General features: G+C 68.1%; 190 protein-coding genes and 11 pseudogenes (2 of these 201 only partly in view). 93 read left to right on the top strand and 108 right to left on the bottom strand.

Features of this window, described 5'->3' with window-relative positions; translation table 11 throughout:
- The 6 genes and pseudogenes from WT16_RS27820 to ptsP form a co-directional block, all read right to left on the bottom strand.
- Positions 1–1077 carry the 5' portion of an MFS transporter gene (locus WT16_RS27820; protein ID WP_063534702.1) on the bottom strand. The gene continues 348 nt to the left of window position 1, outside the view, so the window shows 1077 of its 1425 coding nt (coding positions 1–1077); the start codon lies at positions 1075–1077; its stop codon lies beyond the left edge, outside the window.
- 139 nt (positions 1078–1216) lie between these two features.
- A complete protein-coding gene (locus tag WT16_RS27815) occupies positions 1217–1870 on the bottom strand; it encodes a glutathione S-transferase (protein WP_015603486.1) in 654 nt (217 codons plus the stop codon).
- A gap of 53 nt (positions 1871–1923) precedes the next feature.
- A pseudogene (locus tag WT16_RS27810) lies at positions 1924–2740 on the bottom strand (GNAT family protein).
- Between the two features lie 314 nt (positions 2741–3054).
- Positions 3055–4824: a PTS fructose-like transporter subunit IIB gene (locus WT16_RS27805; RefSeq protein WP_063534701.1), complete on the bottom strand. Its 1770-nt coding sequence runs from the start codon at positions 4822–4824 to the stop codon at positions 3055–3057.
- Positions 4825–4846: 22 nt separating this feature from the next.
- A complete protein-coding gene (locus WT16_RS27800; RefSeq protein WP_015602773.1) occupies positions 4847–5884 on the bottom strand; it encodes a 1-phosphofructokinase family hexose kinase in 1038 nt (345 codons plus the stop codon).
- A complete protein-coding gene (gene ptsP, locus WT16_RS27795) occupies positions 5881–8436 on the bottom strand; it encodes a phosphoenolpyruvate--protein phosphotransferase (RefSeq protein ID WP_063534700.1) in 2556 nt (851 codons plus the stop codon). Before ptsP ends, WT16_RS27800 begins: the two co-directional genes overlap by 4 nt.
- Before the next feature lie 226 nt (positions 8437–8662).
- On the opposite strand from ptsP, the gene WT16_RS27790 reads away from it, so the two are divergent.
- Both WT16_RS27790 and WT16_RS27785 read left to right on the top strand, forming a co-directional pair.
- Complete coding sequence (locus WT16_RS27790) at positions 8663–9664, top strand: LacI family DNA-binding transcriptional regulator (protein WP_015603982.1); 1002 nt, start codon at positions 8663–8665, stop codon at positions 9662–9664.
- A 154-nt stretch (positions 9665–9818) separates the two neighbouring features.
- Positions 9819–10397 (top strand): hypothetical protein, encoded by a 579-nt coding sequence (locus WT16_RS27785; protein WP_009915346.1) that lies wholly within the window; start codon positions 9819–9821, stop codon positions 10395–10397.
- 339 nt (positions 10398–10736) lie between these two features.
- On the opposite strand, the pseudogene WT16_RS34620 reads toward WT16_RS27785, so the two are convergent.
- Positions 10737–10865: pseudogene (locus WT16_RS34620) on the bottom strand (sensor histidine kinase); the annotation flags it as partial.
- On the opposite strand from WT16_RS34620, the pseudogene WT16_RS33190 reads away from it, so the two are divergent.
- Positions 10854–10961 (top strand): annotated as a pseudogene (locus tag WT16_RS33190) (FAD:protein FMN transferase); the annotation flags it as partial. The pseudogenes WT16_RS34620 and WT16_RS33190 sit on opposite strands and share 12 nt — an antisense overlap.
- Here the strand turns inward: WT16_RS33190 and WT16_RS27780 are convergent.
- The 3 genes from WT16_RS27780 to WT16_RS27770 form a co-directional block, all read right to left on the bottom strand.
- Complete coding sequence (locus WT16_RS27780; protein ID WP_063534699.1) at positions 10960–12471, bottom strand: aldehyde dehydrogenase family protein; 1512 nt, start codon at positions 12469–12471, stop codon at positions 10960–10962. The pseudogene WT16_RS33190 and the gene WT16_RS27780 sit on opposite strands and share 2 nt — an antisense overlap.
- Before the next feature lie 114 nt (positions 12472–12585).
- A complete protein-coding gene (locus WT16_RS27775; RefSeq protein ID WP_063534698.1) occupies positions 12586–13806 on the bottom strand; it encodes a PLP-dependent aminotransferase family protein in 1221 nt (406 codons plus the stop codon).
- Between the two features lie 54 nt (positions 13807–13860).
- A complete protein-coding gene (locus WT16_RS27770) occupies positions 13861–14880 on the bottom strand; it encodes a DUF1338 domain-containing protein (RefSeq protein ID WP_015603052.1) in 1020 nt (339 codons plus the stop codon).
- 181 nt (positions 14881–15061) lie between these two features.
- Here WT16_RS27770 and WT16_RS27765 point away from each other — a divergent pair, with 181 nt between their 5' ends.
- The 4 genes from WT16_RS27765 to WT16_RS27750 all read left to right on the top strand — a co-directional run bounded on the left by WT16_RS27765 (position 15062) and on the right by WT16_RS27750 (position 18568).
- Positions 15062–15970 carry a LysR substrate-binding domain-containing protein gene (locus WT16_RS27765; protein ID WP_015602717.1) on the top strand — a complete coding sequence of 303 codons (909 nt, stop codon included), beginning with the start codon at positions 15062–15064 and terminating at the stop codon, positions 15968–15970.
- A gap of 60 nt (positions 15971–16030) precedes the next feature.
- Positions 16031–16360: a type II toxin-antitoxin system Phd/YefM family antitoxin gene (locus WT16_RS27760; RefSeq protein ID WP_015602900.1), complete on the top strand. Its 330-nt coding sequence runs from the start codon at positions 16031–16033 to the stop codon at positions 16358–16360.
- Between the two features lie 150 nt (positions 16361–16510).
- Complete coding sequence (locus tag WT16_RS27755) at positions 16511–17803, top strand: FAD-binding oxidoreductase (RefSeq protein WP_063534697.1); 1293 nt, start codon at positions 16511–16513, stop codon at positions 17801–17803.
- 90 nt (positions 17804–17893) lie between these two features.
- On the top strand, positions 17894–18568 hold the full coding sequence (locus WT16_RS27750; RefSeq protein ID WP_006028846.1) for a TetR family transcriptional regulator: 675 nt from the start codon (positions 17894–17896) through the stop codon (positions 18566–18568).
- A 156-nt stretch (positions 18569–18724) separates the two neighbouring features.
- Here the strand turns inward: WT16_RS27750 and WT16_RS27745 are convergent, their stop codons facing one another.
- Together WT16_RS27745 and WT16_RS27740 are read right to left on the bottom strand one after the other, a co-directional pair.
- Entirely contained in the window at positions 18725–20524 is a 1800-nt protein-coding gene (locus tag WT16_RS27745) for a phospholipase D-like domain-containing protein (protein WP_063534696.1), read from the bottom strand.
- Positions 20525–20753: 229 nt separating this feature from the next.
- Positions 20754–21512, bottom strand: coding sequence for a DeoR/GlpR family DNA-binding transcription regulator (locus WT16_RS27740; RefSeq protein ID WP_063534695.1), 759 nt, complete (start codon positions 21510–21512; stop codon positions 20754–20756).
- A 227-nt stretch (positions 21513–21739) separates the two neighbouring features.
- Here WT16_RS27740 and WT16_RS27735 point away from each other — a divergent pair, with 227 nt between their 5' ends.
- The 3 genes and pseudogenes from WT16_RS27735 to nadE all read left to right on the top strand — a co-directional run.
- Positions 21740–21925: a hypothetical protein gene (locus tag WT16_RS27735; RefSeq protein WP_006028849.1), complete on the top strand. Its 186-nt coding sequence runs from the start codon at positions 21740–21742 to the stop codon at positions 21923–21925.
- 90 nt (positions 21926–22015) lie between these two features.
- Positions 22016–22921: a DMT family transporter gene (locus WT16_RS27730; protein ID WP_059931765.1), complete on the top strand. Its 906-nt coding sequence runs from the start codon at positions 22016–22018 to the stop codon at positions 22919–22921.
- Between the two features lie 85 nt (positions 22922–23006).
- A pseudogene (gene nadE, locus WT16_RS27725) lies at positions 23007–23519 on the top strand (NAD(+) synthase); the annotation flags it as partial.
- Between the two features lie 128 nt (positions 23520–23647).
- Here nadE and WT16_RS27720 read toward each other — a convergent pair.
- Positions 23648–24589, bottom strand: a complete 942-nt coding sequence (locus tag WT16_RS27720) for a TetR/AcrR family transcriptional regulator (RefSeq protein ID WP_059931763.1) — start codon at positions 24587–24589, stop codon at positions 23648–23650.
- A gap of 111 nt (positions 24590–24700) precedes the next feature.
- Here WT16_RS27720 and WT16_RS27715 point away from each other — a divergent pair, with 111 nt between their 5' ends.
- The 10 genes from WT16_RS27715 (at position 24701) to bimD (ending at position 34851) form a co-directional block, all read left to right on the top strand.
- A complete protein-coding gene (locus WT16_RS27715; RefSeq protein WP_006028853.1) occupies positions 24701–25918 on the top strand; it encodes a Tm-1-like ATP-binding domain-containing protein in 1218 nt (405 codons plus the stop codon).
- A 2-nt stretch (positions 25919–25920) separates the two neighbouring features.
- Positions 25921–26763: a phosphoenolpyruvate hydrolase family protein gene (locus WT16_RS27710; RefSeq protein ID WP_015603318.1), complete on the top strand. Its 843-nt coding sequence runs from the start codon at positions 25921–25923 to the stop codon at positions 26761–26763.
- Positions 26764–26806: 43 nt separating this feature from the next.
- Positions 26807–27247, top strand: a complete 441-nt coding sequence (locus WT16_RS27705; protein WP_006028855.1) for an SRPBCC family protein — start codon at positions 26807–26809, stop codon at positions 27245–27247.
- Positions 27248–27655: 408 nt separating this feature from the next.
- Positions 27656–29221, top strand: a complete 1566-nt coding sequence (gene nirK / locus WT16_RS27700) for a copper-containing nitrite reductase (protein ID WP_063534694.1) — start codon at positions 27656–27658, stop codon at positions 29219–29221.
- 24 nt (positions 29222–29245) lie between these two features.
- On the top strand, positions 29246–30091 hold the full coding sequence (locus tag WT16_RS27695; RefSeq protein WP_063534693.1) for a formylglycine-generating enzyme family protein: 846 nt from the start codon (positions 29246–29248) through the stop codon (positions 30089–30091).
- On the top strand, positions 30088–30702 hold the full coding sequence (locus WT16_RS27690; protein WP_063534692.1) for an SCO family protein: 615 nt from the start codon (positions 30088–30090) through the stop codon (positions 30700–30702). Before WT16_RS27695 ends, WT16_RS27690 begins: the two co-directional genes overlap by 4 nt.
- A 251-nt stretch (positions 30703–30953) precedes the next feature.
- Positions 30954–31979: an N-acetylmuramoyl-L-alanine amidase gene (locus tag WT16_RS27685; RefSeq protein WP_059931751.1), complete on the top strand. Its 1026-nt coding sequence runs from the start codon at positions 30954–30956 to the stop codon at positions 31977–31979.
- 147 nt (positions 31980–32126) lie between these two features.
- Positions 32127–33410: an autotransporter strand-loop-strand O-heptosyltransferase gene (locus tag WT16_RS27680; protein WP_015604118.1), complete on the top strand. Its 1284-nt coding sequence runs from the start codon at positions 32127–32129 to the stop codon at positions 33408–33410.
- 48 nt (positions 33411–33458) lie between these two features.
- On the top strand, positions 33459–34445 hold the full coding sequence (locus WT16_RS33180; protein ID WP_082875033.1) for a YadA-like family protein: 987 nt from the start codon (positions 33459–33461) through the stop codon (positions 34443–34445).
- A gap of 49 nt (positions 34446–34494) precedes the next feature.
- On the top strand, positions 34495–34851 hold the full coding sequence (gene bimD, locus WT16_RS27670; protein ID WP_015603111.1) for a protein BimD: 357 nt from the start codon (positions 34495–34497) through the stop codon (positions 34849–34851).
- Positions 34852–35084: 233 nt separating this feature from the next.
- Here the strand turns inward: bimD and tssA are convergent, their stop codons facing one another.
- The 3 genes from tssA to WT16_RS27655 are packed head-to-tail and all read right to left on the bottom strand — an operon-like array spanning position 35085 to position 39336.
- A complete protein-coding gene (gene tssA, locus WT16_RS27665; protein WP_063534691.1) occupies positions 35085–36806 on the bottom strand; it encodes a type VI secretion system protein TssA in 1722 nt (573 codons plus the stop codon).
- Complete coding sequence (virG, locus tag WT16_RS27660) at positions 36797–37531, bottom strand: response regulator VirG (protein ID WP_009915376.1); 735 nt, start codon at positions 37529–37531, stop codon at positions 36797–36799. Before virG ends, tssA begins: the two co-directional genes overlap by 10 nt.
- Complete coding sequence (locus tag WT16_RS27655; RefSeq protein WP_063534690.1) at positions 37528–39336, bottom strand: ATP-binding protein; 1809 nt, start codon at positions 39334–39336, stop codon at positions 37528–37530. The genes virG and WT16_RS27655 overlap by 4 nt, the downstream gene beginning before the upstream one ends.
- 259 nt (positions 39337–39595) lie before the next feature.
- On the opposite strand from WT16_RS27655, the gene tssB reads away from it, so the two are divergent.
- The 17 genes from tssB (at position 39596) to WT16_RS27570 (ending at position 64381) form a co-directional block, all read left to right on the top strand.
- On the top strand, positions 39596–40090 hold the full coding sequence (gene tssB, locus WT16_RS27650) for a type VI secretion system contractile sheath small subunit (protein ID WP_063534689.1): 495 nt from the start codon (positions 39596–39598) through the stop codon (positions 40088–40090).
- Complete coding sequence (gene tssC / locus WT16_RS27645; protein WP_197486519.1) at positions 40087–41613, top strand: type VI secretion system contractile sheath large subunit; 1527 nt, start codon at positions 40087–40089, stop codon at positions 41611–41613. The genes tssB and tssC overlap by 4 nt, the downstream gene beginning before the upstream one ends.
- A gap of 184 nt (positions 41614–41797) precedes the next feature.
- Positions 41798–42286, top strand: coding sequence for an Hcp family type VI secretion system effector (locus WT16_RS27640; RefSeq protein ID WP_009915381.1), 489 nt, complete (start codon positions 41798–41800; stop codon positions 42284–42286).
- The gene (gene tssE / locus WT16_RS27635; RefSeq protein ID WP_063534688.1) at positions 42265–42735 is read left to right on the top strand and encodes a type VI secretion system baseplate subunit TssE; all 471 of its coding nucleotides are present in this window, start codon (positions 42265–42267) and stop codon (positions 42733–42735) included. The genes WT16_RS27640 and tssE overlap by 22 nt, the downstream gene beginning before the upstream one ends.
- A gap of 28 nt (positions 42736–42763) precedes the next feature.
- On the top strand, positions 42764–44524 hold the full coding sequence (gene tssF / locus WT16_RS27630) for a type VI secretion system baseplate subunit TssF (protein WP_063534687.1): 1761 nt from the start codon (positions 42764–42766) through the stop codon (positions 44522–44524).
- The gene (gene tssG, locus WT16_RS27625; protein ID WP_059930422.1) at positions 44512–45534 is read left to right on the top strand and encodes a type VI secretion system baseplate subunit TssG; all 1023 of its coding nucleotides are present in this window, start codon (positions 44512–44514) and stop codon (positions 45532–45534) included. The genes tssF and tssG overlap by 13 nt, the downstream gene beginning before the upstream one ends.
- A complete protein-coding gene (tssH, locus tag WT16_RS27620) occupies positions 45521–48340 on the top strand; it encodes a type VI secretion system ATPase TssH (RefSeq protein ID WP_063534686.1) in 2820 nt (939 codons plus the stop codon). The genes tssG and tssH overlap by 14 nt, the downstream gene beginning before the upstream one ends.
- 26 nt (positions 48341–48366) lie before the next feature.
- Positions 48367–51351 (top strand): type VI secretion system tip protein TssI/VgrG, encoded by a 2985-nt coding sequence (gene tssI, locus WT16_RS27615; RefSeq protein WP_063534685.1) that lies wholly within the window; start codon positions 48367–48369, stop codon positions 51349–51351.
- A gap of 25 nt (positions 51352–51376) precedes the next feature.
- Positions 51377–54028, top strand: a complete 2652-nt coding sequence (locus WT16_RS27610; protein ID WP_063534684.1) for a type VI secretion system accessory protein TagAB-5 — start codon at positions 51377–51379, stop codon at positions 54026–54028.
- A 17-nt stretch (positions 54029–54045) separates the two neighbouring features.
- Positions 54046–55110 carry a type VI secretion system accessory protein TagB-5 gene (gene tagB-5, locus WT16_RS27605; protein WP_063534683.1) on the top strand — a complete coding sequence of 355 codons (1065 nt, stop codon included), beginning with the start codon at positions 54046–54048 and terminating at the stop codon, positions 55108–55110.
- A complete protein-coding gene (locus tag WT16_RS27600; RefSeq protein ID WP_063534682.1) occupies positions 55107–55859 on the top strand; it encodes a DUF3540 domain-containing protein in 753 nt (250 codons plus the stop codon). Before tagB-5 ends, WT16_RS27600 begins: the two co-directional genes overlap by 4 nt.
- A 27-nt stretch (positions 55860–55886) precedes the next feature.
- Positions 55887–56279, top strand: a complete 393-nt coding sequence (locus WT16_RS27595; RefSeq protein WP_006028877.1) for a DUF4150 domain-containing protein — start codon at positions 55887–55889, stop codon at positions 56277–56279.
- A gap of 9 nt (positions 56280–56288) precedes the next feature.
- The gene (tssJ, locus tag WT16_RS27590) at positions 56289–57065 is read left to right on the top strand and encodes a type VI secretion system lipoprotein TssJ (protein ID WP_063534681.1); all 777 of its coding nucleotides are present in this window, start codon (positions 56289–56291) and stop codon (positions 57063–57065) included.
- Between the two features lie 32 nt (positions 57066–57097).
- The gene (tssK, locus tag WT16_RS27585; RefSeq protein WP_063534680.1) at positions 57098–58495 is read left to right on the top strand and encodes a type VI secretion system baseplate subunit TssK; all 1398 of its coding nucleotides are present in this window, start codon (positions 57098–57100) and stop codon (positions 58493–58495) included.
- Complete coding sequence (locus WT16_RS27580) at positions 58492–59178, top strand: DotU family type IV/VI secretion system protein (RefSeq protein ID WP_063534679.1); 687 nt, start codon at positions 58492–58494, stop codon at positions 59176–59178. Before tssK ends, WT16_RS27580 begins: the two co-directional genes overlap by 4 nt.
- The gene (locus WT16_RS27575) at positions 59175–63062 is read left to right on the top strand and encodes a type VI secretion protein IcmF/TssM N-terminal domain-containing protein (RefSeq protein ID WP_197486518.1); all 3888 of its coding nucleotides are present in this window, start codon (positions 59175–59177) and stop codon (positions 63060–63062) included. The genes WT16_RS27580 and WT16_RS27575 overlap by 4 nt, the downstream gene beginning before the upstream one ends.
- A 179-nt stretch (positions 63063–63241) precedes the next feature.
- Positions 63242–64381: an Ig-like domain-containing protein gene (locus WT16_RS27570; RefSeq protein WP_063534678.1), complete on the top strand. Its 1140-nt coding sequence runs from the start codon at positions 63242–63244 to the stop codon at positions 64379–64381.
- Here WT16_RS27570 and WT16_RS27565 read toward each other — a convergent pair.
- The 5 genes from WT16_RS27565 to bopA form a co-directional block, all read right to left on the bottom strand.
- Positions 64372–65427: an AraC family transcriptional regulator gene (locus tag WT16_RS27565; protein WP_063534677.1), complete on the bottom strand. Its 1056-nt coding sequence runs from the start codon at positions 65425–65427 to the stop codon at positions 64372–64374. The genes WT16_RS27570 and WT16_RS27565 overlap by 10 nt on opposite strands.
- 152 nt (positions 65428–65579) lie before the next feature.
- On the bottom strand, positions 65580–66023 hold the full coding sequence (locus tag WT16_RS27560; RefSeq protein ID WP_015604132.1) for a hypothetical protein: 444 nt from the start codon (positions 66021–66023) through the stop codon (positions 65580–65582).
- A gap of 117 nt (positions 66024–66140) precedes the next feature.
- The gene (bprB, locus tag WT16_RS27555) at positions 66141–66812 is read right to left on the bottom strand and encodes a two-component system response regulator BprB (protein ID WP_075645192.1); all 672 of its coding nucleotides are present in this window, start codon (positions 66810–66812) and stop codon (positions 66141–66143) included.
- A 255-nt stretch (positions 66813–67067) separates the two neighbouring features.
- Positions 67068–67520: a chaperone SicP gene (gene sicP, locus WT16_RS27550; RefSeq protein ID WP_006028886.1), complete on the bottom strand. Its 453-nt coding sequence runs from the start codon at positions 67518–67520 to the stop codon at positions 67068–67070.
- The gene (gene bopA / locus WT16_RS27545; RefSeq protein WP_063534676.1) at positions 67517–69070 is read right to left on the bottom strand and encodes an autophagy evasion T3SS effector BopA; all 1554 of its coding nucleotides are present in this window, start codon (positions 69068–69070) and stop codon (positions 67517–67519) included. Before bopA ends, sicP begins: the two co-directional genes overlap by 4 nt.
- 394 nt (positions 69071–69464) lie before the next feature.
- Between bopA and WT16_RS27540 the strand changes: the two genes are divergently transcribed.
- A complete protein-coding gene (locus WT16_RS27540; protein ID WP_063534675.1) occupies positions 69465–70250 on the top strand; it encodes a type III secretion protein BopE in 786 nt (261 codons plus the stop codon).
- A 373-nt stretch (positions 70251–70623) separates the two neighbouring features.
- On the opposite strand, the gene WT16_RS27535 is transcribed toward WT16_RS27540, so the two are convergent.
- The 21 genes from WT16_RS27535 to WT16_RS27435 form a co-directional block, all read right to left on the bottom strand.
- Positions 70624–71178: a lytic transglycosylase domain-containing protein gene (locus WT16_RS27535; RefSeq protein ID WP_063534674.1), complete on the bottom strand. Its 555-nt coding sequence runs from the start codon at positions 71176–71178 to the stop codon at positions 70624–70626.
- A complete protein-coding gene (bapB, locus tag WT16_RS27530; RefSeq protein WP_006028890.1) occupies positions 71175–71456 on the bottom strand; it encodes a T3SS-associated acyl carrier protein BapB in 282 nt (93 codons plus the stop codon). Before bapB ends, WT16_RS27535 begins: the two co-directional genes overlap by 4 nt.
- Complete coding sequence (locus WT16_RS27525) at positions 71453–73762, bottom strand: hypothetical protein (RefSeq protein ID WP_063534673.1); 2310 nt, start codon at positions 73760–73762, stop codon at positions 71453–71455. Before WT16_RS27525 ends, bapB begins: the two co-directional genes overlap by 4 nt.
- A gap of 113 nt (positions 73763–73875) precedes the next feature.
- Complete coding sequence (gene sctA / locus WT16_RS27520; protein ID WP_059930400.1) at positions 73876–74811, bottom strand: type III secretion system needle tip protein SctA; 936 nt, start codon at positions 74809–74811, stop codon at positions 73876–73878.
- Between the two features lie 61 nt (positions 74812–74872).
- Positions 74873–75163 carry a T3SS protein BprA gene (gene bprA, locus WT16_RS27515; protein WP_009915432.1) on the bottom strand — a complete coding sequence of 97 codons (291 nt, stop codon included), beginning with the start codon at positions 75161–75163 and terminating at the stop codon, positions 74873–74875.
- A gap of 134 nt (positions 75164–75297) precedes the next feature.
- A complete protein-coding gene (locus WT16_RS27510) occupies positions 75298–76548 on the bottom strand; it encodes an IpaC/SipC family type III secretion system effector (protein ID WP_063534672.1) in 1251 nt (416 codons plus the stop codon).
- Positions 76549–76589: 41 nt separating this feature from the next.
- On the bottom strand, positions 76590–78482 hold the full coding sequence (gene bipB, locus WT16_RS27505; RefSeq protein ID WP_063534671.1) for a type III secretion system translocon subunit BipB: 1893 nt from the start codon (positions 78480–78482) through the stop codon (positions 76590–76592).
- A gap of 70 nt (positions 78483–78552) precedes the next feature.
- Positions 78553–79068, bottom strand: coding sequence for a SycD/LcrH family type III secretion system chaperone BicA (gene bicA, locus WT16_RS27500; protein WP_059930394.1), 516 nt, complete (start codon positions 79066–79068; stop codon positions 78553–78555).
- A 125-nt stretch (positions 79069–79193) separates the two neighbouring features.
- Positions 79194–80294 carry an EscU/YscU/HrcU family type III secretion system export apparatus switch protein gene (locus tag WT16_RS27495; protein WP_063534670.1) on the bottom strand — a complete coding sequence of 367 codons (1101 nt, stop codon included), beginning with the start codon at positions 80292–80294 and terminating at the stop codon, positions 79194–79196.
- Between the two features lie 3 nt (positions 80295–80297).
- Positions 80298–81053: a SctT family type III secretion system export apparatus subunit BsaY gene (gene bsaY, locus WT16_RS27490; RefSeq protein ID WP_015602609.1), complete on the bottom strand. Its 756-nt coding sequence runs from the start codon at positions 81051–81053 to the stop codon at positions 80298–80300.
- 33 nt (positions 81054–81086) lie between these two features.
- Positions 81087–81341 carry a SctS family type III secretion system export apparatus subunit BsaX gene (bsaX, locus tag WT16_RS27485; protein ID WP_004187417.1) on the bottom strand — a complete coding sequence of 85 codons (255 nt, stop codon included), beginning with the start codon at positions 81339–81341 and terminating at the stop codon, positions 81087–81089.
- A gap of 33 nt (positions 81342–81374) precedes the next feature.
- The gene (gene spaP, locus WT16_RS27480; RefSeq protein WP_063534669.1) at positions 81375–82058 is read right to left on the bottom strand and encodes a SctR family type III secretion system export apparatus subunit SpaP; all 684 of its coding nucleotides are present in this window, start codon (positions 82056–82058) and stop codon (positions 81375–81377) included.
- Complete coding sequence (gene sctQ / locus WT16_RS27475; protein WP_063534988.1) at positions 82048–83022, bottom strand: type III secretion system cytoplasmic ring protein SctQ; 975 nt, start codon at positions 83020–83022, stop codon at positions 82048–82050. The genes spaP and sctQ (WT16_RS27475) overlap by 11 nt, the downstream gene beginning before the upstream one ends.
- Positions 83019–84260 carry a hypothetical protein gene (locus WT16_RS27470; RefSeq protein ID WP_063534668.1) on the bottom strand — a complete coding sequence of 414 codons (1242 nt, stop codon included), beginning with the start codon at positions 84258–84260 and terminating at the stop codon, positions 83019–83021. Before WT16_RS27470 ends, sctQ (WT16_RS27475) begins: the two co-directional genes overlap by 4 nt.
- On the bottom strand, positions 84238–84702 hold the full coding sequence (locus tag WT16_RS27465; RefSeq protein WP_063534667.1) for a hypothetical protein: 465 nt from the start codon (positions 84700–84702) through the stop codon (positions 84238–84240). Before WT16_RS27465 ends, WT16_RS27470 begins: the two co-directional genes overlap by 23 nt.
- On the bottom strand, positions 84699–86027 hold the full coding sequence (bsaS, locus tag WT16_RS27460; protein WP_063534666.1) for a SctN family type III secretion system ATPase BsaS: 1329 nt from the start codon (positions 86025–86027) through the stop codon (positions 84699–84701). The genes WT16_RS27465 and bsaS overlap by 4 nt, the downstream gene beginning before the upstream one ends.
- Positions 86024–86431, bottom strand: coding sequence for a type III secretion system protein BsaR (gene bsaR / locus WT16_RS27455; protein WP_009915457.1), 408 nt, complete (start codon positions 86429–86431; stop codon positions 86024–86026). The genes bsaS and bsaR overlap by 4 nt, the downstream gene beginning before the upstream one ends.
- Before the next feature lie 11 nt (positions 86432–86442).
- Positions 86443–88515 carry a SctV family type III secretion system export apparatus subunit BsaQ gene (bsaQ, locus tag WT16_RS27450; RefSeq protein ID WP_063534665.1) on the bottom strand — a complete coding sequence of 691 codons (2073 nt, stop codon included), beginning with the start codon at positions 88513–88515 and terminating at the stop codon, positions 86443–86445.
- Between the two features lie 2 nt (positions 88516–88517).
- Complete coding sequence (gene sctW, locus WT16_RS27445; protein WP_063534664.1) at positions 88518–89693, bottom strand: type III secretion system gatekeeper subunit SctW; 1176 nt, start codon at positions 89691–89693, stop codon at positions 88518–88520.
- A complete protein-coding gene (sctC, locus tag WT16_RS27440; protein WP_063534663.1) occupies positions 89690–91585 on the bottom strand; it encodes a type III secretion system outer membrane ring subunit SctC in 1896 nt (631 codons plus the stop codon). Before sctC (WT16_RS27440) ends, sctW begins: the two co-directional genes overlap by 4 nt.
- Before the next feature lie 13 nt (positions 91586–91598).
- On the bottom strand, positions 91599–92240 hold the full coding sequence (locus WT16_RS27435; protein ID WP_197486517.1) for a helix-turn-helix domain-containing protein: 642 nt from the start codon (positions 92238–92240) through the stop codon (positions 91599–91601).
- Here WT16_RS27435 and WT16_RS34615 point away from each other — a divergent pair.
- From WT16_RS34615 to WT16_RS27390, 10 genes are all read left to right on the top strand, one after another.
- A complete protein-coding gene (locus tag WT16_RS34615; RefSeq protein ID WP_231892118.1) occupies positions 92173–92472 on the top strand; it encodes a hypothetical protein in 300 nt (99 codons plus the stop codon). The genes WT16_RS27435 and WT16_RS34615 overlap by 68 nt on opposite strands.
- Positions 92473–92750: 278 nt before the next feature.
- Positions 92751–94028: a PrgH/EprH family type III secretion apparatus protein gene (locus WT16_RS27430; RefSeq protein ID WP_063534662.1), complete on the top strand. Its 1278-nt coding sequence runs from the start codon at positions 92751–92753 to the stop codon at positions 94026–94028.
- The gene (gene bsaL / locus WT16_RS27425; RefSeq protein WP_009915466.1) at positions 94025–94294 is read left to right on the top strand and encodes a type III secretion system needle filament protein BsaL; all 270 of its coding nucleotides are present in this window, start codon (positions 94025–94027) and stop codon (positions 94292–94294) included. Before WT16_RS27430 ends, bsaL begins: the two co-directional genes overlap by 4 nt.
- Before the next feature lie 59 nt (positions 94295–94353).
- Positions 94354–94656 (top strand): type III secretion system inner rod subunit SctI, encoded by a 303-nt coding sequence (sctI, locus tag WT16_RS27420; protein WP_015602803.1) that lies wholly within the window; start codon positions 94354–94356, stop codon positions 94654–94656.
- Between the two features lie 4 nt (positions 94657–94660).
- Positions 94661–95563 carry a type III secretion inner membrane ring lipoprotein SctJ gene (gene sctJ, locus WT16_RS27415; protein ID WP_015604133.1) on the top strand — a complete coding sequence of 301 codons (903 nt, stop codon included), beginning with the start codon at positions 94661–94663 and terminating at the stop codon, positions 95561–95563.
- Positions 95560–96147 carry a type III secretion apparatus protein OrgA/MxiK gene (locus WT16_RS27410; protein WP_015602783.1) on the top strand — a complete coding sequence of 196 codons (588 nt, stop codon included), beginning with the start codon at positions 95560–95562 and terminating at the stop codon, positions 96145–96147. The genes sctJ (WT16_RS27415) and WT16_RS27410 overlap by 4 nt, the downstream gene beginning before the upstream one ends.
- A complete protein-coding gene (gene sctL / locus WT16_RS27405; RefSeq protein WP_063534661.1) occupies positions 96116–96790 on the top strand; it encodes a type III secretion system stator protein SctL in 675 nt (224 codons plus the stop codon). The genes WT16_RS27410 and sctL (WT16_RS27405) overlap by 32 nt, the downstream gene beginning before the upstream one ends.
- Positions 96753–96953 (top strand): hypothetical protein, encoded by a 201-nt coding sequence (locus WT16_RS34610; RefSeq protein WP_043283163.1) that lies wholly within the window; start codon positions 96753–96755, stop codon positions 96951–96953. Before sctL (WT16_RS27405) ends, WT16_RS34610 begins: the two co-directional genes overlap by 38 nt.
- A 569-nt stretch (positions 96954–97522) precedes the next feature.
- Positions 97523–98440: a transcriptional regulator gene (locus WT16_RS27395; protein WP_063534660.1), complete on the top strand. Its 918-nt coding sequence runs from the start codon at positions 97523–97525 to the stop codon at positions 98438–98440.
- Positions 98441–98454: 14 nt separating this feature from the next.
- The gene (locus WT16_RS27390) at positions 98455–98892 is read left to right on the top strand and encodes a hypothetical protein (RefSeq protein WP_015602968.1); all 438 of its coding nucleotides are present in this window, start codon (positions 98455–98457) and stop codon (positions 98890–98892) included.
- Between the two features lie 256 nt (positions 98893–99148).
- Here the strand turns inward: WT16_RS27390 and WT16_RS34140 are convergent, their stop codons facing one another.
- The gene (locus tag WT16_RS34140) at positions 99149–99385 is read right to left on the bottom strand and encodes a hypothetical protein (protein ID WP_141667983.1); all 237 of its coding nucleotides are present in this window, start codon (positions 99383–99385) and stop codon (positions 99149–99151) included.
- A 192-nt stretch (positions 99386–99577) separates the two neighbouring features.
- Here WT16_RS34140 and WT16_RS27385 point away from each other — a divergent pair, with 192 nt between their 5' ends.
- Positions 99578–101275 (top strand): M4 family metallopeptidase, encoded by a 1698-nt coding sequence (locus tag WT16_RS27385; RefSeq protein ID WP_063534659.1) that lies wholly within the window; start codon positions 99578–99580, stop codon positions 101273–101275.
- A 263-nt stretch (positions 101276–101538) separates the two neighbouring features.
- Positions 101539–102858: an MFS transporter gene (locus tag WT16_RS27380; protein WP_063534658.1), complete on the top strand. Its 1320-nt coding sequence runs from the start codon at positions 101539–101541 to the stop codon at positions 102856–102858.
- Between the two features lie 106 nt (positions 102859–102964).
- Here WT16_RS27380 and WT16_RS27375 read toward each other — a convergent pair whose 3' ends face one another.
- Positions 102965–103852: a LysR family transcriptional regulator gene (locus WT16_RS27375; RefSeq protein ID WP_063534657.1), complete on the bottom strand. Its 888-nt coding sequence runs from the start codon at positions 103850–103852 to the stop codon at positions 102965–102967.
- Positions 103853–103951: 99 nt separating this feature from the next.
- Between WT16_RS27375 and WT16_RS27370 the strand changes: the two genes are divergently transcribed.
- Positions 103952–105175 (top strand): alpha-hydroxy acid oxidase, encoded by a 1224-nt coding sequence (locus tag WT16_RS27370; RefSeq protein WP_063534656.1) that lies wholly within the window; start codon positions 103952–103954, stop codon positions 105173–105175.
- Between the two features lie 121 nt (positions 105176–105296).
- Here the strand turns inward: WT16_RS27370 and WT16_RS27365 are convergent, their stop codons facing one another.
- The gene (locus WT16_RS27365) at positions 105297–106961 is read right to left on the bottom strand and encodes a serine carboxypeptidase (RefSeq protein ID WP_015602780.1); all 1665 of its coding nucleotides are present in this window, start codon (positions 106959–106961) and stop codon (positions 105297–105299) included.
- Here WT16_RS27365 and WT16_RS34135 point away from each other — a divergent pair.
- A complete protein-coding gene (locus WT16_RS34135; RefSeq protein WP_156521519.1) occupies positions 106917–107267 on the top strand; it encodes a hypothetical protein in 351 nt (116 codons plus the stop codon). The two genes, WT16_RS27365 and WT16_RS34135, sit on opposite strands and share 45 nt — an antisense overlap.
- 222 nt (positions 107268–107489) lie before the next feature.
- On the opposite strand, the gene WT16_RS27355 is transcribed toward WT16_RS34135, so the two are convergent.
- Positions 107490–109079: a S53 family peptidase gene (locus WT16_RS27355; RefSeq protein ID WP_063534654.1), complete on the bottom strand. Its 1590-nt coding sequence runs from the start codon at positions 109077–109079 to the stop codon at positions 107490–107492.
- A 368-nt stretch (positions 109080–109447) separates the two neighbouring features.
- Positions 109448–110068 (bottom strand): LysE family translocator, encoded by a 621-nt coding sequence (locus WT16_RS27350; protein WP_063534653.1) that lies wholly within the window; start codon positions 110066–110068, stop codon positions 109448–109450.
- A gap of 134 nt (positions 110069–110202) precedes the next feature.
- Here WT16_RS27350 and WT16_RS27345 point away from each other — a divergent pair, with 134 nt between their 5' ends.
- The 7 genes and pseudogenes from WT16_RS27345 (at position 110203) to WT16_RS27315 (ending at position 117969) form a co-directional block, all read left to right on the top strand.
- Positions 110203–110667: an Lrp/AsnC family transcriptional regulator gene (locus tag WT16_RS27345; protein WP_006028937.1), complete on the top strand. Its 465-nt coding sequence runs from the start codon at positions 110203–110205 to the stop codon at positions 110665–110667.
- 156 nt (positions 110668–110823) lie between these two features.
- Positions 110824–112410, top strand: coding sequence for an inorganic phosphate transporter (locus WT16_RS27340; RefSeq protein ID WP_063534652.1), 1587 nt, complete (start codon positions 110824–110826; stop codon positions 112408–112410).
- Positions 112411–112556: 146 nt separating this feature from the next.
- Positions 112557–113339 carry a 2OG-Fe(II) oxygenase gene (locus WT16_RS27335; protein ID WP_063534651.1) on the top strand — a complete coding sequence of 261 codons (783 nt, stop codon included), beginning with the start codon at positions 112557–112559 and terminating at the stop codon, positions 113337–113339.
- Positions 113340–113487: 148 nt separating this feature from the next.
- Positions 113488–114258: pseudogene (locus tag WT16_RS27330) on the top strand (AMP-binding protein); the annotation flags it as partial.
- A gap of 623 nt (positions 114259–114881) precedes the next feature.
- Positions 114882–115574 (top strand): N-acyl-homoserine lactone dependent regulator BpsR3, encoded by a 693-nt coding sequence (bpsR3, locus tag WT16_RS27325; RefSeq protein ID WP_006028942.1) that lies wholly within the window; start codon positions 114882–114884, stop codon positions 115572–115574.
- 173 nt (positions 115575–115747) lie between these two features.
- Entirely contained in the window at positions 115748–116356 is a 609-nt protein-coding gene (locus WT16_RS27320; RefSeq protein ID WP_006028943.1) for an acyl-homoserine-lactone synthase, read from the top strand.
- 287 nt (positions 116357–116643) lie between these two features.
- Positions 116644–117969 carry an NADH:flavin oxidoreductase/NADH oxidase family protein gene (locus WT16_RS27315; protein WP_063534650.1) on the top strand — a complete coding sequence of 442 codons (1326 nt, stop codon included), beginning with the start codon at positions 116644–116646 and terminating at the stop codon, positions 117967–117969.
- Between the two features lie 292 nt (positions 117970–118261).
- Here the strand turns inward: WT16_RS27315 and WT16_RS27310 are convergent, their stop codons facing one another.
- From WT16_RS27310 to tauA, 3 genes are read right to left on the bottom strand one after another with little or no spacing between them, the layout of a single operon-like run.
- Positions 118262–119116: an ABC transporter permease subunit gene (locus tag WT16_RS27310; RefSeq protein WP_063534649.1), complete on the bottom strand. Its 855-nt coding sequence runs from the start codon at positions 119114–119116 to the stop codon at positions 118262–118264.
- A 2-nt stretch (positions 119117–119118) separates the two neighbouring features.
- A complete protein-coding gene (locus WT16_RS27305; RefSeq protein ID WP_063534648.1) occupies positions 119119–119901 on the bottom strand; it encodes an ATP-binding cassette domain-containing protein in 783 nt (260 codons plus the stop codon).
- Positions 119902–119921: 20 nt separating this feature from the next.
- Positions 119922–120932 carry a taurine ABC transporter substrate-binding protein gene (tauA, locus tag WT16_RS27300; protein ID WP_006028947.1) on the bottom strand — a complete coding sequence of 337 codons (1011 nt, stop codon included), beginning with the start codon at positions 120930–120932 and terminating at the stop codon, positions 119922–119924.
- 289 nt (positions 120933–121221) lie between these two features.
- On the opposite strand from tauA, the gene tauD reads away from it, so the two are divergent.
- The gene (tauD, locus tag WT16_RS27295) at positions 121222–122055 is read left to right on the top strand and encodes a taurine dioxygenase (RefSeq protein ID WP_015603273.1); all 834 of its coding nucleotides are present in this window, start codon (positions 121222–121224) and stop codon (positions 122053–122055) included.
- A gap of 47 nt (positions 122056–122102) precedes the next feature.
- On the opposite strand, the gene WT16_RS27290 is transcribed toward tauD, so the two are convergent.
- From WT16_RS27290 to bcsB, 9 genes are read right to left on the bottom strand one after another with little or no spacing between them, the layout of a single operon-like run.
- Positions 122103–122300 carry a hypothetical protein gene (locus WT16_RS27290; protein ID WP_006028949.1) on the bottom strand — a complete coding sequence of 66 codons (198 nt, stop codon included), beginning with the start codon at positions 122298–122300 and terminating at the stop codon, positions 122103–122105.
- The gene (gene bcsG, locus WT16_RS27285; protein WP_015602566.1) at positions 122297–123862 is read right to left on the bottom strand and encodes a cellulose biosynthesis protein BcsG; all 1566 of its coding nucleotides are present in this window, start codon (positions 123860–123862) and stop codon (positions 122297–122299) included. The genes WT16_RS27290 and bcsG overlap by 4 nt, the downstream gene beginning before the upstream one ends.
- 33 nt (positions 123863–123895) lie before the next feature.
- Positions 123896–126436: a UDP-forming cellulose synthase catalytic subunit gene (gene bcsA, locus WT16_RS27280; RefSeq protein ID WP_063534986.1), complete on the bottom strand. Its 2541-nt coding sequence runs from the start codon at positions 126434–126436 to the stop codon at positions 123896–123898.
- Positions 126433–127218 carry a cellulose biosynthesis protein BcsQ gene (gene bcsQ, locus WT16_RS27275; RefSeq protein WP_063534647.1) on the bottom strand — a complete coding sequence of 262 codons (786 nt, stop codon included), beginning with the start codon at positions 127216–127218 and terminating at the stop codon, positions 126433–126435. Before bcsQ ends, bcsA begins: the two co-directional genes overlap by 4 nt.
- Positions 127215–127427, bottom strand: a complete 213-nt coding sequence (locus WT16_RS27270; protein WP_006028953.1) for a hypothetical protein — start codon at positions 127425–127427, stop codon at positions 127215–127217. Before WT16_RS27270 ends, bcsQ begins: the two co-directional genes overlap by 4 nt.
- A complete protein-coding gene (gene bcsE / locus WT16_RS27265; protein WP_063534646.1) occupies positions 127424–129538 on the bottom strand; it encodes a cellulose biosynthesis protein BcsE in 2115 nt (704 codons plus the stop codon). The genes WT16_RS27270 and bcsE overlap by 4 nt, the downstream gene beginning before the upstream one ends.
- Before the next feature lie 10 nt (positions 129539–129548).
- Complete coding sequence (locus WT16_RS27260; RefSeq protein ID WP_063534645.1) at positions 129549–133865, bottom strand: cellulose synthase subunit BcsC-related outer membrane protein; 4317 nt, start codon at positions 133863–133865, stop codon at positions 129549–129551.
- The gene (gene bcsZ / locus WT16_RS27255; protein WP_063534644.1) at positions 133832–135238 is read right to left on the bottom strand and encodes a cellulose synthase complex periplasmic endoglucanase BcsZ; all 1407 of its coding nucleotides are present in this window, start codon (positions 135236–135238) and stop codon (positions 133832–133834) included. The genes WT16_RS27260 and bcsZ overlap by 34 nt, the downstream gene beginning before the upstream one ends.
- 4 nt (positions 135239–135242) lie before the next feature.
- Positions 135243–137516, bottom strand: coding sequence for a cellulose biosynthesis cyclic di-GMP-binding regulatory protein BcsB (bcsB, locus tag WT16_RS27250; protein ID WP_063534643.1), 2274 nt, complete (start codon positions 137514–137516; stop codon positions 135243–135245).
- A 243-nt stretch (positions 137517–137759) separates the two neighbouring features.
- Here bcsB and WT16_RS35745 point away from each other — a divergent pair.
- The 3 genes and pseudogenes from WT16_RS35745 (at position 137760) to WT16_RS27240 (ending at position 140117) form a co-directional block, all read left to right on the top strand.
- Positions 137760–138048 (top strand): annotated as a pseudogene (locus WT16_RS35745) (hypothetical protein).
- Between the two features lie 333 nt (positions 138049–138381).
- A complete protein-coding gene (locus tag WT16_RS27245) occupies positions 138382–138771 on the top strand; it encodes a helix-turn-helix transcriptional regulator (protein WP_063534642.1) in 390 nt (129 codons plus the stop codon).
- Complete coding sequence (locus WT16_RS27240) at positions 138768–140117, top strand: type II toxin-antitoxin system HipA family toxin (RefSeq protein WP_063534641.1); 1350 nt, start codon at positions 138768–138770, stop codon at positions 140115–140117. The genes WT16_RS27245 and WT16_RS27240 overlap by 4 nt, the downstream gene beginning before the upstream one ends.
- A 27-nt stretch (positions 140118–140144) precedes the next feature.
- Here the strand turns inward: WT16_RS27240 and WT16_RS27235 are convergent, their stop codons facing one another.
- From WT16_RS27235 to WT16_RS27220, 4 genes are all read right to left on the bottom strand, one after another.
- A complete protein-coding gene (locus tag WT16_RS27235; protein ID WP_059932273.1) occupies positions 140145–140681 on the bottom strand; it encodes a hypothetical protein in 537 nt (178 codons plus the stop codon).
- A complete protein-coding gene (locus WT16_RS27230) occupies positions 140674–141696 on the bottom strand; it encodes a Lon-like protease helical domain-containing protein (protein WP_082875030.1) in 1023 nt (340 codons plus the stop codon). Before WT16_RS27230 ends, WT16_RS27235 begins: the two co-directional genes overlap by 8 nt.
- A gap of 140 nt (positions 141697–141836) precedes the next feature.
- Complete coding sequence (locus WT16_RS27225; RefSeq protein WP_063534985.1) at positions 141837–142286, bottom strand: hypothetical protein; 450 nt, start codon at positions 142284–142286, stop codon at positions 141837–141839.
- Positions 142287–142492: 206 nt separating this feature from the next.
- The gene (locus WT16_RS27220) at positions 142493–143407 is read right to left on the bottom strand and encodes a LysR family transcriptional regulator (protein WP_059932277.1); all 915 of its coding nucleotides are present in this window, start codon (positions 143405–143407) and stop codon (positions 142493–142495) included.
- A 151-nt stretch (positions 143408–143558) separates the two neighbouring features.
- On the opposite strand from WT16_RS27220, the gene speB reads away from it, so the two are divergent.
- The 6 genes from speB (at position 143559) to WT16_RS27195 (ending at position 152576) form a co-directional block, all read left to right on the top strand.
- Positions 143559–144542, top strand: coding sequence for an agmatinase (gene speB / locus WT16_RS27215; RefSeq protein ID WP_063534640.1), 984 nt, complete (start codon positions 143559–143561; stop codon positions 144540–144542).
- A gap of 338 nt (positions 144543–144880) precedes the next feature.
- Positions 144881–147661: a type VI secretion system tip protein TssI/VgrG gene (tssI, locus tag WT16_RS27210; RefSeq protein WP_063534639.1), complete on the top strand. Its 2781-nt coding sequence runs from the start codon at positions 144881–144883 to the stop codon at positions 147659–147661.
- Between the two features lie 37 nt (positions 147662–147698).
- Positions 147699–149651, top strand: coding sequence for a hypothetical protein (locus WT16_RS27205; protein ID WP_063534638.1), 1953 nt, complete (start codon positions 147699–147701; stop codon positions 149649–149651).
- A complete protein-coding gene (locus WT16_RS27200) occupies positions 149645–150688 on the top strand; it encodes a T6SS immunity protein Tli4 family protein (protein WP_231892117.1) in 1044 nt (347 codons plus the stop codon). The genes WT16_RS27205 and WT16_RS27200 overlap by 7 nt, the downstream gene beginning before the upstream one ends.
- A gap of 11 nt (positions 150689–150699) precedes the next feature.
- On the top strand, positions 150700–150987 hold the full coding sequence (locus WT16_RS33120) for a PAAR domain-containing protein (protein WP_080595205.1): 288 nt from the start codon (positions 150700–150702) through the stop codon (positions 150985–150987).
- A 179-nt stretch (positions 150988–151166) separates the two neighbouring features.
- Positions 151167–152576, top strand: a complete 1410-nt coding sequence (locus tag WT16_RS27195; protein WP_063534637.1) for a hypothetical protein — start codon at positions 151167–151169, stop codon at positions 152574–152576.
- Positions 152577–152741: 165 nt separating this feature from the next.
- On the opposite strand, the gene WT16_RS27190 is transcribed toward WT16_RS27195, so the two are convergent.
- Positions 152742–153083, bottom strand: coding sequence for a hypothetical protein (locus WT16_RS27190; RefSeq protein ID WP_063534636.1), 342 nt, complete (start codon positions 153081–153083; stop codon positions 152742–152744).
- 79 nt (positions 153084–153162) lie between these two features.
- On the opposite strand from WT16_RS27190, the gene WT16_RS27185 reads away from it, so the two are divergent.
- From WT16_RS27185 to WT16_RS27175, 3 genes are all read left to right on the top strand, one after another.
- The gene (locus WT16_RS27185) at positions 153163–153972 is read left to right on the top strand and encodes a hypothetical protein (protein WP_063534983.1); all 810 of its coding nucleotides are present in this window, start codon (positions 153163–153165) and stop codon (positions 153970–153972) included.
- Between the two features lie 198 nt (positions 153973–154170).
- Positions 154171–154401, top strand: coding sequence for a hypothetical protein (locus WT16_RS27180; protein ID WP_009915523.1), 231 nt, complete (start codon positions 154171–154173; stop codon positions 154399–154401).
- Positions 154402–154759: 358 nt separating this feature from the next.
- Positions 154760–155407, top strand: a complete 648-nt coding sequence (locus WT16_RS27175; RefSeq protein ID WP_015603335.1) for a hypothetical protein — start codon at positions 154760–154762, stop codon at positions 155405–155407.
- A 52-nt stretch (positions 155408–155459) separates the two neighbouring features.
- Here the strand turns inward: WT16_RS27175 and sctC (WT16_RS27170) are convergent, their stop codons facing one another.
- The 10 genes from sctC (WT16_RS27170) to WT16_RS27125 form a co-directional block, all read right to left on the bottom strand.
- Positions 155460–157271: a type III secretion system outer membrane ring subunit SctC gene (sctC, locus tag WT16_RS27170; RefSeq protein ID WP_006028742.1), complete on the bottom strand. Its 1812-nt coding sequence runs from the start codon at positions 157269–157271 to the stop codon at positions 155460–155462.
- Positions 157272–157386: 115 nt separating this feature from the next.
- Positions 157387–159069, bottom strand: a complete 1683-nt coding sequence (gene pilV, locus WT16_RS27165; RefSeq protein ID WP_063534635.1) for a shufflon system plasmid conjugative transfer pilus tip adhesin PilV — start codon at positions 159067–159069, stop codon at positions 157387–157389.
- Complete coding sequence (gene pilM, locus WT16_RS27160) at positions 159069–159548, bottom strand: type IV pilus biogenesis protein PilM (RefSeq protein ID WP_009915528.1); 480 nt, start codon at positions 159546–159548, stop codon at positions 159069–159071. Before pilM ends, pilV begins: the two co-directional genes overlap by 1 nt.
- Before the next feature lie 40 nt (positions 159549–159588).
- The gene (locus tag WT16_RS27155) at positions 159589–160143 is read right to left on the bottom strand and encodes a type 4 pilus major pilin (protein ID WP_063534634.1); all 555 of its coding nucleotides are present in this window, start codon (positions 160141–160143) and stop codon (positions 159589–159591) included.
- Between the two features lie 32 nt (positions 160144–160175).
- Positions 160176–161252: a type II secretion system F family protein gene (locus WT16_RS27150; protein WP_006028738.1), complete on the bottom strand. Its 1077-nt coding sequence runs from the start codon at positions 161250–161252 to the stop codon at positions 160176–160178.
- The gene (locus WT16_RS27145) at positions 161242–162885 is read right to left on the bottom strand and encodes an ATPase, T2SS/T4P/T4SS family (protein ID WP_063534633.1); all 1644 of its coding nucleotides are present in this window, start codon (positions 162883–162885) and stop codon (positions 161242–161244) included. Before WT16_RS27145 ends, WT16_RS27150 begins: the two co-directional genes overlap by 11 nt.
- Positions 162882–163376: a type IV pilus biogenesis protein PilP gene (gene pilP, locus WT16_RS27140; RefSeq protein WP_006028736.1), complete on the bottom strand. Its 495-nt coding sequence runs from the start codon at positions 163374–163376 to the stop codon at positions 162882–162884. The genes WT16_RS27145 and pilP overlap by 4 nt, the downstream gene beginning before the upstream one ends.
- A 13-nt stretch (positions 163377–163389) precedes the next feature.
- Positions 163390–164679 (bottom strand): type 4b pilus protein PilO2, encoded by a 1290-nt coding sequence (pilO2, locus tag WT16_RS27135; RefSeq protein WP_063534632.1) that lies wholly within the window; start codon positions 164677–164679, stop codon positions 163390–163392.
- An 11-nt stretch (positions 164680–164690) separates the two neighbouring features.
- Positions 164691–166490, bottom strand: coding sequence for a PilN family type IVB pilus formation outer membrane protein (locus WT16_RS27130; protein WP_063534631.1), 1800 nt, complete (start codon positions 166488–166490; stop codon positions 164691–164693).
- Positions 166490–166996: a toxin co-regulated pilus biosynthesis Q family protein gene (locus WT16_RS27125; protein WP_063534630.1), complete on the bottom strand. Its 507-nt coding sequence runs from the start codon at positions 166994–166996 to the stop codon at positions 166490–166492. The genes WT16_RS27130 and WT16_RS27125 overlap by 1 nt, the downstream gene beginning before the upstream one ends.
- Positions 166997–167320: 324 nt before the next feature.
- Between WT16_RS27125 and WT16_RS27120 the strand changes: the two genes are divergently transcribed.
- Entirely contained in the window at positions 167321–168424 is a 1104-nt protein-coding gene (locus tag WT16_RS27120) for an ATPase, T2SS/T4P/T4SS family (protein WP_015603958.1), read from the top strand.
- 173 nt (positions 168425–168597) lie between these two features.
- Here the strand turns inward: WT16_RS27120 and WT16_RS27115 are convergent, their stop codons facing one another.
- The 4 genes from WT16_RS27115 to WT16_RS27100 all read right to left on the bottom strand — a co-directional run bounded on the left by WT16_RS27115 (position 168598) and on the right by WT16_RS27100 (position 172735).
- The gene (locus WT16_RS27115) at positions 168598–170187 is read right to left on the bottom strand and encodes a secretin N-terminal domain-containing protein (protein WP_063534629.1); all 1590 of its coding nucleotides are present in this window, start codon (positions 170185–170187) and stop codon (positions 168598–168600) included.
- On the bottom strand, positions 170184–170933 hold the full coding sequence (locus WT16_RS27110) for a response regulator transcription factor (RefSeq protein ID WP_015602941.1): 750 nt from the start codon (positions 170931–170933) through the stop codon (positions 170184–170186). Before WT16_RS27110 ends, WT16_RS27115 begins: the two co-directional genes overlap by 4 nt.
- A 36-nt stretch (positions 170934–170969) precedes the next feature.
- Positions 170970–172058: a HAMP domain-containing sensor histidine kinase gene (locus WT16_RS27105; protein ID WP_015603414.1), complete on the bottom strand. Its 1089-nt coding sequence runs from the start codon at positions 172056–172058 to the stop codon at positions 170970–170972.
- Positions 172059–172186: 128 nt separating this feature from the next.
- Entirely contained in the window at positions 172187–172735 is a 549-nt protein-coding gene (locus tag WT16_RS27100; RefSeq protein ID WP_009915553.1) for a hypothetical protein, read from the bottom strand.
- Positions 172736–173025: 290 nt separating this feature from the next.
- Between WT16_RS27100 and WT16_RS27095 the strand changes: the two genes are divergently transcribed.
- On the top strand, positions 173026–173511 hold the full coding sequence (locus WT16_RS27095; RefSeq protein ID WP_006028727.1) for an HrpB1 family type III secretion system apparatus protein: 486 nt from the start codon (positions 173026–173028) through the stop codon (positions 173509–173511).
- A 129-nt stretch (positions 173512–173640) separates the two neighbouring features.
- Here the strand turns inward: WT16_RS27095 and WT16_RS27090 are convergent, their stop codons facing one another.
- From WT16_RS27090 to sctU, 13 genes are all read right to left on the bottom strand, one after another.
- Complete coding sequence (locus tag WT16_RS27090) at positions 173641–175092, bottom strand: helix-turn-helix transcriptional regulator (protein ID WP_063534628.1); 1452 nt, start codon at positions 175090–175092, stop codon at positions 173641–173643.
- A gap of 175 nt (positions 175093–175267) precedes the next feature.
- Positions 175268–175690 (bottom strand): hypothetical protein, encoded by a 423-nt coding sequence (locus WT16_RS27085; RefSeq protein WP_063534627.1) that lies wholly within the window; start codon positions 175688–175690, stop codon positions 175268–175270.
- A 382-nt stretch (positions 175691–176072) separates the two neighbouring features.
- Entirely contained in the window at positions 176073–176528 is a 456-nt protein-coding gene (locus WT16_RS27080) for a CesT family type III secretion system chaperone (protein WP_006028725.1), read from the bottom strand.
- 90 nt (positions 176529–176618) lie between these two features.
- A complete protein-coding gene (locus WT16_RS27075; protein ID WP_009915560.1) occupies positions 176619–176810 on the bottom strand; it encodes a hypothetical protein in 192 nt (63 codons plus the stop codon).
- A gap of 176 nt (positions 176811–176986) precedes the next feature.
- Complete coding sequence (locus WT16_RS27070; protein ID WP_063534626.1) at positions 176987–177238, bottom strand: hypothetical protein; 252 nt, start codon at positions 177236–177238, stop codon at positions 176987–176989.
- A 27-nt stretch (positions 177239–177265) separates the two neighbouring features.
- Positions 177266–178273: an HrpD5 family protein gene (hrpD5, locus tag WT16_RS27065; protein WP_063534625.1), complete on the bottom strand. Its 1008-nt coding sequence runs from the start codon at positions 178271–178273 to the stop codon at positions 177266–177268.
- A 210-nt stretch (positions 178274–178483) separates the two neighbouring features.
- Positions 178484–179365 (bottom strand): hypothetical protein, encoded by an 882-nt coding sequence (locus tag WT16_RS27060; RefSeq protein ID WP_015602920.1) that lies wholly within the window; start codon positions 179363–179365, stop codon positions 178484–178486.
- A complete protein-coding gene (sctS, locus tag WT16_RS27055) occupies positions 179362–179625 on the bottom strand; it encodes a type III secretion system export apparatus subunit SctS (RefSeq protein WP_006028721.1) in 264 nt (87 codons plus the stop codon). Before sctS ends, WT16_RS27060 begins: the two co-directional genes overlap by 4 nt.
- Positions 179626–179651: 26 nt before the next feature.
- The gene (gene sctR / locus WT16_RS27050; protein ID WP_006028720.1) at positions 179652–180302 is read right to left on the bottom strand and encodes a type III secretion system export apparatus subunit SctR; all 651 of its coding nucleotides are present in this window, start codon (positions 180300–180302) and stop codon (positions 179652–179654) included.
- On the bottom strand, positions 180289–181503 hold the full coding sequence (gene sctQ / locus WT16_RS27045) for a type III secretion system cytoplasmic ring protein SctQ (RefSeq protein ID WP_063534981.1): 1215 nt from the start codon (positions 181501–181503) through the stop codon (positions 180289–180291). The genes sctR and sctQ (WT16_RS27045) overlap by 14 nt, the downstream gene beginning before the upstream one ends.
- 34 nt (positions 181504–181537) lie before the next feature.
- Complete coding sequence (gene sctP, locus WT16_RS27040; protein WP_059932320.1) at positions 181538–182143, bottom strand: type III secretion system protein SctP; 606 nt, start codon at positions 182141–182143, stop codon at positions 181538–181540.
- Entirely contained in the window at positions 182140–184212 is a 2073-nt protein-coding gene (sctV, locus tag WT16_RS27035; protein ID WP_006028717.1) for a type III secretion system export apparatus subunit SctV, read from the bottom strand. The genes sctP and sctV overlap by 4 nt, the downstream gene beginning before the upstream one ends.
- On the bottom strand, positions 184209–185291 hold the full coding sequence (sctU, locus tag WT16_RS27030) for a type III secretion system export apparatus subunit SctU (RefSeq protein ID WP_015603656.1): 1083 nt from the start codon (positions 185289–185291) through the stop codon (positions 184209–184211). The genes sctV and sctU overlap by 4 nt, the downstream gene beginning before the upstream one ends.
- Positions 185292–185526: 235 nt before the next feature.
- Here sctU and WT16_RS27020 point away from each other — a divergent pair, with 235 nt between their 5' ends.
- The 9 genes from WT16_RS27020 to WT16_RS34130 are packed head-to-tail and all read left to right on the top strand — an operon-like array spanning position 185527 to position 191756.
- The gene (locus tag WT16_RS27020) at positions 185527–186102 is read left to right on the top strand and encodes an HrpB1 family type III secretion system apparatus protein (protein ID WP_063534624.1); all 576 of its coding nucleotides are present in this window, start codon (positions 185527–185529) and stop codon (positions 186100–186102) included.
- A 13-nt stretch (positions 186103–186115) separates the two neighbouring features.
- Entirely contained in the window at positions 186116–186532 is a 417-nt protein-coding gene (locus WT16_RS27015) for a type III secretion protein HrpB2 (RefSeq protein WP_015602697.1), read from the top strand.
- A 2-nt stretch (positions 186533–186534) separates the two neighbouring features.
- Positions 186535–187374, top strand: coding sequence for a type III secretion inner membrane ring lipoprotein SctJ (gene sctJ / locus WT16_RS27010; RefSeq protein WP_063534623.1), 840 nt, complete (start codon positions 186535–186537; stop codon positions 187372–187374).
- On the top strand, positions 187371–188054 hold the full coding sequence (locus WT16_RS27005) for a type III secretion protein HrpB4 (protein ID WP_063534622.1): 684 nt from the start codon (positions 187371–187373) through the stop codon (positions 188052–188054). Before sctJ (WT16_RS27010) ends, WT16_RS27005 begins: the two co-directional genes overlap by 4 nt.
- Positions 188039–188755: a type III secretion system stator protein SctL gene (gene sctL / locus WT16_RS27000; protein ID WP_063534621.1), complete on the top strand. Its 717-nt coding sequence runs from the start codon at positions 188039–188041 to the stop codon at positions 188753–188755. Before WT16_RS27005 ends, sctL (WT16_RS27000) begins: the two co-directional genes overlap by 16 nt.
- A complete protein-coding gene (gene sctN, locus WT16_RS26995) occupies positions 188752–190080 on the top strand; it encodes a type III secretion system ATPase SctN (RefSeq protein WP_006028710.1) in 1329 nt (442 codons plus the stop codon). Before sctL (WT16_RS27000) ends, sctN begins: the two co-directional genes overlap by 4 nt.
- Positions 190077–190595, top strand: a complete 519-nt coding sequence (locus WT16_RS26990) for a type III secretion protein HrpB7 (RefSeq protein WP_096746656.1) — start codon at positions 190077–190079, stop codon at positions 190593–190595. The genes sctN and WT16_RS26990 overlap by 4 nt, the downstream gene beginning before the upstream one ends.
- Complete coding sequence (sctT, locus tag WT16_RS26985) at positions 190592–191485, top strand: type III secretion system export apparatus subunit SctT (RefSeq protein WP_063534620.1); 894 nt, start codon at positions 190592–190594, stop codon at positions 191483–191485. The genes WT16_RS26990 and sctT overlap by 4 nt, the downstream gene beginning before the upstream one ends.
- Positions 191486–191510: 25 nt before the next feature.
- A complete protein-coding gene (locus WT16_RS34130) occupies positions 191511–191756 on the top strand; it encodes a hypothetical protein (RefSeq protein WP_156521518.1) in 246 nt (81 codons plus the stop codon).
- A 46-nt stretch (positions 191757–191802) separates the two neighbouring features.
- Here the strand turns inward: WT16_RS34130 and ripB are convergent, their stop codons facing one another.
- From ripB to WT16_RS26970, 3 genes and pseudogenes are all read right to left on the bottom strand, one after another.
- Positions 191803–192330 (bottom strand): (R)-specific enoyl-CoA hydratase RipB/Ich, encoded by a 528-nt coding sequence (ripB, locus tag WT16_RS26975; protein WP_063534980.1) that lies wholly within the window; start codon positions 192328–192330, stop codon positions 191803–191805.
- 39 nt (positions 192331–192369) lie between these two features.
- A pseudogene (locus tag WT16_RS33095) lies at positions 192370–192693 on the bottom strand (LysR family transcriptional regulator); the annotation flags it as partial.
- Between the two features lie 168 nt (positions 192694–192861).
- Positions 192862–193782 (bottom strand): LysR family transcriptional regulator, encoded by a 921-nt coding sequence (locus WT16_RS26970; RefSeq protein ID WP_009915589.1) that lies wholly within the window; start codon positions 193780–193782, stop codon positions 192862–192864.
- Between the two features lie 108 nt (positions 193783–193890).
- On the opposite strand from WT16_RS26970, the gene WT16_RS26965 reads away from it, so the two are divergent.
- Together WT16_RS26965 and WT16_RS26960 are read left to right on the top strand one after the other, a co-directional pair.
- Positions 193891–195288 carry an MFS transporter gene (locus tag WT16_RS26965; protein ID WP_059932332.1) on the top strand — a complete coding sequence of 466 codons (1398 nt, stop codon included), beginning with the start codon at positions 193891–193893 and terminating at the stop codon, positions 195286–195288.
- Positions 195285–195683 (top strand): hypothetical protein, encoded by a 399-nt coding sequence (locus tag WT16_RS26960; protein ID WP_063534618.1) that lies wholly within the window; start codon positions 195285–195287, stop codon positions 195681–195683. The genes WT16_RS26965 and WT16_RS26960 overlap by 4 nt, the downstream gene beginning before the upstream one ends.
- Before the next feature lie 103 nt (positions 195684–195786).
- Here the strand turns inward: WT16_RS26960 and WT16_RS26955 are convergent.
- From WT16_RS26955 to WT16_RS26935, 5 genes and pseudogenes are all read right to left on the bottom strand, one after another.
- Positions 195787–196281: pseudogene (locus tag WT16_RS26955) on the bottom strand (ATP-binding protein); the annotation flags it as partial.
- A gap of 207 nt (positions 196282–196488) precedes the next feature.
- Positions 196489–197919 (bottom strand): HD domain-containing phosphohydrolase, encoded by a 1431-nt coding sequence (locus WT16_RS26950; RefSeq protein ID WP_063534617.1) that lies wholly within the window; start codon positions 197917–197919, stop codon positions 196489–196491.
- A 280-nt stretch (positions 197920–198199) separates the two neighbouring features.
- Positions 198200–199201 carry a patatin-like phospholipase family protein gene (locus WT16_RS26945; RefSeq protein ID WP_063534616.1) on the bottom strand — a complete coding sequence of 334 codons (1002 nt, stop codon included), beginning with the start codon at positions 199199–199201 and terminating at the stop codon, positions 198200–198202.
- A gap of 427 nt (positions 199202–199628) precedes the next feature.
- Positions 199629–200107, bottom strand: a pseudogene (locus WT16_RS34125) (MFS transporter); the annotation flags it as partial.
- A 61-nt stretch (positions 200108–200168) separates the two neighbouring features.
- Complete coding sequence (locus WT16_RS26935; protein ID WP_063534615.1) at positions 200169–202520, bottom strand: cytochrome P450/oxidoreductase; 2352 nt, start codon at positions 202518–202520, stop codon at positions 200169–200171.
- A 115-nt stretch (positions 202521–202635) separates the two neighbouring features.
- Here WT16_RS26935 and WT16_RS26930 point away from each other — a divergent pair.
- From WT16_RS26930 to WT16_RS26905, 6 genes and pseudogenes are all read left to right on the top strand, one after another.
- Positions 202636–203279 (top strand): annotated as a pseudogene (locus WT16_RS26930) (helix-turn-helix domain-containing protein); the annotation flags it as partial.
- A 141-nt stretch (positions 203280–203420) separates the two neighbouring features.
- The gene (locus WT16_RS26925) at positions 203421–204674 is read left to right on the top strand and encodes an MFS transporter (RefSeq protein WP_063534614.1); all 1254 of its coding nucleotides are present in this window, start codon (positions 203421–203423) and stop codon (positions 204672–204674) included.
- A gap of 400 nt (positions 204675–205074) precedes the next feature.
- Positions 205075–207267 carry a glycoside hydrolase family 3 C-terminal domain-containing protein gene (locus WT16_RS26920; protein ID WP_006028696.1) on the top strand — a complete coding sequence of 731 codons (2193 nt, stop codon included), beginning with the start codon at positions 205075–205077 and terminating at the stop codon, positions 207265–207267.
- A 468-nt stretch (positions 207268–207735) separates the two neighbouring features.
- Positions 207736–208227: a DUF1842 domain-containing protein gene (locus WT16_RS26915; protein ID WP_063534613.1), complete on the top strand. Its 492-nt coding sequence runs from the start codon at positions 207736–207738 to the stop codon at positions 208225–208227.
- Between the two features lie 412 nt (positions 208228–208639).
- Positions 208640–210070 (top strand): amidase, encoded by a 1431-nt coding sequence (locus WT16_RS26910; RefSeq protein ID WP_063534612.1) that lies wholly within the window; start codon positions 208640–208642, stop codon positions 210068–210070.
- 251 nt (positions 210071–210321) lie between these two features.
- Positions 210322–211368, top strand: coding sequence for an ISL3 family transposase (locus WT16_RS26905; RefSeq protein ID WP_231892116.1), 1047 nt, complete (start codon positions 210322–210324; stop codon positions 211366–211368).
- On the opposite strand, the gene WT16_RS34120 is transcribed toward WT16_RS26905, so the two are convergent.
- Complete coding sequence (locus tag WT16_RS34120) at positions 211315–218616, bottom strand: M91 family zinc metallopeptidase (RefSeq protein ID WP_197486514.1); 7302 nt, start codon at positions 218614–218616, stop codon at positions 211315–211317. The two genes, WT16_RS26905 and WT16_RS34120, sit on opposite strands and share 54 nt — an antisense overlap.
- An 84-nt stretch (positions 218617–218700) precedes the next feature.
- Between WT16_RS34120 and WT16_RS33070 the strand changes: the two are divergent.
- Positions 218701–219433, top strand: a pseudogene (locus tag WT16_RS33070) (IS3 family transposase).
- Between the two features lie 196 nt (positions 219434–219629).
- On the opposite strand, the gene WT16_RS33065 reads toward WT16_RS33070, so the two are convergent.
- The 4 genes from WT16_RS33065 to WT16_RS33060 all read right to left on the bottom strand — a co-directional run bounded on the left by WT16_RS33065 (position 219630) and on the right by WT16_RS33060 (position 225095).
- A complete protein-coding gene (locus WT16_RS33065) occupies positions 219630–220550 on the bottom strand; it encodes a Pvc16 family protein (RefSeq protein WP_082875023.1) in 921 nt (306 codons plus the stop codon).
- Between the two features lie 17 nt (positions 220551–220567).
- The gene (locus WT16_RS26870; RefSeq protein WP_197486513.1) at positions 220568–222697 is read right to left on the bottom strand and encodes an ATP-binding protein; all 2130 of its coding nucleotides are present in this window, start codon (positions 222695–222697) and stop codon (positions 220568–220570) included.
- A 101-nt stretch (positions 222698–222798) separates the two neighbouring features.
- Positions 222799–224442 carry a contractile injection system tape measure protein gene (locus WT16_RS34115; RefSeq protein WP_141667978.1) on the bottom strand — a complete coding sequence of 548 codons (1644 nt, stop codon included), beginning with the start codon at positions 224440–224442 and terminating at the stop codon, positions 222799–222801.
- A gap of 50 nt (positions 224443–224492) precedes the next feature.
- A complete protein-coding gene (locus tag WT16_RS33060; protein ID WP_082875021.1) occupies positions 224493–225095 on the bottom strand; it encodes a transposase in 603 nt (200 codons plus the stop codon).
- 466 nt (positions 225096–225561) lie between these two features.
- Here WT16_RS33060 and WT16_RS26855 point away from each other — a divergent pair, with 466 nt between their 5' ends.
- Complete coding sequence (locus tag WT16_RS26855; protein WP_063534607.1) at positions 225562–226482, top strand: IS630 family transposase; 921 nt, start codon at positions 225562–225564, stop codon at positions 226480–226482.
- Between the two features lie 207 nt (positions 226483–226689).
- Here WT16_RS26855 and WT16_RS33055 read toward each other — a convergent pair whose 3' ends face one another.
- The 4 genes from WT16_RS33055 to WT16_RS33040 all read right to left on the bottom strand — a co-directional run.
- A complete protein-coding gene (locus tag WT16_RS33055) occupies positions 226690–228045 on the bottom strand; it encodes an anthrax toxin-like adenylyl cyclase domain-containing protein (RefSeq protein ID WP_141667977.1) in 1356 nt (451 codons plus the stop codon).
- A gap of 63 nt (positions 228046–228108) precedes the next feature.
- Complete coding sequence (locus WT16_RS33050) at positions 228109–228957, bottom strand: DDE-type integrase/transposase/recombinase (protein ID WP_141667976.1); 849 nt, start codon at positions 228955–228957, stop codon at positions 228109–228111.
- 133 nt (positions 228958–229090) lie between these two features.
- Positions 229091–230224, bottom strand: a complete 1134-nt coding sequence (locus WT16_RS33045; protein ID WP_156521516.1) for an Insecticial toxin — start codon at positions 230222–230224, stop codon at positions 229091–229093.
- Positions 230225–230490: 266 nt separating this feature from the next.
- Positions 230491–230686, bottom strand: partial view of a glycosyl hydrolase family 18 protein gene (locus tag WT16_RS33040; protein WP_082875020.1) — the 3' portion only. The gene runs 1205 nt beyond the window's last position; only the last 196 of its 1401 coding nucleotides appear in the window; its start codon lies off the right edge, out of view; the stop codon is at positions 230491–230493.

Here is a 230686-nt window from a genome sequence, read left to right as displayed (position 1 = left end):
GCCCGCCATCGCGACGATCACCGTCTTGCGTTCGAAGCGATCGGCGATCGCGAGGCCGATCAGCGGCCCGATCGGCGCCGCGAGCGCGATCACGCTCGAATACATGAGGCTCGTCGTGACGGTGATCCCCTGCTTGATGAGCAGCGTCGGCACCCAGTTCGCGAAGCCGTAGAAGCCGACCGTCTGGAACACGTTGAAGATCGTCATCATCACCGTGCGCTTGCGGTACGGCGGCGCCCACATGTCGCCGAACCGGCCGCGCGGCGGGACGGGCTCGGCGGGCGCGGGCGGCGGCAGCGGCCGGCCGTACTCCGCCTCGACCCTCGCCTCGAGCGCGGCGAGCACGCGCTCGGCTTCGTCGAGCCGGCCTTGCTGCGCGAGCCAGCGCGGGCTTTCCGGCAACTGGCGGCGAATCCACCAGACGAAGAGCGCGCTGTGCGCGCCGATCAGCACGACCCAGCGCCAGCCGTCGAGGCCGAACGGCGCGCGCGGCACGAGCAGGTACGCGAGCAGCGCGACGGCGGGCACCGCGGCGAAGCCGACCGCCTGCTCGCACGCGAACGCGCGGCCGCGGATCTGCTTCGGCACGAGCTCCGAGATGTACGTGCCGATCGTCACCATTTCGACGCCGAGCCCCAGCCCGACGACGAAGCGCCAGAAATTGAGGCCCGCGGCGGTGTCCTGGAACGCCATCACGACGTTCGCGGCCGTGTACCACAGGAGCGACCACGTGAACACCGCGCGGCGGCCGAAGCGGTCGGCGAGGAAGCCGCACGCGATCGTGCCGATGAAGAGCCCCGCGAACAGCGCGGCGATGAAGCTCGCGACGCCCGTCGTGCCGAACAGCCCGTGCGTCGTCGCGCTCAGGATGCCGCTCTTCACGAGGCCGGGCGCGACGTAGCCGCTGTACAGCAGATCGTAGAGCTCGAAGAAAAAGCCGAGACTCAGCAGCGCGACGAGTTTCCAGACGCTGCGGGTGGGCGGCAGGCGGTCGAGGCGCGCCGAGATGACGCCGGCGTCGATCGCCGATGCCGATGCCGACGCCGATGCGCGCGACGCGCTTTCCGTTGAAGCCATGACGGGAGTGTCTCCGAATGTCGTTGTCGTCTGACGGCGGCCGCGGGCCGCCGCCGGGGTTCGGGCATTTTACCGGCCGCCCGCCTCGGCGTCGAAATCGAGGCCAATCGATGCCGGAAGTCCGGAGGCGCCACGCGGATCAGAAGTCCAGACGCCCCTTCAGATGGCCGAAAGGCAGCATCACGTTGCGCCGATACGCGGGCCGCGCCTGCAGCCGCGCATACCAGCGCTCGACGTTCGGCAGCGACGGGCGCTCGATGTCAAGCCCGTAGTAGCGGTACAGCGATACGCCGATGCACACGTCCGCGAGCCCGAGGCGCTCGCCGCCGAGGAACGGGCGATCCGCGAGCTGCCGGTCGAGCACGCCGAAATGCCGCGCGCAGCGCGCGACGTCGCGGCGGATCGCGTCCCACCGCCGCCGCGGCTCCGGCGTGCGGTAGTAGCCCCAGAACACGCCCGTCAGGAAATCCGGTTGCAGCGTCGCGAGCATCCAGTCGATCCAGCGGTCGGCCTGCGAGCGCGCGAGCGGGTCCGGCGGCCAGAGCGCGTCGTCGCCGTAGGTGGCGGCGAGATAGCGAACGATCGCGTGCGATTCCCAGATCGCGTGCGCGCCGTCGCGCAGCACCGGAATGCGGCCGTGCGGATTCATCCGCAGGAATTCGGGATCGTCGAGGCCGCCGTACCCGCCGCCGGCGGGCCGCCAGTCGTAGCGCAGCGCGCGTTCGTCGAGCAGCCACAGCACCTTCTGCACGTTGAACGAATCGCGCCGCCCCCATATCGTCAGTTCGCCCATGCGGTCTCCCGAATTCGACGGCGGAATCGACGCTCGCGCTCGCCGCCCGTGCGTCACGCGCCGCCGCCGCGCGCCGCCGCGATCAGCGTGGACAGCGACTGCCGCTGACGCCCCTGCTCGTCGAAATTCCCGGCGGCGAGCCACTGCTCGAACGCCGGGCGCAGCACGGGCCATTCGCCGTCGACGATCGAATACCATGCGGTGTCGCGCGAGCGCCCCTTGTAGACGACGGCCTGCCGGAATAGCCCCTCATACGTGAAGCCATAGCGAAGCGCCGCCACGCGCGACGGCGCGTTGAGGCTGTCGCATTTCCATTCGAGGCGGCGATAGCCGAGCTCGTCGAACACGCGCCGCATCAGCAGGAACAGCGCCTCGGTGCCCGCGCAGGTCTTCTGCAGCAGCGGCGAATACGCGACGAACCCGACTTCGATCACGCCGTTCGCGCGATCGGCGCGCATCAGCGCGAAAGTGCCGACCGCCTTGCCCGTCGCCAGATCGACGATCGCGTGATGCAGCGGATCGTCGCTTGCGGTCGCCTTCTCCAGGTACGCGCGATAGCTCGCGGCGTCGGCGAACGGGCCGCCGCCCATGTACGTCCAGTCGCGACCGTCGGCGGCCGTTGCGTACGCCGCATACAGATCGTCCGCGTGCCGGCCCGGATCGACGGGCTCGATGCGGCAGAACCGGCCCTGCGCCGGCGTGCGCGGCGGCGCGGAACGCGGCTGCCAGCCGGGCACCGGCGCGCCGGTCGGCTGGCCGAATTCGTTGGTATAGGCGTTGTCACTCACGAAAAGGATTCCCGAAACGATGAACGGAGCGCCGGTCGGCGACGAAGCCCGCGCGACGATCCCGGATCGACCCGCCCGGCATCGCGGCGGCGCATCCGATTGTAAGAGACGTCGGTGGGATGCGCCGCTTCGGGGAGCGCGAACGGGGGGCGGCGGTCGGTGGATCGCGCGGATCGTTCACGCAATGTATCGTCCGTGCGTCCACGACGGAAGCGGACGTGCGGACAATCAACGGGCCGTTCCATTTGCCGGAATGCCGCGCCCCGATGCCGGACTCCGAAGCATCGCGGCGCGGCGCGCATGGCGTCGGTGCGGAACATCGCACGTCGCCGATGGCGACGCGCACAAGTGTGCAGCAGGCGACGGCCGCATCCGCGGCCGCGCGCCGCCCCGGCTTCAGGCCGCCGCCGGCTGCGCCGCCCGCTTCAGCATGCCGACCGCGAGCGCGGTCACGAGCGTGCCGGCGACGATCGCGAGCGCATACACGCCCAGATGCGTGACCGCGTTCGGAATCGGCAGCACGAAGATCCCGCCGTGCGGCACTTTCAGCTCGGCGCCCGCCGCCATCGAGATCGCGCCCGTCACCGCCGAGCCGGCGATGCACGCTGGAATCACGCGCATCGGATCGCGCGCGGCGAACGGAATCGCGCCTTCGGTGATGAACGCGATCCCGAGCACGGCCGCCGCCTTGCCCGCCTCGCGCTCCTCGGTCCCGAAGCGCTGCCGGAACAGCCACGTCGCGAGCGCGATGCCGAGGGGCGGCGTCATCCCGGCCGCCATCGTCGCCGCCATCGGCGTATAGACGTGGCTCGCGATCAGCCCCGCGCTGAACGCGTAAGCCGCCTTGTTCACCGGGCCGCCCATGTCGACCGCCATCATCCCGCCGAGGATCAGCCCGAGCACGACCGCGCTGCCCGCCTGCATCGAGCGCAGCCAGCCTTCGAGCGCGTGCAGCGCGGCCGCGACGGGCGAGCCGACGACGTAGAGCATCAACAGGCCGACGACGAGCGTCGACACGAGCGGAATGATCAGCACCGGCTTCAGCCCTTCGAGATTGCGGTGCAGCTTCAGATGGCGGTTGATGAGGAGCGCCGCGTAGCCCGCGAGGAAGCCCGACACGATGCCGCCGAGAAAGCCCGCGTTCAGGCTCGCGGCGAGCATCCCGCCGACCATGCCGGGCGTGACGCCCGGCCGGTCCGCGATCGAGTACGCGATGTAGCCGGACAGCACCGGCACGATCAGCGCGAACGCCGATTTCGCGCCGATCTGGAACAGCGACCACGCGAGCGTGCCCTTGTGCGCGTCGTCGAACGCGTAGATGCCGCCGAGCGCGAACGACAGCGCGATCAGCAGACCGCCCGCGACGACGAACGGCAGCATGTACGACACGCCCGTCATCAGGTGCCGGTACGGGCCGCCCGCCTTCGCGGCGCGCGCCTGCTTCGCGGCGGCGACCTGATCGGCAAGCGCCGCCGCGCCTGCCGCCGCGCCGCCTTCGACGCGCGCGTCGGCGATCGCCTTTTCGATCAGCGCCGCGCCCTTGCCGATCGCGCTCTTCGTGCCTGTCTCGTAGAGCCGCTTGCCGCCGAAGCGGCTTTTGTCGACTTGCGTGTCGGCGGCGATCACGACGAGGTCCGCTTCGGCGATCTGCGCGTCGGTCAGCCGGTTCTGCGCGCCGACCGAGCCCTGCGTCTCGACGTGAATCGCATGGCCGAGCGCCTGCGCGCCCTGCGCGAGCCCTTCGGCCGCCATGAACGTGTGCGCGATGCCGGTCGGGCACGACGTGATCGCGACGATCTTCAGCGGGCGCGAGCCGCTCGACGCGGCAGCGGCAGCCTGCGCGGCCGAAGCGACGGCGGCCTGCCCCGACGCGCGCGCGAGCACGGCGTGCGCGTCGCGAATCGCATCGTCGACCGACACGCGATGAATCGTCTTGCCGGCGAACGGCGCTTCGTCGATCGACGCCGGATCGTCCGCCGCGATCAGCACGGCGCTCGCCTCGCCGATCTGCTCGGCGGACAACGGCGTCTGCACGCCGAGCGCGCTGCGCGTCTCGAGCGCGAGCGCAACGCCGCGCGCTTGCGCGGCGCGGCCGAGCGCGTGCGCGGCGAAGGTCGGCGCGGCGGTCCGCGCCGGCGCCGCCACGAGTCCGATCAATTTTTCCATGACTGTCTCCGGCCTGCCCGGTTTATGAATGAACGGCGCCGCCCGCTTCGGCGGCCAGCGTGAAGGTGTCGACTTCGACCTGCGCGGCGAGCGCGTCGAGCGCCGCGCGCCCGGGCAGGTGCGGGCCGACGCGCGCGAGCTTCGCGGCCGCGAACGCGGTCGCGCGGCGGCCTGCGTCGCCCCAGGCGCGCGCTTCCGTCAGGCTCGCGACGAGCCCGGCGACGAACGCATCGCCCGCGCCGACCGTGCTCGCGACAGGCACGCGCGGCGGCGTCGCGCGGAAGATCCGGTAGGCGGTCGGCCGCGGCGCGGCGACGTTCGCATCGACATCCGCGCCGAATTCCGCCGCCACGCCGAGCGCGCCCTGCGCGCCGAGCGACACGACGACGTGCGCGATCCCCCGCGCGGCCAGCTCGCACGCGGCGCGCACGATCGCGTCGTCGCCGGCGAGCGCGCGGCCGAGCGCCGCCTCGAGCTCCGCGAGATTCGGCTTCACGAGGTCCGGCAGCTCGCGCGGGTCGCCCGCCGCGAGCGCGTCGGCGAGCGGCGCGCCGCTCGTGTCGAGCGCGACGCGCGCGCCCGCGTCGTGCAGCGCGCGCGTCGCGCGCCGGTAGAACGACGCATCGACGCCCGGCGGCAGGCTGCCCGCGAGCACGACCCAGCAGCCGGGCGCCGCGAGTTCCACGATCCGGCGCTCGAGCGCGGCGACATCGGCCGCCGTCGGCCGCGACGTCGCGAGATTGATGTCGGTCGTCTCGCCGCGCGCATCGTCGACGAGCTTCACGTTGATCCGCGTGCGCCCCGCGATCCGCACGAAGCGGTCCGCGATCTGCTTGTCGGCGAACATCGCGTCGAACGCCGCGCCGTCGTCCGCGCCGAGCAGCCCGGTCGCGATCGTCGCGATCCCGTAGTCGGCGAGGCACCCGGCGACGTTCACGCCCTTGCCGCCCGCGTTGAATTCGAGCGATTCCGCGCGGTTCACGTCGCCGAGCGCGAGGTTGCGCACGCGCACGGTCTGGTCGAGCGCCGGATTCGGCGTCACGGTCACGACGGTCGTCATGCGGCCGCCCGGATCTCGGCCGAATCGAGCGCGCGCACCGCATCGACGTCCGCGCAGTCGAGCGCGCGCAGCGCGAGCGCCTGCAGCGCGTCGAGCCGCGCGCCGCGCAGCCGCGTCTTCACCGCGGCGACGTCGCGCGCGCTCATCGACAGCTCGTCGACGCCTAGGCCCGCGAGAATCGACGCGCCGAGCGGATCGCCCGCGAGCCCGCCGCACACGCCGACCCACTTGCGATGACGGCGCGCGCCGTCGACCGTCTGCCTGATCATCCGCAGCACGGCCGGATGCAGGCTTTCGGCGAGCCGCGCGAGCTCCGGATGCTCGCGGTCGATCGCGAGCACATATTGCGTCAAGTCGTTCGTGCCGATCGAGAAGAAATCGACGACCTGCGCGAAGTGATCGGCGAGCGCCGCGGCCGACGGCGTCTCGACCATGATGCCGAGCGGCACCTTCGGCGCGTCGAGCTCGGCGCGCACGGTCTCGGCGAGCGCGAGCGCGTCGCGCGCCTCGTCGAGCGTCGACACCATCGGGAACATGATCCAGAGCGGCCCCGCCTTCGCCGCGCGATACAGCGCGCGCAGTTGCGGCACGAAGAGATCCGGCCGCCGCAGGCACAAGCGCAGCCCGCGCACGCCGAGGAACGGATTCGCTTCGTGCGGCAGGTTCAGATACGGCACCTGCTTGTCGCCGCCGATGTCGAGCGTGCGGATGATGAGCCGCCGGCCGCCGCTCGCGTCGACCATCTGCTTGTAGCACGCGTATTGCTCGTCCTCGTCGGGCGCGTCGCGGCGCTCGAGAAACAGGAACTCGGTGCGCATCAGGCCGACGCCGTCCGCGCCCTGCGCGAGCGCGTCCGCAACCTGCGCGGGCCGCGTGATGTTCGCGCCGATCTCGATCACGTGGCCGTCGAGCGTCGCCGCGGGCAGCGCGCGGTTCGCGCTCGCGCGCCGCCGCTCGTCGGCCAGGCGCTGCTCGACCTGCCGCGCGCGCTCGGCATCGCGCGCCGACACGCCGACGTAAAGCCGCCCCGCGTTGCCGTCGAGCACCGCGCACGCGCCGTCGGCGACGCCCATCAGCGTCGCGCCGCACGCAACCACCGCCGGCACGCCGAGCGTGCGCGCGAGGATCGCCGTGTGCGACGTCGGGCCGCCCGCGACCGTGCAGAAGCCGAGCGTCACGGCCGGGTCGAGCTGCGCGGTGTCGGACGGCGTCAGATCTTCGGCGATCAGGATCGACGGCGCGCCCGCGCCGCCCGCCGCCGCGCCGTCGCCCGTCTCGCCGAGATGCCGCAGCACGCGCCGCGCGACGTCGCGCAAATCGGTCGCGCGCGCGGCGAGGAGCGGATCGGAGAGCGCGGCGAGCCGCCCGGCCTGCGCTTCGGTCGCGCGATGCCACGCCCACGCGAGCCCGTGCCCGTCGACGATCAGCCGCACGACCTCGTCGAGCAGCCCGGCGTCGTTCAGCAGCTCGCGCTGCGCGACGAAGATCTCGCCCTCGGCCGCGCCGAGCCGCGACGCCGTCTCGCGCGCGAGCGCGTCGAGCTCGGCCGCCGTATTGGCGAGCGCGCGCTCGAACCGATGCGACGCGTCGAGCGTGTCGCCCGGCCGGTCCTCGACGTCGACGCGCGTCGCGCGCAGCACGCGCACCGGCCCCGTCACGAGGCCCGGCCCCGCGCCGATGCCCTCGAACGCGGTCGCCGGGTCCTCGGGCGTCCACAGCGCCGGCTGCGCGCTCTGCCGGCGCGCCTGCGCGGCCGCCGCGCGCGCATGCTCCTCGGCGGCGAGCGCTTCGATCGTGCGCGCGAGCGCGGCGAGCGCGTCGGCCGCGTCGACGCCCTGCGCGGACACGACGAGCCGCGCCTGCGCGGTCGCGCCGAGCTGCAACAGGCTGACGAGGTTCTTCGGATCGGCGGCGAACTCGCCGCAACGCACGCGCAGCGCCGCCTGATAGCGCTTCGCGGTCGCGACCCAAGCGCTCGCGGGCCGCGCGTGCAGGCCGTGCGGATAGTCGAGGATCAGTTCCCGCTGGTGCGCGTAGTCGGCGGGCGTCGCCGCGGCGACGGCGGCCGACGCGCCACCGGCCGCGCCCGTTACGCTTGCACTGCTTGCCGCGCGCGCCGGCTGCGCGCCGTTCAGCGCGTCGACAATTGCCTGCGGATCGCGCGCGGCGAGCAGCCGCTCGAGCTGCGCCGGATCGCCGATCAGCCGGGTCAGGCGCTGCAGCAGCGCGATGTGCTCGCCGGACTGCGCGGCGATCGCGACGACGAGCCGCGCGCGCTCGCCGCCCTGCCACTCGACGCCGTCCGGCAGTTGCAGCACCGCGACGCCCGTGCGGCGGATCAGGTGGCGATCCTCCTGCAGCCCGTGCGGGATCGCGACGCCGCTGCCGAGGTACGTGTTCGACACCTGCTCGCGGCCGTGCAGGCTGTCGACATAGCCGGGCTCGATGACGCCCGCCGCGACGAGCAGCGCGCCGGCCTGGCCGATCGCATCGTGTTTCGAGTCGGCCTTCGCGCCGAGCCGGACGAGTTCCGCGGTGAGCAACGGCGGCATCGCGTCTCCTGGGATGAGTCGTTGGAATGTGCGTATTGGAATCGATACCACTTTGACCGTCAAGCGTTCCCCGATTTTGGGAAACCGCGTGAAATGTGCGGCGAGCGCCGATAGAATAGGCAAACGGCCTGTCTGCGGGCGGCCCCGGCGCTTGCGCCGGGGGTTGCTTCCGTCGCCCAGATTCAGGGTAAATACCGATCCCGGAAAGAAATCGATTTCAGTCGTCATGGCGTTACGAATCAAGGATGTCGCGGAAGCGGCGGGCGTGTCGGTCACGACGGTCTCGCGCGTGCTGTCGAACAACGGCCCGGTGCGCGACACCGTGCGCCGCCGCGTGCTCGAAGTGATCGAGCGGCTCGACTACCGGCCGAACGCGGCCGCGCGCCGGCTGCGCTCGGGCGAAACCGCGACGATCGGCCTCATCGTGTCCGACGTGCGCAACCCGTTCTTCACCGAGGTAAGTCGCGCGGTCGAGGACGCCGCATACGCGCAAGGCATGCGCGTGATCCTCTGCAACACAGACGAGAACCCGGAAAAGGAAGCGATGTACCTGCGGCTGATGGAAAGCGAGCGCGTGACAGGCGTCATCTATTCGCCGACATACGACGCCGCGCGGCAATTCGACGCGCGCGCGCACGCGTTCCCGGTCGTGATGATCGACCGCGCGGGGCCGGCGGGCGCGGCCGACGCGGTCACGCTCGACAACCGCGACGCGGCGGCGCAGCTTGCCGAGCATCTGGTCGGGCGCGGCTACCGGCGCGTCGCGGGGCTGTTCGGCAACGCGAGCACGACGGGCCGCGAACGGCACGCGGCGTTCGTCGACGCGCTGCGCCGCCACGCGCTGCCCGTCGACGCGGAATTCGTCGATCCGCATCCGCAGGCGGCGCACGCGCGCGTGCATGCGTGGCTGTCGGGCGACGCGGCCGCGCGGCCCGACGCGATCGTCGCGAGCAACGGCCTGCTGCTGCTCGGCGCGTATCGGGCGCTGCGCGAGCGCGGTGCGCGCGTGCCGGACGACGTCGCGCTCGCGGGCTTCGACAACGACGCATGGACGGAGCTCGTCACGCCCGGCGTGACGGTGATCGCGCAGCCCGTCTACGAGATCGGCAAGAACGCGATGCAACTGCTTACGCAGCGGCTCGCCGATCCGGCGATGTCCGCGCGCACGCTGGTGCTGCCGGGGGAGTTGATCGTGCGGGGGTCGACGGCCGCGCGGAACGGCGCGTAAGCAGCCGGCCTCACAAAATACCCGCCCCTGAAAATTTCAAACTAACAAAAATGGTAGGTATTCACCGACGAATAAATCCTACTCTTTAGTCGAGAGACAATCGGCACGGCTCTCGCTTTCAAATTCAATCCGTGCTTTTCCGAGGAGCCACAAAATGAGCCAATTTACCGACGTTCTGGAGGAAATGCGCACGCATTACAAGTCGTCTCTTGATCAGGCATCGCCCCGCCGCTATGCCGCCTCGCAGCAGCTCGCCTCTTATTTCACCGCCGCGCAGGCGTCTTCCGCGAAGCTTTCAGCGCAGGACAACGACTTGCTGAAAGGGCTGCAAATCGACGCGCAATCGTCCGGACAGGAGGAAGCGAGCGGAATCGAGACCGGCATCGTCGGCGCAACCGAGGCGCTGAAGAGTTCAGGAGCGTCTCCCGCTTCCGTCGAAGAATTCAAGAAGAAGATGGAAGAACAGAGGAAAAAGGCGAAGGAGGATTCCAACGCGAGAATCGACAAGATTTTCGACACGGCGATCAAAATCGGACTGGAACACCCGGAACTTCAGCACCCGATCGTCGCCTTGATGGACAAGATCGGCAATTTCTTCAGCGAACTTTTCGACAAGATTACGAGCTTCATCGTGGGCGTCGTAAAGGATGTCGTCGCGTGGCTCAGCAATGCGTGGGACAGCATCAAGAGTACGTTCAAAGGCATCGCGGGATGGATATCCGGCTGGTTCTGACGCCGCGCGCCGGCCTCGACGAAATGCGGCACGCCGTCGGCGCCCGTTATCGCGCCGCGAATCGGGCCCCGCATCGGGCCCCGATCCCGGCAAGCGCCCGCCGAACGCACATGGCGAGCTGACGCGGGCGGCCGCGAACGCCGACGATCCGATCGGGCGCGGCGCCGGAATCGCGACAGGAAAAAGGGCTCGGAATGGTTCCCGGGCTTTTTTCGGGCGGTGCGCAAGCGAACCGCCGGTGCGCTCTTCCGGCCGGCCGCGCCCGCCGCTTGCCCGCCGAACTTCGCGCCCAGCGCGAACGGCAATCGGGAAGCGCGCCTCGCCAGGCGGGTTGCACGCTCACGGGCGCGTCGCACGATCGTCGCCGAGCGCGAGCCCGTCGACCACCGCCTGAACCCCGTCCGCCTCGCACGGCGCCGGCGAGCGCAGCGCGAACGACGCGCCCGCGCCCTTCGCGATCGCGTCGACGCGGCCGTCGCAACGTCCGGCGATTACCGGCATTGGGCCGACTTCGACGGCGAGCGCCTCTCGCACACGATGGACCCGCGCGCCGGCGCGCCGCTTACACGTCGAACTTCACGCCCTGCGCAAGCGGCAATTCGCGGCTGTAGTTGATCGTGTTCGTCGCGCGGCGCATGTAGCTCTTCCACGCGTCGGAGCCCGACTCGCGGCCGCCGCCCGTCTCCTTCTCGCCGCCGAACGCGCCGCCGATCTCCGCGCCGCTCGTGCCGATGTTCACGTTCACGATCCCGCAATCGCTGCCCGCCGCCGACATGAACTGCTCGGCCTCGCGCACGTCGTTCGTGAAGATCGCCGACGACAGCCCTTGCGGCACGCCGTTGTGGATCGCGAGCGCGTCTTCGAAATCGTCGTAGACGAGCACGTACAGAATCGGCGCGAACGTCTCGCGCGTGACGACGGCCGTCTGCTTCGGCATCCGTACGAGCGCGGGGCGCACGTAGTACGCGTGCGCATGACCGAGCTCGACGCGCTCGCCGCCCTTGACATCGCCGCCCTGCTCGCGCGCATCGGCGAGCGCCTTTTGCATCGCGTCGAACGATGCGCGATCGATCAGCGGGCCGACGAGCGTGCCCGCTTCGAGCGGATCGCCGACCTTCACCGATGCGAACGCCTTCTCGAGGCGCGGCAGCAATTGATCGGCGACGCCGCGATGCACGATCAGTCGGCGCAGCGTCGTGCAGCGCTGGCCCGCCGTGCCGACCGCGGCGAACGTGACCGCGCGCACGACGAGATCGAGATCCGCGCTCGGCGCGACGATCATCCCGTTGTTGCCGCCGAGCTCGAGAATGCTGCGCGCGAGCCGCCGGCTCAGCACCTGCGCGACCTCGATGCCCATCCGCACGCTGCCCGTCGCTGACACAAGCGGCACCTTCGGCGAAGCGCAAAGCGCCTCGCCGACGTCGCGGCCGCCGAGCACGAGCTGGTGCAGCCCCTCCGGCACGACGCCCGGATGGGTCTTGTCGAATTCGCGCACCGCCTTCGCGAACAGCGCGTGGCACGCGATCGCGGTGAGCGGCGTCTTCTCGGACGGCTTCCAGACGACCGGATCGCCGCACACGAACGCGAGCGCCGCATTCCATGACCATACGGCAACCGGGAAGTTGAACGCGGAGATCACGCCGCACACGCCGAGCGGATGCCAGGTCTCCATCATCCTGTGGCCGGGGCGCTCGGACGCGATCGTCAGGCCATAAAGCTGCCGCGACAGACCGACCGCGAAATCGCAGATGTCGATCATCTCCTGCACTTCGCCCAGGCCCTCGGATGCGATCTTGCCCGCCTCGAGCGTGACGAGCCGGCCGAGCGCCGCCTTGTGCTCGCGCAGCACGTTGCCGAACACACGCACGAGCTCGCCGCGCACGGGCGCGGGCACCGTGCGCCACTTGAGGAACGCTTGATGCGCGGCGTCGATCTTGCGCCCGGCGTCCGCCGGGCTGTCGGCGGCGAGCGTCGCGAGCGTCGCGCCGTCGACGGGCGACCGGGCGGTCAGCGCACTGCCTTGCCAGCGGGACAGATCGACGTCGAGCGCGGCGAGAAGGTCGTTGAATTGCATCGCTTCCTCTTCAGAACAGAATCGGGTTGATCGGTGCGGCGTCGCCGCCGCGAATGAATCGATTGGACCGCGTTCGCGCGCCGCATGCAAGCGCACTGGCCATTCGGCCTGGTCCTAACGGCGCGCCGCGAGCGCCGCGCGCAACCGGCGCACGCCCTCGAAGATCTCCGCTTCGCCCGGCGCGGCGAACGACAGCCGCAGGCTGCCCGCATCCGCGTCGCGCGCGTAGAACGCCGCGCCGGGCACGTACATCACGTTGTGCTCGAGCGCGCGCCTGAGCACCTCGGCCGCGTCGCGGCCGCCGCTCAAGCGCGCCCACACGAACATGCCGCCCGACGGCTCGCGCCATTCGACCTCGTCCGGCACGAATTGCGCGAGCGCGCCGACGAGCGCGCGGCAGCGGCTGCCGTAAGTCTGCGCGATCGTGCGCAAATGCGCGGCGAGCCGGCCGCTTTCCAGATAGCGGCGGATCGCCTCCTGCGCGATCGGTGCGGTGCACAAATCGCTCGTCTGCTTCGCCACGGTCATCCGCCGCAGGATCGCGGCGGGCGCGACCGCCCAGCCGATCCGCAGGCCCGGCGCGACGATCTTCGACAGGCTGCCGAGATAGACCGTCCAGTCCGATGCGCCGTCGTGCGCGAGCACGGGCTTCACCGGCTCGCCGGAAAAACGCAGGTCCGCGTAAGGATCGTCCTCGACGAGCACGAACCGCGCGTCGGCCGCGAGCGCCGCGAGCCGCGCGCGGCGCGCCGGCGGCAGCGTCGCGCCCGTCGGGTTCGCGAACGTCGGCACCGTGTACAGCAGCTTCGGGCAGCGCTCGGCCGCGGGCCACGCGGCGAGCTGCGCGGCGAGCGCGTCCGGATCGACGCCGTCGGCATCGGTGCGCACCGGCACGAGCCTCGCGCCCGCGAGCCGCAGCGCCTGCAGCGCGGCCGGATACGCGGGCGCCTCGACGAGCGCGACGTCGCCCGGCTCGATCAGCGCGCGCACGAGCAAATCGAAGCCCTGCTGCGAGCCCGTCGTGACGAGCACCTGCGCGGCGTCGCACGCCACGCCGCGCGCGCGCGTCATCCAGTCGGCGAGCGCGGCGCGCAGGCCGGGCTGGCCCGCGGTGTCGCCGTATTGCAGGCAGGCCACCGGATCGTCGCGGGTCGCGTCGGTGAACGCCGCCGCGATACCTTCGCGGTCGAACAGCTCGGCGGACGGATAGCCGCCCGCGAACGAGATCATCCCCGGCTTGCCGACGTGCTTGAACAGCTCGCGGATCGGCGAGCCCTGCGGATCAGCGAACGGCGCGGCGAACGGATAGTCGACAGCGGCGGCGGCGAGCGTCATGGCGGCTCCGGTGCGGGAGAAGTCAGGCGAAAGGCGGATCGGACGCCGGGCGGATCAGGCGGCGGCCGTCATCTTGAAGATGCCGGTTGCGTTGCCCGCGTCGAAGCTCAGATCGAGCGCGCGGCGGCCCGTCTCCGCATCGGCGACCGTGTCGCGCGTGATGAATTCGTAGAACGAGCCCGGCACCTCGCGCTCGACGAGCGCGCCCGACGCGTCGACGAACGCGCGCACGACCGGGTCCGCGCGGAACGCGGTCTGCCGCACGCGGCCCGAGCGCGACACCTCGACGGCCGGCTTGATCGGCCGCCCGAGCGCGCGTTGCGCGGCGGCGAGCGCATCGACGTCGGGCACCCGGTCGGTCACGTGGTTGAACGCGTTGCCTTCGGTCGCGATCCACGCCATCTCCGCCGATTCGGCGAGCAGCGTTTCGTAGTCGGCGAGCGCCGGGCTCGCATGCTGACGGCCGAAGCAGCGCACGAGCACGGGCAGGAGCGCGCATGCGTCGGCGAGCGGCAGCGATGCGTCGCGCTCGAGCTCGGCGAGCGTCGCGGCGGCCTGCGGCGTCAGCGGATCGGCCGAGGTACCGAGCACGTTCGTCGCGGCCGCCTGGAACGCGGCGCTGAAGCGCTCAGGATGGACCTCGCTCACGAAGAATTGCGCGATCTGGTGCGGCGCGTCGAGATGCGCGTAAGAGCGGCCCGTCATCCTGAGGCGCTCGAGCGGATACGTGCCGTTCAGCCGATAGCCGAGCGGGCGCAGGATTCGCGTGAACGCCGCCTCGCCGGGCGGCAGCGCGCCGCACGACGGCCAGCGCACGGTGCGCAGCGCGCCGTGATCGAAGGTCACGCGGCCGCCGCCGAGCGCGACGTCGCGCGTATAGGCGCGGCCCGTCGGCACCCGTTCGAGCAGATCCGCGAACAGCGCCATGTTCAGCGCCTGCGCGAGCTCGGCGCGCGTGACGACACCCGGCTCGCAGCGCTCGAAGCACGTCGGAACATGCATGAACCGCATCAACTCGTCGAGGGTCGGCTGATCGGAAACGGTGGCGAGCAAGGCGGCGAGATTCGGGTTCATCGGGTTGTTCCGTGGGTTTGCGTCGTTGCGGTGGCGCGGCACTTATCGAGCGGCGACGCGGCGCGCCTGAAATGTCCGGGGTCGATTTTCGGTGCGCGAAATCCGCCCGGCAATTGATATAAACTCACCAGATCATTCCTGAAATTCACCAACTCGCGATTTTCCGATCGCTCGACAGCCGATGCGAAAAGGCATTCCGAACCTCGCGGCGCTGCAGGTCTTCGAAGCGGCGGCCCGCCACGAAAGCTTCACCCGCGCGGCCGACGAGCTGGCGCTCACGCAAAGCGCGGTCAGCCGCCAGATCACGTCGCTCGAGGCGCGGCTCGGCGTTGCGTTGTTCCTGCGGATCAAGAAGCGGGTGGTGCTGACGCCGCACGGCCGCCACTACGCGGCGCTCGTGCGGCGCAACCTCGAGCGCATCGAGCGCGACACGCTCGAGCTGATGGCGCAGCGCGGAATCGGCGCGACGCTCGAGCTCGCGGTCGTGCCGACGTTCGCGAGCCAATGGCTGATTCCGCGCCTGCCGCAATTCCGCGCGCTGCGGCCCGACATCACGGTGAACCTGTCGGTGCGCACCGAGCCGTTCCTGTTCAGCGATTCGACGTTCGACGCCGCGATCTACTTCGGCCATGCGCTGTGGCCCGGCACGCAAGGGCGGCTGCTGTTCCTCGAAGGCGACATGCTGCCCGTCTGCAGTCCGGCGCTGCTGAACGCGAACGGGCGGCGGATCACGCGCGACGCGCTGCTCGACTTGCCGCTGCTGCACCTGTCGACGCGCGCGGACGCGTGGCGCGACTGGTTTCGCGCGCACGGCCTCGACAACGATCTGCGCGCGGTGCGCGGGCCGCGCTACGAGCTGTTCACGATGCTGACGGCGGCCGCACACGCGGGCATGGGCGTCGCGCTGATGCCGGAGCTGCTCGTCGCCGACGAACTCGCGTCGGGGCGCCTTTGCGCGCCGCTCGACTGGCGGCTGCCGAGCGACGCCGGCTACTACCTCGTCGCGCCGGACGCCGCCGCCGGCAGCGAGCCGTTCGTCGCGTTGGCCGAATGGCTGGGTTCCGTCGCGCCGGCGCGGCCGATAAGCTGACGCGACCCTCCTGCTCATTCGTTCATCGGCCGGCGGCAGGCCGGCCACGCGAGACCGATCATGACCATTCGCATCGTCGACATCGTGCCGCTGTCCATCGCGCGCGCCCGCTTTTCCGAGCTGGCGGACGACGCGCGGGGCGGCGGCGAGAAGATCATCACGAAGAACGGCGCGGCGTACGTCGCGCTGATCGACGCGAGACGGCTCGATCACTATCACCGGCTCGAGCGCGAGCAGGCGAAGCGGCCCGGTGCGGCGCCGATGCGCGATGGCGGCGCTCCCGGCGCCGACGGCGCGGCCGAACGCGCGCCGCCCGCGACGGACGATGCCGCCGCCGATGCCCGCGGCTCCGATCCGCCGCCGGCCGTGACTCGCGCCGGCATCGATTGACGCAGGGACGATCCGCGCTTCGGCGGCGGAAGGCGTCCGATGCGCCTGCGTCCATCCGTGCAGACGCTGCTTCATCGCGCGCAAGACAACCGATACGATAGTGGGATCATTCGCTCTTAACCGGCCACGAACGGCCCGAACGACAACCGCATGCAGAACTACTACGAAGCCACGGTGACGCGCACGCCCTACCCCGCGCTCGCCGAACGCATCGACGTCGACGTGTGCATCGTCGGCGGCGGCCTGGCGGGCCTGTCGACGGCCCTCGGGCTCGTCGAGCGCGGCGTGCGCGACATCGCGGTGCTCGACGCGCAAACGGTCGGCTTCGGCGCATCGGGCCGCAACGGCGGCTTCGTGTTCGGCGGCTACAGCCTCGACAACGCGGACTTGCTGCGCACGCTCGGCCCCGCGTCCGCCCGCGCGCTCTATCGCCTGACGATCGACGCGGTCGGCCTGATCCGCGCGCGCGCCGCGCACTACGGCATCGACTGCGAGCTAGTGGACGGCGGCGTGATCCTCGCGAACTGGTTCGACGATCCGGCGCGTCTTTGCGCGCCGCGCGAGCTGATGAAGGAGGCGTTCGGCGTCGACTGGGAACCGCTCGACGATCGCGAGCTGCGCACGCGGCTGAAGACCGAGCGCTATCACGGCGGCCTCTTCGAACGCAACGCGTTCCACTTCCATCCGCTGAAGTACGTGCTCGGTATCGCGGCAGCGGCCGCGCGAGGCGGCGCGCGGATTCACGAGCATTCGGCCGCGCGCGCGATCCGCCGCGACGGCGCGGGCTTCGTCGTCGCGACCGACGGCGGCGCGGTGCGCGCGCGTCGTGTCGTGTTTGCGGGCGGCGGCTACGCGCGCGGCGTGTATCCGCGCATCGAGCGCGCGGTGCTGCCGATCGCGACCTACGTGATCGCGACCGAGCCGCTCGGCGCGCGGCTCGCCGATGCGATCGCATGCGAATCGGCCGTCTACGACACCCGCTTCGCGTTCGACTACTACCGGCCGCTCGCCGACACCCGGATTCTGTGGGGCGGCCGCATCTCCGTGCTCGAACGCGGGCCGCAAGCCATCGCGCGGCTGCTCAGGCGCGATCTGCTGCGTGTGTATCCGCAATTGCGCGACGTCGCCGTGCAGTTCGCGTGGGGCGGGCTCATGAGCTACGCACGCCACAAGATGCCGCAGATCGGCCGGGACGCGGACGGCGTCTGGCACGCGGTCGGCTTCGGCGGCCACGGCATGGCGCCGACGACAGTCGCGGGCGAAGTGCTCGCGGCGGCGCTCGCCGAAGGGCGCCCCGTGCCCGACGGCTTCGCGAGGTTCGGCCTCGTGCGCACGTTCGGCCTCGCGGGGCTCGCCGCTGCGCAGCTCACGTACAGCGCGTGCGAGGCCCGCGACGCGCTCGCCGCGCGCCGCTGCGCACGCTCCGGCAAACCCGTCGTTTAGAGCCAGGAGTCGGGCGAAAGCCGCTTGGGGTGCGTGCTAGAATGCGCCGACCATGCCGCCGTCCGATCACCGCCGTCCGATCACGCCAAAATGAAACAAGGAAGCAAGGCCGCAGCGCCCGACGCCGAAGCGAGGCGAGACGAGGCGCGCCGCAAATACGACCCCGAGCAGACGAAGCGCAACATCCTCGACGTCGCCACGCAGGAGTTCTCGGCGATGGGGCTGTCGGGCGCGCGCGTCGATGCGATCGCCGAACGCACGAACACGACGAAGCGGATGCTCTATTACTACTTCGACAGCAAGGAAGGGCTGTACGAAGCGGTGCTGGAGAAGGTCTACGGCGACATCCGCACGCTCGAGCTCGAACTGAACGTCGGCGAGCTGGAGCCGCGCGAAGGGCTGCGCCGGCTCGTCGAATTCACGTTCGACTATCACGACAAGCATCGCGATTTCGTGCGCCTCGTGACGATCGAGAACATTCACGGCGCGAAATACATCGAGCAACTGAAGTCGTTCAAGAACCGCAACGTCAGCATCATCAAGACGCTCGAGGAACTGCTCGCGCGCGGCGTCGAAAGCGGCGTGTTCCGCGACGACGTCGACCCGTTCGATCTGCATCTGCTCATCAGCTCGTTCTGCTTTCATCGCGTCGCGAACCGCTATACGTTCGGCACCGCGTTCGGCCGCGATCCGTCGTCGCCGCGGCTGCGTGCGCGGCATCGCGCGATGATCGCCGATACCGTGTTGCGCTACGTTGCCCGCTGATCGCCGGCCGATCGTCCGCCGGCGCCGGCGCGCCGCCGAGCGAGGCGATCGTCATGCGGTTCGTTCCCGGACCGCGACCGCGAATCGGGCCGCAGGCCGCACATCGACGATGCGGCACGACGCGCACGCAAATGCCGACGCCGGCGCCCGATCCGGTCAATGCGCCGCCACCGGCGCCGCAAGCGCGATCCGCGCCTTCTCCTCCGGGCTTCCGTCGACGAAATACTTCTTCGCCCATCGCGAATCGGGCTGCAGCGCGAGGCCGCCGCGCGCACCCGCCGCCCCGGCGCTCGAGCCGTTGCCGCGACGCAAAGCGATCGCCAGCGCGCGCGCACGATAGTGCTCGTAAAGCCGCAGGAATTCCGCGAGATAGATCCCCGCGACGCGCGCATCGCGAATCTCGAGCAGGTTCTCGTCGTTGTAGTGCTCGGAGTTCGCGCTCATGTTCGCCGAGCCGCTGTAGACGATCGGGTTCGCGCCTTCCGCATCGATCACGATGAACTTGTGGTGAACGACCACGGGCGGATACGGCGGCGGCGTCTCGCCCGGAAAGAGCCGCAGCTCCGGCTCGAAGCCGTCGGGCACCGTCGCGGGCGAGAAGTAGGCGGCGTCGATCACGTCGCGATTCGAGCGGCTGCGGTGATACAGCTCCAGGTTCGCGAGACGCGCGGCGTCGAGCGTCTTGCCGTCGCGCTGGTCCGCATCCGCCTGCTGCGCGCCGCGCGCGCTGATCGCGTTGACGAGCCCGAACATCATCAGCCCGCGGTCGCCCGCCGCGAAGCACGCGTCGCGCAGCGCGGCGTCGGTCGGCATGAACAGGCAAAACGCGACCGAATGCTGCGCGCCGCGAACCGCGTCGACGATCGTATCGATCTGCGTGCGCACGCCGCGCGGCTCCGGCGAAAACGACACGCGCACGCGCGCCGAGCCGACCTCGACCGGCTCCGTCCAGCCGGGCGCGAGACGCGCGGTCTCGGCGATGCCCGGATTCGACGCGAGCGCGCGCGCCCGGGCGTTGTACAGCTCGGCGAGCGCCGCCGATTCGAACGTGTGCAGCACGTTCGCCTGCTCGGTGATGCCCTCGGTCGTGAAGTTCGCCGAGCCGGTCAGCACGCGCGCGGGCCCGGTCTCGTCGCCCGCGACGATGAACTTGTCGTGCATGATTCGCGTCTTGTCGCGCGGCGCGAGCATCGCGACGCCCGTCAGTTGCTCGACGGCCGGCTGGTTCGGCGACGGCAGCGGCGGCTCGCCCGAGCCGCGCTTCGTCTCGTGCGCGTCGTAGACGATCGCGAGCGCATCCGCGCCGTGCGCGCGGCCGAACGCGTCGAATGCGGGAATCGCCCACAGCGGATCGGTCAGGTGATAGACGGCCGATGCCGCACGCCGCGCGTCGGCGCCGAGCATCAGCCCGAAGGTCTCCTGCAGATCGTTCGCGAGCCACGTGCGCAGGCGCAGCGCCGCGTCGGGCGACGGTGCGGCGCCGTCGGCCAGATGCAGCGCGCGGGCCTGCTTCGCGAACGCCTGCGAGCTCACCACCGCGCGGTTGAACCACGTGCCGACACCGCCCTCGACGTGCGCGGGCAGCGTGATCGCGCACACGCCCGCGTCGGCTTCGAGCACCTGCAGCGACGCGGGCGTGCCGACGACCGGATAGACGTCGTAGCGAAACGTCTGACCGCGATCGGGCGGATCGATCCGTGCGTCCCACCACATGAATTTCTGGATCGGCGCCTGGTCGGTCGGCGCATCGCCCTGCGTGTGGGCCGCGGGGCCGTCGAAGGTCAGCCGGTTCGGCAGCCAGCTCGTCGCGGCGCGGGTCTTGCCGTCCGCCGACCAGAAGCCGGGCGTGCGCTTGATCGCGAAGCCGAGAAAATCGTCGCGCCGCTGCGCGTCGGGCCAGTCGAAGGCCAGCAGGACCAACGTCGGGGAAAGATAGCTGCGCACGCTGACGGACATCGCCGCCCTCCTCGGCTCATCGCCTTCCCAAGTGAAAGCGTCGAGTGTTCAACGCGAGCTTGCCGCGCGTGTGACATTCGGATGAAGTTTCCGTGTCGCGCGGGCTTCGGCGCGGCCGCCCGCCGCGCCGCATCGCGCTACCCTGCCGGTTTCAGGAAAATAGAGTGCCTGGTACGCCGGAACATCTTGCGCATCGCACGCTCGCCGCACCCGGCCGGCGAACCGGCGCTCATCCGCAGACGACGAGCTCGAGCCCCCGCGACGTCAGCGCCCGCCGCATCGTCTTGTCCGGCGCGCGCTCGGTCACGAGAAAGCGCGCTGCGTCCGAGCCGTTGATCCGCACGGGCGTCACGCGTCCGAACTTCGAGTGGTCGGCGACGACGATCGGCGCGGCCGCCGCCGCGAGCATTCGCCCGCGCACCTCGGCGACGACGCGCGAGTAGTCGGTCAGCGTGCCGTCCGGCGTGATCCCGCCCGCGCCGACGAACGCGAAATCGACGTGGTATTGCGCGAGCTGCTGGATCGTGTCGAGGCCGAACGTCGCGTCCTCGTCGTCGGACAGCTCGCCGCCGAGCAGCGTCACGCAGTTGCCGTTGCGGCGGCCGAGCACGCCGGCGATCCGCCAGTCGTTCGTGTAGACGGTCAGCCGATGGCGGTCGACGAGCGCGAGCGCGACCGCGTGGACCGTGCTGCCCGAGTCGAGCAGCACCGACGCGCCGTCGGGCACGAACTCGGCCGCGCGCCGGCCGATCGCGCGTTTCGCCTCCGCGTGCGACGCGTCGCGCTCGGACACGCTCGGCTCCTGCCGGTCGGCCGCGAGCGCGCCGCCATGCGTCGTGATCACGAGGCCGCGCGCGGCGAGCGCGTTCAGATCGCGGCGGATCGTCTCGCGCGACACGTTGAGCGCGTTCACGAGCTGCGCGACCGACAACGCGCCCGCACGGCCGAGTTCGGTCAGGATGTAGCGATGACGTTGTTCTGCAAGCATGGCGCGCGGCGCGGCCGGGCCGCGGGTCGGAGCGTGGATGGCGAATGGCGGGCTATTGTAGTACGGCGCGGGCGCTTCGCGCCGGCTGCCCTGCCCGGCCGGCCTTCGCCTGCAACCTGCAACCTGCAACCTGCAAGCAATTCAGTGTTTCGCCCCGTGCGGCAATCGGATTCGCCGCGCATTGCTAAACTCGCCGCTCGCCCCAACCAACCGACAGAGGTGAACCGATGTATCGCAAAGGCGCTGTTCTCGAAATCCAGTTTCCGCCGGAGCGGCTCAACGACGCGGCAGGAGACCCGTACTGGATCGATCTCACGCTCGAAGAGGCGCGCCGGCTGCACCGGCAATTGAGCGCGCGCTTCGCGACCGAACCCAGCGCGAACCAGCCGCTCGACACGTTCTCGCTCGACTGAACTGAACCGCGTTCGGCCCAAGCCGCCCGCAGTGCAGATTTCGACAAGACGGCGGCGCGCCGGCGCGCGATACTCGGCCGCTTCGTCGTCATGCCGGCGTCGTCCGGCCCGTTTCGCATGCCTGCTTTCGCTTCCGCCGCCACCGCCGCCGCGTTCGTCGCGCTGTGGTCCACGGGCTTCATCGTCGCGCGCGCGATCAAGCCGTATGCCGATCCGAGCCTGTATCTGCTCGCGCGCTTCTCGGGCACCGCGCTCCTCTATGCGTGCATCGCGCTCGCTACGCGCGCGCCGTGGCCCGCGCGGCGCGAATGGGGCCGCCATCTGCTCGCGGGCGCGCTGCTGCAAGGCGTCTATCTGAGCGCGAGCTACTGGGCCGTCGCGCAAGGGCTCAACGCCGGCGTGATGGCGCTGCTCGGCGCGCTGCAGCCGCTCGCGACCGCCGCGCTCGCCGCGCCGCTCTTCGGCGAGCGGCTCACCGCACGCGGCTGGCTCGGCATGGCGCTCGGCGTCGCGGGCGTCGCGCTCGTGCTCGCGCCGAAGCTCGGCGCCGCGCCGGCGGCGGCAGGCGGCGCGCCCGCGTGGGCCGTCGTCGCGATCGCGCTCGCCGCAGTCGGATCGATCACGGCCGGCTCGCTCTATCAGAAGACCTCGCTCGCGCAAGCGGACTTGCGCACCGCGGTCGCGCTGCAGAATCTCGGCGCGGCGATGGTCGCCGGCGCGGCGGCCGTCGCGCTCGGCGAAACCCGCTGGCACGGCGCGCCCGCGCTGTGGCTCTCGCTCGCATGGGGCATCGGGATGCTGTCCGGCGTCGCGGTGATGCTGCTGATGGCGATGCTGCGCCGAGGCGAAGCGGCGCGCGCGACGTCGCTGCTGTTCCTCGCGCCGCCCCTCGCCGCGCTGCAGGGCTACGCGCTCTTCGGCGAAACGCTCGTGCCGCTGCAGATCGCCGGCTTCGCGGTCGCGCTCGCCGGCGTCACGCTCGCGCGCCGCAACTGAGACGGCCCCCAGTCGACGGCCGCAACTGACGCCCGCGACTCGCGCCCACAACCGGCAACCGCGACCGGCCGCCAGATCGACGGCCGAACCGGCCGCCGACGCGATGCCCGCCACGCTCGCGGCAGGCGGCCTCGCGCATCTCGACCACGCACATCAGGACTTCGTGCTCGGCAACATCAAGGCGCGCGAGCGGATGATCGCGCAATACGCGGTTGCGGGCGCGCGGCGCGGCGTCGTGATCGGCACCGATCACGCGGCGGAACCGGTGATGGGCTTCTTCACGAAATTCGGCGACGGCGGCGCGGACGTGCTGCCGCTCACGGGCCTGACGAAGCGCCGCGTGCGCGAACTCGCGCGCACGCTGGGCGCCGACGAGCCGCTCGTGATGAAGACGCCTACCGCCGATCTGGAAACGTTGCGTCCGCAACTTCCCGACGAGCACGCGTGCGGGCTCACGTGCGAGCAGATCGACGATTTTCTCGAAGGCAAGCCGGCCGACGACGCGGTCGCCAAGACGGTGCTTCGGTTCTACGACGCGACGCGCCACAAGCGCGCGCTGCCTTATACGATGTTCGACTGGCCGGACCGCCCGGCGTGAGCGCTCACGGAATCGGCGTCGGCTCGGCGCCGTCCCGTCGCTTCGCTCCGGAGCGTGATCGGACGCGCGCCCCGCACCGCCGCGGCGTAGCTCGCAGCGGCGCATGCGCCGCCGGCCGAGTCGCCTATTCAGGCATCGCGCTTGTCATCGTCGGAAGCGGGCGATGTGAGCGGGCGACCCTCGATGTTTGCGCCGGAGGCGTCGCGGTTCTGATCCGCGCCGCCCGCGGAGCCGGTGCCGCCCTGCACGGTGGCGGCTCCCCCCGGAGATGTGCTGCCCGAAGATGTGCTGCCCGAAGAGGCGCGGTCGCCGCCTTGCGGCGAAGCGTCTGCCGTCGCGCCGGCATCGCGCGCGGCTTGCGCGCTCTCCGCGCTTCCCGCCCCTGCCGCCGCGCCGGCGCCGCTCGCCACCGCATCCGCCACCGCGCCCGCGGCTCCCGCCGCCGCACCGCTCGCTTGCGCGAGCGTCGCCCGCACGAGCGCCGAGCTCATCCATTTGATGACGTTCATGAACTGCCGGAAGTCGAGCCCCCAGATATCCTTCAGCACGACCATCGCCTCGGTGCCGTAAAGCAACGACAGTGCCTGCGCGAGCCGCGCGGCCACCGCCGGATCGACGCCCGCCTGCACCATCGGCTCGACGGCGAGCGTGAGCAGCCGCCGGCGATTGCCGCGCCGGTACTTCGGCTCGTCCTGCGCGCGCCGCGCACGCTCGTTCGCCCACTGATGCAGCGCGACCTGCAGTGCGGCGCGCAACGCGCCCTCATGCTGCTCCATGCGCGGATACGCGAAGTCGAGCAGTTCGTTCACGCGCGCCTCGACCGACGTCGACGTCGGCTGCCATTGCAGCACCGGCCCGAGGCTCTCGTCGACGACAGTGCTGACGAGCGCCGCCTGCGACGGGAAATAGCGGTAAGCGGTGGCGCGCGACACGCCGGATGCGTTCGCGAGCTCGGTGATCGACGGAAACCAGCCTTGTTCGAGCATCGACAGCGCGGTCTGCAGCAACAGCTCGCGGGTCTGCGCGCGCGTTTCGGACAGCGTTTCCGGTGCGGATACGGGAGTTGGCATGTGTTGTGTGAGGACGACCGCTGAGACGGCCGTCTCATCTGTGTTAAAGTTATCGCGGAATCGAATCGCGGTACATCGTGCGACAAACGAACGATCGGCGAAGGAGACCAAATGGTACCCCACCGTAAACAGATCTACGTTGCGGCAACCGTTGATACAAAGGGCGCGGAAGCGCATTTCGTCAAGGACCGGATCGCCGACGCGGGGCTCTCGGCGGTCGTGGTCGACCTGTCGACCCGCGCGCCGGGGCTCGCGGCCGACATCGGCGCGGACGCCGTCGCCGCGCACCACCCCGACGGCGCGGCCGCCGTGTTCTGCGGCGACCGCGGCCGCGCGATCGCCGCGATGGCGGTTGCGTTCGAACACTACATCAGGAGCCGCGACGACGTCGCCGCGCTGATCGGCCTCGGCGGCTCCGGCGGCACGGCGCTCGTCACGCCGGCGATGCAGGCGCTGCCGATCGGCGTGCCGAAGCTGATGATCTCGACGATGGCGTCGGGCGACGTGTCCGCGTACATCGGCTCGTCGGACATCGCGATGCTCTATTCGGTGGCGGACATCGCCGGCCTGAACCGGATCTCGCGCCAGGTGCTCGCGAACGGCGCGCACATGATCGCGGGCGCGGTGCGCGACATGCGGCCGCTGCCCGCCGACCTGAAGCCCGCGCTCGGCCTCACGATGTTCGGCGTGACGACGCCGTGCATCCAGGCGGTCACGTCGCGGCTCGACGCGCGCTTCGACTGCATCGTGTTCCATGCGACCGGCAAAGGCGGCCCCGCGATGGAAAAGCTCGCCGACAGCGGCCTGCTCGACGGCGTGCTCGATCTCACCACCACCGAAGTCTGCGACCTGCTGATGGGCGGCGTGCTCGCGTGCGGCGAAGATCGTTTCGACGCGATCGCGCGCAGCAAGGTGCCGTACGTCGGCTCGTGCGGCGCGCTCGACATGGTGAACTTCGGCCACATCGACACGGTGCCGCCCCGCTACGCGCAGCGGCTGCTCTACAAGCACAACCCGCAGGTCACGCTGATGCGCACGACGCCCGACGAGAATCGCCGGATCGGCGAATGGATCGGCGCGAAGCTCAACGCGTGCGACGGCCCCGTGCATTTCCTGATTCCCGAGGGCGGCGTCTCGGCGCTCGACGCACCGGGCCAGGCGTTCTGGAACCCGGAAGCCGACGCGGCGCTCCACGCCGCGCTCGAAGCCACCGTCGTGCAGACGGAGAACCGCCGCCTCGTGCGCGTGCCCGCGCACATCAACGATCCGCAGTTCGCCGACATCGCCGTCGAACACTTCTTGTCGCTTTACGCAGCACACCGGAATTGAAGATGAAGAGACTTTCACGCGCCGACATCCTCGAAAAACTGCGCGCGACCATCGCGCGCGGCGAGCCGATCGTCGGCGGCGGCGCGGGGACGGGCCTGTCCGCGAAATGCGAGGAAGCGGGCGGCATCGACCTCATCGTGATCTACAACTCGGGCCGCTACCGGATGGCCGGGCGCGGCTCGCTCGCGGGGCTGCTCGCGTACGGCAACGCGAACGAGATCGTCGTCGACATGGCGCGCGAGGTGCTGCCCGTCGTCAAGTCGACGCCCGTGCTCGCCGGCGTGAACGGCACCGATCCATTCTGCAACTTCGACGCGTTCCTCGACGAGCTGGCGCGGCTCGGATTTTCAGGCGTGCAGAACTTCCCGACCGTCGGCCTCATCGACGGCAATTTCCGCGCGAATCTCGAGGAAACCGGCATGGGCTACGCGCTCGAAGTCGACATGATCCGACTCGCGCACCGCAAGGGCCTGCTGACGACGCCGTACGTGTTCAGCGAGGCCGACGCGATCGCGATGACCGAGGCGGGCGCGGACATCGTCGTCGCGCATCTGGGCCTCACGACGGGCGGCACGATCGGCGCGAACACCGCGCGCACGCTCGCCGATTGCGCGCCGCTCGTGCGCAGTTGGGCGGATGCGGCAAGATCGGTGCGCGACGACGTGATCGTGCTCTGCCACGGCGGGCCGATCGCTTCGCCCGAGGACGCCGCATACATCCTGCGCGCGTGTCCGCAGTGCCACGGTTTCTACGGCGCGAGCTCGATGGAGCGGCTGCCGGCCGAAACCGCGTTGACCGACATGACGCGCCGCTTCAAGGAGATCGACAGGCGCATCGCGTCATGACGCCCGCGCGCGACGCGCGCGCCTCCACGAGGAACCGAACGACATGAGCTACACCTCCTTCGCCAGCAGTGTCATCGATGCGCCGATCGAGCGCGTCTGGGCGTTCTTGCGCGATTTCGACGGCCTCGCCGCGTTTCATCCGGCGATCGTCGAGAGCCGCCTCGAGCCGGGCCCGGACGCCTACACGGTCGGCGCGATCCGCTACCTCACGCTTGCAGACGGCTACGTGCGCGAGAAGCTGCTGAAGCTCGACGAGCCGAATCACGCGCTCGAATACTCGATCGTCGAATCGACGATGCCGGTGCGCAACTATGTCGCGGGCGTGCAGCTCGTCCCCGTCACCGATTCGGGCAAGACGTTCGCGCAGTGGTGGGCGAACTTCACGACGGAAGGCGTCGAGCTGCAGCCGGTTGCCGCGTCGATCAGCGAGCACGTGTTCGCGGCGGGCTTTCGCTCGCTCGCGGACAAGCTGCAGGCGCGCTGACGTGCCGCAGCCGCGATGTTTCGCCGCGCCGGCGCCCGTTGCGGGCATCGCGCGCGGCTTGCCGGCGGTTCGCGCCGCCGGCCGTTTCTCGGGTTCTGGCAATGGCCCTCGGATAAAGCCGGAACCTTTTTGGCCGACCGTGACCGGTCGGCCACTTTTTATCCGCAATCGCGCCGCGCATGACGGCGCCTCCCCACGCAGACGGCGAACGGTTCGCGCATAGCGCGCGAACCGTTCGCACCCCGCACGACTTGCGGCAAGCGGGCGCAGCCGCGCCGCCCGGAATTCATCTGGATTAAGTAATTTCCCGACCTTGCCGCACCCTTAAAGATGCACTTGCTGCGTATCAATACTCGACCACCCCGCGATCGATAGCTTGGAGAAAACGAAGCCAGCGAGGGGCTGATCATGAAAGACCTGCAATCGATCCGTGGCCAACTGCGCGCCACGTTCCTGTCCGTCCTGCTCGGCGCGATGGTCGCGGCGAGCGCGCAGGCGGCCACCACCACGGGCAAGGTGCCCGGCGATTTCGGCCCGCCGCAGGGCAAGCCGATTCACGCGACGCTCGTGAGCCCGCCGAACGTGCCGCCGCCCATCACGCGCCGCTATCCGGCGAAGGTCATCGTCGATCTCGAAGTGGTCGAGAAAGTGATGCCGATCGCCGACGGCGTGAACTACACGTTCTGGACCTTCGGCGGCGCGGTGCCCGGCAACTTCATCCGCGTGCGGCAAGGCGACACGGTCGAGTTCCATCTCAAGAATCGTCCGGACAGCAAAATGCCGCACAACATCGACCTGCACGCGGTGACGGGCCCGGGCGGCGGCGCGACGTCGAGCTTCACCGCGCCTGGCCACGAATCGCGCTTCACCTTCAAGGCGCTCAACGAAGGACTCTTCGTCTATCACTGCGCGACCGCGCCCGTCGGCATGCACGTCGCGAACGGGATGTACGGCCTGATTCTCGTCGAGCCGCCCGAAGGACTGGCGAAGGTCGACCACGAGTACTACGTGATGCAGGGCGATTTCTACACGAACGGCAAGTATCGCGAGAAGGGGCTGCAGTCGTTCGACATGGACAAGGCGATCGACGAGCGCCCGACCTACGTCGTCTTCAACGGCGCCGAAGGCGCGCTGACGGGCGACAAGGCGATGCGCGCGCGCACCGACGAGACGGTGCGCCTGTTCGTCGGCAACGGCGGGCCGAATCTCGTGTCGAGCTTTCACGTGATCGGCGCGGTGTTCGACAAGGTGCGCGCGGACGGCTCGAGCGTCACGCAGAACGACGTGCAGACGACGCTGATTCCGGCGGGCGGCGCGGCGACGATCGAATTCCACACGCGCGTGCCGGGCAACTACACGTTCGTCGATCACTCGATCTTCCGCGCGTTCAACAAGGGCGCGCTCGCGATCCTGAAGGTCGACGGTCCGGACGACAAGGCGATCTATTCGGGCAAGGAGCTCGACGCGCCGTATAGCGGCGACAGCGTCACCGCCGCGGCGGGATCGGGCCCGACCGGATCGCCCGCCGCCGCCGCGGCCGGCGCGAAGGCCGACGCAAAGGGCGGCGCCTCGCTCGTGAAGACGGGCGCCGCCGCGAGCGCCGCGCCGCCGTCGCTGCCGGCGCAGGTGAAAGCGGGCGGCGCGGTGTTCGCGAGCACCTGCGCGGTGTGCCATCAAAGCGCCGGCAGCGGCTTGCCGGGCGTGTTCCCGCCGCTCGCCGGCTCCGACTTCCTCGCCGCGAATCCGAAGCGCGCGGTCGGCATCCTGCTGCACGGCCTGAACGGCAAGGTGACGGTCAACGGCCGCGACTACGATTCGGCGATGCCGCCGATGGCGCAACTGACCGACGACGAAGTCGCGAACGTGCTGACCTACGTGCTGAACAACTGGAACAATCCGGGCGGCCGAATCAGCGCGGACGAAGTCGCGAAGGCCCGCGCGAAAGCGCCGGCCGTCGCCGAGGCGGCGCACTGAGCGCCGGCGTCACGGAGAACCGCCATGCGCGCGTCGACACCACGCCATGCCGGCCGTGCGGCGAGCGCCGCGCGGCTCGCCGGCCTCGCGATCGTCGCGCTGGCGCTCGCGTTCGGCGTGACGATCGCGCACGCCGCGCACGCCGCGCGCTTCGTGCGGCTGCCGGGCGGCGATTTCGAGAGCGCGCTGCCGCAGGATGTGCCGGGCCGCTCGACGCCCGTTCACATCGACGCGTTCGAGCTGCAGGATACGCCGGTGACGGTTCGCGCGTTCGCCGCGTTCGTCAGCACGCATCCCGAATGGCGGCGCGACCGCGTCGCGCGCGTGTTCGCCGGCCCCGCGTATCTCGTCGACTGGGCCGATCCGCTGCAGCCGGCTTCCGCGACGCCGCCCGACGCGCCCATCACGGGCGTGAGCTGGTTCGCCGCGCGCGCGTATTGCGCGAGCGAAGGCGCGCGGCTGCCGACGTGGCTCGAATGGGAGCACGCGGCGGCCGCCGACGCGACGCGCACCGACGCGCGCAACGATCCGCTGTGGCGCCGGCAGATCCTGTCGTGGTATGAGCAGCCGGCGGCGCGCGTGCCGCCGAGCGTCGGCGGCGCGCCGAACGTCTATGGCGTGCGCGACCTGCACGGGCTGATCTGGGAATGGGTCGACGACTTCAACGCCCTTTTCATCAGCGGCGACAGCCGCACGCAAGGCGACCCGGACCAGCAGCGCTTCTGCGGCGCAGGCGCGATCAGCATCGTGCGCCGCGACAGCTACGCGGTGCTGATGCGCGTCGCGCTGCTGTCTTCCCTCACCGGCGCGGATTCGACCGGAAGCCTCGGCTTTCGCTGCGCCCGTTCCATTTCAGGAGACCAACCATGAAGCTCGACTCTCTCGGGCCGCGCGGCGCGCTCGCGCTGATCGCCGCCGCGTGCGTCGCGACGGCGGCTCACGGCGCGGGCCTTCCCGCCGCCGCAACCACTGCGGCCGCCGCGTCGGCAAGCGATTCGCTGTATCAGGCGAACGCAACGCTGACCGATCAGGATGGCAAAACATTTGGCCTTGCCGATCTGCGCGGCACGCCGACGCTCGTCAGCATGTTCTACACGTCGTGCAAGATGGTATGCCCGATGCTGTTCGAGACGATCGGCCTCACGCTCGACGCGGGCGGCGAGCCCGCACGCAAGCGTATCAAGGTCGTCGCGGTGACGATCGATCCCGATCGCGATTCGGTTGCGGTGCTGCGCAAGACCGCGAACGCGCACGGCCTCGACGCGCGCTGGCGGCTCGCGCGCACCGACCGCAACAGCACGCGGACCGTCGCCGCGCTGCTTGGCGTTCAGTACCGCAAGCTCGCGAGCGGCGAATTCAACCATTCGAGCACGATCGTGCTGCTCGATGCCGACGGCCGCATCGTTGCGCATACGAACACGCTCGGCGAGACGGACCCCGCGTTCGTCGACGCGATGCGCAAGCAGCTCGCCGCGCAATGAAAGGACGGCGGCGTCCGGAACGGCGCCGCTTCGAGCGCTTCAATAATCGACGTGACCGAATCGCCCGATATCGGTTGTTTCCCCGACGCCCGAACGCCCGCTGCTTGAAATAATCGCGCTGCTGAATGATCGGCCGAACGATCGGCGCTACCGCTGCCGAAGCCGTTCTGTCGGCGCATGCATCGCGATGCGGATCGCGATCGTCCCGCTACCGGGATCGCGCCGGACACTCGCCCAAGAGGAACCACTGAATGAGCCAACCACGTCAAACGCGACGCGACGACATCGCGAACGCGAAACGCCGCCGATTCATTGCGCGCGCCTCGCTATGCACCGCAGGCGTGCTCGCATCGCCGTACGCCACGCATGCCGCCGGCGGCAACCCGCGCAGCGCAAGCGACGCACGCCGTGCGCATGACTTGGCGATCGACCCGTCGATCTCGTCGCCGAACCAGGACTCGCGCGTGCGCACGCTCGTGCTGCACTACACCGCGCAACCGCTCGCGCGCTCCGTCGCCCTGCTGACCGATCCGACGCGGCCCGTCAGCGCGCACTATCTCGTGCCCGATGCGGCCGACGAAGGCAAGCGCTTTCGCGTGTTCGCGCTCGTGCCGGAATCGAGGCGCGCGTGGCACGCGGGCGTCAGCTACTGGCAAGGCGAGCGCCTGCTCAACGCGGGCTCGATCGGCATCGAGATCGTCAACGCCGGCTTTCCCGATGCGGACGAAGACGCGCCGCTGATGCAGCGCCGATGGTCGCCGTTCCCGGACGAGCAGATGGCGGCCGTCGGCCGACTCGCGGCCGACATCGTCGCGCGTCACGCGATCCCGCCGCAGAAGGTCGTCGGGCATTCCGACATCGCGCCCGGCCGCAAGCTCGATCCCGGCCCGCTCTTTCCGTGGCGAACGCTGTACGAGCAATACGGCGTCGGCGCGTGGCCGGACGCGATCGCCGTCGCGTACTACCGCGCTTGCCGGCCGTTTCGCGGAGAGGTCGCCGAACTCCAGGCGAAGCTCCTCGCATACGGCTACGACACGCCGCAAACCGGCGCGCTCGATTTGCGGACGACGGACGCGATCGCGGCATTCCAGATGCATTTCCGCCCAGCACGATACGACGGCGTGCCCGACGTCGAAACCGTCGCGATACTCGATGCGCTGCTGGACAAGTACATCGCGCGCGACGAGCAGCCGTTGCGCGACGAGAAAGCCTCCACGCCTGAAAAAAACGATCAGGCGCCGGCATTGGGCTTCGCCGATGCGAATCCGCTCGCTTAGTCGAACGTAACGACCTCCCTGCGCGTTGCGTCGCAAGCGGAAAAGCGTCGCCGTGCAACGGCCATCGCCGCGCGCGCGGTTCCGCACCAAGACGCACGCGCCTTTTTCGCCCGCATTGCGGCGCGCCACCGAACAACGATTGTCATCATGCACTCCTCTCTTTCGTATTCCGATGCGAACGCCAGACGAAGCGCGTACGACGTGCCGAAGGTCACGTTCTCAGGATCACATCCGTGCGCACCGCAGCCGATAGCCGCGCCGAACGGAACGCACGCGCGAGGCTTCACGCCGCCCGCCGACATGCCGACGTGGTCCGGCACCGAAGGCGTGCGCTTCGACTTCAACGACGGCTGCCGCGTGCTGCTGCCGGATGGAGACTGGACGGTCCGCCTGCGCGACGCGCACACCGACATGCCGCTGTTCGACACGCAGATCGGCGCGGGCGTCGTGACGAGCACGCGGAAGCACTTCGTGCCGTTCCTGATCGAGATCGACGCGGGCGGCAAGCGCGTCTTCAAGCATCAGTTCGACGCGCACGGCAAGCCCGTGCTGATTCAGTTCGAAGCGGGGCGGCTTGGCGAGGCGCTCGGCTGGTTCGGCTATGCCGTGAAATTCCAGCGGAAACATCGCTGCAGGCTGACGTGCTCGATGCCGGCGCCGCTGATCTCGCTGCTCAAACCGGGCCACCCGGACATCGAGTTCGTGACGCCCGAGCTCGTCAAGCCCGAGTGCTACTACGCGACGTACCGGCTCGGGCGCTTTTCCGGCGACGAAGCGCGCGCGTACCAGCCAAGCGCGCCGCAACTCGTCGGCGCGCACCGCAGCGCCGCGTACATGCTCGGCGTCGATCCGCGCGAGGCGCCGCCGCGCATCGAGCTAGCCGACGACAGCCGGCCGCTCGCGGGCCGCTATGTCTGCATCGCCGCGCAAAGCGCGCTGCGCTGCGCGCGCTGGGAGCGGCCCGGCGGCTGGCGGGATTTGCAGCGGTTTCTGACGGCGGCCGGCTATCGGATCGTCTGCGTCGATTCGCCTTCGCCGGACGTCGTCGACGAAAGCAGCGCGCTCGCGCAGGCCGCGCACGTTCTTCCACCCGACACGCCGTGGACCGAGCGCGCGCGGTGGCTGCGGCATGCGGCGTGCCTGATTGGCGTGCCCGGCGATCTCGCGTGGCTCGCATGGGCGGCCGGCGCGCCCGTCGTGCTCATCAGCGGATTCACGCATCCCGTCAGCGAATTCGACACGCCGTATCGCGTGATCAATTTCCATGCGTGCAATAGCTGCTGGAACGACGCAAGCGCGAACTTCGACGATGCCGATGCGTCGGCGTGCCCGCGTCATGCGGGGACGTTGCGGCAGTTCGAATGTGCGCGGCTCGTGAGCGTCGAGCAAATCAAGCACACGATTCGATCGATTCCTGCTATCGCCAGTTGATTCCCCCACCCGACAATCCGCCTCATTGGTTCTATACATCCTCACCGTATGAAATATCACCGTCTTCCCCGCTCTCATGCTCAACAAGACACCGGGCGAGCCGCATCGACCGTTCAATTTCAGCGCTTCGCGCATCTGCTATGTTCGTCCATCGCTCCGCTGGCCCTCGGCTTTTCCACGGATGCGCTCGCTATCGAACAGGCTGAAAGTACGGCGTTTAACGCGGTGATCGAGCAGATAAAAAAAGGTGGAATTAAATTGAAACCAGTTGGGAACCGCACGCTACCAAACAAAGTCCCGCCGCCGCCGCCGCCGCCGCCGCCGCCGCCGACGCAGCCGACGCAGCCGACGCAGCCGACGCAGCCGACACAACTGCCGTCGATTCCTATCGCGACACCAACTTCAGGACCCGCGACAAACGTCACCATCAACTTCAATTCGGCCGGTGCCTCAGCAATGGGCACGAACTCTATTGCTCTTGACCTCCCTGCACGCGCTAAGGACAGCGATTCGCTTGCGAGCGGATGGCTCGCTCAAGCGAGCGGTAGCCGGTCAACCGCGATCGGCGCCGAAGCAAATGCGTCCGGTCAAAATACTGTCGCGCTCGGCGCTGGCTCCATAGCGGATCGTAACAACACGGTATCCGTCGGTCGTCACGGTGACGAACGACAAATCGTGCACGTCGCAGCCGGCACGCAAGCCACCGATGCCGTGAATGTCGGTCAGTTGAACCTCGCGATGTCGAATGCGAACGCCTACACGAACCAGCGCATCGGCGACCTTCAGCAGAGCATCTCCGACACCGCGCGCGACGCGTATTCCGGCGTCGCCGCAGCAACCGCGCTGACGATGATTCCCGATGTCGACCGCGACAAGACCTTGTCGATCGGCGTCGGCGGCGCGGTCTACAAGGGCCATCGCGCCGTCGCGCTCGGCGGCACCGCGCGCATCAGCGAAAACCTCAAGGTGCGCGCGGGCGTCGCGATGAGCGCAGGCGGCAATGCGGTCGGCGTCGGCATGAGCTGGCAATGGTGAGCGCCCGCAAGCGCGCATCGCACACATCGTCAAGGAAGCAAACGGCACGATGAAATTTCCGATCCTTCTATCAACCCTCCCGGCGCTCGCGTTGTCGATCGCGAGCCTCGGCGGCTGCACTCGCGACGCCGAACCCGCGCCCGTCACGCATGTCGACGCCGGCGCGTCGGCCTCGCAAGGCAGGCCCTCCTACATGGAAGAGTTCAACGAGAGCATCCGGTCGATGAGCGGCGAGCACGAGACCGGCGTGTACATCAATCGCGGCTGGGGCATCTTCAACACGATCAAGGCGGCGCCGTCCGCCGACCCGGCCACGTCGGCATGCGCCGCGCCGAGCGGCGCGCGCCATGCGCCCGCACAGGCGCTACGGCCGGGTCCGGCCGCCGCCGATTCCCGGATGTCCTGATCCGCTCGCGCCGCGACGTGCCCGACCGCTTACGGGCGGCGGCACGTCGCGGCGCGCTCTTCGCTCTTCGCGCGCCGCACGCCACGCGCTGCATGCGCGCCAACGACAACCCCGCCCCCTCTCGCGCGATCGCCGCGCCCCCGTTACGCGAGCGAACGACACAGCTTCGCATCGGCACGCTCGGCGCATGCACGGGCAAGCGCCCTGCCGCGCCGCGTCCCGCGCGTTTCCCTTCACATCGACAAACGCATCGCCCGCGCCGCGTCGACGCCCGCGATCTCGTCGAGCACCGTCCGCGCATGCGCCGAATCTCGATCGCGCCGAATCAGCAGCGCATACGCGACCGACAAGCCGTCGAGCGCCAGTTCGGAGTCCCATGCGAGCAAGTCGTGCCGGCGGATCGGCTCGATCACGCCGCGCGCGAACGCGTCGGGAATCTCATGCGCCCAATGATCGCGCGCGAGCTCGCACAACCGGATGCGCGCCCTCAACCGGCGTTCGGCGCCCGGCGCGCGATCGATCGCTTGCTGAATCGCTTGTAGCGCGAGATCGATCCGGCCGCTTGCGGCGAGCGCGCTCGCACGATCGATGGCGTCGTCGGCGGCCGCTTCGCGCGCATCGCCCTGCGCACGATCCGGGTCGCCCGTCATCGGCAAGGACGGCGAAGACGAAAGCGGCGCCGCCGCATTCCGCGCGCCGCCCTGCACGGAAAGCCCGGCGAGCCACGCGCGCGTCGCGTCGTCGGCGAACGGCGTGCCGTCCGCGAATTTCAGCGCATCGAGACCCGGCAGCCGCGCGAGCAGCGCACGAACCGCCGCCTCCACCTCGCGTTGCGCGTCGGCGCAGTCGCCGCGCGCGAGCGCGCGCGCGGCGATCCGCTGTAGATCCAGCCAGAGCGGGAACGCCTGCGCGTGCTCTTCGGCGAAGCGGACGGCATCCGCGGGCTCGCCTTGCACGTCGATGCCTTTCGCCACGTCGACGATCTGCGCATTCGGCGCGGCGATCCGCGTCCGTCCGCTGTCCGCTTCCGTGTCCGGCAGCGTGTGCACGCTCGACCAGCACGCGAAGCGGCGCAGCCGGACGCCGCGCACGTCCGTCCAGTCCGCTTGCGCGAACGCCGCTGCGATGCGATGCAGTTGCGCGAGCGCATCGGCGAGCGCGCGCTCGCGGCCGGCCGCATCGGCGAGCGACGCCGGTTGCCGGGCGGCGTCGGCGTTCGCGCGCAGCGCCGTGCGATCGGCCGGCTCGACTGATGCCTGCCCGGTGGAGCGGGCCGCGAGGCTCGCGGAAGTCTCGCCCACCTCGACGGGCGCATCCATCGCGTTCGACTCGACCGACTCGACTGGCTCGACCGGCAGCCGGTCCGCGAACGCATTCACCGCGCGCATCGTCGGCGCGTCGTCGTCGCGCTCCGCCAGCAGCGCATCGATCCGCCGCGCGGCCGCGCGCAATTGCCCGACCAGTTCGGCCGGACAAGCGCGGCCGCATGCGGCCGCGCCGGCGTCCCGCGTCGCGTCGACGCGATCGAGCAGCCATTGCAGCGCCCCGCGCCGCGCCCGCATCCGCGCCACCGGCGGCGACATCGCGTCCCAATGACGCTCGACGAGATCGCCGACGACTTCGAGCCCGCAGCGCAGCCCCGCCGCGCCGCCGATCTGCAGCAGCGCGCCCGCCAGATAACAGCCGACGAGCAGATCCTTGCCTCGATCGCGCAGCAGCCCGGCGGCGAGATTCATCGCCGAGCGCCAGTCGACGTGCCCGCTCGCGCCCGGCGATGCGAGCTTCGCGAGTTCCGCGTGCAGCGCATCGAACCGCGCGTCGGCGCGCACGTCGGCCCCCGCGGGCGCGGCTGGATCGATGTCCGTGCGCCCCAGCGCGGCAAGCGCGTCGACATCCACGGGCGGGCGCGCAACCGGCGCCGCGCCGCCCGGCCGAGGCCGTTCGCTCATTCCCATAGCGTCTCCACGTTCGTCGCGGCGAAGTAGTAGCCGACGCCGCGCTCCGTTCGAATCAGTTCGGGATGCTTCGGATTCTTCTCGATCTTCTTGCGCAGCCGCCAGATCTGCACGTCGACCGCGCGATCGAACACGTCGTCGAACGCGCGCGTGCACTCGAGCAACTGCGCACGCGTGACGACGCGCGACGGCGAGCCGAGAAAAAACGCCAGCAGATTGAATTCGCCGACTGTCAGCGGAACGTCCTGCGCGTCGCGCGTCGACAGCCGGCGCGTGTTCATGTTCAGCGTCCAGCCGTCGAAACGGTATGCGCGCGGATGCCTGCCGCGCCGCACGGGCGTTGTCGACGGCTCGGCGCGCCGCCACAGCGCGCGCATCCGCGCGAGCACCTCGCGCAGCGAGTACGGCTTCACGACGTAATCGTCCGCGCCGAATTCGAGGCCCATGATGCGATCGGCCTCTTCGCTTCGGCCCGTCACGCAGATGAGCGGAAAGCGCTGCGAATCGCGCCAGCGCAGCAGCACGTCGATGCCGTCTCCATCCGGCAAACCGAGGTCGAGCAGCACCATTTCGTATTCGCGCCGCTCGACCGAATCGGCGGCCGCGGCTGCCGTCCCCACGCCGTCCACGGCCATGCCGTGGCCCGACAGGTAATTGCAGAGCACGCGCCGCAACGGCTCGTCGTCCTCGACGACGAGCACCGCCGGCGATCTTGTCGCATTCATCGTTTCTTCTCCTGTACTGCGCCGCGCGCGCCGGCGTCCGCTTCTCCCGGTGCGCCCGACGCGCCCGTCCCGTGCGCCGCGGGCAACGTGAGCCTGAAGCGGCTGCCCGCGCCGCGATCCGTCGCGACGGCGATCTGCCCGCGATGCGCGATCGCCGCGCCCGCGACGATCGCCAGGCCGAGCCCCGTGCCCGGCGCGCCGGACCGGTTTGAATAGAACGGCTCGAAGATGCGGTCGAGCGGCTCGACGCCGATGCCGTCGCCGTCGTCGCTCACCTCGATCCATACGCCGCCCGGCACCGACGGCTCGCCGATCGCGACATCGAATGCATCGGCGGCCGGCGCGCCGCCGTCGTTCGCGCCGACACGCACGACGACCGTCGCGCGCGCCGCGCGCACTGCGTTGCCGACGAGATTCATGACCGCGCGCGCGAGCTGGCTGCGATCGGCGAATACGACGTGACGAGCGTCGTCACGCCGCGCGTCGCCGCACGCGTCATCGCCGCAACGGACGATCTCGATGCCGCGCAGGGCGGCCGCGCGCATCGCGGCGAGCGCGTCGTCGACGACCTCGTCGACGCTCACCCGCGTCAGCACGGGTTCGCCGCGGCGCGCGGCGAGCAGGATCTGCGTCGTCAGATCGCGCCCCCGCTCGACCGCGCGATGAATTTCGTCGATCGACTCGTCCGCGCGCGCGCCGTCCGCCAGCCGATCGGAGGCATATTCGGCATGGCAATCGATCGTCGTCAGCACGTTGTTGAAGTCGTGAACGATCCCGCCCGCGAAGAAGCCGAGCGACTCGAACCTGCGCGATCGCTCGATCTGCCGCGCGAGCCGGCGTCGCTCGCCCGTCGCGATCGCGATGCACATCGACAGGATCGCGACGCCGATCAGATCGACCTGCAGCGCCCAGACGCCGTGACCGTCGTAATGCAATGCATACGGCCCGCGGCCGCCGAGCGTCATCGCGATCAGGGCGATCGCCGCGAGTGCGTTGAGCTGGGACGCGAGCACGAGACCGCCCTCGATCCCGGCCCAGCACAACGACAGCGCGAGCAACGCGCGCGCGACCTCGGCCTGGTCGCCCCATATCGATGCGAAGCACAGCGAACCGAAGGTCGCGAGCGCGGGCAACTGATTCCGGCTGCGCGACCACGCCGCGCGGCAAGCGCGCGCGTTCCACGTGAGAAGCGCCGGAAGCAACGCGAGCAATGCGAGCGCGTTTGCCGCATACGCACGCGACCATTCGTTCAGCCACTCGCGATCGTTCAGCCACACGGACAGGATCGCCGCCGCGAGCGTCGCATGCATCGCCGCCATGCCGAGCGGCAACAGCAGCACGAACATCGCGAAGCCGCGCAGCGTGTCCACGCCGCCGCCCGGGCTCACGTAGCGCCGCGCGAGCCACGCGCCCGCGATCGCCTCGATTGCGTTGACGGCCGCGAACAGCGCGTCGACGCGCCACGGCACCCAGTCGAGCGAACCCGCGGCGAGCAGCGTGACGAACAGCGAAACCACGCCGAGCCCCCACGCGAGCGGCCGCCGGCAATGCAGCAGCAACGCGATGCCCAGTACCGGGGCGGGCCACACGACGGCCGACAGCGTGTGATTGAGCGACGTGCATGCGCCCGGCCGCGTCAGCAGATGATTCGCGTAGAACAGCAGCAGCAGCAGCCCCGCCGCGTTCAGCGCGCCGCCCGGCGCGAATGCGCGATCGCCGCGGCGCGGCGCGCGGCGCGACGCCTGCTTGATGCGTGCGGGCCGGGCGCGCGCGGGCGGGCCGGCATCGATGGAATTTTCGTGCATAGGTCTCAGCGGTCGGCGAATACTAAACCGTCTTTGTTTCGGACATCAATCGATCTTGGCGATGCGTCGCGCCGTTCTTTTCATCCGCAACGAAGGCGGCACGCGGCGACCAAAAATTGGAACCCGGCGGCTAACGCCGGTTCCGTCTTTCCTTCGATACTGGCCCCGCCGGTGCGGCTTTTGAGCGTTTCATGCAAAACGCCGCGCGCATCCGGACACGACCGTCGCCCGCGAGCGACAACGAAGAGGAGAACCCAACATGACAACGAACGGATCCGTCGCGCCGAAAGAGCGGGTCAACATCGTCTATCGCCCGGCCACGGGCGGCGCGAAAGCGGAAGTCGAGCTGCCGCTCAAGGTGCTCGTGCTCGGCGAATTCTCGACGGCCGACGACAAGCCGCCGCTCGAGGAGCTCGCGCCCGTGAACGTCGACAAGGACGACTTCAACGATGTGATGAAGGCGCAGCGCCTTCGGCTCGCGCTGAGCGTGCCGAACCTGCTCGACGATCAGGCGGGCGAAGACGAACGCCTGGCCGTCGCGCTCGGCTTCGAATCGATCGACGATTTCTCGCCCGACGCGATCGTCGAGACGGTGCCCGAACTGAAGCAGCTCGTCGCGCTGCGCGACGCGCTGAAGGCGCTGAAGGGCCCGCTCGGCAACATCCCGGGCTTTCGCAGGCGCATCCAGGAGATCGTCGCCGACAAGGGCGCGCGCAAGCAACTGCTCACCGAACTCGGCCTCGACGACCAATGAACCGCGACACGGAACAGACGACCATGGAAGGCGAACACCTGCAATCCCCGAAGAACGACGACGCGCCGCACGCGGCGGCGCCCGACTCCCCCGCGTCGCTGCTCGACGAGCTGATCGAGGCCGCGCGCGTGAAGCGCGACGAGGACGCGTATCCGATCACGCGCCAAGGCATCCAGGCATTCGTCGCGCATCTGGCGAAACCGAAGCGCCCGATCGAGACCGTGAGCCAGGCGACGATCGACGACATGATCGCCGAGATCGACCGCAAGCTGTGCCGGCAAGTCGACGCGATCCTCCACGATCCGGATTTTCAGCAGCTCGAATCGACGTGGCGCTCGCTGAAGTTCCTCGTCCAGCGCACGGATTTCCGCGAGAACATCAGGATCCAGTTCCTCGACGTCGGCAAGGCGGCGCTCCTCGACGATTTCGACGATTCGCCCGACATCACGAAATCCGGCCTGTACCAGAAGGTCTACACGGCCGAGTACGGCCAGTTCGGCGGCCAGCCGATCGGCGCGATCGTCGCGAACTACACGTTCGGGCCGGGCGCGCAGGACGTCAAGCTGCTGCAATACGCCGCGAGCACGGCGGCGATGGCGCACACGCCGTTCGTCGCGGCGGCGGGCCCCGCGTTCTTCGGCATCGATTCGTTCGGCAAGCTGCCGAACGTGAAGGATCTGGCGTCGCTGTTCGAGGGGCCGCAATTCGCGAAGTGGAACGCGTTTCGCGAAAGCGAGGACGCGCGCTACGTCGGCCTCACGCTGCCGCGCTTCCTGCTGCGGCTGCCGTACGGCGCGAACACGACGCCCGTCAAGCGCTTCAACTACGACGAGCGCGTCGATGGCGGCGACGCGGATTTCCTGTGGGGCAACGCGGCGTTCGCGTTCGCGACGCGGCTCACCGCGAGCTTCGCCGACTACCGCTGGTGCGCGAACGTGATCGGCCCGAAGGGCGGCGGCACGGTCGCCGATCTGCCGCTCTATGCATACGAGGCGATGGGCGAGATCCAGAACAAGATCCCGACCGACGTGCTGATTTCCGAGCGTCGCGAGTTCGAGCTCGCCGAGCAGGGCTTCATCGCGCTCACGATGCGCAAGCACAGCGACAACGCCGCGTTCTTCTCCGCCAATTCGACGCAAAAGCCGAAATTCTTCGGCATCGGCAAGGAAGTCAAGGAAGCCGAACTGAATTACCGGCTCGGCACGCAACTGCCGTACATCTTCGTCGTCAACCGGCTCGCGCATTACATCAAGGTGATCCAGCGCGAGAACATCGGCACGTGGAAGGAGCGCGGCGATCTCGAGCAGGAGCTCAACCAGTGGATCCGCCAGTACGTCGCGGACATGGACAACCCCACCGAGGGCGTGCGCAGCCGCCGGCCGCTGCGCCAGGCGGAGATCTTCGTGTCGGACGTCGAGGGCGAGCCGGGCTGGTACCGCGTCGACATGAAGGTGCGGCCGCATTTCAAGTACATGGGCGCGTCGTTCACGCTGTCGCTCGTCGGCAAGCTCGAAAAGCGCTGACGGCGCGCGGACCTCGGCGCTTGCGCGCCGAATGTTTCATCCGTGACGTTCGGGCGCTGCGCCGAAACGAAAAACCAATCCGCGCCGCCAATAATCGTTTCACGTCAGCGGCCCCGCGTCGGGCTGCGGCGTTCGTCAATCCGGCGCGCCGCGCGGCGCGCCGCCACATCAGGAGGAATTCACCATGCCGATGCCGTGCTATCTCACGCTCGAAGGGGAAACCCAGGGCAACATCGAGGGCTCCTGCGCCATCGCGGGCCACGAGAACAAGATTCTCGTCCAGGGCGTCGAGCACAAGATCGAGATCCCGAAGAACCTGCAGACCGGCCTGCCGACCGGCCCGCGAATTCACGGGCCGATGATGCTGACGAAGGAGATCGACAAGTCGTCGCCGAAGCTGGCGCAGGCGCTCACGTCCGGCGAGCACATGAAGTCGGTCGTGCTCGAGTACTGGCGGATCAATAAGGATGGCAAACAAGAGCATTACTACACGGTCAAGCTCGAGAACGCGATCCTGATGGAAATCCGCTCGTGGACACCGAACTGCCTCGTGCTCGACAACAAGGAGCTCAGTCACATGGAAGACGTGTCGTTCACCTACGAGAAGATCACGTGGACCTACGTGCTGGACGGCATCGAGGCCGAAGACTCATGGCTCACACCGAAGAAGTGAGCGCGCGCCCGCCGGCGCGCCGGCCGACGGGCGGGCGTCGCCTGCTCGAACGCATCGCGGACTGGGAGGCGGGCGGCGAGCATGCTCGCCTGCCTCGCGCCGACGCGCTCACGCGCTCGATCATCGATCACCTGCGCCGCATCCTGAACACGCGGCAAGGCCACGTGCCGATCGATCCGGCCTTCGGCGTGCCGGACTTCACGAATCTCGCGGGCGGCTTCGCACAAGGGTCCGCCCGCGAGATCGAGGCGCAGATCGAGCGCGTGATCGCGTGCTACGAGCCGCGGCTGAAATCGCCGCGCATCGCGCTCGCCGAGCGCGCGCCCGGCGCGACGACGCTGCACTTCAGTCTCGACGCGCAGCTCGTGATCGACGCGCGCGAAGTGCCGGCGCGCTTTCTGACGACCGTCGGCGGCAACGGAAAGATCGATATCCGAACCATTTGCTGAGCGCGCGCGATTTCGCCGCGCGTCCATCATGACCACCACCACGCTGAATCGCTATTACGAGGACGAGCTCGTCCGCCTGCGCGAGCTCGCCGCCGAGTTCGGCCGCGCGTACCCGCTGCTCGCGCCGATGCTCGGCGCGCCGTCGGGCGACCCGGACGTCGAGCGGCTGCTCGAAGGCGTCGCGTTTCTGACGGGGCTCGCGCGGCAAAAGCTCGACGACGGCCTGCCGGAGCTCGTGCAGGCGCTCGCGAACCTGTTGTTTCCGCACTCGCTCTGCCCGGTTCCGGCCGCGACGCTGATCGCGTTCGAGCCGCGCGGCGCGCTGCGCGAGCGCGCGGTGATCGCGGCCGGCACCGAGATCGAATCGACGCCCGTCGACGGCACGGCCTGCCGGTTCCGCACGTGCGGCAGCCTCGATGTCGAGCCGGTCGCGCTCGCCGGCTGCCGGTTCGTGCCGCCCGCGGAAGGCGGGCCCGCGCTGCGGCTCGATTTCGAGATGCTCGGCATCGACGCGAGCGAATGGGATGCGGCGCGCATTCGCCTGTTCGTCGCCGGCGAGCGGCTGCACGCGAGCCGGCTGTTCGCGCTCCTGATGCGGCACGTCGCATCGGTCGACATCGCATGCGGCCCGCCGGATCGGCCCGGCCCGCGCTGCGCGCTCGGCAGCCGCGCGCTGCGGCCGGCGGGCTTCGACGACGCGCTGCTGCCCTGCCCCGAGCGCGCGTTCCCCGGCTTCAGGCTGCTGCACGAGTATTTCGCGTTCGCCGAGAAATTCCTGTTCGTCGAGCTGAGCGGCCTCGAGCGCTGGCGCGCCGCGCGCTCGGGCGCGCAGTTCAGCGTGTGGCTCGCGCTCGATTGCGCCCCCGACTGGCTGGCGGGCATCGATCGCGACAGCTTCCGGCTGAACGTCGCCCCCGCGCTGAACCTGTTCGCGCACGAGGCTGTGCCGATCCAGCACGAGCATCGCGCGACCGACTACCGGCTGCAACCCGAAGGCGACGCGCACGGCCATTGCCGGATACACTCGGTCGATCGCGTGGTCGGCTATCGTCCCGGCCATCCTGTTGACCGGCATTACGTTCCGTTCGGCGTCGCGGGCGACGCGGGCGACGCGGGTGTCGCGGGCGACGCCGCGAGCTACCGGCTGATTCGCCGCGCGGCGCTCGACGGACGCGGGCACGACGTCCATCTGGCGCTCGCGTATCCGCCCGGCGAGGCGCTCGCGACGGAAACGCTGTCGATCGGCCTGTCGTGCACGAACGGCGCGCTGCCCGCGCGCCTGAAGATCGGCGACGTGTGCCGTTCGACCGACAGCTCGCCCGAGCGCTTCGCGTTCGCGAACATCGCGCCGGTGAGCCCGCCGCTCGATCCGCCGCTCGGCGAGCCGCTGCTGTGGCGGACCATCGGCCATCTCGCGCTGAATTTCCTGTCACTCGGCAACGTCGACAACCTGAAGCAGATGCTCGCGCTCCACGCGTTCGGCGAGCACGGCGACGATGCGCGCGCGCAAGCCGACCGCCGCCGCATCGACGGCATCGAATCGGTCGACGTGCGCGCCGAGACGCGGATCGTCGGCGAGCGGATGCTGAGCGGGCAGCACGTCGCGCTGCGCTGCCGCGCGCACGCGTTCGGCGGCGCGGGCGAGCTGTATCTGTTCGGCTGCGTGCTCGAGCGCTTTCTGGCCGAATACGCGGCGCTCAACACGTACACGCGCGTCGAGATCGACGCGTCGCCCGACGGCGGGCGCTTCGCGTGGCCGCCGAGGATGGGGGCGCAATGCCTGCTCTAGAACCCGTGCTGCTCGGCGAGGCGAAGCACTTCGCGTATTTCCAGGCGATCCGGCTGCTGCGGCGCATCGTCCGCGAACGGCGCGACGCGGCCGCGTGCAGGCCCGACGCGCGGATGCCGATCCACACGCGGCCGAATCTCGCGCTGTCGTTTCCGGACACCGACATCGAGCGCATCGACAAGGCGGAGGACGGCGGCTACCGGGTCGTCGCGAACTTCTTCGGGCTGTACGGCGTGTCGTCGCCGCTGCCGACGTTCTATACCGAAGACCTGATCGACGAAGCGTTCAAGGGCCGCCACGCGGCGCGCAGCTTCCTCGACGTGCTGCATCGCGCGCTCTATCCGCTGCTGTTCGATGCCTGGCTCAAGCATCGGCTGTCGCTGCGGATCGTCGAGGAGCGCGACGAGAACGCGCTGCGCCCGCTCTACGCGCTCGCGGGCGTCGATGCGCGCGTCGCGCGCGACGCGGGCCTGCACGCGCACGCGCTGCTGCGCTACGTCGGGCTGCTGAGCCAGCGGCCGCGCTCGGCGTCCGGGCTGCGCGCGCTGCTCGCCGATGCGTTCGCGCCCGCGACGGTCGACATCGAGCCGTGCGTGCCGCAGTGGCTGCCGATTCCCGGCGATCAGCGCACCCGCGTCGGCGCGCGCGCGCATCGGCTCGGCGTCGACGCGCGCGTCGGCACGCACATGCGCGACGACGGCGCCCGGTTGCGGATCGTGCTCGGCGACGTGCCCGGCCCGCTGTTCCGCGCGCTGATGCCGGGCGGCGAAGCGTTCCGCCGGCTCCGGTTCCTCGCGCGTCTCTATCTGACGCAGCCGTTCACAGTCGACGTCGTGGTCCGCGTGCGCGCGCGCGACGCGCTGCCCGCGCGCTGCGGCGGCCGCGCATGGTCGCGCGTCGGGCTCGACGCGTGGCTGGGCGGGCCGGCGCCCCAACGCGCGGCGTCGCCCGAATTCCGTCTTCCGCCCTCCCTCTTTGATCAAGCGAGACCCCATCATGCTGCTGGTTGACCTGAAACCGTTGATCGAACAGCTCAACCCCTATTGCCGGACGGCGCTCGAAAACGCCGTCGGCGCCTGCGTCGCGCGCCGGCACGACGACGTCGCCGTCGAGCACCTGCTCGCGCGGCTGTGCGACGAGCCGTCGGCCGACGTCGCGCTGCTGCTGCGCGCGAGCGGCGCCGACGCGGCGCGCCTGCGCCGGCAGGCCGACGCGGCGCTCGATGCGCGGCCGGCGGGCGGCGGCGCACGCCCCGCCTTCGCGCCGTCGCTGCTCGCGCTGCTGCAGGACGCGTGGCTGATCGCGTCGCTCGAGCTCGGCGAGACGCACATCCGCTCGGCGGCCGTGCTCGCCGCCGCGGTCGCGCGCGCGGCGCGGCAGCCGTCGCCCGGCGGCGAGGACGTGCTGCAGTCGCTGCGCAAGGACGCGCTCGTCGCGCGCTTTGCGAGCGGCGCATGCGCGCAATCGATCGAATCGAGCCGGCCCGCCGCGCGCGACGCCGCGCCGGGCGATGCGAACGACGCGCACGATGCGCCGAGCGCGATCGCCCGCTATTGCGAGGACTTCACCGCGAAAGCGCGCGCCGGCCGGATCGACCCGGTGTTCGGCCGCGACGCGGAGATCCGCCAGATCGTCGACATCCTCGCGCGGCGGCGCAAGAACAATCCGGTGTGCGTCGGCGAGCCGGGCGTCGGCAAGACGGCCGTCGTCGAGGGGCTCGCGCTGCGGATCGCCGAAGGCGACGTGCCGGCGACGCTGCGCGGCGCGACGCTGCTCGGCCTCGATCTCGGGCTGCTGCAGGCGGGCGCGAGCGTGAAGGGCGAATTCGAGCAGCGGCTCAAGCGCGTGATCGCCGAGATCCGCGCGTCGCAGACGCCCGTCGTGCTGTTCGTCGACGAGGCGCACACGCTGATCGGCGCGGGCGGCCCGGCGGGCGCGTCCGACGCGGCGAACCTGCTGAAGCCCGCGCTCGCGCGCGGCGAGCTGCGCACGATCGCGGCCACCACGTGGAGCGAATACAAGAAGCACTTCGAGAAGGACGCGGCGCTCGCGCGGCGCTTCCAGCCGGTGAAGCTCGACAGCCCGGACGTCGCGACGTCGGTGATGATCCTGCGCGGCCTGAAGGACCGCTATCAGGACGCGCACGGCGTGACGATCCGCGACGACGCGCTCGTCGCCGCGGCCGAGCTGTCGGCGCGCTACATCACCGGCCGGCAGTTGCCGGACAAGGCGATCGACCTGCTCGACACCGCGTGCGCGCGCGTGAAGGTGCGCCAGCAGACGAAGCCCGCCGCGCTCGAGGACGCGCAGCGCGCGATCCAGGCGTTGGAGCGCGAGCGGCGCGCACTGCGGCAGGAACTGGCCGAGCGCTGCGCGCCGGACACGCCGCGCGTCGCCGACATCGATCGCGAGCATGCCGCGCTGTCCGCGCGCGCCGACGCGTTGCGCGACGCATGGGCGGCGCAGCGCGACGCGGCGCAGGCGCTCGTCGGCGCGCGCCGCGCGTGCCGGGCTGCAGCGGATGCCGCTGAAGCGGCCGACGCCGTCGATGTCGCCGACGTTGCCGACATCGCCGATGTCGATGCGAGTGCCGGGGCCGCCGCGGCCGCCTCTCGCGCGCATGCCGAGCCGGCCTCGCACGCCGACGCGCGCGAGCGCGCGGCACGCGCGCACGCCGACGCGACCCGCCGTTTCGAGCACGCGCAACGCGACGCGCGGCTCGTGCGAATCGACGTCGATCCGGACGCGATCGCCGACGTCGTGGCCGACTGGACCGGCATCGCGGCCGGCAAGCTGCGCCGCGACCGCGCGAACGTGATGCTGCGGCTCGCCGATACGCTCAGGCGCCGCATCCGCGGCCAGGATCACGCGATCGGGCAGATCGCGCAGGCCGTGAAGACGGGCGCGGCTGGCGTCCGCGATCCGCGCCGGCCGCTCGGCGTGTTCCTGCTCGCGGGGCCGTCGGGGACCGGCAAGACCGAGACCGCGCTCGCCGTCGCCGACGCGCTGTTCGGCGACGAGCGCTCGATCGTCGTCGTCAACATGAGCGAATTCCAGGAGCGGCACGACGTGAGCCGGCTGATCGGCTCGCCGCCCGGCTACGTCGGCTACGGCGAAGGCGGGATGCTGACCGAGGCGGTGCGCCAGCGGCCCTATTCGGTCGTGCTGCTCGACGAAGTCGAGAAGGCTCACCCGGACGTGCTGAACCTGTTCTATCAGGTGTTCGACAAAGGCACGCTGTCCGACGGCGAAGGCAAGGAAGTCGACTTCGCGAACACGGTGATCTTCCTCACGTCGAATCTCGGCGCGGATGCCGTCGCCGATCTCGCGGCGCACGGCGCCCGCCCCGATCCGGACGCGATGCGCGCGGCGATCCGGCCCGCGCTGTCGCGCCATTTCAAGCCCGCGCTGCTCGCGCGGATGACCGAGATTCCGTATGCGACGCTCGCGCCCGACGCGCTCGCCGACATCGCGCGGCTGAAGCTCGAACGCATCGCGGCGCGCGTCGCCGCGCAGCACGCGACGCGCGTGGTCTACGACGACGCCGTCGTCGCGCACGTCGCCGCGCGCTGCACCGAAGTCGAATCGGGCGCGCGCAACGTCGACTTCATCCTGCAACGGCACGTGTTGCCCGCGCTCGCGCAGCACGTGCTCGTCTGCGCGGCGGACGCGACGCAGGTGGCCGCGATCCGCGTCGCGGTGGACGCCGGCGGCCGCTTCGCCGTGTCGGCCGACGGGCCGGCCGGGGGCGATGCGCGGGGTGCATCCGATGCGCTCGATGCATCTGATGAGCCCAACGCGCCCAACGCGCGCTGACGTCCCCTGCCGCCCAGGAGTTCCCGATGTTGCCATCCCACCGACACGATGCCGCCGCGCCGCCCGCGAACGCGCGGCGCTTCACGTTCGCGAGCGAAGCGTACGACGACGCCGCGTTCGAGGTCGTCGACCTGACCGGCCGCGACGCGATCTCGCAGCCGTACCGGTTCGAGCTGACGCTCGTGAGCGAGCAGCCGCGAATCGACTTCGCGAAGATGCTGAGCCGCGCGGCCACGCTCACGATCCTGCCGCCGTACGGCGACGCCGGCACGACCCGCTATGCCGGCGTGCTCGCCGAATTCGAGCAGTTGAACGGCTTTCGCAACCTCACCGTCTATCGCGCGACGCTCGTGCCGCGCCTCTGGCGGCTGTCGCTGTACAAGGCATCCGACGTCTATCTGAACGAGCAGACGATTCCCGACATCGTGAAGCAGGTGCTGCGCGGCGCGTCGTTCGGCAGCCGCGACTACCGCCTGCGGCACGGCGGCGGCTATCGCAAGCGCAGCTTCGTCTGCCAGTACGACGAGAGCCATCTCGATTTCGTGTCGCGCTGGATGGAAAAGGAAGGCCTCTACTACTACTTCGAGCACGACGGCAAGCGCGAGACGCTCGCGATCGTCGACGACCGCCGCCATCAGCCGGGCCCCGCCGACGATCTCGCGCTGCGCTACCTGCCCGCGGCCGACTTCGACACGGGCATCGAATCGAACCGCGTGCAGGCGTTCGCGTGCCGCGCGACGCCGCTGCCGCGCGAAGTCGTGCTGCGCGATTTCAATCACCGCAAGGCGGAACTGCCGCTCGAAGTGCGCGAGCGCGTGTCGCGCGACGGCATCGGCGAGCGGGTGTCGAGCGACGAGCATTTCCACACGAAGGACGAAGGCCGGCGCTACGCGAAGCTGCGCGCCGAGGCGCTCGTCTGCGAAGGCCGCCGGTTCTCGGGCGAGGCGACCGCGGCCGGCCTGCGCGCCGGCCGCTTCGTCGCGCTCGCGGGCCACTATCGCGCGGATTTCGACGGCCGCTATCTGGTGACGGCGGTCACGCATCGCGGCTCGCAGGCGGGCCTGCTGTTTCCCGATCTCGACACGCCGTTCGGCGCGACGCCGGGCGCGCCCGTCTATCGCGCCGAATTCGACGCGATTGCCGCCGACGTCCAGTACCGGCCGCCGCGCGCGACGCCGAAGCCGCGCGCGGCGGGCGTCATCAGCGCGATCGTCGACGGCGAGGGCGGTGGCAAGCTCGCCGAGCTCGACGAATACGGGCAGTACAAGGTGCGCTTTCCGTTCGCGCACACCGCGCATCCCGCGAACCAGGGCTCCGCGCGAATCCGGATGGCCACGCCCTATGCGGGCGCCGACCGCGGCATGCACCTTCCGCTGCTGAAGCGCACCGAAGTGAAGATCGCCTTCGACGGCGGCGACCCCGACCGCCCCGTGATCGTCGGCGCGGTGCCCAACTCGTCGCACCGCAGCGTCGTCACGCGCCGCAACCCCGCCGCGCACCGGATTCTGACCGAGCACAACCAGCTCTACATGAAGGACGGCAGCGGCGCGGCGACGTGGCTGCACGCGCCGAACAACCACATCGGCATCGGCGCGGTCGGGCCCGGCGGCGGCCTCGCGCTCCTCACGTCCGGCAACAAGTTCGATTTCTCGCTCGGCAACGCGTACAGCTTCTCGGGCGGGCTCAAGTGCTCGGTGTCGATGGGCGGCAACACCGACGTCTACGTCGGCGTGCGCAACAGCCTCGACGTCAGCGCGAACTTCCTGACCACGCTGCAGGGCAACCTGCGCTGGATGCTGCCCGGCAGCCGGACATTCGAGATCAACGACAGCGCGTCGACGCTGCTGCAGACGCTGCACAAGCAGTCCGCGACGGGCGCGATCCGGCTGTCCGCCGGGCAGGACGCATCCGCGCTGCTGCAAAAGCAGCTCGACAAGCTCAAGGGCACGGTGCGCAAGTTCATGATCGTGTCGGGCCTCGCGAACGCCGGGTCCGCGGCCGCCGCCGCGGGGCTCATCAAGGGCGGCGGCGCGGTTGCCGATCTGCCGTGGGCGGGCTTCGGCATATCCGCCGCGCAGTTCGCCGGCGCGAGCGCCGTCAGCACGGCGCTGATGGCGACGGCGCGCACACTGCTCGCGAACGTCGCGAAGCTGCAGGAGGCGCTGCCGCTCGTCGCCGACCTGTCGCTCGGCAAGCACGGCATCGCCCTCGCCGCGAAGAACCTCACGCACGCGACGCGGATGTCGCTCGCCGTCGACGGGCTCACATGGTCGACGCACGCGAAGGGGCCGGGCGCGGCGGGCGTCGCGATGAGCGCCGGCAAGGGCCGCTGGGGCGTCGAATCGGCGAAGCACGCGCACGTCCACGCGAGCGACACGCTGCTGTTCGCGGTGCCGGCCGATCCGGCCACCAGGCTCGACCTGAAGGACCTGATCGGGCTGCGCCGCGATCTCGATGCCTGCGTGAAGGACATCGCCGATCTCGAAGCCGACATTTCGGAAAACGAAGTGCTGTCGACCCGTCAGAACGCGTTCGGCGTCAGCGCGCTCGTGCCCACGCCGCCGTCGCCCGCCGATGCGGTCGCGGCGGTCGCGATCAAGGCGAAGGAAGCGAAGCTCGCCGGGCTGAACGCGAAGCACAGGCTCGTCACGCTGAAGATCGACAACCTCCAGCAAAAGCTCGAGAAACACGTGAATAACCTGAGCGCCGTGCGGATGAGCGCATCCGGCGCCCAGCTCGGCTTCAAGGGCAACCGGCTTGTCGCGACGGCCGACGGCGTCACGCTCGCGCATGCGCAGGGCAAGGCGAAGCTCGACGTGCGCGAGGCGAAGATCGGCGTCGTGGCGGGCAAATCGAGCGTCGAGCTCGACGAAGGCAAGATCGCGGCCGGTTGCGGCAGCGCATCGCTCAAGCTCGGCAGCGACGGCGCGATCGACGTGCGCGCGACCAACGTCAAGCTGAACGGCAGCGCGTCGCTGAAATTCGACGGCCAGTTGATCCAGCTCGGCTGACGGGCGCATTCGTTCGGATTCCATCATGAAAATCGTCAAACCCGAGTCGCTCGCGCTGCTGTGCCGGACACTGCGCTTCGAAGGCGTCGACCGGCTGTCGATCGGCGCGCTCGCCTGCTTTCCGCTGCGCGCCGGCGCGCCCGCCGGCCCCGGCGATCTCGCGACGGAGGCCGCGCTCTGGCAAGTCGCGCAGCAGTGGCTCGACGGGCCGCTCGACGAGGGCCTGCCGAAGCCGGCGGGCGAATTTCTCGTCTACGGCGACGCGTATGCGCCGCCGGGCCGCGAACGCGGCGCGCGCGCGCCGGTCGCGGTGCGCGCGCGCATCGGCGCGGCGTGCAAGGAGCGGCTCGTCGACGCGCGAGCGTCAGCACCGCTCGCCGAATTTCACGCGCTGCCGCCGTCGGCCCCCGAGCGCGCGCGCGATCTCGGGCCATTCGACGAACGCTGGCTGGCCGCGCGCTGGCCCCACCTGCCCGCCGGCACGCGCGCCGAGCATTTCCACACCGCGCCGCGCGACCAGCGGATCGCCGGATTCTGGCGCGGCGGCGAGGACATCGAGCTCGTCAACCTGCATGCGGACCGGCCGGTCATCGCCGGCGCGCTGCCGCGCGTTCGGGCGCGCTGCTTCGTCGAGCGCGCGATCGATGGCGCCGCGCGCATCGACGCGTGCCCGATGCGCGCGGAAACCGTCTGGCTGTTCCCCGGCGCGGCGTGCGGCATCGTCCTGTATCGCGCGCTCGCCGCGATCGACGATGAAGACGGCGACGACGTCGTGCGCGTGATCGCCGGCTGGGAAAGCGCCGACGCGCCGCCGTTGCCCGACGGCGCTTACGTCGGCCGGCCGGTGCCTGAAGACGACGGCTCTCGCCCGGCGCTCGCGCCCGCCGCCGCACCCGCGCCTGCGCCTGCGGCGATCGCCGGCGATGAAGCGCGCGCCGCTGCCGGCCGCGCGGCCGATCGAGCGCCGACCGGGCCGGCATCGGCTTCGCACGCGGAACAGCCGGCAGCGCCGGAATCGCCTGCGCCGCTGCCCGCGCCGGAACTGGCCGCGCTCGAACGGGACGCGGCGGCGCTCGCCGCGCAAACCGACGCGCTGCTCGCCGGACTGGGTATCGCCGAAGCGGACATCGCGCGTCTGCTGCCGGCGCGCGAAGCGCCCGCCGACATGAACCTGGACGAGCTCGCCGCGCTCGCGGCGGAACTCGATGCGCAGACCGCGCAATGGCAAGCGCAGTACGACGCGGCGGCGGCCGGCGGGCAACGCGATGTTTCGCCGCCCGCTTCGCCGCCCGCTTCGCCGAATTCGCAGGCGCCGGGCGACGCATCGTCGCTCGCCGACCTGCTTCGGCAAGCCGACACGCAGATCCGCACGCTCGTCGAGCAGCACGGCCTGTCGCGCGCGCAGATGGAGGCGGCCGCGCGGGACCGGCCTGAGCTCGCAGCCCTCGCGGACGCGCTCGATGCGCTCGATGCGCTCGACGCACCGCTCGACGTCGACGCGCTGACGGCCGGGCTCGCCGCGCCCGCCAGCGGCGAAGCGATCGTCGAACCGGATACGCCGGCGGAGCCGGACCGGCCACCGCCCGCGAACGGGCTCGCCGACGCCGCCCCCGCCCTCGCGGCGACGCGCCCCGCCGCGCCGCCGGCCGACGACGCGCTGCTCGCGGAACCGCTCACGCGCGAGCAGGTGATCGAGCGCCACGCGCGCGGGCTCGGCTTCGCCGGCCTCGACCTGAGCGGCCTGGATCTGTCGTCGGCCGCGCTCGAACGCGCGGACTTCCGCGATGCGCGCCTTGAACGCACCGGCTTCTCCGGCTGCCGGCTGGCCGGCGCGTCGTTCGAGCGCGCGCTGCTGTCGCGCGCCGATTTCTCGAACGCGGACCTGCGCGACGCGACCTTCGTCGATACGTCCGCCCCCGGCGCATCGTTTCGCGGCGCCGCGCTCGATCGCGCGCGCCTCGATCGCGCCGATTTCACCGGCGGCGACTTCACGCGCGCGTCGCTCGCCGACAGCCATTGCGCTCACGCGCAATTCGACGCGAGCGCGATGACCGGGCTCGCGGCCGCGCGGCTCGACGGCGCGCATGCGAGCTTCGCGGGCTGCGCGCTCGACGCCGCCGATTTCACGTCGGCGCGCGTGCCGCGCGCGAACTTCCAGCACGCGACGCTCGCGGATGCGGTGTTCGCATCCGCGCAGTGCGACGGCGCCGAATGGTACGGCGCGCGGGCGTCGCGCGCGCAGCTTCGCTCGGCATCGCTGCGCGGCTCGCGCGCAGACGCATCGACGTCGTTCCGGCACGCCGTCCTGAGCGGCGCGGCGCTCGACGGCGCGAACTGGGACGGCGTCGACCTGCGCGACGCGAATCTGCACGCCGCGACGCTCGACCGCGCGAGCCTCACGCGCGCGATCGCGAGCGGCGCGCAACTGACGCGCGCGCTCGCGCGGCACGCGGATCTGACGAAGGCCGATCTGACGCATGCGGACGCGCGCTTCTCGAACCTGCTCGGCGCGTCGCTGCGCCGCGCGCGGCTCGACGGCGCGCAACTGCAATCGAGCAACCTGTACGGCGCCGACTGCTACGGCGTCGCGCTCGGCCGATCGCAGCTCGACGGCGCGAACGTCGAGCGAACGCTCTTCACCGTGCCGGGCCGCCCCGAACTCGCCTCCCCCCGCTGATTCACTCGACGCCACCCATGTCCGACACCGTTCACGCGGCGCTCGCCGCCCTCGCCGACACCCGCACGCTATCCGGCATCGATCTTTCGGATGCCGATCTTTCCGGCCGCGATCTGTCCGGCTGCACGTTCGATCGCGTGATCCTGCGCGGCGCGAACCTGTCGGCCGCGCAGCTCGACGCGACGCGCTGGCGGCACTGCGATCTGACGGGCGCGCGCCTCGATGGCGCAACGCTCGGCGAATCGGGCTGGCACGCGGTCGCGCTGCGCGCCGCGAGCCTGCGCGCGACGACGGGCGACGCATTCGTGATGACGGACACCGACCTCGCCGGCGCGACGCTGACCGGCGCGCTGTGGGCGCGCGCGACGTTCGAGCGCGGCGATTTCTCCGCCGCGCGGTGCGCGCACGCGAAGCTGCTGCGTTGCGAAACCGTCGATTGCCGCTTCGAGCGCACCGATTTCGCGAGCGCCGAGCTCGAGCGCTTCGCGGCGATGCGCGCCGACCTGTCGACCGTGCGCTTCGACGCCACTCGCCTGACAAATGCGCTCTTCGCCGAAGCGAATCTGCGCGGGCAACGCTTCGACCGCTGCGATCTGACGATGACGCATTTCAGCGGCGCGACGCTCGCCGGCAGCGATTTCAGCAGCGCATCGCTCGTGCAGACGATGTTCTTCGACGCCGATCTCGAACGCGCGACGCTCGCCGGCGCGCGCGGTCGCCACACGCGTTTCGCGGGCGCGACGCTCGTCGGCGCGAACCTCGCCGAGGCCGCGTTCGACGAATCCGATTTCGCGCGCGCGCGCCTGTCGTCAGCGAACGCGCGCGGATTGCGCGCGCGGATGTCGCTGTTCGCGCGCGCCGATTGCGCAGGCGCGACGCTCGCGGGCGGCTGCTTCGCCTACTGCGATTTTTCGCACGCGACGCTGTCGCGCGCCGACTACGCCGGCGCCGATTTCTCGCACGCGAACCTGCACGGCGTGGACGACCGCGCCGCGCGCTGGGACGGCGCGCGCAAGACGGGCGCGCGCGCGACCGATCCCGCGCTCGCGCGGGCCGAACGATGGATCGCACCCGAACGATGACACACGACTCTCGCGCTTCGATGACGCCCCTGCCTGCTTCCTCCGCCTCCCCTGGCGCGGCCGCGCCGCTGCCGCCCGTCGACGCGCCGCGCGCATCCGGGGCCGATGCGTCGTTGCGCGCGTCTTGCGTGACGGGCCGCGCCGGCGACTGGCTATCGCTCGACGATCCCGTCGGCCGCGCGCGGCGCGCCGACGGCTGCCTGCTCGCGCCCGACGTCGGCGACCGCGTGCTGATCTGGGCGCCGGCCCGCGCCCGCGCGCACGGCGACGGCGATGCGTGCGGCGCGCCGCCCGCGTATGTGCTCGCCGTGCTCGCGCGCGCCGGCGCGCCGCACGCCGCGCTCGCGCTGCCGGGCGGCGTCGTGCTCGAGGCCGGCGCCGACGGGCTGCGCATCGACGCGCCGCGCATCGCGCTCGCGGCGCGCGACCGGATCGACGCGTGCGCGCCGCGCGTCGACGTGAGCGCGCATCGCGCACGCGTGCGTGCCGCGCATCTCGACGCGCACGCGCAGTCGATCGTCGGCCGCGCGCACGACGTGCGCCTCGTCGCGCGCCGCTTCACGTCGACGATCGGACGCGCGCTCCACACGCTCGGCGACTGCTTTCGCCGCGTGTGCGGCGTGGACGACTTGCGCGCCGCGCGCGCGCGCTGGCGGATCGACGAGCGCGCGCACCTGCACGCGCGCGACGTCACGCTACTTGCGGACCGCCACGTCGGCATCGACGGCGAGCGCATCGATCTCGGCTGACTGCTTCCTTCAATTCGGAGTTCCAACATGTTTGTCGTCACCACCGCGTCCGGCCTGTGCATGAGCCCCGCCGACGTCTGCAAGACCCCGACGCCGGGCGGCCCCGTGCCCGTCCCGTATCCGAACACCGGCCTGCCGATGATGGCCGCGTCGATCACGACGAAAGTGCTCGTCTGCGGGATGCCCGCGCTCACGAAAAAATCGACGATTCCGATGACGAACGGCGATCAGCCGGGCACCGCCGGCGGCGCGATGTCCGGAAAGATCATGGGCAAGGTCGAATTCACGGCCGGCAGCGCGAAAGTGAAGCTCGAAGGCAGCCCGGCCGTGCGGCTGACGACGCCGACGAAGCACAACGACGGCAATGCGACGGGCGCCGTGCTGCAGCCCAGCCAGCAAAAAGTGATGGTGATGAGCTGAGGCGCGGGCATGAACGAACGACACGTTTCGATGCCGTCGGCGGCGCATGCGCGCCGGCCGGTTCGGCCGCCGCAACCACGCCCCGCATGCGCCGCCGCGCTCGTTGCGCTCGCCGCGCTCACCGGCTGCGCGACGGGCGTCACCGAAGAGCAGGCGCGCGCCGACGTGCGATGGGACTACGCGCCCGATGCGCTGCGCATCGACATCGACGCATCGCCGCGGCTGAACGAATACCTGAACGCGCCGCACACGCTGCTGCTCGCAGTATTCCAAAGCGCGGACGCGCAGACGTTCCGCGAGCTCGCCGACGATCCGGACCGGCTGCGCGCGACGCTCGCGGCGGGCGGGCCCGCGGCGGACTTCATCCAGACGACGCGCTACGTCGTCGCGCCGGGCGCGCGCGTCGCGCTGTCGATCGATCGCGCGCAGCGGGCGCGCTACGTCGGCATCGTCGCCGGCTACTACGACGCCGACGGCCCCCGCGCGGCGCGCCTCTTCGACGTGCCGCTGCACATCGACAAGCGCGGCTGGTTCTCGTCCACCTATCGCGCCGCGCCGCGAACGCTCGGGCTGCGGCTCAGGCTCGGCGCGCAGAGCATCACCGACGCGCGCGAAGCGCAGTTGAACCTGCCGCCGCCCGGCGCGCGCGCATGGACGACGCTCGACAGCGGCGCGAAAACGCTGACGCTGCCGAGCGCTGACGAAAACGCGAACGCGAACGGCGGCGGCAACCGCGACAGCAACGAAAACGGCGAGGCCGCCGCCCGCGCGCCGCGCAAGCGATGACACGCGACGCATCACGAACCGGAACGAACGACATGGACAACATCTATTGGCATCAGGGGATGCTGCTGCAACCGCAACATTTTCAGTTGGCCGAACTGCATCAGCAGTTCCGCGTCGAGCCGTGGCTCGCGTCCGGCCCGCCGCATTTCTGGGGTGTCGGCGCGCTGTCGCTCGCGCAGGCCGCGATCGACCGCCGCGCGGTCGAGATCCGCTCGGCGCACCTGCTCTTTTCCGACCGCAGCTACGTCGAATATCCGGGCAACGCGGTCGTCGCCGCGCGCGCGTTCGATCCCGCGTGGCTCGACGACGGCCGCGCGCTCGTCGTGCACGTCGCGCTCAGGCGGCTCGCGCGCGGCGCGAACAACGTGACGGTGGCGTCCGCGCCCGACGCGCTGCCCGACGCCGCGACGCGCTACGCGACGCTGCCGTGCGCCGACGAGGTCGGCGACCTCTATTCGGACCAGCCGGGCGCGCCGGTGCGCACGCTCAAGCATGTGCTGAAGATCGTGTTCGGGCACGAGCTCGACGCGCTCGCCGGGCACGAGACGATCCCGATCGCGCGGATCGTGCGCGACGGCGAGCGCCTGCGGCTCGACGACGAGTTCGCGCCGCCGTGCTATGCGCTGACGGGCGCGCGCGCCTTGCTCGACCGGGTCCGCTGCATCCGCGACGAGCTCGCGGGCCGCGCGCGGCAGTTGCAGCAGTACAAGAATCCGCGCGAGATGCAGCGCGCCGAGTTCGACGCGGGCTACGCGGCGCTCCTGCTCGCGCTGCGCTCGCTGAACCGCTTCGGCCCGCTGCTGTTCCATCTCGCCGAATGCGACCGGCTGCATCCGTGGACGGTCTACGGCGTGCTGCGCCAGCTCGTCGGCGAGCTGAGCGCGTTCTCCGAGCGCTTCGACATGCTCGGCGAGACACCCGACGCGCGCGGCGGCCTGCCGCCGTATGACCACTGCGATCTCGGCGGCTGCTTCTCGCGCGCGCACGCGCTGATCGGCCATCTGCTCGACGAAATCGCGGTCGGCCCCGACTGCGTCGCGACGTTCGAGCCCGACGGCGAGCGGCAGCCCGCGCAACGGTCCGCGCGACTGCCGCCCGACGTGTTCGCGGATCGCCATCTGATCTATGTCGCGATCCGCAGCGCGCACGATCCGGACACGCTCGCGCAACGCTTCCTGCTGGGCGGCCGGATCGCGGCGACCGACGAGATGCCGCAGCTCACCGCGCTCGCGCTTCCCGGCGTCGAGCTGACCCGCCTGCCCGGCGCGCCGCCGCGGCTGCCGCGCCGCGGCGACGCGCGCTACTTCCGGATCGAGCAGGCCGGCCGGCCGTGGGACGCGATCCGGCGCGACGGCCGCATCTCGCTGCGCTGGGCCGATGCGCCGGACGACCTGCACGCGGAACTCATCGCAGTGAGGCACGCATCATGAAGCTGTCCGATTCGATGATGCCGCTCGTCGCGTATGCGCGGCAGCTCGCGCAATCGCCGCGCGGCGACGCCGCCGAAGTCGCGCTGCGGCTCGACATCCTGATCGAGCGCGCGCGCGATCACGCGGCCTGCGCGGGCGCGCCCGAAGCCGATGTCGACGACGCGCTGTTCGCGGTGTGCGCGTGGATCGACGAGGCGCTGCTGAACAGCGGCTGGGACGATGCCGACCGCTGGACGCTGCGGCTGCTGCAGAAGCGCCACTTCGACACGTCGCACGCGGGCGTCGTGTTCTTCGAGCGCCTCGACGCGCTCGACGGCGCGCGCGCGAACGTGCTCGCGGTCTATCTGCTGTGCCTGCAGCTCGGTTTTCGCGGCCGCTACGGCTACGACGGCGGCAGCCAGCCGCTCGACGCGATCCGGCGGCGCGCGCTCGACGCGTTGTCGGCGCATGCGTCACTGCCCGCCGAAGGCGAGCCGCCGTTCCCCGCCGCGTATCCGGACGACGGATATCCGGACGACGCCGGACATCCGCGCGCCGCCGCGGCCAACGCGCGCACGCGCCGCCGCATCGCGCTCGCGGGCCTGAACGTCGGGCTGCCGCTCGCGATCCTGCTGTCGCTCTATTTGATCTATCACGTCGTCATCGTGCGAATGGTCGACTCGGTGTTCCCGAGGCTGCAATGAAGACGCTCGGCATGATGATCGCGCGGATCGTCGCGCTGCTCGCGCTCGCCGCGCTCAGTTGGGCGACCTCGCTCTACTTCGACTGGCCGCTGTGGAGCGCGCCCGCCGTGTTCTGCGCGGCGCTCGCCGGATGGCTGCTGGGTGCCATCGCGCGCCGCGCGCTGCGCGCCGTTCGCGCGCGCAGGCAGCTCGCGCGGCTCGATGCGACTGAGCGCGCGCCCGCCGATCGCGACGCGCCGGAGCTGCGCGTCGCCGCGCGCTGGCGCGCGGCGCTCGACGCGCTCGAACGCGCCGCGCCCGCGCCGGGCCTGCGCGGCCGGCCGCGCGACGCGCTGCCCTGGTATCTCGTGATCGGCCGCACGGGCGCGGGCAAGACGACGGCGCTCGCGCGCGCGCGCATCGCGTCGCCGCTGCGGCGCGCGCGCCACGACGCGGCCATCGAGCCGACCGAGGACTGCGACTGGTGGTGCTTCGACGACGCGGTCGTGCTCGACCTCGCGGGCCGCTTCGCCGAGCCCGACGCGACCGACGGCGACCACCGCGCATGGAGCGCGCTCCTTGAGCAGCTCGGCCGCGCGCGTGCGCGCCGGGGCGTCAACGGCGTCGTCGTCGCGATCGACGCGCCGCGCCTCGTCGAAGCGGATCGCGACGCGCTGACGATCGACGGCTGCGCGGTCCGCGAGCGGCTCGAGCAACTGATCCGCCTGTTCGACCGGCGCTTTCCGGTCTACGTGCTCGTCACGCAATGCGACCGGCTCTACGGCTTCGACGAATGGGCCGCGCAGCTCGCGCCGGAACAACGCGATCGCGCGTTCGGCTATCTCGGCGATCACGACGCGGATGCGTTCGTCACACACGCGCTCGACAGCATCGACGCGCGGCTCGCCGCGCTGCGCGTCGCGCTGGCGGCGCGCGGCGAGCCGCCCTCGCCGCGCGCGCTGATGCTGCCGCACGAGCTCGCGCGCGTGCGGCCCGCGCTCGATGCGTTCGCGCGCGCGGCGTTCGGCTCGAACGTCTATCAGGAGACGCCGTATCTGCGCGGGCTGCTGTTCGCGAGCGGCCGGCAGGCGGGCGGCGCGCCGTCGCTGACGCTGCCCGACTGGCTCGACGCCGCGCCGGCGCGCGCGCCCGGCGACGCGGGCCTGTTCCTGCACGACGTGTTCGCGCGCGTGCTGCCGGGCGAGCGCGACGCATGGCGGCCCGTCGAGCGGCCGAGCCGCTCGCGGCTGACGCCGGCGCGCGTCGCGCTCGCCGCATGGCTCTTCGCGTGCGTCGCGGCCGGGCTGCTGATGAGCGCGTCGTTCGTCGGCGACATGCGGACCGTCGAGCTGATCCGCCGCGACTATCCCGCGCATCCGCGCTTCACGGGCGAGCTCATGCGCGATGCGGCGACGCTCGAGCGAATCGGCCGCGTGATCGCCGACGTCGAGCGGCGCGACGAGCGGCGGCTCGTGCGGCGGCTCGCGCCCCCGATTGCCGACGCGACGCCCGTCGGCCGGCTCGAAGCGGAACTGAAGCGCCGCTACGTCGCGCATTATCGGCGCTCGATCGAGCCCGCCGCCGATCGGCTGTTCTTCGGCGAGCCGGACGGCGCGAGCGACGCGCGCGCGGCTGACGACGGCGATGTCGCCGCGCGCATCCGCAATCTGGTCCGCTACGTGAACCTGATGCAGGCGCGCCTGCGCGGCGCGGATCGCGAGACGCTCGCGCGGATGCCCGCGCCGGCGGCCGTGCGCGCGCGGGATGACGACGGCGCAGGCGGCAAGCGGCGCACAAGCGACACGAGCGGCACAAGCGGCACGAGCGGCACGCGTGGCGTCGGCGGCACGAGCGACACCCGCGACACGAACGACGCAAGCGGCGCGCGCGATCGCGGCGACGGGCTGCCGCCGCGCATCGGCGCGCTCGCCGTCGGCCGGATCGCGTGGAGCGCGCCCGGCGACAGCGCGCTCGCCGCACGGCTCGCGGCCGCTCAGGCGCAGCTCGAACGGCTCGCGTACCGCGACCCGGACGGCGCGTGGCTGCTCGCGCTGCCCGACGCAACGATGCCGCGCGACGTGACGCTCGCCGACTTCTGGCCGGCCGCCGCGCCACCCGCGCCACCCGCGCTGCCTGCCGCTCAACCCGCCGCGCTGCGCGACGTGCGCGTGCCTGCCGCGCTGACGGCCGCGCATCGTCCGGCGATCGACGCGTTCCTCGACGAGATGGCGCAGGCGGTCGCGAACCGGCCGAAGTTCGCGTTCCATCGCGACGCGTTCGATGCGTGGTATCGCACGCGGCGCATCGACGCCTGGCGCGACTTCGTCGCGCGCTTCCCGCAGGGCGAGCAAGGGCTGACGACGCAAGCGCAATGGCGCGCGGTGATCGACCGGATTCCCGATCGCCGCGATCCGTTCTCGGCGTTGCTCGCACGCGTCGATCGCGAATTCGAATCCGTGCGCGACGACGCGCTGCCGCCGTGGCTGCGCTTCGTCCGGACGGCGTCGCACATGCTCGCGCCCGCGCGATTGCCCGCGGCGAGCGGCGGCCTCGGCGCGACGCTCGGCTCGATCTCGCGCAGCGGCGGCCGCGCGCTGCGCGAGGCGCTCGGCGGCGCGCCCGCGCAAGGCCGGCTCACGCTCGAGCGCGACGCCGCATTGCGCAACGCGCTCGTCGACTACGAGCGGCGCGTCGCCGCGCTCGCCGCCGACGCGCTCGCGGGGCCCGGCGCCGCCTACCGGCTCGCGGCCGACTTCCACGGCTTCGGCGTCGATCCGTCGGTGGAAGCATCCGCGATGCGCGCGGCCGACGATGCGCTGCGCGACGTCAAGCGGCTCGCGGGCGGTCGCGACGTCGGCGGCGACGTCGTCTGGAGCCTCGTCGGCGGCCCGCTGCACGCGGTGATCGCATATGTCGAGCGGCAGGCGTCGTGCGCGCTGCAAGACGACTGGGAGCGCGACGTGCTGTGGCCGCTCAGGCGCGCGGCGACGCACGACGACGCCAACGACCGGCTGTACGGCCCGCAAGGCGCGATCTGGGCGTTCGTCGACGGCCCGGCGAAGCCGTTCGTGCGCGTCGGCGCGGCGCGCGCGGCGGCGGCCGACACGCTCGGCTACCGGCTGCCGTTCACCGATGCGTTCCTGCCGCTCGTCGACGACGCGGCCGCCCGGCGCGTCGCGCAGGCGCGGCGCGAAGCCGAGCGGCGCGCGCAACAGCAGGCGGCGGCCGAGCTCGACGAGCGGATCGCGTCGCTCGGCAAGCAGATCGACGCGCTCAACGCGCAGACGGTGCGCATCGGGATCGTCGCGCAGCCGACCGACGTGAACCGCGAAGCGCAGGCCAAGCCGTTCGAGACCGTGCTGACGCTGCAATGCGCGCCGCAGGCGCGCACGCTGACGAACTACAACTTGCGCGTGTCCGAGCAGATCGACTGGCAGCCCGATCGATGCGGCGACGCGACGCTGCGCATCGCGCTCGGCGGCGTCACGCTCGTGCGCCGGTACGCGGGGCCGCTCGGCGTCGCGCGCTTCGTCCAGGACTTCCGCTACGGCGTGCGGCGCTTCGCGCCCGGCGATTTTCCGGACGCGAAAACGCAGCTCGAACGCCTCGGCGTGCGCTACGTCGACGTGCGTTACGACTTCTCGGGGCATGACGCGCTGCTCGCGCACGTCGAGCGGATCGACGCGCTCGAGCGCGAGCGCCGCGACGACATCGCGCGGCAGCGGCGCGCCGCGAGCCGGCAGGACGGCGGGGCGGGCGCGGGCGGCTCCGCGGCGAACGTTGCACGCGCGTCGTCTGCGTCGAGCACACCGGGCGCGGTGGACGCCGCGCTGCCCCGCCGCATCGGCGCGTGCTGGGGCGACCCGGCTCGCGACGGGCCCGGCGGCGGCGGCGCGCGTCCGTGATCCGCTCGTCGCCCAGTCAAGCCGCCGAATCCGCTGATGTTCACTTTCTGTTTCTGTTCACCTTCAGTCTTGCCATGATGAAACACACGTCGCCCCCCCTCGACCATCCCGACGCGCAGCCTTCGGCTCGACGCGCCGCATCTGACTCGCCCCGCGATTCGTCCCGGCTTGCCCGTGGCATGCGATCACCCCGACGCGCCGGCACGGCGCTCGCGCTGGCCGTCGCCTCCCTCGCCGGATGCGGCGGCGGCGACGATTCGAACGAATCCGCTCCGCGCGCGTTCGCGCCGCCGACCGTGCAGCTCGCGTATCCGGCGCAGCCGAACGCGCCCGTCGCGCACGGACCCAGCGGACACGCGCCGCCGGCCGCGACGCCGGCCATCCCGCCCGCCGCTGCGCCCACCGCTACGCCTGTCGCCACGCCCGCCGCTGCGCCCGGCGGCATATCCGCCGGCATCGCGCCAACGCACGCGGCGTTGCGCCGCCCGACGATCGAGCTCGAATTCGATCGCGCGATCGCGCCGCGCTCAGCAGGACGCATCGCGCTACACGGCGAAGATCGCGCGAGCGTCGCCGTCGGCGCGTTGTCGTGGCTGAGCGATCGCCGGCTCGCGTTCAGGCCGCTCGCGCCGCTCAAGTCGAACAGCCGCTACGAAATCGTGATGCCCGCCGGCATCGAGAGCGCGACGGGCGAACGGTCGGCCCATCCGCTGACGGCCAGCTTCGACACCGCGCCGACCACGCCGCCGCGCGGCCTGCGCAACCTCGGCGGCTCGTGCTTCATCAACACGGCGCTGCAGTTGGCCGTTCATTCGTCGGCGCTCGACGGCATCGTGTCGAACCAGGACGTCCCACCCGCCGTTCGCGCACTGCTCGAAGACTACGACGCCGCATCGGCCCAAGAGCTCGACGAGCAGTTGCAAGCCGCGGTCGCTGCGTTGCGCGCGACGACAAATATTCCGGACAGCGGGCCGGGATACCTGGCAGATGTGCTGATGGAACTGCGCATGCCGCTCAATGATGCGTTCGACGCATCCGACATACGCGACGCGCCTGCTGACGCCAAGGCGTTCAGGCTGAACAGCCTGTTCGACTTCGCGGCGCTGCCGAACCACGACCGGCTCGTCGCGTTCGGCTACAACACGCGCGGCCACTATGTCGCCTATGTGAAGCGGGATGGAGTCTGGTATTGCATCGACGACGTGCAGGTGAGCGTGGTCAGTGAGCAGCAGTTGCGCGATTTGCCTGCATCGTACCGTCATTCGGAGTCCAACCCGGATCTTGTTGGCGTGGCAATCGAAGTCGCAATCTATCGATGAAATGCTGATGCACGCGCCGCGTCTGCGCCTTCCGCGAAGTCGGGCGGCGCGGCTTCACCGCCGCCCCCCCGCGCGGCGCGGCGCACCTCGCCCGGCGTCCTGCCGAAGCGCCGGCGAAACAGCTTGCCGAACGTCGACTGATCGGGAAAACCGCACGCATGCGCGATCTCGCCGATGCTGAGCGTGCATTCGGGCTGCTCGAGGTAGCGCAGGCTGCGGTTCAGGCGCGCGTCGCGCAGCGCCGCCTGCACCGTCTGCGATTCGTGGCGAAACAGGCGATAGAGCTGCGTGCGCGAGCAATGGATCGCGTCGGCGATCCGCTCGGGCGTGAGCGTCGGCAGATGCAGATGCTGGTCGATGTAGCGGTACGCGGCCTGCAGCCGGTCGGCGCGCACGGGCGCGCCGCGCCGCATACGCGCCGACAGCGCCGCCTGAAGCAGCGCGCGGCCCAGTTCGGCCGCGCGCGCGAGCACGCAATCGAGCTCGTCGGACGACAACCCCGGGCCGCGATCGCCGATGAGCGCCAGCTCGGCCGCGAGAAACGGCGCGAGCCGCGCCGTCTGCAACGAAGCCGCGCTCGGCGACGCCTCCATCGCCGCCTGGCCGAGCGTGCGCCCCACCGACGCGCGCGGCAATCTGAGCGCGCTGAAACACGGCTCATCCCAGCGCACGCGCATCGGCCGGCCGCCGTCGAGCATGAACAGCTCGTTCGCGCGAAAGCGCGCATCCGGCAAGCCGGGCGCCTCGACCGTGCACTCGCCTGCGTGCAGCGCGCAGATCGTCACGTGCGCGTCGGCCGCCGCGGCGCTCAGCCATGTTTCGCTGATCCGCGCGTCGAGCGACGCGCCGCGGAAACGAACGAACCGGCCGCGCTCGCGCCGGCAGAGAAAGCCGTGCCCGTGAAACGCGCGCGCCTGCTCCGCGCGCACGTCCTCGCACTGGAACACGTGCGCACTCCAGAACGCCGTTGCGCGCGCGAGCGGCATGTCGTCAGTCGAAAAGAACTGCAGCAGCGTGCCGCTGCCGGGCGCATGCATCTTCGCCATCGTGAAGGCCGGTGAAATGTGCGACTGAAAGAGCGTCTGCCCGAGTGCGCATCGCGCGCATCATGCGTTGCGCGATGCGCAACGCATCGGTGGCCGGCGCCCGCCCGACGCAAGCCGGCGCTCCGGACGCGCGGCGCGGGCGCCGCGCGCGCTCACGGCGCCGGACGCCGCAGCCGCGTAGGCAAGACCTTGAACTTGCGATCCTCGGGCCGATCGCCGATGTGCCGGACGACCAACGCGTCGAGTTTTCTCAGCGCGCGCCGGTCGAAATACAGGCCGCGGTGCGCGACGCACTTGACTGCTTCGGCCATCTTGCCGAACAGCCCCTTCCTGTCGATCTTTTCGCTGACCCCACGAACGTTCGCGGCGATCCGGTTTTGCTTCGCGAGCAGCACCGGGGTGCTGACCGCACTGTGGAAGCGGATCGCCTTGAGCACGTCCATCCGGATCGCCTTGATCTCGCTTCTCATCGTCCGGCCGTCGCGTTCGCTCGCGACGCCGCATACGCGCCGGCCATCGCCAGTGCGTCGCGCCTGCCGTTCGACCGCGTCATGTCGATGATTCCATTGCGCGGCGATCATTCCATTCAGCTTCATGATGTCTTTCCTGTCGTGAACATTAGCGAGCGTTCATTCTCCGGCACGCTTCGGCGCGGTACTTTCACGAACCGCTCGCCGCCGCGCGCGATCGGGCGCTTGCCCGCGCGGGCCGCGCTACATGGCGGGCGCGCAGGCGTTCGCGTATCCGTATCGATACGCCCAGTGGATCACATTCGCGACGTTGCGCGCGCCGAGCTTCTGCATCAGCCGCTGCCGATGGCAATCCACCGTCTTCGGACTGATGTTCAGCAGCGATGCGATCTCGCGATTGCGCATCCCGTCGGCAATCAGCTTCAGCACCTGCTTCTCGCGCCGCGTGAGCTCGTCGACGGGGGACGGAGGCGTGCGGCCGCCGGCCGCCGACGCGATCCTTGCCCCGTCGAGCGACGGGTCGATGTGGACGCGCCCCGCCATCACGCGCCGGACCGCCTGCACGATGCCGTCCGGGCTGCACCACTTCAGCAGATAGCCCGACGCGCCGAGGCGGATCGCATCCGCCGCGCGCGCCTCCGATCCGAGCGCGGTGAAGACGACGAACCGCACGTCCGGATGCGCGCGCAGGATCTCGCTCATCGCCGGCAGCGGATCGTCGCCCGGCAGCATCACGTCCATCAGCACGAGATCCGGGCGGTCGCGCCCGCACCGGTCGCTCGCCTCGGCCATGTCGGCCGCCCCGCCCACGTCGATCCCCGCATACGCCTTGCCGAGCACGACCTCGATGCCGTCGCGCACGATCGGATGGCTGTCGACGACGAGCACCCTTTCACACTTTCTCTCTACGACCATAATCGATTCTTTGTTGCTCCAAAGCATCCTCTCCCGCGCGCCCGCTCACGTGACGCGTCGCCCGAACGGCGCGCAGCCCTTCCCGCCACGCCCACCCGCGCCCTTGAACGTAGCGCGCGCGCATCACCGGAAAATTTCAGATCCGTTTCATTCGCTCATTCGCTCATTCGCTCATTCGTTCGTCGTCCGGCGACCGCGGCGGCGCGTCAACGGACATCGCGCATCACAACCAGACACGGTCCGCTCCGCGTCGATTCAGCCGCGCAACGCGCGGGCCGCGCGCGAATCCGCCGGACGGTCCCGCGCGCCGGCGTCGTAGATGCCCACCTGCTCGAATGCGCCGATCAGGCTTTCGAGACGCGACGCGAACGCCTCGAATGCGTCGACGAATTCGCGCGCGCCGAGATTCGCCGTCGCGATGCGCTCGATCAGCATCACGGCTGCCGTGTCGCCGTCGAAGCCGAGACCGCCGCCGCCCGCCTCCGCCAAGTCGAGATTGATGGCGAGCATCCGCCTCCAGAGTTCCGCTGGCGCATGCGCCGGAAATTCGCCGACCATTCCATACAGCACGAGCGCATCGGGCCGTTCGCGAATCGAGATCATCAGTTGCGCGTCGAGCAGCAGGAAACACTGCCCGTTCTCGTCGAAATCGAGCGGCATGCCCGCCGCTTCGCCCAGCGCATTCAACCATTCGGTATGCGTATTCATCGTTCGGGTGCTCCGTCTGAAGTCTGAATCATGGGATTCGAATCGGCGTCGATCGCGATCGACATGAACGCCTCGATCTGCCCGACCATCGCGTGCGCGGCCAGTATTCGCAGCGCGCCCCGATCGTCCTGCGGCGGCGCGCCTAGATGCCGGCCGAGCGTTTCGACGAACACGCGCGCCTTGCGCGTCAGCGCCGCGACATCGTCGCGAGCCGACGGCGCGCAGCGCTTCATCGCATCGGCGAGATCCGCGTCCGCGCGATCGCGATGCTTGCCGGATCGCGCGGCAGACAGCTCGGCGAAGTACGCGCCGATCCGTTCGACTTCGCGCGCGTGATCGCCGAGCCGCGCTTGCCGCGGCGCGTGCGCGGCGCGGCCGGCCGATGTCGCGCCGGCCGTCGAAAACGCGCGCCACGCCTGCTGCACCGATGCGCTGCCGCCCAGCCGATCGCAGCAGCGCGCGACGTCCGCGCGCTGCTGGTTCAGCGTGTCGATCCTCGACTGCACGGCCTGCGCGTATGCATGCGCGCGATTCGGGTCCTCGGAGACCCATGCGGCCGCATACGGCACGAAGTGCTCGGCGCCGCCGGAGCGCAGCACGCGCAGCGCGATCGACGCGCAGTTTTCCTCCGTGCTGATCATCTGGTATCTGAGCTCACCCGTCGCCGCCGCTTCCTTCACGGTTCGCGCATCGCGCAACATCGCCGCTTCGTTCAGCCCGAACAGCACGAACGTGTCCCGGCCGGCCGCGTCGCGCTTGTCGCGGTTGAATCCGATCGCGGGGAAGTACACCTTGCGCGCGCTCAGCCCCCATTGCCGCTCCTTATCCAGTTTCTGCCCCGCTCTCGGGAAAAAACGCGCGGCGCGAAGCTCCGCGTCGCCAAGAGGATCGTAGGCTTCCTTCTGGATCTTTCCTCTCGCGATCTCGCCTCGCCACAGATTGCGCACGGTTTCCGCACCGATTTCCGATCGCTTGTCCCGGCGATATCCGTTCAGCGCTTCCGCTTCGACACGCCCGAATCCCTTACCATCGAAAGGTTCGAGCGGCCACCAACTGACGTGCTCGTAGACATGCCGGCCTGCATCGGCGTCCGCCTGATTCTTGATCGTCAGCGACGCGTGTCCCGGATGATCGAGACCTCGGCATTCCCACGACCGAAACACGATCTGGCGCGCCAGCGGTTTCGCATCGCCCGTGCCGTGAAAATGTTCGGCGATCGACACCATGTTGCGCACGAGCCGCCGATCGAGCGGCGCGCCGTCGCGCCGTGCGCCGTAGTCGAACGCGGCCCTGGCGCCTTCCGCGCCATATCGCTTCGACAGCGCGAGCACGAACACCTCGAGCGCGCGGCGGTTTTCAGTGCGGGCCTGCTCGGCATAGCGCCGCACCGCGTCGCAATGCTTGAGCAGCGGGACGTGCGCGAGGAACGCGAACAGCCGCTCCTTCATGCCCAGCCTCGCGACCGACGCGGTTGGCCCGCGCCCGCCGTCGCCGACCACGACGCGCGCGCCGGATCGTGCGCTTGCGACGAATGCATCGACATTGATCATCAAGTCCTCCCTTCGCTACGAGACATTCCGATACGGCGCGGCAGCCGCGCTGGCCGCCGCGCATGGCCGTCGAACGGATCGTCGCCCCGGCGCACGCCAACGCGTTGGGCGGACGGCACGTCAATCCCGCTCGACATCGAAATCGATGCTGAAGACATTCGTCCGGCGTCGCTTTCAGATTCCGCTCAGTCAGCGCGCACACGTCGGTTCGTCGCGGAAACGGACGCGCACGCACGCCGCCGCAAATGAGCAATTTATGGAATCGGACGAGGCGGCCCGCTCCATAAAATCGAATCGATCCGGACATCCGCTTTGCGCATGCGCCTTCGCCGAACGAAACGCGGCGCGGAAGCGGACGTGCCGGATTCCGTTTCCACTCAACCGAGAGCACGACATGACTTACAACCCGAGAATCGGCGGATTCACGCACGTCAGAAAGGCGTCGTTCGACGTTCACGTCAAGCGCTGCGAATCGCGGCCGCGCACGTCGTTCGCACAGCAGATCAAGCGCATCTTCAACAAGATCGGCGAGACGCTCGGGCAGTTGTTCCGCCGCAGCGCGCCGGACTGCGCGCCCGGGCGGGTCAAGCTGCAGGGCGTTCGCTACGTCGGCAGCCATCGCCCCGCCGGCGACCCGAAACAGGCGATCCGGCATTTCGTCGACGAGGCGGTCAAGCAGGTCGCCCACGCGCGCACCCCTGAAATCCGGCAAGACGCGAAGTTCGGCCGGCAGGTCTACGAAGCAACGCTCTGCGCGATCTTCAGCGAAGCGAAGGACCGGTTCTGCATGGACCCGGCCACGCGCGCGGGCAACGCGCGGCCGGCGTTCGTCAAGGCGCTCGGCGAAGCGGCGTGCGCAACCGGGCTGCCCGGCGCCGACAAGCAAGGCGTGTTCACGCCGAGCGGCGCCGGCACGAATCCGCTTTACGCCGAAATCCGGCAGCGCGCCGATACGCTGATGGGCGCCGAGCTGGCCGCGCGCCCGGAGTATCGCGAGCTTCAGCCGTATGCGCGGCAACAGGCGATCGACCTCGTCGCGAGCGCGTTGCCGGCCGAGCGTTCGGACGCGCTCGCCCGCTTCCGGCAGACGGTGCAGACGCTCGACGCCACGTACCGCCGAGCGGCGGAAGAGGCGCCGCGCGATGCGAAGGGGACAACGGACGCGCCGGGCGCCGCGTGACGATGTAGCGTGGTCCGGATCGTCCGGCGGGCCCGCCTGGATGATCCGGATCGCGGAGTTCGGCCAGTTCGCAGCATCCGCGGAATTCGATGGATTCGATGGATTCGGCCGACTCGGGAGCCGCAATCGATTCGCCGGCCCCGGCTCGATTCATGGCCCGGGCCGGCCCGCGTTTCAGCGCTCGATCGATCGCGGCTCGATCGCCATTCGATCACGGCCCATTCGTCGAATATCCGTCGGGCATCGGGCGATGCGCGACACCGCGGAGCGAGTCGCACGCCGACGCGGCACGCATCGGATTCCTGATCGCCAGCCGCCATCGAAGCGGCGACGCACGCTCATGGCGGCGCGGGCACCCGCCGCCGCCGCGATCTCACTGCACCGACGCTTCCTCGATGACGAGCCCCGGCTCACGCGCCGGCATCGCGCGCGCCGCGTCCCGCTGCGCCGTCGCTTTTCTTGCCCAGGGCCGCGCGACATAGACGTCGTGAACCGCGCGCGCGTAGCGGTCGCTCAAGCCCGGCGTGCGAGAGTGATACGCGCCGACTGCACGCCACGTGTCGCCGTATTGATCGATCTGCCGGCGCAGCAGCGCCGCGCCCACACGTGCGTTGACCGACGCGTCGTACAGACGGCGAAGGTCGATTCCCTGATCCCGCAGCGCCAGCAAATGCACCGAATTGATCTGCATCAGGCCGATGTCGGTCGAGCCGTCGTCGTTGCGATGCAGCGCGCGCGGATTCAGCCCCGACTCGTAATACGCGATCGAGCGCAGCAGATCGGCGTTGACGCGGTAGCGCCGCGCGGCGTCGTCGATGCAGTCCGCATGCGCGACGCCGCCCGCCCACACGATGCCGACCGCGAACGCCGCAGCCACGCGCGCGACGCGTGCGCGCATGCGCGCCGCCGCGGATCGGCGCGCGCTCATGTCCGGCTCGCGCCGTCCGGCTGCGCGGCCGCGCCGAGCAGCGCGGCGACGTCGGCAACCGTCGCGACGTCGGCAAGCCGCGCGCGATCGAGCCGGATGTTCCAGCGCTCGTCGAGCTCCATCGCGAGTTCGATCAATTCGAGCGAATCCATCGCCAGATCGTCGAGCAGCCGCTGCTCCGGCGCTATCCGCGCTTCCGGCACGCCCAGCATGCCGGCCAGCAGCGCTGCCGCCGCCGCGAGCGCGGCGGCGTCGTTCGGGCGCGAGCCGGCCGTCATCGCTTCGCGCCCTTGTCGATCGAATCGACCCAGCCGACGCGCGTCGCGCCTTCGGTCGTCACGATTCGGCCGGCCGGCTCGACGGGCGGATACGTCCTCGCCGGACGCGAGCCCGCGTCCGGCTTCGGCCAGCCGGCGCCGGGCCGCGATGCGCGCCGGGCAGCCGCATCGGCCACATCAGCCGGCGCGGACTGCGCCGACGACAATGCATCGTCGTCGACGAGCGGATAAAGGCCCGCGCGCTCCAACTGCGCACGGTTCATCTGCCGCGGATCGGCGCGGCGCGGCGCGAGCGCGGACGGACGCGGCCAGGGGCCGCCGTCGGGCGCGGCGATCGATGCGTCGCTCGACGTGACGCGCGATGCGACGGTAGGGGCGGCCGGCGTCAAAGCCGGCGCGAACGAAGACGACGATGAAGACGAAAGCGCGGGCGCGGATGCGGACATGGACGCGGACACATTGCGCCGCGAACCGGCAAACGGGTCGATCCGGCTGAAGCCTTCCGTCGACCGGAGCGGCGCGTCGCCGCCTGCGCGGACCCACTTGCCGCTTGCCGGATCGCGAGACCACGAACCGGTCGCGGGCGGCATGCCCGGCGCGGAATCGCCAGTACCGCCGCTACGCGCGTCCGCAGCATCCGCGGCAGCCGCCGCGCGTTCGTCAATGGGCTGCCCGCCCGAACGCCCATTCGAGTCATTCGACCGGGCGACTCGCGCACCGTCCGCGTCACGGCCCGCGCCTTGCGCGCGCACGTCCCCGATGCGCGGCTGCGCTGAGCCCGTCGCCCCGCCATGCGACGCACCGGCAGCGCCTGCTCCGGGCGTCACGCGCGCGCCGACGCGACTGAACGGATCGATCCGCGTCGCGCCTTCGGTGGTCCTGACGACCGGATCGGCCCGGTCCATTCGCCACTTGCCGTCGTCGCCGCGCCGCCACGCGCCCGTCGGCGGGGCGTCGGCGCCGACGCCCCGGTCAACGGTCGCCGGCGGCGGCATCCGCCGATCGACGGACGGCGCGCTCGCCACCGGCGCCGGCGCATCGCCGCGCGCGTCGGCCGGCGGCGAGCCCGGCGCGCCGTTCGACGCCCGCGCGAACGACACCGGCGCTTTCACGACGGTCGCGCGAGCGCTCACGCGCCCGCGCGCGGGACCGTTCGCATCATCGGCCGGACGCTGCGCGCGCGGCGGATCGCTGGCGTCCATCCGTGTCAGCAGCGCGCCGATCATCCTGCCGAGATCGCCGACGAGTTTCTCGAGCCCGTCGAGGTTTACGTTCACGTTGTTTTCGTTATGGTTGTTGACGACGACCGGCGCGACCGATTGCGGCGTCGCGTCCGGCGCGGGCCCGCCGTGCGGGGCCGTCGGCGCGCCGCCCGGATCAGCGCCCGGATCGGCGCCCGGCCGCTTCAGTGCAACGTCGTTCAGCAACTGATCAGTACGCCCGAGCAGATCGAGCGCGGTGCCGACCATGTCGACGAGATTCGTCGCGTGGCGCGCGCCGAGCGCGAAGCGCTGCGCGGCGTCGGCCATCCTGAGCTGCGCGTCGCCGCCGTGCCGGTTCACCATCCCGTTCGTGCGCACGTGCCCGTCCATCCGGCCGCCGAGCCGCTCGGACACGAGCGCGCCCGCCGCCGCGTCGCCGCGCTCGCGCGCACGGCCGAACATCGCGCTCGCGACGCCGTCGGCCCTCAGTAACGCGCCGACGCGCTCGCAGAGCTTCCGGTAGTCCTTGTTGCCCTCGACGCACAGATCGCGCGACGCCGAGCCGTTCCTCGCGCCCGCTCGCGCGGCGGCCGCGAGGAACGACGCGAGCGCGTCGCCGATTCCGGCGAACGTCGTCGCATGGCTCGCGTCGTCGACCGTCAGGTGCAGCGCGTGCACCGTCATCGCGAGATGGTCGAGCGCACGGCGATCGTGGCCGCCCAGTTGCGCGACGAGCGTCGTCAGCGCGCCGCGACGCTCGCCCGCGAGTTCGCCCAGATACGCACGCGCCTGTTCGAGCGACGTCGCGCCGTGCGGCTGGCCGGCCGTAGCGGCCGTCGCGCGCGGGTCGTCCTCGGGCGGCTGCATCGCGCACGACGACACGGTGTCGAGGCGCTGCCGGAACGATTCACGTAGCGCGGACGCGCTGCGATCGTTCTCGACGCCGCGCCGCGTGCCTATGACTGGCAACGTATGCCGGCGCGCGCTCGCCACGCGCGCCACGTCGGCCGGGAAGCCGCCGCGCCCGGACGAACGCGGAGCGCCGCCGGCGACCGCGGCCGGCGTGCTGTTGAGGGACGAAGATCGGTGAATGGACGGCGGCATGACGAATTTTTTTCCTCTTGTCGGTTGCTTCGGATCGGGGCAGGACCCGCGCGAGCGCGCGCCGTCGCCGCAATGGCGGCAGCGAGCGCGACGGCACGGGCGCGCGGCCTCGTTCAGATCTGCAGATAGCTTTTCGCGGTGTCCGTCAGCGTCGAGATCGCGCCGCTCAGCACCTTGACGAGATTGTCGAAGTTCGAGTTCTGGTGCGAGTATTTCTCGACGAGCGTCTGGACGTCGTTCTGGATGTTGTCCTTCTGGCCGGAGAACGCGGTGTTCCACGCCTGGTAGCGCGCGGTGTCCCAGGTCACGTCGCCGCTGTCCGGCAGCGAATCGCGCATCTTGATCAGCTTGTCCGGATTGATCGTCACGACGCCCGAATCGCTGATCGTCACCGCGTCGCCGAGCTCCTTGCGCCAGCGGGCGATGTCCGCGCCTTTCGGCAACTGCATCGTCGGCAGATGATCGATGACGTCCTGCAGCAGCTCGCGGATCGCATGGCCGTCGATCTTCATGTTCTTGTCGTCTTTCGCCGAGATGTAATCCTGCAGCTTGCTCATCACGTCGGCGACGCTCTGGAAATACTTCGTCAGCCCCTCGACGATCGTCGCGTACGCATCGACGTCCGACTTGCCCTGGGCGATCACGTCGATGAGCCCCTGAAGGATCGGGTCCGGCTCGATGCCGCCGTCGCTGCCCGCGGCGTCGAGCGTGCCGCCCAGGTGCCCGGTTTCCCATCGTTCGAGCAGGTTGCGCTGCGCGAGCGCGTGGCTGCGCACCGCGACGCGCGCGTCGTCGAACACCGTGAGGTCCGCGCGGCGGCCTTCGACGAGGCGGCCGTCGACCAGATCGGGCAGCCGGGCCGACGCGAATTCGTCGATCGCCGCGCCGAGCTTGTGCTCCGGCGCGCGGCGATCGACGCCCGCCGCGCGCAGATTGTCGCCGGTCATCGCCCGCGCGCCGGCATCGGCGGGCATCGTCTTCGCGAGCGCCGCGACCGCTTGCCAATCGCGCGCGGCCAGCGCGCGCCCCATGTCGGCCTGGATGTTCATCGTGTTTCACCTCCTTGCTATCGGATTCATCGAGGGCGCGCGCGATGCGCGGCGCCCGCCTTCACTCGATCAGGAATTCGTCCCGGTTGCGGCCGCGAATCCATTTCGGCTCGATGCCGCGCCCGCTCCAGGTCGCACCCGTCGCCGGATCGCGGTACTTCGGCCTGACCGCCTCGCGCTTGCGCTCGCCCGGTTTCTTCCGGTGTCCGAACACGTCGTATGCCGTCAGACCGTACTCGCGCACCTTCGCGCGCACGTCGTCGATCGCGGCCTGCAATTCGGCCTGCCGCGCCGCTTCGGCCTGCGCGCTCAACGCCTCGGCCCGGGCCTTCAGTTCCTTGTATGTCGCCATGCGCTCAACCATCGGAATTCCGATTCTGGAGACGGATGCCGGCGCAGGCTTTCACAAAAACGCCATCGCCCGCCCCCCGAAACGCGACGGCGCGCGGCGGGCGACGCCCCCCGCGTCCGCCGCGGCGCGAACCGTCAGGTCCGCAGATTGCCGGCTACCTGCGCGGCCACCGCGTTGTCGTTCGCGACCTGGCTCTTCGCCGCGTCGATCGCCTTCTGCGCGGCTTCGCGGCCGCGGTGCGCGGCTTCGTCGCGCGCGCTCGCCGCCGCCATCGCCGTCTGCTGCGCGCTCTCGTCCTCTTTCTGCTCCGCGCGATCCGCGCCCTGCTGCTGCGCCGACGCGCCGTCGATCTGGTTCTTGCCGATCTGGCCGCCCGACTGGATCAGGTCGCCCTTCATCTGCTGGCGGCTCGCCTTCACGAGGTTCTGCTCATGGCGCATGCCGTGCATGTCGATCCGGTGCTGCCGCGCGGGCGCCTCCTGCGCGAGCACGCTCGCGTGCTCGTCGCTCATCCGCTCGCCGCCCGGGTCGATCTCGTGGCGCGCGGCCTCCCCGGTGTCGCGCTTGACCTTCACGTGCGACACCGCGTCGTTCTGCAACACCGGCTTGTTGACGCCGCGCAGCTCGAGCGCCTGCTCGGCGTGGAACTGCTTGAGCTCCGCCTGCGGCTTCATCTCCTTTTCGATCGACATCGACTTCGTGCTCAAGCCCTTCATCTGCTGCGCCGCGCCGCCGAGCGAGGTCGCCGCCTGCAGCGCGCCGCCCGCGATCGCGGCCGTCATCTGCGCGGCGCCGATGCTGCGATCCTGCGCGGCCGCGCTCATCATCGCGTCGTGCGCGAGCGTCGTGAGCTTGCCCTGCATCACGAGATCCGACTGCACGTTCTTCTGCATCGCGATGCCGAGCGCGAGCATCGCGTCGAACGCCTTGTCCTCGGCGAACGAGAAGCGCTGCGGCTCGTTCGCCGTCGCGCGCGGCGCATCGTCGCCGACGCGCTTCGCGCCTTCGCCGCCCGCCTTCGCATCGGCGGGCGGCGCGTGGCGCTGAACGAGCGCGTCGAGCATGTTCCTCACGGCGGGCATCTGGCTCGCGGCGAGCCGCTTGTGCTCGCGCTCCATTCCCGAGACCGTCCTCCGGTCCGTCGCGCGCGTCTGCGCGGCGGGTTTCGGCTGGGCGAGCTCAACGCGCGGCTCGCCCGGCCCCGCGTCGCGCTGCTGCGACACGCGCTCGCCGACGGCGGCCGCGAGCGCCGCGTCCGCGCGCGCGACCGCGCGGCCGTCATCGCGAACCGCCTTCTCGCCCTGCCCGGGCAGCCCCGCGTCGGCGAGCCGGGACAGCTCCGGGTTGCTGATGTTGATGCCGCTGCTTTGCACACCGATTGACATACGCACCTCTTCGACTTCGAAAACAAACGTGATCGCCCGTATTACACTGCGCGGGCGTTACGCAGGATCAGCTTGCCCGTCGACGTCTGCATCTCGCCCGCGTCCGACATCTGCTGCATCAGTTGCGCGAGCACGCGGTTGTGCTCGGCGAACGAATCGACCGCCTGTTTCAGCAGATCGCCGAGCAGCCTGATGTCGTACATCGCCTCCTTGATGTCGGCGAGCAGGCCCATCGCCTTCGCGCGCTCGATGCCGACGACGATCCCGCCCGCCGCCTGCGACACCTGATTGCCGACGTCCATCACGGTGCCCGCCTTCTCGAACCGGTTCGCGAGCAGCATGCCGTCCTCCTTCGCCTCGACGCCGATCGCGCGGCGCATCCGCGTCATCGCGGTCGCGGTGCGCGAGCCGAGCGCCTGGAGCCCGGACTTTTCGGAGAACTTCTCGATCAGTTGCACGAGCATCTTGCCGATCGCCGAATCCATCAGCTTCGTCAGTTGGCCCGCGACCGCGTCGATCACCTTCGATGCGACCGCCTTCACCGCCGATGCGCCGACGAACGCGGCGGCGACGAGCGCGACGCCCGTCACCACCGCGCCGAGGATCGCGCCGGCGAGCTCGGCCTTCTGCTGATCGACGCCGCACGCGACGAGCGCCTTCGTGATCAGCGACGAGATCACCTCCATCAGCGGCTTGAGGATCGCGTCCATCACGGGCTGCATCAGCTTGTCCATGAACGACACGCCCGTCGTCGCGCGGCTGATCTCGTCGCCGACCGCGAGCGCGAGCCCCACGGCGGCGAGCGCGAGGCTCGCGCCGCCCGTGAACGCGGCCGCCGCGAAGCTGACCGCGGTGATCACCCAGCCGACGATCTTGCCGATGCAGCCCATCGTCTTCTGCATCTCCTCGGCTTTCTTCACCTGCGCCTGATATTCGTCGGACTTCTTCTGCAGCTCGGCCTCGCGCTTCGCCTGCATCTCGGTGAAGAGCTTCTGCTTCGATTCGAGCTCCTTCACGTTGCCCGACGAGATCAGCTCCTGCAGCTTGCCGAGCACGGCCGTGAGCTCGGCCGCGCCGCTCAGCTTCGGCGACGCCGCGCGCAGCGGCGCGCTCGCGCCGTATTGCTGCGCGGCCTGATTCACCGCGTCGTCGACTTGCTGCTCGCATTCGCGCGCCTGCGTCGCGAGCGCGGTCGCCGCATCGAGCTTCTGCGCCGCGTCGGCCCGCAACGCGTCCGCACGGCCATGCGCGTCGCTCGCCTGCTGCTTCGCCTGCTCGAGCGCCGCCTTCAGCGCCTTCAACTGATCGTCGGGCAGGCCCTGCTTCACCGCGTCGTCGTACTGCTTCTGCGCGGCGTCGACGGCCGCATCCGCGGCCTTCGCGTCGGCGGCGGCCTGCTTCGCCGCGGCGGCGGCCTGCGCGGCCGCGTCGGTCGCCGCCTTCGCGTCGTTGGTCGCCCGCTGGAACGCGTCGGACAGCCGGTTCAGGTTGTCCTGCGCGGCCTTCGACATCTGGTTCCAGATGTCCGAGCGCTGCTTGAGCTCGTCGAGGCTGCTCGCGCTGATGACGCTCATCAGCACGCCGAGCAGCTCGGTCAGCTTCGCCGCGCCGCTCGCGCGGCTGCCGCCGTCCTGCGGCTGCGCGTTCGCCGTGTCGGATTGCGGCGCTGCGCGTTCCTGCGGCGCGCGCAGCGCCGGCTTATCGTCAAGCCTGTCAAGCCTGTCGAGCCGCGCGTCGTCCGTCCCCGGCTGCGCGCCGCACTGCCCGGACGCGAGCTGCGACATTCGCTCGAGGAAATTGCGCTGCGCGGCCGACACCACGTCGACGTACGCCTGCGGCGACAGCGTGCCGAGCGCGCGCGCCGCGTCGCGCAGCGGATGGGTCTGGTAAGCGTTCGCGTTGGCGGCCGATCCGCCCTGCACTCCCGATGACATACGATCAGCTCCTGTTGGCTAGAGTCTGTTTACATACGGAGCGCATGTGCGTTCCGTATGTAAACAGATCCTAGAGGTCGTTTTCGACCGGTGCGGGCGCCGCATCGGCGCCCACTTCGTCGAGCCCGTCGAGATAGGACTGCGCCTTCTGCGCGAGGCGCTCGTCGCGCGAGCGCTCGGCGACGATGCCGAAGCAGCGCCGCGCGAGCGGCGCCTTGCCCATCAGCAGATGGCATTGGCCGGTGTGGAACATCGGCCGGCAGTCGTCCTTCGACAGCGAGTACGCGAGCGCATACAGATCGATCGCCCGCGCGTATTCCTTCTTCAACTGGCACACCGCCGCGAGCCCCATCGCGTATTCGGCGTTATAGAAGTCGTAGATGCACAGAAAACGGAAGAACACCTCCGCGTCGTCGATCCGCCCCTGCTGGTAGAAGCGGTACGCGAACGCGTAGATGCCGTCCATCAGGTCCTGCGGCACCCGATGCAGGTCCTTCAGCGTCGCGCCGTTCTGGACCGCGTCCAGCAGCGCCGCCGCCATCTCGTCGGCTTCGATGTCGTCTATGTTCACGTCGCGTTGCGTCATGCCGTCACCTCGTTCGGTTCTTTCAGTCACATGGATGTCGGCGCGTTGCGATGCCGTTCAATGACGGTTGCTACGTTACGCGCCTCTCGCTCAGGAAAATTTCACAAAGCAGTCTTTTCAGCTTGTCAAGCGTTTCGATCGCGCGGCTGCGGCGCGGGCGGCGTCTCGGGCGCCATCCCGGGCGGCGGTCCACCGCGATTCGCCGCCTCGACTTCCTTGAGCCAGATCAGCACGCGCATCACGCCGTCGACGTCGTCCTGGTTCACGAAGCTGTAGCGGCGCGGCGAGTTGCGATAGATCGAGCGCGCGAGCGCGACATTGCGCACGACCGTCACGCCGCACGCTTCGGCGTGCCGAATGACCGCGAGCGCGCGCGCGTTGGTCTCCCGCACCGACACGAACGGAATCGGCACGATGTCCGGGTTCACATAGATGCCGATCGCGATGTGAGTCGGATTCGCGACGATGAAATCGGATTGCTCGACGTTCGCCTTGATCTCCTCCGACAGCAGTTCCTGATGGATCTCGCGCCGCTTGCTCTTGATCTCGTGATTGCCCTCGCTCTCCTTGTATTCCTGCTTCACCTCGTGCTTGTCCATCTTCAGCTCGCGGTGGTACAGGTAGTATTCGACGGCGGCGTCGACGATCAGCACGGGCAGCGCGCACAGCAGGAACAGCAGCACGAGCCGGATCGTCAGCACGATCCACATGTGGCCGAGCAGCGCCGCTCGCGCGCGGAACAGCCCGAACACGTCGTGGTGGCAGAGATCGGCGAACACGCGCACCGTGACCGCGAACACGGCGACGTAGAGCAGCGCCTTCGCCGCGTCCTTCACCGAGCGCCAACTGAAGAGCCGCTTCATTCCCTTGACGGGATCGAGCGCCGTGAGATCGAAGCGGATCGATTCGACAGCGAGCGTGAAGCGGCTTTGCACGAGCGACGGCAGCGCGCCCGCGGCCGCGCAGAGCAGCACGAACGGCGCGGCGATCCGCAGGAACAGCTTCGCCCACGCGAACGCGTAGGCGCCTGGGTCCGGCTGCGCGCCCGACGACGCGATCCGCGCGAATTCGGCCGCGATACGCGTCAGATCGACGAGCGCGGGCGCGGCCAATGCGCCCGTGGCGATCACGACGAGCGCGACGATGTCCCTTGCCTTGAACGTCTGCCCTTTCTTCGCCGCGTCGCGCAGCTTCTTCGCGGTCGGCTTTTCGGTTTTCTCCGCCATCGCTCACTTCACCAGGCCGCTGAAAGGATGCGCGTGCAGCAGCGCTGTCAGCTCGTGCGGGGCCGCATAGAGGAAATACAGGTGGAACACGGCGAACGCGACGATGCTCTTGACCGTCAGCGACAGCGAGAACGCATTGACCTGCGGACAGAAGCGCGAGAAGAGCCCGAGCAGCGCATCGGTCAGGAACATCACGATCAGCACGGGCGCGGCGAGCGCGAGCCCGTGCGCGACGAGATCGGTCAGCAGCGCGCCGACGCGCGGCAGATCGACCGAAAACAGCGCGCCCGCCGGCACCGTCGCGTAGCTCGATTCGAGCGCGCCGACGATCGTCAGCATGCCGCCCTGCTGCAGGAACGCGGCCGCGTAGAACAGGCTCACGAACGGCGCGAGCGCCGACGCTTCGACGCCCGTGGCCGGATCGATCGAATCGCTGATCGTCGCGCCGCGCTGGTTGTCGATCAGCTCGCCCACCGCCGTCGCGACCCAGAACGGCAGCGACAGCGCGACGCCGAGCACGACGCCCGCCGCCGCCTCCGTCAGCGCGACGCCGGCGAGCGCGCCCCCTTGCAGATGCGGGTGCGCGAAGCTCGGCCACAACCCGAGAATGACCGCGAACACGATCGTGTTCTTCACGACCCCGTTGACGATCGTCCGGTCATTCAGGAACGGCAGCAGATAGAACACCGGCGCGACGCGCGCATACGCGATCGCGATCGCGCCGGCCTGCCGGTAGAACGCTTCCATCGAGACATCCATCGTGTCGCTCGGCATGACGTGACGTGAAGCGGCTCAGCGCAGCCCGATCGACAGCATCTCGGTCGCGAACGCGAGCAGCTTGCCGCCGAACCAGCCGGACAGCATCATCAGGCAACCGAACACCGCGAGCATCTTCAGGCCGAACGGCAGCGTCTGCTCCTGCAATTGCGTGACCGTCTGGAACAGGCCGATCGCGAGGCCCACGACGGTCGCGACCGCGACGGGCGCCGCGCACAGCAGGATCACGAGCAGGATCGCCTTGTCGCCTGCATAGGTGAGTTCAGCCATCGTTTGTCTTCCTAAAAATGCGCCTGGGCGCGGTCATTGCATCAGGTTCAGGTACTGCTCGATCAGGCCCTTGCAGATCAGCGTCCAGCCGTCCATCGCGACGAACAGGATCAGCTTGATCGGCACCGAGATCGTCACCGGGCTCATCATCATCATCCCGAGCGCGAGCAGCACGCTCGACACCACCATGTCGACGACGAGGAACGGCAGGTACAGGTAGAAGCCGATCTTGAACGCGCTCTTGATCTCGGTGAGCGCGTACGCGGGCAGCAGCGAGAACAGCGAGTTGTCGAGGCCGTCCGGCCCGTCGCCCGCGACGTCCGCATCGGCTGCGTCGTCGCTCTTCAGGCGCGCGGCCTGCGCGCGCTCGAAGAAGCGCACGAGCGCCGGGTCCGAGTAGCGCGTCAGATAGCGCTTGTAGCCGCCGAGGCCGCCGTCGATGAAATCGTTGACCGACGCGCCGTTCATCACGTCGAGCGGATGGTGCTGCAGATACCGGTACGCGCTCTGCGCGACGGGCATCATCACGAACAGCGACATGATGAGCGCGATGCTGTTGAGCGCGAGATTCGACGGCACCTGCTGGATGCCGAGCGCGTTACGCACGAGCACGAGCACGATCGAGAACTTGATGAAGCACGAGCCCGCCGCGACGACGAACGGCACGAGCGTCGCCGCCGCCAGCAGGACGATCAGCGCGATTTCGTTATTCGCCATCGCATGCCGCCGGCTTCGCGCGCCAGAGCGCCTTCACCTCGACCGCCAACTGCTCGCCGACCTGGATCAGCTCGCCGCGGCCGAACGGCAGGCCGTTCGCGCGAATCGTCACCTCGCCCGGCGCGCCGCGCAGCGGCAGCACCAGGCCCGGATGGCAGCCGGCGAGCTGCGCGACCGTCACGCGCTCGTCGTGCAGCACGAACTCCAGCGTGACGGGCAGCGCAGCGACGTCGAAAGCCTGCGGCGATGCGTCCGGCAGCGCGTCCGCCGTCGTCGGTTCGTCATGCAGATCGTCGTGCGGATCGTCGATCGCCGGTTCGGTCAGGGGTTCGTTCAGCATGATGTTTTCTCCTTCCCAGCAAAATTCACACAGCGCATACGCGCCGATCCTGACCATGTTGCGCGGCGCGCGGACGAGCAACACGTCGCCCGGCGCGACCGCGGGCAGGAGCGCGAGCGGCAGGCGCGCGACGCCGATCGCGAAGCGCATCGCGAGCGGCACGCCGCCGACGTCGGCAGCGGCGCGCGGCGCGGGCGCTTCGCTCGGAAACGCACGGAACAGCGCGCGCACGCGGCCCGGCGCGTCGAAGCACAGCAGCGGCTCGGCGGGCAGCTTGCGCTCGACGAGATCGACGAGCCTCACGTGCGCCCAGCCGCCCGGCGGCGCGGGCAGCTCGGCCGCCGCGTCCCGCCCGCTCAGCAGATCGAGCGCGTAGCGCCTGTCGAGCGCGCGCCACGCGAGCGCGCCGAGCGCCGGGTAGCGGCGGCGCATCAGATCGTCGACGTCGACCCAGCCGTCGTGCTCGACGCCCCGCCAGGTCGCGCGCAGCGCCGCATAGCCGCGCGGCGGCGCGATCGTGCGCAGCGCGACGTACTCCCCCCCCGCGCGCAGCGCCTGCGCGCTCCGGTACAGCGGCAGCTCCGCGGGCGCGACGCGCCGCAACAGCGTGTAGCGCGCGCTCATCGTTCGTCCGCCTCCGGCTCCTGCCGCGCGCGGCGCCACGGCGAACGGCCGCCGTCGTCATCCGCGCGCTGCCGATCGAATTCGACGGTCCATCCGGGCGTCAGCCGATCGACGCCATACTCCATCGCGCGCTGCACGCGCTCGTGGCTCGGCTGCGCGCTGACGACGCGCGGCGCGCAGCCGGGATCGAAGCGCAACTCGACCGCGGGCCGCCCGTCCCATGAGTTGAAGCGGTAGCGCACCTGGGTGCCTTGCGTGTCGCGAACGTCGCGCGCGTCCGTTTGCGCCGCGCCGGCCTGCGCGCGTTGGCGCGCGGCACGCGACGGATCGTGCGCGCGCGCGGCAGGCTCGGCCGCACGCATCGACGCCTGCGGTTGAAAGGCGCGCGGGAAACCGGCGAGCGATGCGTCGCCCGCGCGGTTCGAATCGTCGCCGTCGACGCGTTCGCGCGCGGCGCCCGGCGAAGCGGCGGCCGTCGGGCGTCGTGTCGACGATGCGGCCGAGACAGCCGACATAGCCGACATAGCCGATGCAGCGGCGATCGTCGCGGCCGGCAAGCGCGCGGCGGGCAGCGCCGGCGAGCGCGACGCCGCGGCGTCCGCCGCCATCGCGGAATGCCGCGAAGCTCCGGCCGCCGTGTCGCGCACGATGCCGTCCGGCGTGCGTTGCGCCGCGCGTTGCGCCTGCGTCGGCACGGACGGCGGCGCGACGTCGGCCGCCGCTTGCGGCGCGCGCGCGTCGGCCGTCGAAGCATCGGGCGCTCGCTCGCCCGTCGCGCGAACCGCGCCGAGCGCCGGCGCGTGGCCGCGCATCGTCGCGGCGCGGCGCGGCGCGATTTCGTCGCGCGGCTCGACGCGCGTGCGCGCGCCGTCAGCCACATGCGCTTCGACGCCCGCTTCGATGCCCGCGACACGCGCGTTCGCGCCGCCTCGCGCCCCGCCGAACCGCAGCGCGATCGCCCGGTCCCACGCCGAATGCGGCGCGGGCATCCCGACCGCCGCAACCTGCGGCTCGCCGTTGCGCTTTGCCCTTTTCCTCGCGTGGGCGCGCCCGGCTTCGGCGTCGTCGCCATCACGTCCGTCGTCGCACCCGTCGTCGCGCTTGTCGAGCACCTTGCCGCATTGCTCGCGATACGCGCGCTGCAAATCGGACGCCTGTCCGCCGCCCGGCGTCTGCGCGCGCGGGGCGGGCTCGACGCCCGCCGCGATCGGCGCGCTAATGCTGATGGTTGAACCCATGACCTGCTCCTTCCGTGATGTCCGCATCGGCGGCCGATTCGCGCAGCCGCTCGTTTTCGATCCTGCGCCGCGCGAGCCAGTCGCGATGCGCGTTCCGGCGCCGCTCGAGCGCGAGCGCGGCGGCCTGGCTGCCGCGCAACGCTTGCTCGGCCGCCTGCCGGCGCTCGCGCAGATCGCTGGCCTCGATCTCCCTGCATGCGATCTCGTAACGGATCACCGCCTGCTTGCCGCGCACGCGCATCAGCTCGCTGCGCGCATACGGCTTCGGCGGCGCGCTCGCCGCGAGCCGCTCGCGCAGGCGCGCGATCGTCGCGCATCGTTCGGCGATCTGCCTGTCGAGCGCCGCGAGCGCGTCGCGTTCGCGCGCCGCCTGCCGGCGCAGCGTATCGCCGCGCCGCTCGAGCACCGCGAGCAGCCGCCGCGCGCCGTCGAGCCGCTTCATGACGCGGCCTCGCGCATCCGTTCGAGCGTGTCGTCGAACGCCGACGCCTCGTCGATTGCCTGCTGCAGGAACGCATCGAGCGCGGGCCGCCTGTCGAGCGCCTCGTCGTTCTCCGGGTTCTCGCCGCGCCGGTACTCGCCGAGATCGAGAAACACCTGCATCTCGTCGATGCGCGCGAGGTGCCGCCGGAACTGCATCGCGGCCGCGCGATGCGGCGCGTGCGCGATCTCGTCGAACAGACGGCTCGTGCTCCTCAGCACGTCGATCGCCGGGAAATGCCCCTTTGCGCCGAGCTGCCGGCTCAGATACACGTGACCGTCGACGATCGAGCGGATCTCGTCGCCGATCGGATCGGGCTCCTCTTCGTTTTCGAGCAGCACCGTGTAGAACGCGGTGATGCTCCCCGCTTCCGTGCGCCCCGGCCGCTCGAGCAGGCGCGGCAACTGCTCGAACACCGACGCCGGATAGCCGCGCCGCGCGGGCGCTTCGCCCGTCGCGAGCGCGAGGTCGCGCAGCGCGCGCGCGTAGCGGGTCATCGAGTCGAGAAACAGCATCACGTCGCAGCCGAGATCGCGGAAATACTCGGCGATCGTCGTCGCGACAAGCGCCGCGTTGCAGCGGTCCACCGACGAGCGATCCGACGTCGCGTACACGACGACCGTCCGGTCCCGGCTGCCCGAGCGCCGCATCCGCTCGACGAACTCGGACACCTCGCGGCCGCGCTCGCCGATCAGCGCGACCACGTACACGTCGGCCGCCGCATGCTCGATCATCATGTTCATCAGCGAAGTCTTGCCGCAGCCCGCGGCCGCGAAAATGCCGATGCGCTGGCCGACGCCGCACGTGAGCAACCCGTCGATCGCGCGCACGCCCGTCGCGAGCCGCCGCTCGACCGGGCGCCGCGCCGCGTAATCGGGCGGCGCGGCGTCGATCGCGCGGCGGCGCGGCGCCGCGGCGCGCGCCGCCCCCTCCGCCCCCTCCTCCCGCTTCGCGCCGAACGTCTCGACGATGCCGCCCGTCGCGTCGACGACCGCGCCGAGCATCGCCGGCGCGACGTCGATCGTCATCCGCTCGCCCGTCGGCACGAGCGCGACCTGCCGCGACAGCCCGGCCGTGCTGCCGAGCGTGCTCAGGATCGCGGTGTCGCGCCCGAAGCCCACCACCTGCGCGCGGCCGATCACCGTGTCGCTGCCCGCCGCCGCGCGGATCGCGCACAGCTCGCCGATCGCGACGTCCGGCAGCGGCGCCTCGATGATCGGCCCCTGGATGCGGCGCGGATGCGCGCGCCGCGCGAGGAGCCGCAGCGGATCGCCGGCGGCCTTCATCGCGCGAGGATCTCGTTGATCGCGCACAGGTCCGCGTAGAACGTCTCGAGCGCCTCGGTGAAGCCGTCGGCGTCGGCGAGGCAGCGCGGCTCGACGCGGCCGTGCAGCATGAGCGCATCGTCGACGAGCGACAGCAGCGGCCGGCGCGACGCGAACGCGTCCGAGCCGCGCGGCAACTGATACGCGAGCAGATCGAACGCGCAGCGCGCGAGCTGGCTCTCGCCCGCGCAGTCGAGCCGGCTCCAGATCGTCACGTGCTCGCCGTCGCGCTCGACGAACATTTCGGGCATCGAATGAAAGGCAATGCAGATCGGCGCGTGCGCATCCAGCTCGCCCGCGATCGCGCTGCCGCAATCCATCTTCTCCATGCTTTCCTTGACGAGCATGACGACATCCACATTCATCGTTTCTCTCCTTAGACCGTCTTCAACACATCGATTGCGACGCTGTCGGCCACTTCACCGAACGACAGCACCTCCAGTTCCGGAAAGCGGCTCTCGATCAGCCGCTTGACGAAACGCCTGACTTCCATCGAAGCGAGCAGCACCATGTCGCGCTGCGAGAAGCCCGCGCGCGCGAGCTCGAGCGCGAGCCGGTCGAGCAGTTGCTCGCTCGTCGCGGGCTCCAGGTTCAGGTACGCGCCGCCCGACGTCTGCCGCACGCCCTGGCCCACCGCGTCCTCGAACTCGGCGGACAGCACGAGCGCGCGCAGCTTGCCGCCCGCCGCGAAGCGATTCGAGATGTAGCGCGCGAGCGCCGTGCGCACGTGCTCGACGAGCAGGATCGAGTCCTTCTCCTTCGGCCCCCATTGCGCGAGCGATTCGAGAATCAGCTTCATGTTGCGGATTGAGATCTTCTCGGCAAGCAGGCGCTGGAACACCTCGGCGATCCGCTGCACCGAAATGTGCCGATAGCTCTCCTTGATGAGCTCCGGATACTTCCGGTCCATGTCGTCGAGCAGGCGCTTCGCCTCCTGCACGCCGAAGAATTCCGACACGTTGCTCAGCATCACCGCGAGAAACTGCCCGTACAGGTCGTCGATCGCCGGGCGCGTGAGCACGTCGATCTTCGCGAGCGCATCGGTCTGCGAGTCCGGCACCCACCACGCGTCGCCGCCCGCGCCGTCCGGCAGCGTCACGACGTCGACGGGCAGCCCTTCGAGCGCGAGCGTCGAGCCGATCACGCGATGCCTGTCGAAGCAGATCGCGAACGTCGCGGCGCGGATCTCGTTGATCAGCACGATCGCCTCGCGCGGATGCACCTGCGGCGAATACACGACGCGGATGTCGGGCAGCCGCAGCCCCATGTCGACGAACGCGCGCCGCCTGAACGCGCCGATCACGCCGTCCCGCTCGAACATCGGCTGCGCCGCCTCGGGCACCATCAGCATCAGCGGCACCGTCTCGGGGATCAGCTTGTCGATGTCGACGTCGTCCACGGCGGCGGCGGCGGACTGCGTCGCGCCGCCGCCCGACAGCGCGCCCGCGACCTTGCCGACGAGCCCGCCCTCGCGCGCCGGCTCGCCCGGCTTGCGCCATTCGCGGCGCACGTACAGCGCGCCGAGCGCAAGCGCGATCAGCAGGAAGACGATGAGCGGAAAACCGGGCAGCAGGCCGATCGCGAGCGCGAGCACGGCCGTGACGGCGAGCACGAACGGGTTCGAGAACAGCTCGCCGACGATGTTCGCGCCGAGGTTGTTGCCCGAGCCGCTCACGCGGGTGACGACGAAGCCCGCGCCGATCGCGATCAAGAGCGCCGGGATCTGCGCGACGAGGCCGTCGCCGATCGACAGGATCGTGTAGGTCGTGAGCGCATCGGACACCGACATGCCGTGCTGCATCACGCCGACCGAGATGCCGCCGATCAGGTTCACGAAGATGACGACGATGCCGGCGATCGCATCGCCCTTGATGAACTTCATCGCGCCGTCGAACGAGCCGTAGAGCTGGCTCTCGCGCTCGAGCGCCGAGCGGCGCGCCTTCACGCCTTCGTTGTCGATGATGCCCGCGCGCAGGTCCGCGTCGATGCTCATCTGCTTGCCGGGCATCGCGTCGAGCGAGAAGCGCGCCGCGACCTCGGCGACGCGCTCCGAGCCCTTCGTGATCACGATGAACTGCGCGATCGTCACGATCACGAACACGACGAAGCCGACGACAAGGTTGTCGCCGATCACGAACTGCCCGAACGTCGTGATGATCTTGCCGCCCTCGGCCGTGAGCAGGATCATCCGGCTCGTGCTGATCGACAGCGCGAGCCGGAACAGCGTCGTGATCAGCAGGATCGACGGAAACGTCGAGAATTCGAGGATGTTGACGATGTAGAACGAGCCCATGAACACGAGCAGCGCCGTCACGATGTTCAGGCCGATCAGGAAATCGAGCACATAGGGCGGCAGCGGCACGATCAGCATCGCGATCACGAGCACCATCAGGCACAGGACGATCAGTTCGGGGCGCGCTTGGGCCTTGAGCAGGAGATTCTTCAGCATGGCTATCGACCGGATCGAATGAAAGGCGCCGCGCGCGAGCCGCCGTCCGCGCGCGCGCGCGCCTGCCGCCGCTCGCGCGCGTACGTCGCGCCGATCAGCTCCTCGAGCGCGCCGAGCGCCGCGCGGCGCGCGTCGGCGTCGCCGTAGAGCGCGATCGGCACGCCCGCGAACGCGCGCAGCGCGAGCTGCAGCAATTGCGAGCGGCGCTCGGCCGCGAGCGGCTCGAGCAGATCGCCGAGCGTGCGCAGCAGCACGTCGGCGACCGAGAACGGCCGCTGCAGGCCGCCCAGCATCGTCGCGAGCGCGCGCGCCTCGGTGAGCCCGCAATCGCGCGCGAGCGCATCGTCGAGCAGCCGGCCGACGAACAGCTCGTCGGCCGACGCGAGCAGCCGCGCGTGATGCAGCGTGCCGAGGAGCGGCCCGAACTCGGCCGCGCAGCCGCAGCTCGGGTCGTGCGACTGCATGTCGTACGACAGCGCGGCGCTCACGTAGTCGAGAATCCGCTTGCGCCGGCCCGCGCCGAACTGCTCGATCCAGTCTTCGTAGACGACGAGATACGAGCCGTCGAACTCGAGAAACTGCCGGTACAGCTCGCGCAGCCGGCGCGGATCGAGCTGCATGCGCGCGCCGAACACCTTCGCCTTCAGCGCCGCGTTGATGCCCGCCTTGATCCGCTTGTTGCCGTCGCCCGCGAGCAGTTCCTCGATCGCGCGCTCGACGACGTCGACGGATTCGCCGTCGAGCCGGCGCCGCCGGCGCAGCTCGCGCAGCGCGAGCAGCAGATCGCTCTCGTCGCGAAAGCGCTCACGCGCGTCGCGCAGCAGCGCCGCGAGGTCCGCGCGGCCGCGCGTCGCGCGGCCGTCGGGCAGGCTCTGGCGGCCGAGCAGCGCGGCAAGCTCGTCGAGCTTCTCGTCGGCGTCCGTGTCGAGTATCCGTTCGAGATCGTCGCTGCGGCGCCCCTTGCGCTCCGACGCGCGGAACCGGCCGAACTGCGCAGCGGCGTTCGCGGCTTCTCCGTCGAGCTCGGCGAGCTGCGCGTCGACGCCGGCCGCGCCCGCCGCCGGCGCCTGCGGCGCTTCGTCGAGCGACGGCTCAGCATCGAGCCGGTTCGCCGCGCCCGTGCCGTCGGCAGAAAAGCCGCGCCGCGCGGCCGATGCGCCGCCGATGATCGAGCTCATGATCTGTCGTCCATGTAGGGTTTGAGCATCTGCACGGTTGCGCGCAGCGTCGCGTTGTCCGATGGATCGCCGGATTCCCACGGCTGCCCGTCGGGCCAGGCCGCGCCCGCGCGCAGCAGCTTCGGCTGGATCAGGAACACGCGCACGACCTGCTCGTGCCGGTCCGAATGCCCGCGAAACAGCCCGCCGATCAACGGGATGCTCGCGAGCCCAGGAATCCTGAACGTGCGGCGCGTCACGTCGTCGCGCGTGTTGCCGCCGATGAGCAGGCTCATCTCGCGCGGCACGCGCGCGACCGTGTTGATCTCGGTGCGGTTGACTAGCGGCATCGCGTTGTTGTCGACGACGATCTGGCCGTCGCTCGTCGCGCCGTGGGTGTTGCCGTCCTCGATGTCGACGATCATTTCGACCTGCGACGCATCGCGCGTGAGCCGCGGCAATACGTTGACGAGCGTGCCGTAGGTCACGTGATCGAGTTGCACCGCGCGCTCGCCGATCAGCTTCGCGTAGAACGTCTGGTTGCTGTCGAACGTCGCCGGCACGTTCTCCTGCGTGAGCACGATCGGCCGCGAGATCACCGTTGCGTCGCCCGTCTGGCTGAGCGCCGCCACCGACGCGAGGAATTTCGTGCCGTCGAGCGTCGTCACGTTGCCGCCGCCGCGATTGTTGAAGCCCACGCCGATGCCGGGCGCATTGAGCGCGCCCTGCCAATCGATGCCCAGTTGGTCGAGCCGACTCTTGCGGATGTCGATGATCCACAGCGACAGCTCGATCTGCCGCTTCTCGACGTCGAGCGAGCGGATCAGCGCCTCCATGTCCTGCACCTTGTCGAGCCGGCCGACCAGGATCACGCTGTTCGTGTCCGGATACGCGACCGCGCGCACGCCGTCCGACGCAGGCACCGCGACACCGCCCGACGGGCCGCCCATCGGGCTCGCGGCGCTCGTCGGGTGCGCCGAATCCGGCGAGCCTGCGCCGCCCGGCGCGTTGCCGGCATCGAGCGGCGCGGGCAATGCGTCGGCGAGCGAGAACGCGGTCTTGCCGATTGCGCCCCCCGCGCCGCCGCGCGCCGCCGCATCGACCGACGCGACCGACGCGACCGACGCGGCGGATGACATCGCCGGCGCCCCCGGCCGCGCCGGGCCGAAGATCCGGCCGAGCACGGTCGCCATGCCCGGGATGTCGATCTCCTTGTCGCGCAGCGCGTACTGGCGATCGACGACGAAGCTGTTGTGAAGCTGCACGACGCGCACGACCTGTCTGTCGCTCGCCTCGTTCGAGCGCACCTCGTCGAGATAGCGCGCGGCGGCGGCGACGAGATTCACGTAGACGGGCGCGCCCGTCACGTAGAACGTGTTGCTCAGGTCGTCGCCGCGCACCGGAAAGCGCGGGTCGTAGAGCCGCGTCTGCCGGATGAAGTCGCGCATGTTGCGCACGGTCGCATGGCGCATCGATATGACCGCGTTCTTGATCTCCGAGTTGTCGTAGATGTAGATCGACGCGCCGTCGTCGTACCAGAGCAGCGACATCGATTCGCCCAGTTGCGCGAGGAGCGCGCGCCCACGCGCGAGGTCGAACTCGCCCGTCACGTGCTTGCGGCGCACCTTGTCGCTCGCGACGATCGGCTTGCGCAGCCGGCCGGACAGCGCGTTGAGCAGCACGCTGATGCTCGCGTCGTTCGCAACGAAATGGCGCTCGCCGTCTTGCGGCGCGACGCCCGCCGGCTGCGCAGCGGCGCGCGCGCCGCCGTCCGCCGCGTCGAGCCGCACGGGCGGCCCGCCCGAGTCGGCGGGCGGCGCCGCGTCGGTCGGCGCGGCGAGCGCCGCGCCCGTCATCAGCAGCGATGCGGCGAGCGCGGCTGCGTGTCGTCTGGCCGTGTCGGCATACATCATCGGTTCGGGCTCCTCATGTCCTGCGGCGGAACCGGCACGGCGAAATGCCGAACAAGTCCTTGATTTCCCTGGAGAAGTGGGACGACGACGCAAAGCCGTTGCTCATCGCGACCTCGGTCATGCTGTCGCGGCTCTCGACGACTTCGAGCACCGCCTGCGCGGCGCGCCATTGCCGAAGCTCGCGCTTCAGGCCGCGGCCGAGCGCCTGCCGGCACAGCCGCCGAAAGTGCGGCTCCGATACGCCGTAGCGCGCGGCGAGCACGGCGATCGGCTGTGGGCTCGCGCGCTCGCGCAACAGAAAGCGCACGAGTTCGTAGCTCTCCTGCGCGCGCAGGAACGCGAGCAGCGGATCGGCGGCGTGCGGCGCGCCCATCACGCGAGCGATCAGCCACCGGTCGAATTTCCAGATGCTCAGGTCGCCCGGCGCGTCGATCACCGCGCCGTCCGGCACGCCCGCGCGATATTCGCGTCCTGCGCCATTCGGCTTCGCGCAGCTTTCCAGAAAAGCGAGCAATTTCGCCGCCTCGAATAACGGCACGTCATGAAAACGCCATGCGCCTTCGCGCGACGCGATTTTGAATTGACCGGTGCCGGCGACCAGCGCCGATTTATCCTTGTCGATCGAAACGGCATGGGACGCCGCGCCGAACGACACGTCCAGTTTCGCGTTTTCCGTGATCGGCCTGATCAGCCTGATTGCCGGCCCCGTAAATAATCGGGATTTTCCTGGTGAAACCACCACGCAATCGAATTTATTGAATCGATTCGCCATCGCGCACTCCTCGATATTGCCCGTGAAATATCGCCCATGCATTTCGCGGCCTTTCCGGGAACGCAGATTAATCAGGTGTCACATTCCGATCAAGCAAAAATTCGGCGATTTATAAAATCTCACGAAAATCAGATGGATTCATCAGGCAATAATCTTCTTTCATATTTCCATTCAGAACTATTCAGGGCCATTCATGGTGCAGAAGTCCGCCCGGCGGTACATTCCGGTCATCGAGCCGGATTCCGGCGCGTCAGCCAAGATCCCGATCGATGCAGTCGCCCGATTCGAATCCGATTATCCGATTCACGATCGACGGCAACGAAATCGATCGAACGAACGGCATATCCATCATCGGGCCATTTGTCGTCCAGGCCGCCTTGAAAAATCACCGAGATGAATAAACCAGATCCCGGACATGAAAGCCTGCAGCTTCGAATCCTGTTCGGCCCGCTTTTCGGATCGGACATTGCGATTCCGTCAGGCGAACTATTTTTCTGTGTCGGCGAGCACGTGGTCGACGATCGTCCGGCCGGGAAACCGGAAAATCGCGCCGATCATTTTCTGGAGCATGCGGTCGATACGCTGTATATCCCGCATCGGGCCGGTTCGCCGAATTTTCGCCTGCGTTTTCCCCGCTTGCCGGGGCGGGCGACACAAATCGCGGAAACCGGCGACGCCGCACGCGGCGATTTCGAAGTCGATTTTCTGTCCGCGGACGGTTGCGTCACGCAATACGCGGCGTTCAATACCGTCTGCCGCGCCGGCGACGTCGCGTTCGCGGTCAAGCGCCAGGGCGACGGATGGAGCGACGCGGTCGTGCACTATGCACCGCAGCCCGAGCCGCACGCGCTGCGCCCGCGGGCGTCGGACGCCGCCGCCGAGCCCCCCGAGCGCATATCGCGCTTCGCGCTCAAGCTGGGCGCAGTGCTCGTCGCGGGGGGCGCGCTCGCGGCGCTGGCGTATTGGCAGGTGCAACGCTATGCGGGCGCGCAGAAGCTCGCGAGCGTGAACGGCGTGCTGGCGGGCGCGCCCGCGCGCAACGCGATCCTGCCAGGCGACGACGGCCGGATCTATGTGCTGAGCGCGTCGCAGGACGGCGCCGAATGGGACCGCGAGGCGCTGCTGAAGGCGGCGCTGCCGGAGCGGGTCGAGGTCGCCGTGATCGGCGCGGAGCGGCGGCGGATCGAGGGCCGGCTCGACGAAGCCGGCATCGATTTCGTGACCGTGCGGCTCGACGCGCCCGAGCGCCCCGAGCTGATCGTCACCGACCGCCTGCCCGCGGCCGCGCGCGAACGCGCGGTCCGCGAGCTGCGGCGCGCGGCGCCTTACGTGCAGGACGTCCGCGTGATCGACGCGAGCCTCGGCGCGATCGAGCAGGAAGCGCGCAACGCGCTCGACAAGGTGGGCGCGCGCTACCGGCTGCTCGCGCGGCAAGGCGGCGCGACGTTCGAGGTGGCGACGTCGTTCGGCGACGAGGAGCTCGCCGCGTTGCAAAACCTCATGCGCTCGTTCGGCCACAAGTGGGGCACGCGCCGCGTCGACTTCAAGATCGCGCTGCGCACCGACTGGCTGAAGGGCAAATCCTATCGGGAAGGCGGCGACGGCTACGTGCTGCTCGATCACGCGTCCTGGTATTTCCCGCAACCCCTGGAAGGAGCACATTTCCGATGAGCAATTCCCCGACTCCATTGCTGGCCGACTACGAGTGGTCAGGCTACCTGACCGGCATCGGCCGCGCGTTCGACACCGGCGTGAAGGATCTGAACCAGCAACTGCAGGACGCGCAGGCGAACCTCACGAAGAACCCGAGCGACCCGACGGCGCTCGCGAACTATCAGATGATCATGTCCGAATACAACCTGTACCGGAACGCGCAGAGCAGCGCGGTCAAATCGATGAAGGACATCGATTCGTCGATCGTCTCGAACTTCCGCTAACCCTCACTTCCTCTCCGGGGCGACGCGGCGCGAGCCGCGCCGCGCCGGTCCGAACGATCATGAACATCATGAATCCGCACGCCGTGTCCGCGCTGCCGCAGCTCAGCGAAATCGAATCGCCCGAGCGGCCGGCGACGCTCGACGCGATCCTGAAGCAAACGCTCGCCGATGCGAACGACAAGTCGAACGTCGCGAAGGCGAGCATCGAGTCGCGGCTCGCCGATCCGGTCGACTTCGCGCATCCGGAGAAGCTGATCGCGCTGCAGACCGAGCTGTCCGACTACAACATCTACATGTCGCTCGCGAGCACGCTCGCGCGCAAGGCCGTCTCGGCAGTGGAGACGCTCGTCAAGGCGCAATGACGCGATGAAGCGATTCGTCTCTTTCTCGCTGCTGCCGGCGCTGCTGCTGCTCGCCGCGTGCAACCAGCAGGAGTTGCTGAAGAACCTGACCGAGCAGCAGGCGAACGACGTCGTCGCGGTGCTCCAGGCGCACGATCTCGCCGTGCGCAAGGAGGACCTCGGCAAGACCGGCTATGCGGTCAGCGTCGAGCAGGCCGACTTTCCGACCGCCGTCGATCTGCTGCGGCAATACAACCTGCCGTCGCAGGCGCGCGTGCAGATCGCGCAGGCATTTCCGGCCGACGCGCTCGTCGCGTCGCCGCAGGCCGAGCAGGCGCGGCTGCTGTCGGCCGTCGAACAGCGCCTCGAGCAGAATCTCGCCGCGCTGCAGAACGTCGTCAGCGCGCGCGTGCAGGTGAGCTATCCGCTCAAGCCGTCCGACAGCGGCAAGCCCGACGCGCGGATGCACGTCGCCGCGCTCCTCACGTATCGCAACGACGTGAACGCGGACATCCTCGTGAGCGAAGTGAAGCGGTTCGTGAAGAACAGCTTCACGAACATCGACTACGACGACATCTCGGTCATCCTGTATCGCGCGCCGTCGCTGTTCCGCGGCGCGCCGACGCCGCCGGCGTCGCATGCGGGCGCCGCGTGGCTCTACTGGCTCGCCGCCATTCCGGTCGCGCTCGCGGCGGCGGCCGCTGGCAGGCTCGCCTGCCAGCGCCGCAGGCGCGCCGCCGCCGCGCGCGACGCGTCGGCGAGCACCGCGCCCGACGGGCCGGTCGGCGCGGCCGCGCCGGACATCACCGATGCGCCGGCCCCGATCGACGCACTCGACGCACCCGACACGGCCGCGCACTTCGACGCGGAGAACGCGCCGGATGCATCGCACGCGTCGCGCGGCGCCCCGCCGGAGCCGCGCCGATGAATCCGCACGCATTGATGCAGGTGATGTACGGCCCGCTCGGCTATGCGCATCCGGATCATCGGACGATCGCCGGCGTCGACCTCGCGCGCGTGCCCGCGGACGTCGCGAACCAGTGGCTGATCGATCATCATCGCCTCGACACCGCGATCGATTGCGATTGGCGCGGCGCGCCGCTCGCGGCGCCCTGCGTCGACCATTGGGCGCGGCTGCCGCGCATCGCGTTCCTGATCGGCGTGCAGCGGCTGCGCGCGGCGCTCGTCGAGCACGGGCGCTACGTGCGGCTCGATGCGTCGAGCCAGCGCTTTCTGTGCGTACCGCTCGCGGCCGTGCCTAAAGCCGCGTGCGCCGGCGCGCCCGACGACGACGCGATCGTCGCGGCCGGCGCCGCGTGCGTCGCGGCCGCGCTGCGCGACGCGCCGCGTGCGCTGCGCCAGCGGCTGCCGCTGCTGTTCCCGCGCGCGCATGCGACGCGGCTCGCCTCCGAACTGGGCGGCGCGCGCGACGATGCGTGCGGCGCCTCGTCTCCCACGCTCTTCTCCTTCGCGGTGAATCATGCGCTCCTCGACCCTGCGCCAGTTTCCTGACACGCTCGCGCCGCTGGCCGGCGTGCTGCTCAAGCGCGCGCCGCTGTCGCAGGCGGCCCGCGCCGAACGATTGCTCGACGAAGCGAGGCGCCGCGCACAACGGCTCGTGCGCGACGCCGAACGCGACGCCGATGCATGCCGCGCGCGCGCGGCGACGGCCGGCTACGAAGCCGGGTTCGCCCGCGCGATCGCGGAAGTCGCCGCTTGCATCGAGCGGATCGACGCGCAGCGGGCGACGTTGCTCGAACGCGTCGTCGACGATGTCCGCTGCTCGCTCGAACGCCTGCTCGACGATCCCGATCTGCTGCTGCGCATCGCCGGCGCGCTTGCGAGCCGGCGCGCGTGCGCGGCCGATCGCCCGCTGCGCGTGTCCGTGCCGGCGCACGCGAAGCGGATCGCGCCCGCGATACGCGAACGCCTGAACGACGCGTATCCGTCGGCGCAGGTCGTCGTCGCCGACACGCGAACGTTCGTCGTCGAATCGGACGAGGCCATTCTCGAATTCGATCCGCGCGACATCGCACACGAGCTTTGCGATGCGGCGCTCGCCGCGTGCCGCGCGGCAGCCGGGACCGCCGACACTTCAACCGAACAGGAGCCATGCCATGACGCCCTTGCAAACCGCGACACACGTGCAGACTGACGCCGTCGATCATTCGACGGAGCGCGACGCACCGAAGCCGTCCACCTCGCTCGACGAGATCATGAGGCGATGGCTGATCGACGGCTTCAAGCAGCAGGTGATGTTCCCCGACCCCGACGATCCGAGCGCCTGCCCGACGTTCGACGGCAACGGCAGTTGGTGATGGCGAGCGCCGCCTTCCCCCGCCGCTCCCCCATTCGCATTCGCACCGCGTGATTCGCGATGCCGCCCCCGGCATCGCTGCGCATCCCCCCTCGTCGCACACGCCGCACGAAAAAGACGACGTGACGCATCGACCACGAAACGCATGCGCCACATGCACCGGCGCACCTTCTCTCATCGATTCCCGCGGCGTCTCTTTTTTCTCGCCGGGCGCTTTTCAAGCGCAATTTCCCATTGAAATCGTGCAATTCGCACACCGAACTTCGGCATCATTCGAGCTGAATCGCCGAGACACACAATTGAGCACTATTCTTAAATAATTGCTTACGACAATTTCGTAAAAGATAATGCAGCATCTGTCTGTTGTCGAGGTCACAAGAAACGCTTTAGGACCATTCACTATCGGGGCGCCATACGCCGCTCGCTTTATCCGGATCTCCGCGACGGATTGACGCAGATGCCGCCCAACGGCGCGGCAGCGCGGCTTCCACACGCGCCGCCATTGGTCAGTACTCGAAAAGAAATACGCACGATGCGCAATTCGACGCGCACTCGCTCGAGTCGGCCCATATGAGGCGATTCACATCGCCTTCGAATGACTTTTCAAACAGTGAGAAACGCCATATTTTGAGCAAGTACCAGATCGACGGCAGTGTCATATTCGATAGTCAAGCGATGACGCTTTCTCGCGGCGACATCGTCACCACGCTTACCGCCAACGAAACCGAATTGCTTTGCATCTTGATGCAGGGCACGGCCAGCAAGCAGGCCGTGATCGAGCACATCTGGGAGAGCAAGGGGCTCTTCGTCACGGAAGGCAGTTATCACCAGCTCGTGCGCGCGCTGCGCGTCAAGCTCGACGAGCAAGGCATCCCGCCCACGCAAGTGAAGACGCTGCCGCGGCTCGGCCTTCGCTTCCTCGGATTCGCCGAGCCGCTCGACGAATCGCCGCCTGCTTCGGATGCGCATGCCGCGCCCGCTTCGTCCGAACCGGAGCCCGCCGCCGCGCCGGCCGACGCGCACGCAGCACACGCCCCGCTTGCCGCACCGATCGCACCGATCGCATCGAACGAGCCGGACGCACCGCATGCGCCGGATACATCGGCTACGCCGCGCGCGACTCCCGCGCCGCCGCCGCCGCCCGCCACGCGCGCGACGCATGCGCGATCGCCACGGCGCCGAGCGGCGTATCTCGCGATCTACGTAACGCTCGCGGCGTGGGCGAGCGTGCTCACGTGGCAGACGTTCCGGCATCGCGACAACACCTTCCGGTTCCGCTTCACGCGAACCATCGACGGCATCCACTACTTCTCCGACGGCCGCATGAACCAGCCCGATCTGCTGAAAGCCATCGACGTCAAGCCGCTCAAGGGCAGCTTCGTCTACGAGATCGAGCTGGGATCGAACGACTGGCTCGCGGTATGCCCGGAATCCATCTACGAAACGCCTGAACTGTGCCAAGCCTATTTCTTCGAAAAGAGCAACTGATCGCACTGTGCGTCGTGGTGCTGAGCGGATGGACGGCCTGGTACGTCACGGTCGGCGCGTATCGCGACCTGCCGCGCAGCAAATGCGTGATCCGCCAGCCGCGCTTCGTGCTGAGCAAGGACGGCGTGACGCGTCAGGCCACGCTGTCGACGTCGTTCTGGCTCGACGTGCACCGCGTGCACGTGTCGGGTTGCTTCGAGCACGAGAAAGTGAACCTGTCCATCGATCGCAGCGGCTCGCTGCAAACGCTCTTCAGAGGCGACGGCTCGCTGCTGTGCCGCGTCAACCACGTCGCCTATACGGCGCGCGACAGCGCGGCGTCGCAGCCGCTGCCGTCCGCGCTGCCTGACGTCGGCGACGAAATCGACCTGCGCTTTCGCAAGCTCGCGTCGAACGCGTGGATCGTCGAGACGGGCGACGATCGCGCCGGCATGTGCGTCGCGCAGCCCTGAGCGGCCGCTTCGCATCGCATCGCGTCGCCGCGACCGGCTTTCGATCCTCGCGCGGCCAATCGATCACCGCGCAAGCCCGTCGCGGCAATATCGCGCCGCCGTCCGCCGTGCCGGCGGCCATCGCATCATGCGGCGCGTCGTTTTTCCGCATCATCGGCCGCCGCGCCATTTCATCCTTCCGGACAAATATCGCCATTCGGCGCGCCACTCATTCGCCCGATCTTCGCTGACAAACTCAAAACTCAGGCAATCCGGGTTAACAATCAGATCCTCGCGAATCAATGGAATATTCACAAAAAATACCATCAACAATCCAATTGAATATCCAGAAAAACTGAATATGACCGCCGTTGGCGGCCCGCATGCGCGCCGCGCATTCCACCGAGCCGCCTCGCGAGCAGCGCCGCCCCGCCGCCCGCACCACGCGATTGCCGCCCGGCGCGCGCCGGCGGCTCGACATCGGCGGCGCGCCCGATGCGCCGCACAGGATCATTTCAGATTCCTCACCAACGCCTGACTCGATTCACACCGAAACAATGAAACATTAATTTTTTGGTAAATATCTTGTAAATATTGAATTGGCCTCCTAGCATGCCTCTGCAGTTCAAAGGTACCTCTCATGTTTAATGCTTGCAGTTAATGCATTTTGAATAATCACGCAATCATTCATTATCTGGGGGATTACATGAAGAAACTATCTTGCCTGCTGTCGATCACCGCGATTTCCCTCGCGTGTGTCAGCGCGTTTGCGCAAGCCGACGATCCGCAGGCCACGGCCGACCGCGCGCTGCAGTTGATCCAGCAGAACCCGTCCACCTTCAACCTCGCCGCCGGCAGCGCCGCGCGCACGCTGAAGTTCGCTGGCGTGCAGGCGAAAGCGCCGGCGGACGGCGACCAGTTCCAGGTGCGCGACGTGATCGTCGACCCCGACGGCACCGAGCACGTGCGCTTCGACCGCTTCTACGCGGGGCTGTCCGTGATCGGCGGCGACGTCGTCGTCCATTCGAGCCAGGGGCGGCTGAAGCAGGCGAGCCTCACGCAGCCCGCGCCGATCGATCTCGCGGGCAAGATCGGCAAGATCGGCGAGCGCTTCGTGGTGCGCAACGCGCCAGACGTGGGCGCGGACGCGGCGCTGCGCGTCGCGTCGAAGCGTTTCGGCGCGGACGTGCGCCGCGTCGACGGCGCGGCGCTCGTCGTGTTCGCGCGCGACGCCGCGCCCACGCTCGCCTATGCGGTGCGCGTGTACGGCAAGGCGACCGACGCGCACGGCGAAGCCGTGATCTACTACATCGACGCGCGCACGGGCAGCGTGCTCGACGCGCAGGACCTCATCAAGACCGCCTCCGTGACGGGCACCGGCCGTTCGCTGTACTACGGCAACCTGTCGCTGACGACCGACCAGACCGGCACGAACGCGTACCGGCTGCTCGATCCGACCCGCGGCGGCGGCTCGGTGTACGACGGCCGCGGCCTGAGCTCGGACGAAGTCGAGCAGTCCACCGATCTGCCGATCTTCACGAGCAGCACGAACGTGTGGGGCAACAACACGACGAGCGACCGGCAAACCGTCGCCGCCGACATCGACTACGGCCTCGCGCTGACCTGGGACTACTACAAGGCCACGCACAACCGCAACGGCATCTTCAACGACGGCCGCGGCGTGAAGAGCTACGCGCACGTCGTGTTCGACACCGGCAGCGGCACGACGGGCGCGAACGCCGCATGGCTGTCGTCGCGCGTGATGGCATACGGCGACGGCGAGCCGGGCACGCGCCTGCCGAAGCCCGTCGTGTCGATCGACGTGGCCGGGCACGAGATGAGCCACGGCGTGACCGAGGCCACCGCGAACCTGAATTACTCGGGCGACGCGGGCGGCCTCAACGAATCGACGTCCGACATCTTCGGCACGCTCGTCAAGTACTACGCGAACAATCCGAACGATCCGGGCAACTACGTGATCGGCGCGCGCATCACGAGCGGCGGCCTGCGCAAGATGTACAAGCAGGATCTCGACGGCCGGTCGTACAGTTGCTATCCGTCCGGCGGCTTCTCGTGGATGAATCCGCGCCACGACCCGCACTACACGTCGGGCGTCGGCAACCGGTTCTTCTATCTGCTGGCGGAAGGCCCGGTCACGCCGTCGACCGATACCGGGCTGTCGAAGAGCCAACTGGTCTGCAACGGCGACACCGGCTTCGGCGGCCTGGGCCGCGACAAAGCGGGCAAGATCTGGTATCGGACGCTGACCTTGTATCTGACCACCTACTCCAGCTACCCGAGCGCGCGTCGCGCGTCGATCCAGGCGGCGAACGACCTGTACGGCGCGAATTCGGTTGAAAGCGCAACGGTCGCGCGAGCGTGGAGCGCCGCCGGCGTGAACTGACGGCGCGTCGCGGGCCGCGCGGCAACAGTCGCGCGGCGCGTCCGGCCCGCGGCGCGATACGGGGCCCGGCCGATACGGGGCCCAGCCTCGCCGCCGGCTTGTCTCTTCGCGGAAGCTTCCACAAAAGCGAACAAACTTGTTCCGATTATTTCGCTTTCCGCCGATTGCCTCCTCCTCTTACCCTTGCTGCACCCGAACGCGCGCCGCCGTCCGGCGCCGGCATGCGCACGGGCAATGAAGACAATCGAAACCGGAGACATCACGTGTCGCAAGTCCGCCCTCTTGCTACTGCCCCCTATTCCCCGCCAGCCGGGACCCTCGCCCGCCTTCGCTCGATCTTCAGCGGATCGGTCGGCAATCTGATCGAGTACTACGACTGGTACGTGTACTCGGCGTTTTCGCTGTATTTCGCGAAGGTCTTCTTTCCGTCCGGCAGCCAGACCGTGCAGTTGCTCAACACCGCGGCGATCTTCGCCGTCGGCTTCGTGATGCGGCCGATCGGCGGCTGGCTGGTCGGCCTGTACGCGGATCGCAAGGGGCGCCGCGCCGCGCTCTTGATTTCGGTGCTCGCGATGTGCGCGGGTTCGTTGATCATCGGCCTCACGCCCGGCTACGCCAGCATCGGCATCGCGGCGCCCGTGCTGCTCGTCATCGCGCGGCTGCTGCAGGGCTTGAGCCTCGGCGGCGAGTATGCGAGCTCGGCCACCTATCTGAGCGAGATGGCCGACAAGACGAACCGCGGCTTCTATTCGAGCTTCCTGTTCGCGACGCTGTCGCTCGGCCAGTTGCTGGCGATGGCGGTGCTGGTCGCGCTGCAGCAGTTCTTCCTGAGCGCCGCGCAACTCGAAAGCTGGGGCTGGCGCATTCCGTTCCTGATCGGCTCGCTCGCGGCGGGCGTCGCGATCTTCCTGCGCCGGAACATGGAAGAAACGGAATCGTTCGAGCAGCACCGGCAGAGCCGGCGCAGCCGCGCGTCGGTCGCCGGATTGTTCCGGCACAAGCGCGCCTGCCTGATCGTCGCGGGCCTGACGCTCGGCGGCACGGTCGCGTTCTACGCGTACACGACGTACATGCAGAAATTCCTCGTCAACAGCGCGGGGATGAGCAAGGCGGACGCGTCGATGGTGTCCGTCATCAGCCTGATCGCGTTCGTGCTGATGCAGCCGGTGTTCGGCAGCCTGTCCGATCGCGTCGGCCGCCGCCCGCTGCTGATCGCGTTCGGGGTGCTCGGCACGCTGTGCACGGTGCCGATCTTCAGCGCGCTGACGACGGTGAAGACGATGGGCGGCGCGCTCGCGCTGATCTCGGCGGCGCTGCTGATCGTGAGCCTCTATTCGTCGGTCAGCGCGGTCGCGAAGGCCGAGCTGTTTCCGGTCGAGATCCGCGCGCTGGGCGTCGGCCTGCCCTATGCGATCACGGTGTCGCTGTTCGGCGGCACGGCCGAGTACATCGCGCTGTGGACGAAGAGCATCGGCCACGAGACCTGGTTCTTCTGGTACGTGTCCGCGTGCGTGCTGGTGTCGCTGCTGTGCTATCTGTGGATGCCCGATCCGAAGGCCGTGTCCTGCATCGACCGGGATTGAATCCGGTTCGTCGTCGTGCGTTGCGCCGATTCCCGCGCTGATTCCCGCACCGCTGCGCCGCGAAGCGACGGGACGCGACGTGTCCCGACGCAAACCGAACGCCGGCTCAGCGAAAATCCGCGTGCCGCCGCACGAGCGCCAGCATCGACGGAATCAGCCCGCGCATGTCGCCGCGCCGCCATTGGAACGCATAGTGGAGCGGCGACAGCGGCGGCTCGCTCGTCAGTTGCACGAGGCCGCCGCCCGTTCGCGCATCGGCCCAGCCGGTGGGCAGGAAACCGATGCCGACGCCTTCGCGCAGCATGCCCGCCACCGCGCTCCAGTTGTTGCACGCGATGCGTCGCGGATGATTGATTCCGCACGCGAGCAGCCATTCGTCGAGGATGCGCGTGACGCCCGAGCCCGAGGGCAGGATGACGAGCGCATGGCGCGCGAGCAACGCCGGCGTCAACGTGCGCTCGCCGCCCGCCAGTTTTTCCGCGGCCATCCACGCGAACCGGGCTTCCGTCACCGGCTGCGACTGGATGCTGCCGCGCGACGAACGGCCCGCGATCACCGCGAAATCCAGCTCGCCCGCATCCACCTTCTCTTCGAGCGCTGCGCCGACGTCGACGTACGGCTCGAGGCTCAACTGCGGATGCAGTTTCTGCACGGCCGCGACGAAGCGAGGCAGCCACGTCAGCGCCGACAGCTCGCCCACGCCGAAGCGCAGGCGGCCCGTCAATCCCTTGTCTTCCGCGAACGCGTCCTGCAGCGCCGCGACGGATTCCAGCACGCGAACGGCGGCCGGCAGCAGCGTTTCGCCGTCTTCGGTCAGCACCGCGCGATGGCCGCTGCGGTCGAACAGCGTGCGGCCCACGGCCTGCTCCAACTCGTTGATCCGCTTCGACAACGACGAGATCGACAGATGAAGCCGCTGCGCCGCGGTCGAGAAATTGGCGCAGGTCGCCGCCCAGTAGAAGGCGTCCAGTTGCTTGAGCGTCGGAGTTGCCATGATTCTTCGCTTTTATCGAACGATTTCGTTTGAAGATTATCGCTTTTTATCGATGCCGCGGCTGCATAGAATGGCTGCGTCGCGTCAGGAAAGCCCACTATGAGCACCGTTACCTCCCCGATCATCGAACAGAACCGGCCTGCGGCAAGCGCCGCCGCCAGGCCGCCGCGCGTCCTGCGGGACGTGCTGAGCCTGCACGACTTCGAGGCGAAGGCGCGCCGCGCGCTGCCGCGCCCGATCTTCGGCTACGTCAGCGGCGCGGCCGAAGACAACCGCACCCGCGACGACAACCGCGCGGCATTCGACGAATACGCCTTCGTGACACGCGTGCTGCGCGACGTTTCGCAGCGGCAGCAGGGCGTCGAACTGTTCGGCCGGCGCTACGCGTCGCCGTTCGGCATCGCGCCGATGGGCATCAATGCGCTGTCGGCGTATCGCGGCGACGTCGTGCTCGCGCGCGCGGCGCAGCGCGCGGGGATCGCGTCGATCATGAGCGGCTCGTCGCTGATTCCGCTCGAGGACGTGGCCGCCGCCGCGCCCGACACGTGGTTCCAGGCGTACCTTCCGGGCGACGCCGGCCGCATTCGCGCGCTCGTCGAGCGCATCGCGCGCGCCGGCTACCGGACACTCGTCGTCACCGTCGACATTCCTGTGTCCGCGAACCGCGAAAACAACGTGCGCACGGGTTTTTCGACGCCGCTGCGCCCAAGCCCGCGCCTTTTCTGGGACGGGCTGACGCGGCCGCGCTGGCTGCTGCGCACGTTCGCGCGCACGCTGCTCACGCACGGCATGCCGCATTTCGAGAATTCGTTTGCGACGCGCGGCGCGCCGATTCTTTCCGCCAACGTGCTGCGCGATTTCTCCGCGCGCGATCACCTCAACTGGGCGCACGTGCGGCAAATCCGCGAGCAATGGACGGGCGAGCTCGTGATCAAGGGCGTGCTCAGCGTCGACGATGCGCTGATCGCGCGCGAAGCGGGCGCCGACGGCATCATCCTGTCCAATCACGGCGGCCGCCAGTTGGACGGCGCCGTATCGCCGATGCGGGTCCTGCGCGACGTCGTGCAGGCTGTCGGCGACGGGTATCCGGTGATGATCGACAGCGGCTTTCGCCGCGGCTCGGACGTGCTGAAGGCGCTGGCGCTGGGCGCGCGGATGGTGTTCATCGGGCGGCCGTTCAACTATGCGGCGGCGGTGGCGGGCGAAGCCGGCGTCGCGCATGCGATTCGCCTGCTGCGGGAAGAAGTGGACCGGAACCTGGCGATGCTCGGCGTCAACGGCTGCGAGCAGTTGACGCCCGATGTGCTGATTCGCAAGCGTTGACGATGGCGGGCGATTCCGTCGCCAAACGCCGCCAGACGCTGCCGCAAATGACCACGAACGCCCGAAAACGCCCCGCTGCCAAGGCGTTTCGGGCGCTCGCCGCCGGCTTCGAAGCGCCGCGCTACGTGCGCTTTTTCTCCTGCAACGCGCGAATCCGCATCACCGCCGCGGTGTCGCGCACCGTCGATTCGTACATCTGCGCGAGATCGTGCTTGAGCGCGGTGCGCGAGCCGCCGTCGAGATACACCATGTGCCCCGACGGATAGAACCGCGCGGACAGGTTCTGCCGTACCGTCGGCGCCTCGAGCGGCATCTGCTGCAGATCGAGCACCGTCTGGTAGAACGGCGTGACGAAATCGTAGAGACCGTTCGCCGACAGCACCTTCAGGTCGACGTTCAGCGCCATCGTCGCGGCGAGATCGCCCGCCGTGTACAGGATCACGTTGCCCTTCGGATCGACGCCCTGCTGCGCGCCCGTCGGATCGATGTGGCCGAAGTCCCAGTACTTGAACGCCTGATCGTTCAGGTCGGTGAACGACGAGTTCGACGTGTACTTCAGTTGCTCGTTCAGATACGCGTTCCACATCGCCGTGTAGACGCCCGACACCGCCGTCATCGTCGGATCGTTGCCGCCCGAGTTCGGATCGATCTTGCCCGCGATCCCCGATTCGATCCCCGTCACGCGGCCGTCGTACGCGCCGAGCGCGAGGCCGCGCGCCTTGAGCAGCGTCGTGAGGAACAGCGAGTTGCCGCGCGTGTCGTAGCCCGCGATGTCGAGGCTCCACGACAGCAGCGTCGTCGTGTCGATGCCGGTGTAGTCGGACAGCTTCTTGACGACGGCCGCGTCGGCCTGCGGGAACTTGCGCAGCGCGCCGAGATAGTCGGTGCGCGCGAACTGCGCGACCTCCTCGACGAACGCGCCGAGATCGGCCGGCGCCGGCGCGACGCCGAGCCGCTTGTGATACCACGCGTCGGCCGCCGCGGTCGGCAGCGCGCCCACCGGATTGCCCGCCTGCCGGTAATCGAGGATCGACGACTGCAGCGTGATCCCGTTCAGGTCGACGCCGTCCTCGTGCAGCTTGTACGCGAGCACGCAACTGCGCGCGGTGCCGTACGATTCGCCGAACAGGTACTTCGGCGAGTTCCAGCGGTTGTTCTTCGTCAGATAGCGCTTGATGAACTGCTTGATCGAGTTCGCGTCCTGATCGACGCCCCAGAAATCGCGGTTCTTGCGCGGCGCGATCGCTGCCGAATAGCCGGTGCCGACCGGATTGATGAACACGAGGTCGCTCTTGTCGATCAGGCTGTCCGGATTGTCTTCCATCCGGTACGGCGCGGGCGGCGTGAAGCTCGGCATCGACGTGCGGATCCGCCGCGGCGCGAACGAGCCGAGCAGCACGAACACCGCCGACGAGCCCGGCCCGCCGTTGTAGAAGAACGTGACGGGGCGCGTTTCCTCCTGCTGGCCGTCCTGCGTGAACGCGACGTAGAAGATCTTCGCGGCCGGCTGCGAACTGCTCGCGTCGACGGTCACGAGGTGGCCCGCGGCTGCCGTGTACGCGATCGTGCGGCCGTCGATCTGGATCGTGTGGTGCGTGATCGCCGCGGCCTCGGTCGTGTCCGCCACCGAATCGTCGGGACCGTTGCCGTAGGCGAGCGGGTCGAAGAACGGCTGATCGCCGTCGTCCTTCGGCGTGACGACGATCGGCGGCGGCGCGTGAACCGAAGCCGAAGCGCCGTGATGCAGCGGCTGCACGCCGCCGGAAGAAGTCGAATCGATGCTCATCGTGCTGCTCCTTCTGTTCTATTGAGGGTGCATGAACGAATCGTCAATCGTGCCAAGCCGTTTGCCGCCGACGCCGGCCGCGTGCGCGCCGCGGAATGCGAATCACGCCGGGCCGGCTTCGGGCCGGCTTCGCGCAATGCGCTGCCGCCGCTGCCGCCGCTGCTTCGCTGCTGCTTCGCCGCAGCGGCGGCGACACGCCGTTGCGGCGCCGGCATCGCCGCAACGGCGAGCCGGGAATTCGAAATCATCGTCGCCGCGCCGGCCGCGCGGCGCTTATGGCGCGTCACGTCGCCGCCGGCGCGATGATCGCTTCGTCGGTGGTGCCGTGCATCGTGCGCCGTGCACCGGCACCGCCGAACCGCCGCGGCTGGGCCCAGCTCCGGCCGTCCCGCACCGCAAAAATCTCCGGCACCCCGCCTCCGGCGTCAAGCGCCGCAACGCCGCAGCCTGCGTGCCCGCGCGCCTGCGTGCCCGATGCGTCGGCGCGCCGGCATGCGCGACGCCGCGCACCGTCTCGCCCGCCGCCCGTCAGCCCGCCGCGCCGCTCTTCAGCGCCGCCGCGACCTTCGCGCCGTCCGGGCTGCCGAGCCCCGTGCACGCGTCCCAGCCCGGCGTCGCCGCATACGCGCCGTTGTCGCCCACCGAGACGTCGTGCAGCGCGCCCGCGTTCCGGTACAGCTTCGGGTTGATCCAGCCTGCGGGGCTGCCCGCCGCCGCGTTGATCCGCGCGACGAGCGCGGCCCACAGCGGCGCGACGGCGCTCGTGCCGCCCATCACCGTCGACGTGCCCGCGACGAGCACCTCGTAGCCCGTCGCGGGCGACGCGTCACCCGCGACGTCCGGCACGCCGCGCTTCGCGAGCGGCGACGCACTGCCGCCCTGCGCGAGCGTCGCGCTCAGGCCGCTCTGCCACTGCGGCGCGTCGAACACGGTGCTGACGCCGCCGCCCGTCGCGCCGCCGCCCGCCGCTTCGTCGTTCCACACGACCTCGCTGCGAATGCCCTGCCCCGGCAGCGCGTCGAGCCGCGTGCCACCGCACGCGAGCACGTACGGGCTCGACGCCGGGAAATCGACGTGATTCGCGCCGTCCTGCAAGCCGTCGTTCGAGCCGTCGTCGCCGGACGCCGCGCACACCGTCACGCCGAGCGCCGCGGCCGACTGCAGCACGCGGCCGAACGCCTGGATCGATTGCGACGTCCAGCTAGCCTCCGCCGCGCCCCAACTGATCGACACGACGGACGGCCGGTTCGTCGTGTCGTGCACGGCCTGGTTGACCGCCTGGATGAAGCCGGCGTCGCTGTTCTGCGCAAAATAGATGGCGAGCGTCGCGCCGGGCGCGATCGCGCCCGCGACCTCGATATCGAGCGCGACTTCGCCGTCCGGCCCGCTCGGATCGCCCGTCGGCGCGTTGCGGCCGGCGCCGACGTTCACGTCGACGAGCTTCGGCTGCCGCGCGAGCCCGAGGCCGCTGAAATACTGCTGGACCTCGGCCGGCCGATAGCCGCCGCCGAGCTCGACGATCGCGATGCACTGGCCCGCGCCGTCGCCGGGCGGGAAATCGTAGAGCGCCGCGATCTGCGGCGGCGTGAAGGTGATGGCCGTGCCGCGCGCGGGCTGGAAAGTCGGCCGCAGCCGGAAGTGCGGCCGGGCCTGCGGGCGATTGTCGAGCCCGAGCACCGCGGTGACGACGTCGTGCAGCTCGTCCGGCAGCGTGATGTCGCCCGTGCGGCCGCGATACTGGCCGATCGTCCGGTGCTCGAAGCGCTCGAGCTTCACGCCGAACGCCGCCTCGAACTGTGCGATCGTGCCCGTCAGCACGACGAGGCTCTCGACCGGATCGACGCGCGCGACCGCGAGGCCGTGCCGCTGCGCGAACGCCTCGACTTTCCCGACGTCGTCGGGATGGGCGCAGAAACGCTGGGCGAACGCTTCGCGCGAGACCGGCTTCGCGTTCGGATCGCCGCTCGCGAGGCCTTGCAACAGCGAATCGAGGTGCTGCTCTTCCTGCCGCCGCAACATCACCGCCACATGAATCGTCTCGGCCGGATCGCACGGGCCGATGCACGTGGATTCGGCGACGATCTGCGATTCGTTGCCGGCGTGAAGATGCCTTGCCATATTCGGATCCTCCAGAAGCCGTGATAACGGGTTGCCAGGATTCGGACACGGTCGCCCGATCGCAGTTCCGGGCGGTATGTCGGACGGCGCACACACGCCGCCACGGGGACCGTGCGACAGTACGGCAAAGCAAGTGTAAAGCACGCGCGGCGTTCCTGCGCACGCATCTCGAGCGCTCGCGACGGCCGTTCGCGACGTTCGACGCGCCGCGCGAGACGCGCTTGCGCACGGGCGGCGCGCGCGGCGCGCCGATTCGGGCGATTTCAGGCGATTCCGGGAAATTCGCGGTTAGTTGCCTCGCGTGCGTCGATCGCGTCGTGCATCGATGCCGATGCCGGCACTCGCGCGCGTCGCGTCAGCCGATCGAGTCAGTCGATCGACAGTCGCAGCGCGAAGCCGAACAGCACGGCGGAAAACGTCCAGCGCTGCGCGATCTGCGCAAGCGGATGCGCGCGCAACCATCCGGCGATGCGCGCCGCGCCGGCGACGCACGCGAGATCGAAGCATAAGCCCGCGAGCACGAGCACCGCGCCGAGCGCCGCCATCTGCGCGATCACCGGCGCGCCGCCCTGCTGGACGAACTGCGGCAGCAGCACCGAGCAGAACAGCAGCGCCTTCGGGTTGAGCAGGTTGGTGAGGAGGCCCTTGGCGAAGGTATGACGCAGCCGGGCAGCGGGCGCGCCGTCGTCGGGCAGCGCAAACGCCGGCGAGCGGAAGATCTGCACCGCGACGTAGGCGAGGTACAGCGCGCCGCCGTAGCGCACGGTCTCGTAGAGCCACGGCGCGCTCTTCAGGAGCGCGGCGATGCCGCACGCGGACAGCGTCACGTGCGCGGCGCGCGCGAACCCGAGCCCGGCGGCGGCGGCCGCGCCGTGCCGCGCGCCGCGGCCGATGCCCGTCTGCAGCACGAACGCCATGTCGGGGCCGGGCACGGCGTAGACAGCGACGACGGCAGCGACGTAGACGAGCAGCAGATGAGCGGAAAGCATGATCGAACCCGGGTGGAAAAGGGCTCCATATTGCACCTTCCCGGCAAGGATTTTTTGGCTAATTTGGCCGGCAGATGCACCAAATTTATTGGAATACACTACTGAAAACCGATTTTTTAGAGCATTCCCACACCATGATCGATCTCGACAAAACCGACCGCGCCATTCTCGCCGCAGTGCAGCTCGACGGCCGCATCCCGGTCGCCCGCCTCGCCGATTCGGTGGGCCTGAGCGAAACGCCGTGCGCGCGCCGGCTCAAGCGCCTCGAAAGCGACGGCTACATCGAGCGCTATCGCGCGCAGCTCTCGCGCAACGCGCTCGGCTTCGGCGTCGTCGCGTTCGTGCTGCTGCGCTGCTCGGTTCACGACCGCAGCGTCGCGAACCGCTTCGAGCGCGAGGTGCTCGGCATTCCGCGCATCCTGTCGTGCCACAACGTGTCGGGGTCCGCCGACTATCTGCTGCAAGTCGTCGCGCACGATCTCGACGACTACGGCACGTTCCTGCGCGAGACGCTGCGCGTGCTGCCGGGCGTCACGTCGATCGAGTCGGCGCTGTCGCTGCGCGAGGTGAAGCGCGAAGCCGAGCTGCCGATTCCGTGACGGCGCGCGGCTGCCAGTGCCGCGCCGCCGACGAACCGCACGCCCGAATCGCGCCTCCGAATCGCGCCCCCGAATCGCGCCTCCTTTGCGCGCTGTCATCAAACTGCCTGATCGCGACGGCTAGGATCGAAAGGTTCGTTCCAAACAAGGGCCGTCATGAACCACCCTCTGTCCGCTGCGGCGAGCGAAGAGCTCGGGCGCACCCGGCATCTGGGCGTCGCGCTCCTCGTCGCCCTCCTCGCAGCCGGCGTCGCGTATGTGTTCGTCCACCTGTTCGCGGATCTCGCCCCCGTCGGCAGACGCTCGGCGTTTCCGTATCTGCTGCTCGGCGTCGCGCTCGCGATCGCGCTCGGCTTCGAGTTCGTCAACGGCTTCCACGACACCGCGAACGCCGTCGCGACCGTCATCTACACGCATTCGCTGACGCCGAACGTCGCGGTCATCTGGTCAGGCATCTGGAATTTTCTCGGCGTGATGGCGTCCACGGGCGCGGTCGCGTTCGGCATCCTGCAACTGCTGCCCGTCGAGCTGATCCTGCAGGTCGGCCACGGCGCGGGCTTCGCGATGGTGTTCGCGCTGCTGATCGCGGCGATCGCATGGAATCTCGCGACCTGGTATTTCGGCCTGCCTTCGTCGAGCTCGCACACGCTGATCGGCTCGATCATCGGCGTCGGGCTCGCGAATCAACTGATGCACGGGCCGTCCGGCACGAGCGGCGTCGACTGGGCGCAGGCGGCGGGCGTCGGCAAGTCGCTGCTCTTCTCGCCGATCGCCGGGTTCCTGTGCGCGGGCCTGCTGCTCGTCGCGCTGAAGGCGCTCATGCGCGTGCCCGCGCTGTATCTCGAGCCGCAGACGAACGAGCCGCCGCCGTTCTGGGTCCGCGGCCTGCTGATCCTGACCTGCACCGGCGTGTCGTTCGCGCACGGCTCGAACGACGGGCAGAAAGGCATGGGGCTCATCATGCTGATCCTGATCGGCACCGTGCCGACCGCGTACGCGCTCAACAAGGCGGTCACGCCCGGCGAGACGCAGACGTTCATCGCCGTCGCGCATCGCGCGTCCGAGGCGCTCGCGCATTATGCGGGCGACGCGCCGCCGTCGCCGAACCCGCGCGCCGCAGTGCAGACGTACGTGCAGTCGCGCCGCCTGGGCGGCGCGACGCTGCCCGCGGTTCGTCAGTTGTCCGACGCGCTCGCGGCCGAAGTCGGCGCGACGGGCTCGATCGCGAAAGTGCCCGAGGGCCAGGCGGACAACGTTCGCAATACGATGTATCTGGTGTCCGAAGCGCTGCGCCTGATGGAGAAGACCGGCCAGCCGGCGTTCTCGCAGGCGGACCGCCGCGCGCTCGACGACTATCGCAAGCACCTCGATCACGCGACGAAGTTCATTCCGACCTGGGTCAAGGTCGCGGTCGCGATCGCGCTCGGCCTCGGCACGATGGTCGGCTGGCGGCGCATCGTCGTGACCGTCGGCGAGAAGATCGGCAAGCAGCATCTGACGTATGGGCAAGGCGCATCGGCGGAAGTCGTCGCGATGCTGACGATCGGCGCGGCCGATGCATACGGGCTGCCGGTGTCGACGACGCACGTGCTGTCGTCCGGCGTCGCGGGCACGATGGCCGCGAACGGTTCGGGGCTGCAATGGAGCACGGTGCGCAGCCTCGTGCTCGCGTGGGTGCTGACGCTGCCCGCGTCGATCGTGCTCGCGGGCGCGCTCTATTGGACCTTTCACGCGTTGCTCTGACGCGCGCGGCGGAATGACGGCGCGGCGTGCGGCGGCGGCGTGCAACGCGCGGCGCGAATTGCAGCGCAAGATCCGGTGTGCGTGGAATCGCCCGCCTCGCTAGACTGGCCGCATCGATCCCCCCACGATGCAGCGAGGAAGCGCCGATGAATACGATGTCCGAACCACCTGTGGCGGCCGCCCGCGCGCGCGACGAAACGGCGAGCGGCGCGGCGCGCGAAACGGCGCTCGCGCAACGGATCGACGCGCTGCCGTGGGCGTCGATCGAACGGGATCTCGACCGCGACGGTCACGCGATCGTCCGCGGGCTGCTCGCGCCGCGCACGTGCGAAGCGCTCGCCGCGCTCTACGCGCGCGACGCGCTGTTCCGCAGCCGCGTGACGATGGCGCGCCAGGGGTTCGGCCGCGGCGAATACCAGTATTTCGGCCACCCGCTGCCGCGCGCGATCCACGCGCTGCGCACGTCGCTCTATCCGCACCTCGCGCCGATCGCGAATCGCTGGCATGCGCGGATGCGCATCGACGCGCGCTTCCCCGCCGAGCACGAACGATTCATCGAACGTTGTCACGCGGCCGGGCAACGGCGTCCGACGCCGCTGTTGCTGCGCTATCGCGAAGACGACTACAACTGCCTGCATCAGGATCTGTACGGCGAACATGTATTCCCGCTGCAGGCGGCGATCCTGCTGTCGAAGCCGGGCGCCGATTTCACGGGCGGCGAATTCGTGATCACCGAGCAACGGCCGCGCATGCAATCGCGCGTCGACGTCGTGCCGCTCGAACAAGGCGACGCGGTCGTCTTCGCCGTTCATCATCGTCCGGTGCAAGGCGCGCGCGGCGCATATCGGGTGAATCTTCGGCATGGCGTGAGCCGCTTGCGCTCCGGGCAACGATACACGCTCGGGATCATCTTTCACGATGCGCTGTGACGCCGACGCTCACGCCGGCGCGGGCACGGACTGAACGAGCATCACGACGGCCGACGCGCGCAAATCGATGCGCATGCGCCGCGTTCCGCGCGCTCGACCACGCCGGGCCGAACGAATCCCAATGGTTGCGCATGCATTCATCTGTCGCGATGCGCGCACACGGCTGCGCTATTTCGCGAACACCGGCGGCCACATGCCGCAACCGGTGCTGCGTGCGCTGCGCGACCTGTTCCCGAACGCATCGCCGTATCTGATGTACGGGCTGACGGAAGCGTTCCGCTCGACCTAGCTCGACCCCGCCGAAGTCGACCGTCGCCCCGACTCGATCGGCAAGGCGATGCCGAACGCGCGGATTCTCGTCGTGCGCGAGGACGGCGCGCCATGCGCGCCGAACGAGGTCGGCGAACTGGTTCACGTCGGCGCTTGCGTGACGCCCGGCTACTGGAACGATGCGGCGCGCACCGCGCTTCGCTATCGGCCCTCGCCCGAGGCGAAGCCGGGCGGCGCGCCGCGTGAGACGGCCGTCTGGTCCGGCGATCTCGTGCGCCGCGACGACGACGGATTCCTCTATTTCGTCGCGCGCAACGATGCGCAGATCAAGCGCTCCGGCTACCGGATCAGCCCCGAGGAGATCGAGGATGTCGCGCACGCGAGCGGGCTCGTGGCCGAAGCGGTCGCGCTCGGCGTGCCCCACGACGAACTCGGCGAACTCGGCGAATCGATCACGCTCGTCGTCGTGCCGCTGTCCGCCGATTCGTTCGCGCACGACGCGCTGCGCGCATGGTGCGCGCAGCAGCTTCCGCCGTACATGGTGCCGCATACGATCGCAACCCGCGCGTCGCTGCCGCGCAATCCGAACGGAAAATTCGATCGCGTCGCGCTGCGCGCGGACGCGGCGAATCTCGTCGAAACGCTCTGAAGGCCGGCCGGATCGCCGCGCGAAATGCGGCGCCGGCTCGCGTTCCGCCACGAATATATTCGCTCGCCATTTTCCGACGAAAACAAGAATTTACCGCACATCTAATAAGCCCGAATCCGCCCGAATAATCATTCACCGCCACTCCCCGCTGGCAGCGATTTCCCGCGACGATTCCATGCTTACTCGCTCCCCGCATAAAAACTTGCCGACGCAAAAATGAAATGAACTTGCCTATTGCATCGCAGCATCGGTTTAAAATGCCGATCGCTGCGTCAATCTGCTCGCACCCCACCACCTCGTCATCCGGATCGTTTCAGGCAGCGAAAAATACCCGGCGCATCGAGATAAAAATATCGGACGCTCTCCCAATATGAACCGCCGATTATCCGAACGCCGCTCTTGCAATCGTTATTGCATTTGATATTATTTGCAGACAATTTCAACGTCATTGCGTTATCCGATTTTCATTGCCGACGCGTCCCCAACCCGGTACACGGCACTTTCGAAAGTCTTGATTTTCAATAACGGGGGCATGCAAATTGAGCAGGCTGCTTCAACGCGAATATCGAACAGGTGGAGACGACGGTGCGGGGTCGTCGTCCGGGGAAAGCGCTTCGACACCGATGCTCTCCGCCACCTTGCCGGAGTCGCGCGACGTCCGCACGCTGATCGAGACTTTCAGGCAGGCGGCGCTGCAGATCGGCTATCAGCACCATGCGATCGTCGAATTGTCGGGCGCGTCGCATCCGGCATCGATCGACGTCGTCTCGCTGCACTATCCGTCGGAGTGGGTCGAGCATTACACCCGCAGCGACTACTTCGCCATCGATCCCGTCCATCGCGCGGCATTCCAGTACAGCACGCCGTTCTCGTGGAACGACATCGCGACGTCGAATCTGCGCGAACGGCATCTGCTGATGGAAGCGGAGGACGCGGGACTCGACAACGGCATCAGCATTCCGCTGCATCAGCCGCTCGGACGCGTGCTGCTGGTCAGCCTGTCCGGCACCGCGCCGACGCACGACGCCGACGCGAAATGGCGCAACGCGTATCTGCTCGGCATGCAGTTCAATCTGCAGTTCCAGAGCATGCGCACGTGCAGCCCGATTCCGCCGTCCGTCCATCTGACGGACCGCGAACAGATGTGCCTCACGTGGGTCGCGCGCGGCAAGTCGTCGTGGGTCATCGCGAACATGCTCGACATCTCCAAATACACGGTCGACTTCCACATCGAGAACGCGATGGAGAAGCTCAACACGCGCAGCCGCACGTTCGCCGCCGTGAAGGCCACGCGACAGGGGCTCATCTTTCCATGAGCGCGCGGTCCATCCGGATTCGTTAGCGCCGCCCGTCTCATCCGCCGCCGCCATCGTCGCCCTGCCGCGGCGAGGCTGCGTCGCGCGCGAGCCTCTCGCCCCTCACCGCTCATACGCGATCGGACGCGCGCTGTCCTCACGCCAACGATCGATCCATCGGAGAACCAAGCGCCATGTCATACATCATCGCGGGCCGATTGAACGAACTGCCGCCGCACGTCCAGACCGATCTCGGCGCGTATCGCTACGACGTGTTCGTCCGCCGGCTCGGCTGGACGATCGCGGGTCGCGCGCATGACGATCATGCGGAATGGGACGAGTTCGACGGTCCGTCGACGGTTCACGTCGTCGCGCTCGACGACGCGCGCGAAGTCTGCGGCTATGCGCGCCTGCTGCCGACGACGGGCCCGTATCTGCTGCGCGACGTGTTTCCGCATCTGCTCGGCTCGTCGCCCGCGCCGCAATCGCCGGCCGTCTGGGAAATGTCGCGCTTCGCCGCGTCGCGCCGGCGCCGCCGCGCGACCGGGCGCGAGCCGCTCGGGATGGACTTCTTTCCGTCGGTGCTCACGGTGGCCGCGTCGCTCGGCGCGACGCGCGTGGTCGGCGTGATGACGCTGTCGATCGAGCGACTGTACCGCCGCTCGGGCATCGCGCTGCATCGCCTCGGCAACGCGATGGCGTCCGCGGACGGCAGCCTGTCCGCGTGCTCGGTCGACCTGCCGTGCCTCGCGTTCGCGCCGCTGGGCCGCAAGCAGTGCGCATCGTGTCTGTCGATGCATTGAGCGTCGGCGCGGGCGCCTCGGGCGAGACGCGCGTCTTGTCGTTTTTGCCGATTTCTTACCGATTGTTTTTTGGCGATTTCGCTGCGCGCCGCCGAATTGGGCGATCTCCTCTAACCGCATCGTCGGCGCGCCGCCCGGCTCGACCGCTCCGGAACCCGAATCGGCATCCGCGTCACCCCCGTCTTGACTCGGTTCCGATTTTGAACCTACGATTCCAACCAATACATCCGTTGATGTAACATTCATTGATGGATGCCTGACCGTCGACCCAACCGGAGCGTCACGCCATGTCCGATCCGAATCCCGCCGCGGGCGCGTTGCTCGCGCAGCCGCTCACGCTGCCGAACGGCGTCGTGCTGAAAAATCGCATCGTGAAATCGGCGCTGAGTGAAGCGCTATGCGGTCACGACGGCCGCGTGACGCCGCAGTTGATCGCGCTGTACCGGCGCTGGTCGAATTCGGGCGCGGGGCTGCTCGTCACCGGCAACGTGATGATCGACAGCAAGGCGCGCGGCGAGCCCGGCAACGCCGTGATCGAGGACGACCGCGACCTGCCGCGCCTGCGCGAATGGGCCGCGGCCGCGAAATCGCACGGCAGCGAGGTCTGGATGCAGATCAATCACCCGGGCAAGCAGGCAATACGCGGACTCAACGCGGAGACCGTCGCGCCGTCGGCGATCGGCTTCGGGCCGAAGCTGTCGCCGTATTTCGCGGTGCCGCGCGCGCTGACGAGCGCCGAGATCGACGATCTGATCCGGCGCTATGGGGCGACGGCCGCCATCGCGCAGCAGGCGGGCTTCACCGGTGTCCAGTTGCACGGCGCGCATGGCTATCTGATCAATCAGTTCCTGTCGCCGCAGCACAACCAGCGCACCGACGAATGGGGCGGCAGCGCCGAGAATCGCCGGCGCTTCGTGCTCGCGGTGTATGCGCAAGTGCGACGCCGGGTCGGCCCGGACTTTCCGATCGGCATCAAGCTCAATTCGGCCGATTTCCAGCACGGCGGCTTCACCGAGGAAGAATCGCGCGACGTGATCCGCGCGCTCGTCGATGCGGGCATCGATCTGGTCGAAATCTCCGGCGGCACCTACGAAGCGCCCGTGATGCAGCTTGGCGACCGCAAGGCGTCGACGATCGCGCGCGAAGCGTATTTCCTCGCGTTCGCCGAGAAGGTGCGCGCCGAAGTGACGGTGCCGCTGATGGTCACGGGCGGCTTCCGCAGCCTCGCCGGCATGCAGGCGCCGCTGCGCGACGGCGCGCTCGACCTGATCGGCCTCGGGCGCATCCTCGCGATCGAGCCCGACGCGCCCGCGCGGCTGTTGCGCGGCGAGGAAACGCGGCATCGCGTGAAGCCGCTCAGCACGGGCGTCAAATACCTCGACAGCCTCGGCTCGCTCGAGATCACGTGGTACACGCGGCAGCTCCATCGAATCGGCAAGGGGCGCAATCCGATCCCCGACGAGAACGCGCTGAAGTCGTTCCTGCTCGATCTGTCGTCGAAGGGCTGTGCGATCTTCAAGGCGAGGCGCCTGCGTGCTTCGTCATCCGAAGCGTCGGCCGCGCATGGATCGACGACGTCGATCGCCGGCGGGCAGCGGCACGACGCGCATTGAACAGACCCTAGGGTCTGTTTACATACGGAACGTGCATGCGTTGCCACGAGAACGGCCGCTCGCGAGGCGCGTGACGCGGCGAATACTGGACGTATTCGCAAGGAGCGCAACGCGGCGAGCGGCCGTTCTCGTGGCAACCCCAAACTTGGAATCCATTCCAGGGGAATGCCCGAAATCGCCCGTAGGGCGGCGTCGCTCGTCGCTTGTTTGGCTCGGCCAAACGGCACTCCTCACTTCTTGCCCTACGGGCGATTTCGGGCATTCGCATGCACGTTCCGTATGTAAACAGACCCTAATCCGCCCGCCACGGCGTCAATCGCCGCTGCAACGCGCGCAAGCCGATTTCCAGCGCGAGCGCAATCGCGCCGATCACGAGGATCCCCGCGATCACGACGTCCGTCACGAGGAACCGCGACGCCGAGTACACCATGAAGCCGAGCCCGCGCGTCGCCGCGATCAGCTCCGCCGCGACGAGCGTCGACCACCCCGCGCCCAGCGCGATGCGCACGCCGGTCAGGATGTCGGGCAGCGCGCTCGGCAGCACGACGTGGCGCAGCAGCTTGAAGCGCGTCGCGCCGAGCGAAGCGGCCGCGCGCAGGCGGCTTTCCGATACGCCGCTTGCGCCCGCGGCGGTCGCGATCGCGAGCGGCACGAACATCGTCAGATAGATCAGCAGGACTTTCGACGCATCGCCGATCCCGAACCAGACGACCATCAGCGGCAAGTACGCGAGCGGCGGAATCGGGCGGTAGAACTCGACGACCGGATCGACGACGCCGCGCACGATCCGGTTCGTCGCGATCAGGATGCCTACCGGAATCGCGGTGACGACCGCGAGCGCGAACGCCGTCGCGATCCGCGACAGGCTCGCGAGCAGATGCTGGCCTAGCGTCGCATCGTCGAAGCCCTCGGTGCTCAGCACGACGAGCTTGCGCAGCACGGCCTCGGGGCCCGGCAGCAGCGCGGCCGGCACCCATTCGAAGCGCGCCGCGAGCCACCATCCGGCGACGAGCGCGACCCACGTCGCGAGCGCGGCCGCGTGGCCCGCATGCACGCGCAACCCGCGGCGCACGCGCAACGCCGCGGCGGCCGCGTTCGTCGCCGAAAGCGGCAGGGCGAGATCGGAATTCGGTTCGGTCGCGGCCAACGTCAGACCTCCTCGGTTTCGCGCATCAACTGCTCGACGAGCGCGAGATGGATTTCGGTGAAGCGCGGATCGCTCTTGATCGAGCGCATCGATTCGCCGTGCGCGTAGCGCCGCGCGAAATCGAGCGAATGACGCGCGACGATCCGGCCCGGCCGCGGCGACAGGATCAGCAGCTCGGTCGCGAGCAACACCGCTTCCTCGACGCTGTGCGTGATCAGAAAGACGCCCTTGCCGGTCGCGCGCCACACGTCGAGCAGCAGCGTCTGCATGTGCTCGCGCGTCAGCGCGTCGAGCGCGCCGAGCGGCTCGTCCATCAGCAGGAACGACGGGTCCGCGGCGAGCGCGCGCGCGAGCCCGACGCGCTGACGCATGCCGCCCGAAATCTCGTCGATCCGGTGCTGCTCGAAGCCCGCGAGCTTCACGAGCCGCAGCACGTCGCGCGCCCGCGCGTTGCGTGCGTCGCGGCCGACGCCCTGTATCCGCAGCCCGAACGCGACGTTGTCGATCACGTTGAGCCACGGCATCAGCGCGTCGTCCTGGAACACGACGCCGCGATCGGCGCCGGGCCCCGTGACGGGCGCGCCGTCCACGCTCACGCGGCCCGACGTCGGCGGCTGGAAGCCGGCGAGCAGCGACAGCAGCGTGCTCTTGCCGCAGCCGGACGCGCCGAGCGCGACGACGATCTCGCCGCTGCCGACCGACATCGATACGTTCTCGAGCGCCGTCAGCGCGCCGCGGCGCGACGCGTAGACGACGGATACCTGTTGCGCGGAAAGCTTCGCCATGCCGGTGCCGCCGCGTCGGATCAGCGCGCGGCGACCGACGCGCGGACGAACCGGTCCGTCACCGTCGGCCGATAATCGGGCAGCACGCGGTCGATCTTGCGCTGCTCCTTCAGGAAGCGCGCGGTCGACGCGATCGCGGCGGCCGTCCCGCCGCCGAGCAGCTCGGGCGACGCCTGCTCGGCGGCCGTCGGATAGAGATTGCCCGCGAGCAGTTGCGGAATGTCGCCCGTCGTCGCGCCGCTCAGCCGCGAGATCGCGGCGACCTGCGGCGACGCGCTCGTCCACGCGCGGCCGTTCGCGCGATAGTCGGCGATCGCCTGCGTCGTCACGCTCACGAACTTCGACACGAAATCCGGATGCGCCTGCGCGAAATCGCTGCGCACCGCCCACAGGTCGAACGTCGGCGCGCCCCACTTGCCGACCTCGGCCGAATCGACGAGCACCTTGCCGCCGCTCGCCTTCGCGCGGCCGAGCGCCGGGTCCCACGTGTAAGCGGCGTCGATCACGCCGCGCTCCCACGCGGCGACGATCTCCGTCGGCCCGAGGTTCACGATCTTCACGCGCTGCGCATCGATGCCCCAGTGCTTGAGCGCGGCGAGCAGCGCATAGTGGCAGTTCGATGCGTAAGGCGTCGCGATCGTCTTGCCGACGAGATCGGCCGGCTTGTCGATATGCGCGCCGCCGCGCACGACGAGCGCTTCCGACACGCCGGTGAGCGCGTTCAGCACGACCGCCTGGATCGGCACGCCGCGCGACACCGCGGCGGTGAACGGGCTCTGCCCGACGTCGCCGATCTGGACATCGCCGGATGCGAGCGCCGCGACGACGTCCGCGCCCGAATCGAAGCGGCGCCAGTTGATCTTCCAGCCGGTGGCCTTCTCGTACGCGGCTCCCGCCTGCGCGAGCTTCGCCGGATCGGCGCCGTACTGATAGGCGACGTTCACCGTGTCCGCCCATGCGGACTGCGAACGAACCGCGGAAAAGACGGCCACGGCGAGCGTCGCGGCGACGAGGATGCGCTTGAGAATCATGAGGCCTTCCCTTCTTCTGGATGCGTTGAATTCGGATGGCCGTCGAGATTACCGGGATGCGCGCCGTCTGTTAAACAACGAAATCTGCGAAGGATATGAGACGGCGCATTCGGCGATTGCGCCGGGCCGGCTGCAATCCCGGCACAACGATAAGCAATGCGGATTTCGTTGGTTCACCGCACGCATGCGCTTTGCGAGACTCTCCGGCTTTCCGCCACGCGCGGCGCACGAGCGCCGGCTGCGCACGCAAGCCGCGCTCCGACGCCGACACACCGAATCCGGACCGACGATGACCCGACTGAAACTGACCCGACTGACACCCGCGATCGGCGCGATCGTCGACGACGTGGACCTCTCGAACGCGACCGACGACCTGCGCGACGACCTCCGCGCCGCGCTCGCGCGCCATCAGGTGCTGTTCTTTCGCGGCCAGCGCCTGAGCGCAGTCCAGCATCGCGACTTCGCGGCCGGTTTCGGCGATCTGCACGTTCATCCGATCTATCCGTCGCATCCGGATGCGCGCGAGATCATGGTGCTCGACAACGCCGTGTTCGACCTGAAGGACAACGCGATCTGGCATACGGACGTGACGTTCGTCGAAACGCCGCCGCGCGCGTCGATCCTCGCCGCGCGCACGCTGCCCGAGACGGGCGGCGACACGCTGTGGGGCAGCGGCTTCGCCGCTTACGACGCGCTGTCCGATCGCGTGAAGACACAGCTCGACGGCCTCACCGCGCAGCACGACTTCACGAAGTCGTTTCCGCTGAAGCGCTTCGGCCTCACAGCGGAGGATCGCGCGCGCTGGGAAGAAACGCGCGCGACGCATCCAGGCGTCACGCACCCCGTCGTGCGCACGCATCCGGAGAACGGCCGCCATGCGCTGTTCGTCAACGAGGGCTTCACGACCGAGATCAACGAGCTGCCCGACGAAGAAAGCGCGGCGCTGCTGCGCTTCCTGTTCGCGCATCAGTCGCGGCCCGAGTTCACGCTGCGCTGGCGCTGGCAGCCGGGCGACGTCGCGTTCTGGGACAACCGCTCGACGATCCACTACGCGGTGAACGACTATGGGAAAACGCACCGGGTGATGCATCGCGCGACGATCGTCGGCGACCGGCCGTATTGAGCCGGCGGCGCGGCGCCGCGCGCATCGCGCGACGAAGCCCGCCTGCGTCAATCCGCGAGCCCCATCAGCTTCGCAAGCAGCGGCCACCGGTCGAGCGCATCGTGGTACGCGAGCCGCGCCTGCTCGTCGAGATAGCGCGACGGATCGATCTCGCGCACGCGGCGCGCGAGCCCCGCAATGTCGTTCGACGGCAGCGGCTCACCGCCGCGCGCCATCGCCGCCGTGTCCGGATTCCCGTTCGTCATTTTTCCTCGATCCATACGCCGTCCGGCGTCTTCACCGCGTAGCCCGTCGGCGTCGTCATCGTCACCGTGCCTTCGTTCTCGCCGATCATGCGCGTCTGCGGCAGATCGGCCGCGTATTGCGACAGCGTCACGCCCGGCTTGAACGGGCTGTTCGACACGAGATTCGACAGCAGTTGCGCGACCGCGAGGAAGCTCGCCGGCGCGTCGATCACGGTCGTCGCGCCGTGGTCGCCCTTGAAGCCGACGAGCCGCACGCCGACCGGCCCGTGCACGATCCGCGGCGTCGGAATCTCGCGCAGCCCCGCCACCTGCTTCTCATCGCCGCGCAGCGCCGCGCCGTGCTCGGGCACGAACACGATCACCGCGCGGCGGCCCGATGCGGCGACCAGATCCGCGAAGCGGTCGAAATCGTCCATCAGCTTGCGCGCGCGCAGCGGATACGAGTCGAGGCTCGACATCCGGCCGCTCGTCAACTGATTGCCGTCGTGCAGGCTGATCGTGTTGTAGTACAGCGCGACGGGGCCCGGGGTCGCGCCGCGCTTCGCGTACCAGTTCGCGAGCGTCGCATAGTCGTCCTTGATCGCCGAGCCGTCGAACGCGTGCATCGCGACGGGCGCGTCCGCGTTCGGGATCATCGGCGCGTTCGGCACGCCGATGTTGTCGCGGATCAACTGCAGGAAATTGTCGAAGTGGCCGTCGTGGTTGAGCAGCGTCTGCGGCGCGAAGCCGGCGCCCGCGAGCTGCGCGAACAGATGGCACTGCGCGGGCGCGGGCTTGTACAGGTCCGCGTGCGCCTCCTGCCCGCAGCTCGCGCGCAGCACGCGGATCGCGGCCGGGCCGCTGTAGCTCGCCGCCGTGCTGAAGTGCGTGAACAGATAGTCGAAATGGCCCAGCAGCGGATGATTGCGCAGCTTCGCGACGTCGAGGTCGTCCCACGACAGCGAACAGACGTGCAGCACGATCACGTCGAACTGCGTCGCCGGATCGGCGCTCGGGCGGCCGAACGTCACCTGCCGCTGCGATTCCTGCGAGCGGAACGCGGCAAGCGCCGCGTTGTGATCCTGCGGCTGCGCGGCGCGCCCCGTTTCAGCCGGCCCGGACGCGGCCCCGGCGGCCACGGCCGCCGCGTCGAGGCGCGCGAGCGCCGCGCTGCCCGCCTGCCACACGGGCAGCGCGATCAGCGCGAGCAGCACGAACGTCGCGACGCGCAGCCAGCGATTGACGATCAGATAGCCGATCACGACGCCGAGCGCGATCAGCGCGAGCATCGGCGGCACGAAGCGCGGCACGAGCTCCATCCAGTAGCCGACGCTGAACGAGCGCAGGCTGCCGAGCGTTTCGACGAGCCGCGCGAACGGCGGCACGTCCGCTTCGTAGTACATCAGCGGCACGCCGATCACGAACGCGAGCGCGTGGCGCAGCAGCCGCAAGCCGCGCCGCCTCACCGGCGAGCTCAGTGCGAGCGCGAGCGCGAAACCGAGGTTCGCGATCCACAGCGGCTTCAGATGGCCCGCCGCGAACAGATAGAGCTTCAGAATGAAATACAGATTCCAGAACGTCATCGACGTGGCTCCGTCGTCAGTTGAATCGGCGCGTCAATGACGCGTCCGGTCGGCCGCGCGTCTTGCCCGCATCGCGCTCGTCGCGGCCCGCAGCATCCGCGCGTAGCCAGCGAACCCCATCGCGAGCACCTCCTTCAGCCCGCGCAGCGGCGCGTCGTCGGCGTCGCGGTTCGCGTCGCGCCAGTCGAGCCACGCGTCCGCGCGGCCGAACGTGCACTGCACGAGCTGGCGCTCCTGCTCGAGCGTCAGCCGCTCGAACTGCACGCCGAGATGCGTGGCGTCGACGCGGGTCACGCGCACCGGGAAATGGAACGGCCGGTCGCCTCGGCTCACGCAGACGTCGAGCGTGTCGCCGAGCGCGATGCGCGCACCCGGCACCGCATCGAGCCCGAGGCCGCCCGCCGAGTAGTCCTTCGTGTGGCACGCGGCCGTCGTGCCGTCGGCGAGAAGCAGCGTCGCCGGCACCCGCATCGCGATCCGGTGCGTGACGCGCACCTGCTTCGCCTCGCGCGCGACCGCGAGCGCCGCGCCGAGCATCGCGAGGTTGTACAGCGCCCACGCGACGTTCATCAGGATCGTCGACGCCTCGTCGCCGCCGCCCGCGGCAAGCCGCACGCCGCCCGCGAAGATCGCCGCGACGTTCAGCACGAAGAGCGCGAGATAGGGCCTGGACGTCGCCCAGTCGACGTAGCCTTCGTCGATCCGCCCGCCCTTCGCGGTCACGTTGAACTTGCCGTGCTTCGGGCTCAGGAACGCGATCGTCGTCGGCAGCGCGATATACCACGCGAGCACCGATTCGTACACCTCGGCCCAGAACGAATGCCTGAAGCGCCCCTGCATCCGCGCGTTCGCGACGTGCGCGAGCGCCATGTACGGCAGCACGTAGCTGGCGAGCGCGAGCGCCGACGCGTTGATGAAATACAGGTGGAAGAACAGGTACGCGATCGGCATCGTCAGGAACACGAGCCGCGGAATGCCGTAGAAGAAATGCAGCATCGCGTTGCCGTAGCACACGCGCTGGAAGAAGCCGAGGCCGCGGCCGACGAACGGATTGTCGATCCGGAAGATCTGCGCCATTCCGCGCGCCCAGCGCGCGCGCTGCCGGATGTGGCCCGCGAGGCTTTCGGTCGCGAGGCCCGCGGCCTGCACGGTCGGCAGATAGGCGCTCGTGTAGCCGCGGCGATGCAGCTTGAGCGCGGTGTGCGCGTCCTCGGTGACGGTCTCGACCGCGACGCCGCCGACCTCTTCGAGCGGGCCGCGCTTGAGCACCGCGCACGAGCCGCAGAAGAACGCGGCGTTCCACAGGTCGTTGCCCGCCTGCACGAGCCCGTAGAACAGGCTGCCCTCGTTCGGCACGCGGCGGAACGTGCCGAGGTTGCGCTCGAACGGGTCCGGCGAGAAGAAATGATGCGGCGTCTGCACGAGCGCACAGTTCGGATCGCGAAGGAATGCGCCCATCGTCGTCTGCAGGAACGAGCGCGTCGGCACGTGATCGCAGTCGAAGATCGCGACGTATTCGCCGTGCGTGCGCGCGAGCGCGCTGTTGATGTTGCCCGCCTTCGCGTGGCGATTGTCGTCGCGCGTCAGATAGCCGATGCCCGCATCGCGCGCGAACGCCTCGAACGCCGGGCGGCGGCCGTCGTCGAGCAGATAGACGTTGAGTCTGTCCGCGGGCCAGTCGAGGCTCTGCGCGGCGAATATCGCCGGCTTCACGACGGCGAGCGGCTCGTCGTATGTCGGAATGTAGACGTCCACGCTCGGCCAGCCGGCGGGATCGTCCGGCAGGCGCGCGACCGGACGCTCGAGCGGCCACGCGGTCTGCACGAAGCCGAGCACGAGGATGAGCCATGTGTACGCCTCGGCCGCGTACAGCAGATAGCCGACGCACGCTTCGAGCGGCGTGCGCAAGTCGAGCGTCTCGGTGCTGCGCCACCAGATGTAGCGCGCCATCGCGAGCAGCGCGAACGTCGCGAGCGCGAGCGTCGGCAGGCTGCCCGGCATGCGGCGCAGCGCGAGCGCGAGCGCGGCGAGCGTCGCGAAGAACGCGAACTGGCCCGCCGGCGCGAGCGGCGACGTGCCGGCCGCGAGCCACAGCGCGAGCCCCGCCGCGCCGCTCGCCGGCAGCAGCCAGCGATGCGCGCCGGCGCGCTGCGCGCCGCGCTCGACGCGCTCGCCCCAGCGATGCCACGGCAAGCGGGCGAGCCATCCGTCGATGCGTCGCTGCATGCGGCGCGCGAGCGTCAACGCCGGTACGAGCGTCGCGTCGATCCACGCGAACGGATCGCGCGCGCGCGACCGCCTTTCGTGCGGCGCACGCACGAACGCGCGCCAGAGCCAGTCGCGCGCGCGGCGCGGCCGCGTCACGCCCCATTGCGCGGCGGCCCAAAGAACCGCCGCGCGCAGCCAGTCGCGCGCGACGTCGCGCGTGCCCGGCGCGGGCGCATGGAAGAACACGCGCACGAGCCAGTCGAACGACGAACGCTCGTCGGATACGCCGAGGCCGCGCGCGACCCAGCCGCGCACGCGCGCGGCCGCGCCGCCGATCCGTCGACGAAATGCCGCGCGCGCCGTCATGCGGGCGCCCCCGTCGCGTCGCGCGCGGCCGGCGCGCCGAGCCATGCGTCGACCCAGCTCGCGACGCCGTGCAGATCGTGCGACGCCTGCGAATGCGGCGCGTCGTCGAAGAACCACGTACCGCGCGCGAGCGCCTCGGGCAATGCCGCATCGAGATGCACGCGCTGCTCGAGCACGACGCCCGGGCCTGCCGCCGCACGCAGCATCGCGAGCACGTCGCGCTGCATGTCGCGCGCCGGGTTCAGCCGGTTCACGACGATGCGCAGCGCGCCCGCGCTCGCCGCGCGCAGCTCCGGCAGACGTGCGGCGGCCGTCGCGCACGCGGCGGGATCGGGCGGCACGACGCACAGCGCGAGATCCGCGCAGCGCAACGCATGCGCCGCCTGCTGCGACGGGAAGCGCGCGGTGTCGATCAGCGTCACGCCTTCGGCCGGCAGCGCGACGTCGGCGAGCGAGCGCGCGAGCCAATCGGGATCGGCGGCGAGCCGCGCGTCGCACGCGAGCGCCTGCGCGGAATCGACATGGCCGTATGGCACGAACAGCACGCCATCCGCGCTGCGCCACGTGTGCGCGTGCCACGCGGCGCCCGCGCCCGCCAGCGCGCGCGCGACGCCCGCCGGCGTGAACGCGTCGAGCCCGAGCTGCACGCCGAGCAGGTTCTGCGGATCGAAATCGAGCGCGACGACCGGCCGGCCGCCGCGCGCGAGCAGCGCCGCGAGCGCCGCCGTCAGCATCGTGCGACCCGCGCCACCCGTCGTCGAAACGATCGCGATCGTCTTCATCGCCCGTCCCGCCGTTCGCGTTGCGCGGCCGACGGCAGCAACCGCGCGTGCAGCGCGACCGGTTCGATCGTGCAGTGGACCGCGTCGCGGCGATCGAAATCGCGCGGCAACGACAGCCCGCGGCCGGCGCCGCCGCGCGACGCGACGAGCCGGATCGCAACGGCGATCACGATGCCGGCGACGAAGCCGGCGACCATCAGCGAAATCATTCGGCCTCCCTGATGCGCAACGGCATCGCGTCGCGCGTGGCGGTGCGGGCGCGCGCGTGGGCGATCGCGCCGGCAGTGCGCGGCCGGTGCGGTCGCGGCGCGTGCGGCGTAACCGTCGGTGTAATCGGTGCGATCGGCGGCGGCACGACGATTTGCGCAGTTCCGGCCGATACGCGCGGCGCGCGTTCGGCCGACGAACCATCGTTGCGCGCGGGGGGCCCGCCCGCCGCCGCCGAGAAGAGATCGCTGTAATCGGCGATCGGCGCGCGCCGGTTCGCCGCGTCGAGCGCGTTCAACTCGTGCTCGATGCTTTCTTCCGCGAGATGCACGACGCGATCCGCGATCCGCTCGACCGGCACGCCGAAGAGATGGCCGAGCACGTCGTGCGCATCGGCGAGTTCGCAGGCGAACAGGAACAGGTACAGGTGCTGCGCGTCGGCGGTCAGCACGTCGCCCGCGCGGCGCAGCGTGCACGCGCGCAGCGCGTGCGCATGCGCGACGCCTGGCAGCAGCGTCAGCTTCACGAGCGTATGCGACAGCGCGAGCACCGCACTGCGCTCGAGCACCGCGCGCGCATGCGAGCAGAACGCGCCGACGGGCAGATAGCCGAGCACCGTGTCGCCGAGCGACGCGGCGAGCGCGGCCCGATAGTCGGCCGCGACCGGGCGCGCATACAGTTGGCCCCGCAGCGAACGCAGCACCGCGAGCACGCGCGAGAACGGCAGGTTGCGCGCGACGACCTGGTTCGCGCCGAGGTTCAGCGCGAGCTGCTCGAACTGATGGCGCATCGCCTCGCCGCGCTCGACGACGATGATCTTCAGCGCGCCGCCGCACCGCAGGCGCAGCGCGTGGATCGTCGCGCACAGCGCCTCGAGCTGCGCGCGGCCGGTGAACGCGAGCACCGCGGTCGCCGCATGCGCGCCGTCGCAGGCGTCGAGCACCTCGGCGTTGTCGTCGACGATGTCCCAGTCGCCCGGCACCCACGATTCGCGCTCGACCACGCGGCGGCTTGCGACGACGCGCATCTCGTCGAACGCGAGCCGCGCGTCGCCGCGCGCCGCGTGCGCGCCGGCCGCCGGCACGGCCGTGAGCCGTCCGTCGCCCGTGAAGCGCAGCGCGCGCACCTCGCCTGTGGCGACCGCGCCGCGCGCGCGCCAGAAATCGACCCGCCAGCGCAGCTCGCCGTGCGTGCGCTGCAATTGCGCGACGCCTGCGCAGGCGCCGTGAAATCCGCCGCGCGCGGCGGGCGTGCGGTCGACGGCGAAGGGGGCGGCGCGATCGTCGATGCGATCTGCTGCGCGATCGTCGCCATGCGTGTTGTCACGCGCGGCGGGCGCGATGCGCGACGCTGCCGTGTGCGGCGTGCCGGCGCGGCTCGCGTCGGCCTCCGCCGCCTGCGGATCGATCAGCAGCACGAGCGCGATCCGATGCGAGCGGCACCAGCCGGCGAGCGCACGCCCTTCGTGCGTCAGCGCGGCGGGATCGTGCCAACTGAGCCAGCGCTCGGCGCCTTCGACGAAGTACAGCGCGTTCGCACGAAAGCGGTAGCGCTTCAGCGCGCGCAGGCCGCCGACGAGGCGCGCGAACGCGGGTGCGGGTGCGGCGTCTCGTTGCGAGGGTTGCGCCGGTTGCGGATTCAGTGCGTCCAGCTCGTCCGGCGTATCGAATGCGGCCGACGCGTCCCGCGTGTTCGTATCGCGCGGCGGCATCGCGAGCACGTTCAAGCGCCGCGGCCAACCCCGCGCGTGCACGCCGTCGACGAAGCCGATCTCGCGCAGCCGCGCCGCGACCTCCGCGCGCTCGCGCGCGAGCACGACCGTGACGTCGCGCGTGCGCGCATGCCGCACGCTGTCCCGGATCAGCGCATCGCACGCGCCCGTGCGCGCCGCCGCGTACACCAGGTACAGGCCGCCCGGCGCGAGCTCGGTCCACTCGTCGGGCAGCGCGTCGATCGCGAGCCGGTTCGTCGCGCTCGCGCGCTCGCGCAGCATCGCCGCGCGCGACCACGCGCGCCACAGCGCGCGCAGACGCCCGAGCGCGCCCGCGTCGGCTTCGCCGCTTGCGGACCGGATGGAAACGGGATCGGTGGATTTCAAGCGTGAGTCGTTCATGTCGCATCCGTCAGTAGCTCGAATAGAGTCGCACCGGCGACGGCGAGAAGCCGCCGCTGTCCTTGCGTGCGTCGAACGCGTAGCGCACGTACAGCAGCCCGGCGCTCGGCGCGTAATCGTGCGCGTGGTCGACATCGAATCGCGCGCCGATTGCGAGCCGCCCGTTCACGCGATACTCGGCAACGCCCGCGAACCCGTACCAGAACGACACGCCGCGCGTCGAGCCGCGCGAGAACACCGGGTTGCCGAGCGCCTGCGCGGACTTGACGAGCGCCGAATCCGGCAGCCCGTTCGGGAAATACGGCGAATCGCGCTCGAACGAGTTCGACACGCCGACCGTCGCGCTCACGTCCCACGTAAACGCGCCGCGCCGCCCCGCCCATTCGATCGGCATGCCGATCGACAGGTAGCGCTGCGGACTGTAGTAGCCGCCCTGCCCGTACGTGTAGTAGCGCAGGTTCTGCGCGTAGTGCCACGCGTTGCCGACGAGCCCCGCGCTCACGCGCGTGTCCGCGCGCCGATAGACGGGCGTCATGAATCCGGTGCGCAGCGTGACGGCCGCGTTGCTGGCGACGTTGCGCCCGGTCAGCCGCGCGGCGGCGAGATCGGCGAACAGGTTCACGCGGCCGATGTCGGCGGACGCATGCATGCCGACGCCGTCGCGCCGCACGCCGCCCCACGTCGCGCCCGTCCACGGATCGCGCAGCCCCGCGTACGACAGCACGCTGCCCGTCTCCGGCCGCCGCGACGCGCTGACGGAGAAGCTCGCCGGGCCCGCGTCGAACCGGTAACGCACGCCGCCGACGACGTAATGCACCGGAAAGCCGAGCGGCGTCGTGCCGACGTCGACGCGCCACGCGTCGTTGCGGTAGCCGATGCCGCCGCCGACGCCCGTCGCGCGCTGGCGCAGCGCACCGCCTGGCACGGCGGACGCGTCGGCGAGCGCCGGATGCGTCGCGAACGTGCCGAGCGCGTACGCTTTCGGATCGCTCGTGTCGAGCGTGCCCGCATCGAGCCGCACCGCGTCGAGATGAACGAACGCATGGCCGTCGTAGCGATACGGGATCTGCAGATAGACGGGCACCTGATGCGCGCGATACGCGGAGACGCCCTCGTCGCCGGACTTGTACGCGGGCAGCCAGCCCGCTTCGATCTCGGGATCGCGCCGCTGCTGCAGGTCGGCCCATGCGGCCTGCGCGGGCGTCGCGCCGTCGCGGCGCGGCGCGGCGCCCGCCGCGCGCTCCTGCGCGAGCGACTGCCGGTACAGCGACGCCGCGTCGTCGTAGCGGCCGAGCGCCTGCGCGACCCGCCCGGCCGCGACCGTCACGTCGGCGCGCGCCGGATACGCGGCGCGCAGCGTGTCGGCCAGCGCGGCCGCCTCCTGGGCGCGACGCAGCGCGGTCAGCCGGCGCAACGCCGACAGTTGCGTGTCGACGTCGTCGGGCGGCGTGCGCGCGAGCACGTCGCGCACGAGCGCGAGCGCGCGGGCGTGCTCGCCGTCGTCGTCGAGGATGCGCGCGAGCGCGAGCTGCGCGTCGGCATCGTCGGGCGCACGCGCGAGCACCGGCGCAAGCGCCGCGCGCGCGGCGTCGTAGCGGCCCTGCGCGCGCGCCAGCTCGGCCACCTCGAGCGCATAGCGGCGATCGGCCTTGCCCGCCGGGCTCGCGCGATCGAGCAGGCGCCCGGCGGCCTCATAGTCGTTGCGATCGAGCGCGTCGTCGGTTTCGCGCAGCACGAGCCGCAGCGACTGATCCTCGAGGCGCGCGGCGTGTGCGGCGTCGAGCGGCGCGCCGCTGTCGCGCAGCGCGCCGAGCCATGCGGCCAGCGCGTCGTCGCGCTGCGCGCCGCCGAGCAGATCGCCGTAGCGCAGCCGCACGCCGGCGTCCGCCTGCCTCGGATGCGCGGCGATCCAGTCGCGCAGCGGCGCGAGGCCACGCTCGACTTCGCCGAGGTCGATCCACTGCGCGCCGACGGCCGCGAGCAGGTCCGGATCGTCGGGCGCGGCGCGTTGCGCGCGGTCGAGCGCGGCGTCGGCCGCCGCGCGATCGTCGCGCGCGAGCGCGGCCCGCGCATCGGCGAGCGCCGCCTCGGCATCGAGCTTGCGCGCGAACGCGCGCATCCCGTCGGTGCGGCTCGCCTCCGGAATCGTCGCGAACACGGCCTGCGCGAGCGCGACGTCGTCGAGCGAGTTGCGATAGAGCGCAGCCGCATAGCGCATGTCGGCCGCGTCCGACGCCGCGAGCCCGTCGTCCATCACCGCGCGGCCGAGCTGCGGCAAACCCATGTCGCGATACAGGCTCGCGAGCGCGAAGCGGGCCCACGGCGCATCGGGCGCGATGCGCAGCGACGCCTCGTAGCGCTGCGCGGCCGGCCCGCGCTTTCCCGCCGCCGCGAGCGCGTCCGCCTGCTGCGCGAGCAGCTCGGCGCGCAGCCGTGCGAGCGCCGCGCGATCGTCGGCCGCGGCGAAACGGCTTTGCAGCGCGTCGACGAGCGGCCCGAACGCATCGGCGCGGCCGGTTTCCTCGTATAGCGTGCGCATGCTGCGCGCGGCCGACACGCTCGGCGCGCGCGCGGAAAGCAGCGCGCGCAGCAGCGGCTCCGCCGCGCGCCAGTCGCGTCGCGCGAGCAGCGAATCGGCGAGCAGCAGCTTCGCGTCGGCGTTGTCCGGCTCGAGCGCGAGCGCCGCGCGCGCGGCGCGCTCCGCGTCCTCCGGCCGCCCTTGCGCGGCGGCCGCGCGGCCCTGCGCGAGCGTGCCCCAGAAGCGCGCGGTGCCCGCGAGGCTCGTCCATTTCTCGCGATTGTCCGGTGCGAGCGCGGCCGCGCGCACGAACAGCGCGCGCGCTTCGTCGTGGCGGCCCTGCCGCAGACGCAGCAGCCCGAGGCCGCCGACCGCGTCCGGGTCGCCCGCGCGCGCGGCCGCGGCGCGCGCGAGAAGCGGCTCGGCGGCCGCGAGATCGCCGCGCGCGAGCGCCTGCAGGCCGCGCTGCTGCGCGATGTAGTCCGGATCGCGTTCGAGGCGAAGCCGCGCGTCGCGCTGCTGCTCGAGCGCGGCGGCGTCGCCGCGGAACTCGTCGTCGTCGGGCACGAACGTCAGATACGCGCGGAATGCGTCGAGATACGCGGGATCGCGCCCCGCCGACTGCAGCACGCTGCGCCACAGCGAGAGCGACGCGCGCCGGTCCGTGTCCGGCCGCGCGACGAGCGACCATGCGAGCCGGTTCGCCTGCGCGCGCGTGTCGCCGCGCTGGTTCAGCAGCTTCGCGAGCACCGTTGCCGCGTCGACGTCCGCCGGATCGGCGGCGACGGTCCGGCGCAGCGCGTCGATCGCGCGCGCGCGGCCGTCGGGCGCGCTCGCGACGATCTGGTAATACTCTGCGCCGAGCGAGCCCGCCGGCGCGCCGTGCGGAAACAGCGCGACGATGCGGCGAGCCGCTTCGTCGCCGCGCCCGCTGCGCGCGAGCAGGCGAATCTGCGCCATCTCCTCGCGGCCGCTCGTCGCGACGCGGTATTCGTCGTCGACCTGGCGCGTCACGAGCGCGCCGGGCGCCGCCTGCCTCAGGCGTTCGAGCGACGCGCGCGCGCCCTTCGCGTCACCGGCGCGCAGCAGGACCCGCGTCTGCCCGGCGAGCAGCGCCGGGTCGCGCGGCGCGATCAGCAACGCCTTGCGCAGCGCGTCGCGCGCGAGGTCGTCGCGGTGCTTGTTCGCCCACATGCGCGCGGTCGCGTACAGCTCGCGCGCGGCGTCGGCATCGGGCGCGTGCGGCGTCGCGACGGGCTGCGGCGTCGCCGACGCGCCGCGCGGCAAGGTGGGCACGAAGCGGATCGCCGGCGCTTGCGCAGCCGGCGTCGGATACGGCGGCGCGATCGATCGAAGCGCGGCCGGCTCGGGGCCGGCCAGCGCGAACGGCGACGACGCCGCGGCCGTGCGCGCGCGCATCGCGGCAAGCGGCGCGTGCCGATGCGGCGCGCTGGGCGGTGTCGATTCGGTCCGCACGGACATCGCGTCCGACGACGTGCGCGGGCCCGGCGAGAACCGCGGCGACAATGCCTTCGCCATCGAGACGGCTCGTCCGGATGCGCGCGGCTCCCCTCCTGCGGGAACGAAAACGGAAGCGAACGATTGCCCCGCCGCCGCCACGGCGAAACCATCCGTCGCCGCGCCAAACGCTAAGCGAGGCGCGGCGAACACGGCAATCGAAGCAACGCTCGCGAGTGCCGCGGCGGTCGCCATCCCGGCGAACCGCGCGCCGCATCGCGCGCGAGCCGCGAGCCGCTTCGCCTTCGGCGCCGCCTTCAACGAGCAGGCATCGAGCACGGCTCGCTCCATCGGACCCGCAGCGTGCCGTCCGCCGCGAACCGGTAACGCCCGTCGCGCCAGCCGAGCCCGAACAGCGTCAGCACGTTCGCGTAGTAGCCGCTCGCCGTCTCGCGTTCGAGCCGCGCGATGCGCGCGACCTGCGTGTCGGCGAGCGCGCGCTCGCCGCGCGCATCGAGAAACGGCACGGCCGCCGCGGAAAACCCGGCGTTGCCGTCGTGCGGGCCGGCTGCGCCCGTCGTCGCATCGACCGTCTCCGGCGGCGCGCCGTGCGCGGCGACGTGCGCGGCGAACGGCGCGAAATGCGCGGCGAGCGGCCGCGCGAGCGCGTCGTCCGCGTCGAGCATGCCCGCCCACAGATAGACGCGAATCGCGTTGTACGCGCTCGCCGCGTGCGTGTCGGCGTCCGGCTCGAAGCCGTGGTCCGGGCGGTACAGCGCCCAGTCCGGCGCGAAGCCGCGCGGCGCGCTGTCGATCAGCACGCGGCCGACGCTCGCCGCGAGCCGCGCCCAGCGCGCGTCGCCGGGCAGATGCGCGCCGAGCCCGCGAATCGCCTGCGGCGGCGAATAGCTCGGGTTCAGCCGCCATGCGTCGCGCGCCGGCCGAAAGCCCGTCGGGCCGGGCAGCAGCACGAGGCCGAGCCCCGGCAGCGTCGCGGTCTCGTCGTCGAGCACGCGCTTCGCGAGCAGCGCGCCGCGCGCGGTGTAGCTGCGCTCGCGCCACAGGCGCCCGGCTTCGAGCAGCGCGTACGCGATCCACAGATCGGCGTCGGATGCGGCGTTCGCGTCGAGCACGCGCAACGCGCCGTCCGCCGCTCGGCCCCACAGCCACGCGGGCAGATGCGCGGCCAGGTCGCCCTGCGCGAGGTGGTCCTCGGTCCAGCGGAGCAGCGCGTCGAACGCCGGCCGGTCGTTCGCGACGAGCGCGAAGAAAAGGCCGTACGCCTGCCCCTCGGACACGGTCCGCTCGTCGGCCGAGCCGACGTCGATCACGCGGCCGTCGGCTGACACGAAATCGCGCTTGAAGCGCGCCCAGCGCGGCCAGGACGGCGTGCAGGCGGCGGCGCCCGCGGACGCGCGGGCAGGCTCCGCCGGCGGCAATGCCGACATCGATGCCGATGCTGACGCCGCGATCGCACCCGCCGCGTCGCGCAATCCAGCGTCGAGCCGCTCGTCATCGCCCCGTGCCCGCTCCGCCGCCCACGCGACGCTTCCCGACATCGCCGCGAGCGCCGCCACCGCGACGCCCGCCGCCACGACGCACGCAGCCACGCGCCCAAGCATCCGCCGCCCGCGCGACGATCGCCGCTGCGCCGCGCCTGCCCGCGCCTGTCGCATCTCTCGCGCCTCCCCCGCCTCGCGCCCGCCGCGCCCCGGCCGCGCCATCGCGTCAGATCCCCCGCCGCCGCGCGGCGATCCGCTGCAGCGCGCCGAACGCGCCGAGCGCGAGCAGCAGCCCGGCCGCCGCGCCGACGAGGCCGAGCAGCGCCGGATGCTTCGCGACCGCCGTCCACACGCGTGCATACCACGGCACGTAGCCGACGAGATAGGGCTCGCCGACGCGCAGGCTCTCGACGGCGCCCGCCCGCACGAGCGCGACGTCGCCCTGCAACTGCGCGACGAGGCCGGGCTTTTCGAACACGTCGAGCAGATCGCCGAGATGCCGCGCATCGGTCGCCGTCAGCGCGACGACGCTGCGCCCGTCGCTGCCCGGCCGCTCGAAGCCGAACAGCGCGGCCAGCGTGCCGCTCTGCTCGAAGCGCGCGCCGCCGGACGGCGAGCGCGCGTCGTCGCGCCAGCGCTCCTTCACCGAGAACGCCGCGCGCGAAAAACCGCCGCCGGCCGCGCCGATCGCAACGGGCAGCGCGTCGCGCCAGTTCGCCAGTTGCGCGTAAGGCGGCGCGCCGTCGATCACGAGCAGATCCTTGTCCGCGATCCGCGGCGCATCGGCCGCCCGCGCGAGTTGCACGCGCAGCGCCGGAAAGCCGGTCCACTGCCCCATGTGGCCGAGCATCGTCAGATACGCCTCCTGCTCGGCGGGCGACGGCCGCTCCGGCAGCACGACCGCGGTCTGCGAAAGATCCGCGTAGCGCGTGAACGGAAAGCCGCTGTTCGCGAAGTACGCGAGGTTCGGCAGCATCGCGTAATGGATGAAGCGCGAGAAATCGATCGTCGAATCGGGATCGATCGCCGCGCGCTGCGGCTCGCTCGCGACGCCCGTGCAAAGCCCCGTCTTCTCCGAATCGAGCGTGAAGCGCAACTGCAACTGGTTCGCGCTGCCGACGCGAAACGCCGGGATGTCGACGTCGTTCGTCGCGCGGCTGTCCGCGCCGGACAGGAGCGGCAACTGCACGCGGCCGCGCGCGTCCTGGCTGCGCGGCGAGAGCCGGTACGACTGCACGAGCTGATCGTTGATCTCGACGGCGAGCATCGAATCGCTGCGCACGGTCGGCGCGGTGTAGCGATAGTGCAGCGCGAGCGGCACGCCCGAGCCGCCCCACGAATGCAGATCGGCGGGCACGCGCAGGTTCAGGCGGATCGGATCGGGCGCGCTGCCGCGCACTTGCAGGTCGGCCGGATTGTCGACGAGCTCGCGCAACGTCACCGGCCGGTTCACCGGCACCCAGCGCGGCGCATCGTAGGGCTTGCGCGGCGCGCCGATGTCGATGCGCGACACGCGCGCCCACGGGCCGGACAGCGCGGCGTTGCCGAGCACGAGCGCGTTCGTCGCGGCGTCGACGTCGGCCGCGCTGCGGCCCGTGACGACGAGCAGCTTCTTGTCGGGCGCGGCCGGATTGTCGGCGACGACGAGCATCGGCCCGTCGATCGGCGGCAGCGCGAGCGACGCCGGCAACCGGGCCGCCGTGCCGACGACCACCGCATGATCGCTCGCGGGCAGCGCCGACGACACCGGAAAGCGCGCGTGCCGGTAATCGGCGAGCGCGCCGAACCACGATGCGAGCACGCCCGCGCTGCGCAGCGTCGCGTCGTCGGGCGTCGCGGGCAGCACGAACGGCAGCCGCAGCCGGCTGTTGTCGCGGCGATCGAAGAACGGCGCGGGCAGCAGCGCGAGATCGTTCGGCAGCCGCACCGAAGCCTCGTCGAAGATCAATTCGCTCGTCGGGCTCACGTCGGCCCAAAGCGCCGAATGCTCCGGGTCCTCGCAATGATCGAGCGTGTAGTGCGCGATGAGGCGCAGCTCGATCTGGTTGAAATCGGCGAAGTAGCGCGGATCGAGCGGGATCTCCTGCGTGATCGCGCGGCCCGCGTGAGCGCTGTCGAACGGCAGCGTCGCGACCGCTTCGCCGTTGATCGACACCTTCAGATGCGACACCGGGAACACGAGCGACGGCGAATACGTATACGTGAGCCGCAGCCGCGCGGCCGTGACCATCCGGTCGAGCCGCACGCCGACGTTGACGGTTCGCGCGGTATCGCTGCCGCGCAGGCGCAGCGGCTCGTATGCGCCGAGCGTCGCGAACGGCACGCGGATCGCGGCGCCGGCGATGCCCGACGGCGCCGCCGCGGCGAGCGGCATGACGAGCGGCGCGGAGGCGGCAAGCGGCGCGGACGCGCCGGCCTGGCCGGCGGCGAGCGATGGAACAGGATGAACGAGCGCGGCGGCGATCGCGAATGCGCACGCAAACGTTGCAATCGGCTTCATCGGCGCCGCCGCGCCGAGGCGAAACCGGCCTCGATGCCGGACGACTGGCACTGCCGTGCGTCGATGTCCGTAGCTTCCCCGCGAAAAACCTGGCCTGTTGTCGGCGAACATTGGATTGGCCTGCTGACTGTCTCGAAATCGAGTCGCGCGCAATCGTCCGCGCAGGCGCGAGCGGCCTGCCGGCCGACAGACCGCTTACGGCCTGTGGCTGTCGATTGTTCGCGTGCGTGACCGCGCGCCGTCATCCCGCCCCGAACGGCAACGCCCCCGTCATGTCACGCTGCGGCCGGCGCGCGGAAATCCCCCGCGCGCGCCGCCCTGCCGGGAAATTCCTCCTGAGCGCGCGGCGCGAACGCAGGCACTGCGATCGCGCGGACGCGCCGGAACGGCATCGTCGGCTTGCCGTTTTTCGGTCTGACGATTTCGATCGCGCGATCGCCGCCCGCCGTGTCCGGCGTTGATGCGAGGCCCGAATGAAGCCGATCGTCAGACTGTCAAAAAGCTGCGAATTATACGGGACATCGCCGTTTAAAAGCGCATGGGCCGGCGCAATTTTTGACGGGAAACCGACGGCCGCGGCGCGGCCCGAACCGCCTGAAAACAGGGACGATGCGCGAATCGTCATACGCAAACGAAAAACCGCGCGCACGCAAACGTTGCCGCGCCGACGGCCGCTTCGGCACGCAAGCCACGCCGCGACAAATCGCCCCTCCCACGCCGTCGCGCGATCTGCTCACACCCGGCAAAATACAGGATATAAGCTGTTTTTATAAAAAACAGCCCAAACCTTGTAAATTCAATTTACAGCATATAAACTGTTTTCCTCGATTACAGGCAATCCCTTGTACTTCAATCAGGTGCGCGCATGGCCATCATCATCGAACACGAGATCAAGACGCTCGACCAATTGCAGCCCATCCTGCGAGGCTTCCGCAAGGTGGCCGGATTGACGCAAGCGATGCTCGCGAGCCGTCTCGGCGTCACGCAGCAGACGTATGCGCAATTCGAGGCGAACCCGGCGTCGGCGAGCGTCGAGCGGCTGTTCAAGGTGCTGCGCGTGCTCGACGTCGAGCTCACGCTGACCCACGTCCATACCACTTCCGCGAAGCAAGTCGCCAAGCAGGCCGTCAAGCAGGCCGCCGCTGCGCCCGCGCGCAAGGCCGCGAGCCGGCCGATGCCCGCCCCGCGCGCCGCCGAGCGCACGCCCCGCCCCGCGCGCAAGCGCGCCGCCCCGAAGCAGCGGGAGGACTGGTGAGCGCGCGCCGCGCGCGCACCGCGCGCCTGCACCTGTGGATGAACGGCCTGCCCGTCGGCTACTGGGAGCACGCGCGCGACGGCGAGCGCCTCGTCTACTTCGACGAATGGATCGCGGACCCGCAAGGCCGCCCGCTGTCGCTGTCGCTGCCGTTCACGCCGGGCAACCAGCCGTATCGCGGCCGGCTCGTCAGCGACTACTTCGACAACCTGCTGCCCGACAGCGAGCCGATCCGCCGGCGGATCGCGATGCGCTACAGGACGGGCGGCACGTCGCCGTTCGAGCTGCTCGCGACGCTCGGCCGCGATTGCGTCGGCGCGCTGCAGATGCTGCCGCCCGACGAGGCGCCGGACGATCTCGAACGCATCCGCGGCCACGCGCTCGCCGATGCGGACATCGCACGCCTGCTGCGCGACATCACGTCCGCGCCGCAAGCCGGCGAGCACGAGCCGCTCGACGACCTGCGCCTGTCGATCGCCGGCGCGCAGGAAAAGACCGCGCTGCTGCGCCATCGCGGCCGCTGGCTGCTGCCCGACGGCAGCACGCCGACCACGCACATCCTGAAGCTGCCGCTCGGGCTCGTCGGCAACCGGCGCGCCGACATGCGCACGTCGGTCGAGAACGAATGGCTGTGCTCGAAGATCGTCGCCGCATACGGATTGCCGGTCGCGCATTGCGACATCGCGCATTTCGACGGCCAGAAGGCGCTCGTCGTCGAGCGCTTCGACCGCAGGCCGTCGAGCGACGCGCGCTGGATTCTGCGCCTGCCGCAGGAAGACATGTGCCAGGCAACCGGCACGTCCGCGCTCGACAAATATCAGGCGGATGGCGGGCCGGGCATCGAGACGATCATGGGCGTGCTCGCCGGCTCCGAGCGCGCGGCCGACCGCTACGCGTTCTTCGCGGCGCAGATCGTGTTCTGGCTGCTCGCCGCGACCGACGGCCACGCGAAGAACTTCAGCATCGCGCATCTGCCGGGCAACCGCTATCGATCGACGCCGCTTTACGACGTGCTGTCCGCGCATCCGGTGATCGGCCGCGGGGCGAACCGGTTGCCGGCGCAGCGCGCGCGGCTCGCGATGGGCGTGCGCGGCAAGCACGTCCATTACCTGATCCACCAGATCCAGCGGCGGCACTGGATCGCGCAGGGCCAGCGCGTCGGCTTCGCGCCGGCCGAAGTCGACGACATCATCAGCGCGTTGACCGCGCGCACCGAGGGCGTCGCCGACGAAGTATCGGCCAGGCTGCCGCGAGATTTTCCGATGGACGTCGCCGATGCGATCTTCAACGGGATGCGTCGCCTGAGCGCGAAACTCGCGGCCGGCGCGGCCGCGCGAGCGTCGTGACGACGCGGCGCGGCCGCCGGCGCGCCGCTACGGCGCGAGCGCGTAATCGAGCGGCCAGCGCTGCCGCAAGCAGTCGACGATGTTCAGATCGAGCGACGGCGACGCATACGTCCACAGCGTCCCGCCGCGGTCGAGCCGATTGAGCCGCGCATGCCGGATGCCGGCGCCTTCGAGCGGCAGCCCCTGCGTCCGATACCATGCGGCCTCGGCCGCCGCGGCCGGATCGTCGCAATAGAACAGCCATTCGGCGGCGAATGCGTCCTGCATGCGCTCGAGCTCCGCGCACATCGCATCGGACACGGGCGGCAGCCGCCCCGCATCGATCTCGACGCTCGGCCACGCGAGCACCCACGGCCCGCGCGCGTCGTCGTCGACGCTGTGATAGAACGCCGTCTCGTGCGTCGAGTAGTAGTGCTCGAGCATGAAGAACGCCGCGACGAGGCCGCGCGCACTCGGCCCCGTGTACCAGCCGTAGACGTCCTCGTCGACGACGGCCATCGTCGTCGCGCACATCAGCCCCTTGCCCGCAGGCAGGAACGCCAGAAAATTCGCCGGTTCACTCATTGCGCCTCCCCTTCGTCGCGACGATCCGCACGTGTGCGTCGACCGCCGGCCGCCACCGGTGCCGCCCGCCTGCCGACGGCGACTGCGCGAACGTGCGCCACACATCGGCGAACGACGCGAGCTTCGCGCAGACCCGCCCGTTGACGCTGTCGCGCGGGAAATCGCCCTGCGCATCGGCGGCGCCCGCGCCGACGACATCCTCGCCCAGCATCAGATGCTTGACGTTCGCGCGCGGAATCACGACGCCCTGCTCGCCCGTCAGTCCGCGCGCGCGGCACAGATCGAAGAAGCCTTCGATCTTTTCGTTGACGCCGCCGATCGCCTGCACGTCGCCGTGCTGATCGATCGAGCCCGTCACCGCGAGCGACTGCCGCACGGGCGTGTCCGCGAGCGACACGCCGCCGCCGCGATCGCGCGGCAAGTCCTCCTCGAAATCCGCCGACACCTTGAACAGCTCGCAGAAATCCGGGGCGGGCTCGTGCAGCAGGTAGTGCAGCCAGCGATCGCCGAACAGGATCACCTTGACGTCGAGCGGCACGGGCTGCGGCGCGAGCGAAAAGCCGAGCGGCGTGCGGATCAGCGCGACGTTCTGCGCGGCCGCGTCGCTCTCGAACGTCGCGGGAATCACCGCGCGCAGTTCGTCGACGAGCTGCGCCATGTCGCGCTGCAACCGGCACGCGCGCCCGGGCGGCAGGCGCAGCGCGTGCGGCTTGTGCGGATGCGCGAAGTCGTGCACGCAGCACCAGCCGTCGAGGGCCGGCTCCGCTTTCGCGCGCGCGCTCAGGAGTTGGTCGAGCACCGTATGCTTGCCCGCGCCCGCGGGGCCCAGCATGAACAGGTTGTAGCCGCCGTGCGCGATCTCGATGCCGAAGCGGATCGCGTCGACGGCCCGCTGCTGCCCGACGATGCCGTCGGGGTCCGGCAGCTCGGCGGTCGTGGAAAAGTCGAGCTGCGCGGGGTCGCACACGCGGCGCAGCGCTTCGGGAGGCAGACGCAGGGACAGGAAATCGGACATGGCACACGAGCATTATTCGTATGGCGTAACGCTCATGCTGCTACGGTTCGGAGCGTGGCAATTGATCGTAGTCAACGACGCGGGTTTGCGTCGCGCGCCTCGCGGCCGCGCCCGCCCGGCGCGGGCCCGCGCGATTCGATTCAAGTGGGCGTCGACTTGTGGTGTCTCGTGTGCTGCTCGAACAGCCGCCGCACGACGAGGACGATGCCGACGACGACGCAGACGAACACGAACCACAGCGCGAGCACATAGCCGACGAGCTGCCAGAACTCGTCGACGCGCGCCCGCATCACGGCCGCCGAATAGCCGTCCGGGTTGCTCGCCGCGTCGACATACGCCGCCCGGTACAGAAAGAACGACTGGCAGACCGCGCTGTCCGGCTGCTGCGCCGACAGCAGCGAGCCCGCCGGCATCGCGCGCACCCTCGCGCATTCCGGCGCCGCCATCCCGTCGACGATCGCCTGCTCGACCGGATGATCGACGGCCGCGCCGATCCACATGATGCCGATTGCGAACAGCGCGCTCAGCCCGACTGCATGAATCCACCTGGCCAGCCTTCGCCGTCGACGATGCCCGTCCCCACGTTCCATTGCATTGCTCCGTTGCGATCCCGCCGACGCACGCGCGCCGGCGAAACTCCGTTCGCCCGAATGCATACTGCGTGCAGTCGAAGCCGGCCGACTTGACCTGGCTCAAATGGAACAGGTCCACCCGCGCGCGCCGCCGCGGAAAAAAACGGGGCGCGCACCGTCGGGCGTCATGCAGGAAATCGAGCGGATTTCGAGCGGATCGCCGCTCACGCGTGCGCCGCGTCGCCCCGGTGCGCGTGTGTCAGATCGTCGAGAAACGCCTGCACGATCGGATCGCGCCGGCCGCCGCGCCGCGTGACCACGTCGAACGTCACGTCGTAGCGCAGCGCGCCGGGATTCAGCGCCTTGAGCAGCCCCTGCTTCACGTACGGAGCCGCGAAATGCTGCGGCAGATAGCCGAGATGATGGCCGGACAGGATCAGCAGCGCGACGGCCTCCATGTTGTCGGCGTGCGCGGTGACTTTCGCGGGCGTCGTCGACAGCGTCACTTCCGGCGACGGATAGGTTCGCCACGCCCATTCGAAATCCGCGACGCCCGCCGCGGCGAGCCGCCCGGCCCGCCGGAAGAGCGGATGACCGCGCCCGCAGTACGCGACCTGACGCTCGATGAAGAGCGGCGCGTACTCGAGCGTCGGCACGCGATGCCAGAAATAGCCGATCGCGATCTGCACGTCGCCGCCCAGCAGCCGTTCCTCGAGATCGCCCGGCGGCCGCACCGAGATCACGAAGCGCACCGCCTCGTCGCGCTGCCGGAAGCGCGCGATCGCCTCGCTCACGCGCGCGTTCTCGCTGATCGGCGTGTGGCCGATGAGGCCGATCGAGAGCGTGCCGACGAGCGTCTTGTCCATGTGCCGCGCTTCGCTCGTGAATTCGTCGACGGCCGCGTACAGCTTCTTCGCGAGCGCGTAGAAGCGCTCGCCCTTCGCCGTCAGCCGAAAGCCGCTGCGCCCGCGCTCGCACAGCCGGAAGCCGAGGCGCGTCTCGAGCGTCGACAACTGCGTGCTGATCGTCGGCTGGCTGACGTTCAGCGTCGATTGCGCGACGCTCACGCCGCCCGCGTCGGCCACCGCGACGAACACGCGGATCAGCCGAAGGTCCAGGTCCGTCAGGGTGCCGAGCATGCGTTCTCCTTGGCGAGCGCCGCTGATGCATCGACATTCATCAATGTGAATGTTCGATCTTCATGATTCAAGCCGCCATTTTGGCGGCGTACAACGCCAATTGTCGTCGTATCCGCATGATACGGCGCATTCGATATGATGGAGGAAAACGATGCCGGCTCACGACTTTCAGCCGCAAAGCGGCAACGCGATGCCCCGCTTCGCGGGCATCGCGACGATGATGCGGCTGCCGCAGGCGGCGAGCGCCGCGGGGCTCGACGCGTGCTTCGTCGGCGTGCCGTTCGATCTCGGCACGTCGAACCGGACGGGCGCGCGGTTCGGCCCGCGCCAGATCCGCAGCGAATCGGTGCTGCTGCGCCCGTACAACATGGCGACGCGCGCGGCGCCGTTCGATTCGCTGCGCGTCGCCGACGTCGGCGACGTCGCGACGAACCCGTACAACCTCGCCGATTCGATCGCGCGGATCGAAACCGCGTACGACGAAATCCTCGCGCACGGCTGCCGCCCGGTCACGCTCGGCGGCGACCACACGATCACGCTGCCGATCCTGCGCGCGATGCATCGCAGGCATGGGCGCGTCGGCCTCATCCACGTCGACGCGCACGCGGACGTCAACGACACGATGTTCGGCGAAAAGATCGCGCATGGCACGCCGTTTCGCCGCGCGGTCGAGGAAGGCCTGCTCGACTGCGGGCGCGTCGTGCAGATCGGGCTGCGCGGCACCGGCTACGCGGCCGAGGATTTCGACTGGTGCCGCGACCAGGGCTTTCGCGTCGTCCAGGCCGAGGCGTGCTGGAACCGGTCGCTCGCGCCGCTGATGGAGGAGGTGCGCGCGCGCGTGCAAGGCGGCCCCGTCTATCTGAGCTTCGACATCGACGGCATCGATCCCGCGTACGCGCCGGGCACGGGCACGCCGGAGATCGCCGGCCTCACGGTGCCGCAGGGCCTCGAGATCGTGCGCGGCGCGTGGGGGCTCGACATCGTCGGCGCCGATCTCGTCGAGGTCGCGCCGCCGTACGATCCGTTCGGCACCACGGCGCTCGTCGGCGCGAATCTCGCTTACGAGATGCTCTGCGTGCTGCCCGGCGTGAAGCGGCGCGCGCAAGGCTCGCCTGAGCCGCGCATCAGCGCATGAAAGGGCGTCTCCGGCGCACGAATAGTCACGCGACAATAGATTGCGCCTGACCGCCTCCCGATACTGGATGGCGAAATACGGCGGCAATACGACGAGGCCGGCTCGTCATTGATATTGCGAGGGGGTTCTCCACGGCGTTCGCGACGATCATTCCGCGCGCATGCAATCCGGTTATTTGGGACATGAGCGGGCATCAGCGATTGTCAAATGATTCTGACGCCAATCCTTGGTTTCGTCTGACGTAAGCTACAATCGCGCGAGCGACCCTTGGTCGTCATGGCTGACCGTCCTCGTGTCACTTTCTTGACGGTCGAACCTGAGAGAAAGGATAACGAAAAATGGTACTCAGACCACCCAAGCTCGGGGAACTGAAATATCGCGACCTCTATGAGGCCGTCCACCGGGGAATGCTCCAGCGTGACCGGCTGTTGATGCTGGACACCCCGCTCGGCAAAAACGCATTGACGCCATTGCGGGCGCGCGGATCGTCCGGCATCGGCGGCGACTACCACTGGACGGTCGATGTGGCGTCGCTGAACGACGACACCGCGTTGCTTTCGTTGATGCACCAGCCCGTTACCCTTTGGATTCAGCAGCGGACTGTGCTGTATGCCGATCCGGTTTATCGTCCGGTGCACGGCTTTGTGCATCAGGTCGGCTATCTGGGCGGGGACGGCGGTCTGTCAACGTACCAGCTCGAATTTTCCTCCGCCCTGATTTTCCTGAGCCATTCCCGCAACGACGAAGGATGGCTCGAAAAAGATGCGCGCGAAATCATTTCAGAAATACTCAATCGGTATCCGCAGCTTCGGGGGCGGTTCCGCTTCGATCTGACGAACGAGCCGGTTGTGCGCTCGTGGTGTCGGCAAAGCGAGTCCGACCTGCATTTCGTCCACCGCCTTCTCGAAGAGGAAGGTTGGTACTTCTATTGGGTGCATGAGCCAACACGCGACGGCGAATCGCCAAAAACGACCCTTATCGTTCTAGATCGCGTGTCGACATTGCCGGCAGCGAAACCCGCTGAATACTATCGAGGCAACACCGACCACGAGGCCGACGGGTTCACGCAATGGGCGATCATGCAGACGATGCAGAGCCTGCAATTCATGTCCCGCTCGTTCGATTACAAACGGCCAACCTCACATTTTGAGGCGAGCAGTGCGCTGCAATCGACGACCTATGTCGAAGACGATGGACGACACCGGTACACACATGGTATTCCGCGCGCCCCGATGACGATCTACGAGCCGACGGCCTACGGTTATGCCGACATGGACAGCGGCGAGACGCGTGCGCATCGCCGCGTGCAAGTCTGGGAATCACGCGCGCGCCGGTATTTCGGCGTCGCTGGTCTACGGTGGCTCGATGCGGGATTGCGGTTCACCTTGAACAACCACCCGCGCCATGCGGACAGTGACCCGGCGAAGCGGGAATTCCTCGTGATCGAGGCGCGCTGGTTTATCGAAAACAACGTACCGATTGGTCAGCAGGTGACCGAATATCCGCGCAGTCTGCGTGCGACGCTGGCCGAGCAGCAGGCGGCACACGGGACACGCTTTTCGACACCGGGGCACGTCGTGGATGGAACGGCGGGATTCTTCGTGATGGAAGTCGAGGCACAGGAGGCGAGCGTCGAATATCGTAGCCCGCTTGTGCATCGGAAGCCGCAGATGACGATTGAGCACGCCATCGTCGTCACACAGAAAGGGATGGAGGCGTGGACGAATGAACGCAATCAGGTCCGCGTGCATTTCGCGTGGGACCGGAAGAATCCAGACGATGCGTTCGGATCGTCGCCGCTGCTGTCGACCATGCAGGCCGACACGGGTAACCGCTATGGTTCGGTTCATGTGCCCAGAGCCGGAGAATGGGTACTCGTCGCTTATTGGGGAAACGATTGCGACAAGCCATTCATTTTGGGGCGCGTCAACGGCGGCACGACCCCTTCGCAATGGCATTCGAACGTCCTGCTGTCGGGATTCCAGTCGCAAGGGTTTGGCGGCACGGGCGCATACAACGCATTTGTCCACGACGATGCCACGCATCAAAGCGGCACGCGGATCATCAGCTACACGGGCAAGAGCTATGCCGCCCTGATGCAGGGCTATCTGATTCAGCAGGACGGCAACACGCGCGGCCGATATCTGGGTTCGGGTTTCGCCCTGCACGCCGACGAGTTCGGTGCGGTTCGCGCGAGCAAGGGCTTGTCGATCAGTACGCATCCGAAGGGCTACGACGACGAGCAGATGAGCGTGGACGAGGCGCGAACCCAGTTGCAGCAGGCGGGCATGTTGGTCGAGTCCCTATCGAGCGCAAGCACGACCGCGCAGGCGGAAACCCTGCAAGCGGGCCAGGACGCGCTCAAGGGGTTATCGAAGGAGATTCAGCACGCGGTATCAGGCTCAACGTCAGGCGGCGTGACGGCGGGCGGCGGCACGGGCAGCGCGAACGGATTTGCGCAGCCCAACATTCTGGTATCGACGCCGAAAGACCTTGCGCTCGTAGCGGATCGATCGGCCCATATCGTTGCCGAGGGCGAGGCGAATATCGTCAGCAACGGCAATACCCATGTTGCGACGGGCAAAGCGATGATCGTGGCGGCAGCGGAAAAGGTCAGTTTCTTCGCGCAGAAACTTGGCGCGTTCTTTGTCACGGCGAAAGGCCCCATCAAAATGTCGGCCAACACCGACAACGTGAGCATCAACGCGGGCAAAGACGTGACGATGAAGGCCAAGCGCATCGTGCTCGATGCCGATGAAATCTGGATCAAGGCCGGTGGTTCGTACACCCGGTGGACGGCTGACGGCATCGAGGATGGCACGCAAGGCCCGCGCACGGTCAAGTCTGCATCCTTCAGCCGTCAGGGGCCGAGTTCCGTCGCGCAGCACCTGAACAGCTTGCCGCAGGCGAAATTCAATGACCCGTACGTACTGCGAAATCAAATCACGGGCGAAGTAATGAAAAACCATCCGTACGAGATTGTGCGCGGCGACGGCACGCGCATCAAAGGCATGACGAACGAATTGGGGCACATTGCCGAGCAGAAGAACGAGGATGTCGAGTCGCTGAAACTCCACGCTTTGCGCCCTACTCCGAGCACGGGCGACACGTCGGCATGACATCCCAATTCAAACAAGATGATTAGAGCAATCCACGATGAGCGATAACCCGACTGACAATCCGGGCGGCGGTGCGCCGTCCGATGGCGATGCGGCCGAGCAAGAGGTCGTGCAGGTGATGGGGCGCACTGCTCCGGATGGATCGTCGTACGGCCACTTTACGTTGACGCCAGCGAGCGACACGCGCAGCAAGGAATTGTTGTGCGACGTGCGGCCCATCATTCCGGTGATCTTCCTGCCGGGCGTCATGGGCTCGCTCTTGACGAACACCGATACCGGCGACGAGATGTTCTTCGCACCGAACACGGACGGGATGCTGGGGAACCTGGGCGGACTTCCCGCACTGCTTGGATTGTGGTTCAAGGGCGCGTCCACGCGCGAAACGCAGTTCGATCCGACCAAGGCGGCGGTGACGCCACATGGGCCGATCAATGTCGGCAAACATGGCGAGAACGATAGCCCGGAGCAGTACGTGGACGAGGCGGAAGCACGCCGCCGGGGGTGGGGGTCGATACACCGGACCAGCTATCACCCGGTTTTGGCTTGGCTGGAAGAACAACTCAATCGCCCTAAGTTTATGGGTAAGCCGCATGGGGTGTGGGTGACGCCCGATTCAACGGGTGAGAAGTGGGCGCTCAAGCCGCTGCTTGGAACCGAACCTGCCGACTATGGGGCGACCGACGCGGGGACGCAGGGCAAGGGTCAAGCGATTGACGAGAAATCGACTGCATTCAATCACTTCGCGAAGTTTCGATATCGGGTCTATGCGATTGGCTATAACTGGCTGCAATCGAACGAAAAATCCGGACTCGATGTAATAAACGGCTCGGATTACAAAGACCCGAAGACCAAGAAGATAACGCGCCTGATGGGCATCAAGGAAATCATCGCAGAGAACCATACCGACAAGGCGATCATTCTGACGCATTCGATGGGTGGACTGGTCGCACGGATGGCGATTGCGATGCACGGCGCGGGGAACCTGATGTATGGGGTGTTTCATAGCGTGCAGCCCGCAACCGGCGCCCCGGTTGCGGCGAAGCGGTTCAGGACCGGAGCCGGTAACGAGGGCGCGTTGAAGGGCTTCATCAACGGCAGCCTGGTCGGGAACAACGCGGCGGAGTTCACGGCGGTTGCAGCGAACGCACCGGGGCCGCTGGAGCTATTACCGATGCCGGACTATCACAAGGGTGAGCCGTGGTGGATATTTGCGCGGATCAATGGCCAACCGGTAATGCAGTTGCCGAAAGGTGGCAACGCGTACGGCGATATTTACGCAAATCCACAGTGGTACGGATTGGTGCCAGATGCATCATTGCTCGACCCGGCTGGAATTGTGAATGAACGTTTGAAAGCAAAGGGAAATAAAGAGACTATTTTTAGCGGCTTCAAAGATGTCATGCTAGATGTCGTAACCAGGCAAAGTAAGATCAAAGATGCTTACCACGGGAAGACGTATATTTCTTATGCGGGTGGCGGACTGGAGTCGAGAGAAAAATCTAGGCCGAGCGGGGAGAAAGGTAAACCCGCTATCGAGCCGGGCGAGAAGCTTGAAGATCTATTGGGATGGGGCACGGTGATTTGGACCGGAAACCTGCCGGCCGATGTGACGGAAGATGAACTGCGTGCCGCGACCTTCTTGCATGTCGATCCCAATTCGGATTCGGGCAAGGGAAACCTGCGAATCTATCTGGAATCGCGTAAGCTGGTCGTCGAATTCGAAGTGCAAAAGGTGGCAAAGCTTCCTCCCGGTAGCACCACAACCGACCCAAGCAAGAATGGCATCGTTCCAGGTGACGGCACAGTGCCCGTATGGTCGGCAGAAGCCCCCGCAAGCAGTGCAAGTGGCGGTGCGGCTCCGGGTGTACAGATGGTGTTCGATCAAGGTGGCTACGAACATCAGTTCAGCTACAACCATCCGTGGACCCGATGGGCGTTGCTCTATAGCATTGTACAAATTGCGCAAGAAGCGCGGGAGCCGTCATGCTGACTCGTATTTCACGAATTCTGATTGTGGTGGTGGGCGTGTGCGCCAGCTCGATAACCTACTCCGGGGAACCGACGATGACCAATCCTTTGTTGTCCAAGCCGCGTCCGTGGTGTGTCGGTCGCTTTGTATTCGACCGTCCCTCGACGAGTGAAATTTCTAATCAGCGGTATGAGTTCCGGGGCGAAAAACTCGAAACGCAGTACAAAACATCGCTTGAGATCTATCAATCAAAAGTTGGAGCTTTAGAAAAAGACTTGAAATCCAGGCAGCGCGTTAATCCGATAAATTTAGAAGAAAAAACGGGACTCTCATGGTTAGAAAAGATGATTGCACCGACGAAGGATTCTAAGGTCTTTGTTTTTCAGAAAGGCGTAGCAAAAGGCGTCAGCCTGCCATTTCACACCGAAGGCTACCTTTACGACGACCATATGTTATTTCATACGACCGGCAGCATTGGCGAAACAGCCCTTAATGACGCAGATGGAATCTACAGGGATGTTTATCGGCGCATAAAAGCACGCGATAACTGGTCGGTGCCGACGGAATCGGGTTTCTGTTTCGACGGTGGAATCGTGACAGGTTCGTCTACGTACCCGGAAGAATTGAGCCAGTCTATTGCGTTGATGCCGGGACGTCCGGCGCTGTTGGTGATCCAGATGCGGGAGTCCATCAGTCAGGATCAAGGGAAGCCACTAACCAAGACATTGCCCGACCTGCGTGCGCAGATGGATCGGGTCGCAGGCAGCGGGAGCTATCGCATCCTGCGTCAAGGCAAACGCACGGTGGGCGGAATGGACGGCGAAGAAGTGTTATTCGAACTAAAGGACGGCCCGATTACGTCGTATCGTTTCTACCTGCTGGCTCCGGGTGATCCAAGCACGCTCGCGAAGCCGCATACGGCAATCCAATTGTTGCTGGGTTCCCCCTCCCCTGATCTGCCGCCGGATCAAGCAACGTCGCCAGTGGACGAGACTGGCGCACTGCAAACATGGGACACGCTGCTGAATAGCTTGCGGTTGCGTCCGGGCGCGGTTTAAGAGAGCACGACATGCGACGATATGACATCGTGAAAGGCGACCTGACGACAGCCGGCGGCATCGTGCAAAGAGGCGATGGCGGCGACCTGCTGAATGGCCGCGAACAAGCATATGAGCACGATCCTGTGCTGTGCCCGGCGTGTAAAACAATCGGCAAGATTGCGTGTGATGGTCCCCGAATTTCGAGCACGGGGCCGGATGGGCGACAGGCGGCGTTAAGCGACGATCTTTGTATCTGCTTGTGTTCGCCGTCGCCGAAACTGGTGGCATCTCAGTCGGCGTCATATATCGAAGTCTGAATGCTCGACACTTCGAAGCTAGCAATGTGTATCGATTGTTGGCTAATACAGCTCATTGACGGTCCATCAGCGCATCCGCACACGCCCCCCAAACAATTCCGAAACTTTCCCGCCCTATTTCCCCGTGGCAAACGTATGATGATTGCCGCGCATCAAGCGCATCCACATACGGAGACCCTATGAAAAAACTGAAGTACGCGGCAGCGCTGCTGACCGCGGCGGCGATGAGCCCATCGTGGGCGCAAGCGCCAACCCTCGTCGCGCAATCGCACGTAGACGGCGTCAGCCGGGCCGAGCCGACGAAAATCGGCGAACAGCTCGCCGCGCGCCGCGCGTCGCTGCCGACCCTGCCGCGGCCGCTGCCGACGCTGTCCGCCAGCGCGATCCGGCAGGCCGGCACGCGCGCGCCGCTCGCGAAGCGCCAAGCGACGCTCGCCGCAACGACCACCGCAACCGCCGCAACCGTCGCGCCGCCCGTCGCGAACTGCACCGATGTCACGATCGGCGCCGCGTACAACGCGGTCACCGCGCCCGCCGGCCAGGCCGACTGCTTCCAGTTCGTCGCGCCGAGCGCGACGAAGATCGTCGCGTACGTCGTGAGCCTGCCCGCCAACGAGCAGCACGACGCGCATCTCGTGCAAGTCAACGAAGACGGCTCGTGGACAGTGCTCGACAGCCAGGCCGACCTGTCGCCGAACAAGATCGTCGAGGCGGTGCCGAACGGCCCGGTGCGCCTCTTGCTGCTCGTCAGCGCGCAGCAAGGCGCGGGCAACGCGCCGTTCCAGTTCCAGGTGTTCGGCACGACGGGCTATGACAGCTACGAGCCGAACGATTCGATCCTGCATCCGACGAAGCTGACCGGCAACCAGCAGATCAGCGCGAACCTCGATACGGTCGCGGATTTCGATTACTACGCGGTGCAGGTGCCGTCGACACAAACGGCGAACTACGTGACGTTCAAGGGCGCGGGCACGCAGACGGCCGAGCTCGAGACCGCGCCGAACACGTGGGCGACGCTCGCGTCGGGCACGTCGTACAACATCACGTCGCCCGCGGGCGCGACGCTGATGTTCCGCGTCTACGACAAGGGCACGACCGCGCCCGCCGCGCAAGCGTATACGCTGCGCGTGTCGGACGGCGCGGGCACTGCGGGCTTCTATCGCCTCCTCGACAACGAGAACATCACGCATCTCGTGCGCGGCAACGAGAACGTCGCGCGGGTCGTGTCCGCAGGCGCCATCGCGTGGGATTCGACAGGCAACGTCCGCCTGCCGCCCGGCGAGCGCATCTGGTTGCGCGCATACGACAGCGCGGGCCCGAACGGCCCCAACACGCTGCTGACGGAAACGTCGGGCTACACCGACGCGAACGGCAACCTGCTCGTCGATCTGAACGTCGGCGTGTGCCAGGGCGGCGGAACGGTGACGGGCGACTTCAACACGATGTCGGTGCCCTCGGATCGCTGGCGGATCACCTACAACCCGTATGCGTTCGCTGTCGCGTATCTCGACAACGCACAAATCCGGGAGCGGACGTCGATCATCCACTTCACGCACATCTGCACCGAACAGTATCTCGGCCGCAAGTAACAACCGTCAGCGCGAGAAATGCGGCCCGCCTTCGGCGGGCCGCATCGCATCGCGGGTAGGGCCGGCCTGCTGCGCCGACGCAACCGGCGGGCACGCGCGATCGCGACGCCCCGCACGGCGCACCGCGAATCCGCACGCGATCGAGCCCACGCATCGCGCAAGCCCTCATCCCGGCTTGCCGCTCAGTTCCTTCAACCCCTTGATCACGCCGAGCAGCGCGCGGCCGTGCTCTTCGGAGCCGTCCCACGCCTCGACGATCGCCTCGCGCAGCAAATCGTTGTACGGCGCCGACAACCGGCCCGATTGCCGCGTCTCGACACCGTAGAAACTGCATAGCTTATTGAATGATGCGCTCCTGCGCAGCCGACGCCCGCTCGACGACCTGAGTCGCGAGACGGTGGGCTGGCTGACGCCCGAAAGCCTCGCTATTTCACTGGACGAGCGGGTATCGGCCAATAATCGGCTCAACAGGTCCTGAACAGAAAAATGTCTCTTGGGGGCTTCCATAGCATGCATTATACATATACATTAACGCCTAATGAATTGATCGTCGAAGCTGACGGTCGGCCGCATTCCGAGAAAGTTGATGACACTGAAACACCTCCCCCCGACGTTTTGCTGGACCAAGATCGGTCACGAATCCGGCGAAGCGCTCCCGACGACCGTGCTGAGAAAGGAATGGGAGCGCCGGCTCGGAGGCGGGCGGTTTCTGTGGGGCATCGGCCAGCCGCTCGGCAACAGCGCGCAGATCGCCGCGCACCGCACGGGCTCGCTGATCGCGCTGTTCTCGCCGGCGTCGAGCAAGGCGAGGCAGCCGGAAAGAAAAACGGAAGACGTGCTGTTGTGGAACGCGTGGATCGATGCGAGCGGCCAGGTGCGTCAATTGCCGCTGCATACGTTCATCACGAGCCGCGCGACGCTGCCTTCCGGCCGGCGTCGCGAGCACTACTACGCGCTCGTGTGCGCGTCGCCGACCGAGCTCAGCATCGGCACGCGCCTGCGCGTGTATCCCGATCACCTGCGCAGCGTGAGCACGGGCAAGGTGCTCGGCGCCGCGCAGAGCGCGGCGGTCGTCGATTGCGTCGGCCGCGAGACGGAGCAGACGGGCAGGAGCTATCCGCTCGCGCTGTCGGTCGAGCTCGAGGCGCCGTACTTCGTGCGGCTCACGCAACCGAGCGTGCTGAAGGCGCGCGATCTCGCGAAAATCACGAAGGCGACGCGCGACGGCGATCTGGATACGTTCGTCGAGCAGGTCACGCGTCTGCGCAGCCAGCCCGCCGCCGCCGAGCAGGCGCGCGGGTTCACGCGGGATCTGTTCGACATGTCGCCTGTCGAATCCGCCGCGCCGTTCGGCCACGCCGCGCCCGCACATGCGCATGTGAACCATGCGTGGTGACGGGCCGCGCGTCTGACGTGCAGCCTGACGCGCGCCGCGCGACGACGCGCGAAGCGTTGCGTCGTCTGCGCACCATCGTTGCGCGCCGGTCATCTGTCGCCATCCGGTCACGGCGGCCCGATCGGGACAAAGCGAGCATCGCGCGATGCAAGCGCTTGCGATCGGCCTGTCATGTCTGGCAACGGAGGAGAAACGTCCATGTCGTCCATCCCGCATTCCCGGGAAGCCGAGGCCGCACAGCGTTTTTTCGAGGCGACGCGCAACGTCGATCGCGCATTCCGCGCCGTTCGCGGCGACGCCGGGGAGACAACGTCGAGCATCGAATACGCGGCCGCGGTGTCGCGCCTCGATCGCGCGCTCGACGAGCTCGCCCGTGCTCAGGCGCGATTCGATTCCGCGGTTCGGATGCGCTCGCGCAAGCGCAACTGAAGCGACTGCGCCTTCTCCGCGCCGCCCGCATCGACGATGCGCGATGCCGGGCTACGCCGGCGCGCGTCGAACCGGGGCGATCGCCGTGTCCCGTCTGCATGCAAAACGCGCAACGCAGCATGCGAACGCTCGCGCATGTCGGCGGCAATCGCGACAGCTCCGCACCGTCGGCACCGCGGCCGGGCCCGGACGCGGACGTTTTCGGCGATGATCCGATGCGCGCGCAAGCAAACCGGCTATCAAGTTTCGCCGCACGCTGCCGTCAACCTCGAATCATCCACCGTCACCGCGCGCCGTCACCCGCCGCCCCGCGACATGCATCGCGCGCGCGTCCGGCGCGCATGGCCCACGCTCGAACATGATCGCCGCTCCCGTCCTGCATACGCTGCTGCTTCGAACCCGTCACTGGCTCCGCCATCACACGCGCGACTTCGCGCGGTCGGATTTCTGGCCCGGCCGCACGCTTTTCGAAGCGTTCACGGTTCTCGCCGCGTGGGTGCTGCCCGCGATCGCGGGCGTCATCGTGACCGGCTGGCTCGGCAGCCACCGGTCGGTCACGTACCTTCAGGCGGCGATCCAGGAAGGCATCGGCCCGCACATCTGGAACGTGTTCGCCACGCTCGGCATGGTTCTCTTCGGCATGCTCGTCGCCGCGCCGCGGCAAAAGTGGCTCGCGCTCGCCGCGCACCAGGTGATGCTCAATACCTATTCGCTTGGCGCGCTGATGCTGGGCCTGCTGCTCGGACAGTGGATCGGCATCGGCGCGCCGCCGGCTTCCGGCCTCCTTCATGCGTTTCTGCGCACGGCCGGCATGGGCGTGCTGTTCTCGATCGCCTTCGGCCTGAATCTCGCCGTCTGGTACGTCGCGTTTCTCGCGTCGCCGAAGCGCCTGCATACCGGCTTCATGCTCAAGATCGCCCGATGCGCGCCGCAGTTCCGCCTGCCGCTCGCCGCGACGATCGTCACGGCGGCGCTCGCGTCGCTCTATCTCTACCTCGGCCGATGAGCGCGATGCGCGCGAGCACCCGGCCGGCGCGACGCGGCCGCATGCCGCCCGCTCAAGGCTCGATCACCCGCGGCGTCACGAGAAAGAGCCGCTCGCTATGGCTGTCCTGCTTGTCGGTCGAGCGGAACAGCGCGCCGAGCAACGGCAGCTTCGACAGCACCGGCACGCCCGATTGCGTGTTCGAGCGCGCGTCCACCTTGTAGCCCGCGATCAGGAGCGCCTGCCCCTGCTCGATGAACGCCTGCGTGTTGATCTCGTTCGACACGATGACCGGAATGTTGTCGACCGTCTGCTGCGACAGCTCGCCGTCGACGATCCGCACGTCGAGCTTGATCTGCGTGCGCCCGCCTTCCTCGACGACCATCGGCAGCACGCGCAGCGACACGCCCGTCGAGATGCTGTAAAGGTCGGCCGACGTGTAGCCCGCGACGCGCACGAAGAACTGCTTCTTGTTGTCCATCACCGCCTCGACGTTGTCGAGCGTCGTGACTTTCGGGCTTGCGTCGGTGCGCGCCTGGTTCGACGATTCGAGCGCGTTGATCCGCGCGAGCAGGTAGCGGCCGGCATCGCCGAGCACGGCCGTCAGCGACAGCCCGAGCGGGCTCGCCGGCACGCCGACCGAATCGTTGCCCGACAGCGAGATCGAGCCGAACGTCGGATTCAGCGAGCCGTTCGCATACGAATTCTGCGACGTGAGCCCCGTGCCCGTCTGCAGGTCGACATGGCTGTTGTGCGCGCGCCAGTCGACGCCGAGCTGCCTGAGCGCGCCGTCGTCGATCTCGATGATGCGCGCCTCAATCTCGATCAGGCGCGGCTTCACGTCGAGGAGCGCGATCAGGTCCGGGTACTGCGCCATGTGCTCGGGCACGTCGCGCACGAGGATCGAGTTCGTGCGCGGGTCGGCCTGGATCACCGGCAGGTCGGGCGCGTCGCCCGCGCCCGCTGCCACGCCGCTCGCGCCGCCGGGCAAGCCGTTCGCGTCGGGCATGCCGCCGCCGGGCGCGCGTGCCGCGCCCGGATTCGCGATCGCCGCGGCGAGCAGGCCGCCCGGGCGCGGATCGCCGCCCGCCGGCATGCCCGCGCCGTCGCCCGACTGCGCGGCCTGCATGTACGGCGGCAGCGGCGGCAACGGCGGCACGCCGCTGCGCCCGCCGCCGAGATCCGTCATCGGCGCGGCGCGGCTGATCGGCTGGCCGACCGTCGTCTGCGACGCGCGCTTGCCGTCGCCGGGGTGATACATCCGGTTCAGCAGCGATGCGACACCCGGCATCGTCACCGTCGTGCCGTCGACGTTCACGTCGCGATCGGCGGCCCACGCGTGCTTCAGCGAGAACACGCGGATCGCCGTGCCGCCCGTGCGCGCGGAATTCTCGTCGAGCCGCGCGGCGACGCTCGTCACGAGCTCGACGTAGCGCGGCGGCCCCGCGACGAGCGCGGTGCGCTGCCGCGCATTGTAGGTGACCGGATAGCGCGGATCGGCAACCTTCATCTGTTCGAGCAGATCGCGCAGGTCGCCCGTGTTCGCGTGGTCGAGCTTGACGAGCGTGCTCTTCATGTCGCTCGCGGGCGTCACGTACAGCACGGTGCCGTCGTAATACCAGACGAAGCCGAACGACGCGGCGAGCGTATCGAGAAAGCGCTGCGGCGACATCCTCATCTTGCCGCTGACGGCGCCGCTCACGCCGGGCGCAACGTTCGCCGCGATGTTCTGGCTCGCGGCGAGATCGCGCAGCACGTCCTTCACGTCCTTGCCTTCCGCCGCGTACTGGATTTCGGCGCTGCGCCAGCGGACGGGCGCGGCATCGGCGGAAAGGCTCGCGAGCGAGCACAGCAGGGACAGCAAAACGGGGATCTTGGCCTTCATGGGTCCGTCCGGTGGGAGCGCGCGCACCGTCGGTCGGATCGCGCGCCGCGAATGGGAGACCCCTGCAGTTAACCGCAGCGGCGCGCGGCGGCGCCCGCGCGCGGCGAAGGCCCGTTCAATAGAACGAATTGATCGTCCAGCCGGTCACGAGCGGCGTCTGGAGGAAGGTCTTGCCGCCGCTGCAATAGGTCGACGTCCACGGCGTTCCCGAGTAGCTGTCGTACGTCGCCCACTTGCTCGAAAGCCTGACCGTGTAGCCGCTGCGCGGCTCGGCGGCCTGATTCAGCGTGACGTTGATCGTCGCGGCGTCCTCGATCAGCTTCGTCGATTGCGCCTCGCCGTGCGCGATCACCCGGTCGCTTTGAACGTCGATCACGTCGACGACGAGACGCATCTGTCCTTCCCGCCCTTTCAGCGCGCACGTCGCGTAGCTCATGTGCATGTACGCGCTCACCGAAATGAGCCCGTTGTTGTCGAGCTTCACCGGCCGGTCGATCGTGTACGTATACGTGCCGTCCGATTCGTACGTGATGAGCGGCGGGTTCGGATAGGGGCCGCGATAGGTGTACCCGCACGAGAAATCGGTCGCGCCGGGCGTCTCCATCAGGATCTCGCACGCCGTCTCCGTGCCGCCGATCTTGATCCCCGATTGCGGCAGCCACTTGCCGTCCTGGCACGACAGCACCTGCCCGTCCTGGCCCATCGACACGAGCCCCGCGTTCGGCCGGCTCGGATCGGGCGCGCACGGCGTGTTGATGACGACGCGCCCGGTGATTTCGTACTGGTTCGCGGAGACGACGCCTGGCACGATCAGGTTGCCGTTCCGGTCCACGGCGAGCGCCTTCCAGGCGTAGCCCGTCCACGCATACGCGCGGAACGTGTCGAGCGTGAGGCGCACGTCGCCGGTTTCGTTCGATGCGTCGGTGGGCAGATCGTCGGCCGTGGCGACGGGGTCCTTCCAGTGGCCGCCCGCGCCGCGCCACACGCCGTTCTTGCAGCTCAGCAGATTGCCGGTCGCGTCGGCGCCGAGCTTGCCGTTCGCGTAACTGCCGGCCGCGCCGCAGTTCGCCGCGTCCGTGCTGCCTTCGACGAACGTGTGCGCGAGCCAGATCGGCACCTGCATCGCGTTCGCCTCCGGATGGCCGCCGACGCCGACGCGGTACAGGTAATCGCTGTTGATCTGCTGGCCCGGCCCGTTGAAGAAGATCTCGCTGGCGAGATGGCCGGCATTCGGCGGCGTGGCGTCGGCCGGATCGCATGTCGGCGAGCTGCCGCCGAGGTAGGTGCCGAGCGGCATGCGCCACGCGTCAAACGCGCCGCGCGCGAGCGCGGGCGCGCTCGTGGCGATCGAGCCGCCGCCCGGCCCCGCGCTCGCGGCGACGAGCCCGAGCTCCTTGTCGCCGATCGTCTCGCCGCCCGTCGTCACGACGAGCGCGTCGAGTCCGACGCCGCTCGCGGTGCGCTTGACGAGCACGCACGTGTGCTGACCATACGCGTTCCGCGTCTGCAGCGCGGCGGGCAAATCGTTCGTCGCCTGCAAATCGGCGAGCGTCATCACGACGGGCGCTTGCGCGTTCGCGCGCTGCAGCCACGCGTCGTAGTCGCGCTTCAACGCACGCGTCGCCGCGGCCGTCACCTGCGCCTGGTATTGCGCGGCCTGCTGCGCGCGCACGTCGTCGAGCGACGTGTCCAGCATCGCCGCGATGCCGGCGAGCAGCAGCGCGGCGATCGCGAGCGCGCCGAGCATCTCGATCAGCGCGAAGCCGCGCGCGCGGCGGCGGGAAGACATGAAATGCATCAGTACGCTTGCCCCATCCAGACCGGAAGGCCGTTCGCGATCGAAAGCCCCGCGGGCAGCGGCACGCCGTCCGCCGGCGCGTTCGGATTCGCGTAGCCGGGGCGCACGACCGCGCCGCGATACGCAACGCCCGCGAGCAGCGAGCCGTCGGCGAGCGCCGCGATCTCGCCCGCGATGTTCACGGGCGGCGGCGACGCCGCATACGCGACGACCGTGCCGCGCTCGACGTAGTTGCGCCAAAGCGGGTTCGCGCCCGGATACCACGTCGGAAACGGAAGCTGCGCGTTCGGCACCGCGCCGCGCGTGCCCGGATGCGTGCGCGCGTAGTCGAGCGCCGCCTGGCGGTAGACGGCGAGATTGTCCGCGAGCGCTTGCGCGGCGCGCGACGGTTGCAGCGCGGGAACGGCGGACGGGCCTTGCAGTGTCGCGTAGACGGCGGCGAGCGATGCGAAGGTCAGCGCGACGGCCAAGGCGTACATGAGCGGTGGCGTGGGCGATGGCGAAGGAGTCGATGAGGCGTCAGTTCGACGTCCAGACGATCGACGCGTTGTCCGCGCAGTTCGTCGTCGCGTTACCGGGGGAAACCGGATAGTCGATCGCGGCATTCCCGCCGATCGCAACCGTCCGCCAGTTGCCGCCCGCCGTCAGCGTATTGATGCAGACGTCGCGCGGGACGTTCGTGTACTGGACGGTGAAGGTCTGGCCGGCCCCCGTCACCGTGACCGCGCCGCCCCACGCGTTCGATACGTTGCCGTTGTTGTCGGTCGGCAGCGTGCTCGGAAACACCTTCGCCGCGATGAGGTTCGCATTCAGCGACGCGTTCCCGTAATTGTTCACCTGCCCCATATAAAGCTTCTTGGTCCCCGTCTGAATCGCGTTCAGCTCCTCGGCGAGCCGGTTCGTGTTCGCACTGGAAAACGCCGAGCCGAGCAGCGCGATCGCGCCGACGATCACGATCGCGGCGACGCCGAGATACGCGATGCTCTCGAGCAGCGACGCGCCGCGCTCGTGGCGGTGGCGCCGGCAGAACGCCGGCTCGTGGCGGTAGGCGGGATGGGCGGCGAGTGGTTTCATGTTGGTTTCTCCTGAATTGAAAATGCGCGACGTCAATGCATCGCGCGCGTCATCGCGGCGATTTCCTGCTGGATGCCGAAGAAGCCCGTCACGAGCCAGCCGATCAGCACCGCGAGCACGACGATCGCGACGCCGTTCAGCACGCGCATCTGCGCGGCGATCCGCGCGACGCCCTCTTCGAGCCATTCGTCGGCGAGCATCCTGAGCGCCGCGTCGAAGCCGCCGTACTCGGCGTAGATGCACAGATCCTCGACGATCTCGCGCGACGGAAACTGATAGCCGGTGTTGAGCAGCGCCTCGCCGGCGTTGAGGCCCGATTTCACGCCGACGAGCGTGTCGTCGATCCGCTCGCGCAGCCACGGCCCCGCGACCGCGCCGATCTTCAGCAGCGCCTTCTCGACCGTGACGCCCGACGCCTGCAGCGCCGAGAACGCGATCAGAAAGCCGCTGCCCGCGACGAGCCGGTAGATCGAATAAGGCGGCACGCGGTCCGCATAGATGCGCAGCGGCCCGCGCCAGCGCGGCAGCGACCATGCGAGCGCGACGAGCGCCGCAACGAGCGCCGCGACGACGACGAGCATCCAGCCCTGCACGAACAGCGACATCAGATACAGCGAGCGCGCGGCGCCGTGCCAGTGCGACGGATCGGCGATCAGTGCGAATTTCGGAATCACGTGCGTGCCGAACAGGTACAGATAGCCGATCACCATCACGACGAGCCCGACCGGATACGCGACGCCGCCCGTCACCGCGCGGCGGATCTTGCGGCTCGACTGCACGATGTCGGCGACCGACGCGAGCGCGTCCTCGATGCGCCCCGCCTGCTCGCCCGCCGCGACGATCATCTGCTCGGTCGCGGGCACCCACGCGTCCATCGCCTCGGACAGCATCCCGCCGTTCTGCACGGCGAGGCGCCAGTCGGACAGCACGATCGCGAGCGGCTCGCGCGGCTTGCGGCCCTCGCGCGACGCGCGCCATTCGAGCTCCTCGAGCACCTTGAGGAGCGGCAGCCCGTTGCCGAGCATCTTCGCGATCTTCCGGTACACGCGCAGCCGCTCGTCGGCATTCAGGCACAGCTTCGCCCAATGGCGATTCAGCTCAAGTGCCATAGCTGAACCCGACAAGCGACAGTTGCTGCCGCGCCTCGCCCGCCACCGGCGCGAGCGTGCCGACCACGCGCTCGACGCCGCGCGGATCGACGAGCCCCGCCGCGACCTTGCGCAGCGCGTGCTCGGCGAGCGTCATCCCGCCGAGCGTGCGGGTCCAGTACTCGAGCGCGCCGACCTTGTCGCCGTCGCGCAGGAACTCGAAGAGCCGCGCATCGGGCAGGATCACTTCGGCCACCACTGTGCGGCCGATCGTGCCGGCCGCGCCGCACTGCGCGCAGCCGTCGCCCGCGATGCATACGTCGTGCACCCGGGTGTCGAGGGCGAGCCGCAGCCGCGCGAAGAGGCCCGGCTCGATGCGCTCCGGATGATCGGCGAGCCGCAGCTTGCAATGCGGGCACAAGAGCTTCACGAGACGCTGGCTGATGAGCCCGGAGATCACCGTGTGATCGGTGATCATCCGCGCGTGCAGGCCGAGATCGATCAGGCGGTCGGCGATCGCGAGCGCGCTGTTCGCGTGCACCGTCGTCCACACCTGATGGCCCGTCATCGACGCGCGCAGCGCGGTCTGCCCGGACGCGCGGTCGCGGATCTCGCCGATCATGATCGTGTCGGGGTCGAGCCGCATCGCGTTCGTGATCGCCGCCGCGAACGCGAGCGCGCGCGCGTCCTCGGTGGGCGCGTTCGCCACCGGCGTCTGCACCGCGCCGTCGATCGGATATTCGATCGGGTCCTCGACCGTGATCACGTGCAGGCTGCCGTGCGATTCGTCGATCTGTGCGGCGAGCATCCGTTGCAGCGTCGTCGACTTGCCGGAGCCCGTCGGGCCGCTGATGATGTTCATTCCGTGCGGCTGCGCGCGCAGCGCGCGAAACGCGGCGACGTGCTCGGGCGCGAAGCCGAGCGCCGCGAGATCGGTCGCGTCGCCCGCATCGTTGTAGAGCAGCCGCAGCACCATCAGGCTGCCCTCGCTCGTCGGCGTCGTCGCGATCCGCACGCCGTACAGGTCGTCCGGCAGCTTGTCGCGGTCGCCGATGCTCGCGTCCTGCCGCTCGCTCGGCCGGTAGCTGTTGTCCGACACGGTCGTCATCGCGCCGTACAGCGTCGCGAGCAGGCGCTCGCCGTGCTCGCGCGTATGCTCGTTCACGCGCACGAGCTCGTTGTGGACGCGGAAGTAGACCTCGGTGCTGAAGCGGCGCACGCGGATGTGAACGTCGGACGCGCGCTCGCGGCACGCGCGGCCGATCAGCTCCTTCGCGAGCACCTGCATCACCGTGTGGTCGAGCCGCTCGCCGCCGCCCGCGACGTTCCGCCTGTACGCCTCGCGCACCTGCATCAGCGTCGCCGGCGTCGGCCGGTACGGCCGGCCCATCCGGTCGAGCCGCGCGCGATACGACAGCACGAACGGGTTCATCTCGTGGCCTTCGGCGATGAGCAGCCGCCCGTCGTCGAACAGGCAGACGAACTTGCGCTCCTCGACGCTCGCGGCGAAGTCGCCCGCTTCGCTGACGGCGCGCGGGCCGCGCGGCGGCGCGACGGCGGCGGTATCGGCAGTGTCGGCGGCAGTGTCGGCGGCGGCGGCGTGCGGCGTCGCGCGCGCGGCCGCCGGGTCGGGCCGTTGCGCGTCCCGGCTCATGATCCGCTCGCCGGCAAGGCGGGCAGCGTCGGCAGCGGCGCGGCCGCGTCGGCCGGCAGCGGCGGATAGCCCGCATAGGAAGGCGACGCCGTCGACAACCGGTACGTGCGCCCGCGATTCGACACGACGACCGCGCGCGGCTCGATCGCGGCGACGCGTCCGCCGTCCGGCAGCGCGTCGCCGCGCTGCACCTCGAATTCGGCGCCGCCGTTCATCCGCAGCGTCGCGAACGCGCGCTTGCCGACGCCTTCGATCGCCGTCACAGCGAACTGCCCGGCGGGCGCGCCGCCACCGCGCGCGCGCGCGAGCTGCGCGGTGCGCTCGGCGACCTGCTGCTCGGTCTCGAGCTTCTTCAACTGCGCCTGCAGCAGAACGGTCTCGCTTTGCAACCGTGTGAGCCGTTCGGCGGTCGCGCCGCCGTCGTCGTCGGACGGCGCGGGCCCCGCCGCGCGCGCGATGCCGGCGAAGAGCGCCGCGCCAAGCGCGCACATCGATCGGACGCGACTATTTCGCATAGAGCACTCCTTCGAGAGTCCACTGATTGTTCTGGTAAGCGATGCGCTCGACGCGCAGCCCCGGCACGTCGATCGCGCGCACGAACTCCGGCGGCGCGACGCCGCCGAGGCGCGCGTTCAGCCGGTACGCGCGCCACGCGGGCGCGGCGGCCGCCTGCTGCGCGAGGTTCGCGAGCGGCGCGCGCGACGCCTGATCGGGAAGCAGCCGGTCCAGTTTAGCGGCCGCGTCGAGCCATTGCAGACGCGACAGAAGTTGCGTCCTGACAACCGAATCGTCGACGAGCGGCGTGTCGTTCGCCGTCGGCGCGGTGAGCGGCACGTCGAGCGTCGCGCGCTCGCCGTCGGTGTCGACCGTCGCGGCGGGCTCGACGGCGATCAGGTAGCGCACGTTCGAGCCGTTGCGCGTCCACGCGTAATGCGCCGTGCCCGGCGTGCACTCGTAGCGCTCGAGCCGCCAGCCGCCCGGCGCGAGCCGCCCGAAGCGCGTCGCGCACGCGCGCGCGAACGCGACCGCATCGGGCAGCGTCGCCCACGGAGGCGCAACGGGGCCGCTTCTCGCCTGCCGCGCGGCAAGCTCCGCGCGCACCCGTTCGAGCGCCGCCTCGCGCTCCTGCGCTTCGACCTTCGCGCGATGATGCCAATACGCGAGCGCGCCGCCGAGCGCGACGCACGCCACCGTCGCGGCGATCAGCGCGGCGCGCGGCGACAGGCGCCGCTCGACGGGCTTGAGCGCCCACCAGCGCTCGGTGCGCGGCCGGCCGCCGCGGCGCGGCAGCAGATCGTCGAGCCGCTTCGGCTGGAAATTCTGGAAGCCCTGCTTCTCGAGCTCCGGCTCGCCGATCACGACGTTCCAGCCGCCCCACGCGTAATCGGTATGCAGCCGCTCGAGCGCTTCCTCGCGGCTGCCCACCCAGTCGCCGTTCGGCATGAACGCGTGGTCGCGCACCGCGAAGTACGCCCAGCGCCCGTCGGGCAGCGCGAACGCGCCGAGCCAGTTCGGCGCGGGCTGACGCCGCCCGTTGTAGAACGCGCCTTCGAGCGCGATCGCGCGCGACACCATCGCGCCGAGCGACAGATGCCCGGGCGCGAAGCCGTCGCGCGTGTTCGCGTAGCCCGCCGCCGCGACGCCGCGATCGATCCGCAGCACCATCAGGTCGAACTTCAGCTTCTTCGCGAGCTCGACCGCTTCGGCGCGCAGCTCGTTGCGCCTCGACAGCGATTGCCAGAACAGGCCGCCGACGAAGCGCTGGCGGCCGATTTGAATCACCTGCGCGCTCATCGCCGGCTCCGTTACGCGCCGCCGCGCTGCGTGACGGGCGTGATCAGGATCACGATCACCTCGCGCGCGCGCTGCGCCTCGTAGCCGCCGCCGAGCGCGATCATCTTCGGCGTGCCGACGCCGCGCTCGTCGAGCGAATCGTTCGTGCCTTCGTAGCCGCTGATGACGAGCGTCTCGCCCGACTTCATCGCGACGCGCTGCAGGAAGTTGCGCATGTCGACGTCGGGCGTCTGGATCCGCGCCTCGCCGCTGCCGCCGGTGCTGCTCGACACTTCCTTCAGCTCGAGCAGCGACGAGATGTTCGTCGAGAACTGCAGCATCACGGTGCCGTCGTCGAGCACGTGCGGCAGCAGCGTCATGTTGAAGCCCGTCGTCACGGTGCCCGGCGTGAGCGCCGTCGACGAGCCGACGTTCGCGGTGTTCGTCGTCGACACCGACGCGAGGTAGCCCGTCTGCGTCGCGACCTGCACGGGCACCGGCTGGTTGTTCAGCGTCGTGACCGACGCCGACGTCTTGCGCCGCACGGTGCCCTGCTGCGACAGCGCGCGAATCAGCAGCTTCGTGCCGTTGAAGCGGCTCGTCGGGCTGAGCACGGTTGCGGACAGATCGGCCGGATTCGTCAGCGACACCGGATTGAACGGATTCGTGATGTTGAATCCCGCCGACATCGTCTTGTAGACGAGGCTCCAGTCGATCCCGTATGCGTCGCCCGCCTTCAGCGACACGCTGAGCACGGTCACGTTGAGCAGCACCTGCCGCGACAGCGAGCGGTTCTGCTGCGCCATGAACGCGGCGACGCGCTCGAGCACGTCGGGCGTGTCGGTCACCGAGATCGAGCCCGTCGCGGGCGACGCGACCGAGCTGCCGTAGCGCGAGAGCATCGACTGGATCGCGCTCTGCAGGCCGTTGAACACCGATAGCTGCGAGTTCACCGCCGTGTTCGCCGTGTTGTTCGCGGTGAGGCCAGTCGTGCCGGAGCTCGCGCCGTTGAGGCCGCCGCTCGAGCCGCCCGACTGCGAGCCGCCCGACGTGCCGTCGCTCGTCGCGCCGCTCACGACCGACGCGTTCAGCGACGAATCGCCCGGAATTGCGTTGACCTGGAATGTGCGGGTATCGGTGAAGAAGAAGCGGATCGCGCCCTGCTCGTATTTCCAGAAGACGCCGAAGCGCGCGCACGCCGCGTCGAGCAGGCCGCTCAGCGTGCCGCCCGCGTACAGAATGCGCACCGGCGCGAACGACGTGCCGCCGCCGTCCGCTCCCGCTCCCGCTCCCGCTCCCGCTCCCGCGCCCGCGCCCGCGCCCGCGCCGCTGCCGCCCGCCTTGCCGCCGCCCGCCGACGCGCCGCCCGGCATGCCGGACGGCAGCGGCGGCACCGAACGCCCGCCCGCCGCGTCGAGAAACGCGGGCGCGCCGCGCGCGGCGCCCTCCGCGCCGCCGCCGCGCTGCGCACGCGCGGCCGCCTGCTGCGCGCTCGCGGCGACCTGCGTCGGCACCTGGGTCAGCCGCGAGATCTGCTCGGCGAATTCGGATAACGAAGAGACCGCGCGGTCGAACGACGCCGGCTCGTCGAACAGCGGCGGCAACTGCTCGCTGCTGCGCAGCTTGACGGCGCCCGCCGACACCCACAGCCCGTTGTCGACGACGACGGGCGCGAGCGCGTGCACGCTGTTGTCGCCGTCGGAGGCGCGCTTGAAGAGCGCGCCGGATTCGTTCGAATCGCGCCGCGCGTCACGCTCGATGCCGCCGCGAAGCCCGGTGCAGCCGGCGAGCCATGCGGCGGCCAGCAATGAAACGGCGAAAAAGACACGCATCAGCCCGCTCCTTGCGCGACGACGCGCAACACGTGATTGCCTCGATAGAGAATCGCCTGGATCGGCGTCGACGTACGGCCGAGGCTCGCGACGAGCGCTTGCAGCGCATCCTCGAACGAGCCGCGCAGCGTCGCCTGCGCATCGACGCTGAAATCGACGGGCGCATCCCAGACGAGCTGCCAGCCCGCCGTGCTCGCCCATCGGGACAGAACGCCGCGAATCGTGCCGTCGGAGGCGCGCACGTCCCACGTGGGCATGTCCTGAACGGACATGTCCGCAGTCGGCTGCGGCGCGGATGGCGCGGATGGCGCGGTCGACGCGGCCGGCGACGGCGCGCGAAACACATCGACGCGCGGCGCCGTCAGCGGTGCGTGATCGAAACGCTCGGCAAACGAGCCGCCCGATGCCGGATCGGTGCCGGCGGGCGGACCGCTCGCCGCGCAATCGGTTGCAAGAAGCGCGATCGCGATGAACGCGGCCGCGGCGACCGTGGCGCCGTGCATCATGATTTTCCTCGTTACTCGACTGCTGCCTTGCGCCGCTGGCCCTCGCGCTTGGCCGCCCGACGTTCCCGGATGCCGCGCCCGACGCGTCGGACTGCCCTCGCGGCCGGAAATGGCTTTCCGAACCCTGGATTACCTCGGCTTTACATAATAGGTCTGCGCACGCAGTCGCATTATTGAATTGATTATTGCGCGGCAAATATACCCCGAACAGTTTGACAAAAGCTAGTTGACGTGCAAAATTCAATAGACCATTCAATTTCCCAATCGCCGCGCGCAATGCTCCACCGCAATGCGCCGCCCATTCCATTCATTCGAATCGCCAAGATGAACCAGCATGCCGCCGCCCCGATGCGCGATCTCGCGAGCGAAGTGCTCGGCCTGATCGATCTGAAGCAGATGTTCACCGACATCCACATCGAGCAGGACCGCCCCGTCACGATCAAGACGCCGCGCGGCTGGGTCGAGACGAGCGAGGAACCGGTACTCCTCGACGACATGCGCCCGCTGCTCGACGCGATCGACGAGCACTGGGAGAGCGCGCTGCGTCAGGGCACGCTCGACCGCCCGTTCGTCCTCACGCGCTGCCGGCTGCGCTGCCACGTGTATCGCGCGGGCGGCGGCCGCAAGATCGTGATCTCGATGCGCCGGCTGCCGCTCAAGCCGCTGCCGCTCGAGGAACTCGGCCTGCCCGTGTACGTGCGCTCGATGCTCGACAACACGAAGGGCATCATCCTCGTCACGGGCCCGACGGGCTCGGGCAAGACGACGACGATCGCGTCGCTGCTCGAGCACGTCAACGCGACGCGCAACACGCATATCGTCACGATCGAGGAGCCGATCGAATACTATCTGGAGCGCCGCCAGTCGATCATTTCGCAACGCGAAGTGCCGACCGACACGCCGAATTTCCCGCACGGGCTGCGCGAGGCGCTGCGGCAGAAGCCGGACGTCGTGATGGTGGGCGAGGTGCGCGACGCGCAGACGGCCGACACGCTGCTGCAGGCGGGCGAATCCGGCCACCTCGTGCTCGCGACGATGCACACGGGCAGCGCGGTCAGCGCGCTCAACAAGCTGCTGTCGTTCTTTCCGGCCGGCGAGCGCGACCGGCACGCGGTCGCGCTCGCCGAATCGCTGATCGGCATCGTCTGCCAGAGCCTCGTGCCGAGCGCGGACGGCGAGAGCCTCGTGCTCGCGAGCGAGCTGCTGTTCAACAACAACAACCAGGTCGCGAAGCTGATCGCCGATCCGACGAAGCTGCACCTCGTCAACGAGTTCCTGCGGCGCCGGGAGGACAACATGTCGCGCTCGCTGAACGACGATCTCGCCGCGCTCGCGGCCCGCAACCGGATCACGACGAAAGACGCGTTACGGGCAACTTACAATCGGCTCGAACTGCATGAAATGATGCAGTCCATTGTCAATCGCTAGCCGTGCACGGAGCCGATCTGGCATTTTTATACGCCGGTCTAAAGTCGAAAAAAAATCATATAAACAAGCCGAATCGCCGTGTTAATCGACTGGCCACATTAATTTCAAAAGACGATTGCCATCGCGCACCTGAATCGTGCGCGATGGCCGTTTAATAATGGGCGGGATTCGCATCAATTGCCGAGCAGGCGTGTCTGCGTCCTGAGGCCGAGGCCGTCGAGCGGCGGCGAAAGCGGCGGCACCGGCGGATGCGTGCGTGACGCCGTGCGCGGGCGTGCCGCGGCCGGCGCGCTCGGCGATGCCGGCGGCGGCACGCGCGCCGGATCGGCCGGCATCGCGCGCGGCGTCACCAGCACGAGCCGCTGCTCGCCGCGCCCCGCGGCAAGCGGCAGCGCGATTGCCGCGCATTCCCCCGCCGCGAGCGTCACGCCGGACACGGTTTCACGCGACGACGCGCCGGCCGCGCGGCCGGCGCCGTCGGCCCAGCGCTCGACGATCCGCATGTCGAGCGCATAGCGGTCCGGCTGCGCGGTCTCGTGCGGCGTGACCCGCATCGCGAAACCGTTGCGCTGTGCATCGAGCGACCGCGCGTCGCCGTCGCCCGACGCGACGAATGCCAGCCGCAGCCGGCCGAAGTCCGCGCTGCCGTCGGGAAGCGTCAGCGTCGAGCCGTCGGCGTCGATCGACGCGTCGCCGTGCGCGGCGAGCGCGGCGATGCGCGCGCGCGTCGCCGCGCAGCCGTCCGGCGCGGACGCGATCGCGACGCGCGGCGCGGATGCGCTGGTGGATTCGGGCGATTCGGGCAATACAGGCAATACGGGCGCATCGCCCGCCGCGCGCGGCGCCCCCGAAGCCTGCGCGTCGTCGCGCCACCACCGCAGCCCGAGCGCATCGAGCTGCGCGGGCGCGAGCGTCGCGCCGAACGCGTCGATCCGGATCGACGCGGGCAGCGTATCGAGCTGCGCGACGAGCCGCGCGTCGCGCGCAAGCCGCGCGGGCGCGTCGCGGATCAGCACGGTGTTCGAGCGTGCGTCCGCGTCGACGATCGGCAGCGATGCGGTGAATTCGCGCACGCCCGGCACTGCGCGCCGCGCGGCGCCGTCCTGCTCGAGCCGGCGGCGCAACCGCGTCGCGAGCCCCGGCAGCGGCGCATCGCTCCCCCCATCCCCATCGCCGCGCGCGACGCGGTCAGCCGCCGTGCGCGCACGCAGCGGGAACGCGCGCGTCTCGGTGCGCACGCGCGCCTGCGCCGCCTCGTCGAGCGCGCGCGCGGCTGCGAGCACGAGCGCGACATAGCGCGGCGGGCCGGCCACGCGCACGATCCGCGCCGCGTCGTCGTAGCCGGGCCGAAAGCGCCTGTCGACGATCCGCTGCCGCGCGAGCGTCGCGCGCAGCTCGGCGGGCGTCGCGTAATTGAGCCGCACCGCCGCGCGCTCGAACGCATCGGGTGCGACGAGCTGCAACACCGCGCCGTCGTAATACGACGCGAGCCCGCACGTGCGCGCGACCCAGTCGACGAAGCGCTGCGGCGGCAACGCATCGCGCACGTCGAGCCGGCATGGCGCGTGTGCGTCGACGTCGATTGCGACGCCGGACCGGCGGCTCAGCTCGCTCAACGCGACGGCGGCGCTCACCGGCCCGACGCGATAGTCGAAGCGCGCGAGCGGCCACGCGAGCGGCACCGCGTGCAGCGCCGGCGCATGGCTCGCGAGCGCGAGCGCGAGCGCCACGGCGGCAGCCGACGCGGCCGCGCGCGGCGTCACGATGGATGATCCGCCGTTTCCGCGTCCGCGCCCAGATTCAGGCGATAGCCGGTCGCGTAAGCCGCATGCACGGTCCAGCCGATGCCCGCCGCCTTCAGCCGGCTGCGCAGGCGGCTCACGTACATGTCGACCGTGCGGGTCTGCGCGGACGCGTCCGCGCCCCAGACGAGCCGCAGCAGATCCTGCCGCTGCACGACGGCGCCCGGATGCTCGGCCAGATGCCAGAGAATGTCGAATTCCTTCGCGCTGAACGCGTGCGACGCGCCGCCGCCGGACACGGTCAGCGTCGCGCGCGACAGCAGGTAGCCGCCGAGCCGCATGCGAGCGCTATCGGCGGAGAGCGCCGCGAAGCGCCTCAGCAGCGCGCGCACGCGCGCGAGCAGCGTCTGCTTTTCGAGCGGCTTGATGAGGAAATCGTCCGCGCCGGCGTCCAGGATCTTCACGATGTCCTCTTCGTCCGAATGCACGGTCTGGAAGATCACCGGGACGATCGAGCGCGCGCGGCCGCGCACCCATGCGAGCAGCCGCTCGCCCGTCATGCCGGGCAGGTCCCAGTCGAGCAGCAGCAGATCGGCCCAGCTCTCGCCGAGAAAGCGGCGCGCGTCGAGCCCGTCGTCGAACGCCGCGACGCGGTAGCCCTCGGCCTTGAGCCAGGTGACGAGCAGCGTGCGCTGCACCGGATCGTCCTCGACGACGACGATCTGCTTGGGCTGCTGCACGGTGCGCTGCATGTTCGGTTCGGACATCGCAAGAATAAGGAACGTCAAGCGAAAAAAACGGGCTCAGCCATCCGGCGCGACGCTCGCGCGCCAGCGCGCGACGCCGTCCGGCACGGCCCGCGGCGCGGCGCCGGCCGCCGGCGCGAGCACCGGCACACGCATCACGAACGTCGTGCCGACGCCCCGATTCGATTCGGCGTACAGCGCGCCCGCATGCGCGGCCACCACTTGCGCGGCGAGCTGCAGCCCGAGGCCGAAGCCCATCGAGCCGCTCGATCCACGCTTGGCGAGCGGCGCGAAATCGGTCATCCGCCCATCCGCCGCGAGGCCCGGCAAGCCGCCCGCCCAATCGCGGATCGTCACCTCCGCGTGCGCATCGCGCACGTGCAGCCGAATCTCGACGCGCGCGCCCTGCCGCGACGCCTGCACCGCGTTGTCGATCAGGTTCTGCAACGCGCGCGCGACGAACACGCGCGCGCCGCGCAGCCATAGCGGCGCGGCGTCGTCGAGCCAGAGCTGCAACGCGACGCCGCGATAGACGGCGCTCACTTCGAGTTTCGGCACGAGCTCGCGCAGCATCGCGCGCAGGTCGAAGCGCACGAAATGGCGCTGCCGCAGATCGTCCGCGGCCGACGCGACGAGGTAGTCCTGGCCGAGCAGCAGCGCGTGCCGCGCGAGCTGCCCGATCCGCTCGAGCCCGCCGCACGCGGCGAACCCATCGGGATCGGCGTCGTGCAGTTGGGTCAGCGCGAGAATCGAATTCTGCGGCGAACGCAGATCGTGCGCAAGAAAGCGCAGCGACGCGACGCGCTCGTCGAGCGCGCGGCGCAGCGGCGTGACGTCGGCGACCGAGACCGTCGCCGCGATCGCCGGATCGTGCTCGACCGGCTGCAGCGTGAGCCACAGGATCGCTTCGTCGGTTTCGAATTCGAAGCCTTGTTCGAGCGTGTCGAAGAGCGCGGCGCAATCCGCGGGCGCCGCGTCGCCGAGCACGGCGGCGAGCGGCAGCCCGGCGCGCAGCGGGCGGCCGAGGAGCGCGTGCGCGCGCGCGGTGGCGGCGACGATCGCGCCGTCGTGGTCGAGCGCGAGCGTGCCCCACGGCTGCCGGGCCTGCATCACCTCGAAAATTCGGGCATCGGCCCGTTGCGACACGCTCAAGATCGACTCCGGCGGACGTCGGAATCCGCGAATGATTGGACGGGCCGCGACGCGGCGGCGCAAGCGCGCAGTGTGGACCGATTCGAAAGCGCTTGTCCAGTGCCGCCGCGCCGCCCGCGCGGTCAGAAGTCGTTTTTCTGGTTCAGGTCGCCCGCGCTCACCGTCACTTCGTCGGCTGTGAACTCGATGTTGCCGCCCGCGCCGCGCTTGCCGACGTTCGCGAAGTTGGACAGATCGTGGCTGCCGCCCGTCTCGAGGCGCTGGAGCTCCTTCGTCGCGCCCGAATTCAGCGTGACGTTGCCGTTCTTGTCGACGACGCCGACCGAATTGCCGCTGCCGTTGTACAGGTTGCCCTGCGAGTCTTCCTGCAGATGCAGCGCCTCGCCGCCCGCCTTCGTGTTCAGCTTCACGTCGTGCAGGCCCTGGCCCGGCTGGTTGCCCGCCGGCGCGGCCGCGTTGTTCGTCGCGCCGCGGTTGCCGGCCGGCGGGTTGTTGTCCGAATCGCTGCCGACGGTCGAATCGTCGCCGTCGCCCGAATCGCCCTGCATCAGCAGGTCTTCGATTTCGTGGAGCAGTTCCTCGATCTTCTGATCGCGGCTGCTCGACGACGTCGACGAGGGTGAGTACTGCGTCGGATTGAGAGTCTGGTTCGAAATGCCGTTAACGCTCATGATCGTCTCGCTATGAATGTACATCGACTGAGGGAAAGGAAAAAGAACGCGCACGGCCCTGGTGCGCCCGCGGTTCGACGACAAGCTTAGGCAGCGCGTCCGTGCGCGCCGCAAAGCGCGCGAAGCGGCGTCGCGGCGCCCGAAACGACCGGCGGCGGGGTGCGCGCCGCCGCCGCGCGGCACGCGGCGCTTCGTCGCGCGCGATGCCGCTTCGCGCGCGACGGCCGCGTGCACGCGCGCGACGGCGATCATCGTCGGCGGATCATCTTTTCTCGACGCATCGCACCGACATGGCGATCAAACCGTGCAACAAGGCCGCCCTGCGCGCGCTGCTCTCGGTCTTTTCGGCCGGGCTGCGCGCGAGCGCGCACGCGGACCTCGACGAACTGCTGCTCGCGCTGCGCATCTTGCAGCCGCGCAACGCCGCGGTCGACCTGTGCGACGTGCGGCTGCGGATCAGCCGGCGCGACTGGATCGGCGCGCTGCACATCCTGCGCACGCTCGAGGAACAGGAGCGCGGCACGCCGCTGTGCGCGGCGCTGCAGAGCTGGTGCCTGTACGCGCTGCAGGACGACGACTGGCGGCGCTATGCGCAGACCGTGCTGCTGTCGGGCGATCGCGCGTCGACGGCGCTCGTCGGCCGGTTTCTCGACGTGAACGAGCGCGCGAACGACGCAGGCGCGCATGACGACGATGTCGCCGCGCGCATCTCGCAACTGCTGCGGCTCGATCGGTATCAGTGGGCGCGGCGCGTGCATGCGAGCGGGATGGGGTGAGGACGGGGCGGGTACGGGTTCACGCGTCGTTCAAACGCTCCCGTTCAAGCGCACCCGTTCGGGCCCGCCGTCCGTTCACGCCGCCGGGCGGCAGCGCATGCCTCGATGCGCGCCGCCGCCGCCGCGACGTCACCGATCGAACGTCTGCGAAGGCGCCTCGTCGAACATTCGCCGATAACCGTTGACGAGCGTCGACCGGTGCTGGATGCCCCAGCGGCTCGCGATCTCGAGCACGCTCGCGGTCCGCGGCGAGTCGGACAGCAGTTCGCCGCGAATCCGCTCCATCCGCTGCCGACGGATCAACTCGCTCGGCGACAGCCCGAGATAGGTCTTGAACGCCGCCTGCAGCGCGCGCTCGGTCACGTCGATGTGCGCGGCGATCTCGCGCACCGACAGGTCGCGCTGATCGAGCCGCTCCATCAGATAGCGATACGCGCGCCGGTACTTGCCGGGCAGTCGCGCGCTGACGTCGTCGCTCGGCGCGGCCGCATGCGTGCCGCAGCGCGCGATCGCGAGCGCGGGCGCCAGCGCCGCGCCGTCGGAACGCACGTGCCGCACCGACGCGAGCGCATAGCGCGCATACAGCGCCGACGATTCGCGAATCCGCCCCTGCTGTTCGCGGACCTTCGCCGCGCAATACAGATAATCGAGCGTCCAGCGCACGTGCGTGCCGCAGCGGGCCGCGGCGTCGCGATACGGCGCGATCATCGCATCGGCGACGTTCGGCGCGTGGCCGGCGAGCGCGGCGAGCGCCGCCTCGAGCCGCACGCTGCGCTGATAGTCGGCGATGCCGCGCTGCGCGCACCAGCCGACATGCGCATCGATCCGCGCGAGCGCCGAATGATCGCCGAGCGCGAGCGCGCTCACCTCCCGCATGTAGCCGACGCGCATCCGCAACAGCGGCACCTGCGGGCCGCCGACCGCCGCCTCGTCCGCGCCCGCGCCCGCATCGACGAACGCCGCGGGCGGCAGATCGGCGAGCGCCGAGCGCCAGTACACGTGATCGCCGAGCGCGTCGGCCCGGCCGATCTGGTATTGCAGCAGCAGATCCGTGCGCAGCGCGCGCGCGAGTTGCAGCCAACGCGAATCGACGGCGTCGCGCGCGGCCGCGTCGAGCGCATCGAGCGCCGCCATCGCGTCTTCCGCGCGGCCCAGGTGGTGCATGACGACACACGCACCGATCAGGCTTTCGAGCTTCTGCTCGCCGCTCGCCGTTCGATCGTCGGCGATGCGCTGGAAGCCCGCCTGCGCGACGCCGAAGCGATTCTGGAAGAATGCCTGCCAGCTCGCGTTGCGGCAGGTCATCACGCGCGTCTGGTCGCGCGATTCGCGCAGCAGCTTCTGCGCGCGGCGGAACGTTTCCTCGGCCTCCTCGAAGCGGCCGAGCACGAGCTGGATGTCGGCATACGCATGGATGTCGCGCACGTCGGCGGCGATGCCGCCCGGCTCGCCGTCGCAGCGCGCGGCGACGAGCGCGGATGCTTCGGAGAAGCGGCCGTCGAGCACGCGGGCAACGTAAGCGTCATGCGACGACGGGTTGGCGAGCGCGGCGGCGGTAGCGAAATAGAGTGTCGAAAACATGGCGGGTCCTCTCGGCAAACGGTGTCGAATACGAAGTGTTCAAGCCCGATCCGCGCGCCGGGCGCCGCGTTTTTCGCGACGCGCCGGGCGTGGATGCGTGCCGTCATCGTCTCGTTCGAGCCGGATCCGCGCAGCAGTTTGTGACGTTCCGTTACGATTGCGGTCCAGCCGCGGCTCATCGCGCCGAGGCGCTCTGAATCATCGAGTGCGGTACGTTTCCACGTACATAAAAAACCTCGCTCTCGTTCTCGTCGACAAGTTTCTCGATCGCTCGTGCGACCGTGCCCGAGCTAACAAGCCGTTGCTGCACCAGGCGCTCGGCATCATGCAGAAGGATGTTGGCCGCCGTGCGAAATCCCCGCGGATCGCGGGTCGTGTCGACCGTGACAAACGACATTCCGATACCCGGTCTAAGGAAGCGCAATGACGTCGCCTGATTCGCACTGAACGATGGCACCTGCCCCCCGCTGCCGCCTGTGCGTGCGGTATGGCGAATGATGTCCGCGAGGTATTGGTCGTCGGTCTGGTGACGAGACCGGCCGCTGGGAACGCCGTTTTCCGCGATATCGCCTGCGTCGTCCCTCGCAGCGCGGTACACCGTCGGAGGGATCGGAACGTCTCGGCTTTGAATGTCTGCGACGCTTATAGGCCGCGCCGAGCGCGCGGATTGGTTGATGGCCTCGATCCACCCGTGCAGCGTGCCATGCCCCCCCTCTGCGGCCCGAAGTCGTGGCGGAAGCGCTGCGCGCGAGCCGGTGTGCTGCGTGCTTTGCCCGGCCGACGATCGACGCGCACCGAGACCGGCAACCGGGCCGGCCGCCGTGCGTCGCGGCGGGCGACGAGCATCGGACCGGGTTGGCCTTGTCAGCTCATGAGACTCCTGGTAATCGCCGCTTACGCGACCTGAATGAGTACCGTCGTTACTGATGCAATTTCCCATTTTGAGTGACCTCGAAGAACTTGTTGATAAATGGCGCGTGCTACACCCGCAGCCAGAAATACTCGCCGGACGCGATCCCGTTGAACATCTCGTCGCCCGATTCGATGATGTTCTGCCGCCAGTAGCGCCCGTGTTCCGCGTAATGCGCGAACAGGTCGGCGAGCGTCTCGCCGGTCACGTCGGGCGTGAGCGGCAAACGCATCAGCAGCACGATGCTGCCCGTGTCCGCGTCGATCCCGAGCTGCGCCTGGTCCTGCGCGTAGATCAACAGGTTCGCCTCGAGCAGCAGCCGGTACACCGCGAGCGTGCGGCCCGCGCTGACGATTCCATAATGGAAGTTCACGTACATCGAATCCGGATCGTCTTCGAAGTGTTCGAGCCGCACGTCGAAGCCTTCGACCTCGATCGAGCGCGTGTCGAGCACATGGTCGACATCCGGCAAATCGACGATCGCGCACACCTCGGCGATGACTTTCTCGTAGCGTTCCTGGCTCATGGCTATTCCGTTCCGGAATCCGGCACGCGGCAAAAAAACAGCCGGCGCACGAAGCGCCGGCTGTCCGACACCCGGCGAGCAGCGGCCAACTTACTGGATCTTCTCCGCGCCTTTTTGCATCAGGCCGACGGCAGCCTTTTGCACTTCCATTTCCGACTGTGCGATCGTCATCTTCATTTGATCCTGAGCCATCTGTTTCATCGCCGCGATGCCCGCATCGGCGCTGGCGCCTGAATTCAACACAGCTCCGCCAGCCTGCAACGCCGTATTAATCATGCTCATAGTCAACACTCCTTAGATAGTGCGTGCGTACACGCATCGACAAAGATCCGGCGCAACCGCCGCTTGTTGCCCATCGCGCGGCCCGCCGCTTTTTTGCCGCGCAGCGTGCGGCATCGTCCGGAACGGCTCGCGCCGCTCCGTTAGCCGCCGCACGCTGCGCGGCGAAACCGTGGCCGTCAGGCGGCCGTCGCGTTCGACTCGTGCAGCGTCGCGACGATTCGCTGCGCGGCGAGCAGCCCGCGATAGATCTTCTGCATCGCGTCGCGCTCGTAATCGCTCGCCGCGTGCGTGGTGGCCGCGCTCACGCGCTCGGCCGTCTCGCCGAGCGCGTGGCGAATCGCGCCGATCCGCGCGGCCGCGTCGGGCGCCGCGAGCGCCCGCTCGAGCGATCCGAATTCCTCCGCCGCCCGTTCCAATGCTTCGTACATGCCGCTTCTCCCGTCAGTTGAGTCCCGTCAGTTGAGCTCCGGCGCGCCGTCGGCCGGCGCGCCCGCAAACACGTGCTTCACGCCGTCCGGCGTCTCGATGTAGCGCACGTCGCCGATCTCGAGCATGCCCGAGTAAGCGACGGGCACGGGCGCGTCGCCGGACTGGCGCGCGTCGACTTCGATCGCGCGCACGTTCGGCCCGACGTCCGCGCGCACCCGCTCGACCGCCGCGCGCAACTGCGCGAGATCCGGCACGACGCCCGACACCCGAAAGCGCCCCTGCCCCGCATACGCGACCGTCGCGCCCGACGTGCCCGACGCGCCGAGCGACTCGCCGATGCTTTGCGCATCGTCCTGCGCGACGTCGTACTGCCGCTCGACGCGGTGCGCCGCGAGGCGCTCGAGCAGCTTGCGCGCAGCGAGGTCGTCGGCGGGCGTCGCGACCATTCCGGTGACGGCCACCATCGCGCCGCGCGGCGCCGCGTGCAGCTCCGCGTAGCCCGCGCGCTTCAGCTCCCCGCCCACGCGGTTCGCGAGCGCGCCGATGGTCTCGACCGCCGGCGGCGCGCCCGGATGCGCGCTCGCGAGCATCGCGCCCATCGCGAGCAGCCCGGCGACGAGCGCGCCGCCCGCCGCCGCGCACGCGGCGAGCTTGCGCTGCGCGCCGCGCCGCGCCGCATCGGCGCCGGGCGGCGGCGCCCATAGCGTCGCAAGCAGTTCGAGATCGCTCGGCCATGCGCCGTCCGCAGGCCCGACGCACAGGGCGGTTTCGCCGAACGGCACCGGCACGAAGTCGAGCATCAGGAGCGGCGAGCCGTCCGCATCGAACGGGGCCGCCGCCGTCTCGGGCGGCACGCTCGCCGCGCGCCGCGCGCGCGTCGCGCCCTGCGCGTCGATCGACAGCAGCAGGTCGCCGTCGCGCCAGTCGGTGATGCGAACCTCCGCGTCATCGCCCGCGCCGATCCGGTGCTCCCCCGCGTCGAGCGCGATTTCCGCGCCGGCGTGCAGGCCGGTCAGGATCCGCAGCAGCTTCATCGGTCGCTCCTCATCCTTGCGTCGTGTGGTTCATTCGCATCGATCGATTCGAGCAAATCGATCGAATCGATCGAGAACGGTGCGCCGTTTCGATCGCGCCGCATCGTTCATCCATGCAGCCAGAATAGTTCGATGCGGCAACGCGGTCCGTTCGCCGCGCGAATTCGCCGCCGCGTTTGCGAAGCGCCGCGCTCATCGCGACGCCCGCGCTCACGATCGCGGCCGCCGCGCGGCAGCCATGCCGCCGCGCAGCGTCTCGACGCTCGCGATCGCGCGGGTGAGCTGCACGTTCGTCGACGGCCGCTCCGCGTTGAACACGAGGAGCGGCAGCAGCAGGTAGTGCGTGCGCGCACGCTCGCCGCGCGCGACCGACGTGTCGCGCGGCGCGCCGCCCTCGCTGCGCATCGCGTCGAGCAGCAGTTGCTTCACGCCGCTCCAGCCGCTCGGCGTCCACGGCCCCGTGCGCAAGCGGGCGGCGAGCAGGTCTGCGTGGTGATTCAGCAGCGCGGCCGTGATGTGCGCGTCGGGCTGCGCATCGACGCGCCGGCCGAGCTGGAGCAGCGTGTCGGCCCACAGATGCCGCAGCGCCTGCTCGCGCTGCGCGCCGTCCGCGAGCGTGCGCGCGATGTCGCGCAGCGCGTGTTGCGCGGGGAACGGCGCGGATGCCGGCCGCGCGCGCACGCGCGGCAGCGCGGACACGGTCGCCGGCTCGCCGTCGCGCTCGTCCTGATCGCGCTGCTGCCTGCCGCCGCCGCGCCCGCCCGCATGCCCGCCGCGCTCGTGCTCGTCGTGCGGCGCGACCTGCGCGTGCGGCGCCGGCGCTTCGTCGCCGGCGTCGAATGCGTCTCCCGGGCTGTCCACGCGTCGGCGGCGGCGCGATCCCGCCACGGCCGCTTTCGTGCGCGCCTTGAGCTTCGCGAGCATCTGGTTGCGCGCGGCCATCATGCTCGCCTGATAGCCGTTCGAATACGCGAAGCGCGTGCCGTACTTGCCGTAGGTCGTCGCGGCGCGCGCGCGCACCGGCCGGCGCCGCCGCGGTTCATGCCTCGCCGCGTGGAGGGTGTGCGCGGTCGCGCGCGTGATGCGGCTCATGACGGCACCGCCTCGGTCAGCAGTTGCTGCGCGAAATGCAGGATCTCGGCAGCCGCCCACGGCCCGGCGATCGCGACGGTCACCGTCACCGCGATGAGCTTCACGCCGTAAGAGATGCTCTGCTCCTGCAGCGACGTGATCGCCTGCAAAAACGAGATCGCCAGGCCGGACGCGGCCGCGACGAGCACGATGGGCAGCGAGATGTAAAGACAGAGCATCATGCCTTGCGACGTGAGCCGGATCAGGTCGTCGATTTCCATCGGGCGAGCCTCCTCGGAATCGGGATTCAGGAATAGGTCAGCACGAGGCCGTGCACGAGCGTCGACCATCCGTCCATCACGACGAACAGCATCAGCTTGAACGGGATCGCGACGTTGGTCGGCTGCACCTGGTTCATCCCCATCGACATCAGCACGTTCGCGATCACGAGATCGACGATGATGAACGCGATGTAGAGGAGGAAGCCGATGCGGAACGCGTCCGTCATCTGCGCGAGCGTGAACGCGGGCGCGAGGACGATCAGGTCGTCGTCGCGCAACTGCGCGGCCGCGGCCTTCGGCCAGATCACCGACGCCGAGCGCAGGAAGAAGCGCTTCTCGCGCTCGCGCGAGTGCGCGGCTAGGAACCGGCGGAACGGCTCCTTCGCCGCGCCGAACGCCTGCAGCATCGCCTGCGTCGGCTGCGGCGACAGCGCCTGCCCCTGAAGCTGCTGCTGCGCGGCGAAGCCGATCGGCGCCATGATGTACAGCGACACGAGGATCGCGATGCCGTTGAGCACCATGTTCGGCGGCACCTGCTGCACGCCGAGCGCGTTGCGCAGCAGGCCGAGCACGACGACGATCTTCGCGTACGACGTGACCACCATCGCGATGAACGGCACCATGCTCATCACGAGCACGGCGATCAAAAGGCCGGTGATGTCGTTAAACTGAACCATCGTCGCCCGCCATCCGGTCGATCCGCACGCCGAGATGCGCGCCCACCGCGACGAGCCGGCCGCCGCCGATCGCCTGGCCGTACGCGACGAGCCGCACCGGCGCATCGCGCGCGGCGAGCGGCAGCTCGAGCACGTAGCCCGGCCGCAGCGCGGCCAGCTCGGCGATCGACAGCGACAGCGTGTCGATCTCGACGTGCACGGGCAGATCGACGTCGCCGAGGTCCGCCGGCTCGGGCACGGCGGACGGCGCGTCGCGGGCGGGCGAATTGCTTGGTGAATCCGTCGGCGAATCCGTCCACAAATCGGAGCGCGAATGAGCCTGCAAATCGGCCTGCAAATCGCCCGGCGAATCGCCCGCGACGATTGGCTCGTCGAGATCGTCGGCGGTGTCGGGCATGTCGGTCATCGTCATCGTGTTTCCCTCGATCAGAACGGTTGCGTGCCATTGCGTCGCGCGACGCGCGCCCCACCATGCATGCAGCGGGCCCGCGCGCGCGACGCCGAGCGCAGCGGGCGCCAGGCCCAGCAGCACGTCGCCCGGCCGCAGGCTGCGCAGCACCGCGAGCGGCAGCCTGCGCGAGCCGAGCCGCACGCGCCCCGGCAGGCGCACGCGCGCGAGCAGGCCCGCCGCATCACGCGGCCGCTCGCTTCGCAGCCGCGCCGCGAGCGCGTCGAGCCACGGCGTCTGCGCGTCGAGCAGCGCGCAGCGCAGCGGCGCGCCGTCAAGCGCGAACGACAGCACGCAGCGCGCAGCGCCGAGCGCAGCCGGATGCGCGGCGCGCAGCGCGCCGATCGTCACGCCGTCGAGCCCCGCCGCCGCGAACGCGGCGACGAGCGGCGCGAGCAGCGCCGACGCGAGCGCCGTGCGCAGCGACACGCTCGCGTCGCCGCGCGCATCGAGCGCAGGCGCTGCGACGACGTCGAGCGCCGGAAACGCCGCGAGGTCGATCGCGACGCGCGCGGTCGCGCCGTCGCGCCGCAGGTCGAGCACGCCGGGGCGCTCGAAGCGCGGCCGTTCGCCGGTCGCTGCGCGCCAGCCGGACACCGTCGGGAAGCGCGCGAGCCACGCGGCGAGCCGCGCGTCGGCGACGAGGCGCGCGAGCGCCGCGTCCAACGCGCTGCACGCGGGCAGCGGCAGCGCGGCGCTGATGCCGGGCGGCTCGGCGGTGTCGGGTTCCAGTTCGATCGGCTCGGTATCCATCGTCATGGTGGGTCGGGTTCGGTTGCGCGCTCGCTCAGCCGACGTCGATCTCGATGGTGCGCGGCGCGCCGTCATGCGCGAGCAGCGCGTCGAGTCGCGCGTGCAGCGTCGCGCCATGCGTAGAGAGTAAGTGCCGCGTCGCCGCGTCCGGCGTGTCGAACCGAAGCCGCAAGTCGAAACGCGAAAGAACGAGATGCAGCACCGTGTCCGGCAGCAGCGCGGCGTCGAGCGGCAGGCTGATCTCCCATCGGCTCGATGCGTCGTCTGCGCACAGCGCGGCAATCTCGGGCGCGAGCGCTTCGGCCACGCGCACCATCCGCTCGCGCTGCGCGAACACCTGATTGACGAACGCATCGGAGCCCGCGCGCGCGCGCGCCATCGCCTCGCGCCCGACCGCGTCCGGCAGCGCGGCCGGATCGCGCTCGACGCGCGGCGTCGCGCCGCCGCGCCACGGGCTCGACGCGTCGCGCCGCCGCGCGTCGCCGCCGTCCGGCGCGCGCTCGCCGGCCGGCGCGACGCGCGAGCGCCGCATCAACTGCGCGTAGTCGAAGCCGCGGCGCGCGGCGCGCGGCGCGCCGCCCGGCTCGGGCGCGGGCTCGCCCGCGATGATCCGCACGGGCCTCAGGTCGGCGGCGCTCATGCGTGGGCCGCCGTCGGCATCGTCACGCGGCCGACCGGCCGCAATTCGACCTGGTCGCCGAGCTCCTGATACGAATAGACGGGCAGCCAGCCGAGCCGCGCCTCGATCATCCGCCGCGTGTAGCGGCGCACGTCCATCGACGTGACGAGCGCGACGTCGTCGCGCGGCGCGTCGCCGACGAACGACGCGATGCTGTCGACCAGATAGCGCACCTGCTCCGGCGGCAGCGCGAGGAAGTTGCCGGCGGGCGTCTGCTTGATCGACTGCCGGATGTGCTGCTCGACCGCCATGTCGAGCAGCACGGCCGGCAATTGCCGCGCGCCGCGCGCCGCGCGATACGCGAGATAGCGCGACAGGTCGCCGCGCACGTATTCGGCGAGCATCAGCATGTCCTTCTCCTTCGGCCCCCACGCGACGAGGCTCTCCATGATGTCGCGCGCGTTGCGGATCGGGATGTGCTCTTCGAGCAGGCGGCGCAGCACGTCGGCGATGCGCTGCGTCGGCAGCGCCTTCTGCACCTCGGCGACGAGCCCCGGATAGTCGAGGCCGAGCTGGTCGAGAATCCACTGGGTTTCCTGAATGCCGAGGAACAGGTAGGCGTTGCGCCTGAGCAGCGCGATCGTCTCGTGCGCGATCACCTGCTCGGCGCGCCACGCGCGCGCGCCGGCCGGCGCCGCCTTGTCGTCGATCCAGTAGCTCTCGGCGAGCCCGCCCGCGGGCCCGCGCTTCGTGCAGCGGCCGGCGAGCGCGGGATCGGACGCCGCGTCGGGCAGCATCGTCTGGTCAGCCGGCAATTCGAGCCGCGCCTGCGGCACGTCGCGCATCAGGATCTCGCACGTCGCCGCGGGCAGCGCGCCGCTCGTCCACAGCGTGATGCCGGGAAACGGCAGCCCCTGCTCCTCCTGCAGCTTCGCGCGCTCCTCGTCGAACGCGCGATCGAGCGCGGCGGGCGCGAGCCGCGCGACGAGATCGGGCGAGACGCGCACGCCGATCGCGCACGTGAAGAGCGGCGCGCGCGGCAGGATCGACGGCGTGCCGCTCTTCGCGCCCGCGCGCTGCAGCGCGATCACCGGCTCGCCGCGCGCGGTCGAGCGGCGCGCGCCCTTTTGCAGCCGGTAGCCGGCGAACGCGAGCGTCGCCGACAGCAGCACGAAGAGCGCCGCCGGAAAGCCCGGCACCGCGGCGAAGCCGAGCAGCAGCACCGCCGCGAAATACAGCGCGCGATGGCTGCCGCCCAGTTGCCTCGCGATCTCGGAGCCGAGCGACGTGCCTTCGCCTTCGTCGTGATCGTCGGCGACGCGCGTGATCATCACGCCCGCCGCGACCGAGATCAGCAGCGACGGAATCTGCGACACCATCGCGTCGCCGACCGACAGGATCGAGAAGCGGTTCGCGGCTTCCCCCGCCGTCATCCCGTGGTACATCACGCCGATCGCGATGCCCGCGACGATGTTCACGAGCGTGATGATGAGCCCCGCGATCGCGTCGCCCTTGACGAACTTCATCGCGCCGTCCATCCCGCCGTGCAACTGGCTCTCCTTCGCGAGCGTCGCGCGCTTGCGGCGCGCCTCGTCGGGCGTCAGGATGTTCGCGCGCAGGTCGGCGTCGATGCTCATCTGCTTGCCCGGCATCGCGTCGAGCGTGAAGCGCGCGCCGACTTCGGCCACGCGCTCCGAACCCTTCGCGATCACGATGAACTGCACGGTCGTGATGATCAGGAACACGACGAGGCCGACGACGAGATTGCCGCCGACGACGAGCTCGCCGAAGCTCTCGATGATGTCGCCCGCGTTCGCGTGCAGCAGGATCGATTTCGTCGATGCGATGTTCAGCGACAGCCGGTACAGCGTCGTGAACAGCAGGACCGACGGAAACACCGACAGCGACACGATGCTGCCGACATACATCGTCACCATCAGCAGCGTGACGCTGATCGCGATGTTGATGCCGAGCAGCACGTCGATCACCTCTGGCGGCAGCGGCAGGATCATCAGCGACACGATCGCGACGACGAGCACCGTGATGCCGACCTCGCCGCCGGCGGGAAGTTTGAGGGTTTTCAGCGTCATGACGACCTCGCGGAGGGAGGGGCGGCGTCGGCGCGCGCGCCCGAGATGGATTCGACCCAGCGCAGGATCGCGGCCACCGTTTCGAACAGTTCTTCGGGAATCGCCGCGTCGCGCTCGACGCGGTACAGCGCGCGCGCGACGCTCGGGTTGCCGACGATCGGCACGCCGAGCGCGTGCGCGTGGCGGCGCAGCGCAAGCGCGCCGGCATCGACGGCCTTCTCGATCACCCGCGGCAGCGGATGCTCGTCGGGCGCGTAGCGAATCGCGACCGCGTAGTGCGTCGGGTTGACGACGAGCACGTTCGCCTGCCCGACCTTCTGCCGCGGCGGCGCGCTCGTCGCGATCTCGCGCGCGAGCCGGCGGCGCTCGCCCTTCGTGTGCGGATCGCCCTCGCTCTCCTTGTGCTCGCGCTTCGTCTCTTCCTTCGTCATCCGGTTGTCGCGGATGAACATCACGCGCGCGATCTTGTAGTCGGCCGCCGCGAACACCGCGACGACGAGCGCGACAACGCCGACGAGCTTCATCAGCACGGTCCACAGCACGCGCGCGAGCTGCGGCGTCGCCTCGTACACGCTCGCGACGACGAGCGGAAACAGCGACGTCATCATCTTCCAGATCACGCACGCGAGCACGATCGCCTTGACGATCATCTTCACGAGCTCGAGCAGCGACTTCAGCGAGAAGATCCGCTTGATGCCCGCCATCGGATTGATCGCGTCGAACTTCGGCATCACGGGCTCGAGCGTGATCATGAAGCCCGCCTGCGGCGCCTGCGACGCGACGCCCGCGACGATCGCGGCGGCGACGAACGGCAGCATCGTCAGCGCGGCGCTCGCCGCGAGATCGTGCAGCGCGGCGAGCGTCGCCTGCGGCGTGCGCTCGCCGTGCACGAAGTCGAGCGCGGTGCGGATCGCGCGCGTGAGGCCGCCCGTCAGCATCGATTCGCCCGCCGTCAGCACGCCGATCGCGGCCGCCAGCGTCACCGCGTCCGCGACGTCCTTGCTCTTCGCGACCTGGCCTTTCTCGCGGGCCGTCTTCAGCTTCTTCTCGGTGGGCTCCTCGGTTTTCTCTTCGGCCATCGCCGCCGTTCCTGTCGAGAGTCGGACATGGCGCGTACGTTAGCGGCGCGCCGCGCCGCGCGCGCGCGCCGGCCCGAAGCCGCGCCGTGCGGCGCGAAGCGCGCGCGACGCTTCGCGCCGCACGCGCGCGCTTCGCATCGGCGGCCGGGCGGCGGCGGCGCGCTGCTACCTTGCGCCCCATACGCCTTTTCCTCAACGACATGCGCCGCTCGCGCGGCGACACGGAGCGCACACCATGGACGAATCCCGGCCGACCTATCTGCGATGCAGCCACGCAGCGTTGAACGTATTGATCGACGCGGCGAGCCTCTCGCTCGGCGGCGCGCTCGGCGGTCCGGCCGCCGATCCCTACGACATCGGCCTGCTGATCGACGCGCTGCGCGTGCTCGCGCCGCAACTGCCCGCCGCCGACATGTTCGACGGCATGCTGCACGTCGCGCTCGGCCACTTCGACGACGCGGTGCGCGTGTTCGCGGCGGTCGCGAACGGCCCGACGAACGCGATCTACGGCAAGGCGCTGCTCGCGTTCGCGCTGCAACTGAAGCGCGATCCGGAATGGCGAATCGCCGCCGACGACGTGCTGGCGGCGGGCGGCCCCGCGCAGGCGATCGCGCTCGTCAAGGCGCTCGAGCGGCAGCACGACGTGATGCTCGCGAAGGAGCACGCGCAACGCACGGGCGTATGGGAGCTGCCCGAATCGGTCGCGAACGCGAACCCGAGCGGCGACGCGGCCGATGCGCCGCCCGCGAATCCGTCGAGCGGCTTCGATGCGCAGGCCGCGTTCTCGCACCAGCAATATCTGCGTCTTTGACGGGGAGATCCGCATGAACGCCCCGCTTTCCCCGGTGGATCTGACCCGCGCGCTCGACGTCGCGTTCTCGGACGCGGCCGCCGCGCCGGCCGCGTCGATGCCTAACGTCCCGCCGGAAGTACCTGCCGACGTCGCCGGCCGCTTCCAGGCGCTGATGTCGAACGCGACGCCGACGCCGCCCGTCGCGCAGGCGCACGAAACGAGCGCGGTGTCGAAGCTCGTCGAGACGTCGGACGCCGCGCTCAAGCAGGTGCTCGAAAACACCGCCTATCTGAGCCGGCACGCGAACGAGATGTCGATGAGCGAGATGGTCGCGGCGTCGATCCAGGTGTCGGCCGAGGCGACCGCGATGCAGATCGACCTGCAGGCGAAGATGAGCGTCGTCACGTCGACGAAGGACGCGATCGGCTCGCTGATGAAGAACCAGTGATCATGAACACACTCCGTCTCCCGATCTCCGCGGCCGCCGGCCGCAGGGCCCGGCTCGCCGCGCTCGTCGCGTGCATGGCGCTCGCCTCCGGCTGCCGGCAGGAGCTGTACGGCGGCCTCGCCGAGCGCGACTGCAACGAAATGATGGCCGCGCTGCTGCAAAACGGCGTCGACGCGCAGAAGAAGACGCCCGACGGCGGCAAGACGTGGACGCTCGCCGTCGACGACAAACAGATCGTCAAGGCGATGGAAGTGCTGCGCGCGCGCGGGCTGCCCGCGGCACGCTACGACGATCTCGGCGCGCTCTTCAAGAAGGACGGCCTCGTGTCGACGCCGACCGAGGAGCGCGTGCGGTTCATCTACGGCGTGTCGCAGGAGCTGTCGGATACGCTGTCGAAGATCGACGGCGTCGTCGTCGCGCGCGTGCACATCGTGCTGCCGAACAACGATCCGCTCGCGCAGGTCGCGAAGCCTTCGTCGGCGTCGGTGTTCATCAAGTACCGGCCGAACGCGAATCTCGCGACGCTCACGCCGCAGATCAAGAACCTCGTCGTCCATAGCGTCGAAGGGCTGACGTACGACGAAGTGAGCGTCACGTCGGTCGCGGCCGACCCGGTCGATCTCGTGTCGGCCGCGCAGCCGCCCGCGCAGAAATCCGGCGGCGCGACGCTCGCCGGCGTGCTCGTCGCCGTCCTCGTAGGCGTCGCGCTCGCGGCCGCGGGCGGCGCGCTGTGGTGGCGCGCGCGCAAGGGCGGCGGCTCGGGTGTGGGCGGCCTCGCCGCGCGACTGCGCGGCGGCGGCGCGAAGGCCGCGGCCGCGCCTCGGCAGGCCGGCGCGCGATGAGCGGCGGCGCGCCGGCCGCGAGCGTCGCCAGCGTCTCGACGCGGGCCGCGTGGCTCGCCGGCTACGACGCGAACGCGCGACGCGCGGCGGACTGGGTCCACGCGAGCTGGCACGGCGCGCTCGCGCCGCTCGTCGCGACGATGCATGAGCGCGCGCCCGCGCTGCGCGCCGCGTGCTCGCGGCTGCTGTTGCGCACGCTCGCGGGCCCGTCGCCGGCGCTCGACGGCTTCGACGCGCCCGCGGACCGGCTCGCCGCGCTGCCTGTGGCCGATGCGCTGCGGCTCATGCGCGTGCGCGCGCTGCTGTTCCGGCGCGCCGAGCTGCGCCACTGGATCGACCGCGCGAGCCGCGAGCGGCTTGCAGGCTGGGTCGGCGCGGGCGGCTGCCGCGCGCTCGCCGCGCTGCCCGACGCGCCGCGCGCGCGCGATCTCGATCGCCGCGAGCCGGCCGCGCCGCTCGCACGGCTGTCCGGCGACGACCTCGCCTGGGAAGGCTGGTGCCTGTTCGAGCGCGACCGGGCCTGGTCGCCGGCGGGGCCGATGCGCATCGTGCGCCTCGCGCTGCCGCGCGACGCCGCGCGCGCGCCGTGGATCGAACGCGCGGCGGCTGACGCGGACGGCGCGATGCTGCTCGCGCGCCTGCCGTCGCTGTTTCCGGAGTGGTCATGGCTTTTTGGCTGAAGAACCGCGGGATTGCGCTCGCCGACGATCTCTGCATCGCGGCGCCGCACGGCGTGCTGCGCCGCGATGCGTTCGAAACGGTTCAGGCGCTCGACGCCGCGCTCGACGCGCTCGCGGCGGAACGCGACGCCGTGCTGCGCGCGGCACGCGACGAAGCCGAACGGATCGCCGCCGACGCGCGCGCGCGGGCCGACGCGCTCGTCGACGCCGCGCGGCGCGAGCACGACAGCGCATACGCGCGCGGCTACGATTCGGGCCGCGCGCAGGCGATCGCCGACTGGCACGCGCAGGCGGCCGATTCGTTCGAGCAGGAGCGGCGCGTGCGCGACCGGATGCGCGAGCGGCTCGCGGAGCTCGTCGCCGCGGCCGTCCAACAGATGGTGCGCGCGGAGGACGCGCGCGGCCTCTTCGCGCGCGCGGCGGAGACCGTCGAGCGCGTCGTCGCCGGCGCGAGCTATCTGACGGTGCGCGTGTGCGACGCCGACTATGACGCCGCGCGCGAGCAGTTCGGGCTGCTGGCCGACGCATGGCGCCGGCAGGGCCGCAACGCGCCCGTCGACGTCGTCGTCGAGCCGCGCGTCGCGCGCGGCACCTGCGTGTGCGAATCCGATTTCGGCACCGTCGACGCGAGCCTCGACACGCAACTGAACGCGATCCGCGCGGCGCTCGCCCGCGCGCTCGACGACGCGGGCCGCCCATGAATGCGTTGACCGATCTGTCCCGCGTCGCCGACGCGATGGCCGCGCGGCTCGCGATCGAGCCCGCCGTCGACATGACGGGCAAGGTGCTCGAAGTGATCGGCACGCTCATGCGCGTGGTCGGCCTCGAAGCGACGTTGGGCGAGCTGTGCGAGCTGCGCAGCGCGTCGGGCGCGCTGATCCAGCATGCGGAAGTCGTCGGCTTCACCCGCAACGTCGCGCTGCTGTCGCCGTTCGGCACGCTCGGCGAGATCAATCGCGGCACGCGCGTGATCGGCCTGCGGCGGCCGCTGTCGGTGAAGGTCGGCCACGGCATCCTCGGGCGCGTGATCGACAGCTTCGGCGAGCCGATCGACGGGCGCGGCGAGCTCGACTACGACGCGCTGCGTCCCGTGATCGCGCCGCCGCCGAACCCGATGTCGCGGAGGATGGTCGACGCGCCGCTCGCCACCGGCGTGCGCATCGTCGACGGCCTGATCACGCTCGGCGAAGGCCAGCGCATGGGGATCTTCGCGCCCGCGGGCGTCGGCAAGAGCACGCTGCTCGGCATGTTCGCGCGCGGCGCGTCGTGCGACGTCAACGTGATCGCGCTGATCGGCGAGCGCGGCCGCGAAGTGCGCGAGTTCGTCGAGCTGATCATGGGCGAGGACGGCATGGCGCGCTCGGTCGTCGTGTGCGCGACGTCCGACCGCTCGTCGATCGAGCGCGCGAAGGCCGCGTATGCGGCCACCGCGATCGCCGAGTATTTCCGCGACCAGGGCAAGCGCGTGCTGCTGATGATGGATTCGCTCACGCGCTTCGCGCGCGCCGGCCGCGAGATCGGCCTCGCGGCCGGCGAGCCGCCCGCGCGGCGCGGCTTCCCGCCTTCCGTGTTCGCCGAGCTGCCGCGCCTGCTCGAGCGCACCGGGATGGGCGAGCACGGTTCGATCACCGCGCTCTACACGGTGCTCGCCGAGGACGATTCCGGCAGCGACCCGATCGCCGAGGAAGTGCGCGGCATTCTCGACGGCCACATCATCCTGTCGCGCGAGATCGCCGCGCGCAACCAGTATCCGGCGATCGACGTGCTCGGCAGCCTGTCGCGGATCATGCCGCAGGTCGCGACGCGCGAGCACGTCGGCGCGGCGGGCCGGCTGCGCCAGTTGCTCGCGAAGCACCGAGAGATCGAGACGCTGCTGCAGCTCGGCGAATACCAGGCGGGCAGCGATCCGGCGGCCGACGAGGCGGTCGCGAAGATCGACCGGATTCGCACGTTCCTCAACCAGCGCACCGACGAGTACTCGCCGCCCGACGCGACGCTCGCCGCGCTGCACGCGCTCGTCCAGTGATGCGCCGCAGGCAGCGCGCCTTCGAGACGCTCCTCGCGCGGCGCGAGCAGCGCGGCGCGAGGCTGCGCGCGGAGCAGGCCGCGCTGCGCGCCGAACGCGACGCGGCGGCGGCCGAACTCGCGCAGGGCGAAGCGCACGCGCACGCGAAGCTCGATGCGGCGAATCGCTATGCGGCGCGCGTGGACGCGATGGCGGCCGGCCACGCGCCGTTCGCGGTTGGCGATTACGCGGCGTGCCGCCGCTATCGCGACGCGCTGCTCGACGAGCACGCGCTCGCGAGCACGCAATGCGCGGGGCTGCGCGCGGCGCTGCAGGCGAAGCTCGACCAGCTCGCCGCGACCGCGCGCCGGATCGCGCGCAACGACGCGCAGATCGACGTCGTGCGCGAGCGGATCAAGCAGCTCGCGCGCGCGGCCGAGGCGGCCGCCGAGGACACGCAGGACGAGGACATCGAAGAAGGCGTGCTCGCACGCCGGCTCGCGGCCGCGCGGGCATCGGACGAGGCATGCGGATGAACACCAGCGACATCTTTGCGCTGCAGCACCTGGGCGACGAACTCATCGGCTTCATCGTGCTGCTCGCGCTGTCGAGCGAGCGGCTGCTCGTGATCATGTCGATCCTGCCCGCGACCGCCGACACCGTGATGAAAGGCCCGATGCGCAGCGGCGCGGCGGCGGTGTGGTGCCTGTTCATCGCGTGCGGGCAGCAGGCGCTGATTCCGCAGCTTCACGGCGCGTTTCTCGTGATCGCCTGCTTGAAGGAGGCCGTGATCGGGCTCGTGCTCGGCATCGCCGCGTCGACGGTGTTCTGGGCCGCAGAGGCGATCGGCACGTATGTCGACGACGTCGCCGGCTTCAACAACGTGCAGATGCAGAACCCGAGCTCGGGCACGCAGACATCGCTGATGGCGACGCTGTTCGGGCAACTGACGATCGCGTCGTTCTGGCTGCTGGGCGGCATGACGTTCCTGCTCGGCGCGCTGGTCGAATCGTATGCATGGTGGCCGCTCGGGTCGTTCGATCCGGTTCCCGCGCCGCTGCTCGAAGCATTCGCGCAAGCGCGGATCGACATGCTGATGAACATGATCGCGCGGATCGCGACGCCGATGATGGCGATGCTGGTGCTCGTCGACCTGGGCCTCGCGTTCGTCGCGCGGTCGGCGCAGAAGCTCGATCTGATGTCGGTCGGCCAGCCGCTCAAGGGCGCGATCGCAGTGCTGATGGTCGCGGTGCTGGCGGGGAATTTCGTGACCGAGATGCGCGGGCAGATTTCGCTTGCGGAGCTGGCGCAGCAGGTCCGGCGGCTCGCGCAGCGGCCGGGGGGCGATGGGAAGACGGATCGAGGGGGCCGCGCTTCGGGGGCTTCGGGGGCTTCGGGGGCGACCAGCGTCACACCCGTTCGCTGATCCGGCGGATCATGCTGGCGGGCACGTGATCGGCATCCCGATCGCTCGATCGGCAAGCGGGTTGCGCGTCGTCACGCTCGCGCCGGCGCCCGGAATGCAGAAGAGCGTCGGCGCGCGGCGCGCCGTGTGCCGCGAGCGCCTCCGTGATGCGCCGCCCCGGTTGCTCCGCGTGCGGCGCCTCGCGCAGCATGCCCGGCACGTCGAATGCATCGCCGAGCCGCTGCGCACTTCCGACACCGCCCGCTCCGGCGACGTCAGCTTGCCCGCATAGACTTTCTTCAGCATCCCGAACCTCCCCGGCATTCAGTTTTCGCCGTTCAGTAGTTGGCGTCGGCTTCCGGCGAATGACCGCGCTTGTAGATCAGCATCGTGCGCTCGAACGACATCACGACGACACCGTGCTGGTTGACGCCCTTCGTCTCGACGGTCACGATCCCCTGCGTCGGCCGGCTCTTCGATTCGCGGCGCGACAGCACCGTCGATTCCGCGTACAGCGTGTCGCCCGCGAACACCGGCGCGCTCGCCCTCACCTTGTCCCAGCCGAGATTCGCCACCACCTTCGCGCTGACCGTGCGCACGCTCATGCCGGTCAGCAGCGCGAGCGTGAACGTGCTGTCGACGAGCAGCTTCTTCCATTCGGTCTTCGTCGCGTATTCGGCATCGAAATGCACCTGCTGCGTATTCATCGTCAGGAGCGTCATCCAGATGTTGTCGACGTCCGTGATCGTGCGGCCCGGCCGGTGCTCATAGACGTTGCCCGGCTCGAAATCCTCGAAATACAGGCCGGATATCTCGCGAAACCGCTTGTCGCCGATTTGTCGATACGCGGAAATCGTCGTGCTCATGCTCGCCTCCTTGTTGAAGAAAGAATGGGTATCGCCATCGCGCCGCGCCCAGTCGTCGCGCAACTCGAGCGTCTTGATCGACATCGTTCGCTTGCAGCGCCGCGCGGCCGACTCGGGCACCACCGATACGCCGACGCCGTTTTCGACGAGGCGGCAGATCGCATCGAGCGTGTGCCCGCCTCCGTCGGCTTCACGCCGAGCCGTTCGCGCACGAGAAGCGGCACGCCGGCCGTCGCCTCCATCTTGCTTGATGCGTCCGCTTGCGGAGCCGAGCGCCAGATTGGCCCGGCTCGCGCCGTGCGTGATGCTGCCCGCCTCGACGACGGCGACGAACAGACGCAGATCGGTGATGTCGAAACGCACGCGCCCTCCCGGATCGACGAGCCCACGGTCGAATCGAAGGCTCGATTCGAGCTATCGGGCATTGTGAACGACGCGGGTGGTTTTCACAACGCGCCGAAGCAACGCCCGCTGCGCGGCTCACGCCATGCCGCTCCCTTCGTCGCCAGAGACGGCACGCCCAACCCCGCATCAGCCCTCCGTGCGCCGCCGCACGTAGCACTTGATGAAATCGACCCACGCGCGAACCTTCTGCGGCACGTGCCGCGTCGACGGATACAGCGCATAGACGCCCTGCTGCGGAAACCGATAATCCGGCAGCGCGTCGATCAACGTTCCGTTGTCCAGATCGTCGCGCACGAGCCACTCGGGCAGCAGCGCGACGCCGCTGCCCTGCCGCGCGAACGCGCACAGCACCGATGCGTTGTCCGCAATCAGATGCGGCTTCGCCGCAGGCCGATATACGTGCTCTCGCCCGTCGCGATCGTGCAGCAACCACGACGCAACCTGCGACAGACGGCTGTGCCCGAGCTGCGGCAAGCGCGCGAGCGCGTCCGGCGATTCGATTCGCGCGGCGCCGTGCTCGGCCAGCAGCGCGGGCGACGCCACCGGCCGCACGTCGTAGGTGTCGATGCACACGCCCCGGTACGGCAAGTCCTGGAACTGCTCGAAGCGGCCGAGCCGGATCGCGACATCGAATCGATCGCGCACGAGGTCCGCCTGCGACGTATGCGTCTCGAGCCGCACGCGCAGCGCCGGATGCATGCTCGTGAATTCGCGCAGCGCCGGCGCGACGACCCGCAGCGCGTATTCGACCGTCGACGTGACCCGCAAGCTGCCCTGCATCCCGCCGTGCTCGCCGCGCGCATCGTCGATCGCCTCTTCGGCTTCGGCGAGCACGCGCAGGCAGCGCTCGTAGAAACGCTCGCCCGCTTCGGTCAACTCCACGCGCCGCGTCGTGCGCGTGAGCAGCGTCACGCCAAGCTCGGCCTCGAGCTGCTTGACGTTGAAGCTCACGGCCGCGCGCGCCTGGTTCAGCACGTCCGCCGCGCCCGTGAACGAACCGGCCTCCACGACTGCGCGAAATACGTCGAAACGATCCAAGCTCACCATCGCGCCCTCGATTGTCAAAATTTTTCGATCAGTCTATCCGGGCAATCGGACTGACGGCCACGGATCGCGGACTTTACACTACGCAGCCTGATGTCACCGGCTGCTTCCATGTCCGCCCGCTCACGCATCGCCGCCGTCTATCTGCTCGGCTTCTCGATCGACCTCGCGAACATGTTCGCAATCAACGCCGCATACCCGGCGCTGCAGCGCGAGCTGCACGCATCGGTCGCGCAGCTCGCGTGGATCGGCAACCTCTACATGCTCGGGCTCACCGTCGTGATTCCGCTCGGCGCGTGGCTCGCGCACCGGTTCGGCGAGCGCCGTCTGCTCGCGGCGTCGCTGCTCGTGTTCGCGCTCGGCAGCGCCGGCGCGGCGAGCGCGCAGTCGATCGGCGCGCTGCTCGCGTCGCGGCTCGTGCAGGGGCTCGGCGGCGGCCTGCTGATTCCCGTCGGCCAGGCGATGACCTATCGCGCCTATCCGCGCGAAGCGCGCGCCCGCCTGACATCGATCGTGATGATGGTCGCGCTGCTCGTTCCCGCGACGTCGCCCGCGCTCGGCGGCGTGATCGTCGACCATGCCTCGTGGCGCGCGGTGTTTGCGGGAATGCTCGCGCTCGCCGCGTTGTCGTGCGCGCTCGCGCTCGCGTGGCTGCCTGCCGACGTCGCCAGCGATGCGCCTCGCACGCTCGATGCGGCGGGCCTCGGCCTCAGCGCGGCCGCGCTCGTCGCGCTGCTGCTCGGCCTCACGTTCGCGAGCCGGCGCGGCGCGGAAATGCCGGCGATCGCCGCGCTCGCGACCGCGTGCGCCGCCGGCCTCGCATACGTCCGACATGCGCGCCGATCGAGCGCGCCGCTGCTCGATCTCGCGCTGCTCTCGCAGCCGCTCCTGCGCGTCGGCATCGTCGTCTATCTGTGCGTGCCCGGCGTCTTCACGGGCGTGAATCTGATCGCATCGCTCTTTCTGCAGAACGCGCTGGGGCTCAGCGCGACGCAGGTCGGCGCGCTGATGGTGCCGTGGTCCGCCGCATCGTTCGCCGCGATCGCGACAACACGGCGCGTCTTCCCATCGGCCGGCGCAAGGCCGCTGCTCGCCTGCGGCATCGTGATCGACTGCATCGGCGTCGCACTGCTCGCGACGCCGTTCGCGGCGCACGAGGCGGGCCGCGTGCTGGCCTACGCCGCGATGGGCTTCGGCGCGAGCCTCTGCACGAGCACGTCGCAAAGCGCCGCGTTTCTCGACGTGCCAGCCGCCAGCATGGGCGAAGCGAGCGCGCTCTGGAACCTCAATCGTCAGTTGAGTTTCTGCCTGGGCGTCGCCGCGCTCGGCAGCGCGCTCAATTTCCTGCTGACGTTCAACGGCGGCGCCGCGCCGCTTGCGTATCGTCAGTGCTTTGCGCTCGGCGCGCTGCTGACGCTGCTGCCGCTGCCGCTCGTCGCGCGGCTCGGCTCGCGTCGCGCGGCGGTCTCGCCCGCTGTTTCCGTGGACACCCAATCGAGTCGATCATGAACGAAACGAACCCGTATTTTCAGGAAGTCATCGACGCGCACGTCGACATCGAGCGTTGGTTGTCCGGGCAGGCCGAATTCGACCGCCTGCCCGCATTGCTGGGCCGCTTTTCGCCGCATTTCTCGATGATCGCCGCGCGCGGCGCGTCGCTCGACCGCGCCGGCCTCGACGAACTGTTCCGCCGGGGACACGGCCAACGTCCGGGGCTGTGCATCGAGATCGACGAACTGCAACGGATCGGCGCGTGGCGCGACGGCGCGGTGATCGGCTACCGGGAAACGCAGATCGACGGCGAAGATCGCCCGAACACGAGGCGCTCGACGGTCGTGTTCGAGTACGACGCGGCGTCGCGCATCGTCTGGCGGCATCTGCATGAAACGCCGCTCGCGACATGAGACCCGGCCGGGCGACGTCGAATCGGTTCGAACGTGCGCACCGAAAGCGCGCATGTCATCGGCGCCAGCGCCGCTGCCGCACACTCGGCGCATCCGGCACGCACACCGATAGCCCGAGCCCCGTGCCCTTGCCGACCGGCTTCGTCATATGGAACGGATCGAAGATCTTCGCGAGCCGGTCCGCCGGAATGCCCACGCCCGTATCCTCGATCGCGATCGTCACGCCGTCGCCGTCCCGGCGCGTGCGGATCGTGATCGTGCCGCGCTCGGCAATTGCGTGCGCGGCGTTCATCAGCAGGTTCATCACGACCTGGTTCAACTGCGACGGCATGCATTCGACGGCCGGCAGCTCGCCGTAATCCTTGACGACCTCCGCCTCGTACTTCAGCTCGTTGCGCACGACGTTCAGCGTCGCCTTCAATCCCTCGTGGATGTCGGCGAAGTTCCATTCCTCGCTGCCCGCCCGCGAGAAGTCGCGCAGGTCCTGCACGATCCGCCGCACGCGCGGCGCGCCCTCGATCGATTCGTCGATCAGCGTTCCGATGTCCCCGCGCAGGTAATCGAGATCGACTTCCTCGTGCGCGGCGCGCAGGCGAGCCCGCTCGCGATCGTGAACGTCTGCAGCGATTCGAGCAGCGCGGTCTCGGCCGTGAACAGCGCGCGCGGCAGCGCTTGTCGAGTGCACGGCGGGAATCGAAGAGGACAACGAGGTCACGCCAGATCTCCCCTTCATCAGACGGCGTCAAACGCGCCGATGTCTTCGTGGCCGGGCGCGGCGCCGATCGCCGCCGCGGGCCGCGATGCGTCAATCGAGCAGGCCGCGCGGCGGCGGCTCGCCGCTTCCCGCATCGACGAAAATCACGAACGGCGCCACTTCGTTCGCTTCGAAACGGCGCACCTGCGCGGCCTGATGCGACGACACGACGCTGCCCTTCGTCATCAGCAGGATGCCACGGCTGTTGTGCAGGTCGTCGGCAAGCCGCATGCCTTCCGCGAGTTGCGAAGCGTTGATTCGCGATACGCTCGCGCGCCGGTCGAGCGCCGGCGATTCTTTCGAGAGCGCGACGAACCGGTCGACGACGCGCGCGTCGTAGCGCAGGCCGGCTTGCGAGACGAGCACCGCCATCGCCTGCTGCACGGTGTACAGCCGCTTGAACATGCTGCCGCTGCACAGCGCGTCGAAGTCGCGCGCGACGGCCAGAATGCGCGAGCCGAGCGGAATCGCGTTGGCGGCGAGTCCGTCGGGCGTGCCGCGCCCGTCGAACCGCTCGTATTGATGATGGATCAGGTGCGCGACGCGGCCGAGCTGCTGAACCGGCGTGAGCACCATCTGCGCGCGCAACGGGTGCTGGAAATAGAGCCGGCTCTCGTCCGGCGCCATCCGGTCGAGCGGCTTGTGCAGCAGCTCGTCCGGCAACGACAGCTTGCCGATGCCGTGCAGCAGCCCCGCGAAGAACAGCTCCTGCGCTTGCCAGCCGCTCATGCCGAGCGCGAGCGCCAGATTGCGCGCCGCCTCGCCGACTCGCTGCGATTCGCCGCCGGGCGCGCCGCAGCGCAGCTCGATCATGTTCGCGCACGCCTGAACCATCGCGGTGAAATTGTGCGTCAGGTCGCGCTGCGCGTCTTCGAGAAACAGCATCGTCTGGCGGATCTCCTCGACGCGCGCCTGCACCTGCGCTTCGAGCCCCGCGTTGAACGCGCGCAACGCATCGTTCTGCTTGCGCGTGAGCGCGTCGAGCCGCGCGGTCTCGCGGCGCAGGCGCTGCTGCTCGAGCGCCTGCTCGACGGTCAGCAACAGGTCGTGATCGTCCCACGGCTTCGTCAGGTACCGGTAGATGCCCGCTTCGTTGATCGTGCGCACCGCCGAATCGATTTCGGAATAACCGGTCAGCAGAATGCGCATCGTGTCCGGATGCCGTTCGCCCACGCGCGCGAGAAATTCCGCGCCGCTCATCCGCGGCATCCGCATATCGGACACGACCACGTCGACTTCGCCCGCGGCCAGCAGGGCGAGCGCCGCTTCGCCGCTGTCGGCGCACAGCATCCGGTAACGCTTCGGGCGGAACACGCGCTTGAGCGACGACAGCACGCTCGGCTCGTCGTCGACGAGCAGCACGACCGGCTCGTCGGCGGGCGCGTCGCCCGCCGCACACGCCGGCCGTGCGTCGTCCTCCCCGGCGGACCCGTTGCTGTGTATCGATATCGAAGGACTGCTCGCTTTCGCTCGTTCGCTCATGATGCCCTCATTCCCGATTTCTCTTTTTCTTGGATATCGGCAGCGCGAACGATCAGGCGCACTAGGGAAAACGTGGGAGATACCGGAAAACGCGAGAAGCGCCGCGTGCGAATCACTCAATCTCAGTCATCCCGACGATTGGACATAATCGGCTTCAGTCTCATTCAATTCGTTAAACGGCTATTTAACGCACTATTTTCGCATTCGCTTTTCATTCCGCTTCATTCAAGACTGGAACCGTCTTCGTCGTCCATCTTTCGCGAGCGATTCGCGCGCGGCGTCAGCGCCAGTTCGCGTCGACCCACTGGCAGACGCCCTCCCACGCCGGCGTCTTCATGTACGCGGCCGTTTCGCTCTCCAGCAGCGGCGCCTTGCGCCAGTCGTCGAGCCCGACCGTTTCGCCGAGCACGAAATTCGCGCGCCGGTAGCATCCGCCGAGCAATTGCGTCGCCTGCTGCGTCGCGAGCATCGCGGTCGTATCGAGTGTGAGACCGAGCAGCGCCGATGCCGGCACATCGTGGCTCTCGAGGGGCCAAAACCACGTCGTCACGCCCCATCTGAGCGGATCGCCGATCGCGCTCGGGCGGATTCCTTCCTGACTGATGCCGGTGCCGAGCGACAGCACCCGCAAATTGCCGAGCTCGCCGCCGAGACGGCTCGCAAGCGCCTCGGAAACGGCCGTCATCGAAGGATTGTTCGCGAACAGACCGCCGTCCGCGAAATAGCCGAGCGACGGCACTTCGTACGGCGGAAAATACGAAGGCGCGGCCGACGTCGCGAGCGCCGCGTCGACGAGCGCGACATGGCGATACGCATTGCCGCTCGCGTTCGAGAACGTGCATGCGGACCAACTGCGCAGCGCCGGGTCCCATAGCCGTGACGAATTGATGACGGTCAGCCTGCGCAACTCGGTCAGATCGCCGCCGCGCAGCAGTTCCTGCGCGATGCGCTTGAGCCCGGTGTTCACGTACTGGCACGCGAAAAGCCCTGGCCCGGCGGACGCGGCGAAGCTCGCCGCGCCCGTCGCGATCGTCTCTCTCTGCTCAAGCCACGCGCCGCTCTCCTGGAATATCTCGGCTCCCCGGTTCCGGTAGACGTCGACGACTTCGGAAATCGACACGCCGCGCGCAAGCGCGAGCGCGAGCAGGCCGCCCGTCGACGTGCCGGCGAAGCCGTCCGCCTTCGCCAGGACCCCGCTGCGTCGATCGAGATCCTGAATGAGCAACGCGGTGATCAATCCCCTGATGCCGCCACCGTCGCAACTGAGAATCTTGAATGCCATCGCGGTTCTCCTCGGCTCGTGAAATTCGTGAAATGCAGGTGCGGATGCTTCCGAACGAACGCGGCGCCGCCGCGCAGGCGCACATCGGATGCAGCACGCATTCGATCGCGCTTGCGCGTTGACATCGCCGTGTCAATCCGGCTCGGCATTTCATTCGGATCAACCTATTGCGATCGCTTCGCCGCAATAGCGGCTTCGCGGACCGCCGGCTGCAATCGCGTTGTCGATGCCGGACACCCGCTCCCGTCTCGCTCGCGTCGACGCGAATCGCGAATCGCGTATCGCGCGGCGACGCATATTCTTAAATTAGGATGCGCGAGACGCTTTGACCAGGCCGCGACGCAACGATTCGATGCCGGCGCGCTCGACGTTCGGCGCATCGCGCACGGTGGGCGCCGCCGGCGATCTACGGGGCCGGCCTCGCCCCGGAGCCGCCGACGAAGAACGCGGCTCGCCAGCCGACGTGCGGAATCAGCGCCGCGGTGATGAGCCCGCCCGCCACGCCGCCCACGGTGAAGCCGCACGATACGATCATCATCAGCGATACGCGGATGCGCCGCGGACTGTATTCGCCGGCGAGCGCCATCGCGTTCGGCATGATGCAGCCGAGCCCGAGCCCCGCTGCGAAGCGCCGATCAGCACCGGACGCCGGCCGATCCGATCGGCAAGCGCGCTGAACACGAGCGAGCCGATCAGCATGCCGAACAATCCGGCGCCAAACACGGGCGACAGCGCCTCCTTCGCAATCCCCCATTCGCGGATCACGACGGGCGCGACGTAGCCCATCGCCTGCACGTCGAAACCGTCCATCACGAGGCACGCCGCGCACAGCGCGACGATCGCCCATTGATATGCGCCGAAGCGGCGGTTGTCGAGCATCTCGCGCACGTCCACTCGCGTCGTCATTCGTCGTTTCCTTGTCATGTCGCCGTCGTCGTCCGCGCTGCACCGGGCAAAGGGTTTCGCGCTACAGCTCGAGCACGAGCCTCCCGCGCTTCGCGCGCGAACAGCATGCCATCATGCGCGTGTTCGCCGCGCGCTCGCCCGCGCTCAGCACGCTGTCGCGATGATCGACCTCGCCCGCGAGCACACGCACCTCGCACGAGCCGCACAGCCCTTCCTCGCAATCGCTCTGCACGTCGACGTTCGCGGCGCGCAGCGTCGCCAGCAACGAGCGGTTCGCGGGCACCGTCAGCGTGAGCCCCGAATCCTTCAGCTCGACTTCGAACGGTTGCTCGGCGGCCGGATCGACGCGCGGCGCGGCGGCCGCGAAATGCTCGACGCGCAGCGCGTCCGCCGGCCAATGCGCGGCGCGGGCGGCGAGCGCGTCGAGCATGCGCGCGGGTCCGCACGCATAGACCTGCGTGCCGGGCGCGACGTCGAGCGTGGAGAAATCGTGCCGCGTGCCTTCGTCCGACACGTGCAGGCGAAGCCGCCCGCCATGCAGCGCGGCGAGCGCGTCGACGAACGCCATCGTCCGGCGGCTTCGGCCGCAGTAATGCAGCGTGTAGTCGATGCCGAGCGCACGCGCTTCGCGCGCGATCGCGCCGATCGGCGTGATGCCGATGCCGCCCGCGATCAGGATCGTGCGGCCCGCGTGCGCGTCGAGCCGGAAATGGTTGCGCGGCCCGCGAATCGTCACGCGCATGCCGGGCCGCAGCCGCTCGTGCATCCAGGCGGAGCCGCCGCGGCTCGCCGGCTCGCGCAGCACCGCGATCTCGTATGCGCCGCGCTCGGCCGGATCGCCGCACAGCGAATACTGTCGGGAAAGGCCGGTATCCCCGCATTCGACGTCGATATGCGCGCCCGCGCTCCAGCGCGGCAGCGCCGCGCCGTCGGGCGCGACGAGGCGCACGCGCAGCACGCGCTCGGCCGCGGGCGTCACGCTGTCGACGCACAATGCGCGCCCCGCGCTGCGCGCGTTCGATTCGCCGATCCGCACGGCGAGCGCCGAGCGCCGCGCATCCGCGCGACGCCGCTCCGGATTCGCGGCCGGGTCCCACTCGACCCACAGATGCTCCGGACCGCGAAACGATGTGTTCGGCATGTACGTGAAGCGCTGCTCGGCAAGCCGCATGTGCGGCAGGCGGCGCGTCAGCTCGTCGATGAAGATCTGCATCTCCATCCGCGCGAGATGCTTGCCCATGCACTGATGCGAGCCATAGCCGAACGTCAGGTGATCGGCGCAATCGTCGCGGTGGATGTCGAACAGGTCCGGATCGGCGAAGCGGCGCTCGTCGCGATTCGCCGACGACGTGACGATCAGCAGCTTCGCGCCGGCGGGAATCGCCACGCCGCCGACCATCGTGTCGCACGTCGCGATCCGCCGCCATGCGGCGATCGAGCCATTGTGGCGCAGGCATTCGTCGACCGCGTTCGGAATCAGTGAAGGGGCTTCGCACAGCTCGCGCCACGCGCGCGGATGCTGAAGCAGCAGCTTCAGCGCATTCGCTGTGGCGTTCGCGGTGGTTTCGTGCGCCGCGACGATGCCCGCCATCATCATCGAATGCAGGTACGAATCGGTGACGATGTCCGGATGCTCGCGTTGCATGCGGATGCCGAACTGCATCCAGCCAGGCCCCGAAGGATCCTCGCGCATCCTCTCGAGCACCTTGCCCGCGTACTGCCAGAACTGCCCGACCGCGTGCGCGACCGCGACCTGCTCGTCGGGCCGCGGCCTTCCCCACGTGTTGACGGTGTGCGCGATCGAGTACTGGCGCAGCGTGTCCATGTCCTCTTCGGGCACGCCGAGGAAATGCAGCGCGACCGTGAGCGGCACTTCCCACAGCATCTGGTCGACGAGGTCCGCGCGGCCGTCGTCGACGAAGCGGTCAACGTATTCGCGCGCGAGCCGCCGCACCATCGGCTCGTGCGCGCGCAGCGCATCGGGCGTGAACGGCTCGATCAGCAGACGCCGCCGCGCCATGTGCCCGGGCTCGTCCTCGTTGACGAGCGTGCGGTTCATCGCATAGCCATACGATGCGAGCACCGCGTTTGCGTCGGCGCCCGTCGGCGTGATCTTCTCGAGCGCGATCGACGGGCTGAACGTCCGGTTATCGCGGAAGATCGCCTTGATGTCATCGTAGCGCGCGACCACCCAGTAGCCGAGCTTCGGACTGTAGAACACGGGCTCCTGCTCGCGCGCCCAGCGCACATATTCGGGCGGGTCCTGCTGATAGGCGTCGTCGAACGGATCGAATGCCGCCGCCGCCGCGCTCGCCGGGCAACCGGCTGGATGCGGGGCGACGTCCGCCGAAGCGGGATGGAACGGACACTGCGCGGCAGGCAAAGCCGGCGGCGTGGACACGGGATGCGTCATGGCAGTCCTCCAGTGGTCGAATCACATTTTGCGTAACTCTAGTACGCATTGCGCAAAGCAATGATCGAGGGGTTAACCTGCATCGCATTCCTATCGTAGTCACGCGGCGGGCGCAGTGCGCCTGCCGGCGACGCTCCACCACTCCGCACGACGCACTACAATCCCCGGATGACGAAAAAGGCCCCTACCCTGAAACCCGCGAGAGCCATCCGTACCCGAACGCGCGATGCGACCGCGTCCGCCGCCGATCCGTCCGCTCCGCGCGAGCGCCGGCAGCGCGTGCAAGCGGCCGCGACCGGCATGGCGGTGCTCAAGGGGCTGGCCCGGCTCGGCGAACGCGCGACGCTGACGGCGCTCGCGGCGCACGTCGACGAGAGTCCGGCGAAGGTGCATCGCTATCTGGCGAGCCTGATCGAGGAAGGCTTCGTGTCGCAGGACCGCGGCACGCAGCAGTACTGCCTCGGCACCGAGGCGTTGCTGATCGGCGTCGCCGCAATGCGCCAGGCCGAGCCGATCCGCGCGGCGGAGCCCGCGCTCGTGCGGCTGCGCGAGACGCTCGCGCTGACGTGCTTCGTCGCGGTGATGGGCAATCGCGGGCCGACGATCCTGCGCATCGAGGAACCGGGGCTGCCCGTGATCGTCAACGTGCGCGCGGGTTCGGTGCTGTCGCTGCTCGGGTCCGCGACGGGGCGGCTGTTTCTCGGCCTGCTCGACGACTCGACGATCGATGCGATGGCTCAGGCGGAACTCGCGGCCGCGCTGCGGCGGGAAGCCGACGCAACGAGCGCGGCGCTCGGTTATCGACGGCAGGCGTAGCGTTCGCGTTCGTCGCGTTGCCGATCGAGCAATGCGCTGAAAACTCGGCGTGCGCGCGGCGCCGCCATCCAATCGGAGGTCGTGTTGACGTCAATCGCGGAACCCTCGCAGGCAAGCGAAGCCATCGGCAATCGCAATACCGCCGTTCTCGTCGTCTTCACCGCCCTGACGAATCTCGCCGATGGCGTGACCAAGGTCGCGCTGCCGTTGATGGCGACCACGCTCACGCACTCCCCCGCGCGGGTCTCGGGCGTGTCGCTGACGCTGACGCTGCCGTGGCTGCTCGTCGCGCTTCACGTCGGCGTGCTGGTGGACCGCGTCGATCGCCGCGCGCTACTGTGGATCGCGAACGCGATGCGCATTGCCGCGATAGCGCTGCTCGTCGCCCTGCTGCTGTCCGGCCGCGTCACGCTCCCGATGTTGTACGCAAGCGGCCTGACGCTCGGCGTCGCCGAGGTCGTCGCGCTCACTTCCGCGGCCGCATTGATTCCCGACGCCGTCGCGCCCTCGGGCCGTGAGCGCGCCAACGCGTGGATCGCCGGCGCGGAAACCGTCTGCAACGAATTCTGCGGCCCGCTCGCCGGTGGAATGCTGGTCGCGGCCGGCACGGCGATCGCACTCGGCGCCGTCTCCGTCGGCTATTTCGCCGGCATCGTCACGCTATTTTTCCTGATCGGGCGGTTTCGCGTCGCGCATGCGGCGCACGCGCGCCCGGAGCCCGTGCGCCGGCAGATTGCCGAAGGGCTCGGATGCCTGTGGCATCAGCCGCTGCTCCGGCTGATGGCCGTCGCGCTGACGGTGCTCTGCATGTGCTGGGGCGCATGGCTCGCGCTGATGCCGCTGTTCGCGACGACGACCCTGGGTCTCGACTCGCGCGGCTACGGCGTGACGGTCAGTGCGCTCGGCATCGGCGGCTTCGTCGGCGCACTGACCGTCGCCTCGCTGAATCGCCGCTTCGGGCGGCGCGCCGTCATGCTGACGGATCTGCTCGGCACGTTCGCGATGATGGCCGTGCCGGTCCTGAGCACGAATCTGTGGGCCATCGCGGCGAGCGCATTCGCGGGCGGCCTGGGCGGCACGCTGTGGACGGTCAATGCAAGAACGATCAGCCAGCATCTCGTGCCGGGGCCGCTGCTCGGACGGTACAACGCGGCGGCTCGCCTGTTCAGTTGGGGAGCGATGCCGATCGGCGCGGGCCTCGCCGGCGCGATCGCGGAGCCGCTGGGCATGCGCGCCGCGTTCGCGGTGCTCGCCTTCGCAACCTTGCTGCTGATCGTGCCGTTCCTGCGCGTCGCTGCGACAGAATCGCTGCAGGTCGGCCTGGAACGTCGGCATTGAATCCGCCGCCAACCCGACGACGATTCGGCAACCAAAACATCGTTCGACAGCGCGCCGCCAGCCACGAAGCCGCTCGGCCGAGCGCAGATCCATTGCGCACGCGCGGCCCAATCTTCGCGAATCCAAAACGGCATCGATCGATAACCAAATCGTTCAAAAGTTTACTTGTAGTCAGTCTACTTATGCGCTATCACTAACCCTGAAGTTTTGCTACATCTCCACGCGCCCGCCGTTCGCGCCGAATGCTTCACCGGCTGCGCCCGGCTGCCCGCGACGCATGATCGAGTTTCATCCGTCACACGCTTGACGACGCAACGTCGCTACGGCGAGCCCACGCTCGCGCGGCGTGACGTGTCGCGCCAAGCGCCAGAACGAAACAGGCATTCACGGAGACAAACCCATGCACGCAAAACACTTTTCCGTCGCCCTTCTTTCCGCCACGCTGTGCGTTTTCTCGCATGCCGCCGAAAACGGCGCGTCGTCGAAGGACTTCGCCTTTCAGGACGATTTCGCGCTTCGCCGCGCAGACCTGCTGGTTCGCCAGATGACGCTCGACGAGAAGCTGCAGCTCATTCATTCGAAGTACCAAATGAGCGACGTGCCAGGCGGCGGCGCAGGCTTCATCCAGGGTATTCCGCGGCTTCGCATTCCCGATCTGAACATGGTGGATTCGGCGACGGGCTCGGGCAGCACGTCGCAGCCGAGCACGACGTTTCCGGCGACGATCGGGCTCGCGGCGAGCTGGGATAAACGCCTTTCGTATGCATTCGGCGCGGTGATCGCCGGTCAGTTGCGCGCGCAAGGATTCGCGATGGGCCTGGGCGGCGGCACCAACCTCGCGCGCGAGCCGCGCGGCGGGCGCCTGTTCGAGTATCTCGGCGAAGATCCCGTTCTCGCCGGCGAGATGCTCGCGGCACGCACGCGCGGCACGCAGGACCGCAAGGTGATCGCGACGATCAAGCACTACGTCGGCAACGAACAGGAAACGAACCGGATGGGCGGCAACGACCAGATCGACGAACGCACGCTGCGCGAGCTCTATCTGCTGCCGTTCGAAATCGCGATGAAGGCCGCGCGCCCCGGCAACGTGATGTGCAGCTACAACCGCATCAATGGCGACTATGCCTGCGAGAACACACACGTGCTCACCGACGTGCTCAAGAACGAATGGCGCTTCCAGGGACAGGTGCAGTCCGACTGGGGCGCCGCGCACAGCACCGCGAACGCGATCAACGCCGGGCTCGACGAAGAGGAAGACGTCGGGCCGACCGTGTTCCTCACGCCCGATCTCGTCAAGCAGGCGCTCGCGAATCGCGAGATCACGCCGGCGCGTCTCGACGACATGGTCCGGCGCAAGCTCTACGCGATGATCCGCACGGGCGTCATGGACGATCCGCCGCAAGGTGGCGGCGCGATCGATTTCGCCGCGGCCAATCGATTTGCCCAGTATGCGGCGGAACAGTCGATCGTGCTCCTGAAAAATCAGGATCGCCAACTTCCGCTCGACGCCGCGAGCCTGAAGCGGATCGCGGTGATCGGCGGCCATGCGGATGCGGCCGTGCTGACGGGCGGCGGATCGGGCAATACGCGGCATCCCGTCACCGGCGCGTTCGCCGGATGCGGCGGCCTGACGTTCCCGACGACGACGGGCTGCAACTGGTGGCCGAATCCGTGGCTGAAGCTCGACGTGCCGATCGTCCAGGCGATCCGCAACCTCGCGCCGGGCGCGACGGTCGCTTTCGCCGGAAACAGCGACCAGCAATCGCCGTTCGCCGCGTATACGCAGCAGCAGATCGATGCGGCCGTCGATCTGGCGCGGCGCTCGGACGTGGCGATCGTCTTCGTCACGCAAGCGGCCGGCGAGGATTTCGGCGAGTTGCGCAGCCTCGCGCTCGCGAATCCGACAAATCAGGACGCGCTCGTCCAGGCGGTCGCGCAGGCCAATCCGCGCGTGATCGTCGTCGTCGAGAGCGGCAATCCGGTGCTGATGCCGTGGCGCGACCAGGTGAGCGCGATCCTTCAGGCATGGTTCCCCGGCGAAGGCGGCGGGAACGCGATTGCCAACGTGCTGTTCGGCAAGGTCAACCCGTCCGGCAAGCTGCCCGTCACGTTCCCGGTGCGAGACGAGGACACGCCGACCTGGGGCGCCGGCGGCACGCTCGCGCCGAACCCCGTCTACTCGGAAAAGCTGAAGATCGGCTATCGCTGGTACGACGCGAATCGCATCGCGCCGATGTTCCCGTTCGGTCATGGCCTGTCGTACACGCACTTCTCGTATTCCGGGCTGGAAGTGAAGCAGCACCCGGATGCGACGACGGTGTCGTTCACGCTCACCAACGACGGCACGGTCGCCGGCGCCGAAGTGCCGCAGGTCTATCTCGGCGATCTCGACGACCCGCAGGAGCCGCCGAAGCGCCTCGTCGGATGGGACAAGGTGGGCCTGCGCGCAGGCGAAGCGCGGCGCGTGCGCATCGTGATTCCTTCCGAGATGCGGCGCGTGTGGGATACGAACCGGAACGGATGGACGCTCGCGAACGGCGGACGCATTTACGTGGGAGCGTCTTCGCGCGATATTCGACTTCAGCAGCCGTGACGGTGACGACGGATGGCGGCGGCGCCGCCATCCGATCGGCAATCCGACGCGATCGTCAGGAATGCTCAGGACGCCGGCCATCCGGAATCGGCCATCGAGCGCACGCCTCTTCTTGTTCCCCCTTCTTGCTCCTCTTCCGCGTTCTCTCGATTTCCTCCCGCTCTTCTCCGCATCGGACTACCAGAACTTGTAGTTTCCCCCCGCACCTTTCCCACCTACGATGGTTCCCGCAAGCGCACCGCCGACACAAGATGCGCATATCCCGTAAAAACGAGGAAGCAAGACCTATCCAATCAAACAGAAAATCAAATTGCAAACCGCGATGTCGATCGACATGCGTCTCGTCAAGGCGATTCCCGTTTCACGAACTCAAGCATGGCCCGTCTGCAAAGGGCCGACACCCGGCGCGACTGGAGCCGCCGAATCGGCACGACGGTCGTCGTCACCATCAAGATAGGAGTTCGCATCATGGCTACCACCACCGAAGAAGACGTCCTGCTGCACATCGTTCACAACGTCTACAGCGTGACGGGCGGAGAAGTGACTCCGTCGTCCGTCTCGGCCCCGACCGTCGAGCTCAAGCTGCATTTCGACGATCAAAGCCATCGCATCACCGGCTTCGGCCGCATCGCCTGGGGCAAGAACAAGCCGCCCAAGGTCACGTCGGAATTCGTCGATCTCATCATCCACGGTGACTTCGGCTATTTCCCGCCGGTCAAGAAGCAACGCGATCCGAATTTTCCGGTCAAGACCCAGCAGATCAATCTGGTCGGCTATCCGAACCTGCACTGGAATCCGCACTGGGGGATCGGCCCGCAACTTCCGATCATCTTCCACCTGAACGCGGTGATTCCCGTGGGCTCCCAGTCGGGGTACGCGGCGTACAACTATGGCGTCCCCAGCGATCCGGAAAACAACGTTTCCGTGACCGATGCGACGATTCGCCATTTGCTGTTCTGATCGCGCGGGCGGATCGTTCGCATTCGGACGGCATTCGGCTATCCGGCGCAGGCGGCCGTACCGGATGCGATGAGCGATGACGGATCGCGCGCCGGCGAAGCGAATTCGCCGGCGCGCGATCATTTTCGGAAGCGAGAGCCGAGGGAATCGACAGAACGATCGCCGCGGCGATGCCTGCGTCGTTCTCGTGATTCGCGACGATTGTTGCAATCGTCGCCGATCGAATATCGACGTTGCGTTGTCGCGGCGCCGTCGTTGTTCCGTTCGATCGTCAAATCGAGAGATGATGGCACTCGTGCCGCAAACCGGCTCAGCCGTTCGACGTCTCGAGCCGACAGATACGCGCGGGCTCGACGACGATCGATTGTCGTCCGTGGGCCGCTCCCTTTTGTGCGATCAGGAGCCTATAGCCATGCACGAGAATTTCGAGTATCTCGGCCTGCTGGACGTATCGTCGCAATTGCGGCAAGGGCGCCTGTCTCCGGTGGAACTGACGCAGGCGATGCTCGCACGCATCGCGCAACTCAATCCGCATCTGAACGCATACAACCGTGTCACGGCGGAATCCGCGCTCGCCGACGCTCGACGCGCCGAGCAGGAAATCGCGCGCGGAATCGATCGGGGGCCGCTACACGGCATTCCCGTCGCCATCAAAGACATCTTCGACATGAAGGGCGTCCCGACGACGGCCGGCATGAGCATTCACGCGAACGCCGTCGCCGACGAAGATGCGACGGTCGTCCGGCGTTTGCGAAACGCCGGCGCGGTGATGCTCGGCAAGCTGTCGATGACCGAGGGCGCGTATGCGGAGCACCGCACGCCGTTCGCGGCTCCGCGCAATCCGTGGCATGACGCGTACTGGCCCGGCGCGTCGTCCAGCGGCAGCGCCGTCGCCATCTGCGCGGGACTCTGTTACGCCGCGCTCGCATCGGAAACCGGCGGATCGATCCGGCTTCCCGCGGCAGCCAACGGCGTCACCGGCATCAAGCCTACATGGGGCCGCGTCTCCCGCCATCGGACCTTCGAACTCGCCGCGACGCTCGATCATGTCGGCGTCATTGCACGCTCCGCCGCCGACGCGGCCGCCGTCCTCGGAGCGATCGCGGGCACGGACCCTGCCGATCCGACGACATCCCGATTGCCCGTCCCCGATTTCTCGAACGCGCTGACTCGCGATCTGAAAGGCATCCGGCTCGGCGTGGACGATTCGTGGCTCGGCGCTCGCCTCGACGACGCGACCGAGCACGCGATATCGAACGCCATCGCGGTACTGCGCGAACTCGGCGCGGAAATCGTCGCCGTGACATTGCCCGACGTGAGCGACATGATCCGGGATTGGTTCCCGGTCTGCGCCGTGCAAACGGCGCTTGCACACGAGGCCACGTATCCGTCGCGCAAGGACGAATACAGTGCGAGCCTCGCCGCGCTGATCGAACAGGGCCGCGCACTTTCCGGAATGGCGCTCCAGCGATTGCTCCTGCGACGTGAGGTCTTCCGGGGCAAGCTCGCGGCCGTGTTCGACGTCGTCGACATCGTGGCCCTGCCGGTGCTCGCTGGCGGCGTGCCGACGATCGAGCGGATGTCGAAGGTCGACGACGCTTTGATTGCGGATCTCCATCGGTTTACATGCCCGTTCAACATGGCGGGCATTCCATCCATCGTTCTGCCGTGCGGCATGTCCGCGAACGGGTTGCCGCTGGTGTTTCAGATGATCGGCGCGCACTTTTCCGAAGCCAGGCTCGCGTGCGTTGCGGATGCGTATCAAGCGGCGACGGAATGGCACCTGCGACACCCGAGGATGTCGGGCACCAGCGCGATCGAACAGAAAAACTCACGCCGCTGATGCGGGAAACAACCGGCATCGAATCCGCCCGCGAGCGGCTGCGCCTCCCGGGTTTGAAGCCCGCTCGCTTCGCCAAAGGCGACGGCGTCCGTGCGGGAACGGACATCGGAGCATGCAATCACGAGCCGTAGCGAATACGAGCACGTGTACGCCGCCGGCTCAACTGCTTTCCACCTTAAAAAAGAAGCCTCTGTTGAATTCTGAGTGGGTGGTATGGTCCGATTTTTCGCATAACAAGACGAAGGGAAGTCATGCATAGTCAGTTGTTCGAAGCCGCATTGGGTGTGAGCGATCCGTGGTTCGTGAGCGGCGTCGATTTCGACGCGGCCGCCAAACGGCTGACGATTCAGATCGACTTCACTGCCGGCACCCGCTTTCCGTATCCGGAAGTGGCCGGCGCGCATCCCGTGCATGACACTGTCGTCAAGCGCTACCGGCACCTGAACTTCTTTCAGCACGACTGCTATCTCGAAGTGCGCACGCCGCGCGTGAAGCTGCCCGATGGCCGCGTCGCGCTCGTCGAGCCCGGTTGGGCCAGCAAGCTCAGCGGCTTCACGCTGCTGTTCGAGGCGATGGTGCTCACGCTCGCCCAGCAGATGCCTTTTGCCGCGGTGGCCCGCGCCGTTGGCGAGTCGTGGCACCGCGTGCACGCGATCTGCAAGCGCTACGTCGAGCTGGCGTTGGCCGAGATTGATCTGTCGGACGTGACGAGCGCCGCCGTCGACGAGACTTCCTACAAGCGCGGGCACAACTATCTGACGCTCGTGGCCGACGCCAAACAACGCAAGGTCGTGTTCGTTACCGAAGGCCGGGACGCCGCCACCATCGAGCAGTTCGCCGCCCATCTGCAAGCGCACAACGCCACCGGGCAAATCACCTCGGTCAGCATCGACATGTCGCCGGCCTTCATCAAGGGCGTCAGCGAGCACCTGCCCAACGCCCGCATCACCTTCGACAAATTCCACGTCGTCGCTCAGGCATCGTTTGCTCTGGACAAGACGCGGCGGCTCGAACAGAAGACCGACCCGGACCTCAAGGGCCTGCGCTGGGCACTGCTCAAGGACCGCGACCGGCTGAGCGTGGCGCAGCGTGCCGATCTGGACGCGCTCGTTGCCAACATCACGACCAAGCGCACCGCCCGGGCCTGGCTCTATCCTTCGATTCAATCAACCCGCATGCGGCATAACCCACTTAAATTTCAGCAGAGCCTCAGGAGTTGGAGCCTCCACCAAATTCGGGGCGATTCATGTCGTTTTTTTCTGGGGCCTTATAATTCTTATTTTTACTATACGGTCTGAAGTCCCAGTATGCACAACACTTATAGGCCTGTCGACATCGCTTTCGGTCAGGCTTCTTCTCGGAGTGCTACCGAGTGGCATACCATCGCCTCCAGGAATCCCAGAGTGACTCACATCCACCATACTTTCTCCGAAGATGTGCATATAAAAACCAATAATCCACTTCGGAGAAAATCGCGCAAATACAGCGGGCACATCTCCTGAAAATCTTTCCGGCAGCGTGCCTGAAATCAATTGATTCAATTCTGCATTAGTCACCGCTGTTCTTACCTTGCGGATAAAATCAATTATCTCCTGAATATCCTCTGAGCTTAGATTTTCATTACCGAAGTAATGCTGCAGAATCGTCTGCAGCTCGGCCTTCGCATCTGGATCATCTGAATCCATGATCTCCTTGAGGTCAGACAGATTATTTTCCGCGTTCTCAAGTGCGGTCCGAGCCTCATCAGCGTCATAATCCAATTTCCCCGCGTAGATGCCCACTCCGCCCAATAACAACATACCTCCAATCAGCACGCCGGCCTTTGCTTTTGAATGCGATGGTATGTCTTGCATAAGACGAAGAAATACCTGCCCGAAAGCGTCGGTGGAAGGACGGGTATTGGTCAGATCGTTACCTGTAATCATAGGATCGCGTGAATCGCGTGCTGACTGCCCTGGCATCAACGTACTGCTATCGGTGGGGTAGACTGGACGCGTCGCCGGACGATTTTTCCCTGTCCCTGTGAAACCATTGATGTAACGCGTTGCCGCATTGCCGGTCTGTGCAGTATCGCCTGCCGAGCTCCTCCCCAGACTCATCGCATTGAAACCATTGGGGATCACTGTCCGCCCCCTGCGTCTCCTTCTTCCCCTGGTACTACCGCCTGCAGATGATCTTGTATTACCAGAGATGTGCGCCAAGGAATAGGTTTCGGTATTGCCTGCCTGGGTTGATGAGGAACCGCTGATACCCAGTCTCCGTCTGATCGAAAGCACAGCTTCGGATACATGAAAAGCGGCAGCATTACCCCCGTTCGACACTGCGCTTGCGACTGGATTGCGGTACGGTTCGGAAAATGAACCGTCATCAGGATCGGTGCCTCTTCTCGGGGTGAATTTTCCAGAATATCCTTTAACCCTCACCTGCAATTTATTGGCTATCGCCTGGGCCTGAGACAACGGCCCCAGCGTGTTGCCATAACAGGATTGCAGTTCGATATATCTGATATCCTGCAATTTGATCCCCTTGGAATCAAGATAGTCACGAATCACTGCTGCGACGCCATCAGCAGTATAATGACCAGTGTCTCCAGGGTAGCCGTGAGCCCGAACAATCACGGTACTGTCATTGGGTCCCATTTCGATATAACTGTCTTCACCGAAGGGTTTGTGAAAACGGCCGCCCTGTTGAGGAGATTGCTCACTATTTACCGCCCCGCCATTGTCAAGAGGGTAGACCATATCACTACTCTCTTTCTGAACTCCGGCGGTTCCTTTTTGCGCAGCAGATGTGCCAGGTTGCGGCTCTAAATCAAAAAGCAAAGATCCTTTTGTCGATGTTTTTCCTGCCGATGTAATGTTATCACCTCTATCGGCTCCTTGACGCTCGGTATCGAGCTTTCTGGAAGAACTGTTATTCGGGGTACCTCCTGGCTTGCTGTCAATTTTACCGTTAGCAATCGAAAGCGCCCGCTCGCCAGAAAGTTTAGAGGGGCCATCTTCTCCTTGAGTGTGCCTGACATAAGTCTCTTGCACTTCACTGGCTGACGTAAAGGTAAAAACAGACTGTGAGGCGGCAACATCACCCTGGTGGTTAAAATACTGATTAAATAAGTTAATTCTATCTCCATCCATTTTATGCTTGTAATGGCTTTTAGAGACATGTTCGCCAATGTTATTATATTCATCAGACGCATCCGAGCCATTAAGTGCAAGTAAAAAGTCAGAACCATTGACTTGATACAGGTAAATACCATTCTTATCCACGTGCACATAAACCACATGATCATAATGAATGGTTCCATCCGGCCGGCGTTCTCCAACATGCATAAAACCAGATTCAGTGATATTGGCGGAGGCAAAATTTGTCATAGGTTGTTTATTCTGCAAGCCAAATACCTGGCGATAATTATCAGAATCCATTATTTCACCACGATCGTTGGGCCTGGCCACTTTATTGATCAACCAATCATTCGCCCCGAAACTAATGACTCCGGCTTGTTGTGCATCATTAAATGCGCCCCGATAACACGCTAAACTGTAACCGGAGGGATCTCGCTTACTAGCCCGGTTAATTTGTGCATCCAGGTCAGTCGAGCGTAACTTACCCCTGCCTCTGAAGCGCCAAACGGCTTCCTGTAACCACCATCCTTTTTCCCAGGTATCGCCATTATTTCGGGAAACTTCAAATACGCCATTGCGCACTCTTCCTTGCATGACATTTGCAAAGAATTTAAATTTCTTGAATTTTTCATTAGGCACCTCGCTTTTAATTCTTGAAAAATATTGTTCCGGATCACCTTCATTTTCCACATGCCTAGTAAATTCAGCCTCAGCATCCGGCCTGGTTCTTTTCTGGTCTTGTACCACGGTATTGGGCTCCCGGGGGACGCTATCCTTTCGTGCTCCTCCCTCTTCCGGCAGTTTAGACTTGCCACCGGCGTTTTGCAGCGCAAACGCGAGCATATGAACATTGCTGCCCTTTTTCCAGGTGACCCCACCATCAAGGGATATCTCGATCGATTTTCCTTTTTTTCTACCCAGCATTTCTGTCTGGCCGATCTTGAATTTTCGCCCTGATGCAGCGCGGGAATGATTTGGCTTTGAAATTTCTTGACCTTTTGCGACAGAGGGGGATTCCTGTGGTTTAACAGAGATTCCTGCCTGAGTCTTACCCTCTGTGCTCGATCCCTTCTTACCCAAACGGGACCACATTTCCCGCGAAATATTACGAGCCTCTACACTGTTCATGCCCGTTGCAATTAAGGCCTGGTAAATCGCCAGCGGATCCCCGGTTTCTATGGCCTGCTTTATGGCGTACCCCATCTCGGTCAGATCAACCGTTTTTCTTCCAATCTGGAATAAAAATTTAAAACCTTTCTCTCCTGCCTTGCTGAATTTCCCTATACGACCGGCGACTTTCCCGCCAGGGATACAATTAAGAACCAGGCCAGCCACCTCTAAGGGATCGGGATCCTTACCCTCCGCCAAATCCGCGGTAATTCCCGCCACGGATTGCGCGACACCAAGGACAATTCCTGCACCGGTAAACGAGGTGACCGCCCCCACAGTCGTATCAATCCACGCCCCAATGTATTTCGCCTGCTCAACTCTGTTCTCTGTGGTTTCTATGCTGTCGCCGCTAACATGGCTGACGACCAGTTGCCCTTGTCCGGCAAGCGTTGCAAACGGGCGCGAAAAAGCTCGCAGATATTCTGCCGGTGTTAGTGCAGCCCAGGTAAATTCCAGCTTATAGGCCACCGGAGTGGCACTCACATCTAGATCCGGTATCTGAGAGCCAACGATGGCTTTTTGCACCACATGCCTGTTGTGGTCTATCGTTGGGCGTTTTTTGTATTTATCTTCGATACCCACGGCAAGCTGCTCGGAAAGTTCATAAATATTTTTTGCCGTCGGGCTGTTGTAGTTGAAGTATTGATTAAAATCCCAGGTCCCTCGCCTGATATGATCAAAGGCCTGAAACCCGTTGCTGCGCCATAATCCCGCTTCGTGGGCATTGTCTGGAAGATTAGATCTCAACCCAGATTCAATATCACTGCCACGCTTGACATAAGCGTAGGGTTGATTCTCGTTATCCAGATTGACAAGTATGCCGGATTTGGCGCCAGGACTATCAGGAATAAAAAAAGCGTTCGTCGCGGTGTAGCCATAGAAATCAACGGGGACGACGCATGATATTCCAATTCTCGCATTATAAGCATTTCTTTGAGCCTGCTCAGGCAGCGCATTATCATTTTGAATTTGCATCAGTATATTGTTTATAGCATACAAATACGTTAATCTTTTTTTATCTTTCGACAGTTTCTTGTATTCATGGTTGTCAATCAATCGTTCAAAATCATTGCGCGCTCTACGTCTTTGCGGAGCATAACGCGCAACGTCATGATCGCTTTCACCATGAAATTCAGTGAATGGTCTTATTATGACTTTCTGTTCGCGAGATTCATAAAATTCTCTTCGGTAATCATTCTCATCCAGGCGATTTGGATCGGATGGGATGATAGTGTCGTGTCCGGCATCTTCGGCATATAAGTGTAGCAGTTCATGGAAAAGCACGATACTGGGGTGTAAATCACGCCAATCTTCGATGTGTTCTTCTCGATCGCTACCGTAATAGGTATTATAGGGGTCAAAATAAACGACATTCCCGACAACGCGACTACCGAAATAATGCCGACCATCCTGCTCTGTTCTCAGCCAATCTTCATGATGCGGCGGACGTATCTCAATCACATGATGCTTTAGCTTCTCTAGCAGGGCACGCCCTGACGGATGTTTCTGAAGTTCTTCAATATGCTGGCGAACGGCAGAACGGAATTCGCGATCTCCCTCTATCAAGATAACGCCACCATTATTGAGTATAATCCCCCCTCTGCCCTCCTCATCTTCCGCTGACAGTTGCGTATCTCTCTCCTCGGGAATGATATCTCCTGGCCGCAAAGGTGATATCTCCCTGCGTATCCCTTTAAACCCGCTCATGAACACGCCTTCCATTGCACTATCAAATGCCATCCCTTTCAGTGAACTAATTTTAATTTTTTCACTCTTCTTGCCTTGTGTCATTCTTTCATAGACAGCGCTGAATGTTTTTTCTTTAGATTCCACATGGTGATTATAGATTGTCGCCCCAGCCGTGACCCCCGCCCCTATCCCTAACTTGATAACCCCTGGCAGAGGGGCCGTCACCAGATTAAAGCCAAGGTGCGTCAACTTTTTCCCCAGCATGCCATAGATGGCCTTGTAAGGTCTGTCCTGACCAGGCATCGTGTAATTATTTATCTTGTTAACTTTATAAGGGATCTTTATTGTCGCCTTGAGAACCTTATATGGCATCCTGATCATGCTCGCCAGACCAACGGTGACCGTGTCCAACGCCTGTTCAAAACTTAACTCGACAACCAGACGTGCGGTGCCTCTCGTGACACTTTTTTGCCCCCAACTGACGATAAATTCAACAAGGTTCTTTTCTAGTGCCACGTACTCATCAGGGCTCATGGGCAACTTCAGCTCATCATCTCTGGCGTTTTCAAGCTCACCGGCAAGCCGTGTAGCAAAGAGGTAGCCCTCAGGGTCGCCGGTTGAAAGCGTAGCGTCAAGCAGCCCCTTGTTTTTCAGTGAGGTAAACACCCCCTCTACATCAGGCACCTGCCAATTGCTGCGGCTCCGCTCTTTGGCAAGATTTGCCCAGTGTTTGGCAAGCCGTGCGCCACGTGAATGCTCATCCAGAGGCCTCTCGGTGAACCATATTGACTTTGTCGATATATATTCCTTGACTTTTATCGCCAGTAATTGCGCCTTGTTAGCCTGTTTTTTGGCTTCGATAAAATCGCGTGCGGGGTGTTCGGCCGCCAGCATGGCTTTTTCCAGGGCTGCAACGGCACCTGTTAGGTCCTTGGCAATATCAGGCAGAAGTTTATTAACCGCCTTTAGAGGGGCGGCAATATCAGAAGAAAGCGGTTCATCAAGCATTTTCTCGACGGCAATCCGCTGCCGATTAAGCACATCCTGAATACTCTCCTGCGTTTTACCGAAACGCGCCACTATCTTGCGGGCGTTGGCGATATCACTGTCCAGCAACTGGCTTAGCACGGTCAGCTTTGCTGCCATTTGACCTTCCGGTTTCTCCTGCTCAATCCTGTCATGTACCCATTGCCTGACCTGAGTATAAACATCATCTTCACTCGACTCATTGGCCGAAATATCACTGTCCTCCTTTTCATTCCCATTGTCATATGTCATTGCGCCAGAGAGAAACAGGCCCTTTATTTTTTTCAGTTCTGCTACTTTTGACAATATCGCCCCACTGGCGTACTGAATTTTTATTGCCGGCTGTTGCCATTGCCATAAGATACTTCTGGTGATGGAATCGGCAATGACATTCTCGGGTGTCTTTGATGGGGTTGCTGTTGTATGCCCGTGCTGTATGACTCGGGCAGCCCTTCTCCCATACTTTGAAGCTAGGGTCCCCGCGATAGCGAGCTGTAACTTTCCCTTCTTAAAATTGGCCTTGAGTTTATGGGGAGAGGTCTTTAACCATTGCAAAGGCGTGGCTGTCTCATCATACGTTTTCCCTATCATCTCGGGAACGGCATCCGGGCCTGACGACATCAGCCCTTTCGTCAATTCTCCGGACAGGCGCTGGAGAAAGGTCGCGATGTCACTAAAGAAAGCCTGAGCGCTCCCCGACAGTTCGCGGGCTTTCTTGTTGGCTTTCTCTGCATCACGGCGTGCCGTCTCTATCACAGCGCCAAAGGTTGCCGGTTTGTCGGCTTCCCAAGCCGTCACTCTGGCATGCATGAGCGCGGACCAAGCGGCGTTATCTGCAGCATTCGCCATCATCCGCCCTAGGGCCTGCGTCACTGCCGCCTCGTCGTCGGAGGCGAAAGCGTTGGTGAGTTCGGAGACAAGCACTTCGCGCACAGCATCTTGCAGATTTTTCGGCGTGCTGTAGTCCACAATTGACCCTAACGCATGGGCAACACGGGTCAGCGTTTGCAAGGTCGACTCCAGCCGCCTTACCAGCGCCTGGGCCGCGTTCCGGCTCCCCAACGTGTCAGCCCCCCCTGCCACGGTGCTTTTGCTCGGCAGTTCATTTTTAACCCAGTCCTGAATCACGCTCCCCGAAAGCCGGTCAATGAACCGTTCAAGCTTGCGGATTTGCTCCAGCAGCCATGACTGGTCAAGACGGCCTTCCAGGGGTGCATGGAGGTATATCAGGGGCTTGACAGCGGCTATGGCTTCCCGGAGCTGTGTAAATAATATGGGGTCAACCTCGGGCACCTGACTGTTGTACCCCTTGCGCCTAAACTCTTGTGCTTCGTGTAAATGCGCCTTGCGGATAAACGAGAAAAAGTCATCATCGTTGCTCCCGGCCTGCCACCGCGGCGGCGAAAGTTTCCCCCCCTCATCGGATGGGAATGAGCCTGCTTCATCCTGACCATAGCCATACCATTGAGACATCGCATCCACTTTCTCCTTCGTGCGATCAACAGTCCGCGTTTCTTTCTCGAAAGTGTTATTTCCCATTTGGCCCCCCCAGGACAAAGTGAATACGGTTGATCTGAACCGCCCCGGATTTGGTGTGGGCTCCACTCTTGAGAGCATGGAGCCATGAACAAGTCGAACAAGTTTTCTGCTGAAGTCCGTGAACGTGCAGTGCGCATGGCGCGAGAGCATCGCGACGAGTATCCGTCACGGTGGGCGACGATCGAATCCATTGCCCCCAAGATCGGCTGCACGAGCCAGACCTTGCCAGGGTGGGTCAAGCGAGAAGAAGTCGACAGCGGCGAGTGCGAGGGCGTGACCATGTCAGAACGCGAACGGATCAAGGCGCTGGAACGCGCAGTCAAGGAACTGCGCCGCGCCAATTCTATGTGGCGTTCGTAATCGACGTGTTCGCCCGACGTATCGTCGGCTGGCGCGTCAGTTCGTCGATGACCACGGACTTCGTTCTCGACGCACTTGAACAGGCGCTGTACGCTCGCCGGCCGGACAATGACGGTACGCTCATTCACCATTCCGACAGGGGCTCGCAATACGTCAGCATTCGCTATAGCGAGCGGCTGGCCGAGGCCGGCGTCGAGCCGTCGTTCGGCAGCCGGGGAGACAGCTACGACAACGCGCTGGCTGAAACGATCAACGGCTTGTACAAGGCAGAACAGATTCATCGTCGTGCGCCGTGGAAGACGCGTGAGTCCGTCGAATTGGCAACACTCGAATATGGGGCGCCTGGTTTAACCACCATCGGCTCATGGAACCGCTCGGCTATAGCCCGCCCGCTGAAGCTGAGGCAAACTACTATCGGCAATTCAGCGACACCATCGCCGTGCCGGCATCAACTTAAACCAACCAGCCTCCATGATTCCCGGGGCGATTCAGGATTCAGTTCCACAACGATCGACGGCCATGCCAGGCGGACGGTGAAAACCCGGCTGAGGCATTCGCTCTGGCTGCTCGACATGCGCAGATTTCGGTGGATCATTGCGGCTGCGGCATGCCTGTAGCCCTCGACATGGTCATCCTTCATTTCACAATCCGAATCAAGCTCGATCGATCGATATATCGTCAACCCGGACTATCTCGCCTATGTCAACCTCGTTGAGCGTTAGCGCTTTTCCGCCTACTTCTCCAATATCACTGCCGCTCCAGGCTTGTATCATCGAAACGACCCGAGCGTGCAATTCTGGCTCCAACGCGCCGGATCCCGATAAATTAAAGAAGTAAGCCGCGTCTTCAGCCCGTTCGTTCCCTGGCACGCCATCAATCAACTTCAGGTCAAAGCGAAGATTTTCAATTTGAATACGCATTTCATCACTGAGCCCATCCCCTTCGTCAATCAGGCCATCGCGCAACTTGCGCCGAAAGACGACCTCCGCCTGCCGAACGATATCGACAGCGCTTTTTTGTGCGATCCGTGCGTCGATTGTGCGCACCGGGCTTACCTCGTCTACGCGATCCCCCAATGTGACACGCACAGTCACGTCATACTTGAGGCAAAGTCTCGGCTTGTTCCCCAGCGCCTGCCAGAACTGTCCGAGCGTGTTCAAATGTTCGGGCGGCATCACGCGAGAATAAGAGTTTGGCATTCCGCGCAATTCGCGATTGTGTAGCAACGCATACAACACCTGATCCATTATTTCAACCGATTGACTTCGCGGACCAGTCATCGCACGAGATGCTTCATCGGTCGCACCATCCCAGTAGGTAATCAGGTACGAACATCGTACGTGTGCTACGCGGGGTATCAGCTGACCACTCCCAGCGTTATATTTCCGAGATTCGCCCACACGCATTTCCAGATCTTCCTCGACTTGATAGAGAAACACGCTAATCGTGGGTATAGTGGGTAATTTTTTCTCGTCCGGTATGTCAAAGCGAATTTCGAGATAGTCCGCAGATGGCACGTAATCACGTAATGCGTCTTCAATGGCGGCATTCAGCTCCGGCAAGGTCTGATCCATGATGTATCCCTTTGATGCTAAGTGATGATTCGCCCAATCTTGCTCAACTCGCGCCTGATTGCCTGCTCAACATGTATCATCGCAACGTGCGGCGCTCCATCTTCTGCCGAGAGCCACGTTGCGAGCAGCGCGATATTGCGAATATTGGCACCCGTGATTTCATATTTCTTCGCCAGAGAAGAAAAATCGATGTCGGAGCTCACCTTGAGTGCCGGCGGCCAGATCGCACGCCACATGCGCGCACGCTGTGCGGCGTCGGGAAACGGAAAACGCGCGATAAACGTCAACCGCCGATTGAACGCGCTATCCAGATGCGTCCGGTTGTTCGTCGATAGAATCACAAGCCCGGGATATTGCTCGAGGCGTTGCAGTAGATAAGACACCTCAATGTTCGCATGTCGATCCTGGGCATCCTTGGTCTCGGTGCGCTTGCCAAACAACGCGTCGGCTTCATCAAAGAAAAGCACGCCACAGTCCGCTTCGGCTAGATCGAATACCCGCGCGAGATTCTTTTCCGTCTCGCCGATGTATTTGTTCACGACCGTCGACAAGTCGATCTTGATCAAGTCGACGCCCAGCTCGCCTGCAAGCACTTCTGCAGCCATCGTCTTGCCAGTGCCGGAATCTCCAAAGAAAAGCGCGCTGATTCCACATGTCTCCCCGATCTTGCGCTGAAACCCCTGCTGCAACGCCCAGTCTCGGTGGCGAATCGCAGCAAGGATCTCGTGCAAGTGCCGCTGCAGATCGTCGCCCACGATCAAGTCGTCGAAGTCGCGCGTTGGGTGGATACGTTGTGCGAGTTTGCCGAAATTCTGCTGTGTCCGCAGGCTGAGCGCCCGCCGCAAGTCTGCATCGCTTATTCGAGCGCCTGGGCCGCGCTGACGGCAATAGCCGTTCGCTTCCTGCACCGCGGATTCGTACTGATCCACCGGCACCGGGTAGCGCTTCACCAGCGTCGGCACATCGAACGGGCCCGCCAATTGCGTATCGCGAAGCGCTCCGCGCATTGCCGCCTCATGCTCGGCCAATGAGTGCCGCGGGACGTCCAGTACCAGTTGCGGCAGATCGCCGAGCCATATCGCTGAAGCATGCGCCGCGATCAGACATACCACCGGCCATCGATGCGCGCGCAAATGCGCGCGCCACCGTGCGAACAAATGCTTGCGCTCGGATGCCATGTCGTCTAGGCCACGCAGGACCAGCCAGGCGCCACGCATGCCAGCCTCACGCAAAGCGCCGATGAGGACATCCTCAGCGTCGTCGTCGTCGCTGGGTAACGTTCCAAGATCGAGTTCGAGCGCGCCTGCATCGACCTCGGCGGCCGCTCGAGCGACCGTGCCTGCCCGACCGGAATGTAGCTGGCTGCGCAGCACGATGCATTGCGTTGCTTCCTGGTCCGTACCGATGCAAGTCGACAGGCGGCGCACCAAATCCCGCTCAGCCTCGTCGGGCTCCCATGCAGGCGGCGCAAGCCACCGCGCGCTGGTCGCCAGTATCGTCGGCAGATAGTCGTGTCCGAGAAGAAAATGAAGAATCGCGCTGTCAAGCTGCAATTCACCGTCATCCCGTACAGAACGCCTCCTTTCTCGTCGCTGCAGGCGCAAAATGCCATATCGGAACAGCGTGGCGTGCGGCGTCAAGTAGGCTTGGCACTCTACCTGCTCGACCATGTCGTCGCATAACAGTGACAGCGCCAAGTCGACGGTCAGCGCAGTTCTGGATTGATTTTGCTGCAGAAACGCATACAACCCGCCGTAACGTACGTCGATTTGCGGCAGCAGGCCAAGCAAAAGCAAGCGGCGCTCGAATGCGGATAGCCCCAGCCGTTCGCTCAAATTGCCGAATCTGTTATCCGGCAATACATCCGGCAGGCACCGGGCGTCACCCATTTCGGCGAGATCCTGAGCCCATTGCTCCGTGCCCAGCCGCTGGTGGATTTGCATCAGCAGCGCATCAGGGGACGTCGACGATACGTCGGTCCAGTCCAGCGGCGATTCGGAGAGCGTGTCGTTCAGACGCCGCCGCAGTAGGTCGTCCATGGGCGCAAGCACCACCAACAAATTGTACAAGTGATGGTACTCGGACGTGGCACGTTCCGGCGCGTCGAGATGGGCGGCAATATCGCGGATTTGCGGCGCTCCTTTCATGATCCCTATCCTGTCCTGCGCCGCCTTGAACATCCAAGAAGGCGTCGCTTGCTATGACTACGTTGCCGGGACTTCGCCGGATGCTTGCAATGGTTCTGTTGCTATAGCCAATTGATCGACAAGGGTTGCTCCAGCCAGGGAAATATCACTTGCTCAAGCGGCCATGGAAGCTCGCGAAGCAGAATGTCGCTGGCATCTTGCTCGACATTTAACTGCCAGTGTGGCTCGGTCCCCAACTGGTCGGAGCGCCATTGCAGTTGCCCTGGCCGCTGCAAAAACATGCTGCGTATATCCCCTGCTCCACAACGTTGCAGGCCAGGCAACTGCGCCGGCAGGCTAGCCAGGCACTGGTCGCGCAGGGCAACGACAATCGCTTCGGACGCGCGCCACGATGACTCCGGCAGCGCCGCATCCAGTGACATGCCACACAGCAATTTGTTGAGCAGCATGCGCCATTCCGCGATTTCGTTGATATCGCCCCCCCACACCAGGTTATCAAGCCAGCGCACCGCCTGCATCTGCGCTTGTTCATCGATAAAACCAGGCTTATCTTCCACCGTGTGAAGCAGCCCCAGGCGCCCCAACCAGCCCGGCAAGAAAGGCCATAGCAGCACAATGCCGGCGTTGCTGACCGGCATCGCCTCTGTACCAAGAGGGGTCGCGGACTTTGTCATGGGGCTTTGAACAGATTGGGCAGATTCAGTGGGTTGGGTTGTCGAAACGTTCGGGAATTCATTTGGCGGCGACTGCAACACCGAATCCAACAGAACCTGAATCGATTCCATCATTGCCCGCGAGCGCGGACGCGCTTGTGCCGTCAAGTTTCGCAACCAATGCTTCAAAACCGGTGTGGTCACATCCTGCAACTCAGTTGGCGCGGGAAATGATGGAACCGATCCAGGCAGCGTTGCGCTGGGCGCCGCAGCACGCGCGTGAAAAAATAGCAAAGCGCTCAGTGCCAGATACAATGACCAACCCTCTGCCCCTTCCAGCGCGACCGCTGACGACAAGGGAGAACCGCCTGGCAGGGACTGTACGTCTGCCGTCAGCAACTGGCCCACGCGATGCAACGTCGGTGCACTAAAGGTCTGCCGCAAACGTCGCAATGGTCCCTGCCGCAAACAATTGTGTGCCAACACTATTAGCCAGCGCGACGGCGCTTGCTCCAACTGTGTCAATAGCCAATTGTCAGGACCGCCATGATCTTGCCAGATCCGCGGTTGCGCCAAGTAACCGGTTTGCAGGTAGCGGACGAATTGCGCAATCGGGTCATTTCGCTGAGTAGCGTTCGTAGCACTGGGCTTTCCTTCATTCTGCGCTACGGCATCAGCTTCAGCGTGAGCCCGCGCCCTGCTCTCGGCGCCACGGTCCGACTTGACGGCGGCTATAACTGACATCGTCGTTCCCTGCTTCCACAGCATTTCTCCTGGTGCCAGATTGGTTGCGGAACTGAACAATTCCAGCAACTGCTGTGCTAATTGACGCAACAGCCGTTCACTCAACTGAACCTCAAATTCCGCCTCCGAAATCTGCCCCAGATCCAACGTCAGGCGATCAATGAGGACGGCGCCGGGCGACCGCGATGCGCATTGCATAAACAAATTGGCTAGCTGTGCCCGCAACTGCTGGTGAAACAGGACACTGCAGCGCTGTTGCAACGCGCTTGCCAACTCGTTGTCTGTTTTCAGAACGAAATGGAGGCGGTCAATATTTGAAGTCTGCGGCGGGTCGGAAAGTTCGTTCATTATGTCAACGATGCCGAAGTTCTACACCGAACAAATAGGTTTTTGCGATTTCACGGACCGTTCGCCAGAAATTGCGCGAGCTGCTCGACGTCCGGAATCTGGTCGAGCAGTTCGGCAAGGACGTCGCCGCCGGCAACGCCCTGGCACGTCATCAGCGCGGCACGCACCTGACTGTGGTTCGCGTCGAGTGCGAGGGGGACATTCCGCCATGTGCGGCGCTTCGAGTAACCGTGCTGACGCACCTTCCATTCACTTTCGCGGTAGACCTTCGCGCCCGTGCTGTTGACCACCAAATGGACCGGTTCAACGTCTCGGACGATCGGCAACCGGATCCCAAGTGCTGGCGCGGCGGCGGAGTATCGTGTCGTGCGGCACGGGCAAGGTGGCGACAGCCAGGCCGCGCAGGCATTGCGCGAGGTCTTCCAGCGCGCAAGCGGCATGCGGAACACGGTCCTGAGTGCCTGGATCAACGCGTCGCTGTCCAGGCGCGGGCGCCCGCACCTGGACTCGAAGTCGGGTGCGCTGGCAAGTACGGCTTTATCGATCCACATCACGACGTTACCTCGGTTGATTAGGTCAGCGTTGCAGGCCGCACCGTTCCTGACGCGGTGGCGTGCCTTCGGCTCGCACGTCTTGGTCCTGTCTCTGCGCATCTTCTCGGCAAAAATACCGAATCTACGCAGAAACCCGAATTGTTATTGGCCACACCCTGGCAGTTGTTGCGCATATACATCGGAACCCTTCGCAGCCGACGAATTCATACATCAACGCAGCTCGTAGACTAGATCAGAGATTTCGAAAATGTACCTCTCAAATATGATAGGTAAGTCGACGCAAGTCTCCCGGGCCCCTTTTAGAAAAAATCCAGATAAACACAACTGATTGCCATGGCGGCAATATTGTTTCCCCAATTTATTTATTAAATTACCATACATCCATTTAAAAAACGATAATAAATATGTGCCACTTGATTAACACAGCAAATTAAAATATTTCAACTGCTGGCCGCCTATCAGGGGGGTGCCCCTATGTGTTTCGTCAAGCGTTATTGATCAGGAACGATCGATCTTTAAATTAGTAAATCGCCCCCCCTATGCGAGGGGGTATGGAAAACGATACGTGAGATCGCTTCTGCGTGAGGCACGTGAAGGACAGCGCCGACAGGTAATTGGCTTGTGCGAGCGCGGCTGGACCTACGACGAGATTGCCGCCCATACGAATCTGTCCCGCATGGGCGTGTTCGACATCTGCAAGCGGTATGTCCGTGAAGGTGCGGCGGTGCTGCGCCACAAACCCAGTGGACGTGCGGTGAATCGAGGCCGCGCGCCGACCGAGCAACAGGAAGTCGACATTCGCGTGCTGCTGCGCGACCAGATGCCGGATCAGTTGAAGATGTCGTTCGCGTTGTGGACGCGACATGCGGGGCGCGAGCTGATTCGGCAACGATGTGGTTTGGCGCTGACGTTGCAGGGTGTCGGCCTGTATCTGGCGCGCTGGGGCTTCACGCCGCAAAAACCGATGACGCGGGCCTACGAGCAGCGACCGGAAGCGGTGCGGACGTGGTTGAACGAGACTTACCCGGAGATTGCGTGTCGGGCGAAAGCGGAAAGCGCGGAAAGTCGGTCCTACGCCCCGATGGGCAACACGCCCGAGCGGCGCGTGATGAACCGACGCGAAGGCTTGTTGGTGATATCGACCGTGACCAACCGAGGCCAAGTGCGGCTGATCAAAGACATGCGCAGCAAGAAGGCGTTTCTGATCCTCGACAATCTGAAGGTGCATCACGCCAGGCCGGTCAAGGCGTGGTTGGCCGAACACGTCAACAAAATCGAGGTGTTCTACCTGCCGTCGTACAGCCCGGAGCTGAACCCCGACGAGATGCTCAACGCCGTCCTGAAGGCGAGCGTGACGAAGCAGGCTCCGGCTCGGATCAAGGGACACCTCAAGAAAGCCGCCATCAGTCATTTGCGCCGCCTCCAAAAATCGCCTCAACGGCTTGCTCGCTACTTCATGCACGAACCAATTCGCTATGCAGCTTGATTCAAGTTCATGCATTTCCGATCAGTAATCCGGTCTTGAGCGATTCGATCTTCCTTTCATAAGCGTTATACTGTCAACAACGTGACTGTCCAGCAGTTGACCGGGATGGTCAGGATCAAAGCGTAAAGAAACCGTGCTTCTAGCGGGTCATCCGCGGGTTGCAACGGGCACCGCGAAACGCCTGAAAAATCCGGATTGTTGCGTTCATTACTTTTTTAGGTCACGAATTGACATGCCCCACGTCCAGTTTCTCGGTACGAAGTATCCCATTTTGTTGACCAGCTCCACGTATTTTTCAAATTCAGAAAGCGTTTCCAAAGTACTAACATCGCGATATTTTTGCGTCGACGAGCTGGCTTCCTGAAGAAAACGGGGCTGGAATACAGTAATGGGGAAGCCTTCACCCTTTTCCATATCCGCGCGAGTGATCGCGCCAAATATGTGATTACGATGCGATTCCGCATTGTGGTGAACCCGTCTAAAAGGTGAATTTGCACCGGTCGCATTCATCGCCTTGTTTAATTCGTTTATGGTGCGCAGAATACGTGGACTAATGTTTCCCATATCACTATGTTCTTCCAGCCCACCTGCATCCTTTTTTGTCAACCCTTGAAACGTTGCATCAGTCACCCCTCCTCGCGGACGCGCCCCGGTGTTGGTTCTCATATCGAGCACTTTGTCCAACCCCATTCCTGCGGGAAATAGCTGTCCGGGTTGCTGTCCTCTGACGCCGGCAAAGACGAGCCCGGGCTTCGAAATTTCCCGGACTGACGCGCTGCCGTAGTTTCCCCAACGGGGGCAGATCGCCATCAAATCGTAGTCGCCAGTCATCGCACGGTTGCGCGCACCAACCTCCGATGAGGTCATCACCATAAGCGGAAGCGGTCGCTCGAATGTCAACCTCCTTGCATCTGTGCCCAGTTCTTCCGGATAGACCCAAATTTTGTATACATCTCCATTTGGAACAGCGCGGAAGCAAAATTCCTTGTCGTCCCCGCTGCGTCGCGCAAACAAGAGGAGATCTTTGCTAGCTGGAAGCTGTTCCATGCGGTAGATTGCCCGTCGGGCTGGTCGGCCGGCCAGCTCGTTCAACTGTCGCTCCAACATCTCGCGCGACAGCGTCAATTGCGTCGTCCGGGCGTAATTATCATTAATTCCGTCCTGATTGGCCTTGGTGCCCGCGGCAGCTCGTTGGGCGCTGTGACCGACCTTGCTATAGCGGCCATCGTAAGGCACTAGGCCGGCTTGAGGCCCCCAGTCGGAACTTTTTCCTTTGACGTGAAAATTCTTTGTCGGATACTCCGCTTCAATCCAGCGCAACGACCATGGTCCTGTCGAGCGGAACATGATGACTTCGTCGAGAATGTCTGCAACCTTCGACGCGGCTTCCATGTCTCTCTTTGACATGCCGTTTTCAGGATGATGGAAAGATGCATCGATTCCAAGCGCCAGCCCCCTTTGCATACCCTGGACAGAGGTAGCTTCTTCGCTGGAATCGGTCTCAGCATCATTCATTCTTTGATTCGAATTCCGCCGAGCAATCATTTGTTCCCACTCGTACATGATCACCTCCGGTTTACAAGACCTCTCGTCGTTGTGCACGGGGAAGCCGCATTCCTGTATTTATCATTTTCGTGGCTTGATGCGCTGATTATCAAGATAAGCTTTGAAGCTTTCGATGCGCGCGTTTTCCACCGGTTTACCCGGACGGATGAACTGCAGCTTGACGCCATGTTCTTGCGCCCATGCCTTGAGCGCCTCGCTGACGAATTCCGGCCAGTTGTCGACTTGAATCGGATTAGGCCGCCGTCCCCGCTTATGCAGCCGCTCCGGAACGCGCGCGACTCGTATGCTCGTGAGCGAGAAGCCGACCTCGATGTGCGGGCACTCGCGATTCCACACGTCAATGATAGTCAACGTGCGAATGCTTCGGCCATGCGCCAGCGCGTCAGCAGCAAAGTCCATTGCCAGCATTCGTCTGCGCCGTTGGGCATCGGCATAACCACGCGCAGATGACTCGGGCGCCTTCTTTCGCCGTTTCAGGCGAAGCGACAGCCCTTCGGCCCAGTACGGCCGCTCAGTGCGCCTGTGATTCTGAACCAGGCCCTCCCTGCGTAGCAAGACGCAGGCGGTGCGAGCAAATCGTGGCCGCACCTGTGCCAGCTCGCGCAGCCGTTGCCGCACTTCGTAGTCGGGGTCAGGCGGCACCTGCCGCTGGAACGTCCGGCGATTCACACCTGTGAGCGCACACGTGCTGCGCTCAGAATAGTCGTGCTGTTCAATCACCTGCTGCAAGACTTCACGGCACTGCGCGGGCGAACTCACCTCTTTTCCGAGAACGTCCTTTAGAACCTGAATACCCCGTGCCTGGCCCGCCACCAGCCGCTTGAGTCGCTGTTTTTCCTGCGCCAACTGCCGCAATCGTCGCGCTTCCGACACATCCATGCCGCCATGGCGGCTACGCCAGCCCTTCACCGAGCCGCGACTTCTTCATGACAAGGCTTCTCCAGCGGCCTCACCACCAACTTTACAGTGGCATACTTCAGTGGGGGGAAGACTAGGGAAAGGTCACTTGTTGTTACGCCACCGCCGTCAACTTGACAAAGCGTCATTTCCAAAAGGCTGATCCGGTTAGGCGCTCCAAACCAAACGGGAGACTTTTTTCAGACGGTCGCCGAGCAAGCCTGGCAGCGCTACCTGGCCCTCCGACTTCATCGAAACTACGGCGCCCCCCTGGCCGCCAGCTTTCTTTCATACGTACGCCTGAATTCTGATAGAAGGCCTGCAACTGTTCAATGTTTTCGGCAATTGACCATTCTCCCCTGCTGACTATGGCGAGCGGAAACTCGCCCGCGCGCGCGACGGCGCCAACCAGCCTGGAACTGTGTTCCTCGGCCATCCTGAAGGCTGGATAATTCACTTGCGGTCCGTGCCGGACAACGTTGAATTCTACCGGCTTGCCCTTTCTCAGCGGGTCGGCTTGAGCTACGGCCTTATTGAGGAGATTGATGATGCGGTTTTCTTCAGCACTATTCGATGCCACTGTGTGTGCGGGTCCGCTCCCTCCGAACTGGATCATGTCGTGCGTATCGTAATCACCGGTGAAAGGCAGGGCTTCCCAGGCTGTCTGCTGTTTCAGCGGACGCAGCGAACCTTCGAGATCGGCCATATCGATCGGTAATATCCTGTGCACATGACCAGATTCGTCCCCGACCAGATCGCCGACAGGGGAGTCGCTGCTCATGTAGAGGCCAGTTAGCGCATTACCCTCCCACCGCCCGACATAGCCTTCAATGCCCGCCTCCCGTGCCCTTTGCAGCATCTCATGCCCGGCTGTGCCATAAGCCTTTTCCAGCGAAGACTTTTTGATCGTTTTCTCCAGGATATCGTGCCCCTTTGCCGCTGCCCCCTGTATAAGCCTGGCTACGGTCGCTTCGCCGGCCGCCCGGAAGCTGACCGCGAAGTTCCCCTTGCGCGAGGCCTCACCGATCGCATTCATATGTGACGGCACGACAAACTCCCTCGCTATTCTTTTCAACACATCGGAAGACATTGGCCCACCGGGGCTACGAGGGCTGCGTGGGTTGACGGAATTGCCGCGGATCGCGATCGTGCTGGGGCGTCGTTTCGCTTTCCTTTGCGTCTCCTCTTCGTCACTCACGTCGCTCAAATCGGCAAGCTTTTTTCCGCGCCTTGCGAACAACGACTGCCGATCGGCGATCATATTTACGGCTGCAGGCATGCTCCCTCTCCAAGACGGTTCTGTCACGGTAAAGCCAACAATCTGGCTCGCGGGGGCTCGCTAACCCTCATCGCACCGAGCTGACTTTTTCGTTGTTTCGCAAACGAGGAGGCTATGGCCATCCCGATACTCGATGACAAACTGCGGGGAGTGCGTCGAAAAACCCGCTTATCGGCCTGCGACCAGGTTATTTTGACTCGCCGTCATTCTTGGCGAAAATACAACACCAATAAATATCGCATTTATTCACAATATTACGCCATCACTCAAGCCAATCCACTCGAAAATTCATTGTAAATTTCATCAACGAGAATGGACCTGCGGCCTCCGCTTTTAATAAGGGGGTATTTATCCACAACCACCACCTCCTCCTTCGTCAAATCCATCAAATCTCCGAAGGTGGTCCATATAATTACTCCACCCAAATTATTTTCTTTAATATACTCTGCTTTCGCCCTGACC

The sequence above is a fragment of the Burkholderia sp. MSMB1589WGS genome (assembly GCF_001636105.1).
GTDB lineage: Bacteria > Pseudomonadota > Gammaproteobacteria > Burkholderiales > Burkholderiaceae > Burkholderia > Burkholderia humptydooensis.
This window is presented reverse-complemented; position numbering and strand designations above follow the sequence as displayed.

Coding starts and splice junctions, on each gene's coding strand:
- WT16_RS27815 (WP_015603486.1), bottom strand. CDS start 1,870: ATGGGCGAACTGACGATATGGGGGCGGCGCGATTCGTTCAACGTGCAG.
- WT16_RS27805 (WP_063534701.1), bottom strand. CDS start 4,824: ATGGAAAAATTGATCGGACTCGTGGCGGCGCCGGCGCGGACCGCCGCG.
- WT16_RS27800 (WP_015602773.1), bottom strand. CDS start 5,884: ATGACGACCGTCGTGACCGTGACGCCGAATCCGGCGCTCGACCAGACC.
- ptsP (WP_063534700.1), bottom strand. CDS start 8,436: ATGCCGCCGTTGCTCACCGCGGAACTCGTCCGGCTCGGCGCGAAGGCC.
- WT16_RS27790 (WP_015603982.1), top strand. CDS start 8,663: ATGGCGTTACGAATCAAGGATGTCGCGGAAGCGGCGGGCGTGTCGGTC.
- WT16_RS27785 (WP_009915346.1), top strand. CDS start 9,819: ATGAGCCAATTTACCGACGTTCTGGAGGAAATGCGCACGCATTACAAG.
- WT16_RS27780 (WP_063534699.1), bottom strand. CDS start 12,471: ATGCAATTCAACGACCTTCTCGCCGCGCTCGACGTCGATCTGTCCCGC.
- WT16_RS27775 (WP_063534698.1), bottom strand. CDS start 13,806: ATGACGCTCGCCGCCGCCGCTGTCGACTATCCGTTCGCCGCGCCGTTC.
- WT16_RS27770 (WP_015603052.1), bottom strand. CDS start 14,880: ATGAACCCGAATCTCGCCGCCTTGCTCGCCACCGTTTCCGATCAGCCG.
- WT16_RS27765 (WP_015602717.1), top strand. CDS start 15,062: ATGCGAAAAGGCATTCCGAACCTCGCGGCGCTGCAGGTCTTCGAAGCG.
- WT16_RS27760 (WP_015602900.1), top strand. CDS start 16,031: ATGACCATTCGCATCGTCGACATCGTGCCGCTGTCCATCGCGCGCGCC.
- WT16_RS27755 (WP_063534697.1), top strand. CDS start 16,511: ATGCAGAACTACTACGAAGCCACGGTGACGCGCACGCCCTACCCCGCG.
- WT16_RS27750 (WP_006028846.1), top strand. CDS start 17,894: ATGAAACAAGGAAGCAAGGCCGCAGCGCCCGACGCCGAAGCGAGGCGA.
- WT16_RS27745 (WP_063534696.1), bottom strand. CDS start 20,524: ATGTCCGTCAGCGTGCGCAGCTATCTTTCCCCGACGTTGGTCCTGCTG.
- WT16_RS27740 (WP_063534695.1), bottom strand. CDS start 21,512: ATGCTTGCAGAACAACGTCATCGCTACATCCTGACCGAACTCGGCCGT.
- WT16_RS27735 (WP_006028849.1), top strand. CDS start 21,740: ATGTATCGCAAAGGCGCTGTTCTCGAAATCCAGTTTCCGCCGGAGCGG.
- WT16_RS27730 (WP_059931765.1), top strand. CDS start 22,016: ATGCCGGCGTCGTCCGGCCCGTTTCGCATGCCTGCTTTCGCTTCCGCC.
- WT16_RS27720 (WP_059931763.1), bottom strand. CDS start 24,589: ATGCCAACTCCCGTATCCGCACCGGAAACGCTGTCCGAAACGCGCGCG.
- WT16_RS27715 (WP_006028853.1), top strand. CDS start 24,701: ATGGTACCCCACCGTAAACAGATCTACGTTGCGGCAACCGTTGATACA.
- WT16_RS27710 (WP_015603318.1), top strand. CDS start 25,921: ATGAAGAGACTTTCACGCGCCGACATCCTCGAAAAACTGCGCGCGACC.
- WT16_RS27705 (WP_006028855.1), top strand. CDS start 26,807: ATGAGCTACACCTCCTTCGCCAGCAGTGTCATCGATGCGCCGATCGAG.
- nirK (WP_063534694.1), top strand. CDS start 27,656: ATGAAAGACCTGCAATCGATCCGTGGCCAACTGCGCGCCACGTTCCTG.
- WT16_RS27695 (WP_063534693.1), top strand. CDS start 29,246: ATGCGCGCGTCGACACCACGCCATGCCGGCCGTGCGGCGAGCGCCGCG.
- WT16_RS27690 (WP_063534692.1), top strand. CDS start 30,088: ATGAAGCTCGACTCTCTCGGGCCGCGCGGCGCGCTCGCGCTGATCGCC.
- WT16_RS27685 (WP_059931751.1), top strand. CDS start 30,954: ATGAGCCAACCACGTCAAACGCGACGCGACGACATCGCGAACGCGAAA.
- WT16_RS27680 (WP_015604118.1), top strand. CDS start 32,127: ATGCACTCCTCTCTTTCGTATTCCGATGCGAACGCCAGACGAAGCGCG.
- WT16_RS33180 (WP_082875033.1), top strand. CDS start 33,459: ATGAAATATCACCGTCTTCCCCGCTCTCATGCTCAACAAGACACCGGG.
- bimD (WP_015603111.1), top strand. CDS start 34,495: ATGAAATTTCCGATCCTTCTATCAACCCTCCCGGCGCTCGCGTTGTCG.
- tssA (WP_063534691.1), bottom strand. CDS start 36,806: ATGGGAATGAGCGAACGGCCTCGGCCGGGCGGCGCGGCGCCGGTTGCG.
- virG (WP_009915376.1), bottom strand. CDS start 37,531: ATGAATGCGACAAGATCGCCGGCGGTGCTCGTCGTCGAGGACGACGAG.
- WT16_RS27655 (WP_063534690.1), bottom strand. CDS start 39,336: ATGCACGAAAATTCCATCGATGCCGGCCCGCCCGCGCGCGCCCGGCCC.
- tssB (WP_063534689.1), top strand. CDS start 39,596: ATGACAACGAACGGATCCGTCGCGCCGAAAGAGCGGGTCAACATCGTC.
- tssC (WP_197486519.1), top strand. CDS start 40,087: ATGAACCGCGACACGGAACAGACGACCATGGAAGGCGAACACCTGCAA.
- WT16_RS27640 (WP_009915381.1), top strand. CDS start 41,798: ATGCCGATGCCGTGCTATCTCACGCTCGAAGGGGAAACCCAGGGCAAC.
- tssE (WP_063534688.1), top strand. CDS start 42,265: ATGGCTCACACCGAAGAAGTGAGCGCGCGCCCGCCGGCGCGCCGGCCG.
- tssF (WP_063534687.1), top strand. CDS start 42,764: ATGACCACCACCACGCTGAATCGCTATTACGAGGACGAGCTCGTCCGC.
- tssG (WP_059930422.1), top strand. CDS start 44,512: ATGCCTGCTCTAGAACCCGTGCTGCTCGGCGAGGCGAAGCACTTCGCG.
- tssH (WP_063534686.1), top strand. CDS start 45,521: ATGCTGCTGGTTGACCTGAAACCGTTGATCGAACAGCTCAACCCCTAT.
- tssI (WP_063534685.1), top strand. CDS start 48,367: ATGTTGCCATCCCACCGACACGATGCCGCCGCGCCGCCCGCGAACGCG.
- WT16_RS27610 (WP_063534684.1), top strand. CDS start 51,377: ATGAAAATCGTCAAACCCGAGTCGCTCGCGCTGCTGTGCCGGACACTG.
- tagB-5 (WP_063534683.1), top strand. CDS start 54,046: ATGTCCGACACCGTTCACGCGGCGCTCGCCGCCCTCGCCGACACCCGC.
- WT16_RS27600 (WP_063534682.1), top strand. CDS start 55,107: ATGACACACGACTCTCGCGCTTCGATGACGCCCCTGCCTGCTTCCTCC.
- WT16_RS27595 (WP_006028877.1), top strand. CDS start 55,887: ATGTTTGTCGTCACCACCGCGTCCGGCCTGTGCATGAGCCCCGCCGAC.
- tssJ (WP_063534681.1), top strand. CDS start 56,289: ATGAACGAACGACACGTTTCGATGCCGTCGGCGGCGCATGCGCGCCGG.
- tssK (WP_063534680.1), top strand. CDS start 57,098: ATGGACAACATCTATTGGCATCAGGGGATGCTGCTGCAACCGCAACAT.
- WT16_RS27580 (WP_063534679.1), top strand. CDS start 58,492: ATGAAGCTGTCCGATTCGATGATGCCGCTCGTCGCGTATGCGCGGCAG.
- WT16_RS27575 (WP_197486518.1), top strand. CDS start 59,175: ATGAAGACGCTCGGCATGATGATCGCGCGGATCGTCGCGCTGCTCGCG.
- WT16_RS27570 (WP_063534678.1), top strand. CDS start 63,242: ATGCGATCACCCCGACGCGCCGGCACGGCGCTCGCGCTGGCCGTCGCC.
- WT16_RS27565 (WP_063534677.1), bottom strand. CDS start 65,427: ATGGCGAAGATGCATGCGCCCGGCAGCGGCACGCTGCTGCAGTTCTTT.
- WT16_RS27560 (WP_015604132.1), bottom strand. CDS start 66,023: ATGAAGCTGAATGGAATGATCGCCGCGCAATGGAATCATCGACATGAC.
- bprB (WP_075645192.1), bottom strand. CDS start 66,812: ATGGTCGTAGAGAGAAAGTGTGAAAGGGTGCTCGTCGTCGACAGCCAT.
- sicP (WP_006028886.1), bottom strand. CDS start 67,520: ATGAATACGCATACCGAATGGTTGAATGCGCTGGGCGAAGCGGCGGGC.
- bopA (WP_063534676.1), bottom strand. CDS start 69,070: ATGATCAATGTCGATGCATTCGTCGCAAGCGCACGATCCGGCGCGCGC.
- WT16_RS27540 (WP_063534675.1), top strand. CDS start 69,465: ATGACTTACAACCCGAGAATCGGCGGATTCACGCACGTCAGAAAGGCG.
- WT16_RS27535 (WP_063534674.1), bottom strand. CDS start 71,178: ATGAGCGCGCGCCGATCCGCGGCGGCGCGCATGCGCGCACGCGTCGCG.
- bapB (WP_006028890.1), bottom strand. CDS start 71,456: ATGACGGCCGGCTCGCGCCCGAACGACGCCGCCGCGCTCGCGGCGGCG.
- WT16_RS27525 (WP_063534673.1), bottom strand. CDS start 73,762: ATGCCGCCGTCCATTCACCGATCTTCGTCCCTCAACAGCACGCCGGCC.
- sctA (WP_059930400.1), bottom strand. CDS start 74,811: ATGAACATCCAGGCCGACATGGGGCGCGCGCTGGCCGCGCGCGATTGG.
- bprA (WP_009915432.1), bottom strand. CDS start 75,163: ATGGCGACATACAAGGAACTGAAGGCCCGGGCCGAGGCGTTGAGCGCG.
- WT16_RS27510 (WP_063534672.1), bottom strand. CDS start 76,548: ATGTCAATCGGTGTGCAAAGCAGCGGCATCAACATCAGCAACCCGGAG.
- bipB (WP_063534671.1), bottom strand. CDS start 78,482: ATGTCATCGGGAGTGCAGGGCGGATCGGCCGCCAACGCGAACGCTTAC.
- bicA (WP_059930394.1), bottom strand. CDS start 79,068: ATGACGCAACGCGACGTGAACATAGACGACATCGAAGCCGACGAGATG.
- WT16_RS27495 (WP_063534670.1), bottom strand. CDS start 80,294: ATGGCGGAGAAAACCGAAAAGCCGACCGCGAAGAAGCTGCGCGACGCG.
- bsaY (WP_015602609.1), bottom strand. CDS start 81,053: ATGGATGTCTCGATGGAAGCGTTCTACCGGCAGGCCGGCGCGATCGCG.
- bsaX (WP_004187417.1), bottom strand. CDS start 81,341: ATGGCTGAACTCACCTATGCAGGCGACAAGGCGATCCTGCTCGTGATC.
- spaP (WP_063534669.1), bottom strand. CDS start 82,058: ATGGCGAATAACGAAATCGCGCTGATCGTCCTGCTGGCGGCGGCGACG.
- sctQ (WP_063534988.1), bottom strand. CDS start 83,022: ATGAGCGCGCGCTACACGCTGTTGCGGCGCGTCGCGCCCGCGGAGCTG.
- WT16_RS27470 (WP_063534668.1), bottom strand. CDS start 84,260: ATGGGTTCAACCATCAGCATTAGCGCGCCGATCGCGGCGGGCGTCGAG.
- WT16_RS27465 (WP_063534667.1), bottom strand. CDS start 84,702: ATGAAGCGGCTCGACGGCGCGCGGCGGCTGCTCGCGGTGCTCGAGCGG.
- bsaS (WP_063534666.1), bottom strand. CDS start 86,027: ATGAAGGCCGCCGGCGATCCGCTGCGGCTCCTCGCGCGGCGCGCGCAT.
- bsaR (WP_009915457.1), bottom strand. CDS start 86,431: ATGAATGTGGATGTCGTCATGCTCGTCAAGGAAAGCATGGAGAAGATG.
- bsaQ (WP_063534665.1), bottom strand. CDS start 88,515: ATGCTGAAGAATCTCCTGCTCAAGGCCCAAGCGCGCCCCGAACTGATC.
- sctW (WP_063534664.1), bottom strand. CDS start 89,693: ATGAGCTCGATCATCGGCGGCGCATCGGCCGCGCGGCGCGGCTTTTCT.
- sctC (WP_063534663.1), bottom strand. CDS start 91,585: ATGATGTATGCCGACACGGCCAGACGACACGCAGCCGCGCTCGCCGCA.
- WT16_RS27430 (WP_063534662.1), top strand. CDS start 92,751: ATGAATAAACCAGATCCCGGACATGAAAGCCTGCAGCTTCGAATCCTG.
- bsaL (WP_009915466.1), top strand. CDS start 94,025: ATGAGCAATTCCCCGACTCCATTGCTGGCCGACTACGAGTGGTCAGGC.
- sctI (WP_015602803.1), top strand. CDS start 94,354: ATGAACATCATGAATCCGCACGCCGTGTCCGCGCTGCCGCAGCTCAGC.
- sctJ (WP_015604133.1), top strand. CDS start 94,661: ATGAAGCGATTCGTCTCTTTCTCGCTGCTGCCGGCGCTGCTGCTGCTC.
- WT16_RS27410 (WP_015602783.1), top strand. CDS start 95,560: ATGAATCCGCACGCATTGATGCAGGTGATGTACGGCCCGCTCGGCTAT.
- sctL (WP_063534661.1), top strand. CDS start 96,116: ATGCGCTCCTCGACCCTGCGCCAGTTTCCTGACACGCTCGCGCCGCTG.
- WT16_RS34610 (WP_043283163.1), top strand. CDS start 96,753: ATGACGCCCTTGCAAACCGCGACACACGTGCAGACTGACGCCGTCGAT.
- WT16_RS27395 (WP_063534660.1), top strand. CDS start 97,523: ATGAGGCGATTCACATCGCCTTCGAATGACTTTTCAAACAGTGAGAAA.
- WT16_RS34140 (WP_141667983.1), bottom strand. CDS start 99,385: ATGATCCTGTGCGGCGCATCGGGCGCGCCGCCGATGTCGAGCCGCCGG.
- WT16_RS27385 (WP_063534659.1), top strand. CDS start 99,578: ATGAAGAAACTATCTTGCCTGCTGTCGATCACCGCGATTTCCCTCGCG.
- WT16_RS27375 (WP_063534657.1), bottom strand. CDS start 103,852: ATGGCAACTCCGACGCTCAAGCAACTGGACGCCTTCTACTGGGCGGCG.
- WT16_RS27370 (WP_063534656.1), top strand. CDS start 103,952: ATGAGCACCGTTACCTCCCCGATCATCGAACAGAACCGGCCTGCGGCA.
- WT16_RS34135 (WP_156521519.1), top strand. CDS start 106,917: ATGCAGCGGCTGCACGCCGCCGGAAGAAGTCGAATCGATGCTCATCGT.
- WT16_RS27365 (WP_015602780.1), bottom strand. CDS start 106,961: ATGAGCATCGATTCGACTTCTTCCGGCGGCGTGCAGCCGCTGCATCAC.
- WT16_RS27355 (WP_063534654.1), bottom strand. CDS start 109,079: ATGGCAAGGCATCTTCACGCCGGCAACGAATCGCAGATCGTCGCCGAA.
- WT16_RS27350 (WP_063534653.1), bottom strand. CDS start 110,068: ATGCTTTCCGCTCATCTGCTGCTCGTCTACGTCGCTGCCGTCGTCGCT.
- WT16_RS27345 (WP_006028937.1), top strand. CDS start 110,203: ATGATCGATCTCGACAAAACCGACCGCGCCATTCTCGCCGCAGTGCAG.
- WT16_RS27340 (WP_063534652.1), top strand. CDS start 110,824: ATGAACCACCCTCTGTCCGCTGCGGCGAGCGAAGAGCTCGGGCGCACC.
- WT16_RS27335 (WP_063534651.1), top strand. CDS start 112,557: ATGAATACGATGTCCGAACCACCTGTGGCGGCCGCCCGCGCGCGCGAC.
- bpsR3 (WP_006028942.1), top strand. CDS start 114,882: ATGCTCTCCGCCACCTTGCCGGAGTCGCGCGACGTCCGCACGCTGATC.
- WT16_RS27320 (WP_006028943.1), top strand. CDS start 115,748: ATGTCATACATCATCGCGGGCCGATTGAACGAACTGCCGCCGCACGTC.
- WT16_RS27315 (WP_063534650.1), top strand. CDS start 116,644: ATGTCCGATCCGAATCCCGCCGCGGGCGCGTTGCTCGCGCAGCCGCTC.
- WT16_RS27305 (WP_063534648.1), bottom strand. CDS start 119,901: ATGGCGAAGCTTTCCGCGCAACAGGTATCCGTCGTCTACGCGTCGCGC.
- tauA (WP_006028947.1), bottom strand. CDS start 120,932: ATGATTCTCAAGCGCATCCTCGTCGCCGCGACGCTCGCCGTGGCCGTC.
- tauD (WP_015603273.1), top strand. CDS start 121,222: ATGACCCGACTGAAACTGACCCGACTGACACCCGCGATCGGCGCGATC.
- WT16_RS27290 (WP_006028949.1), bottom strand. CDS start 122,300: ATGACGAACGGGAATCCGGACACGGCGGCGATGGCGCGCGGCGGTGAG.
- bcsG (WP_015602566.1), bottom strand. CDS start 123,862: ATGACGTTCTGGAATCTGTATTTCATTCTGAAGCTCTATCTGTTCGCG.
- bcsA (WP_063534986.1), bottom strand. CDS start 126,436: ATGACGGCGCGCGCGGCATTTCGTCGACGGATCGGCGGCGCGGCCGCG.
- bcsQ (WP_063534647.1), bottom strand. CDS start 127,218: ATGAAGACGATCGCGATCGTTTCGACGACGGGTGGCGCGGGTCGCACG.
- WT16_RS27270 (WP_006028953.1), bottom strand. CDS start 127,427: ATGATTTCGCTGATGGTCGCCGGCTTCGTCGCCGGCATCGTGATCGCC.
- bcsE (WP_063534646.1), bottom strand. CDS start 129,538: ATGAACGACTCACGCTTGAAATCCACCGATCCCGTTTCCATCCGGTCC.
- WT16_RS27260 (WP_063534645.1), bottom strand. CDS start 133,865: ATGGAGCGAGCCGTGCTCGATGCCTGCTCGTTGAAGGCGGCGCCGAAG.
- bcsZ (WP_063534644.1), bottom strand. CDS start 135,238: ATGGCGCGGCCGGGGCGCGGCGGGCGCGAGGCGGGGGAGGCGCGAGAG.
- bcsB (WP_063534643.1), bottom strand. CDS start 137,516: ATGAAGCCGATTGCAACGTTTGCGTGCGCATTCGCGATCGCCGCCGCG.
- WT16_RS27245 (WP_063534642.1), top strand. CDS start 138,382: ATGGCCATCATCATCGAACACGAGATCAAGACGCTCGACCAATTGCAG.
- WT16_RS27235 (WP_059932273.1), bottom strand. CDS start 140,681: ATGAGTGAACCGGCGAATTTTCTGGCGTTCCTGCCTGCGGGCAAGGGG.
- WT16_RS27230 (WP_082875030.1), bottom strand. CDS start 141,696: ATGTCCGATTTCCTGTCCCTGCGTCTGCCTCCCGAAGCGCTGCGCCGC.
- WT16_RS27225 (WP_063534985.1), bottom strand. CDS start 142,286: ATGGAACGTGGGGACGGGCATCGTCGACGGCGAAGGCTGGCCAGGTGG.
- WT16_RS27220 (WP_059932277.1), bottom strand. CDS start 143,407: ATGCTCGGCACCCTGACGGACCTGGACCTTCGGCTGATCCGCGTGTTC.
- speB (WP_063534640.1), top strand. CDS start 143,559: ATGCCGGCTCACGACTTTCAGCCGCAAAGCGGCAACGCGATGCCCCGC.
- tssI (WP_063534639.1), top strand. CDS start 144,881: ATGGTACTCAGACCACCCAAGCTCGGGGAACTGAAATATCGCGACCTC.
- WT16_RS27205 (WP_063534638.1), top strand. CDS start 147,699: ATGAGCGATAACCCGACTGACAATCCGGGCGGCGGTGCGCCGTCCGAT.
- WT16_RS27200 (WP_231892117.1), top strand. CDS start 149,645: ATGCTGACTCGTATTTCACGAATTCTGATTGTGGTGGTGGGCGTGTGC.
- WT16_RS33120 (WP_080595205.1), top strand. CDS start 150,700: ATGCGACGATATGACATCGTGAAAGGCGACCTGACGACAGCCGGCGGC.
- WT16_RS27195 (WP_063534637.1), top strand. CDS start 151,167: ATGAAAAAACTGAAGTACGCGGCAGCGCTGCTGACCGCGGCGGCGATG.
- WT16_RS27190 (WP_063534636.1), bottom strand. CDS start 153,083: ATGGAAGCCCCCAAGAGACATTTTTCTGTTCAGGACCTGTTGAGCCGA.
- WT16_RS27185 (WP_063534983.1), top strand. CDS start 153,163: ATGACACTGAAACACCTCCCCCCGACGTTTTGCTGGACCAAGATCGGT.
- WT16_RS27180 (WP_009915523.1), top strand. CDS start 154,171: ATGTCGTCCATCCCGCATTCCCGGGAAGCCGAGGCCGCACAGCGTTTT.
- WT16_RS27175 (WP_015603335.1), top strand. CDS start 154,760: ATGATCGCCGCTCCCGTCCTGCATACGCTGCTGCTTCGAACCCGTCAC.
- sctC (WP_006028742.1), bottom strand. CDS start 157,271: ATGAAGGCCAAGATCCCCGTTTTGCTGTCCCTGCTGTGCTCGCTCGCG.
- pilV (WP_063534635.1), bottom strand. CDS start 159,069: ATGCATTTCATGTCTTCCCGCCGCCGCGCGCGCGGCTTCGCGCTGATC.
- pilM (WP_009915528.1), bottom strand. CDS start 159,548: ATGTACGCCTTGGCCGTCGCGCTGACCTTCGCATCGCTCGCCGCCGTC.
- WT16_RS27155 (WP_063534634.1), bottom strand. CDS start 160,143: ATGAAACCACTCGCCGCCCATCCCGCCTACCGCCACGAGCCGGCGTTC.
- WT16_RS27150 (WP_006028738.1), bottom strand. CDS start 161,252: ATGGCACTTGAGCTGAATCGCCATTGGGCGAAGCTGTGCCTGAATGCC.
- WT16_RS27145 (WP_063534633.1), bottom strand. CDS start 162,885: ATGAGCCGGGACGCGCAACGGCCCGACCCGGCGGCCGCGCGCGCGACG.
- pilP (WP_006028736.1), bottom strand. CDS start 163,376: ATGTGCGCGCTTGGCGCGGCGCTCTTCGCCGGCATCGCGCGCGCGGCG.
- pilO2 (WP_063534632.1), bottom strand. CDS start 164,679: ATGAGCGCGCAGGTGATTCAAATCGGCCGCCAGCGCTTCGTCGGCGGC.
- WT16_RS27130 (WP_063534631.1), bottom strand. CDS start 166,490: ATGCGTGTCTTTTTCGCCGTTTCATTGCTGGCCGCCGCATGGCTCGCC.
- WT16_RS27125 (WP_063534630.1), bottom strand. CDS start 166,996: ATGATGCACGGCGCCACGGTCGCCGCGGCCGCGTTCATCGCGATCGCG.
- WT16_RS27120 (WP_015603958.1), top strand. CDS start 167,321: ATGAACCAGCATGCCGCCGCCCCGATGCGCGATCTCGCGAGCGAAGTG.
- WT16_RS27110 (WP_015602941.1), bottom strand. CDS start 170,933: ATGTCCGAACCGAACATGCAGCGCACCGTGCAGCAGCCCAAGCAGATC.
- WT16_RS27100 (WP_009915553.1), bottom strand. CDS start 172,735: ATGAGCGTTAACGGCATTTCGAACCAGACTCTCAATCCGACGCAGTAC.
- WT16_RS27095 (WP_006028727.1), top strand. CDS start 173,026: ATGGCGATCAAACCGTGCAACAAGGCCGCCCTGCGCGCGCTGCTCTCG.
- WT16_RS27090 (WP_063534628.1), bottom strand. CDS start 175,092: ATGTTTTCGACACTCTATTTCGCTACCGCCGCCGCGCTCGCCAACCCG.
- WT16_RS27080 (WP_006028725.1), bottom strand. CDS start 176,528: ATGAGCCAGGAACGCTACGAGAAAGTCATCGCCGAGGTGTGCGCGATC.
- WT16_RS27075 (WP_009915560.1), bottom strand. CDS start 176,810: ATGAGCATGATTAATACGGCGTTGCAGGCTGGCGGAGCTGTGTTGAAT.
- WT16_RS27070 (WP_063534626.1), bottom strand. CDS start 177,238: ATGTACGAAGCATTGGAACGGGCGGCGGAGGAATTCGGATCGCTCGAG.
- hrpD5 (WP_063534625.1), bottom strand. CDS start 178,273: ATGAAGCTGCTGCGGATCCTGACCGGCCTGCACGCCGGCGCGGAAATC.
- WT16_RS27060 (WP_015602920.1), bottom strand. CDS start 179,365: ATGAGCCGCATCACGCGCGCGACCGCGCACACCCTCCACGCGGCGAGG.
- sctS (WP_006028721.1), bottom strand. CDS start 179,625: ATGGAAATCGACGACCTGATCCGGCTCACGTCGCAAGGCATGATGCTC.
- sctR (WP_006028720.1), bottom strand. CDS start 180,302: ATGGTTCAGTTTAACGACATCACCGGCCTTTTGATCGCCGTGCTCGTG.
- sctQ (WP_063534981.1), bottom strand. CDS start 181,503: ATGGATACCGAGCCGATCGAACTGGAACCCGACACCGCCGAGCCGCCC.
- sctP (WP_059932320.1), bottom strand. CDS start 182,143: ATGAGCGCCGCCGACCTGAGGCCCGTGCGGATCATCGCGGGCGAGCCC.
- sctV (WP_006028717.1), bottom strand. CDS start 184,212: ATGACGCTGAAAACCCTCAAACTTCCCGCCGGCGGCGAGGTCGGCATC.
- sctU (WP_015603656.1), bottom strand. CDS start 185,291: ATGGCCGAAGAGAAAACCGAGGAGCCCACCGAGAAGAAGCTGAAGACG.
- WT16_RS27020 (WP_063534624.1), top strand. CDS start 185,527: ATGGACGAATCCCGGCCGACCTATCTGCGATGCAGCCACGCAGCGTTG.
- WT16_RS27015 (WP_015602697.1), top strand. CDS start 186,116: ATGAACGCCCCGCTTTCCCCGGTGGATCTGACCCGCGCGCTCGACGTC.
- sctJ (WP_063534623.1), top strand. CDS start 186,535: ATGAACACACTCCGTCTCCCGATCTCCGCGGCCGCCGGCCGCAGGGCC.
- WT16_RS27005 (WP_063534622.1), top strand. CDS start 187,371: ATGAGCGGCGGCGCGCCGGCCGCGAGCGTCGCCAGCGTCTCGACGCGG.
- sctL (WP_063534621.1), top strand. CDS start 188,039: ATGGCTTTTTGGCTGAAGAACCGCGGGATTGCGCTCGCCGACGATCTC.
- sctN (WP_006028710.1), top strand. CDS start 188,752: ATGAATGCGTTGACCGATCTGTCCCGCGTCGCCGACGCGATGGCCGCG.
- sctT (WP_063534620.1), top strand. CDS start 190,592: ATGAACACCAGCGACATCTTTGCGCTGCAGCACCTGGGCGACGAACTC.
- ripB (WP_063534980.1), bottom strand. CDS start 192,330: ATGAGCACGACGATTTCCGCGTATCGACAAATCGGCGACAAGCGGTTT.
- WT16_RS26970 (WP_009915589.1), bottom strand. CDS start 193,782: ATGGTGAGCTTGGATCGTTTCGACGTATTTCGCGCAGTCGTGGAGGCC.
- WT16_RS26965 (WP_059932332.1), top strand. CDS start 193,891: ATGTCCGCCCGCTCACGCATCGCCGCCGTCTATCTGCTCGGCTTCTCG.
- WT16_RS26960 (WP_063534618.1), top strand. CDS start 195,285: ATGAACGAAACGAACCCGTATTTTCAGGAAGTCATCGACGCGCACGTC.
- WT16_RS26950 (WP_063534617.1), bottom strand. CDS start 197,919: ATGAGCGAACGAGCGAAAGCGAGCAGTCCTTCGATATCGATACACAGC.
- WT16_RS26945 (WP_063534616.1), bottom strand. CDS start 199,201: ATGGCATTCAAGATTCTCAGTTGCGACGGTGGCGGCATCAGGGGATTG.
- WT16_RS26935 (WP_063534615.1), bottom strand. CDS start 202,520: ATGACGCATCCCGTGTCCACGCCGCCGGCTTTGCCTGCCGCGCAGTGT.
- WT16_RS26920 (WP_006028696.1), top strand. CDS start 205,075: ATGCACGCAAAACACTTTTCCGTCGCCCTTCTTTCCGCCACGCTGTGC.
- WT16_RS26915 (WP_063534613.1), top strand. CDS start 207,736: ATGGCTACCACCACCGAAGAAGACGTCCTGCTGCACATCGTTCACAAC.
- WT16_RS26910 (WP_063534612.1), top strand. CDS start 208,640: ATGCACGAGAATTTCGAGTATCTCGGCCTGCTGGACGTATCGTCGCAA.
- WT16_RS26905 (WP_231892116.1), top strand. CDS start 210,322: ATGCATAGTCAGTTGTTCGAAGCCGCATTGGGTGTGAGCGATCCGTGG.
- WT16_RS34120 (WP_197486514.1), bottom strand. CDS start 218,616: ATGGGAAATAACACTTTCGAGAAAGAAACGCGGACTGTTGATCGCACG.
- WT16_RS33065 (WP_082875023.1), bottom strand. CDS start 220,550: ATGGATCAGACCTTGCCGGAGCTGAATGCCGCCATTGAAGACGCATTA.
- WT16_RS26870 (WP_197486513.1), bottom strand. CDS start 222,697: ATGAAAGGAGCGCCGCAAATCCGCGATATTGCCGCCCATCTCGACGCG.
- WT16_RS34115 (WP_141667978.1), bottom strand. CDS start 224,442: ATGAACGAACTTTCCGACCCGCCGCAGACTTCAAATATTGACCGCCTC.
- WT16_RS33060 (WP_082875021.1), bottom strand. CDS start 225,095: ATGCGCAGAGACAGGACCAAGACGTGCGAGCCGAAGGCACGCCACCGC.
- WT16_RS33055 (WP_141667977.1), bottom strand. CDS start 228,045: ATGTACGAGTGGGAACAAATGATTGCTCGGCGGAATTCGAATCAAAGA.
- WT16_RS33045 (WP_156521516.1), bottom strand. CDS start 230,224: ATGCCTGCAGCCGTAAATATGATCGCCGATCGGCAGTCGTTGTTCGCA.